Source organism: Herbaspirillum sp. SJZ099 (genome assembly GCF_007828355.1).
GTDB lineage: Bacteria > Pseudomonadota > Gammaproteobacteria > Burkholderiales > Burkholderiaceae_D > Herbaspirillum.
This window is the reverse complement of the sequence record NZ_VIUO01000001.1, coordinates 860,638-1,088,276: the sequence shown is the minus strand read 5'-3', so window position 1 is coordinate 1,088,276 and position 227,639 is coordinate 860,638. Positions and strand designations below refer to the sequence as shown.

The window sequence follows — 227,639 nt, the reverse complement described above, 5'->3', positions numbered from 1 at the left end:
CTCGCGCTCGCTTTACCAGGCCCTGCTGGCCGGCGAGATCGACGCCGCCATCCTGGTGGCGCCGCCGTTCGAATTGCCCAAGACCCTGCGCGCGTGCACGCTGCGCCGCGAGGAATTGATCCTGCTGGCGCGGCGCAAGCTGCGCGGCGACGCCGCCACGCTGCTGCGCACCCAGCCCTATATCCGATACGACCCGTCGGCCTGGGGCGGCCGCCCCGCCCAGCGCTACCTCGATGACCAAGGCCTGCAACCGGCGCTGCTATGCGACCTCGATGCCCTGGAAACCATCGCCATGCTGGTGGCCGATGGCGTCGGCATAAGCCTGGTGCCGCGCTGGAGCGGCCTGGAAAAACTCGCCGCCGGCTGCCGCATGGCAGCGGTCGAAGGCGAAGGCCATGCGCGCTACTCGCGCGACATCGTGCTGCTCATGCCCGCCCAGGGCGAACGTCCCAATATGCTGAAAATGTTGTCGCAGGCCATTCCGTCGGCCGAACCGGCCTGAAATTCAATAGCAATTCAATAGCAATTCGATAGCAAGAGGCGGAGTGCGCCGGCCCGGCAACCGGCCCACACTGGGCATTAATGCCGTTCAGTTAAGCCGAAATTTCCCTGTCGCCCTGACGAAGGTCAGGGTCCAGCGTCGCGTCATTCGTCATTCAACGGCCAATTCAACGGCCATTGAGGCGCAACGAAAGACACTGGATCCCGGCCTTCGCCGGGATGACGATTCACTGATGGAAGGCTTAACTGAACAGCATGACACACTGAGCATATTCATCGACCAGGATTTGCCATGCCCACCAACCCTACTCCCCTGTTTCCTCCCTTACCGCTGGAAGCCCCCGATGCCGGCGCGAACCTGCAGCAGCGCATCGCCGCACAAGCATGGAACGACATCGTCGCCGCGCTGCATGCCGATGGCTGCGCCTTGATTCCCGCCCTGCTGGATGCGCAGGAAGCGCTGCGGCTGGCGGCCCTCTACGACGACGACAGCCTGTTCCGCTCGCGCATCGCAATGGCGCGCCACAACTTCGGGCGGGGCGAATACAAATACTTCCGCTACCCGCTGCCGGCGCCGGTACAGGCGCTGCGCAGCGCCTTCTATCCGCACCTGGCGCCGCTGGCCAACCACTGGAACGCCCTGATGGATATCGGCGTGCGCTATCCCGCCACGCACGCCGAATTCGTGCGCCGCTGCAACGAAGCCGGGCAGGTACGCCCGACGCCATTGCTGCTGCGCTACGAGGCCGGCGACTATAACTGCCTGCATCAGGATTTGTATGGAGAACACATGTTTCCGCTGCAGGTGGCGATCCTGCTGTCGGAACCGGGGCGCGATTTCAGCGGCGGCGAATTCGTGCTGACCGAACAGCGCCCGCGCATGCAGTCGCGCCCGCAAGTCGTGCCGCTGCGCCAGGGCGACGCGGTGGTGTTCGCGGTCAGCCAGCGTCCGGTGCCAGGCGCGCGCGGGCCAGGGCATGTCTACCGGGTCAACTTGCGCCATGGCGTGTCGCGCCTGCGCAGCGGGCGGCGGCATACGCTGGGCATCATCTTCCACGACGCCGCATAGCGCTTCAATCCGGCGGGATATTCAGCGCGGCTTGGCCATCGCCTGGACGGCCGGCTCCAGGCGGGCGCGCTGCTGGATGCGCGCCTTGCGCTTGCGCACCCAGATCACCACGCCGGTCACCGACAGCATCGCCACCAGCGCGCCCATGAAGGAAATCAGGATGCGCCCCGGCAGGCCGAGAATGCGGCCGGAATGCAAGGGGAATTGCGCCTGCAGGAAGATGTCGCCGGCGCTGCCGTTGCCCGGCACGCGGCCGCCGGCGTAAGCGCCGGTATTGGAATCGAAATACAGCCAGGCATTGCCCAGGCCGCCGTCGCCATGATCGTTGCCGGCCTGGAAAAAGCCCACGCCATACACGCCGAACATCGAGGAATAGAACACGCCGCCGACCGGCTCGGCCAGGCCCTGCTTGCTTCCTTCCTGCCGGCCCAGCGCGACCGCCTGTTCACGCGAGATGCGGGGTTCGACCGCCTTTTCCGGCGCCACCGGGGTACGCGTATCGAAGGGGCCGGGCGTCAGGGTCGAGACGGTTTGCAGGATGGGACGCATGACCTGGCGCTCCAGGTTCATCGACACCGACGTCACCGCCAGCACCAGCAGCAATGCCCATACCCACACGCCGCCGGAGCGGTGCAGGTCGAAATTGAGCTTGTGGCCGCCGTCGCGCCAACGGAAGGCGAACGATTTGCGCCAGCTGCGCCAATTGGGAAAGGACAGGTAGAGCGCGATGAAGCAATCCAGCGTCCATACGATGCCGATGATCCCCATGAGCCAGACGCCGGTTTCGATGCCGCCCATGTCGGGCAGGTGCATCGTGTAGTGCAGCTTGTACAGGAACGGCAGCAGGTTCTCGCGCGACAGCGACACCGCTCCCCACATGCGGCGGCCCTGGATCTCGGCGGTAACGGGATCGACCGCGATCTGGTTATAGTCCAGCGCATAAGGCTTCCCGCTAGCGGGATCGATGCGCGGCTCGACCATCATGCCGATGGTGTGTCCGGGCTCGCCTTGGGTCAGCACATAGGTCACCCGCAGCCTGGGCTCGGCCTGCTCCACCAGGTTGGCCAGTTCCAGCCCGCCTTTGGGAGCGCCGGCGCCGGGCTGGCCGGCGCTGTTGGCCTGGAACAGGCCGGGATTGAGCCAGGCATCGAGCTCATGATCCCAGGAGATAACCGCGCCGGTGGCGCCGGAAATGAAAAGAAAGACCGCGGCGGCAAGGCCGAACCAGCGGTGGATGATGACGAACAGTGCGCGCATTGCTGTTTTACCTGGCTACTTTGGGTTTTGTCGGCTGGCTTGAATGATCTTCGGCGCTACGCCGATATCGCTTTGGAACGGCAACCTCTACAAGCACAAGCGACAGCCTTCCGGAGAGAACGGGAAGGCTGTCGATAATTGAGAACGAGAATTGCTTCTTTTTCGATATTTTACTACCTACGCACCTGCGATCAGAAAATCAGAAGATCAGAAAATCAGAAGATCAGAAGATCAGAAGTCCACCTTGGCGCTCACGCTGAAGGTGCGCGGATCGCCTGGCTTGATGTAGTTCTCCCACTGGTATTGCCAGTAGCGCTTGTCCAGCAGGTTGTTGACCGCGGCCCGGAACGTGGTGTCGTACTTGCCGATGCGGGTGGTGTAGCTGGCGCCAAGGTTGAACAACGCATAGCCGGGCGCCTTGAGGTCGTTGGCCGCGCGCAGCATGGTATTGCCGGTGTACTTGGCGTCGGCCATCAGTTTCAGGCCGGCCAGTTGCGGCACCAGGTAGGACAGCTGCGCGGTCGCCACCATGTCCGGCGCGCCGGCCACGCGGTTGCCGGTGTAGGCCGAGCCCTTGCTGTACTTGGAATCGAGGAACATCAGGCTGCTGCCCAGTTGCCACTGCGAACCCAGCTTCAGTGCGCCGCCCAGCTCCAGGCCCTGGTAGTCGGATTGGCCATCCTGCACCAGCGCGCCGCCGGAATCGGTGTATTCCGCCGCCCGCTCGATACGGAACAGCGCCGCCGTGGCGCTCCAGAGGCGCTGGTCGGTCTTCACGCCCACTTCATATTGCTTGCTCATGAGCGGCTTGAGTTGCTGGCCGTAGTTGGTGTTGGTCGTGGCGGGCGTGCCGCCCTGCTCCAGCGACTCCACATAGCTGCCATAGACCGTGGTGTTCGGTTCAGGCTTGAACATCAGGGCCACCGTCGGGGTCAGCGCCGACTTGTCGTAACGGGCGGTCCGGGCGCCGGTGGCGTCGAAGCTGTCCTGCTGGAACTCGTTATAGCGGGCGCCCGCCAGCAGCGACCAGCGGTCGGAGAACTTCAGGGTATCGCTGGCGAACACCGCCTGCTGGGTAATGATGCCGGCGTGGTAGGTCTGCAGGTCGGTAGAACTGTCATGCGCATTGGTGTTTTGCGTGTACAGGTTGCCGCTGCCGATCTGCTGGTAGTACTGCGCGACCGAATAATTGTTGACCTGCTTTTGCCAGGATGCGCCGAGCACCAGCTGGTGCTCCAGGAAACCGGTTTTCACATTGCCTTCCAGCATGGCCTGCCATTGGTCGAAGACGTGGCCTTCGCGCGAATCGGAGCGCCAGTCGGCGTAATTGCCGGCGGCATCGGTCAGGCTTGCGATGCCTTCGTTGCGGAAGCGCTTGGAGGTGCTGTGGCTATAGCTGAGGTTGGCTTTCCAGTCCGGCGTGATGCGATAAGTCAGGCCGGTCTGGTACAACTGGAAATTGGTGTCGATATGCTGGCCGGGGCCTACCAGGTTGCGGTTGCCGCCGCTGATGACGGCCGGCAAACCGCCGCCGGCCAGGCCGGTTGTGACGATCGACGGCGTCTGGTCTTTCCCGTTGCTGTTCTGCCAGATCGCCTGGAAATCCCAGGTCAGGTCGCGCGTAAGCCGCGCATCCAGTGCCAGCGATACCGAATCGCGCTTGAGATGCCCCTCGTTGAAGGTCTCGCCCTGGTCATGCGTGGCATTGAGGCGATAACCGAACATCTGGTCATTGCCGAAGCGCCCGCCCAGGTCGACGTGCTCGCTCCAGAGGTTGTTGCTGGTATAGCCCACGCTGACGCTGCGTACCGGCGTGTCGGTCGGCTTCTTGCTGATGTAGTTGATCAGGCCGCCCGGCGAACCGAAGCCATACATGAAGCCGGACGAACCCTTGAGCAGGTCGATGCGCTCGAAATGGTCGTAAGGCAGCGTGATGGCGTAGCTGAGGAAAGGCTTGCCGTCGATGCGGAAGGAATTCTGCCAGTCGGCCGGCAAGCCGCGGATGGAGATGTAGGACGCCCAGGAGCTATAGCCGCCGCTGCTGTCGCTGACCGATGCATCGTTGAAAAACACGTCGCCCAGCTTGAGGATCTGCCGGTCGGCCAGTTCGTCGGCAGTGATGCTGGTGAGGGAGAACGGCGTATCCAAGATGGAACGCGAGCCCAGCGCGCCGCTGCTCGACTGGATCTGCAAGTGCTGCGTACCTTGGCCTTCGCCGCTGCCGGTGACGGTCACCGTGGGCAGGTTGGCGCCCTGGGCGTCTACGGCCTGGGAATCTGCGGCTGGCGCCTGCTGCTCAGCCGAGGCCGGTGCGGCCTGGGCCGCAGCCGGCATGCTTGCCAATGCCGGCGCCCCGGCCAGGGTCATATAAACAAGCGCCTTGCGCAGCGCGCGGATCATGACGCGCGGCCGCGTCGGAATCGGATGATGGCGGTTCAAGTTTTACCTTTTCAACAATTTAATATAAATACAAATGGTAATTGTTCGTATTTATATTAAATAAAACTAGTAAAAAAGGGAACAAGACTTACAAAGTTTGATCGTTGCCGGCGCGCTTCGATAGCGCCTTGGCAAGCTGCCGACGCCCAGGAGAGAGGCCAGTAAAGAGCCCAGGAAGGAAGAAAAAACGGCGGAACCGCCAGTGCACAGCCAGAGAAAACGCGACTGCCGCCGATCCCGCATGTGGCTCCGCTTGCGCCGGAACCACCGGAACCACCGGAATCAGCGTGACCTCAGGCGGCGGCCGCGATTTTCCTGAGGATGTCCCGTAGTTGGGCGATGTCGTAAGGCTTGGGCAGGGAGTGGGAGGCGAAGCCGACATTGCGCGCCACCGCCGCGCCGTAACCGGAGGCAAAGATGATGGACATGCCGGGAAAACGCGATAGCGCGTCCCGGGCCAGGTCGACGCCGGAGATGCCGGGCAGGTTGACGTCGGTAAACAGCACATCGAACGCCTGCTCCTCCAGCGCCTGTTGCGCTTCTTCCCCGGTGGCCACGCCGTGCGCCGCATGGCCAAGCGTTTCGAGCAATTCGCAGATCAGTTCCTGCGAATCGATGTTGTCCTCCACCACCAGCAAGCGCAGGCGCGGCGGCTGGCCGCCGTCATTCCCGGCCGGCCCATGCTGCGGCGACGCGCCGGCGGCATCCGCGGCTTTCCTGCGCTGGCGTTCGGCCACCGGCAAGACATGGATCGTGGCCGAGCCCGGCGCCTCATCCGCAATGTCGCCGCCCCGATCGCCGCGCATCGCCTGCATGCGATGCGCCCGCCTGGACAGCATGTGACGGATGCGCTGCGCCAGCTGGTTGAGGCGGTAAGGCTTGGAAAGCAGCTCGACCCCGGCATCCAGCCGCCCTTCATGCACGATGGCGTCGCGCGGATAGCCGGAAGTAAACAGGATCTCTATGCCCGGCAACAACTGGCGGGCCTGGCGCGCCAGCTCGGTGGCCGGGACGCTGCCCGGCATCACCACATCGGTAAACAGCATGTCGATCGGGACGCCGCTCCGGACGATGGCCAGCGCGCGCTCGCCATTGTCGGCCTTGAGCACGCGATACCCCAGCGAGGACAGCGTATCGGTCACGGTCAATTGCAGGCTGGGGTCGTCTTCCACCACCAGGATGGTTTCGTCGCCGCCATGCACCTCCATTTCGCGGATGTCGTCGACGGCGGCCTCCGCCTCCCGCGAACGCGGGAAACAGATGCGGATCGTGGTGCCCCGGCCCGCTTCGCTCTGGATACTGATATGGCCCTTGCTCTGCTTGACGAAACCGTAGGCCATGGACAAGCCGAGCCCGGTCCCCTCGCCTTCCTTCTTGGTGGTGAAGAACGGTTCGAAGGCGCGCTCGCGCACTTCCGGCGACATGCCGCAACCGTTGTCGGAAATCGACAGCTCCACGTAGTCGCCCGGCTCCAGATCGGCTTGCGCCAGGAAATGCGGATCGGACAAGCGCACGTTGCCCATCTGCAGCGTCAGGCGCCCGCCGTCAGGCATGGCGTCGCGCGCGTTGATGGCGGTGTTGATGATCAGATTCTCGACCTGATTGGGGTCGAGCATGGCGTTCCACAGGTCGCTTGCGACAATCGTGGAGATCTCGATGGTTTCGCCTACCGCGCGGTGCAGCAGGTCATCCATGTCATGCAGCACGCGCTTCAAGTTGATGCTGCGCGGCTGCAGCGGCTGCCGGCGCGCGAACGCCAGCAACTGCGACGACAGCTTGGCGCCGCGGTCGACCGCATCGATGGCGATCTTCACGCGTTGGCGACTCTTCTCTTCCAGCGCCGCAGCGGACTGCAGCAATTGCAGGTTGCCGCCGATGATCTGCAGCACGTTGTTGAAGTCGTGCGCCACGCCGCCGGTCAATTGGCCTACCGCTTCCATTTTCTGCATCTGGCTCAATGCGGCCTCGGCCCGGCTGCGCTCCAGGATTTCCTCGACCACGCGCTGCTCCAGCGTATCGTTGAGTTCGCGCAACGCTTCTTCTGCGCGGCGGCGCTCGGTGATGTCGGTGGATACCGCGATCATGGCCTGCGGCCGGCCTTTCGCATCGACGATGCGACTGATGTTGCTCGACACCCAGAAAGACGAACCGTCCGGGCGCACATAGCGCTTTTCCAGCGTGAAGGATTTGCCGTCCCCGATGCAGCGGTTGAACATCGACATGTTGACCGGCACATCGTCCGGATGCGTCACGTCGGCCAGCGTCATGCGCAGCAATTCCTCCTCGCTGCGGCACAACATGCGGCACAGGGCATCGTTGACCCGCAGGTAGCGTCCCTGCAGGTCGAGTTCGGAAAAGCATACCGACGCCTGGTTGAAAATCGCGGTCAGGCGGTTCTCGCTCGACAGCAGCGCCTGTATCCCGCGGCGGCGTTCGGTGAGGTCGACCAGGGTGCACAACACGCCTTCGACAGCGGCGCCGTCTGCCGCAAAAATCGGCACATAGGAAAAATCGAACCAGGCATCGACCGCGTCTTCCGGCCGCACCACGTGCTGCTCTTCCAGTGTTTGCGTGCGGCCGGCGAAGCATGCCTCGATCGCGGCCAGATGCGCTGCGCGGAGTTGCGGCCAAAACGGCGCCTCATCCAGGCGCGCGCCGAACACGCCGGGATGCTGGCTGCCGATACAGGCCGCGAAAGAATCGTTGTAGAGGATATTGCGCGCGTCGCCCCAGATCAGCAGGGCCGGCGATGGAGAATGCAGGGCGATGTTCAGGGATGCCCGCAGCGCCACCGGCCAATGCGCCGGATCGCCCAACGCATTGTCCGTCCAGTCGGACGCGGAAACGATCTTGCCGGCCTGACCGCCACCGCGCAACCAAGAAATTTCTGCCATGTCGTGAAAACGTATAAGGCCCACTATGTCGTCCGGGTATGGCGGCATCTGCGCCATGCACGGAGGCAAGGCACTTAACGGTTATATGATGACGCCAAGCGCGCAACGCATTACTGCGCCTGGCAAAGAACCTGCATGGGATCCGCCGGTCCGTTGCGGCCGGGATCGGCAATGTCCCCTTTTGCTGCCAAGAGTCCTGAGGGCATCCGCCATCAGGACATGCGCCCTCGTCAGCGTCCCTTCTTTTTTTGCGCGCGCTCTTCCCGCAAGATGCGATTGAGTTCGGCCAGTTCGTTGACCGTTTCGGGAGTCAGGATCACCGGTTCATTGGCATGGTAGGCGCGCCCGCCCAGGCGTCCGTTCATGCCGATATAGGCGCGCGCGCATTGGCGACGGTAAGCCAGGATGTCTTCTTCGCCGTGCAATGGCTGCCCGGATGAATCGCCCGGGGCGCCGGCCGGTGCGCTGCGGATCTCTTCCTCGCATTCGTCCGGCGTTTTTTGCGGATCGGCCGCGTGGCTTCCGATATGGTTCCGGTATGCATCCCAATCGCCTTGCTGGATGGAGATATTCTTGTCGGTCGGATGAGCGGAATCGGACTTGTCCATGACATTTCCCCTGTCAAATTTCCAAAGCTAGCAATCCTTGTTCCTCGCGCTTCCTAAGGCGCGTTCCGGCTTCGCATCGGCGCGCTGCAACTTGCGCCTCCTGTGGCGGGAAAAATGTGCCGGACGTTGGAAACTGCAATCGATTTTTCTTTATATTTCATCGACAACATGGTTTTCACTCCCTGATGTCCAGGTGCAAATACATGCGATGTTTCGCAAATGCCAGCCAGTTCATTTTAGCCAAACCACATGGATCCGGCAGATTTTGTTTGTGAAAAACGAGAGCTTGTATTGCCCATGAACATCATCGCCGCCATTGCCAGCACGCCATGGAAACGCCGTGCCCGGCGCGGCCCTCCTGGGCCCGGACTCCTCCTAAAAAAACAGCGGCAAAGACGCGCCGCGCAACCCTTACCGGACATGCAACACGCCTGGCGCAACCTGTTTTCATGTGCGCTTCCAGACGGGTTTGACGATCATAGGCGGTCGCCATGATGAGCCGTATCGGACGCCATCGTATTTATTTGTAGGACAAAGCGAAAGCCGCCGTATAACGGCGATACTGTCCGGATCGGCAACGTCGTCGGCGAACCTGCGCGGCTTGCTGGCACTGCCGCCTGCGCCTCGGCCGGAAGGCTCAGGCCGCCCTGGCCTGTTGCAGGTTGTCGTCGCGGCTGCAATTGCGGAAGCGGCGGATCAACGCATTGGTCGAACTGTCATGATGCAGCGGCTGGCGATGGTCCAGCAACTGGGATGCCGTACGCTTGGCCAGCGCCTTGCCCAGTTCGACACCCCACTGGTCGAAGGAGTCGATGTTCCAGATCACGCCTTGGGTAAACACGCTGTGTTCATACAACGCCACCAGCGTACCCAGGCTGTACGGCGTGAGCTGCTCGACCAGCATGCTGTTGCTGGGCCGGTTGCCGTCGAATACCCGATGCGGCACCAGTTCTTCCGGCGTGCCCTCCCCGCGCACCTGGGCAGCGCTCTTGCCGAAGGCCAGGGCCTCGGCCTGCGCAAACATGTTCGCCATCAGCAGTTCATGCCGCTCGCCGCCCTGTTCCAGCGGCTTCCAAAAGCCGATGAAGTCGCATGGCACCAGCTGTGTGCCCTGGTGCAGCATCTGGTAGAACGAGTGCTGGCCGTTGATGCCGTTGTCGCCCCAATAGATCGGCGAGGTCGGGTAATCGACAGTCTCGCCGTTGACGGTGACGTGCTTGCCGTTGCTCTCCATGGTCAGTTGCTGCAGATAGGCCGGCAGGCGCTTGAGGTATTGGCTGTATGGCAGCACCGCCTGGCTGGCGGCGTGGAAAAAGTTGGTGTACCAGACCGTGAGCATGCCCAGGATCACCGGCAGGTTCCTCTCCGGCGGCGCGCTGCGGAAATGCTCGTCCATGGCATGGAAACCGCGCAGCATCTGGCGGAAATTTTCCGGGCCGATGGCGATCATGGTCGACAGGCCGATGGCACTGGCCATCGAATAACGTCCGCCCACCCAATCCCAGAAACCGAACATGTTTTCAGGATCGATGCCGAACTGCGCGGCTTGCCCGGTGTTGGTGGTCACGCCGACGAAATGGCGCGACACGGCCCTTTCGTCGCCCAACTGGGCAACCAGCCAATCGCGCGCGGCGCGGGCGTTGGCGATGGTTTCGAGCGTGGTGAAGGTTTTCGAACAGACGATGAACAGCGTTTGCTCGGCCGGCAACGCACGCACGGTTTCCAGCAACGCGGCGCCATCCACGTCCGACAGGAAATGCATGCCGATATCGCGCTTGCCATAATAGCGCAACGCTTCATGCGCCATCATCGGGCCGAGGTCGGAACCGCCGATGCCGATGTTGACCACATGGCGGATCGGGCGGCCGGTATGCCCCAGCCATTGGCCCGAACGCACCCGGCCCGCGAAATCCTCCATGCGGCCCAGCACCTCTTGCACCTGCGCCACCACATCCTCGCCATCGACGATCAGCCGCGATCCCGGCGGCTTGCGCAAGGCCGTATGCAATGCCGGCCGTCCTTCGGTGCTGTTGATCCTCTCGCCACGGAACATGGCATCGATGCGATCTTGCAGGCCGCACTGGCGGGCCAATTGCATCAGCAGCGCCATGGTTTCGGCGGTGACCAGGTTCTTCGAGTAATCGAGGTAGATGCCGACGTCTTCGACCACCATGCTCTCGCCGCGTTTTGCATCGGCGGCGAACAGGCGTTCAAGCTGGAAGTGGCGTGCGCGGTCGCGGTAATGCTCGTCGAGCGCGGCCCAGGCGCTTTTTTCGGTCAACGGTTCACGCTGGGCATAGAGAAAGAGAGGCAACTGGATGTCGCTGGCGGGCAAAGTCGTCATGAGTCCTGCTCCTTGTTCCTGGTGTGCTGGGCGGGGGCGGGCATGGCATCGCTGCACGCCTGATAGTGCAACGCACCAACGATGGCCCAGGCAAGGCTCTTGTCTATCCGAGCCGCTTGCCCGTACATCGCCCCGATCTGGCCAAATGCTTGCTGGATAAGGATTCCAGCATGTTGGCATGGCATGCGAGACAGAGCCACAGGGTAACGGCGCAACTTATGCGCTGCGATAGGACTGCTCCGCTTTTCCCTGTAGGAAAAATGGAAATTGCCGCAATGCAGCTACGCATTGCGGCAATTCGATTGGCGCCTGATTACGGGATGAGTACGGGAATGACGAAAGGAAGGAATGAAGGAAAGGAAGGCTATGCCGCCATGCGGGCGGACTTCAGTCGACTTCTCGCTGCCGGGGACGGCGATGGTCGCCCTTGATCTTGAAGAATTCTTCCCGCCACCACAGCCGGTAGGCCAAATAGGCGCCGAACGCGCAACCGGCCACCAGGACATAGAGCGCATACCAGCTCAGTATGAGCACCCCGTACGACAAGATTTGATCCATGATCCCCATTGCGCTTCTCCCCGCTCGCTTCAGCTTGCGCCGCGCGCGCCAACCTGCCGTCAACCCGTCCTAGCAAATGCCTGCGCGCAGCCCGGGAGCAACGCATCCGGGGGCAGGTCCATCAGAAAATACCGACGACGGTCAATGACCCAATCCGCTGCGCCGCCAGACATACGCGCCGAATGCGCAACTCGCGATAAGCACATACACGGCATACCACAGCAAGGCTTGCGCACCGTAGCTCATCAAAAGGTCGATGATTTTCATATTGTCTCCACCGGATATTCTTTGCCGACGCGCCCAGCTCGCGCAGCTTATTGTTCAGTCTTATGCAGGCCCGCCTATGCCGCAGCCTTCAGAAATGCACCGGATTGTTGCACTTGGCCTGCTGCCATCCGCACCCGTTATCCACGGGCAATCCCGCGCAGTGACTGAACTTAAGTTCATCTTGCTCTTGCCATTTTACGAAGTAAAGCGGCACTTATTTCGCGCAGCAGCAATTTCCGCCTGTCATCAATAAAAAGCCATCCGGCAACGCTTGCCGGTTTGACTTTTCTCTTTCGGAAGATGGGGAGCCGACGGATTCGGCGCATGCCGATGCGTCGGCCAAATGGCATTTTGCAATGCAATACGAAAACCCCGGTGGCCGTCGCCATTTGGCGACGGCCATTCTAAAAAGCATCGCAAAAAATATAAACAATTATCGATAAAAGATGATTATCGGGAGATACGGCCGCAGAGCTTCTCCGCACCGGGACGCCGCTTCCCCCTTGAGGCCTCAGCGCGGCGAAGTCTTCCGCCACAACACCAGCGTCCCCAGCAAACCTGCCAGGATCGAACCGCCAAGCACCCCAAGCTTGAGCTTCGCTTCAAAATCAGCGCTCAACCCCTGGAAGGCCAGGCCGCCGATGAACAGGCTCATGGTGAAACCGATTCCGCACAGCATGCAAACGCCCACGAATTGGCGCGTGCTGGCGCCGGCCGGCGCGCTGGCCAGGCCGCTGCGTATCATCAGCCAGCTGGCACCGAAGACGCCGATGGTCTTGCCCAGCACCAGCCCGGCGGCAATGCCTAGCGGGACCGGATCGAGCAGGCTGTCCACGGACATCCCCCGCAGCGACACGCCGGCATTGGCGAAGGCGAACATCGGCAACACCAGGAAAGCCACCCATGGATGCAGGCCGTGCTCCAGCGCGCCGGCCAGCGGTTGCTCCTTCTTGTCCCGCATCGGGATGGCCAGCGCCGTCAATACCCCGGCCAGCGTGGCGTGAATGCCCGACTTCAGCACGCACACCCAGATCGCCAGGCCGACCACGATATAAACGTCGGCCCGCCGCACGCCTGCGCGGTTGAGCAGCAGCAGCACGATGCTGCCAACGCCGGCCGACACCAGCATGCTCAGCGACAGGCTTTCGGTATAGAACAGCGCGATGACGACGATGGCGCCGAGGTCGTCGATAATCGCCACGGCGGTCAGGAATACCTTGAGCGAGGTCGGCACGCGCGAGCCCAGCAGCATCACGATGCCGATGGCGAAAGCGATGTCGGTCGCCGCAGGAATCGCCCAGCCGCGCAATGCCGCCGCATCGCCCCAGTTGATCGCGGCATAGATCGCCGCCGGCACCGCCATGCCGCCCAGGGCCGCCACCGCAGGCAGGATGGCCTGGCGACGCGAAGCCAGCTCCCCTTCCAAGAACTCCCGCTTGATCTCAAGCCCGACCAGGAAAAAGAACACGGCCATCCACAGGTCGTTGACCCACAACAGCAGCGGCTTGGACAGTACGATCAGCCCGCCGATATCGACCGTGCCCTGGATGCGCGTGAAATTGCCATAGAGGTCGCGCCATGGCGAATTGCTGATGACCAGCGCCAGCACGGCGGCGATAGCCAGCACGATGCCGCCGGCCGCCTCATTCTCGAAAAACTTCATGAAGGCCTTGCCGCCGCTGCGGCTGTGGTGTGCATTGCTCAAATCGATACTCCTTGCCAGCTCATCATTAACCAAGGGCAGACTGTACCAACTGTGGCGCGATTTTCCAAATCGGCCGTCTTGCGCAACGGCATGGCGCTGCTTGAGCATATTAACGCCTATGTCATGCTCGAATTCATTGGGATATCGTCGCCAATCGCGGCAAGCGCTGATCGCACGCCCTCCGTTCATGCAAAAAAGGCCAGCATCGCTGCCGGCCTTTTTTGCATTGGCGCCGCCGTCAGGACGGCTTGAACGCCAGGTAACTCGTGATGAATTCCCGCAGCACCGGCTTGAGCTTGCCGGACAGCACCGCATCCAGCGCATAGGGCGCCTGCTCTTCCATGTAGCTGCGCTGCGCCAGTTCCAGCTGCACCGCGTGCACCTTGTCGGCAGGCCGGCCATAGTTGCGGGTGATGTAGCCGCCCTTGAAACGGCCGTTGAGCACCGCCGGATAATGCGGCGCCAATGCCTGCGCCTGCTTGAGCAAGGCTTCGGCCACGCCGGGAGCGCAGGACTGGCCGCTGGCCGAACCGAAGTTGAACACCGGCAGTTCGCCCTCGAACAGGTGCGGGATCACCGAGCGGATCGAATGCGCATCCCACAGCAAGGCGTAGCCGTGGATGGACTTAAGACGTTCCAGCTCGGCCTGCAGCGCATCGTGGTAAGGCTGCCAGTACAGCGGCAGGCGGCGCGCGACTTCGTCATCGTCCGGCGCCATGCCCGGCTTGTACAGCGGCACGTTGTCGAAGGTGGTCAGCGGGCACAGGCCGGTGGTGTTCTGCCCCGGATACAGGCTCTTGCCGTCGGCCGGGCGGTTCAGGTCGATGACATAGCGCGAATACAACGGACGGATTACGGATACGCCCAGTTCGCCCGCGAAGTCGTACAGGTCTTCGATATGCCAGTCGGTGTCGTCCACCTGCAGACCGACGTCGCTGAAGGCGGGCTGCAACTCCTCCGGCAGCAGCGTGCCGACGTGGGGCATGGAGATCAGCAAGGGCGATGTGCCCTGCCGCAGCTTGAATACTTCCTGGGTCATTGTTGCATCCTCAATCTTTCTCAATCGTTGAGCAAGTGCGACACGGTCGCACGGTAATCGGCGCGCGCCTGTTCTTCCAGCGCATGGCGTCCCCCGGCTACCACCTGGCGGCCGCCGACGAAGACGTCGCGCACCGGATTGCCCTGGTGTTCGCAAAACACCAGGGCCGACAGCAACTGCTCCGGGCCGCGGCCGGCCAGGTTGACGTCCTCGCCATCGAGCACCGCGAAGTCGGCGCGCTGCCCTGCGGCCAGTCCGGCCACAGCCCGCCCGGCAGCGAGCGCGCCGCCGGATACCGCCTGCGCGAACAGGCGGTCGGCCACGGCCGGCTGCGCTTGGGAGGCGAGCATGTTGCGGCGGCGATGGTGCAGGCGCTGCCCATATTCGAGCAGGCGCAGCTCCGAACGCAGGTCGATGGCGATGTTGCTGTCCGAGCCGATGCCCCAGTTGGCGCCGTCGGCCAGCAGGCGCGGCGCATCGATAATGCCGTCGCCGAGATTGGCTTCGGTGGTGGGGCACAGGCCCGCCACGGCGCCGCTCTGGGCCACGGCGCGGTACTCGTCGTCCGCCATGTGGGTGGCGTGCACCAGGCACCAGCGGGCATCGAGCTCCTGCAATGAAAGCAACAACTGTACCGGACGCTTGCCGCACCAGGCCAGGCAGTCGTCGACTTCCTTGGTCTGCTCGGCGATGTGGATGTGGATCGGCGCATCGGCCCCATGCGCCGATGCGCGCACGCCGCCGACCAGTTCGGCCAGGCCGTCGGCGGCGACCGCGCGCAGCGAATGCGGCGCCACGCCGTAGCGGCGCATGCCGTTCTCCGGCAATACGCGCTGCAGGCGTTCGCGCAGTTCCAGCATCCATTGCGGCGACGAGATGAAACGCGCCTGGTGCGGCATCGGGGCGATGCCGCCGAAGCCGCCATGCTGGTACAGCACCGGCAGTAGCGTCATGCCGATGCCGGCGTCCTGCGCCGCCTGCATCACGCGCAGCGACAGCTCGGCCGGGTCGGCATAGGCGGCGCCGCCTTCGGCGTGGTGCAGGTAATGGAATTCGCACACCGAGGTGTAGCCGGCCTTGAGCATCTCGATGTAGAGATGGCGCGCGATCGCTTCCATGTGTTGCGGCTGCAGCCGCTGGGCGAAGCGGTACATCAGCGTGCGCCAGCTCCAGAAGGAATCGGTCGGGCTGCCCATGGTCTCGGTCAGGCCGGCCATGGCGCGCTGGAAGGCATGCGAATGCAGGTTGGGCATGCCGGGAATCACCGGGCCGGCGGCCTGCGCCGCGCCGCCGCACACGCTGCCGGGCGTGGCCTGGATCAGGTTGCCGACGGCGTCCCAGCGCAGCAGCACGTCGCTGCGCCATCCCTCGGGCAGCAATGCGCGCGGGCAGAACAGCGCGCCATCGGCGGAATTGTTGTCTTGCTCGGTGTGAGTGTGCATGGACTCACCTTTCCCGTTCTTTGCATGGTTGAATGACACCGCGCGCCGGCTGGCGGCCACGGGCAGCGGATCAGGTCTTGCGGCGGATACGGATGGCCAGCGCCAGCGCGCCGGCCGCGCACAGCAAGTCGGGCAGGAGCGCGCCTTCACGCAGCCTGACGAATTCGCCCGCGCGCAGTTGCAGCAGCATCCCGGAGGCGTCGGAAAGACAGGCCGCGCCTTGCGCGACATACAGCAATACCGTATCGGCCGGAAGCCGGCGGGAATTCTGCTCGCTCAGCGCCACCACTTCGCCGCTGGCCAGATCGCGCCGCACCATCAGGTTGAAATCCAGGGTGGGCGCGCCGTGCAGGCTGACCGACACCTCCGCCTCGCCGGCAAAGGAAAACGGCGCGAAGCATTGGCGCAGGTCGTGTATTTGCGCGCCGTCGGCATGCATGGTGAAACCGCCGCCCTCCAGCAATACGATGGTGCGGTCGATGCCGGCAAAAGTCGAAAAGACGCCATCGCGCCCGACATCGGCCACGCTGGCGCGCCAGGCGAAGGAGGAGAAATCCGCCTCGGGCGGCTCCACGCACAGCTCGCGCGTCTGCCCGCCTTCGTTTTTCCAGGGCACCGCGGCAATCCGCGCGAGACTGCCGCTGGCGATGATGGCGTCGCCGGCTTGCGCCTTCGGGAAAGCCTCAGCCGCCATGGGCCGCCTCGCGCGCGAGCATGGTCTGCAGGAAGCTGCGGGTGCGCGCTTCCCTGGGCGCGGTAAAGATATCGGCCGGCGCGCCGGCCTCGACGATGCTGCCATGGTCCATCACCACCACCACATCGGCCACCTCGCGGGCGAAGCCCATCTCATGGGTGACGATCAGCATGGTCATGCCTTCGGCGGCCAGGTCCTTCATCACCTGCAGCACTTCGCCCACCAGTTCGGGGTCGAGCGCGGAGGTCGGCTCGTCGAACAGCATCACCTTGGGTTCCATCGCCAGCGCGCGGGCGATCGCCACGCGCTGCTTCTGGCCGCCGGAGAGCGTGCCGGGGTAGACCTTGGCCTTGTGCGCCAGGCCCACCTTCTCCAGCAGGCGCATGCCCTGCTCTTCGGCCTGCTTGCGCGGCGCTCCGCGCAGGCAGGTCGGCGCCAGCGTGATGTTGTCCAGCACGGTGAGATGCGGGAACAGGTTGAACGACTGGAACACCATGCCGACCTCGGCGCGCAGCTCGTCCAGCCGGGCTTCAGGCATCATGCGCCCGGCTTGCACCACCGGGTGTCCGCACACCGTGACGGTGCCGCCTTCGGCGGTTTCCAGGCCGTTCAGGCAGCGCAGGAAGGTGCTTTTTCCCGAGCCGCTGGGGCCGATCACCACCACCACCTGGCTGGGCTGCACGGCGAAGTCGATGTCCTTGAGCACCACATGGTCGCCGAAGGATTTCTTCAGGCCCTTGATGTCGACGATGGCTTGCGTCATCACACTCTCCCTTCCGAACGCAGTACTTTCTCGATCCGGCGCAGGATCAGGGTGGTCACGCTGGTGAGGATCAGGTAGATCGCGGCGATGACCAGGTAAACCTCCAGCGAGCGGTAGCTCACGCTGATGATCTTTTCGCCCTCGTGCATCAGGTCGGCGATGGTCAAGAGCGACACCAGCGCCGAGTTCTTGATCAGCGCGATGAATTCATTGCCCAGCGGCGGGATCATGCGCACGAAAGCCTGCGGCAGGATCACGCGGCGCATCGCCATCTTGTACGGCAAGCCGAGCGAGCGGGCTGCCTCCATCTGGCCGCGCTCGATGGACTGGATCGAACCTCGCACGATCTCGGAAACATAGGCGCCGCTGTAGATGCCCAGGCCGAGGATGCCGCATACATAGGCCGGCAGCAGGATGCCGAAATGCGGCAGGCCGAAGAACCAGATGAACAATTGCACCAGCAGCGGCGTGCCGCGCACCAGGGTCAGGTAGACGGTGCAGATGCCATAGATGATGCGGCGCTGCGGCGACAGGCGCCCCAGCCCGACCAGCAGGCCCAGCAGGCAGCCCAGCACCAAGGCGGCGGCAGTGATTTCCACCGTGACCGCGGTGCCGGTGGCAAGCGAATGCCAGCTTTCCCATACCGGCGAAAAGTCGAAATCCATGTGGGCTCCGGAAAATTGAAATGCGAATTGAAATGCAGAATGCACAACCGCGCCGGCTTGCCGCCGTGCAGGTCGATTGAAAAAGAAGAAAGCCGCCGCGGCCGCGCTCGCCGTCACGATGGCAATGGCGGCGCGGCGCTCAGGCCGGCATTACTCGCTCTTGCCGAACCACTTGTCGGTCAACGCGGTATAGGTGCCGTTCACGCGCAGGGTCTGCAGGGCGCGGTTCAACTGCTGCGCCAGTTCGGTATCGCTCTTGCGCATGGCGAAACCGTACAGCTCGGTGGTCAGGCCCTTGTCCAGCACGCGCACCAGCGGCTGGGTGCGGGCGTATTCCACCGCGGCCGGGCGGCCGGTGACGGCGGCATTGACGCGGCCGGTGGCCAGCAGGTCGAACATGGCCTGGTTCTTCTCGACCTCGACGCGCTCCACGCCGGGGAAGTTGTCCTTGAGGTAGGCCACCGACTTGGTGCCGACCTGCACCGATACCTTCTTGCCGCGGTTCAGGTCGTCCGGCACCTTGATGCTCTGGTCGTCGCGGCGCACCAGCACAGCCAGGCCGCCGCGATAGTACGGGTCGCTGAAGTTGACCACCTTGCGGCGCTCATCGGTCATGTAGATGGCCGATGCGGCGATGTCGAAGCGGTTGGAAATCAGGCCGGGGATCAGGCCCTTGAAGTCGATGTCCACCCATTGGATCTTCTTGCCCATGTTTTTGGCCAGCGCCTCCATCAGTTCGATGTCGAAGCCGGTGCGTTTGCCGTCCTTGACGAACTCCATCGGCGGGAAGGTCGCATCGGTGCCGACGCGGATCACGTTGTCGGCGGCCTGGGCCGCAGGGACGGCGGCGGACAAGGCGAAGACGGCCATACAGGCGCAGAGCAGCTTGGAAAATTTCATCATGTGTTCCTCAGTAAAAACGACGGATCGGACTGGTGCAGGATGATTTCCTGGCGGGATGACAACAACAAAACGCTCGGGCCGCTTCCCATGCCGTTTCAGCATGACTCCCTGTCGGCCTAGGCCCCAGGGCCTTTAACGAACAGGCCCTAACTTAAAAACGATTGCAAATGCGCTGCGCCGCTTCCACGGTCATGCGGATCAGCTCCTGCTCACGCGCCCCGACGCGCAATGCCGGCGCCATCAGCGTGATCGTGCCTTCCAGGCGGCCGTTGGACGTCATGATCGGCACCGAAACGCCCCAAACGCCGAGGTCGACCTCGCTCTCGCTGGTGGAATAGCCGCGGCGGCGAATCTCTTCAAGTTTCGCTTCCAGTGCGGCCGCTTCTTCCGGCTTGTCGCCCAACTGGTCGGCCAGCAGCTTTTGCTGCAGCTTGCGCGGCATGAACGCCAGCAGGCTTCTGGCCGATGCGCCTTTGTGCAGCTTATGCGCGCGGCCCTTGGTGAAGGAGCAGCGCAACGGCTGGGTGCTTTCTTCCATGGCGATGCAAACCATCTCGCCATTGGTATAGACCAGCAGGCCCACGCTCTCGCCGCTGCGCGCGACCAGCGCGCTGATCTCGTCCCGGCTTTGGCTGATCAGGTTGGAGTTCTGGTCGAAGCCCCAGGCCAGTTGCACGCCGGTCGGACCGGGTTCGAAGGTGCCGGAGTTCATGTGTTCCTGCAGCAGGCCCCACTTCTTGAGCGACGCCAGGTGGCGATAAACGGTGCTGACCGGCTGCTGCACCATGGCGGCAATCTGCTTGGCGCTCACAGGCTTGCCGGCGCGCGCCACGCCAGCCAGAACATGAAGTACGCGATCGACGGTGGTCGAGGTTTGAGGAGAGTCCATGGACGCAATATAAGTTTAAATTCTCAGTTTTGGATTTAATTTCCCGTGGGTAGAGAAATTTTCTTTAAAAATTTAAGAAGCTATTTCAGCTTTCTCAAATGGCGGCAAATTTTCTCACCTGCGATCCGAATTGACTCATGCTATTTTTTAACCGAATCAAGATAGAAATATTTAATTGTCGACACTTGCAAAACATTTCATGCAAAGTGCTATGATTAAATCAATAAAACAGCCAACATTGTCGACACTATGAGCGAGTTGATCACTTTGCCGGGTTCGGAACGAGATGGGGAGACACTTTCGGAACATGTCTTCCGGAAAATCCAGACCGCCATCGTCCAGGGCGCCATCGCCCCCGGCAGCAAGATTTCCGAGCCGGAACTGGCGCGCACCTACGGCATCAGCCGCGGCCCTCTGCGCGAGGCGATCCATCGCCTGGAAGGCCAGAACCTGCTGGTGCGCGTGCCGCACGTCGGCGCGCGCGTGGTGTCGCTGACCCTGGAAGGCCTGGTCGAACTGTTCCAGATCCGCGAATCGCTGGAAGGCATGGCCTGCCGGCTGGCGGCCGAACGCATGAGCCGCGCCGAACTCGACGAACTGCGCCGCGTGCTGGACATGCACGAGAAGGATGAAGCCTTCCAGGCCGGGCGCGGCTACTACCAGCAGGAAGGCGACTACGACTTCCATTACAAGATCATCCAGGCCAGCGGCAACGCAATCCTCACGCGCATCCTGTGCGGCGAGCTGTACCAGCTGGCGCGCATGTACCGCATCCAGTATTCCGCCACCCCCAACCGTCCGCGCCACGCCTTCGCCGAACACCATCGCATCCTCGACGCGCTGGCCGACGGCGACGGCGAACTGGCCGACCTGCTGATGCGCCGGCACATCGGCGCCTCGCGCCGCAATATCGAGCACCAGATCGCACAGGCCAACGCACAGCGCGATCAAGCCTGACAACGACACCCATTTACCGAGACAACCACGAGCCATCCGCCATGAACACTCAATACCGCAAGCAACTGCCCGGCACCAAGCTGGACTATTTCGACGCCCGCGCCGCCGTCAACGCCATCCAGCCGGGCGCCTGGGACGGCCTGCCCTACACTTCGCGCGTGCTGGCCGAGAACCTGGTGCGCCGCTGCGACCCGGCCACGCTGACCGACTCGCTGCGCCAACTGATCGAGCGCCGCCGCGACCTGGATTTCCCCTGGTTCCCGGCGCGCGTGGTGTGCCATGACATCCTGGGCCAGACCGCGCTGGTCGACCTGGCCGGCCTGCGCGATGCGATCGCCGACATGGGCGGCGACCCGGCCAAGGTCAACCCGGTGGTGCCGGTGCAACTGATCGTGGATCATTCGCTGGCGGTGGAATGCGGCGGCGACGACCCGCAAGCCTTCGAGAAGAACCGCGCCATCGAAGACCGCCGCAACGAAGACCGCTTCCACTTCATCGACTGGACCAAGCTGGCCTTTGAAAACGTCGACGTGATCCCGCCCGGCAACGGCATCATGCACCAGATCAACCTGGAAAAAATGTCGCCGGTGATCTACACCAAGGACGGCGTGGCCTTCCCCGACACCCTGGTCGGCACCGACAGCCACACCCCGCACGTGGATGCACTGGGCGTGATCGCCATCGGCGTGGGCGGCCTGGAAGCCGAGAACGTGATGCTGGGCCGCGCCTCGTGGATGCGCCTGCCCGACATCGTCGGCGTCGAACTGACCGGCCGCCGCCAGCCCGGCATCACCGCCACCGACATCGTGCTGTCGCTGACCGAGTTCCTGCGCAAGCAGAAGGTGGTCGGCGCCTACCTGGAGTTCTATGGCGACGGCGCTTCCAGCCTGACCCTGGGCGACCGCGCCACGATCTCCAACATGGCACCGGAATACGGCGCTACCGCCGCCATGTTCTCGATCGACCAGCAGACCATCGACTACCTGAAGCTGACCGGCCGCGAAGATGAGCAGGTCAGGCTGGTGGAAACCTATGCCAGGGAAACCGGGCTGTGGTCCGACAGCCTGAAGGATGTCGAGTACGAGCGCGTGCTGCGCTTCGACCTCTCGACCGTGGTGCGCACGCTGGCCGGGCCGAGCAATCCGCACAAGCGCCTGCCGGTATCCGAACTGGCCGCGCAAGGCATCGCCGGCAAGGTGGAAAACGAGCCGGGCAAGATGCCCGACGGCGCCGTCATCATCGCCGCCATCACCAGTTGCACCAACACCAGCAACCCGCGCAACGTGATCGCCGCCGCCCTGCTGGCGCGCAACGCCAACCGCCTGGGCCTGCAGCGCAAGCCGTGGGTGAAGAGTTCGCTGGCGCCGGGATCGAAGGCGGTCGAACTGTACCTGGACGAAGCCGGCCTGACCGGCGACCTGGAAAAACTGGGCTTCGGCATCGTCGCCTTCGCCTGCACCACCTGCAACGGCATGTCGGGCGCGCTCGATCCCAAGATCCAGCAGGAAATCATCGACCGCGACCTGTACAGCACCGCCGTGCTGTCGGGCAACCGCAACTTCGATGGCCGCATCCACCCCTACGCCAAGCAAGCCTTCCTGGCCTCGCCGCCGCTGGTGGTGGCCTATGCGATTGCCGGCACCATCCGCTTCGACATCGAGCAGGACGTGCTGGGCACCACTGCCGACGGCAAAGAAATCCGCCTCAAAGACATCTGGCCCTCCGATGAAGAAATCGACGAAGTGGTCAAGGCCGCCGTCAAGCCGCAGCAATTCCGCAACGTCTACACCCCGATGTTCGCCGCCCGCGTCGACCGCGGCGCCAAGGTCAGCCCCTTGTACGACTGGCGCCCGCAAAGCACCTACATCCGCCGCCCGCCCTACTGGGAAGGCGCGCTGGCCGGCGAGCGCACGCTGCAAGGCATGCGGCCGCTGGCGGTGCTGGGCGACAACATCACCACCGACCACCTGTCGCCGTCCAACGCCATCCTGCTCGACAGCGCGGCCGGCGAATACCTGCACAAGATGGGCTTGCCGGAGGAAGACTTCAACTCCTACGCCACCCACCGCGGCGACCACCTGACCGCGCAGCGCGCCACCTTCGCCAATCCGAAGCTGTTCAATGAAATGGTGAAGAAGGCGGACGGCAGCGTGCAGCAAGGTTCGCTGGCGCGCCTGGAGCCGGAAGGCAAGGTCATGCGCATGTGGGAAACCATCGAAGCCTACATGGAGCGCAAGCAGCCGCTGATCATCATCGCCGGCGCCGACTACGGCCAGGGCTCTTCGCGCGACTGGGCCGCCAAGGGCGTGCGCCTGGCCGGCGTGGAAGCCATCGTGGCCGAAGGTTTCGAGCGCATCCACCGCACCAACCTGATCGGCATGGGCGTGCTGCCGCTGGAGTTCAAGGCCGGCGAGAACCGTAATACCTACGCCATCGACGGCACCGAGACCTATGACGTGATCGGCCAACGCCGCCCGCGCGCCGACCTGACGCTGGTGATCCGCCGCAAGAACGGCGAACGCGTCGAAGTGCCGGTGACCTGCCGCCTGGATACCGCCGAGGAAGTATCGATTTACGAAGCCGGCGGCGTGCTGCAGCGGTTTGCGCAGGACTTTTTGGAAGCCTCGGCCAATGCCGGCAAAAACGACCACAAGTCGGTTTGATGGATCTCTGAAGCAGTGACTCCGTTCGCCCTGAGTAGCGCGCAGCGCGTATCGAAGGGCAGCTTCGGTGCGCTGGCTTCGATACGCCGCTAAAGCGGCTACTCAGCCCGAACGGGCAAAAAGAAAAGGAATGCAAGCATGAGCCAAGTCCCCCAGATCCGCATCCCCGCCACCTACCTGCGCGGCGGCACCAGCAAGGGCGTGTTCTTCAAGCTGGATGACCTGCCCGAAGCCGCGCGCGTGCCCGGCCGCGCGCGCGACAAGCTGCTGCAGCGCGTGATCGGCAGCCCCGACCCCTACGGCAAGCAGATCGACGGCATGGGCGCCGCCACTTCCAGTACCAGCAAGACGGTGATCATTTCCAAGAGCGCCCGCCCCGGCCATGACGTCGACTACCTGTTCGGCCAGGTCTCGATCGACAAGGACTTCGTCGACTGGAGCGGCAACTGCGGCAACCTGTCGGCCGCGGTCGGCCCGTTCGCCATCGCCGCCGGTCTGGTCGCGGCGGACAAGGTGCCGCAGGACGGCATCGCCGTGGTGCGCATCTGGCAGGCCAACATCGGCAAGACCATCGTCGCCCACGTCCCCATCGCCAACGGCCAGGTGCAGGAAACCGGCGACTTCGAACTGGACGGCGTGACCTTCCCGGCGGCCGAAGTACAACTGGAATTCATGGACCCGGCCGCCGACGAAGACGGCGCCGGCGGCGCCATGTTCCCGACCGGGAACGTGGTCGACACGCTGGAGGTGCCCGGCGTCGGCAGCTTCCAGGCCACCATGATCAATGCCGGCATTCCCACCATCTTCCTCAACGCCGAAGACATCGGCTACACCGGCGCCGAGCTGCAGGACGCCATCAACGGCGACCCGGCCGCGCTGGCGCGCTTCGAGACCATCCGCGCGCACGGCGCCATCCGCATGGGTCTAATTACCAGGGTGGAAGAAGCCGCCACCCGCCAGCACACGCCCAAGGTGGCATTCGTGGCCAAGCCGCGGGATTACATCTCGTCCAGCGGCAAGCCGGTGACCGTCAAGGATGCCGACGTATTGGTGCGCGCGATGTCGATGGGCAAGCTGCACCACGCGATGATGGGCACCGCCGCCGTCGCCATCGGCACCGCTGCGGCGATCCCCGGCACGCTGGTGAACCTGGCCGCCGGCGGCGGCGAGCGCAACAACGTGCGCTTCGGCCACCCCTCCGGCACGCTGCGGGTAGGCGCCGAGGCCAAGCTGGAAAACGGACAGTGGGTCGTGACCAAGGCCATCATGAGCCGCAGCGCGCGGGTGCTGATGGAAGGCTGGGTGCGGGTGCCGGGCGACGCGTTCTGACCGGAAACGGTCAGCGGGTACGCTGACCGGGATTCAGAACACCACGCCCGAAGACAGGATGATGTTGGCGTAAGGCGTGCATTCGCCGGTGCGGATGAAGGCGCGCGCCTGGCGCGTGCGCTGCTTGAATTCTTCATGCGGCACCAGCTGCGCCCCCGGCAATCCCAATGCCCCGATCTGCGCGGCCAATGCCGGGCTGCGCTGCGCCAGCTCCTGCGCCAGCACATGCTGCTCCACCTGCAGTTCGGCCAGGATGGTCTTGAGCGTGTCCATGAAACCGGGAATGCCCGGCGTCAGCGCCAGGTCGATCACCGGCACGCCTGCCGGCGCCGGCAGGCCGGCATCGCCGATGACGAGCGTGTCGCCATGCCCCATGGATGCGATCACTTGCGAGATGGCGGCGTTGAGCAGCGGTGTTTTCTTCATGCTTTTTCCTTGGCGGTACGGCAACTTACAGGCGCACTTCGTCGCGCATCGGGATCGAGGTCTGGGCGCCGGTGCGGGTGACGCTGATGGCGGCTGCGGCCTGGCCGTAGGCGATGGCGGTGAACTCGTCGCGGCCGGCATCGAGCGCGGCGATGAAGCCGCCGATGAAGGTGTCGCCGGCGGCGGTGGTATCGACCGCCTTGACCTTCTGCGCCTCCAGATGGCGCGCGCCGGCCCGCTCGAAGTGGCCGTATACGCCCTTCTCCCCCAAAGTCACCACCACGTTGCGGGCGCCGCGCGCGCGCAGCTTCGCCGCCAGCATGGGGATGTCGTCGGATTCTTCTTCGGCCAGCATCGCCGCCTCGATCTCGTTGAGGATGAGATAGTCGATCTTCTCCAGCATCCCCGCCGGCAAGGCTTGCGCCGGCGCGGGATTGAGCACCACGGTCTTGCCCAGCGCGTGCGCCATGTCGACGGCGTGCGCGACGACCGGCATCGGCACTTCCAGTTGCAGCAGCACGATGGAGGCCGAGGCGATCAGTTCGCGCGCCCGTTCCAGCTGGGCCACATCCAGCCGGCCGTTGGCGCCGGCAGCCAGGACGATGCTGTTCTGCGCCCGGTCGTCGACCAGGATGGAGGCGATGCCGGTGGCTTCGTCGGCGATGTCGGCGATGTAGCGGTCGTCGATGCCGTTGGCGACAATCGAGGCGCGCATCTGGCGGCCGAAGGCGTCGCCGCCCAGGCAGGCGACCATGGCGACCGGCGTGCCGTGCTGGCACAGGCGCGCGCAGGCCACGGCCTGGTTGGCGCCCTTGCCGCCGGGAATGGTCATGAACTTGCCGCCGGCCAGGGTTTCGCCGGGCATGGGCATGCGCGGCACGCGCAAGACCAGGTCCATATTGATGCTGCCGATGATGACGATCATGCTCTAAGCTTTCTTCAAAAACGGGGCCGTCGAGCCCCGGATCTGCAATTGCGGCGCGACCGTTTCGCGCCGGATGGGGCGTTTCGGATCGGCAATGCGCTCCAGCAGGCATTGCGCGGTCAGGTTGCCGAGCTGGCGCGTGTTCTGCGCCACCGTGGTCAGCGGCGGATGCACGAACTGGGCCAGTTCGATATCGTCGAAGCCGACCACCGACAGCGCTTCCGGCACGGCGATGCCGAGTTCCCCGGCCGCGCGCAGCACGCCGATGGCCATCAGGTCGTTGCAGCAAAAGATGGCGTCCGGCGCCGGCTGCGCCTGCAATAGCCGCATCGCCGCGCGATAGCCGCCGATGCTGGTGAAGTCGGCATGCAGCACCGCCGCCGGCGCCAGCTGGGCGCCCTGCTGCTCGATGCTGTCGCGAAAACCGCCGACGCGTTCGTCCGACAGCGCCAGCCCGCGCGGCCCGGCAATGCAGGCCAGGCGCGGGCGCCGCAGGGCCAGCAGGTGCTGCGCCGCCAAGCGGCCGCCCTGCACGTTGTCGGTGCTGACCAGGTCGATCTGCAGTTCCTTGGGCGCACGGTCCAGCAGCACGGTGGGAATCTTCAGCCGGCCCAGCAGCGCGTGATCGGTCTGTGTCAGGGTGGCGATGATCAGGCCGTCGCAGCGCTTGGTCAGCAGCACCTGCAAGTAGTCGTTCTGCTTGTCGGGGTCGTCATCGGAATTGCACAGGATGACGCTGTAGCCGGCGCCGTAGCAGAAATCCTCGATGCCGCGCGCCAGCTCGGAGAAATACGGATTGGTGTTGTTGGGGATGATCAGCCCGATACTGCCGGTTACCTTGCTCTTGAGCGAACGCGCCAGCGCGCTGGGCACGTAGGCCAGCTCTTCGACCGCGCTGAGCACGCGCTGGCGCGCCTCGGGGCTGACCGGCCGCGTCTCGTTGAGCACATGCGAGACCGTGGTGAAGGAAACCCCGGCCAGCCGTGCGACGTCCTTGATGGTTGCCATAAAAAGTTCAGATGCCCGGCGCTTAGCGGCCGTTGCGCTCGCCGCGGCGGCGATAGGTGTCGAGGATCACCGCTGCGACGATGACTGCGCCCGTGATGATACGCTTCATCGGCTCGGAAACGCCGATCTGCGCCAACCCCGCCTCCAGCACCGAGATGATCAGCACGCCGATGAAAGTGCTGATGATGGAACCGCGCCCCCCCATCAGGCTGGTGCCGCCGATCACCACCGCCGCGATGACCTGCAGCTCCATGCCGACGCCGCCATTGGGGTCGGCCGCTTCCAGGCGCGAGACCTGGAACAGCGCGGCGATGCCGGCGAACGCGCCCATCAGGGCGAAGGCCAGCACCTTGCTGGGATTGGGATTCACGCCCGACAGCCGCACCGCCTCCTGGTTGGTGCCGATGCCGATCCAGTAACGGCCCAGCACGGTGCGGGTCAGCACCAGGTGCGCCGCTACCACGATGGCGATGGCCGACAGGAAGGCCGGCGACATGCCCAGCAGGATCGGCGAGCTGACCACGTCGACCGCGCTGCCGATGTATTCGGTGCGCGAATTGGTGACCTGGTAGGCCAGTCCGCGGGCGATTTCCAGCACGCCCAGCGAGACGATGAAGGATGGGATACGCCAGTGCACCGAGATCATCCCGGTCACCGTGCCGCAGGCCGCGGCCACCACCACGCCCAGGGACGCGGCGGCGTACAGCGGCCAACCCCAGCGCACCATGGCCATGGACAGCATCGAGGCCGCCAGCGCCATCACCGAGCCGACCGACAGGTCGATGCCGCCGATGATCAGGATGAAGGTCATGCCCACCGCCATCACCACCAGCGGCGGGATATCGTTGGACAGCGTGATGAAGGTGGCGGCGGACAGGAAGTTCTCGCTCTGGAAGGCGAACATCGCGCACATCGCCAGCAGCGCGATGACCAGCCCGGTGTAGTTCTTGAAGCCGGCCAGGGCAGTCTGGCGGCGCTTGGACGAAGTCGACATGTTTCGGTTCTCTGTGTGTTCTTTGCTGGATAAAAGCTGGCTTGCAGCCTCAGACAATGTTGTCGGCCGGCTCGGCGGCGCCGGCTTCCTGCCGGCCCACGTAGCCGCTGAAGGCCGCAGCCAGGATGCGCTCCTGCGACCAGTCGGCGCGGGCGAAGGTCTCGACGATGCGCCCGGCGCTCATGACGGCGATGCGGTCGCAAATCTGCATCAGTTCGCGCAGGTCGCTGGATACCACCAGCAAGCCCTTGCCCTGCCCTGACAGTTCCGCGAACAGCTTGTAGATATCGGCCTTGGCGCCGATGTCGATGCCGCGCGTGGGCTCGTCGAACAGCATCACCGGGCAATCGCGGTACAGCCAGCGTGCAATCACGACTTTCTGCTGGTTGCCGCCGGACAGCTCGCCGGCCGCCTGGCCGACATGGCTGGAGCGGATGCGCAGCTTGCCCACGAAATCGCGCGCGGCGCTGTCTTCGGCGTCATGGTCGAGCACGCCGGCGCGGCTGACGCGCCCCAGGTCGGCCAGCGAAGTATTGACGCTGATCGATTGCGGCAGCAGCAGGCCCTGGCCCTTGCGGTCTTCCGTGACCATGGCGATGCCGGCCCTGACCGCATGCCTGGGACTGCGCAGGTCGGCTGCGCGAGCGGCGTCGCCGATGAAGACTTCGCCGCTGTCGGCGCGGTCGGCGCCGAAGATCAGCCGCAGCAATTCGGTGCGGCCGGAGCCGATCAGGCCGGCCACGCCGAGAATTTCGCCGCTATGCAGGTCGAAGCTGGCCGGCTGCACGGCGCCGCTGCGGCCCAGCCCGCGCACCTTGAGCAGCGGCGCGCCGATGCGGCGATGTTCGGCATCGAGGTCGACCTTGGTCAATTCGCCGGCCATCATCTGCACCAGTTGTTCGGTGCTGTGGCGGGTGATGTCCTCGTCGCATACCAGGCGGCCGTCGCGCAGCACCACGATGCGGTCGGCGATGCGCTTGAGTTCTTCCAGCCGGTGCGAAATATAGATGATGGCCACGCCTTCGGCGCGCAGCTTTTCGATGCGCGAGAACAGCAGCGCCACCTCGCGGCTGGTCAGCATGGCGGTAGGTTCGTCCAGCACCAGGCAGCGGCAGCTGCCGATCAGGTTGCGCGCGATCTCCACCATCTGCTGGTGGCCCAGGCCCAGTTCGCCCACCGGCGTCCACGGGTCGAGCTCGCCCAGGCCGACCACTGCCATCTGCACTTGCGCGGCGGCGGCCAGCTTCTTGCGGTCGATCCAGCCGAAACGCTGCGGCAGCTTTTCCAGGAACAGGTTTTCGGCGATGCTGAGCGTGGGGATGAGGTTGAGCTCCTGCATCACCATGCGGATGCCCAGCGCCTCGGCCTCGGTGCGCGAGCCTGGCGCGTAGGGCTGGCCGTCCAGCGACATCCGGCCGGCGCTGGCCTCGACCAGGCCGCACACGATCTTGGACAAGGTGCTCTTGCCGGCGCCGTTTTCGCCGGTCAGCGCCAACACCTGGCCGGCGCGCAGTTGCAGCTCGATGCCTTCCAGCACCGGCGCGGCGTAGCTCTTGCCGATACCCGACAGGGTCAGCAAGGGAGAAGATTGGGATGGAGAATCGGTTGGCGACATGGGCGGCGACACTGGTTGGAACATGGCTAAGAGCCGGCGCCACAGCCCTGGGCTTGGGCGCCGGCTCTTCGCAGGTCAAGTCAAGGCAAGCTTGCTTACTTGGTGATCAGCGCAACCTTGGTCTCGACGATGCCGCCCAGGCTGCTTTGCGACTTTTTCTCGGTCACGGCCTTCAGGGCGATTTCGATGCCGTTCACAGCCTGCTGCGAGGCGAACTGGTCGACGGTCGCCAGCACGCGGCCGTCCTTGAGCATTGGCTTGATGGCGTTGATATTGTCGTAGCCCACCAGCAGCACTTTGCCGGCCTTGCCGGAAGCGCGGATCGCGGCTACCGCGCCCAGCGCCATGTTGTCGTTGCCGGCCAGGATTGCCTTGATGTCAGGATGGGCGTTGAGGATGGAAGCGGCCACCTTGTTGCCCTGGTCGATTTCCCACTGGCCCGATTGCACGGTCACGACGTTGGCGCCGGCTTCCTTCATCGCATCCTGGAAGCCCAGCGTGCGCTGCTGCGCGTTGACGGTGGTCGAGACGCCCTCGATGATGGCGACCTTGTCGCCCTTCTTCAGTTGCTTGCCGAGGTAGTCGCCGGCCAGCTTGGCGCCCTTGCGGTTGTCCGGCCCGACGAAGGGCACGCTGATGCCCTTCTCCTTGAGCGCCGCGTCATCGAGCTTGTTGTCGATGTTGACCACGATGATGCCGGCGTCGATCGCCTTCTTCACCACCGGCACCAGGGCCTTGGAGTCGGCCGGCGCAATCACCAGCGCGTTGACCTTGGAGACGATCATCTGTTCGACGATCTTGATCTGGTTGGCGGTGTCCTGCTCGTCCTTGATGCCGTTGGCGATCAGGTCGTACTGGCTGGCGTGCGCCTTCTGGTGTTCGCGCGCGCCGTTTTCCATGTTCAGGAAGAATTCATTGGCCAGCGATTTCATCACCAGCGCAACCTTGGGCTTGGCCGGCGTCTGCGCCATGACGGAGGCGGGCAGCACCGAGCAGGCGAGCAATGCGGCGAGCGCGAATTGGCGGCGGGTCAGGTTTTTCATGTATGTCTCCATATTCTGGTGTTATCGGCTTTTCAACGAAGTTGAGTACCGTTAATGGTTGCGCAAACGTTTGCGCGCAACAGAGGATAGCACCGAAAAATATCGTCGGACAAGCTGCACCTGCACATTTCCTGCCTGCCACATCCCGGGGGTATAGCCGTTCCTGCGGTTTCTCCGCATCGCCCGGCACGAATCGCCCACAAAAAAAGGCTTCCCTCAGGAAGCCTTTTGGTTGATGCGCCCGCGGGCAGATCGCTCACGCAATCAACTGCCCTTGCGATCCTTGAATGCCGGCACGAACATCTCGTTCCATACCGCCGGCTTGGTCTTGATGGTGCCGGCTTTGCTCATGAACAGCACGTATTGCATGATGTCCACCGGCGTGGTCAAGAACTCGGTGCCGGGGTCGGCCAGCATCTGTTCCACTTCCTCCTGCGGCAGCTTCATCTTGGATACGCGCAGGAAGGTCTCGGCGGCGCCCTTGCGGTTCTTGGCGATATAGGCGTTGGCTTCTTCCTGCGCGGCCATGAAGGCTTGCGTCAGCTTGGGGTTCTTCTCGGTGAAAGACTTCAGCGCAAACACCACGTCCATGGTGATGTGGCCCAGCACGTCGGAGGTGTTGAGCACGCGGCTGATGCGCGGGTCCTTGGCTTCCTGGTAGGAGAATGGCGGCGAGGTGAAGTGCGCGGTGATCTCGGTCTTGCCCGACAGCAGCGAACCCATCGCCTCCGGGTGCGACAGGCCGACCGTCAGCGGGTCGAGCTTGGCGTAGTTCTCGCTGCCAAAGGTCTTGGCCACGGCCATCTGCAGCAGCACTGCCGACAGCGAGGTCTTGATGCCGGGGATGGCGATCTTGTCCTTGGGCGTGAAATCCTTCAGCGACTTGACGTTGGGGTTATTGGTGTTGAGCCACAGCGGCGAAGTCGACAACGCGCCCAGGCCCACCACTTCCGAACGCGGGATGCCGCGCGCCTTGGACCACAGCGTCACGAAACCGGGCGCGCCGGTGCCGGCGATGTCGAGATTGCCGGCCAGCATGGCGTCGTTGATCACGTTGCCGCCGTCAAGCAGCACCCACTTGGTCTTGACGTCGCCCAGGCCGAGCGCCTTGGCGTGCTTCTCGACCAGGCCCTGGTCGCGGATCACCATCAGCGGCAGGTACAGCAGGCCGTAGCCGTGGGAAATGCGCACCTCGGGCGCTTCGGCGCGGGCGGTGCCGGTCACGGCGGCGGCCGACAGCGCCAGCGTGGCGGCGATCATCATGCTTGAAAAAGTGCGACGTTTCATTCTTGTCTCCTTGGGTCGTCAGTTTATCGGTATTGCGGCTGCCTGCGCCGGCCGCTTAGTGGGCCATGCCCCAGCGGCGGATGGTGCGTTTTTCGATCTGGGCGAAGATCAGGTTCTCCACCACCAGGCCGATGATGATCACGAAGAACAGGCCCGAGAACACGTTGGCGGTTTCCAGCTGGTTACGGTTTTCAAAAATGTACCAGCCCAGGCCGCCGGTTCCGGAAGACACGCCAAATACCAGTTCGGCGGCGATCAGCGTGCGCCAGGCGAAGGCCCAGCCGACCTTCAAGCCGGTCAGGATGCTCGGGAAGGCGGCCGGGATCAGGATCGACTTCACCAGCGAGAAACGGCGCAGGCCATAGTTCTGCCCCACCATGCGCAGGGTGTTGGACACCGCGCGGAAACCGCCGTGGGTATTCAGCGCCACGGCCCACAGCACAGAATGCACCAGCACGAAGATGATGCTGCCGGTGCCCAGGCCGAACCAGATCAGCGCCAGCGGCAGCAAGGCGATCGCCGGCAGCGGATTGAACATGGAGGTCAGCGTTTCCAGCAAGTCGTTGCCGATGCGGGAGCTGATGGCCAGCGTGGTCAGCAAGCCCGCCAGCAGGATGCCCAGGCCGTATCCGACCAGCAGCGTCTGCAGCGACACCGCGGCGCGCTCCAGCAGCACGCCGCTGGCGATGCCGTGCAGGAAAGCCTCCAGCGTCTGGCTAAAGCTGGGAAACAGCAATGCGTTGTCCAGCCAGCGGCCGTAGATTTCCCAGATCGCCGCCAGCACCAGCAGGATCGCCGTCTTGCGCAGCCAGCCCAGGCGATAGAGCGATTCAAAGGCCGATAATGGGCGCTGCACTTCAGCGCTGGCGTTGCGGTTGGGTTCCACCACGATTTCCGGGCGGACGAAGGGCAAGGTATTGTTGTTCATGCGTGTCTCCTGGTTGTCGCCTGTTGATTGACCGCTGGTCAGTGATGGGCGAACAACATGTCGTTGATGCGGGTTTCGAGCTCGGCCTGGGCCGCGGTGCCCATCTGTTGCGGATCGATGCTGTTCAATTCGGCGCGCACCTGGCCGGGATGCGGCGTGAGCAGCAGGATGCGGGTGCCGATGCGGATCGCCTCTTCGATCGAGTGCGTCACGAACAGCACGGTGAAGCGGGTGTCGTCCCACAGGCGCAACAGCTCGTCCTGCATCTTGCGGCGGGTGAGCGCGTCCAGCGCGGCGAACGGTTCGTCCATTAGCAGCACGTCCGGCTCCATGGCCATGCCGCGCGCGATCGAGACGCGCTGCTTCATGCCGCCCGAGAGCATGTGCGGGTAACTGTCGATGAACTTGGCCAGGCCGACCTTCCCGATGTAGTACGCCGCGCGCTCGGCGGCTTCCTTGCCGTGCAGGCGACCGCTGGCGTTGAGTGCGAATTCGACGTTCTGGCGCACGGTCTTCCAGGGCAGCAACTGGTCGAACTCCTGGAATACCATCATGCGGTCCGGGCCGGGTTCGTGCACCTCGCGCCCTTTCAGGCGGATCGCGCCCGAGGTCGGCTGCAGGTAGCCGCCGATGGCCTTCAACAACGTCGACTTGCCGCAGCCCGAGGGGCCGAGCAGGATGTAGCGGTCGGATGGATGGACGTTGAAGCTGACCTGCTGGGTCGCGGTCACCAGCGAATCGCTGGTCTTGTATTGCAGGGTGACGTTGTCGATTTCCAGCAGCGGACGGGACGGATCGATAGCCGGCGCGCCATGGGCAGGATTGCTCATGCAGGTCTCCAGTTTGTTTTAATGATTGGGACGGATGCTAGGGCGCGAAGCTGTAACGAATCTGACTAAATCCTGACGCCCGGATTTTTTTGCGCTGACGAGCATACAATTCAGCCTGCCCAAGCCGCGCCCACGAATGCGGCATCGCAACAAGACCGGAGATCCCATGCGCATCCTGCTAGTTGAAGACACCTCCGACGTGGCCGAAGCCATCGTCTCCCACCTCGCGCGCATCGGCCATACCGTGGAGTGGGAAAGCAACGGCGCCGCCGCCGGCCGCCGCATGGCCGACTCCTACGACCTGGTGATCCTGGATGTGATGCTGCCGCAGCAGGACGGCTTCTCCCTGCTGGAGCAATTGCGCGGGCGCGGCCAGAAAACGCCGGTGCTGATGCTGACCGCCTGCGCCGAAATCGAGGAGCGCGTGCGCGCGCTCGACCTGGGCGCCGACGACTACCTGATCAAGCCCTTCGACTTCCGCGAACTGGACGCGCGCATCCGCGTGCTGCTGCGCCGCAGCGGCGGCGAATCGACCAATCTGATCCATTGCGCCAACGTCAGCATCGACCGCAAGAGCCGCAGCGCCACGCTGGACGGCGCACCGATCGAGCTGACCCGGCGCGAGGTGACGCTGCTGGAGATCATCGCCGCCCGCCCGGGACGCATCTTCAACAAGGACGAACTGATGGACCGCCTGTTCACGCTGGACGATACCCCCAACGCCAATACCGTCGAACAATACGTCGCCCGCCTGCGCAAGAAGCTGGCCGGCGCCGCCTTCGAGATCCGCACCCTGCGCGGCCTGGGCTACCAGTTGGTGCTGCATGCGCCGCAGGCCCCGGCCGACGACGGCGCGCTCCACTGATGCTGCCGCGCACCCAGCACGTCGTCGCCGGACGCTCGCTCTATACCCGGCTGGTCACCCGCATGGGCGCGGTGCTCACCGTCAGCGCCGCCGCCCTGCTGATCGCCATCTGGATCTCCACCCAACTGGCCGCCAACCAGGCCTACGACCGCATCCTTACCGGCAGCGCGCTGCAGATCGCGGAAAATACCTGGTACGAGAACGGCGCCGTCAACATCGACGTGCCGCTGGCCGCGCTGTCGATGCTGGGCACCGGCGATCATGCGATCTACGTCGTGCTCGATCCGCAAGGCCGGGTGATCGCCGGCGACGGCGAATTCCGCCCCGATATCCCGTGGGACAAACTGGAGCAAGGCCCGCTGCTGCGCGACGGCGAATACCTCGGCACGCCGGTGCGCATGGCCATCATCGGCCGTCGCATGCCGGTCGACGGCCCGCATCCGTGGGCGGTGATCGTGCTGGCGCAGACCAACAATGCCCGCATGTCGTTCGCGCACAGCCTGGGCAGCAAGGCGCTGATGGTGATCATCGCCATGAGCGTGCTGACGCTGGTGGCGGCCATGTTCACCCTGTACCAGGCGCTGGCGCCCTTGAAACGCATCGAGGCCGCCATCCGCGAACGCGACCTCAACGACCTCTCGCCGCTGAACCTGACCGTGCCGGCCGAGACCCACGCGCTGGTTTCGGCCATCAACGCCTTCATGCAGCGCCTGGCGATACACCGCGCCACCATGCGGCGCGTGATCGGCGACGCCGCCCACCAGCTGCGCACGCCGGTCACGGCCCTGGTCTCGCAAATGGAATTGCTGGACACCGAGGCCAGCGAGGAAAAGCGCCAGCGCCATCTGGACCAGTTGCGCGAGCGCACCCGCAACCTGGGTGCGCTGGTGAACCAGCTGATCAACCACGCGATGGTGCAGCACCGCAGCGACATCAGCCTGCAGCAGCGCATCGACCTCGGCGAGCTGGTGCGCTCGCAGATGACCGATGTGCTGTCCAACCGCGAACGCACGCCCGACCTGGCGCTGGACATGCCGGAGGCGCCCTGCTTCATCCGCGGCGACGCCATCAGCCTGGGCGAGGCCATCAAGAACATCCTCAACAATGCGCTGCAATACGGCTCCCCCGGCCTGCTGCATGTGCGGCTCGATACGGAGGAGGTGCGCAATGAAGCGCGTTATGTACTGCGTTTCATCGATGACGGCCCCGGCATCCCCGCCGCCGACTGGGAGCGGCTGCGCAAGCCCTTTTCGCCGCGCGGCGAAGGCCGCATGGGCGCCAGCCTGGGCTTGTCGATCGTGGAAGAAGTGATGCGCGCGCATGCCGGCGGCATGCGTTTCGAACATACGGCGCAAGGCCATTTTTCGGTGGCGCTGGACTTTCCGGCATGGCAGGCACCGGCCGAAGAGCCGGCCTGAACAGACTCTTTACTTGCCGCCCAGCTCGCGCCGCATCGCCGTATAGTCGAACTCGCGCTCCCATGCCGCGATTACCACGCAGGCCAGGCAATTGCCGACCACATTGGTCAGCGAACGGCACTTCATGAGCCGCTCCACGCCCAGCAACAGCACAATCCCGCCCACCGGCACCATCTGCAGCGCGGCCAGCGTCGCCGCCAGCGCAATGAAGCCGGAACCGGCCACGCTGGTGGCGCCCTTGGAGGTCAGCATGGCGATCGCCAGCAGCGTCAGCAACTGCCATGCGCCCAGGTGCACGCCCGAGGCCTGCGCCAGGAACAGGGTCGCCATCGCCAGGTAGAGATTGGTGCCGGAAAGGTTGAAGCTGTAGCCGGCCGGCAGCACCAGGCGCACCACATTGCGCGAGCAGCCGATCTTTTCCATCTTCTCGATCAGCCCCGGCAACGCCGCCACCGAGGAAGCGGTGAAGATCACCAGCAGCAGCTCGTCGCGCACATAGGCGATCACCCGGAACAGGTTCACGCCGACCGCGCGCGCCACCAGCGCCATCACCGCCGCGACGAAGACAATGCTGGCCAGGTAGATGGCGCCGACGAAGCGCAGCAACGGCAGCATCGAGCCCAGGCCATAACGGCCGATGGTAAAGGCCATGGCGCCGAAAGCCGCCAGCGGCGCCAGCCTCAGGATCAGGCTGACCATCCCGAACAGCACCCCGAGGATGGCGTCGATGAAGTCGCGCAGTTGCGCCATGCGGGGATTGGCCGCCGACAGGCGCCCCAGCGCGACGCCGAAGAACACCGCCAGCTGCAGGATCTGCAGGCTGTTGTTGTGCACGAAGGCGCCGGCGAAACTATCGGGAATCAGCCCCAGGGCGAACCGGTCGAAGCGGAAGTCTTCGGCCCGGCGTATGTAGCCCGACACCATCTGGGCGCCGCCGCCCGCCGCCTCCGCCGCCGTGGCCGACAAATCGAGGTGAAAGCCGCTGCCCGGCTGCAGCAGCACCGCGGCGGCAATGCCGAGCGCAAGCGAAAGCAAGGTCATTGCCTCGAAATACAGCACCGCCTTGCCGCCGACCCTGGCGGTCCGGGCCTGCCCCTGCATGCCGGCAATGCCCGACACTACCAGCGCGAACATGATCACGCCGATCAGCATGCCGATCAGCTTGACGAACCCATCGCTCAACGGCTTCATCTGCACCGCCAGGTCGGGCTGCCATTGGCCCAGGGCGATGCCGGCGACAATCGCCGCCGCCATCTGGACCAAGCCGTTCCTCAATATCTTCCCCGCCATCGATGCTGGACGCCGTCGAAACGGCGCTGTCTCCCTCTTGTTGTGTTGCGTGGGTGTTGCGTGTTGTGTGTCTTGTGTCTTGTTTTTTCCGGCCATCCTGGCGATGGCCCGCAGCACGGAGTTTACCGGCCAAGCTTGCCGCGCACGCTAAGGGATATCCGTCATTGCCGGCGGCGCACAGTGCGGATGGGATCTGTAAAATATATCGAAAATAATATTTTCAGATAAACAAAATATGGAGACAGAATGGAATTGCGCCATCTCCGCTATTTCCTCGTGGTCGCCGAAGAACAGCACTTTACCCGCGCCGCCGAACGGCTGGGCATGCAACAGCCGCCGCTGAGCCACCAGATCCGCCTGCTGGAACAGGAGCTGGGCTTCGAGCTGTTGCGCCGCCATCCCAAGGGCGCCGACCTGACCGCCGGCGGGCGGGTCTTCCTGGAAGAAGCCAAGGCCATCCTGCATAGCGTGGAATTGGCCTCGCAAAAGGCCGCGCGCGCCGCGCAAGGCTTTGCCGGCACCCTCGCCATCGGCTTCACCAGCTCGGCGGCGGCGCATCCCCTGATCCCCGGCATCATCCGCGCCTACCGCGAAGCCTATCCCGGCGTGCATATGGCGCTGACCGAAGCCAATGCAGCGGAACTGACCGAAGACATCATGCACGGCAAGGTCGATATCGGCTTCCTGCGCCAGCCCGTGGCCCGGCCGCAAGGCATCGCCTTCCACGAATTGCTGGAAGAGGAAATGCTGCTGATCCTGCCCGCCGGCCACCCGCTGCTGGCGGGCCGGCGCGACGCGCCGGCGGCCGATGACAACCTGCCCTCGATCCCGTTGAACGCGCTGGCTGCGGAGGAATTCATCCTGGTGCGCCGCCACGGTGCGCCGGGCATGTATTCCAATCTGATCGCAGCCTGCGAAAACGCCGGCTTCACCCCGAAGATCGCGCTGGAAATCGATCGCATGCTGACCAACATCAGCCTGGTGGCCGCGGGCGTGGGCGTGTCGGTGGTGCCTGCATCGATGAAGAGCTTTCACCGCGAGAGCGTGGTGTATTGCCGGGTAAAAGACGCCAGGCCGGCGCTGCTGGCGCCGATCAACCTTGTGTGCCGCGGCGAGGCGGGCGAGCCGACGCAGCAGAACTTCCTCAAACTGGCGCGGGAATTCGCCGGACGTTGAAGGCGGCGTGCTTGGCCTCCCTCCCGCGTCGCCGACAACTTACTTCCACTCCAGGATCGCATTGCCGCGATCGAGCCAATGCACCTTGATGCCGCCCGGCGCCACCTTGCGCCCGGCGCAGGCGCTGGCCGCAAGGCTGAACGGCGCATCGTAGAAACGGCCGCCGGCCGATGAGCGCATGGCGGTCTGCGGCGCGTTCCTGGCGATCCAGTCCGCCGCATTGGTGCGCAGGAAAATCATGCAGGCGCTGCCGCTGGCCTGTGCCACCTGGCACGCGCAGCTGTTGCCGGAAGTGGTGATCGGCTCGCTCGGCTGCTGGCTGCGGTTCAGCGGATCGGGCACCGGGATCGGTACCGGGACAGGAACGGCCTGATGATGCGTGCCATAGCTGCCGCCCAGGTCGCGGGTGGTCACCTGGGCCGATGCCGGTCCCGCGCAAGCCAGCGCCAGCGCAATGGCAGCACCGCGCAGGAATACGGCATGGATGGCATTGGCGTTCATCGTGGTCCCCCTCGGTTTGACAAGATAATCAGGCGCGCGCCTTCAAGCGCCACAAGGTAGTGGTTTCCTTGCTGCGCGCCGCGTACAGCGGATCGTCGCGGTCGGCGGCCTTGCCGTGGCGCGGCTTGGTGTCGATGCGGCCGGCCACTTCCAGGCCGGCGGCGGCGATCGCTTCGGCCAGCATGCCGGGGGCGCGCAAGCCCAGGTGTTCGGCAAAATCGGACATGATCAGCCAGCCTTCGCCGCCCGGCTCCAGGTGCCGGGCCAGGCCGTTGAGGAAGCCCAGCAGCATGCTGCTGTCCGGATCGTAGACGGCGTGCTCGATGGGCGAACTGGGGCGCGCCGGCAGCCAGGGCGGATTGCAGACGATCAGCGGCGCGCGGCCTTCCGGAAACAGGTCGGCCTTGTGCAATTGCACCTGCGCCAGCAAACCCAGGCGGTTCAGGTTTTCGCGCGCGCATGCCAAGGCGCGCTCATCCATGTCGGTCGCTACCACCTTGCGCACGCCGCGCCGGGCCAGCACTGCCGACAAGACCCCGCTGCCCACGCCGACATCGAACGCCAGCGCGGTCGATGGCAGCGGCGCCTGCGCCACCAGGTCGACGTATTCCCCGCGCACCGGCGAGAACACGCCGTAGTAAGGATGGATGCGGGCGCCCAATGACGCGATCTCAACCCCCTTCTTGCGCCACTCATGGGCGCCGATCAGGCCCTGCAGTTCGCGCAGCGAGGCGGCGAACGGCTGCGCGCCCAATTGCGGCCCATAGGCTTCTGCGCAGGCATCGCGCACATCTGGCGCGCGCCGCAGCGGGATGCTGAAACCGGGATCGAAGGGAATCAGCAGCATGCCCAGGATGCGCGCGCGCTGCGCCTGCATCTGCCGCTGGTGGTGGAATGCCTGTGCCGGCTGCGCTGCGGTGGCCTTGTCGGCTGCCTTGGCATCGGCCCGCTCGCGTGCGCGGTCGACGCGGCGGCCCAGGGCTTGCAGCAACAGGCGCGCGTTCTGGAAGTCGCCGCGCCACAACAGGCCGGTGCCTTCGCAAGCCAACTTGTAGGCGGTGTCGGCCGGGATCTGGTCATCCGCCTCCACCACGCGTTTGGGCGGGCCGTTGCCGGCTTCCGAGTGCCAGGGCAGCGTGTGCTGCGCGCCGTCGGCCTGCCATGCGATGTGGGGAGCTAAATTTTGGGATAAGGTCATTAATTGGCAATAAGAATGGCGGCGCCATGGGGGCTCCGCCGGAAACAGCCGCCAGTGTAGCAAGCGTACTGCCGCAGCGCTTGGGGAACTTGCCTTTTCAGGCGGCAACCAACCAATCGACGGCATTTGATGCCGGGCAAACTCCCGACAGCTTTTTTCGCCGGCACTGCCACATTCTGGCTATGATGGGGAACGGCCAACAACCGAAGGAGAAAAGATGAGCGACACGCAAACGGATACGCCGGACTTCGATCACCAGCGCTTGCTGCAGATGGTGAACGAATTTGAACTGGAATTGCAGAAACAGCCCCCCGGCAGCCTTGACGCGCAACAACTGAGCGCAGACATCGCCCGCCTGAAGGAGCACTTGTCGGCGCCGCAACCGCACACCGGCTCGGTGCGCGACTCCTGGCAGTCGCTGCGCCGGGCCGCCGACAGCGTGGAAAACGCGGTATTGAAAGACAGCCCCTACATTGCCGAGATGGGCCGCATCATCGGTTTGATGTAGCGCCTCCTTCCAATGAAAAACCGCCTGCCGCATCGACTGCGGCAGGCGGTTTTCTTTTTCATGCAGCCGATCTGCTCAATGCGCCGGCAGCGGAATCCATTCGGTCTCGCCGGGGATGTCCGGGAACACGCTCTTGTCGCGCGCATTCCAGGCGGTTTTGGCGGCTTCGATCTTGTCTTTCGACGTGGAAACGAAATTCCACCACACGAAACGCGGGCCATCCAGCGGCTCGCCGCCCAGCAGCATGAAGACGGCATCACCGCCGGCCTTGAGCGCGACCGCGGCGCCCGGCTCCAGGATGGCCAGCGTGCCGGCCTCCAGGGACTCGCCATCCAGCGACACATCGCCCTTGACGACATAGACGGCGCGCTCGGCAACCTCGGCCGCAATCTCCAACTGCGCGCCCTTCTCCACGCTGCCGGCCACGTACAGCGTCGGGCTGGCGGTCGCCACCGGCGAAGTAACGCCGAAGGCCGAGCCGGCCAGCACATGCAGCCTGGCGCCGCCGACTTCGGCCACCGGCATATCTTCGGAAGCATAGTGGCGGAACAACGGCGCGCTGTCTTCCTGGTCGGCCGGCAGGGCCACCCACATCTGCAAGCCATGCACCGGCACCTTCTGCTCGCGGATATCGTCGGGCACACGCTCGGAATGGACGATGCCGCGCCCGGAAGCCATCCAGTTCACCGCGCCCGGCGTGATGCGCTGGACCACGCCCAGGCTGTCGCGGTGCATCATGGCGCCGGAGAACAGGTAGGTCACGGTGGCCAGGCCGATGTGCGGGTGCGGGCGGACATCGCCTTCGGTGGTGCCGGCGTCGAATTCGACCGGCCCCATGTGATCGAAGAACACGAATGGGCCGACGGTACGGGCGGCGGCCGACGGCAGCAGGCGGCGTACAGGAAAGCCGATGTCGCGGGTCAGGCCGTGGATCTTGTGGCGGATGTTGCTCATGCAGTACTCCCTGATGGCAGATGACGGATGGCGGACGCCCACTCGGGCGCCCGCGGATATTGTCGGAGGCGGAATGTCCGTTCGGAAATCCGCTTAAAAACGGCCGGCGCGGAAATCCTCGATGGCTTGCTCGACCTGCTCGCGGGTATTCATCACGAACGGCCCCCATTGCGCAATCGGCTCATTCAGGGGCTTGCCTGCGATCAGCAGGAAACGGCTGCCCTGCTCTGCCTGCACCGACACCCCGGCCGCGCCGGCGGCATTGTTGAGCACCGCCATGCGGCCGGCATCGGCCATCCGGCGCTCACCGCGCTCTCCGCCTTCGGCGCCGACGGCCAGCTTGCCTTCATACACATACAGGAAGGCATTGTGCGTGGCCGGGATCGGCAGGTCGATGGCCACGCCCGCCTCCAGCGCGATGTCCAGGTACAGCGGCTCGGTGGTGTCGCGGTGGATCGCGCCGGCCGTGCCGAAAGCGTCGCCCGCCAGCACGCGCACCTTCGCGCCGGGCTGCGGCGATACCTCGGGGATGCCGGCCGACGGGATGTCGCTGTAGCCGGGATCGATCATCTTGTCGCGGCCGGCCAGGTTGACCCACAGCTGGAAACCGCTCATCAGGCCGTTTTCCTGCTCCGGCAACTCGGAGTGCACCAGGCCGCGGCCGGCGGTCATCCACTGCATGCCGCCCGGTTCCAGCAAACCTTCATTGCCGGCGTTGTCGCGATGGCGCATGCGGCCGGCCAGCATGTAGGTCACGGTCTCGAAGCCGCGGTGCGGATGGTCGGGGAAACCGGCCAGGTAGTCGCCAGGCTCGTCCGAGTGGAAAGCGTCCAGCATCAGGAACGGATCCAGGCGACGTTGCAGGTCATGGGTCAGCACGCGGGTGAGGCTGACGCCGGCGCCATCCTGGGTCGGGATGCCGTTGACGAGTCGTTCGATCTGGCGGGTATAGGGGGTGCTCATGGTGCTTTCTCCTTGGGTGCCTCCGCTTCATGCGCCAATGTCATGCGCATGGAGGGCTGCCTGGGTCATTCAATTTCATGCAATGCTGTTTGCTGCGCCCGGCCGGCGATGCGCCAGGCGCAGACAACGATTTAGTGAGGCCGCTCGGGCTGGGCTTCCGGATCGATCGACGACACCAGCAGCAAGGCGCCGATCAGCGACAGGTTCTTCAGGAACTGGGTCAGTTGCGCCTGTGCGGCAGCGCCTTCCATCGTCCAGAAATGGTGGGCCGACAAGGTCGCGCCGACCGTGAACAGCGCGATCACCAGCGACACCGGCTTGACGCCGCGGCCGAACATCAGCAACAGGCCGCCGCCGACTTCGACCAGGATGGTCACGATTACCGCCAGCGTAGGCACCGGCAGGCCCAGGCTGGTGAAATAGCCGACCGTGCCGGAAAAACCGAGGATCTTGAAGATGCCGGAAATGACGAACAGCGATGCCAGCAGGATGCGGCCGATGCGATAGGTGTTGATATTGGTGATCATGATGTTCCTCTCCGTATTGGATTTGGTTTGCAATGCTTCGGGGCGTTGCTCCGCCGGTTGTCGTTTTTCCCGGTGGCCTGTCTTGCTGCAACCGGTAGCGACAGAATAAGCAAAATTCCCGACAAACAAAACAGATTATCTTTATATAATCAATATCTGATTATTAGATATAGTTGGGAGCCGCTACCATGAACATCGAACGCCTCTCCCTGGACCAGTTGCGGGTCTTCGCCCAGGTCGCCGACAGCGGCAGCTTCCTGGCGGCGGCCCGCAAGCTGGCGCGGGCGCAGTCGGCGGTCAGCTATGCCATCGCCACGCTGGAAGAACAACTGGGCGTCGCCTTGTTCGACCGCAGCGGCTACCGGCCGCAACTGACCGGCCCCGGCATAGCGCTGCTGGCTGACGCGCGCCAGGTACTGGACCATGTGGATTCGCTGCAGGTGCGCGCCAGTTCGTATGCCAAGGGACAAGAGCTGGAAGTGGCGCTGGCGGTCGACGTGTTCTTTCCCACGGCTTGCCTGGTGGATTTGCTCCAGCGTTTCCGCGATGCCTTTCCGGCGGTCACGGTGCGGCTGGATATCGAAGCGCTGGGCGCGGTGGCCGAACGCGTGCTGGACGGGCGCGCCATGCTGGGCATCCTCGGCACCTTGCCGACCACCCCGCCCAACCTGCTGCGCATCACCCTGCCCAGCGTGAAGCTGGTGGCGGTCGTGGCGCCGCACCACCCGCTGGCGCAGGTCAAGGGGCGGATATCCGAAAAGCTGCTGTTGCAGCAGACCCAACTGGTGCTGTCGGACCGCAGCGAACTGACCGCGCGCCAGGATTTCTCGGTGCATTCGCGGCTGACCTGGCGCATGAGCGACCTCGGCACCAAGCATGCGCTGCTGCGCGCCGGCATGGGCTGGGGCAACATGCCGCTGCATGTGGTGCAGGACGACATCGCTAGCGGCCGGCTGGTGAGCATCGCCACCATCCACCATCCGCCGCAGGGTTCCGAACTGCCGGTGCAATGCGTCTACAAGCCCGACTATCGCGCCGGACCGGCGCTGTCGTGGTGGCTCGACTCATTGGCCGCGCTCAACACGCTGGAACCGCTCAAGCCATGATCGGCCCGCTCGCGCTCAATGCGCGGCAAAGCGCTCGCGGTACTGCGCCGGGCTCACGCCCAGCTGGCGCTGGAACACGCGGCGCAGGTTCTGTTCTTCGCCATACCCGGCATCGGTGGCGATGCGCTTGAGGGGCAGCGAAGTTTCTTCCAGCGCGCGCCGGGCGGCTTCCAGCCGCATCAGTTCCACCGTGCGCGCCGGGGTGCGCCCAAGCTCGGCGACGTAGGCGCGGGCAAAGGTGCGCGGGCTCATGTTGACGTAGCGCGCCAGGTTTTCCACCCGCAGGTCATCCCCGAGATGGGCGGCAATCCAGGCATGCAGCTCGGCAAAGCGCCCCGCGCCCGCCGATTGCGAGGCCAGCGGCATGCTGAACTGGGATTGCCCGCCCGGGCGCTTGATGAACATCACCAACTGGCGCGCCGTGGCGATGGCTTGCCGGTGCCCGCCATCCTGTTCCACCAGGGCCAGCGCCAGGTCGATGCCGGCAGTCACGCCGGCCGAGGTCCAGATATGCCCTTGGCGGATGAAAATCGGTTCCGCATCCACTTCCAGGCGCGGATATTGCCGCTGCAATTGTGCGGCCCAATTCCAGTGCGTGGTCACGCGCAAACCATCCAGGATGCCCGCCTCGGCCAAATGGAAGGCGCCGGTGCAGACCGAACACACCCGCTGCGCCTGCGGCGCGCGGCGGCGTATCCATTGCACCAGCGCGGCATCGGTAGCGAAGGTTTCGCCGGTGCTGCCGCCGGGAGAAATCAACGTATGGATGCCGGGCCCGGATTCCAGCTCGGCATCCAGCGCCGCCAGCGATTGCGTGGCTACCGGCAAGCCGGCGCCGGTGACAATGCTGCCGCCGCTGGCCGACACCACATGCAGACGATACGGGCCGGCCTCGCCGGCAAGCCGGTTGGTGGTGGCGAACACCTGCAGCGGGCCGGACAGGTCGAGCAGGTTCATGCCTTCGTAGGCCAGCAGCACCACGCGCCTGGGCTGGGTGGATGCGGTTTTCTTCGGTGCGCTGGAGCTCACTATCTGCCTCGCGAAAATCTGGTCGGTATCTGCCGATGTTATCCCATGCGCCACTCAAGCCTGACGTTCAAGCCGGTCGAGGCTGGCTGGCGCGCTGCGCAAGCATCCAGTATGCGGTCGCCAGCGCACTGAGCAGCAGGATCGGCAGGATCGCCGCGTTGAGCGTCTGCCAGCCGAACCGCGCCAGCAAGGGGCCGGCGCCCAGCGTGGCCAGTGCCGTAGCGGCGTAGCGCAGCAGTTCGGAAAAGCCCTGGGTCTTGGCCTGTTCGGATGACGCATAGGAACGCGCGAGCAAGGTGGTGCCGCCGACGAACATGAAATTCCAGCCGATCCCCAGAAACAGCAGCGCCGCATAGAAGGCCGGCAGGCTGGTGGAAGCCATGGCGGTCGCGGCGCAGGCCAGGTTCAGCGCCAGCCCGGCCATCAGCACCGCCCCCAGGCCGAAGCGCTTGATCAGGCGGCCGGCGAAAAAGGATGGCGCGTACATACCCACCAGGTGCCACTGGATGATGGCCGCGCCGTCATCGATGCGATAGTGGCAGGCCACTGCCGCCAATGGGGCCGCGGTCATGATGAACATCATCACCATCGAACCGGCCACGTTGTTGGCCACCGATGCGATGAAGACCGGCGTGCGCGCTATCCGGCCCAGCGTGCGGGCCGGGGCCTGCGCCTGCGCACCGGCATCGGCCGATCCCTGTGAAGGCGCCGCATCGCGGTACAACAGCAGCAGGACCAGCACCGACAGCGCCCCCATGACAGCCACCACCAGATAGGCCCCGGCGAACAGGGCCGAGGGGAACAGGTCCTTGCTCCATGCCGCCAGCGCCGGCCCGGCGATGGCCGCGATCACGCCGCCGGCCAGCACCGTGGAGATGGCGCGGCTCTTGAATTCGTCGGAGACGGCATCGGCCGCGGCCAGCCGGTAATACTGGGCGAAGGCCTGGAATACGCCCACCAGCGCGGTGCCTGCGCAAAAGGTCCAGAAGTCGCCATGCCATACCGACCAGACCGACACCAGTCCGCCCACGCAGCAACTGGCGGCGCCCAATGCGAACGACAAGCGCCGCCCCAGGCGCTGGATCAGGAAGGCGGCGAACCAGGTCACGAGCGCGCCGGCAACGGTGATCAGGGCGAACGGCAAGGTCGCCAGCGCCTTGTCCGGCGCCAGTTGCCAGCCGGTCAGCGCGGTCAGCGTCAGGTCGATGGAAATGGCGCAGGTAAACAGGCCCTGGCATACCGCCAGCACTGCCGGGTTGTATCTTCCCGCGGCATAAGCGGGCGGTAAGGAAAGTGCCTTAACATGCTCGGATTGCTGCCCCGGATGGCTTGTCGGCGGTGTTGTCATGGTTTGTCGCTCCTGGGGCTGTTCCCATTAAATCGGTATGTTGTCGGAGGAAAAATTGTCGATTTGGCCCGGCATGGCGTCAATGACACAAACCATTCAATTCCTGCCAACCCACCCGGCGCAGCCCTTGCAACCATTTGACGAGAACCCTGCCCATGCTGATCGATGCGAGCCAATCCGTACTGCTGGTGGTCGACCTGCAGCAAAAACTGCTGCCGGCGATCCATGACAACCAGGCCATCCTGGCGCAGGCCGTGCGCATGGCCACCATTGCCGGCCTGCTCGGCGTGCCCGTGATCGGCACCGAGCAGATTCCCGACAAGCTCGGCCCCAACCATCCCGATATCCGCCCCCTGTGCGGCCGGACATTGGCCAAGAGCCACTTCGACGCCTGTGCCGAAGGCCTGCTGCCGGCCTTGCCGGCGTCCGCGCGCCAGATTGTCATCGCCGGTTGCGAGGCGCACATCTGCATGCTGCAGACAGCGCTCTCGCTGCTGGAGCACGGCTATCAGGTGCTGCCGCTGCTGGACGCCTGCGGATCGCGCAAGCCCGGCGACCGCCAAGCCGCCTTCGCGCGGCTGCAGCATGCCGGCGCGGTGCCGGTGACGGTGGAAATGGTGGCGTATGAATGGCTGCGCGACGCCCGGCATCCGCTGTTTCGGGATGTGCTCAAACTCATCAAGTAAAAACAGCCAGGTCGGCCAACGCATTCCTGCGGCAGGCAACAGATGAAAATTTCCCGACGGCTTGCCCGGCCCCGGAACTGTGGTACAAGAGCGGGGATCCCCCCGCTGTCCGTCGATTTGAATGCGCTTGCCGCATCGTATGATGGCGCAGCCGGATTGCAAAACGGCAATCCCTGCGGCGCAAACATGAAGAAGGTATCCGAAACACTTATGTCCAGCTTATCGCCCTCTGCCTTGCCCCCTCCTTCGCCCCGCCCCTCGTCCGGCGCTACCGTGCAGGCGCTGCGCGCCAGTTGCTCGGCCTGCGGCATGCACCAGCTGTGCCTGCCGATGGGGCTGGACCAGGGCGACATGCAGCGGCTGGAGCAAGTGATCAATCGCCGCCGCAAGGTCCGGCGCGACGAGACGCTGTACCGCGTCAACGACAAGTTCGACATGCTGTACGCGATCCGGCTGGGCCACTTCAAGACGTTCCAGCACAACCCCAATGGCGGCCAGCAGATCACCGGTTTCCAGATGGCCGGCGAATTGCTCGGCATGGATGCCATCGGCGCCGGCCATCACCTGTGCGAGGCGGTGGCGCTGGAAGACAGCGAAGTCTGCGAGATTCCCTTCGCCAGCCTGGAAGACCTGTTCCGCGACATGCCGGTCCTGCTGCGCCAGTTCCACCGCATGATGAGCCTGGAAATCTCGCGCGAACAACGCGTGATGCTGACCTTGGGCAGCATGAGCGCGCAGCAGAAGATGGCGGCCTTCCTGGTCAACCTGTCGTCGCGCTACGTGAGCCGCGGCTATTCCTCGACCCGCTTCCAGCTGCGCATGACGCGCGAGGAAATCGGCAACTACCTCGGGCTGGCGGTGGAAAGCGTGAGCCGCCTGCTGTCCGCGTTCAAGAAAACCGGCGTCATCGACGTCAACCACCGCGACGTGGAATTGCGCGACCTGCCATCGCTACGCGCCATCGCACTGGGCAGCGATCCCTGCGCCTGAGCGGACTGCTTCAAATGCATCGCGCGGGTTTCGCGCCGCGCTAGAATGTCCGGATGACATATCGGACACACAACCCATCCCCCTCTCCCCGCGGATTCCTCCAGGCGCGCCTCATGCGCGGCCATCACCTCGGCCTGCCGCTGACCACCGGCATACTGGCCGTGGCCGCCACCGCCCTGCTGTTCGCCCTGATCGCCTGTGAAATCACGACCCATGGCGCCTTGGCGCGGCTCGACCAGCAACTGGCCGACTGGTTCAACCGCCATGCCTTTTCGCCCCTGACGACGCTGGTGCTCGGCTATACCCACTTGCACGGCACCATCGGCGTGCTGGCCATGGGAGCGCTGCTGCTGTGGCATATGCTGCGCCGGCGGCAGTGGCATTGGGCGGCCGACCTGTTGCTGGTGCTGCCGGGCGGCATGCTGCTCAATTTCGGTTTGAAGCATGTCTTCATGCGGCTGCGCCCGCATTTCGACGATCCGATCCTGGTGCTGCACAGCTACAGCTTTCCCAGCGGCCACACGATCGGCGCCACCTTGCTGTATGCGATGCTGGCGGCTTACCTGCTCCGGCTGCCGGCGCTGGCCGGGCGCGGCGCGCAGGCCGCCATCGTCTGCACGGCCTTGCTGCTGGTGCTGCTGACGGCCTTCAGCCGGGTCTATCTCGGCGCCCATTTCCTGAGCGATGTGCTGGGCGCGATGCTGCTGGGCACGGCCTGGTTCGCCTTGTGCACCACGGCCATTTTCACGCTGCACCGGCACTATCGGGCGCGGGCGCGCTCCAACTGATTGCCGGCGCATGGCCGGCCCTTTTGCGATGCCGCCTATGACGACATATCAGCCGCCAGGAAAAACCACCCCCGCCGGATTTCCGGCAGGCAAGCAGCAACAGGATGCCAACCTGGGCCGCCCCGACGTGGTCGCCACCATCAATGCCACGGCCGGCGGCGGCCATGCGCAGGAACTGGCCGAACACATCGCCGCCGAGTTCGCCAGGCATGGCTTGCGCGCCAGCGTGTGCCTTGCGGCCAGCGGCGAAGAAATGCTGGCCGCCGCGCGCCAAGCCGTGCGCGACAGGATCGGGATCGTCGCCGTGGGCGGCGGCGACGGCAGCGTCAACGCGGTGGCCTCGGCGCTGATGGCCGATGCGGCTTGCGGCAGCGCCCTGGGCGTGCTGCCGCTGGGCACGCTCAATCATTTCGCCAAGGACCTCGGCATCCCGCTGGCGCTGGACGAGGCCATCGCCGCGATCGCCAACGGCCGGCGCATCCGCGTCGACAGCGGCGAAGTCAACGGCATTCCCTTCATCAACAATTCCAGCCTGGGCCTGTACCCCGACATCGTGCGCGAGCGGGAAAAACAGCAATCCCGCCTGGGACGCGGAAAATGGCTGGCCTTCAGCTGGGCCGCCATGGGCGCGCTGCGGCGCTACCCCTTCCTGCGGGTGCGCCTGCATATCGGCGGCCGCGACCACTGGCGGCATACGCCCCTGGTCTTCATCGGCAACAACGAATACCTGATGCGCGGGCTCGATATCGGCAAGCGCTCCTCGCTCATGGACGGCAAGCTCAGCCTCTACGTCTGTCACCGCACCGGCCGCCTCGGCCTCCTGCGCCTGGCCGTCAACGCCTTGTTCGGACGCCTGCACGAGGCGCACGACTTCGACGTCCTCACGGCCAGCGAAATCCTGATCGAAACCCACAAGAAACGCATGCTGGTGGCCACCGACGGCGAAGTCACGATCATGCAGACGCCGCTGCAATACCGCATCCGCCCGGCCTCGCTGGAAGTGATCGTGCCGGATCGCGCAACCCGCCCCATTCCCGGGCCAGCCCAGGCGGCCATCGCGCCGACATGGAGAAAGGACGACTGATGCGCACCATCATCCACCTCTCGGACCTGCATTTCGGCCGCATCGACGCCGCCATCATCGCGCCGCTGATCGCGCAGGTACATGAACTCAAGCCCGACCTGGTGGTGGTGTCCGGCGACCTGACCCAGCGTGCGCGCAGCGCCCAGTTCAAGCAGGCGCGCCGCTTCCTCGATGCCCTGCCGCAGCCGCAACTGGTGGTGCCGGGCAACCACGATGTGCCGCTGTTCAACATCGCCGCGCGCCTGCTGCAGCCGCTGCGCAAATACCGCCGCCATATCGAGGCGGATCTGCACCCGGTTTTCATGGATGAGGAGATGGTGGTGGTCGGCATCAACACCGCGCGCTCGCTGACCATCAAGGATGGCCGCGTCAACGACCGCCAGATCGAAATCACGCGCCGCCAGCTGGCCGCCGTCGGCGACCACATGGTCAAGATCATCGTCACCCACCATCCCTTCGACCTGCCGCCCGGGCCGCAACACCACAGCCTGGTCGGCAAGGCGGCGCCCGCCATGCGCGCCTTCGCGCTCTGCGGCGCCGACCTGCTGCTGGCGGGCCATGCGCATACCAGCTCGGCCGTCAGCAGCGCCGGGCGCTACAACATCCCGGGCTATTCGGCGCTGGTGGTGCAGGCCGGCACGGCCACTTCCACCCGCGGGCGCGGCGAAGCCAATTCATTCAATGTATTGCGGATTGAGGCGCACCGGATCGCGGTGCACAGGCTGGGCTGGGAGCCCGGGGAGAACAGCTTCTCGCTGGCGGCGTCGCAGTCTTTCGTGCAACGCGGCAGCGAATGGTTCGAGACGGATGACCTCAGCGACGGGCCAAGCGACGGGATAAGTGCCAGCGCAACACATCGGCCAGCAAGAACAGCAACAGGCTGAGCCCCATCAGCGGCAGGCTCCACCCCAGGGCGATGGCCAGCGCGCCCACCGCCGTGCGCTGCGCCGGCGGCAGCCGCATGAAGGCCTCGGACAGCGGCGCCAGGGCGGATCCGGCAGCCGGACGGCGGCGCCACCACATCACATAGCCCAGCACGATCATGGCCGTGAGCGCAATGCCGAAGGCGGCCATCAGGATCTGGTTCCACACGCCGAACAGGATGCCCATGTGCGCATCGACGCCCCAGCGGATCAGCTTGGCCACCAGCGGAAACGTCTCGAAATCGGCACGGCTGGTAATGGCCATGCGCTCCGGATCGACTGCCACCGTATCGACCTGGGTCGGCCAGGAGCGGTCGACTTCGCGTACCATCCACGCCTGGTTCCGCGCACGCGGAGGACGGATCTCGATCTCGCCGGCATCGATGCCGCCCTGGCGCGCGATCGACCGCACCAGGTCGAACCGCGCCGGGTCGCCACCCGCGGGCATCGGCATGGCCATGCCGGCCTGTCCATGGTGCCCCATGTGCCCGGCATGCTCGCCCATGCCGGCATCGGCATCGACGCCAGCGCCAGCGCCGGAGGACTGCAACTGCATCGAGGCCGAAGGCGTCACCCATCCCATTGCAGCGCGCAGCATGTTGACGTGTCCGCCGGCCCACTTCGACCAGGTCAACCCGGTCGCCGAGAAAAACACCAGCCCGACCACGATCCACAGCCCCAGCAACGCATGCAGGCGGCGCGCATTCATCGGCCGGCGCGCGGCAGGACGCGCCTTGCGCCGCGCACTCCACCACAGCCAGAGACCGCCCAGCGAGCCCAGCCACAGCCACGATGCCGCCAGCTCGCTGTAATTGCGGCCCAGGCTGCCCAGCATCAGGTTGCGGTGCAGGTAATCCAGCGCGGTGCGAAAAGGCAGCGTGCCGCTGGTGCCATAGACGATCAGGTCGCCCTTGACCGCCAGGCTCACGGGATCGATGAAGACCGCGCGGCTTTCAGAGTCGCCCAGTCCCTCCTGGCTGAACATCACGCGCGTATTCCAGCCCGGCTCCTTGCCCGGGCGCACCGCAAACAGGCGCGGCCCTTCGCCGATATAGCTCTGTGCCGCGGTCACCTGCGCCGCCAGCGGCTGCGCGACGCCTTGCGAGCGGTTCAACAGCTGGTCGGCATACCAGCGCGCCTCGATCTGCGGCGTCACCACGAACAGCGTGCCGGTGACGGCGGCCACCAGGATGAACGGGCCGACGAACAGGCCGATGTAGAAATGCAGGCGCAGCAGCAAGGCCGCCAGTGCCGATGCGCTCTTGCGCTGGTCGGCCACGCCGGCGACCGGCTGGTAGGTATGGGTGGTCATGGCAGGAAATCGTGTCCCCGATGAGACATCACGGGATGCATGGAAGTGGCAAGAATAAGCGACTCATTGTAGGCCGCGCGCCATGCGCTGCGAATGCGGCAATTTGTCGCACGAACCGGGCGGTACCGGGTGAAAACCGGCCCAACGGCTCACCGGATGGGATCGCAATGAAAAAGAGCCGCAATATGCGCAATGCCGTTCAGTGAAGGCTGATTCTGAAGCACTCATCCCCCCTATCCCGTTCGGGCTGAGTAGGCCCGCCAGGGCCGTATCGAAGCCAGCGCGCCAGCGTGCCAGCATTCCCGGTCTTGCCTGCCCTTCGATACGCTGCTGCGCAGCTACTCAGGGCGAACGGAGTCTGGACTTCGCAATCACAAACAAAAATGCCGTTCAGCGCTTAACTGAACGGCATTACCGCAATATGCGGCTCTTCCGTATGGCCCGTTGCCTGGCGCGTTGCCGACGGCATTGGCTTAGAGGGGGTTCTGGTCGATCCAGTCGCCCGAGAAATCCAGGATGTAGGCAATGGCCTCATCTTCGGAATCGAACTCGTTGGTCGGCGACTTGCGTTGGTAGCGCAGCTTGCCGCTGCTGTCCTTGCCTTCGTGGATCACGAAGCAGGCCATGAATTTTCCATTGTCCATTTTTTGGACCTGTGGAATGACGGAATTTCCCTTGTAAGGAAAGAGATTGGACATCAAAAAGCCTCCTGATTGCGAGGCGCAATGCTAGCACGAAGCGGCTTTTTTCTCAGGGGAGCCCATCGCAGGCGAAATTTGCAACTTTGTTGCATTTATGGGATATTACGCAACTCAGTTGCATTTAACCCAGTCGATTCCCATCGTTCCCTTTTGACCGTTCCCTTTTGACGCCCACACCCCTATTCCCATGCCAACCACCACCTTGCGACCTGCCGACGGCAGGCTTCCCGTGACCGTGCTCTCGGGCTTTCTCGGCGCCGGCAAAACCACCCTGCTCAACCACATCCTCAATAACCGCGAAGGCCGTCGCGTGGCCGTCATCGTCAACGACATGTCGGAAATCAATATCGATGCCGCCCTAGTCAGGAACGGCGGCGCCGAGTTGTCGCGCACCGATGAAAAGCTGGTGGAAATGAGCAATGGCTGCATCTGCTGCACGCTGCGCGAGGATTTGCTGCTGGAAGTGCGCAAGCTGGCGCGCGAACGGCGTTTCGACCAGCTGGTGATCGAATCCACCGGCATTTCCGAACCGCTGCCGGTGGCCGAGACGTTCGCCTTCACCGGCGAGGATGGCGCCAGCCTGTCCGATGTGGCGCGGCTGGACACCATGGTCACCGTCGTCGATGCCTACAATTTCCTCAAGGACTACAGTTCGCAAGACAGCCTGGAAGAACGCGGCCAATCGCTGGGAGAGGAAGACACCCGCACCGTGGTCGACCTGCTCATCGAACAGATCGAGTTCTGCGACGTGCTGGTGCTCAACAAGCTGGACCTGGTGTCGCCGCAGGAGCGGGAACGGCTCACCGCCATCCTGCGCGGCCTCAATCCGCGCGCCCGCATCGAGACCGCGATCTTCGGCAGCGTGGCGCTAGAGCAGGTCCTGGATACCGGCCTGTTCGACTTCGAACAGGCACAGCAGGCGCCGGGCTGGCTGCAGGAGCTGCGCGGCGAACATGTTCCCGAATCCGAACAGTACGGCATCTCCAGCTTCGCCTACCGCGCGCGTCGCCCCTTCCACCCGCAGCGCTTCTTCGACCTGATCAATACCGAATGGCCGGGCGTGGTGCGTTCCAAGGGCTTCTTCTGGCTGGCCAGCCGGCCGGCGCAGGCCGGTTCCTGGTCGCAGGCGGGCGGCGTATGCCGGCACGGGCTGGCGGGCAAATGGTGGGCCGCCGTGGCGCGCGAGCAATGGCCGCAAGACCAGGAGTCGGTCGACTTCATCATGGCGCAATGGGACGAAAACGTCGGCGATGCGCGCCAGGAACTGGTGCTCATCGGCATGGCGCTGGACCAGGCCATGCTGCGCGCCAGGCTCGATGCCTGCCTGCTGGACGATGCCGAAATGGCGCAAGGCCCGCTGGGCTGGGCGCGCATGGCCGATCCGTTCCCGCTATGGGGTTGAGCGTGGCCTCCGCGCTGCCCGATGTGGCCCGCCACGAAAGTTCAGCCATCGCTCTGGCGCTGGATTGGGTCGGCATGCGCGGCATCGCCATCCCGTTGCCGCCGGGCGGCCGGGAAAGCGGATCAGGCGCACCGCTGGCGGCCACGGCCGAGCTTGCCGTGGACTTGCCCGATCCGCTCGCCAAAGGCATCCACATGTCGCGCCTGTACCGTTTATTGGGCGAGTTCGCCCGGCATGGGGAATTGTCGCCGCGCGCGCTGCGGCGGCTGCTGCTCGGCATGATCGAAAGCCACGCCGACTGCGGATCGCGCGCGGCCCGCCTCGGGCTGGCGTTCGACTTGCTGCAACAACGGCCGGCGCTGCGCACGCCCGAGCTGGCAGGCTGGCAAAGTTATCCGGCCAGCGTGCAGGCGGTGCAGCGCGGCCACGCCACGCAGGTGGAACTTGCGGTGCGCATCCAGTATTCCTCCACCTGCCCCTGTTCGGCCGCCCTGTCGCGCCAGGCGGTGCGCGATGCCTTTGCGGCAGACTTCGACGATACCGCACTGGTCGCGCGCGGCGACGCGCTCGACTGGATTTCCGCCAGGGCCAGCCTGGCCACGCCGCACAGCCAGCGCAGCGAAGCCGAGGTGCGCATCCGGCTTTCCCCCGATGCCGCAGCCCTGCCGGTCTCGGCACTGATCGACTGCGCCGAAACGGCCTTGGCCACGCCGGTGCAGACCGCCGTCAAGCGCGCCGACGAGCAGGCGTTCGCCCTGCTCAACGGCGCCAACCTGATGTACGTGGAAGATGCCGCGCGTCGCCTGCGGCGGGCATTGGAGCAAAATTTCGGCGCCTGCTCGGTCACCGTCAGCCATCACGAAAGCCTGCATCCGCATGATGCGGTTGCCTCTTGTGCGACGCCCGGCTGGGAGCGCATCGATTAAAGCAGGCCGATGGATGAAAGATGCGCGCCGGCGCGAACCGGAGTATCTTTCATCTATTACCAGAACGACAGATTCCCTCATGATTTCCAGCAGCATCCCCAGCACCTTGCAACGCCACCAATTCGCCGCGCTTGAACCCGGCCCGCACCTGCTGGTGCTGGGCGCGGTACACGGCAATGAAACTTGCGGCACGCGCGCCATCGAACGGCTGCTGCGAGAACTGGACAGCGGCGACCTCGCCATCGCGCGCGGCCTGCTGACCTTGGTGCCGGTCACCAATCCCCTCGCCTACCGCAACCAGCAGCGCCAGGGCGAACGCAATCTCAACCGCAACATGCGGATCAATCCCGCTCCCGCCAATTTCGAAGACCGGATATCCAACCTGCTGTGCCCGTGGATCGCCGAACATGATGTGCTGCTCGACCTGCACTCGTTCCATACCGCCGGCGTGCCTTTCGCCATGCTGGGGCCGGAAGACAACGATGGCGACATCGAGCCCTTCGCCCATGCCCAGGCGGAACAGCGCATGGCCGCCCACCTGGGAACGACACGCATCGTGGAAGGATGGATGGCTACCTATGCGCGCGGCGTGGAACGCCGCCGCCAGGAAGGCAAAGTGAGCGCGCCGGACCTGCTGGACCGCAACTATGGCGTAGGCACCACCGAATTCGCCCGCACCCAGGGCGCCTATGGCATCACGCTGGAATGCGGGCAGCATGACGATCCGCGCGCACCGGAAGTGGCCTACCAGGCGATCCGGCAAACGCTGGCGCTGTTGGATATGATCGATGTGCCGCTGGAGCCGCCTCGGGAAAACATCGAGATCATCCGCCTGGTCGACGTGATCGACATGGAGCATCCGGACGATGCCTTCACCCGCGAATGGGCCAGCTTCGACCGCGTGACCAAGGGACAGACCATCGGCCATCGCCACGGCGGCGCGGCAGTGACGGCGCCGGATGACGGCTACATCGTCTTCCCCAACCCCAAGGCGCTGTCCGGCAATGAATGGTTCTATTTCGGCGTGAAAAGCGGGCGCCAGCTGTAAGCCTCTCGGTCAGCCGCAATCCAGCACATAGAAGCGCGTGTCCACCGCCATCACCGGAAACGCGGGCGGCAGCGCGGTTTTCTCGACCAGCGCGAAACCGTTCTTCTCATAGAAACGGTGCGCCGCCAGGAACTTGGCGGTGGTGCCCAGGTAGATCTGTGTCACCCCCTTCTCCCTGGCCCAGCCGATCGCGCCGTCCAGCAAGCGCTTGGCGGCGCCATGCTCCTTGCCGCGATGGCTGGCGGCGACGAACATCTTGCGCAGCGCTACCTGGCCGTTGCCGATATCCAGCAGCGAGACCGTGCCCACGACTTTTTCGCCATCCAGCGCCACCCAGAAATTGCCGTTGCCCTTCTGGTAGAAACCGGAGATGTCGTTCAGGTCGGGCTGGCCTTCCAGCGTGATGGGAATGCCGAACTCCTGTTGCTGGATCGGCAGGATGACGTCGACGACGCCGGCGGAATGTTCGGAAGAAAACGGCTGGATTTCAATCATGGTCTTGTCGGTGTCCAAAAATTCACTTGAGTTCATTGCCCGGCGTCAGCTCCCAGCAGCGCGGACTGTGGGCGAAGCCGATATGCCCGTAGTAGTCGGCCGCATCGGGCGCGGCCAGCAAGCGCAGGCGGCAGCGCGGGCCGAGCCGGCTGCGGGCATGGCGGATCAGTTCCTTGCCGATGCCGCGGCGCTGGTAGTTTTCATCGACCGCCAGTTCCGACATGTAGCAGGCATAGGTGAAATCGGTCACGCAGCGCGCCACGCCGACCAGCAGTTCGCCGTCCCAGGCGGTGGCGAGCAGGTTGGCGTTCTCGACCATGCCCTGCATGCATGCGAGGTCGTCCAGCGGACGGCGCGGGCCCAGCGAGGTGCGCGAAAGAACGTCGATGAACTGCTCGACGGTGAGGGCGACGTCGGTCTTGTAGGCGATGGTCATGGCAGCAGGCGAGCGAAGGCTAAAGCTAAAGCCAGCATGATACCGAAACAGAGGGCGACTGGGAGAGCGGCTGTCAGGACGTGCCGCCCTAAAGAAAATCGCCGGCGCAAGGCCGGCGATGGATGACTCGCGACATCGGAATCAAATCGGCATCGTCAGCCGTTCTTCCACACCGGGCTGCGTTTTTCCAGGAAGGCATTGACGCCCTCCTTCTGGTCCTGCGTATCGAACAGGTCGATGAACAGTTCGCGCTCGGTCTGCAAGATGGTGCCCAGCGGATTGTGGCGCGCGCCCTGGATCAGCTTCTTGCTGGCCGCCACCGATGACGGGCTTTGCTTCTCGGCCTGCAGCGCCAGTTCCAGCGCCCGCGCACGGGCCTGGCCCCTGGCCACCACCTCCTCCACCAGGCCGATGCGCAAGGCGGTCTCGGCATTGACGCGCTCGCCGCACAGGATCATGCGCTTGGCCCAGCCCTCGCCCACCAGCCACGGCAAATTCTGCGTGCCGCCGGCGCAGGGCAACAGGCCCACGGCCGCCTCCGGCAAGGCCATCTGCGCCTGTTCCTCGGCGATGCGGATGTCGCAGGCCAGGGCGCACTCCAGCCCGCCGCCCATGGCGTAGCCGTTGATGGCAGCGATCGAGACGCCGCGGAAATTGGACAGCGTCTCAAACGCCTCGCCGAAACGGCGCGCCATCTCGCGCGCCATGGCGCGGTCGCCGTCGGCGAACAGCTTCAGGTCGGCGCCGGCGGAAAAGAACTTCTCGCCCTCGCCGGTCACCACCAGCGTGTAGATGTTGCGGTCGGCGTTGAGGTCGTTGACCAGTTGCGTCAGGCTGGCCAGCGCATCGCGGGTCCAGGTGTTGGCCGGCGGGTTGGACAATGTCAGGACCGCGGTGTGGCCGGTCTTTTCCAGCTTGAGATTGGTATAGGTACGCATGAATGCCTTTCGGGGAATCGCTTATCGGATGTCGTCCAGGTTGTCGCTATTGAGCAGATGGCGCGAGACGATCACGCGCATGATCTCGTTGGTGCCTTCCAGGATCTGGTGCACGCGCACGTCGCGGAAATAGCGTTCCAGCGGGTATTCGCGGATGTAGCCGTAGCCGCCGTGGATTTGCAGCGCCTCGTTGCAGATGCGAAAGCCCAGGTCGGTGGCCAGGCGCTTGGCCATCGCGCAATAAGTGGTGGCGCCGGGCGCCTTGTTGTCCAGCTTGACCGCCGCCAGACGCACCATCTGGCGCGCCGCGACCAGTTCGGTCTGCATGTCGGCCAGCTTGAACTGCAGCGCCTGGAAGTCGGCGATGGGGCGGCCGAATTGCTTGCGCTCCTTCATGTAGGCGTGCGCGGCATCAAGCGCGGCCTGCGCCGCGCCGACCGAACAGGTGGCGATATTGATGCGCCCGCCGTCCAGGCCCTTCATGGCGAACACGAAACCCTCGCCCTCGTTGCCCAGCAGGTGGTCGGCCGGCACCTTGACGTTGTCGAAGCTGATGGTGCGGGTCGGCTGGCTGTTCCAGCCCATCTTGGTTTCCTTCTTGCCGTAGCCGATGCCGGGAGCATTGCCCGGCACCACGATGGCTGAAACACCCTTGGCGCCCTCGCCGCCGGTACGCGCCATCACCACCAGCACGTCGGTCGAGCCGGCGCCGGAGATGAAGGCCTTGGAACCGTTGAGCACATAGTGGCCGTCCACCAGCCTGGCGGTGGTCTTGAGCGAGGCCGCGTCGGAACCCGAACCGGGTTCGGTCAGGCAGTAGGAGCCGATCTTGCGGCCGGCCGCCAGCTTTTCGCACCATTCAGCCTTGATGGCGGCGGTGCCCCAGGAGGCGATCATCCAGCTCACCATGTTGTGGATGGTCAGATAAGCGGCGGTGGACGGACAGGCGCGCGCCAGTTCCTCGAACACCACGGTGGCATCCAGCCGCGTCAGGCCCAGGCCGCCGACCTCTTCCGGCGTGTACAGGCCGCAGAAACCCAGCTCGCCGGCCTTGGCGATCACGTCCAGCGGGAAATGCGCTTCCTCGTCCCACTTGGCGGCAAACGGCGCCATCTCGCCGGCGGCGAAGTCACGCGCGCTTTGCTGGAAAGCCAGTTGATCCTCGTTGAGTTCGAAGTCCATGCTTGTCTCCTGTTTTGGTCTTGATATCGGTCTAGATTAATGGAATTTGGGAAATGGGGTTGTCGCTGGCGCGACATTGAGGGCATTGTCTTACCGGAAACGGCAACGCCACCGGATCCCGGCCTGGCCGGGATGACGGCGTACAAACTACGCTCCGTCATCCTGACGAATGTCAGGATCCAGCGGCTTTATCCAGTTGCTTCAAGCGGCCGCATCCAATGCAGGACTGCCGGTGCCAACCTTGCCGAACGCGGCAAGCAAACTCGCCCGACGCTCCCGCATCGCCGCTACCGCCTTGTCCTTGACATGTCCATAGCCGCGCACCTGGTCCGGCAACTGCGCCAGTTCGATGGCAAGGGCATGGTTGGAGGCGTCCAGCCGCGACAGCAGGCCCAGCACCATCTCGCGGTAATCGACGATCAGTTGCCGCTCCATGCGCCGCTCTTCGGTGCGGCCGAAGATGTCCAGCGCCGTGCCGCGCAGCCCCTTCATCCTGGCCAGCAGCTTGAAGGCCTTGAACATCCAGCTGCCGTAGCTGGCCTTGAGCAGGCGGCCCTGCGCATCCTTCTTCGCGAAGATCGGCGGCGCCAGATTGAAGCTCAAGGCAAAGTCGCCCTCGAACTGTTGCTCCAGTTGCTGCATGAACTTGCCGTCGGTGTACAGGCGCGCCACTTCGTACTCGTCCTTGTAGGCCATCAGCCTGGACAGGTTGCGCGCCACCGCCAGCGCCAGCTTGTCGCCGCCCAGCGGCGCTTCGGCGGCGCGCACCGCTTCCACCACTTCGGCGAACTGCGCGGCATAGGCGGCGTTCTGGTAATCGGTCAGGAAAGCGATGCGGCGCTTGACCAGCTTGTCCAGCGTCTCGGGCATGCGCAGCACCACCGGCTGGGCCGGCACGGCGATCTTTTCCACCTTGGCCAGATCCACCGCGGCGCGGCGGCCCCACAGGAAGGCGGTCTTGTTGGCGTCCACCGCCACGCCGTTCATCTCGATGGCGCGCAGCAGCGATGCCTCGGTCAGCGGCAATTCGCCGCGCTGCCAGGCGTAGCCCAGCATGAACAGGTTGGTGGCGATCGAATCGCCCATCAGCGCGGTGGCCAGGCGGGTGGCGTCGATGAAGTCGGCCTGGCCGTCCACCGATTCCACGATCAGCGCCTTGACTTCCTCGAACGGGAATTGCCAGTCCGGATTCTTGGCGAACTGCCCCGGCGGCTGCTGGTGCACGTTGACCACGGCGCGCGTGCGGCCCGGGCGCATCTTGGAGATGGCGTCGAAGGAGCCGGCGGTCAGCATGTCGCAGCCGAGGATCAGGTCGGCCTCGCCGGTGGCGATGCGTTGGGCGCGGATGGCCTCGCGCGTGGCGGCGATGCGCACGTGCGACGTTACCGAACCGTTCTTCTGCGACATGCCGGTCATGTCCAGCACTGAAGCGCCACGGCCTTCCAGGTGCGCGGCCATGCCCATCAAGGCGCCGATGGTGATCACGCCGGTGCCGCCGATGCCGTTGATGAGGATATTGAACGGCGTGTCGCAGGACGGCAGCGCCGGCTGCGGCAGCGCGCCGAAATCGTCGGCCTCGCCCTTCCTGATGATGCCCGCCTTCGACTTCTTCAGCTTGCCGCCGGTGACGGTGACGAAGCTGGGGCAGAAACCCTTCACGCACGAGTAATCCTTGTTGCAGGACGACTGGTCGATGGCGCGCTTGCGGCCGAATTCGGTTTCCAGCGGCAGGATCGAGGTGCAGTTGGACTGCACGCCGCAATCGCCGCAGCCTTCGCACACCGCCTCGTTGATGAACAGGCGCTGGTTGGGGTCGGGGAATTCGCCCTTCTTGCGGCGGCGACGCTTCTCGGCGGCGCAGGTCTGGTCGTAGATGATCACCGTCACGCCCGGCAGCTCGCGCAGTTCGCGCTGCACGGCATCCATGTCCTTGCGGTCGTGCACGGTGACCGCCGGCGGCAGGTTGGAGCGGTCGGTGTAGCGCGCGATGTCTTCCGACACCAGCGCAATGCGCTGCACGCCTTCGGCCGCCATCTGCTGCGCGATCATCGGCACCGACACCGTGCCGTCCACCGGCTGGCCGCCGGTCATCGCCACGGCGTCGTTGTAGAGGATCTTGTAGGTCATGTTGACCTTGGCCGCCACGGCGGCGCGGATGGCCAGGTAGCCGGAGTGGAAATAGGTGCCGTCGCCCAGGTTGGCGAACACGTGCGGCACCTGCGAGAACGGCGCCTGGCCGATCCAGGGCGCGCCCTCGCCGCCCATGTGGGTGGTCAGCTTGTTGAATTCAGGATAGATGGCGGTGGCCATCACGTGGCAGCCGATGCCGGCCAGCGCGAAGCTGCCTTCCGGCACCTTGGTCGAGGTGTTATGCGGGCACCCCGAGCAGTAATAAGCCGGGCGCGGCGGCGTGTTGACCGCCTTGGACAGCACCGCGTCCTTGGCGTCGAGGAACGCCAGGCGCGCCTTGATGAGGTCACTGGTGTGGAAACGCGCGATGCGCGCGGCGATCACGCGGGCGATCTGCGCCACCGAGAAGTCGGCCTTGGAAGTCAGCAGCCACTCGCCGCGCGGCGCCACCCATTCGCCCTTCTCGTCGAACTTGCCGATCACGCGCGGGCGCACGTCGTCGCGCCAGTTGTAGAGCTGCTCCTTCAACTGGTATTCGACCATCTGGCGCTTTTCTTCTACCACCAGGATCTCGTCCAGGCCCTGCGCGAATTCGCGCACGCCTTCCGGCTCCAGCGGCCAGGGCATGGAAACCTTGAACAGGCGCAGGCCGATCTCGGCCGCGAAGGCTTCGTCGATGCCCAGTTCGGACAACGCCTCCAGCACATCGAGGTAGGACTTGCCGGAGGCGATGATGCCCAGCCGCGCCCTGGGACTGTCGATCATCACGCGGTTGAGCTTGTTGGCGCGGGCGTAGGCCAGCGCCGCGTAGATCTTGTAGTCCTGCATCAGCGCTTCCTGCTTGCGCGCCTGCACGCCCAGCGTGTCGGTCGACAGGCGAGCGTTCAAGCCGCCTTCGGGCATGACGAAGTCGGCCGGATATTGGATATCGATGCGGAACGGATTGGCGTCCACCGAAGCGCTCGACTCGACCGTGTCGGCCAGCGCCTTGAAGCCCACCACGCAGCCGGAATAGCGCGACATGGCCCAGCCGTGCAGGCCGAGGTCGAGGTATTCCTGCACGTTGCAGGGATAGAGCATCGGGATCATCGATGCCGAGAAGATGTGGTCGGACTGGTGCGGCAATGTCGAGGAATAGGCGCCGTGGTCGTCGCCGGCCACCAGCAGCACGCCGCCGTGGGCGGAGGTGCCGGCATGGTTCATGTGCTTGAGCACATCGCCGCAGCGGTCCACGCCGGGGCCCTTGCCGTACCACATGGCGAACACGCCGTCGTATTCGGACGGGCCGATCAGCTTGACCTGCTGGGTGCCCCAGACGGCGGTGGCGGCCATGTCTTCGTTGACGCCGGGCTGGAACTTGACGCGGTGCGCCGCCAGATAAGGCTGCGCCTTCCACAGCGCCTCGTCCAGGCCGCCCAGCGGCGAGCCGCGGTAGCCCGAGATGAAGCCGGCCGTATGCAGGCCGAGCTGTTGGTCGCGGATTTGCTGCAGCATCGGCAGGCGCACCAGGGCCTGGATGCCAGACAGGTAAATCGAGCCTGCGGTGGCGGTGTATTTGTCGTCCAGGCTGACGGGCGCCAGCGGGACAATGTCGGGAGAACCGCCCATGCGGTTTGCAGATGCATGTGCAACGGCGGTATGCAAGCCGCCTGTCGCGGGGTTGCCGGCGGTTTCCTCGGTATTACCGGGGACCGGCGAGTGAGCGCTCACTTGGGTCGCAGCCAGATCGGAATCGCGAACGCCTTCTACGGTTGGCGCCGTCGTTCCGACAGGCTCAGCTGCCGAACGGATTTCCATTGCTTGTCTCCAAAATTTTGATTCAGATAGCGCCTGTCATTACCGCGCCGGGTACGGCGCATCACTGCCAGACACTTCGACCGTGGTAGCGGTCATCACAACAATCCCCGTCTCGAAAACTGCTGTGACTGAAGTCTATCCCCGTGTTGCCCGGACATGGAAATACCGATTGGGGATAGGGCCATAAGGAAAAATGATACCCCACCGTTTCCGCCGGATCATTGGGCGCGGCGGCTTGCCTCCCCTGGATTTCATCCGATGCTCATCCATACGCGGTATGCTTGTGCATGCTTGTCCGCCGCCAATGCGCGCATGCGGCTTCACATGGAATGGTTGATGCATGCTGATACTGCTCCATGCAGCAAGCAATACGCGTGAATTTCCATGTGCCAACAATTCTTGAGCCACTTACCTCACATAACAACATGAGCGAACGGACCGAAGACCAGATGGAACCCGACAGCACCGTCTACAAGACGCTGCTCGAATCGACCAAGGCGATTCCGTGGAAAATCGACTGGAGCACGATGAAATTCGCCTACATCGGCCCGCAGATCGAGGAACTGCTGGGCTGGACGCCGGAGAGCTGGGTCAGCGCCGAGGACTGGGCCATGCGCATCCATGCGGAAGACCGCGAAGCGGTAGTCAATTTCTGCATCTCGCAATCGAAGTCCGGCATCGACCACGAGGCCGACTACCGCGCCCTCACGCGCGACGGCGAGCACATCTGGATCCGCGACGTGGTGCATGTGGTGCGCAACCCGGACGGCAGCCCGAATTCCCTGATCGGCTTCATGTTCGACATCACCGAACGCAAGAAGACCGAGGCCCATCTGGTCGAGCTGCAAAAGGAACTGGAGGCGCTGTCTTATCGCGATGGCCTCACCAACGTGGCCAACCGCCGCATGTTCGACTCGGCGCTGGAAGTGGAATGGACCAATGCGCTCAACAATCGCTCGCCGCTGTCGCTGATCATGCTCGACATCGACTACTTCAAGCAGTACAACGACCATTACGGCCACATCCGCGGTGACGAATGCCTGAAGAAAGTGGCCGCTGTACTGTCCAAGGCAGCCACCCGGGCACGCGACTTCTTCGCCCGATATGGCGGCGAGGAGTTCGTGCTGATCCTGCCGGAGGCCGATGCCAAGGCGGCGCTGCAGGTGGCGCAACGCTGCCGCAAACTGGTGCTGGACGAGGCGATCCCGCATGAGACTTCGCAAGTGGCGGAAGTGGTCACGATCAGCCTTGGCGTATCCACCATCATCCCTTCCGGCCAGGACCAGCGCATCGAGTTCATGGAAACCGTCGACCAGCGCCTGTACAAAGCCAAGCAGCTCGGCCGCAACTGTATCGCCGTGGATGAGTGAACTGTATCTGTCACGCGACATGGGCGGCCGATAGAATCGGCCGCTCCTCCATCACTGCGAGAGCACCATGCCTGCCACCTACGCCTACCGCCTGCTCAACGTGTTCGCCGAATCCACCTTCGGCGGCAATCCCCTGTGCGTGTTCGAAGACGCGCGCGGCATCGACGACGCCACCATGCAGGCGCTGGCCTTGCAGTTCAACCTGTCGGAAACCACCTTCATCCTGCCCTCGGCGGTAGCCGATGCGCGCGTGCGCATCTTCACCACCGGCTACGAGATGCCGTTCGCCGGCCATCCCACGCTGGGAACGGCGCATGTGGTGCGCGAACTGTTCAAGACCGGCGATCAGCTGACCCTGGAATTCAAGGCCGGCGTGGTGCCGGTGAACGCCGCGGGCGATGTCTGGACCTTCACCGCGCCCAGCGCCGGCGCCCCCAAGACCGCGCCCTCGCAGTTGCCGCCGGCCGAAGTCGCGGCCCTGGTCGGCTTGTCGGCCGAAGACCTCGCGGGCGACCCCATCTGGGTCGATACCGGCGCCGACCAGTTCCTGATCCCGCTCAAGTCCCCGGCGGCCGTGCGCCGCGCCCAGCCCGACAGCGGCGCGCTGGAACGCTGGCCGCAAAGCAGCCTGGGCCGCAAGACGGCGTATGTCTTCGCCTTCGATGACAAGGAACCGGGCAATGTGCTGGCGCGCTATTTCTTCACCAAGCAAGGCGGCGGCGTGGCCGAAGACCCCGGCACCGGCTCGGCCTGCGCCAACCTCGGCGGCTGGCTGCTGGCGACCGGCCATGCGCTGCCGGCGCGCTACGCGATCGACCAGGGCGTGGCGGTCGATCGCCCTTCTCGCCTGCATCTTTCCGTATCGGAAAACGGCACGATCCAGGTTGGCGGCCGCGTGATCGAAATCGGGCGCGGCACCGTCACCATCGATCCGATCGGGCGCACCGCGCAGGCCTGAACCCGGGGACTATGCCCGCCCTTCTTGCGTCAGCGGCAGGATCAAGGCGTGCAACCAGTCCATGAAGCCGGCCACGCGCGCCGGCACATGGCGGCGGCTGGCGTAGAGCAGCGATACCGGCATCGGCGCCGGGCGATACTGCGGCAGCACTTCCACCAACGCGCCCTGCGCCAGCAAACGGCGCTTGGTCGGCCCCACGAGCGGCAGCTGGATCATGCCCAGGCCTGCCTGGCAGGCGGCGTCATAAGTTTCGGTGCTGTTGACGGTGAGGCTGCCGGCCATCGGCACATAGTGGGTCTGGCGGCCATCGAACCACTCCCAGCCTGGGGAGCGGCCGCCCAGCACCTGGCGGTAATGCACCAGCTTATGGTGCGCCAGATCCTCCAGTGTGCGCGGCACGCCATACCGTTCCAGATACGCCGGACTGGCGCAGTTGATCTGCACCAGATGCCCGATGGGGCGCGCCACCAGCGACGAGTCGTCCAGCGTCCCGGTGCGCAGCACGCAATCGAATCCCTCGCCGACCAGGTCGACGCGGCGGTCGCTGGCGGAAAGCTCGATCTCCAGCTGCGGATGTTGCTCCAGAAAGGCCGGCAGTTCCGGCAACACCACTTCGCGCGCCATGGCGCTGGACATGTCCACCCGCAGCTTGCCGGTCAGCGACTTGCCGCCGCCCCGGAACATCGCCCGCAGCGACTCGAAATCGTCCAGCAATTCCTTGCTGCGCCGGTAAAAGGCTTCGCCGTCGCCGGTCATCTGTACGCGCCGGGTGGTGCGCTGAAGCAATCGCGTGCCCAGCATCTGCTCCAGCTGCTGCACCGCCAGCGAAACCGTGGCATTGGGCAGGCCAAGCTGGCGCGCAGCGCCGCTGAAGCTGGCCAGTTCGGCCACGCGCTGGAAGATCTGGAGGGTGTCGAGCTGGTTCAAGGAGCGCTCCGATTATTATTCAATATTGAAAAGTCTAATATTAAATAAGAAATTTATTAACAAAAATCTTCTCAATATACTGAGCTCCGTAGTCAGACCCATCCCTATCCCATCTCATCGACAGGAGCCCAGCATGACCCAAGCAGACAACACATCCCCCCGCATCGCCCTGGTCACCGGCGGCAGCCGCGGCCTGGGCAAGAATACCGCCCTGCACCTGGCGCGCGACGGCGTCGGCGTGATCATCACCTATGTCGGCAACCGCGCCGCCGCCGAACAGACCGTGGAAGACATCCAGGCCGCCGGCGCCAAGGCCGTGGCCCTGCAACTGGATCTGGCCGACAGCCGCAGCTTCCCCGGCTTCGCCGATGCCGTGCGCGCCGCGCTCAAGCAGACCTGGAACGCCGAACGCCTCACCTACCTGGTCAACAACGGCGGCATGGGCATGCACGCCAGCATCGCCGAGACCAGCGAAACGGTCTTCGACGATCTGTACAACGTGCACCTGAAGGGAACCTTCTTCCTGACCCAGGCACTGCTGCCGCTGATTGCCGATGGCGGCCGCATCATCAACACCTCCAGCGGCCTGGCGCGCTTCTCCCTGCCCGGCTATGCGGCCTATGCCGCGATGAAGGGCGGCGTGGAAGTGATGACGCGCTACATGGCCAAGGAGTTCGGCGCGCGCGGCATTGTGGTCAACACGGTGGCGCCGGGCGCCGTCGAAACCGATTTCGGCGGCGGCCGCGTGCGCGACAATGCCGAGCTCAACGCCTTCGTCGCCAGCCAGACCGCGCTGGGCCGCGCCGGCCGGCCGGATGACATCGGCGCCGCCGTGGTCTCGCTGCTGCGCCCGGAAAACGGCTGGATCAACGCCCAGCGCATCGAAGTATCGGGCGGCATGTTCATCTGATCGTGCCATCGGCGGCCGGCCGTCGGCCGCCGCCGCGCCCTGCCGTTGGCGCCGCGGAGCAGCGCTCCCTGCGGCGCTACTCCCATCACTCCCATCACTCGCATTTTTCGCAGCCCGCTTCGGGCCCCGCCATTTTCCCTCCGCTTGCCTGCACACGCAGGCTCTCCGCACTTGCCGCACTTGCCGCACATGCCCTGTGCAAGCTCATCCATGACGATTGCAAAGGTCGATGCATTGTGTTGCGGATTGCATTGTGCTCGGGTAACATCGCTCGGCGTCGAGCTAGAATTTTTTCAATAAATCGACTCACTTTACAGGGCCTGTTTGTGCACGCACAAACAGGTTCTTGCACCTGGGTCGGAGTCGGCGCATCAGCATACGGTTGCGCCTGCGCGGCCGATCGGGAGAGGCACTGGCGAATGGACGAAGGCAGGCGGCACATGCCGCCCCTTCGCTCCGGCATCCGGATGCCCAATGGCGGAGTACAAATAGGGGGCGGGTATTTTCAGTCATATCTTTCGCAATCGCGCGGTACGTTCTTCCGGCTGCGCAGCCGCCCTGCTGATTGCCCTGCTCCCGTTCGCCAGACCCGCTTCTGCCGCCCCTGCCGGCCCCGATTGCGCCCGCCCGTTGACGCTGGCGCTGCACGACCACGGCTTGCTGTACTCGTCGGCTACCGATACCGGCATCGACAAGGATTTCGCCGATGAACTGATCCGCCGCAGCGGCTGCCAGATCAACGTCAGCCTGATGTCGCGCGCGCGCATCTGGCAATTGATCGAGTCGGGCGCGCTGGACTTCAGCCTGTCGGGCATCGCCAGCCGCGAGCGCGAGCAGTTCGCCGCCTTCGCCTGGTACTTCAGCAACAAGTATTACCTGCTGGTGCGCAAGGATTCCGGCATCGCGCGGCTGGAAGACTTCGCGCGCAACGAGCGTTTCCAGCTCGGCGTCATCCGCAGCTTCCGCTACAGCGACAATGCCAACCGCCTGGTCGACAAGCTTGCCGCCGCCAACCGCGTGAGCCAGGCCGGCGGCCTCGAACCCTTATATGAAGCCCTGCTGCTCGACCGCATCCAGGGCATGATCATGGAGCCCTTCGACTATCCGGCGGTGCAGGAAAAACGCATCCGCGATGTCACCTCCATCATCGGCTTGAGCGACCCGTCGGTACCGCATGGGCTGATCATGTCCAGGAAGGCGCTGCCGCCGGCCGAGCAGGAAAAGTGGCGCGCCCTGGTCAACGGCATGCTGGCCGACGGCACCGTGCTGCGCATCTTCGAAAAATATTTCAACCCGGAACTGGCTGCTTCGATGGTCGGCCAGGCCAAGCCGTGAACTGGCTCCGCAAGACCGCGCTCCCGCTGCTGATCCTGCTCACCGGGCTGGCCGTGACCTGGGTCGCCTGGGACCATGAGCGCCAGGCGTCCAACAAGGAGCTCCATACGCAGTTTGCTTCGGCGCTGCGCGAGACGGTCAGCCGCATCGAACAGCGCATGGCGTCCTACGAGCAGATGCTGCATGGTGTGCAAGGGCTGATCTCCGCCACCGGCGCCATCGACCGCAACAGCTTGCGCGATTACGTCAGCTCGCTGAACCTGGACGCCAATTTCTCCGGCATCCAGGCCATCTCGATCGAGGAATGGATACCTGCCGGGCGCCTGGAAGCCCACCTGGAACGCATGCGCAAGCAAGGCTTGGACGGCTACGCGATCCGCCCGTCCGGCGACCGCGACGCTTACGCGCCCCTGACCCTGCGCGAACCTTACATCGGCCGCAACCGCATTCCCTTCGGCTTCGACCACTGGTCGGATCCGATCCGTCGCGCGGCCATGGAAAAAGCGCGCGACTCCGGCATGGCGGCCATCTCCGGCAAGATCGAGCTGGACCTGGAAAACGGCAACAAGACCGAACCCTCCTTCCTGATGTATTTGCCGCTGTACGAACGCGGCAAGCCGCAAGGCACCATCGCCGAGCGCCGCGCCAACCTGCTGGGCTGGGTGCATGCGGTATTTCGCATGAACGACGTGATCGCCAGCCTGTATGGCGAAAGCTCCCGCGGCATCGCCTTTTCGCTGTACGACGGGGTCGAGGCCGAGCCGCAGGCCTTGCTTTACCGTTCGCGCAATGAGGATCCGCAGCAGCAGGCGCGGCCGCCGCGCATCACCGCCACCGAATATCTGGTGGTGGCGAACCACAACTGGACGCTGAGCATGAGCGCGCTCGACAGCTTCACCGTCCAGTTCGGCCGCAACGCCGAACACCTGATCGCCGCCACCGGCATCGGCATGAGCATCACGCTGTCGCTGCTGGCCTGGCTGATGATGTCTTCCCGCGTGCGCGCGGTGCGCCTGGCGCAGCAGATGACCGCCGAGCTGCGCGCCAGCGAGGAGCAGTTCCGCGCCATCGCCGACTGCACCGTCAACTGGGAGGTCTGGTGGGGCCTGGACGGCCGCCCGCGCTGGGTCAACCATGCGGTGCGCGACTATACCGGCTACACGGTCGAGGAGTGCCTGGCGATGCGGGACTTCGTCGGCACCATCGTGCATCCGGAAGACGAACAGCGCATCCGCGCCGAGTTGTCCAGGTGCATGGACGGCCAAAAGCGCGAAGACGTCGAATTTCGCTGCGTGCGCAAGGATGGCTCGGTATTCTGGCTGTCGCTGTCGTCGGCGCCGATTACCGACCCGCACGGCACTTTCACCGGTTTTCGCACCAGCAGCCGCGACATCACCGACCGCAAGCAGATCGAGGCCGAGCTGCGCATCTCGGCGGTGGCCTTCGATTCGCGCGAAGGCATGCTGATCACCGACGCCAACAGCAAGATCCTGCGCGTGAACAAGGCCTTCACCGAGATCACCGGCTACAGCGCCGAAGAGATCGTCGGCAAGCACCCCAACCTGCTGCGCTCGGACCGCCACGGCCCCGCCTTCTTCCAGGAGATGCGCGAAAGCATCCGCCGTTTCGGCAAATGGCAGGGCGAGATCTGGGACCGCCGCAAGAATGGCGAGGTTTATCCCGAATGGCTGACCATCTCCGCCGTCAAGAACAAGGACGGCCACGTCACCCATTACGTCAGCACCCACCACGACATCAGCGACCGCAAGCTGGCCGAGGAACGCATCCGCGAACTGGCCTCCTTCGATGCCCTGACGCGCCTGCCCAACCGCGCCTTGCTGCTGGAACGCCTGAAACAGGCCATCGCGCTGTCCGCGCGCGGCAAGACCTGCTCGGCGTTGCTATTCATCGACCTCGATCATTTCAAGACGCTCAATGACACCATCGGCCATGAGAAAGGCGACCTGCTGCTCAAGCAGGTATCGCAACGCCTGCTGGCCAGCGTGCGTGAAAACGATACCGTGGCGCGCGTGGGCGGCGACGAATTCGTGGTGGTGCTGGAAGGCCTGAACGAACACCCGCAGGAAGCGGCCAACCAGACCAAGGCGATCGGCGAGAAGATCCTGGCCACCCTGGGCAACACCTACCAGCTCGACGAAGTCGAATACCGGACCACCGCCAGCGTCGGCGCCACCATCTTCCGCGGCCGCCAGGCCTCGGTGGACGAGCTGATGAAGCAGGCCGACCTGGCCATGTACAAAGCCAAGGGAACCGGGCGCAATGCCCTGCGCTTCTTCGACCCGGCGATGCAGACCGTGGTGCTGGAGCGCGCCGCCCTGGAGACCGGCCTGCGCAAGGCCATCGAAGGCGACCAGTTGCTGCTGCACTACCAGGCGCAGGTGGTCGCAGGCGGCGGCGTGACAGGCGCCGAAGTGCTGGTGCGCTGGCAGCATCCGCAGCGCGGCATGGTGTCGCCGGGCGACTTCATCCCCCTGGCCGAGGAAACCGGCCTGATCCTGTCGCTGGGCAACTGGGTGCTGGAAACCGCCTGCAAGCAGTTGTCCGCCTGGGCGCGGAACCGGCATACCGAACACCTGACCATTGCCGTCAACGTCAGCGCGCAGCAATTCCGCGAACCGGATTTCGTGCAGGCGGTGCTCGATGCGATCGAGCGCACCGGCGCCAACCCGCGGCGCCTGAAGCTGGAGCTGACCGAAAGCCTGCTGGTGGACAACGTCGAAGACATCATCCAGAAGATGTTCGCGTTGAAAGCCTACGGCGTGGAATTCTCGCTGGACGATTTCGGCATCGGCTACTCCTCGTTGTCCTACCTCAAGCGGCTGCCGCTGAATCAGCTTAAAATCGACCAGTCTTTCGTGCGCGACGTCTTGATCGACCCCAACGATGCATCGATCGCCAAGACCATCGTCAACCTGGCACAGAGCCTGGGCCTGGGGGTCATCGCCGAAGGGGTGGAAACCGATGCCCAGCGCAGCTTCCTGGCCGCTGCCGGATGCCATGCCTACCAAGGGTATTTCTTCTGCCGCCCGGTTGCGGTCGACGCTTTCGAGAAGTTCGCGCAGGAATTCGATCCCCGATTCACTGCCGCATAGGACGCATACATGAACGCATTGTCGAACTTCGCCATCAACGACAAATGGCCGGCCCGGCACCCCGACCGTATCCAGCTGTATTCGCTGCCCACGCCCAACGGCGTGAAGGTATCGATCATGCTGGAAGAAACCGGCCTGCCCTACGAGCCGCACCTGGTCAGCTTCGACACCAACGACCAGATGTCGCCGGAATTCCTGTCGCTGAACCCGAACAACAAGATCCCCGCCATCATCGACCCCAACGGCCCCGGCGGCCAGCCGCTGCCGCTGTTCGAGTCGGGCGCCATCCTGCTGTACCTGGCCGAGAAGACCGGCAAGTTCATCCCGGTCGATCCGGCCGCGCGCTACCAGGTGATCCAGTGGGTGATGTTCCAGATGGGCGGCGTCGGCCCGATGTTCGGCCAGCTCGGCTTCTTCCACCGTTTCGCCGGCAAGGAATACGAAGACAAGCGCCCGCGCGAGCGCTACGTCAACGAATCCAAACGCCTGCTGGGCGTGATGGACAAGCGCCTGGCCGAGAACAAGTGGCTGGCCGGCGACGAATACAGCATCGCCGATATCGCCACCTTCCCGTGGATTCGCAACCTGGTCGGCTTCTATGAAGCGGGCGAACTGGTCGGTTTCAAGGACTTCCCCCATGTGGCGCGCGCGCTGGAAGCCTTCGTGGCGCGTCCGGCCGTGGCCAGGGGCCTGAACATCCCAGCCCGCGGCTGACGGCCTCCGCGCCAGCGCCGTTTCCTCTATAGCATGCGCCGCTGCCCGTCTGCGGCAGCAGCGGCAGCTGTGGCAGGGAACGGCGGCGGCGCCCCCCATTCAACGCGGGTGTAAATCCCCTTTGTGCATTCGGATCGACGGATTAACATAGCGTCAACGCCTTGTGATAGCCATGCCCTGAACGCTTGCCCATGACGATCCGAATCCCCCTTCTCGCCTTCTGCCGGGCGTTGCTACTGTCCGGACTGTGCCTTTTCCTCATCAGCCCGGCGGCGCAAGCGGTCGACCTGTCGCTCAAGTCGATGCGCGTGGGCAACCTGGCGCGCGCCTATTTTTCCGAACGCGGCGGCCGGGGCATGCCGCAACCGCTGATCATCGCCCTGCACGGCAGCGGCTCCAGCGGCTCCCTGCTGGCGCGCAACACCGGCCTGACCGAAATCGCCGAAGCGGCCGGCTACATGGTGGCCTATCCCAACGGCACCGGCCTGACCATCGATGCGCGCACCTGGAATTCCGGCGGTTGCTGCGGCTACGCGCAAATGCACAAGGTCGATGACGTCGCGTTCATCCGCGCACTGATCGACAAGCTGGTGTCCGAAGGCCTGGCCGACCGCAGCCGGGTGTATGTCGCGGGCCTGTCCAACGGCGGCATGCTGGCCTACCGCCTGGCGGCCGAAGCGCCGGAGCTGTTCAAGGGCGTGGCGGTGGTCAGCGCGGTCCTGGATGTGCCGCCCGAGACGGTCAAAGCCGGCGTGCCGGTGCTGCACATCCATGGCAGCGACGATCCCTTCATCCCGTTCCTGGGCGGGGTCGGCCCCAAGGAAGCGACCCAGGTGCCGCGCCTGTCGGTCGCCAAGACCATCGACGCCTGGGTCAAGGCCAACGGCGCCGATCCCAGGCCTGACATAAACGACATCCCCGACACCGCCGGCGACGGCACCTCGGTACGCCAATACACCTACCACAGCAAGAGCGATCCGCAGGCGGTGGTGCTCTATGAGATCAAGGGCGGCGGCCACAACTGGCCGGGCGGCACCGCGCCCATGTCCAATGGCGGCAAGGCGTCGCAGAACCTGGATGCGTCGCGCGTGATTGTCGAGTTCTTCAATCGCCACGGCGGCCAACGCCCGGCCGACGACGCGGCCGACCGCAACCTGCCGCCAGGGACGGCAACGCCCATGGCGCCGGCCGCGCCCACACAGCCAACCCGCTAGGCGCGGCAAGGCCGACCGACGTACACCAGCGCCACCGACGGGCGAAATCGCACTATCATAGCGGCCAGCGTCCAACCAACATCGCCATGCCAATGAAAAGACTCATCACCAGCATCCTGATTGCCGTCGCGTTGTATTTCCTGCTGCCCTTCGTGACCAAATTCATTCCCCAATACCGCCTCGCGGTATGGTGCATCACCGCCGGCGTCGTCTCGTTTGCGGTATCGGCGCTGATGGACAGGGTCTGAGCCGGCTGCGCCCGGAAACCGCAGGACAATGAAAAACGGCCGCGACGTACTGCACGTCGCGGCCGTTCTTTCTGGCTACCGGCCTACTCGACCGGAGCGTAATCAGCACTCTCCCTTTTTGGCATGTCCCGGCGGGCAATGGTCGCGGTCATTGCCGCGCCCGGGCCGGCGCTCGCCATCGTCGTGGCGATGCGGGTTGCCGCGCCAGCCGCCCCGATCCAGCACCCACCCGTTCGGGCCCTGGCGCCAGACCGGCTGGGCGTAGGAATAACCGGAGCGCTCGCGCATCCAGCGGCCTTCGCGCCAGACGTGGTCATGACCGTTCCAGTCCCAATAGCCGGGCGCCCAGATGTAGCCGTGGCGCGGCGGCGGCAATGGTTCGACCCGCAGCGGCGGCGGGCCGATATTGATGCTGACGGAAACCTGGGCCTGCGCAACGGCGGGCAAGACGGACGCCGCGCTTGCGATGGCGATCAGAGAGGCGAAGATTATTTTTCTCATGATGAGCGATGTTGTGATGACGACAAGTAAAAACGATACATAGGCAATGCGCCGCATGCCCTGCGCATTATGGCCAGACAATAGCATCGATCACCGGGAACTGCAGCCTGGATTACAATCCGTATCTCTTTTTACAACGTGCCCAACGATGAGCGCCATCCGCCACGCTCCCCGCGATTGGGTGCTGCGCGCACCGCAATCGGTGCGCATGGAACGGCCTGGATCTGACCGGAAAATGAAAACGGCGCGCAAATTGCATTGCGCGCCGTTCCAGGCCATAAAGACCGGCGTCAATTGCCCTTGGCTGCCTTGAACATGGCCTTGATCCCGCGCACCGCCTGGCGGATGCGCGACTCGTTCTCGATCAGGGCGAAGCGCACATACTCGTCGCCGTATTCGCCGAAACCGATGCCCGGCGACACGCAGACCTTGGCCTGTTCCAGCAATATCTTGGCAAATTCGAGCGAACCCAAAGCGCGGTAAGGCTCGGGAATGCGTGCCCAGATGTACATCGAGGCCTTGGGCACGTCGACCATCCAGCCGGCTTCGTGCAGGCCCTTGACCAGCACGTTGCGGCGCTTTTCGTAATTGGCGCGGATCTCCTCCACGCAGGACTGGTCGCCTTCCAGCGCGGCGATCGCCGCCACCTGCACCGGCGTGAAGCTGCCGTAGTCGTGATAGCTCTTGATGCGCGCCAGCGCCGCCACCAGTTTCTGGTTGCCGACCATGAAGCCGATCCGCCAGCCGGCCATGTTGTAGCTCTTGGACAGCGTGAAGAATTCCACCGCGACGTCGCGCGCGCCGGGAACCTGCATGATGGACGGCGCCTGCCAGCCGTCGAAGGTGATGTCGGCGTAGGCCAGGTCATGCACCACCAGGATGTTGTGCTCGCGCGCCAGCTTTACCACGCGCTCGAAGAATTCCAGCTCGACGCATTGCGCGGTCGGGTTCGAAGGGAAACCCAAGATCATCATCTTGGGCTTGGGATAGCTTTCGCGCACCGCGCGTTCCAGCTCGTCGAAGAAATCCACGCCCGGGCTCATGCGCACCGAGCGAATGCTGGCGCCGGCGATGACCGCGCCGTAGATGTGGATCGGGTAACTGGGGTTGGGCACCAGCACGGTATCGCCCTTGTCCAGCGTGGCCAGCATCAGGTGCGCCAGGCCTTCCTTGGAACCGATGGTGACGATGGCCTCGCTGTCCGGATCGAAGTCCACCGCATAGCGCGATTTGTACCAGTGCGCGATCGCGCGGCGCAGCCGCGGAATGCCCTTGGACGAGGAATAGCCGTGCGTATCGGGCCGCTGCGCCACCTCCACCAGCTTTTGCACGATATGCGGCGGCGTGGGGCCGTCCGGATTGCCCATCGACATGTCGATGATGTCCTCGCCGCGGCGGCGCGCGGCCATTTTCAGTTCGGCGGTGATGTTGAAGACGTAGGGCGGCAGGCGGTCGATGCGCGGGAAGCTGACCGGGATGGCGTTGGCGTCGGGAACAGGTGAAGAAAGAGAAGCGGAAGAAGAAACGTCAGGCGTGCGCGAAGGCTCGCGCGAATCTGCGGATTGCGTCATGTTGGACTTTCACGTTAGCGCCCGGAACCGTCCGAGCGACGTTGGGGTGAATACCCCGAGAAAGATTCTATGCGGGAACCGGCCGCCGCACAAGACATAACGGCGGCCGATCTCGTTGCGCTTCGCTCATTCGTATTTGCGCGCGTCCTCGATCACCTTGCCATCGTTAGGCAGGCTACCCGGCGCCACGAACATCACCTCGCCGCGCAGCTTGGTCAGCTCGCGCAGGCTGCCGGCCACGGCCGCCGCGTCGACGGCGGGGTCTTGCGGATCGCCGACTTCGCAATGCAGGGTCATGATGTCGTTGGCCATCTCGCCGCTCACTACCAGCCGCGCCTTGAGCACATCGCCATGGCGGCGCAGCACGTCGGCCACCTGGGAAGGATGCACGAACATACCGCGCACCTTGGTGGTCTGGTCGGCGCGTCCCATCCAGCCCTTGATGCGGGTATTGGTGCGCCCGCAGGGCGATGCGCCGGCGACCACCGCCGACAAGTCGCCGGTGCCGAAACGCAGCAGCGGGTAATCCGGGTTGAACGAGGTCACCACCACCTCGCCCACCTCGCCGGCGGCGACCGGGTCGCCGGTGCCGGGGCGCACGATCTCCAGGATCAGTTCCTCATCGAGCACCATGCCGGGGTTGACCGCGCCGTCGCTCATGGTTTCGTAGGCGATGTTGCCGATATCGGCCGAGGCGTACAGTTGCAGCACATGCGGCACGCCATGTTCATGGAACCAGCTCCGCAGCGACGGCGGCAAGGCCTCGGCGCTGACCAGCGCGCGTTGCACGCTGCTGATGTCGGCCTGCATCTCGCGCGCCTTCTCGATGATGATCTTGAGGAACGACGGCGTGCCGACATAGGCATCCGGTTTCAGGGCCGCCATCGCGTTGACCTGCAGCTCGGTCTGGCCGATGCCCGCCGGGATCACCGCGCAGCCCAGCTTGGCGGCGGCGCCTTCGACCATGAAGGCGGCCGGCGTGAAATGGTAGGCAAAGCAGTTCTGCACGATATGGCCGGCTTCCAGCCCCAGCGCCTTCATCGGGCTGGAAAAACGCCACCAGTCAGCGCAATGCCCTTCCGGATCGTAGATCGGCCCGGGCGAGACGAACAGCCGCCGCAATTGCCGCACCGGGGTGCTGTTGAGGCCGCCGAACGGCGCCTCGCGCGCCTGCAGCTCCTTCAGGTCGGACTTGCGCGTGACCGGCAATTGCGCCAGGTCGGCCCGCGTGCGCACCGCCTGCGCGTCGATATCGTGCAGGATGCGCGCCCAACCCGGCGCCGCCTGCGCGCGCGCCAGCAACTGCGGCAGGCGCCGCAGCAATTGTTCTTCACGCTGCTGCGGATCGCGCCGTTCCAGCGCATCCAGTTCCGCGAGGACTTGCCTGCTGTCTGCCATGTCGCCTCCCGATCTCAAGCGAGCCAGCGCTTGCGGCGGCGATAGAACTTCATGTCGCGGAAATTCTTGCGCCCGCCCGAGGACACGCCGAGATAGAACTCCTTGACGTCTTCGTTATCCGACAGCTCCCCGGCCGCGCCTTCCATCACCACCCGGCCGTTTTCCAGGATGTAGCCGAAATCGGCGTAGCGCAGCGCCACCATGGTGTTCTGCTCGGCCAGCAGGAACGAGACTTTCTCCCGGGTGTTGAGGTCCTTGACGATCTCGAAGATCTCTTCGACGATCTGCGGCGCCAGGCCCATCGACGGTTCGTCCAGCAGGATCATCGACGGCTTGGCCATCATGGCGCGGCCGATCGCCGTCATCTGCTGCTCGCCGCCCGAGGTGTAGCCCGACTGCGACTTGCGCCTGACCTTCAGGCGCGGGAAATAGTCGTAGATCTTTTCCAGCTCCTGCTTCACTTCGCCGTTGCTGATGCCGCGCGTGTAGGCGCCGGTCAGCAGGTTCTCTTCCACCGTCAGGTGGCCGAAGCAGTGCCGCCCTTCCATCACCTGGATCACGCCGCGCTTGACCAGGTCGTTGGGCGTCATGCGGTCGACCCGCTCGCCTCGGAATTCGATGCTGCCCTTGGTGACGTCGCCGCGCTCGGCGCGCAGCAGGTTGGAGATGGCCTTGAGCGTGGTGCTCTTGCCGGCGCCGTTGGCGCCCAAGAGCGCCACGATCTTGCCGTCCGGGACGTCCAGCGAGACGCCTTTCAAGACCAGGATCACGTGGTCGTAGATGACTTCAATATTGTTGATCGAGAGCGCAGTACTCATATGTTCGTCCGCAATTCAAAAAAGCGCCGGCGACGGATGGGAGACGTGCAAGGCCGCCGGCGCAAGCACCTACTTCATGCAGGCAGGAGTAATGCCTTTTTCTTTTGCGTATTTGGCGGCGGAAGCCTTGAACAGCGGGTGGATCAGGTTCTTGTTGCCTTCGATCCAGTCCGACACCAGCACCCACTTGCTGCCGTCCCACTGCTGGATCTTGACCTTGCCGGAACCTTCATGGTTGTCGCACGAGGTCTTGATCTCCGGCAGCAGGCCGGTGGCGCCCAGTTGCTGCAGGCGGGCATTGGTGATGTTCATGTTTTCCAGGCCCCAGCGCACCTGCTCGCCGCTCATGACCTTGCCTTTGCCAAACTTCTCCTGCGCGGTGCGCACCGCCTCCACCGTGGCGATGGCGGCAGAGACGCCGCGGTTGTAGAGGATCGAGCCGACCTTGTTCTTGTCCTGCATGTTGCCGCGGCCGGCGCCGTAGAGCACCTTGTCGATGTCGGCGATCACCGGCACGTTCTTGCCGGCCACGTTCCAGGTCGCGCTCATGTAGCCCTTGGCGGCATCACCCGCGGGGATCGTGTCTTCCTCGGAACCGGCCCACCATGAACCGATGATCTTGTCGCGCGCGTAGCCGACCTTCTGCGCCGCCTTCAGCGCGGTCTGGTTCATCACGCCCCAGCCCCAGAAGATCACGTAGTCCGGATTCTCCTGGCGGATGCGCAGCCATTGCGCGCCCTGCTCGTTGCCGGGATGCGCCACCGGAATCTCGATCAGCTTGAACTTGCCGATGCTGGACTCGGCCTGCAGCGCCACGATCGGCTCCTTGCCGTAGGCCGAGTCGTGGTACAGGAACACGATCTTCTTGCCGGCCAGCGAACCGCCGTTCTTGCCGGCCAGGAACTTGACGATGGCCGAGACCTGCATCTGGTAAGTAGTCACCAGCGGGAAGGCATACGGGAACACCGAACCGTCCACCGCATCGGTGCGGCCGTAGCCGATCATCAAGAGCGGCACCTTGTCTTCGGCGGTCTTGTCGATCAAGGCATAGGAAATGCCGGTAGCCATCGGATTGATCGCGGTGCCCTTGGTCACCGGGTTCTTGTTCTTCATGCGCTCGTAGCACTCCACGCCCTTGGCGTTGTTGTACTCGGTCTCGCATTCTTCCCAGGACAGCTTGACGCCGTTGATGCCGCCGTCCTTCATGTTCACGTAATTGAGGTAATCGACATAGCCGCCGTAGTAGGACTGGCCGTTGGTGCCGTAGGGCCCCACGCGGTAGCTGGGAATGGCGATGAACTGCTCGCCTGTCTGCGCCGCGGCCGGCAGCGCCGTCGACAGCAGGCTGGCGGCAGTTGCCGCGGCCAACATCAGGTGTTTCACGCTCTTCATGGTCTCGTCTCCTCTTGTATTGTCGTTTCCGACTTATGCGTTGCCGGTGAGCCGGCCCTTCCAACTCATGAACCTGTTGCGCCGCCCGTCAATGCGGGAACGGCCACAGTCGCAATTTCTCCTTGGCGATCTGCCACAACCGCGCCAGCCCGTGCGGCTCGACAATCAGGAAGAAGATGATCAGCGCGCCGAACACCATCAGCTGGATATGCGACACGGTGGCGTTGGTGAACGGCAGGTGCAGCAAGGCGGCCAGCGGCGGCAAGGCGTTGTCGAGGAAGATCGGCAGCAGCAGGATGAAGGCCGACCCCAGGAAAGAACCGAGAATGCTGCCGACACCGCCGATGATGATCATGAACAGGATGCGGAACGACAGGTCCAGCGAAAAGCCGTCCGGCTCCACCGAGCCCAGGTAGCAGAACGCATAAAGCGCGCCGGCCACGCCGCAGTAAAAGGAACTGACGGCGAAGGCGGTCAGCTTGGTGCGCATGAGCGGGATGCCGATCACCTCGGCCGCCACGTCCATGTCGCGCACCGCCATCCAGGCGCGGCCGGTGGAAGAGCGCACCAGGTTCTTGGCCACCAGCGCCATGACGCACACGATGGCCAGCACGAACAGGTATTTCTTGACCGGCGTATTGATGTCGATGCCGAACAGGTCGATCTTGGGCGCGCTGATCACGCCCGAGGAGCTGTTGTTGGAGAACCAGGCGAACTTGGTCAGCGCCCACACCACGAAGAACTGCGCCGCCAGCGTCGCCACCGCCAGGTAAAAGCCTTTGATGCGCAGCGAAGGCAGGCCGAACAGCACGCCCACCAAGGCCGCGCAGCCGCCGGCCAGGATGAAGGTCAGCAGGATGGGAATGCCTTCCACCCGCAACTGGAAGTTGTAGGCGGCATAGGCGCCCACCGCCATGAAGGCGGCCGAGCCGAGCGACAACTGGCCGGCATAGCCGGTCAGGACGTTCAACCCGAGCGCGGCCAGCGCGAACACCAGGAACGGGATCAGGATCGCCGAAAACCAGTACTCGCTGCCCAGAAAAGGCACGGCGACGAAGGCCACCGCCATGAACAGCGCAAATACGATCCGATCCTGCCGGATCGGGAAGATCTGGCTGTCGGCGATGTAGCTTGTCTTGAATTGTCCTGCTTCACGGTACAGCATGTTTTTCTCCTATGCCTTGCCCACTGTGCTTCATCTCTTCCCGTTCGGGCTGAGTAGCCGCCATCGGCGGCGTATCGAAGCCAGCGCACATGTGTTTCCGTCCCGCTCCGAAACTGCCCTTCGATACGGCCTGCGGCCTGCTCAGGGCGAACGGCGCCGTATCGTATCCATCCTTTTTCTCACACCCGGTCGATATGCCGTTCGCCGAACAATCCCTCCGGCCGCACCAGCAGGAACAGCAGCGCGAACACGTAGGGAAACCAGCCTTCGATGCCGCCGAAATTGCCGCCGAAGGCGTCCTGCATGACCGGCGGGATATAGATCTCGGCCAGCTTCTCGGAGGCGCCGATGATCAGGCCGCCGACGATGGCGCCGGGGATCGAGGTGAATCCGCCCAGGATCAGCACCGGCAGCGCCTTCAACGCCGTCATGGTGAGCGCGAACTGCACGCCGTTGCGCGAGCCCCAGAGCAGTCCGGCCACCAGCGCGACGAAACCGGCCACGCCCCAGACCACCGCCCAGATGTGCTGCAGCGGGATGCCCAGCGACAATGCCGCCTGGTGGTCGTCGGCCACCGCGCGCAGCGCGCGGCCGACCTTGGTCTTCTGGAAAAACAGCGCCAGCGCGGCCACCAGCACCACCACCATGCCGGAGGCGAACAGGTCGAACTTGGAAATGCCGATGCCGATGCTGTCCATTACCGACATGATGGGCTCGTCGACGATGCCCAGGTCGATCGGGCGCACTTCGTTGCCGAACAACAAGGGTCCCAGCCCCTCAAGGAAGAAGGTCAGGCCGATGGTGGCCATGAACAGCGTGATCGGCGGCTGGTTGACCAGCTTGCGCAGCACGAAGCGTTCGGTCGCCAGGCCCACCAGGATCATCACCAGGAAGGCGCCGATCACCGCCGCCCACATCGGCATGCCCTTGTCCATCAGCCCCACCACCGCCAGCGCCGCGAAATACACCATCGCGCCCTGGGCGAAATTGAACACGCCGGAGGCCTTGTAGATCAGCACGAAGCCCAGCGCCACCAGCGAATACATGAGGCCGGAGAGCAGGCCGCTCAGCGCCACTTCGAAAAAGAATTGCATGTCGTCTCCCGATCGCCTTGCGTTTTTATTTCCGGCCCGCTCAGTGCGAGGTGCCGAGATAGGCCTTGATCACTTCCGGATTGTTCATCACCTCGTCGGGCGTGCCGTCGCCGATCTTCTTGCCGTAGTCCAGCACCACAACGCGGTCGGAGATGTCCATCACCACGCCCATGTCGTGCTCGATCAGCACGATGGTGGTGCCGAACTGGTCGTTGACGTCGAGGATGAAGCGGCACATGTCCTGCTTTTCTTCCACGTTCATGCCGGCCATCGGTTCGTCCAGCAGCAGCATGCCGGGCTCGGCCGCCAGCGCGCGCGCCAGCTCCACGCGCTTTTGCAGGCCGTAGGGCAAGCGCCCCACCGGAGTCTTGCGGATATGCTGGATTTCGAGAAAATCGATCACCTCCTCCACCTTGCGCCGGTGTTCGATTTCCTCGTTGCGGGCGGCGCCCCACCACAGCGCGTTCGACAGCAGGCCGGAACGCATCTTGGTATTGCGCCCGGTCATGATGTTGTCGAGCACGGTCATGCCCTTGAACAGCGCGATGTTCTGGAAGGTGCGCGCGATGCCCTGGCGCGCGATCGCGCTCGGGCGCATGCCGCGCCGCTGCTGGCCGCGGTAGACGATGTTGCCCTTTTGCGGATGGTAGACGCCGTTGATGACGTTGATCATCGAGCTCTTGCCGGCGCCGTTGGGGCCGATGATGGCGCGGATCTCATGCTCGCGCACATTGAAGGAGATATCGGTCAGCGCCTTGACGCCGCCGAAGGACAGCGAAATGTTCTGCAAGTCGAGGATCACGCCGCCGATCCGACGGCCGCTGGCGGCCGTGCCCGCGTCTTGCGCATCCGGGCTCGATACCGGCGGTTGCCCGGAGGGGATAATTTCTGCAGTCATGTGTCGTTTCATGATCGTATTCATCGATAGGTCAGGATACGCTTGGGTTCGGCCGGACCGACAGGCCCGGTTCGTGTGGCTGCATGCATGCGTCGGCGCGCCGTTCAGGCCGCGCGCCCCAGCGCCGCGAAGGTCTTGGCCTCGGCGATCTTCAGGTCGGCCGCAATCATGCCCTGCCGGCCGTCCTCGAACTTCACCTGCGTCTCGATGTATTGCGACGCACGGCCGTCATACAACGCCTCGATCAGCACCGCGTACTTGTCGGCGATGAAGCCGCGCCGCACCTTGCGGGTGCGGGTCAGTTCCTCGTCGTCGGGGTCGAGCTCCTTGTGCAGGATCAGGAAGCGGTGCACCTGCGAGTCGGCCAGCAACGGATCGGCGGCGAGGTCGGCATTGACCTTTTCCACGCATTCGCGCACCAGCTCGTAGACGGCGGGATTGGCGGCCAGGTCGGTATAGCCGCTGTACGGCAGGTTGCGCCGCTCGGCCCAGTTGCCCACCGCGTCCATGTCGATGTTGATGAAGGCCATGCACTTGTCGCGTCCGTTGCCGAAGGTGACGGCCTCCTTGACGAAGGGGAAGAACTTGAGCTTGTTCTCGATGTACTTGGGCGCGAACATGCTGCCGCTTGCCATCTTGCCGACATCCTTGGCGCGGTCGATGATCTTGAGGTGGCCGTCGCTGTCGAAGAAACCGGCGTCGCCGGTATGGAAATAACCTTCGGCGTCGATGGCTTCGGCGGTAGCGTCGGGGCGCTTGAAGTATTCCTTCATCAGGCCGGGCGAGCGCACCAGCACTTCGCCGTTGTCATCGATGCGCACCTCCACGCCCTTCATCGGCCGGCCCACGCTGTCGAGCTTGACGTCGCCCGAAGGCTGCATGCAGATGGTGACGCAAGTCTCGGTCATGCCGTAGAGCTGCTTCAGGTTGATGCCCAGCGAACGGTAGAAGTCGAACAGGTCGGGGCCGATGGCTTCGCCGCCGGTATAGGCCACGCGCAAGCGCGACATGCCCAGCACATTCTTCAGCGGGCCATACACCAGCAGGTCGCCCAGCGCATACTGCAGGCGGTCGACCAGCGATACGCCGGGCTTCCTGTCGAGGATGCGCATGCCGACGCGGCGCGCCACGCGCATGAAACCGTGGAACATCGTGCGCTTGATCCAGCCGGCGTCCTCGATGCGGATCATTACCTGGGTCAGGATGTTTTCATAGATGCGCGGCGGCGCGAAGTAATAGGTCGGGCCGATCTCGCGCAGGTCGCTCATGACGGTATTGGGCGACTCCGGGCAATTCAGGCAGAAGCCCGCCACATGCTGCTGGGCGAACGAGTACAGGAAGTCGCCGATCCAGGCCAGCGGCAGGTAGCAGAGGATGTCATCGTCTTCGTCGAGGCGGTCGAACTCCACCAGCGTGCGCGCGGTGGCGATCATCGCGCGGTGCGAATGGCAAACGCCCTTGGGCTTGCCGGTGGTGCCGGAGGTATAGAGGATGATGGCGACGTCGTCGGGGTTGCCGGCCTTGACCTGGTCCATGAAGAAATCGGGATGCGCGCGCTCGTAGGCGCGGCCCAGTTCCTGGACGCGGGCAAACGACAGCAGTTCCGGCTGATGGTAGTTGCGCATGCCGCGCTCATCGTCGTAGATGATATGCGCGATGCGCGGCAGGTTTTCCTTGATCTCGAAGACCTTGTCGACCTGCTCCTGGTCTTCGGCCATGACGAAGTCGACATTGGCGTCGGCCAGCACATAGGCCATGTCGGCGGCCGGCGCATCCTGGTACAGCGGCACCGGCATGCCGCCCAGCACCTGCGCGGCGGACATCGCCCAATACAGGCGCGGGCAATTGTTGCCGATGATCGCCAGGCTCATGCCGCGCCTGAAACCCAGCGCGGCCAGCCCGCAAGCGAAGGCGCGCACTTCGTCGGCCACCTGCTGCCAGCTCGTGGCTTGCCAGATGCCCAGGTCCTTCTCGCGGAAGGCCGGGCGCTGCGGCCGTGCCTGCGCGTGCGCAAGCAGCAGCTGCGGAAACGTTGGCGTTTCCGTCTCTTGTCTCGTCTCCACCATCTTCCCACCTTCTTTTTGTAGGTTCGGAGGATATTGCCAGGATGCTGGAAATATCCGGTGTCGGATCAGTCTGTGCCGCCTTGCTTACGTCGGTCTTACTACGTCCGTCGTGAAGTCTTGCGTGCCAGCCGTCCTGTATTTACATACTCTTTTTTTGGATGATAGTAGAGTCAGTTGTTGCCAGCGGATGTCATCTCACCGACAATTGTCAAACTTTCGATATTGCGACGCATCATGATGGAGACACCGATCAGAACCATGCTGGCAAAAAGCATCTGGGCGCAAGCACTGACAGAAGCTCAGTTGGCCCGGGTGGAGGCCGAGGTATCGAGCCGCAAGATTGCCGCCGGCGGCTACGTATGCCGCAAGGGCGATCCGGTGACGCATTGGATCGGCGTGCATGAGGGCTTGCTGAAAATGAGCAGCGTCTCGCCGGAAGGCAAGACGGTCTCGTTCGCCGGCATGGCCAACGGCGGCTGGCTGGGCGAAGGTTCCCTGCTCAAGGATGAACCGCGCAAGTATGACGTGGTGGCGCTGCGCGAGAGCGAGTTGCTCTACATGCCCAAAGCCACCTACATCTGGCTGCTGGACAACAGCATTCCCTTCAACCGCTTCCTGGTCACGCAATTGAATGAGCGCCTGGCGCTGTTCATCTCGCTGGTGGAATACGACCGCATGCTGGAACCGGATGCGCGCGTGGCGCGTTGCCTGGCGGCGCTGTTCAATCCTTACCTCAATCCCGGCATCGGCCTGAACCTGCAGATTTCCCAGGAGGAAGTCGGCAATCTCTCCGGCACCTCGCGCCAGCGCGCCAACCAGGCGTTGCAGGTGCTGGAAAAGGCCGGTTTGCTGAAAGTGGATTACGGCAGCATCACCATCAACGACCTGGATGGGTTGCGCCAGTTCCCCGGATGAACTCCGCTTGGTCGCCCGGCATTTCTTCGCCCAAAGCCGGCAGGCCAGCCTGCGTTAATGCACAGCAACACCAAAGGACGACAAGCGCCGGAACCTGATTCCGGCTAAATCCCACGCTGGCTTTCGCCAAACAAGCGCACCTGCTCCCTCACCTCTTCGAACAAGGCCTTGCCCCAGTTGCTGCGCATCTTCGAGAATCGCACACACGATGCCTTCGGTCATTTCCTTCTTGATTCGGCCTACAAACTTCATCGTCCTCCCTGCTTTGATGTCATCGTCCCTGCGTGGCGGCCTGCGGTCTTTCAAAATTCATTGCCGCGGCGGCCTGGCCAGTTTTCGATATTGTTCTACAGCTGCCTCCAAGGCGCCATCTCCTGCGTCTTCCTCCGCCTTGGAAAAACCTTCGTCCCGGTTGCTGTTTTGGCCATTTACGGCATTCAGGGTGGTGACTACCTCATTGATTGCCACTTGTGCCGGCCGGGCCAGCTCTGCGACCGTCGGCAACGAGAGTGCCCCGCATAGCGGCGAATTCGGCGCGGCGGCGCAGGCCTCAGATGGGGTTTCCGGCGTGGGCTTCGGTATCAGCGTCGCCGTGACCGGGCCATTCCTGTCCGTGACAGTACCGCCGTTTTGCACGTACGCCGTTGCCGTCATGGCCACCGTGCCGTTAGTCGATTTGACTACCGCCGCATTGCCGATAGTCAGCGTATTGTCCGGGTTATAGCCGGGGCCGGAGATCAGCGCAATCGAGCCGCTGTCCGACAACACCTGGCCATTCACCGCCAACGGGCCATTGGCTTGCAGCGTGATCGCTCCGGCGCCGGTCGAGACAGTGCCGGCAGTCGTCATGCCGCCTGTGTTGGCGATCTTGATGGCGCCGCCATTGCCGCCTCCGGCATCGACCTGCTGCACGTCATGCACGATCAACACGTTCGTATTATTGCCGGTGTTGGCGATATTGATCGGCGCGACCGAATTCGCGCCGGCGGTATTGGTAGCAGTCAGTTCAGCCACCCTGGTCAGCAGCGCACTGGCGGCGCTGCCAACGCCGCCGGTGGTATTCAGGGTCAAGGCCTGCCCCGCCAGGGTGCCGGCGCCGCTGATATTGTTGGCTGACAGGCTGATGTTTTGCGTCTTGGCGTCTACCACGCCATCCACCGCGATATTGCCAGGCGTAGTCACGTTGATGGCGCCGCCGCTGCCAATGCCGGTCAGCGTGATGGCCTTCAATGCAATGCTGTCGGCATTGTTCACCGTCAGCGAGCCGATGCCGGGCGCCGTCAGTGCGCCAATGCGATTGGCGGTGCCGCTCAGGTTGGCCGAGCCAGGCGCTGCCACACTCAATAAAGGCGTTGTCAGCGTCGTGTTGTTATTCTGGTTGATGTTGCCGCCCGCCGTCAGCGAGATGCCGGTTGCGCCGCTGATATTGCCATTGATCGTCAAGTCGTTGGCAGCCGTGAAGCCGAAGTTGCCGGTGGTGGCGCTGCCGCTGATGCCGCCCGCCATATTGCTGCCGGTCAGCGCGACCGAACCGGCGTTGACGACCAAACTATTGGCGGTAACCGGCCCGGGGCCACTGACCGAGCCGCTCATGCCGTCCAATGTCAATTGGCCCCGGGTTTTGAGAGCATCGGATACCGTGATCAGATTGCCGCGCAGGTTGAGCTGTTGGTATCCGGCCGCGCTATTGGTCAAGTCGATCGCACTGGCTACTGTCAGTGCGGCGCTGTGGCTCGTGTTCTGGCCGATGTTCAGTATCGGTGCATCCAGTCGATTCAATTCGGCGTTGGTCAGGCTCAGCTGGCCGGCAACTTTGGCGCCGAGGTTGATACCTGTGTTTGTGCTGTAGGTATCGATATTGATGATGCTGCCTGTGACGCTACCATTCAGATTGATGTTGTCGGCAGTGAAGGACAGCGATGAGTTGTTGCCGGCGCTACTGCTGATATTGCCGTTGGCGCCAAGCGTAATGACACCTCCCGCCACGGTGGCATGCGCATCGAAATTGCCGCCGGACATTGATACAGCACCATTAATGGTGACATAACTGCCTTTCAAGGTCGCATTACTGCCGTAAGTGCTCAATGCATCAATACCGCCCAAGTTCGCCACGGTCACCCCTCCTGTGCCGGAGGCGCTGCCGCTGGCAGCATCGTTGGCACTGAGCGTGATGCCTCCATACATGTCAATCGGTGCATTGACTTGAATGTCGTTGCCGGCCTGCGCAGTCAGCGAAACGTTGGCGCTGTTAAATATCGCGCTGTTGAAGGTGATGTCGTGCTTGGCTTGCAGCACGACATTGCTCATCGATTCCGAGATCAGGTCGGCCCCGATCGAAGTCACGCCGCTTGCGGGGCCTGTATCGAAGGTCGCCACATCGGTCAGGGCGCCGCCGCGGCCGGATACCACGGCAATATCATACGGATCCAGCAACCAGTTGCCGATCTTGCCTGCGGCCGCGCTGGTGTTGACGCGCGCGCCGGCAACATCGAGATAGCCTCCCGACGTTTCCACCAGCCCGCCATTGCCGCCGGCCGCGCCGCCGCGCGCCGTCAATGTGCCGTACATGCGCGTCGCATCCCGCCCCCACACCACCACGGTGCCGCCATTGCCGTTCTGCGTAGCGTCGGCGCGGATCGTCGCGTCCTGGCCGACGTAGACGGCGTCGGCATTCATCACCGTCGCATTCTTGCCCTGGTAGTCGCCGCCCACCAGCACCTTGCCGCCGCCGCTTTCGCCGCTGGCGTCCACCACGGCATTGCCGGTCACGCCTACCTTGGTGCCCAGCAGCATGATCTCGCCGCCGCTATTGAGATTGCTGCCGGTGGCGCTGGTCACGCTGCCGGCTTCCACCATCGTGGTGTCGCTGGCTTTGAGTACGATCTTGCCATTTTCGCCGCGCACCGCGCTGTTGGCGTTGATGATGCCGCGCTGATTGATCAGCGCGCCGTATACGCCCACGCGGCCGCCCTGCGCCACAATGCTTCCCAGGTTCAACGCCTGGTCCGACGGCGCCGACACCACGACCTGCACATTCGGATCGGCCGAATCGAATAGCTGCACGCTCTTGCCGGCCGCCAGCACCACATCGCCATTGGGTGAGGAAATGATGCCGCTGTTTTCCACCGATGGCCCGATCAGGAAAATCTGTCCGCCGGACGGCGTGGTAATCGTGCCCTGGTTGCTGACCTTACCGGCACTGTCGCTGCCGCTGAAAATATTTTTCCCGGCAAGAAAATCGGCATTGGAAATATTGAGGCTGGAAGCCACCAGGCCGTTGACATCCACGCGCGAACCGACGCCGAAGATCACGCCGTTCGGGTTGATCAGGAACACCTTGCCGTTCGATTGCAGGGAACCGAGGATCTGGCTCGGATCCTGGCCGGTAATCCGGTTCAGTACCCGGCTGTCGCCGCCTTGCTGGATGAAACGGGTGATTTCCCCGGCCGCAATCGAGAAACTGTTCCAGTTGATGATGGTGTTGGGGGTGTTGGTGATGGTGTACTGATTGCCCTGCTGGCTGAACGTCGCGGCGCCATTGACCACCGTCGGAGCCACCGGATTGGCTTGCGCGGCACCGAAGGCGGCTGCCATCGTAACGGCCAGTGCATTGCGTCGCAAGTGGAATGGGGTGTGCTGTTTCATTTCGGATTTTCCTCGATTAGTAGGCCAGGGCCAGGCGCGCATGCAGGCGATTGGAATCGGCGCGAGGAGTGATGCCGGCGTTGATCACATGGCCGTAATCCAGTTGCAGGTTGGCATAGCCCGACAGCACGAAGCGCACCCCAACGCCGACGCTGGCGATGGTGATGCTGTCCAGCTCGCCCGGCAGCGCCTTGTTGCGGCTGAGATGAGCGGTATCGTAGAAACCCAGCAGACGGCAATTCCAGCCGACCTGTGGACACAGATTCGGCGTGTATGCCTCCAGGTTGACGGCCAGGCCGGAATCGTTGGCGAATTCGCGTTCGAGGAAACCGCGCACCGACGCCGCCCCGCCGGCGCCGAATTGCTCGCCGGGGACCAGCGCATCGCGGGTGTACTGGCCGTTGGCGATGGCGCGCAGTTGCCAATCGTTTGCCAGCGCACGGGTAATACTGCCGCTCATGCGCAGGATCGAATAGTCGGCTTTGGCATTCATGCGCGCCTGCATGAAGGCATGCCGGTCGCCGTTCGGACCACCGGGGATGTTATGCAGCAGCGTGACCAGTCCCGCCACCTCGCCCATCCTGATCGGCGCATTGGCCTGATAACCGATGCTCACCGGATGCACCGTCACGTCGTTGCCCAGTTCTACCCCGGCAAACTGCACGCTGTTCTTGAAAGCCTTGACGTCGATGCCGTACGACAAGGTAGAGCTGAAATCGCTGCGCCGAACCAGGGCCTGGTTGTAGCGTGCGCCATACGCCGAGCCCTTGCCGCTGACTGCCAGGTTGAACAGGCCGGCATTGATGGTGCCGGAATCGATGTTGGAATAGCTGGCATACAGGTCCAGCGAGTCGCCCAACGCATAGAACGGAATATGATAGCTGGCGCCATAGACCTTGACGCGCCCCGGTTCCTCGGCCGAGGTGATGTACTGCAACGTGGCGAGATGGTCGCGGCCGAACAAGTTGGCGTTTTGCAGGGCCACGGCAAGCTGGGTCCTGCCGGTGGAGGCATTGCCGGTATTGGCGGCGCTGCCCATGATTTTCCAGGGCGACTCGTCTTTCACGTCCAACACCACGTCGACGCGATCCTTGTCCTCGCCGCCTTGCAGGCGCATCGTTACCTTCCTGGCCTGGCTTTCGTTGCTCTGCTTCAGGTTGGCAGAGACCGCGTCCAGGTCGGGCGGCTGTCCTTCCTTCAGCGCAGGCAGGCTGCGGCGGATATTGGCTTCATCAACATACCGGTTGTCCCTGACCGTCACGCGGCCGACCTTGGTTTCCTCGACCCGCAACGTCACCACGCCACCGTTGAGCTCCTGCTCCGGCAGTTCGATGACGACCAGCTTGTAACCTTTGTCGCGATAGGCTTTTTCCAGCGCTTCCTGCGCCTCCTTGATATCGCCGAAACCACGTTCCTTGCCGGCGTACCGGCTCACTGCGGCATCCACCTCGGCTTGCGGCAACAAAGTGTTGCCCTCGACCTCGAAGCGCGAGATTTCAAAACGAACGGCGCTGTCATCCGCGCCCCGGGCCGACGCCATGGCAACGGCCAGAAGGGTGCCGGCAAGCAGACGCTTTAAACCAGGCTTCATTTGCGAATTCATGGTGCTTCTTTCTGATTCTTGTTGTCATGCGCGAGATGGGCGCAGTCACTGCTTGCCATTCTGCAAAACCGCAAGCCGTTTGTCTCTACTGCATATGTAGTATTGACACCTGCTTCGGATACCCGGAAATAGCGCACGGGAGCGCACGGGAGAACGCTCCGATGCCAAAGCAGCCGGGGGATGGACGGAAAAACGGCGAAAAAAAACCGCTCATTACCTGAGCGGTTTTTCATCTCCATCGATATCAGGCAAGAATACCCAACCGACCGGAAATAAGAATCGGAAGATTTGCTGCGCGAATCAAGGCGTAAACTCGAGGCATAAACGTAAAAACGCCCGCTTACACGGTAATGCCGTTCAGTTAAGGCCAATTCTGAAGCACTCATCACAGCCCCGTTCGGGCCGTATCGAAGCCAGCGTGTCGGCCCTACCTACCAGTCTTGCCTGCCCTTCGATACGCTGCTGCGCAGCTACTCAGGGCGAACGGAGTCTGGACTGCACAAACCTCCACAAACAAAAATGCCGTTCAGCGCTTAACTGAACGGCATTACCGCTTACGCGGGCGTTTTTATCTGGCGGAGCGGACGGGGCTCTCCTACACTTGCGCAGGCCGCGGAATCGCTTGCAAGCGATTCCCTTCTCGCCCCGCCGCAAGCCGCGCAGGCGGCTTGCTCCGCACCGCCACTTTTTGCTGCGCAAAAAGAAAAAGGGCCTGCTCAATGAGCAGACCCTTTTTAACTGGCGGAGCGGACGGGGCTCGAACCCGCGACCCCCGGCGTGACAGGCCGGTATTCTAACCAACTGAACTACCGCTCCTAAACTTGTTCAACTGCTCGATGCCGATGGTGGGTGCTGAGAGGCTCGAACTCCCGACCTAAGCCTTGTAAGGGCTCCGCTCTACCAACTGAGCTAAGCACCCCGATACCTTAACAGTTTTCCGCTTTGTCACCAGCGGCGAAGTCCGTTATTTTATAGCATCTTTCAGCGCCTTGCCAGCTTTAAATTTGGGCACTTTCGCTGCCTTGATCTTGATCGCTGCGCCGGTCTGCGGGTTGCGGCCGGTACGCGCTGCGCGCTTGCCGACTGCGAAGGTGCCGAAGCCAACCAGGGTCACGCTGCCGTTCTTCTTCAGCGTGGTCTTCACCGCGCCGATGAAGGCATCGACTGCGCGGCCGGCGGCGGCCTTGGAGATGTCTGCGGCACCGGCAATATGTTCAATCAGTTCGCCTTTATTCACTTACGCCCCTTGTACAAATAAGTTTGATTATTAGTGACAGCGCTTGCGACTCAACGACAGAGCCCTTTCACCGTCGCTTGCCTTGCGGAAAAATTCCGCAGCGGCTATTAAACAAGTCGCAAATCCTTGTGTCAAGCGGGTTTCCGTCTTTTGCGGCAATTTTCAGGCTGGCAGGCCTTTTTCCGGAAAGAAGCCAGGCCGGTAGCGGCTTCAGAAAGAAAAAACGCCTCCGAAGAGGCGTTTCCAACTTGTCGCGTTACCTGTTCCGAGGCAGCGCTTTTCAGTGCTTGACCACCGGATCAACAACGCCGTCCTTGGGGGCGACGGCCGATTCGACGATCGCCTCGTCTTCCGGCAGTGCAACCGGCTGGCGCTCCAGCGCGATTTCCAGGACTTTGTCGATCCAGCGCACCGGGACGATCTCGAGCTTGTTCTTGACGTTGTCCGGGATCTCGGCGAGATCCTTCACGTTCTGCTCGGGGATCAGTACGGTCTTGATCCCGCCGCGATGCGCCGCCAGCAGCTTTTCCTTCAGGCCGCCGATCGGCAGCACTTCGCCGCGCAAGGTGATTTCGCCCGTCATCGCCACATCGGCGCGCACCGGGATGCCGCTGAAAATCGATACCAGCGCGGTCGTCATGGCGATACCCGCGGACGGGCCGTCCTTCGGCGTCGCGCCTTCGGGCACGTGGATGTGGATATCGCTCTTCTCGAACACTTCGTTCTTGATGCCCAGCTTGCGGGCGCGGCTGCGCACCACGGTGCGGGCCGCTTCGATCGATTCCTTCATCACGTCGCCCAGCGTACCGGTGCGGATGATCTGTCCCTTGCCGGGCATGTTGACCGCCTCGATCGTCAGCAGGTCGCCGCCCACTTCGGTCCATGCCAGCCCGACCACCTGGCCGATCTGGTTTTCCTTTTCGGCGATGCCGAAATCGAAACGGCGCACGCCCAGGAACTTGTCCAGGTTGCGCGAAGTCACGGTGACCTTCTTCTCCTGCTTTTTCAGCAGCAGCATCTTCACCACCTTGCGGCAGATCTTGGACACTTCGCGTTCCAGCGAACGCACGCCGGCTTCGCGGGTGTAGTAGCGAATGATGTCGCGGATCGCCGATTCGGCGACGCTGATTTCACCTTCCTTCAAGCCGTTGTTCTTGATCTGCTTGGGCAGCAGGTAACGCTGCGCGATGCTGGTCTTCTCGTCCTCGGTGTAGCCCGACAGGCGGATGACTTCCATCCGGTCCAGCAGCGCCGGCGGGATGTTGAAGGAGTTCGAGGTGGCCACGAACATCACGTCCGACAGGTCGAAGTCCACTTCGATGTAGTGGTCCGAGAAGGTGTGGTTCTGTTCCGGATCCAGCACTTCGAGCAGGGCCGACGACGGGTCGCCGCGGAAATCCATGCCCAGCTTGTCGATTTCGTCGAGCAGGAACAGCGGGTTGCGCACGCCGACCTTGGACAGGCTTTGCAGGATCTTGCCCGGCATGGAGCCGATATAGGTACGGCGGTGGCCGCGGATCTCGGCCTCGTCGCGCACGCCGCCCAGCGCCATGCGCACGAACTTGCGGTTGGTGGCGCGGGCGATCGACTGGCCCAGCGAGGTCTTGCCGACGCCCGGAGGACCGACGAAGCACAGGATCGGCGCCTTCAGCTTGTCGACGCGCTGCTGCACGGCGAGATATTCGAGGATGCGTTCCTTGACCTTGTCCAGGCCGTAGTGGTCGCCTTCCAGCACCTTCTCGGCGTTGGTGAGGTCGTTGTTGACCTTGGACTTCTTCTTCCAGGGCAAGCCCACCAGCGTATCGATATAGTTGCGCACCACGGTCGCCTCGGCCGACATCGGCGACATCAGCTTGAGCTTCTTGAGTTCGCCCTGGGCCTTTTCCAGCGCTTCCTTGGGCATCTTGGCCGCGAGGATCTTCTTTTCCAGCTCTTCCAGATCCGCGCCGTCTTCGCCTTCGCCCAGTTCCTTCTGGATGGCCTTGACCTGTTCGTTCAGGTAGTACTCGCGCTGCGACTTTTCCATCTGGCGCTTGACGCGGCCGCGGATGCGCTTTTCCACCTGCAGGATGTCAAGCTCGCCTTCCAGCTGGCCGAGCAGGTGCTCGTAGCGCTTGGCGACGTTGAAGATCTCCAGGATCACCTGCTTCTGCTCCAGCTTCAACGGCAGATGCGCGGCAATGGTGTCGGCCAGGCGGCCGGCATCGTCGATGCCGGCCAGCGAGGTCAGGATCTCGGGCGGGATCTTCTTGTTCAGTTTCACGTACTGGTCGAACTGCTGCACGATGGTGCGGCGCATGGCCTCGACCTCGGCTTCGTCGCCCTGCTCGGACTCGACCGGGGTCAGGTCGGCCACGAAATGCGTTTCCAGTTCGCTGATGTGGTGGATGCGCGCGCGCTGGGCGCCTTCGACCAGCACCTTGACCGTGCCATCCGGCAACTTCAGCATCTGCAGGATATTGGCCACGCAACCGATTTCATAAATGTCATCGGCGGAAGGCTCGTCCTTGGCGGCGGCCTTCTGGGCCGCGAGCATGATGCTCTTGCCTTGCTCCATGGCCGCTTCCAGCGCTTTGATCGACTTGGGGCGACCAACGAAGAGCGGAATCACCATGTGCGGGAACACAACCACATCCCGTAACGGCAACAGCGGCAATTGCGATTGTTCTGTAAGTATTGGAGTCGTCATGGCGGGCCTTATCAATGAATACTGTGAATGATGTTGGCACGAGTGACCAAAACACAAGTCCGGCTGAGTTAAAAAATCAGTGCAGAAAGACCGATGTCATGATCGCAACAAAATAAAAAAAGCCACACACGAAGTCGCCCTCGGGTGGCTTTGCGATGGAAGCCAGAGTGAATTGCGCCGGTTTATTTTACCGCGTTTGGCGAATACCGGACTTGATGCGGCCTGTTACTGCGTGGAGCGCCGCACTATGCCGCGGCGCTCCCTTGCTGCTGAAACTGTTTCCGGGAATCCCGCGCCCCCTCAGGCGCCGGAAACCTTCGGTTGGTCATGGTAGATCATCAACGGCTTGGCGCCGTTGGTGATGGTGTTTTCATCGACCACGACCTTGGCCACATTCTGCTGGCTGGGCAACTCATACATCACGTCCAGCAAGGCATGCTCAAGGATGGAGCGCAAACCGCGCGCGCCGGTCTTGCGGGCCAACGCTTTCTTGGCGATCGCATTCATGGCGGCGGGACGGATTTCCAGTTCGGCGCCTTCCATCTGCAGCAGCTTGGCATATTGCTTGACCAGGGCGTTCTTCGGTTCGATCAGGATCTCGATCAGCGCGGCCTCATCCAGCTCGTTCAGGGTCGCAATCACAGGCAGGCGGCCGACCAGTTCCGGAATCAGGCCGAACTTCACCAGGTCTTCCGGTTCGGCGTTGAGCAGCACTTCGGAGGCGGTCTTCTCGGACTGGCTCTTGACGCTGGCCGAGAAGCCGATGCCGCTCTTTTCCGAACGGTCGGAGATGATCTTGGCCAGGCCATCGAAGGCGCCGCCGCAGATGAACATGATGTTGGTCGTGTCGATCTGGACGAAATCCTGGTTCGGATGCTTGCGGCCGCCCTGCGGCGGCACCGATGCCATGGTGCCTTCGATCAGCTTCAACAGCGCCTGCTGCACGCCCTCGCCCGAGACGTCGCGGGTAATCGACGGGTTGTCCGATTTGCGCGAGATCTTGTCGATTTCATCGATGTAGACGATGCCCCGCTGCGCCTTCTCGACTTCGTAATTGCAGTTCTGGAGCAGCTTCTGGATGATGTTCTCGACATCCTCGCCGACATAGCCGGCTTCGGTCAGCGTGGTGGCGTCGGCGATCACGAAAGGCACGTTGAGCATGCGCGCCAGCGTCTGCGCCAGCAGCGTCTTGCCGGAGCCGGTGGGGCCGACCAGCAGGATGTTGCTCTTGGCCAGCTCGATATCGTCCTTCTTGCCCAGGTGCTTCAGGCGCTTGTAGTGGTTGTACACCGCCACCGACAGGATGCGCTTGGCGGTCGACTGGCCGATCACATATTGATCCAGCAGGTCGCAGATTTCCTGCGGGGTAGGCAAATCCGACTTGGCGCCTGGAACAGACTCCACGCTGGCGGCTTCATCCCGGATGATGTCGTTGCACAAATCGATGCATTCGTCACAGATGAATACCGAAGGGCCGGCGATCAGCTTTTTGACTTCGTGCTGGCTTTTGCCGCAGAAAGAGCAATAAAGCAATTTTTCGCCGCTGGAAGATTTTTTCTCGGACATAGAGCTAAAGGAGATAAGTTACGGCCTGATCATACCTGCGAAATGCGGATTCGTCACGGCTTGGTCATTTTCGACCATTCGGCCCAATCCCCAATCCATCACATGGCATTTATATGTCATCTCCGGCCCGATTTATCAAGGAAACAGAGCCAAAAAAGCCGTTCTTTGCGACATTCATAAGAAAAATGCCCGGACGGCAATTCGTCCGGGCATTTTTACGCAGCCTGCTGCAGCGCAAACTCAGGCGCGCTCGTGCAGCACCTTGTCGATCAGGCCATATTCCACGGCGGCATCGGCCGACATGAAGTTGTCGCGATCGGTATCCTTGCTGATCTGATCGACCGTGCGGCCGGTCTTTTCAGCCAGGATATTGTTCAGGCGCTCGCGCAGGTACAGGATCTCGCGCGCCTGGATCTCGATATCCGACGCCTGCCCCTGGGCGCCGCCCAGGGGTTGGTGGATCATGATGCGGGAGTTCGGCAACGAGAAACGCTTGCCCTTGGCGCCGGCGGCCAGCAGGAACGCGCCCATGGATGCGGCCAGGCCGGTGCACAGCGTCGACACTTGCGGCTTGATGAACTGCATGGTGTCGAAGATCGCCATGCCGGCCGAAACCGAACCGCCCGGCGAGTTGATGTACAGCGAAATGTCCTTGTCCGGATTTTCGCTTTCCAGGAACAGCAACTGGGCGACGATCAGGTTGGCCGAAGCGTCATTGACCGGTCCGACCAGGAAAATGATGCGTTCCTTCAACAGGCGCGAGTAAATGTCGTACGCGCGCTCGCCGCGGCCGCTCTGTTCAATCACCATCGGCACCATGCCGAGCATTTGCGTGTCCAGTGCAGACTCCTTGATCAGACCTGTCATGTGTGCATCCTTAGCGTAAAAGTTTTCCGATACTACGCGAGAAAACCGGATTACGCTTGCGCCTGATTGCCCATCAGTTCGTCGAACGAAACCGGCTTTTCCGAAACCTTGGCCTTGCCGAGAACGTAGTTGACGACGTTTTCTTCCAAAACAAGAGCTTCGACTTCGGCCAGGCGGCGGCGGTCGGAGAAGTAGTACTTCAGCACTTGCTGCGGATCTTCGTAGCTTTGCGCGAAGTCTTCGATCTGCGCCTTGACCTGCTCTTCGGTGGCTTCCAGCTTGTTCTGCTTAACCACTTCAGCCAGGATCAGGCCCAGGCGCACGCGACGCTCGGCCTGGGCGGTGAACAGTTCCTTGGGCAGTTGCATGACCTTCGGGTCCATGCCGCGCTGGGCCATGTCCTGCTTGGCCATTTCCGACAGGCGCTCGACGTCCTGTTCGACCAGCGCCTTGGGCACTTCCAGGTCGCTCGCCTTGATCAGCGCGTCCATCACGCTGTCCTTGGTCTTGGCCTTGGTGCGCGCGGTCACTTCGCGTTCCAGGTTCTTCTTGATGTCTTCGCGCATCTTGGCCAGGTCGCCGTCTTCGATGCCCAGCGACTGTGCGAAGTCGGCGTCGACTTCAGGCATGTGCGCCCATTCGACCTTCTTCAGGGTGATGGTGAATTCGGCGGTCTTGCCGGCTACGTCCTTGCCGTGGTAATCCTCGGGGAACGGCAGCGGGAAGGTCTTGGACTCGCCGACCTTCAGGCCGAGGGTGGCGGCTTCGAATTCCGGCAGCATGCGGCCTTCGCCCAGCACGAACGGGAAATCGTCAGCCTTGCCGCCCTGGAATTCGACGCCGTCGATCTTGCCGACGAAGTCGACCGTCACGCGGTCGCCATTCTGTGCCGACTGGTCGGCGCCGCCGTCGCCGTGCGCGCCTTGCTCGCCCTTGACGTGGTAGTGCACGCGCTGCTTGCGCAGGATGTCGATGGTCTTGTCGATTTCAGCGTCGGACACCGATGCGGTGGTCTTCTCGACTTCGGCGCCGGACAGGTCGCCGATGGCCACTTCCGGATACACTTCGAAGGTGGCGTTGAAAGCCAGTTGGCCTTCGCCGGCTTCTTCGCTGGTCTTGGGTTCGATCGACGGGAAACCGGCCACGCGCAGGTTGTTCTCGACCGCGGCGTCGTTGAATGCGCGGCCGACCTTGTCGTTGAGGACTTCGGTCTCGACCTGGTAGCCGAACTGTGCGGCAACCATCTTCATCGGCACTTTACCTGGACGGAAGCCTGGCGCCTTGGCAGTGCGGGCACGCACCTTCAGGCGCTTTTCCACTTCAGCCTGAACATCGGCCAGCGGGAAAGTCAGGGTCATACGACGTTCGAGTTTGCTCAGGGTTTCGACTGCAGTTGCCATTTAAATCGTCCAAATAATTAAGAATTCCGTAAGCCGGAGCATTCGCTTTCCCATCCGCATCGATGTGCCCGGACGAAAAGCGGCCTGCCCGACCGCGCTAAAGCTCTCTATTTTATACGCAAAAACCGCGCGGAGTCCAAAATTGGACGCACGGCCGCGCAAAGCCCATCCCAAATGCCGGCGCTGCCCTGAAACGCAGGCCAAGGCTGGCAGTTGCAAGAATTTCATCGCGCCTGGCAGCGGCCGCCTGCAACGCTGATTTCCGCCGGGCAAGCAGCACCGGCGAGCAGAGCCGGACCACCGCAACGCTTATGTTACTTGACCGGAATCGGCGTCGACGCCGCCACCGGCACGGCCGTGACCGCATTCATCGGGCTGCCGTCGATCAGCTTGTCCGAATAGGTCAGGTAGACCAGGGTATTGCGCTTGACGTCCACCACCCGCACCACATGCAGGCGCTTGAACAGGATCGACATGCGTTCGGTAAACACGTCTTCCTGCAGCGGCAGCTTGCCGTTGAATTGCACCGCGGGCGCAACCTGGCGGCAGGCGATCGACGCTTCCGCCTTGTCTTCGGCAAAGCCGACCGTCCCCTTGACGCCGCCGGTACGCGCGCGGGAGACGTAACAGGTCACGCCGGTCACCTTGGGATCGTCATAGGCTTCGATCACCACGCGGTCGTTCCTGCCCAACCAGCGGAAGGCCGTGCTCACGTCCGCCAGCTCATCTGCCGCCGCGCTGCCTGCCACGACGGCGCCGACACAGAACAAAAGACCCGCCAGGGAATGTACGTTGAGTTTCATGATCATGGATCTCTATATCTGCCAGCTGTGAATGGATGAAAGAAAAAGGCTGCGGCAACAATGTGCCAATGTATCGTCGGCGCCGGCCGCAACCGGCTGTCAGCGAATCAGTCGGCCAGCCGCTCGAAGCGCGGCACTTGCTTGCCGTCGACATCGACCGTCTCATGGAAGACCTCGCGCGGCCGTATCCACAAGCTGCCGTTGGCGGCGCGATAGACCACCATGGGCGTCAGGTCCGACTCCAGCGTGGCTTCGCCGACGAATTCATAGATGCCGCCTTTGTAATGGCGATAGCGTGTCATGGCAATGTCCGAAAAGTGAGATAAACACTGGCGCAACGCCAGGCCCGGCATGGTACTCCCGCACCGGCAAAACGCAACTCCCGGCAGCAGCGCGCAAGCGCGTGCGGCCCCTTGCCCGCGGCGCGCACCGGGTGTTTCCGAAAAACACAGACATGCGCAACGGCTTGCAGTACAATAGCGCGCTTTACGAAAATGCTACCCGCATCGGTAGCGGCAGGCCTGCCGCAACACGGCTTCCAGACTGCTATCGCGCCGATGTCCGACACCTTCAGCGAGGATGGCGAAATTGGTAGACGCACCAGGTTTAGGTCCTGACGCCAGCAATGGTGTGGGGGTTCGAGTCCCCCTCCTCGCACCAGACGATCCCTTGATATTGCATGCCTCCCGGCCCTGAACGATCCAGGCACCCGGAGGCCGTTCAGGCCAGCGCCCAGGAACCACCATGCCGACCCAGGAAGAATTCGACGCCTTGAAGCAAAGCCACAACGCCTTGCTCAACAAATTCATCGAAAACAATACCGCCGACCAGATCCTGTTCTCGACGTTGTTTACCGCCGCCGCGGTGCTGTCCAAGGATGGCCGCCAGTTCACCCAGGGCGCCATGGGCATCGCGCGTTCGCTGGCATCGCAATTGGCGGCCGGTGGCACCATGCCCAAGTCGCTGCTCGACACCGTCGAGACCCGCATCGCCACCATCGAAGCGCTGCTCCAGGACAAGTTCTGAGGTCTCTCCGCCCGCTGCATGCCATGGCGTATAGTCGACCCCACATTTTGCAACGCGAATAGAAAAGCGGCTTCATGGCTGTCGACCACTACGAAAACTTCCCTGTCGCCTCCCTGCTGTTGCCGGCCCGCCTGCGGCCTGCGGTGAGCGCCATCTATGGCTTCGCACGCAGCGCCGACGATATCGCCGACGAGGGCGATGCCCAGCCCGCGCAGCGCCTGGCCGCGCTGCAAGCCTACGAAGAACAGCTCGACCTGATCGCCGGCGCCGGGCATTGCGAGGCCCCCATCTTCCAGCGCCTGCAGCAGGCCATCGGTCAACACCAGTTGCCGCTGCAGCCCATGCGCGACCTGCTCTCGGCCTTCAAGCAAGATGTCGTGACCACCCGCTATGCGCGCTATGAGGATCTACTGGACTATTGCCGCCGCTCGGCCAATCCGGTCGGCGCCCTGATGCTGCACCTGTACGGCGCCCCGACCGAACAGAACCTGCGCGATTCCGATGCCATCTGCACCGCCCTGCAACTGATCAATTTCTGGCAAGACGTCGCCATCGACTGGCAAAAATCGCGCATCTACCTGCCGCTGGAAGACCTGGCGCGCTTCGGCGTGAGCGAGCAAGACATCGCCGATGCCCGGGCAGATGCGCGCTGGCAGGCGCTGATGCAGTTCGAGGTGGAACGCGCGCGCGCGCTGATGCTCTCGGGCGCGCCCTTGACAAAACGCCTGCCGGGACGGATCGGCTGGGAGCTGCGGCTGGTGGTCCAGGGCGGGTTGCGCATCCTGGAGCGCATCGGGCAAGTCAACGGCGATGTATTTCGCCACCGGCCCAAGCTGGGCCGGGCCGATTGGCTGGCAATAGGCTGGCGCGCCCTCACCATGTGACAACGCCCGCCGGGCCATTCCGGCCGGGCGGGCGCAGCAGCGTCGGCAGCTTGTTGATCAGACCAGCAAGGCCGTAGTCAGCGAGCGGATCTGCTCTTCCGAATCGTCCAGCAAACCGCGTAACGACTGGTCGCCGATGTAGTCGTCGACAAGGCTCTCGCCGCCGATGCCGGCTTCTGCCACCGTACGCTGGAACGGCGAAGGCACCGGCGACAACTCCTTGGCCAGCAGCAAGACATCGCCGATGGTGACCGGCGGCAGCACGCGCACGCCATGCCACAAGGATTCGATCGCCTCCGTCACCGGCTGCGGCACCCCCAGCTTCTTGAGCACGGCGCGGCCGATCATCTTCTCGCCATACTCCGCCCAATCCTCGGCCCCGCCCGCCAGCAAATCGGGGAATTCATCGGTGCGCGAGAGCAGGTAAAAACCGCCGACCTCATGGACGATGCCGGCAAACATCGCCGTTTCCGGGTCGCCGTTGGTCAGCTTGGCGGTCAGCACGTGGGCCGTGGCCGCCACGTGGGCGCAGTGTTCCCACAGCTGCGCGGCCTTGATGCGCATGGCCGGGTTGCCGATAGTGCGGCCCAGCTGGCGCACGATGACCGAGGTGGTGATGGTATTGAGGGTGCGAAAGCCCAGCCGCATGACGGCGACGCGCACATTGTTGATCTCGCCGCCGGAGCGGTTGTAGGCGGCCGAATTGGCGATGGCAACGGTGCGCGCCGACACCAGCGGCTCGGCCATCACCAGCTTGGCGGCCTGTTCCAGGTGGCAGTCGGGGTCCGACAATGCCTGCTGCAGCTTGATCGACGCGCTGACGTTGGCCGGGAACACCAGCTCCCCGCGTCCGGCCTGCGATGCGATGTTGCGAAAGATTTCCAGTCTGTCCATGACGTCTCCAGCCTCCCAGGTTATCCGGCGGCATGCTGCAAGGCAGCATGCCGTCCGCGTGCGTTCTTTCTTGTCCGTGCGACCGTCCAGTTGCTTCCATATCGGCAGGAGCCGTCCTGTTTTGACAGGCTTCGCGCATTTTTTACAGCGGCGATTCGATGCATTCGATGCCTTGAGCTTAATGGACATCGATGACCGCCGCAATACGATGGGCCGCGCCGCATTTGCCCTCCTGTGCGCACTCGGCTAGCATAGCGCCTTTGCCGGATTTTGCCCGTCCCGGCGCCAAACGGCCCTCAAAGGCATTTGTACGCCACGCCACCCACCGCCGCCATCCATGTCTCCAGACGAATACTGCCAGCAGAAGGCCGCCGCCAGCGGCTCCAGCTTTTACTACAGCTTCCTGTTCCTGCCGCCGGAACGCCGGCGCGCGATCACGGCGCTGTACGCTTTCTGCCGCGAAGTCGATGACACCGTCGATGAAATCGAAGATGCGATGGTGGCCCGCACCAAGCTGATGTGGTGGCGCAAGGAAATCGCCGCCATGCTGGAGGGCGCCCCGACCCACCCGGTGACCAAGGCCCTGCATCCGCACGTGGCCGTCTACCAGCTCAAGGGCGAGCACCTGCAGGCCATCATCGACGGCATGGAAATGGACCTCGACCAAAGCCGCTATCTCGACTACCCCGGCCTGCAGCGCTATTGCTGGCACGTGGCCGGCGTGGTGGGCATCCTCTCGGCCAGCATCTTCGGCCATACCCAGGGCGGCACCCTACTCTACGCGGAAAAGCTGGGCCTGGCCTTCCAGCTCACCAACATCATCCGCGATGTCGGCGAAGACGGCCGCCGCGGCCGCATCTACCTGCCCGTCAACGAACTGCAGCAATTCAACGTCACCGCCGCCGACATCCTCCACGGCCGCCATAGCGACCGCTTCGAGGCACTGATGAAATTCCAGGTGCAGCGCGCCCAGGCCATCTACGACGAAGCCTTCGCCCTGCTGCCCAAGGAAGACCGCCGCGCGCAGCGCCCCGGCCTGATGATGGCGGCGATCTACCGCACCCTGCTCGACGAAATCGAGCGCGACGGCTACCAGGTGCTGAGCCAGCGCATCTCCCTCACGCCCATCCGCAAGCTGTGGCTGGCGTGGAAAACCTACGTATTCGGCTGATGCCCAACCACTCCGCGCGCCACTATGCGCGCCACTACGCCGTCATCGGCGGCGGCTGGGCCGGCTGCGCGGCGGCCGTCACGCTGGCGGCGGCCGGCCGCCGGGTCAGCCTGTTCGAGGCCGGCAAGATCCTCGGCGGACGCGCGCGCCGCGTGGAGATCGACGGCCGCACGCTGGACAACGGCCAGCACATCCTGCTGGGCGCCTATGGCACCTCGCTCAAGCTGATGAAGCAGGTCGGCATCAAGCCGGCCGCGGCCTTGCTGCGCCTGCCGCTGCAGATGCGCTATCCGCTGCAAGCCGGCGGCGAAGGCATGGACTTCGTCGCGCCGCGCCTGCCGGCGCCGCTGCATATGGCCATCGCGTTGCTGCGCGCCAAGGGATTGGGCAAGGCAGACAAGATGGCGCTGGCACGCTTTTCCACCAGCGCGCGCTGGATGGGCTGGCAGTTGCACCAGGACTGCAGCGTGGCCGAACTGCTGGAACGCTTCGAACAAACGCCGCGCCTGATCCGGCTGATGTGGAACCCGCTCTGCATCGCGGCCCTGAACACGCCCCCGGAACGGGCCTCGGCCCAGGTATTCCTGAACGTTCTGCGCGACAGCCTGGGCGCGCGCCGCGCGGCATCCGACATGCTGATCCCGCGCATCGACCTGAGCGCCCTGCTGCCGCAGGCTGCCGCCGCCTACATCGAACGACGCGGCGGGCAAGCCATCGCCGGCGCCGCGGTCGCCGGCCTGCACGCCAGCGGCGCGGCCGGCGCCTGGCGCCTGGAAGACCGCCAGGGCGGCAACCTTGGCGAATTCGCCGGAGTCATCGTCGCCACCGGCCCCGATGCCGCCGCGCAATTGCTGGACGGCGCCCAGGGGCTGGATGGCGCTTGCGACACCGGCGCCTTGCATGCGCTGGCGTACGAACCGATCACCACCTGCTACCTGCAATACGCGCCGGCACTGCGCCTGCCGCTGCCGTTCTGCGCGCTGGCCGACGACGGGCAGCGCCGCGCCTGGGGGCAATTCGTCTTCGACCGCGGGCAACTGAGCGCCGATGCGGCCGATGCCGGACTGCTGGCGGTCGTCGTCAGCGCCGCCGGCCAGGCCATCGCCGACGGCCACGCAGCGCTGCTGGACGGCATCGCCCGGCAATTGGCGGCCGACTTCGGACGTCCCGAGTTGTCCGTTCCGCAATGGGGCAAGGTCATCACCGAAAAGCGCGCGACATTTTCCTGCACGCCGGGGCTGCAACGGCCGACCAATGCCGGCCTGCCGCCCGGGCTCGCGCTGGCCGGCGACTATGTGGCGGGCGACTACCCGGCCACGCTCGAAGGCGCGGTGCGCAGCGGCATCGCGGCCGCCCGGGCCATGCTGGCCTGAGGCGGATGCCAAAGCAGATGCCAACGCGGATGCCAACGCGAATGCCGCACCGGGAAAATCCGCATCCACATCATCCAAAACCCATAGCGCAGCGCAGGTTGGGCCACTATCCCGGCAACCCGGGGCCATATAAAATTTTCATGGATCGGCGGAAAGGGATTCACCCCACGCATCGCCGCTTTGATCTAGCATACGGACAAGCTCGGAGCAGCCCCGATTCCGGTTCGTGCCGGCGCTCCAACCCGCCCCGCGGCCATGTGCCGCGTTTCATTTTTACGGAGAAAACAATATGCCGGTCATGACCTGTGTCGAAGACTTTCGCCTGCTTGCGAAAAAACGGGTTCCCAAGGCCTTCTACGACTACGCCGACAGCGGCTCCTATACCGAGAGCACCTACCGTGCCAACAACGACGACCTGGCTGCGCTGAAGCTGCGCCAGCGCGTGGCGATCAATGTCGACGAACGCAGCACCCGCAGCACCATGATCGGCCACGATGTCACCATGCCGGTGGCCATCGCCCCAACCGGCCTGACCGGCATGCAATGGGCCAACGGCGAAATGCTGGGCGCCATCGCCGCCGAGAAGTTCGGCATTCCCTTCACCCTGTCGACCATGAGCATCTGCTCCATCGAGGATGTCGCCAGCGTGACCACCAAACCGTTCTGGTTCCAGCTTTACGTGATGCGCGACCGCGGCTTCGTCAAGTCGATGATCGACCGCGCCAAGGCCGCCAAGTGCTCGGCCCTGGTGCTGACGCTGGACCTGCAGATCCTCGGCCAGCGCCACAAGGACCTCAAGAACGGCATGTCGGTGCCGCCCAAGCTGACCCTGGATACCCTGCTGGACCTGGCCAGCAAGCCCGGCTGGGCGCTGCGCGCGCTGGGCGGCCGCAAGACCTTCGGCAACCTGGCCGGCCACATCAACGGCGGCAACAGCGGCAGCGGCGTGCAAACCCTGTCCAAGTGGACCGCCAGCCAGTTCGACCCGACCCTGAACTGGGACGACGTCGCCTGGATCAAGGAACAATGGGGCGGCAAGCTGATCCTCAAGGGCATCCTCGACGTCGAAGATGCCAGGATCGCGGCCCAGACCGGCGCCGACGCGCTGGTGGTCTCCAACCACGGCGGCCGCCAGCTGGACGGCGCGATGTCGTCGATCCAGGCGCTGCCGGCGATTGCCGAAGCGGTCGGCGACCAGATCGAAGTCTGGTTCGACGGCGGCATCCGCTCCGGCCAGGACATCCTCAAGGCCGTGGCGCTGGGCGCCAAGGGCACCATGATCGGGCGCGCCTTCCTCTACAGCCTGGGCGCCATGGGCGGCGAAGGCGTCTCGCAGATGCTGGAAATCCTGCGCAAGGAACTGGACGTGAGCATGGCGCTGACCGGCACCAAGGACATCAAGGACGTCGGCCGCCAGATCCTCGTGCCCTGATTCCTCACAAGAAGCTGCAGCCAATAAAAATCCCGGGCGCCGCAAGGGGGCCCGGGATTTTTTGTATCAGGAAAAACTGTCCAGAAATAGTACCGCCGTCGCCCTGACGAAGGTCAAGGCCCAGCGTCGTTCAGCGGCCATCGGGATACAACGAAAGACACTGGATTCCGGCTTTCGCCGGGACGACGATTTGCAGAGTACCAGGGCTTAACTGAACGGCGGCTCAGGAACGCGGCTTTTCCTGCAATACCCCGATTACTTCGGTCTGCCCGTAGCGCCGCGCCAGGTCCAGCGCGGTCAGGCCATCCTTGTTCTTCAGCGTGAGGTCGGCGCCGCCGTCGCGCAATGCCGCGACCGCCGCCACCCGGCCGCGCATGGCGGCCAGCATGACCGGGGTCATCTGCTCGTCCGGCGACTCGGCATCGATGTAGGCCGACGCTTCCAGCAGCAGGCCGACGATTTCGGCATTGCCGTTGATGGCGGCGTAATGCAAGGGCGCCCAGCCCGGCCGGTTGACCTCGACCTCGCGCGACAGCAGCAGCCTCACCACCGGCACGTTGCCGTAGAAGGCCGCCAGCATCAGCGGCGTATCGCCGTTGGTGGCTTGCGCCTCCAGGTTGACGTCAGGCGCGTTGACCAGCAGGTCGAAGGCCTGCATGGAATCCTCGCGGATGGCCAGCATCAGGCCGGTATAGCCGCGCTTGGGTTCGATCAGGTTGGGTCCCATTCCCCGCTGCATCAACTGCTTGAGGAAATAGACATTGTCCATGCGGATCGCCTGGAAATAGTCTTCATAGGCGCCGGCCCGGGCCGCGCCCGGCAGCAGCATGGAGGTGTACAGCAATACCCGGCCGAAACGGCCGAAGCGGGAACGGATCTTTTCCAGCAAAGACGTCATGGCGCGATTCCAAACAGCTTGAAGAAATTGTCGCTGGTCTGGCGTGCGACTTCGGCGGCGGAAATGCCGCGCAGGTCGGCGATGAATTCGCCGACGTGGCGCACATAGCCGGGTTCGTTGGTCTTGCCGCGGAACGGCACCGGCGCCAGGTAGGGCGAATCGGTCTCGATCAGCATGCGCTCCAGCGGAATGGTGCGCGCCACCTGCTGCAGCTCCTTGGCCGACTTGAAGGTGACGATGCCGGAAAACGAGATGTAAAAACCCAGTTCGATGGCGGCATCGGCCACTTCCTGCGACTCGGTAAAGCAGTGCATCACGCCCGCCGCGCCGCCGGCCGCCGGGCTGGCGCCTTCTTCGCGCAGGATGCGGATGGTGTCTTCCGAGGCCGAGCGGGTATGGATGATCAGCGGCTTGGCCGTGGCGCGCGAGGCGCGGATATGCGTGCGGAAACGCTCGCGCTGCCATTCCAGGTCGCCTTGCAGGCGGTAGTAGTCCAGCCCGGTCTCGCCTATGGCGACGATGCGCGGATGGTCGGCCAGCCTGACCAGTTGCTCGACGTCCGGCTCGGGCGTGTCTTCATAGTCGGGATGCACGCCGACCGATGCGTAGATATTGGGATATTGCTCGGCCAACGCCAGCACTTGCGGAAAGTCAGGCAGGTCGACCGATACGCACAAGGCATGGCTGACCTGGTTTTCGGCCATCTTGCCGAAAATCTCGGGCAAGCGCGCGGCGAGATCGGGAAAATTGATGTGGCAATGGGAATCGATGTACATGGGCACTATTGTAAAGCGATGCGTCCCCGCCTGGGGCTTTGACGGAATGCTACTTCGCCACCGGCCGCTTGGCGAGCTTGCGCTGCAAGGTGCGGCGATGCATGTTCAGCGCGCGGGCGGTGGAAGAGATATTGCCCTCGTGCTCGGCCAACACCCGCTGGATATGCTCCCACTCCAGGCGCTCCAGCGACAGCGGAGCCGCCTCGTCGGCCGGCGGGGCGATGCCGGGCGCCGCCTCCCGCGCATCCCCGTGGGCCAGCGCCGACAGGATGGAGTCGACATTGGCCGGCTTGGACAGGTAATTGTCGGCGCCCGCCTTGATCGCCTGCACCGTGGTGGCAATGCTGGCATAACCGGTCAGCACCAGCAGGCGCGCATCCGGCAATGCCTGGCGCAACGGCGACACCCATTGCAGGCCGGAATCCTTTTCCAGCTGCAGGTCGATGGTGGCGTAGTCGAAGCTTTCCCTGCGCGCCGCCGCCAGCGCCTCCTCGCCGCTGTGAGCCACAGTGGCGCGAAAACCCCGGCGCGTGAGCGAACGCGCCAGGGTACCGGCAAAAACGTCGTTGTCGTCGAGGATCAGGAAAGCGGCGCTCATCAAAAAATCGGGAACCTGTCGTTATCGATACGTAAAACCAAACCGCGTCAGGATACAGGAAACTGCAATTCAGCCACCGTGCCCGCCCCCGGCGCCGAACGCAATTGCAAGCGGCCGCCCATGTGCGCCGCCGCGGCGAAGGCCAGCATCAGGCCGATGCCTTGCCCGCCGGAACGGCTGTCCACCGGCATGCGGCCCAGACGCGCCAGCAATTCGGGAGCGATGCCGCAACCGTTGTCGGCAACCCGGATGATAGCCGTCTTTCGCCCCGCCTTGGCCGCGGCGCTGTCGTCGGCGGCCAGCGACAGGCGCACTTCGCCATCGGCGTTGCGCGCCTTGATCGCATGCGCTGCATTGTCGAGCAAGGTCAGCAGGATCTGCGACAAGTCCTGCAACTGGCCCGCAGCCGCGCCTTCCCAGCGCAGGTCGGCGGCCAGCGGCACGGCCGGATGGCGCAGGCGCCAGCCGTCGATCAGCGTTGCCAGCCACGGCCCCAGCGCGGCAGTCCGGTCGGCCTGGGCATCCGCATCCAGGCGCATGCTTTCCAGCGCGGCCTTGCAGACGGCAATCTGTTCCTCGATCACGCGCAAGTCTTCCTGGTACGGCGCCAGCGCGGCGTTGCCGGCCATGTCGCGCCGTATTTCACCGACGATCACGGCCACGGTGGACAGCGGCGTATTGAGCGCATGCGCCGCGCCGGCGGCCTGCGTGCCCAGCGCCAGGATGCGCTGGCTCTGCAACTGGCGTTCGCGCGCCAGCGCCAATTCGCCGTCGCGCGACCTGACGGCTGCGGCAATGCGGGTGACGAACCAGGTGATCAGCAGCGCCGAGATCGAGAAGTTGATCCACATCCCGGCCAGGTGGTAGGCCATCGCCTGCCCCTGGTCGTGGATGTGCAAGGGCTGGTAGAAGTAGACCAGCCCGGAATAGGCGGCCAGCGCGCACAGCGCCAACGCCAGGGCATACGGCCAGGCCAGCGTCGCCGCCCCGGCCGCCAGCGCCGGCAGGTAGAACGAAACAAACGGATTGGTCGCTCCCCCCGAGAAAAACAGCAGGGCCGAGAGCACGGCGATATCCAGCAGCAGTTGCAGGAACAGCTCGCCCTGCCCGGCCGGCGACACCCAGCGCATGCGTCCCCAGGTGGCGGCGTTGATCAGCACCTGCAGGCCGATCAGCGCCAGCAAGGCCGGCAGCGGCAAGGCGATCTGCAACCAGAAATGCGCGCCGGCCAGTACGAGCAGTTCGCCGGCGATGGTGGCCCAGCGCATCCAGAACAGGCGCGCCAGGATCTGGTGCTGCGGCAAGACAGGCACGCCGCCGGAGAAGAGAAAGGGAAAGGAAGGCTGCATGGCCCGATTATAAATGTCCGCCAGCGCAGCGCCCTGGGTGCCGGGCATGTCCGCAACGGCGCATGCCCGGCAGCGATCAGGCCACTCGCTTGCCCAAGATCACCAGGTCGCGCTCCACGCCATCCAGCGTCGCCACGCGCGGCATATGGGCCCAGCGTTCGAAAGCGAAGGCTTCGAACAGCTTCAGGCTGGGCGCGTTATGGCCGAAGACGAAGCCCAGCAAGGTATGCACCTTGATCTGCGGCGCATGGGCGATGGCCTGCTCCAGGAAATAACGCCCCAGGCCCTGGCCGCGCGCCTTTTCATGGATGTAGACCGACAACTCGGCGGTGCCGGCATACGCCGGGCGGCCATAGAAATTGGAATAGGACAGCCAGCCGAGGATGTCGCCATCGCGCTCGGCCACCCATAGCGGGCGCTTGCCCGGTTCGTGGTCGTCGAACCAGGCCTGGCGCGACTGGACTTCGACCGGTTCGGTATCGGCCGTGACCTGGCGCGAGGCGATGGTGCTGTTGTAGATGGCGACGATGGCCGGCAGGTCGCCCTGGACGGCGAGGCGATGGGTGTAGTGGGAAGCGCTCATGATAAAAACAAGGGAAACAAAACAGGAATGCCGGCCGGCACGGCCATTAATCAATCAATGAGCGATGACCGATGACCGCTGATCGGTCATCAATCATCGGTCAGTCGAACAGGCCGGCGTAATCGATCAGCATCTCCTCGATGAACAGCTTGGCCGACAACGGATGGTCGGCGATAGCGCGGCGCTCGCCCATGCCTTTGATCGCGCGGGAGATGGCAATGGCGTCGGCGCGTTCGGCCAGCCGGCCCAGCTCTTTCGCATAACGCGGGTAATAACGGATGTGGCCGGCGGACTTCAATGAGAACAGGTCGTACAGCCAGCGCTGCACCCAGCCGACCAGCTCGGACACCGGCGCCTTCTGCAGCTTGTCGGCCGTGCGCAATGCGCCATCCACGCCGGGCTGGGCCAGATGGCGCAACAGTTCGTCGAGCGCCTCGCGGCTGTCGCCCTGGGCCGCTTCCAGCGCCGCCAGCGGTGCGCCGCCCTGTTCGGCCAGCCAGGCATCGGCGTCCTTGACGCCCTGCTCCTTGAGCCAGGCCAGCGCGGCCTCTCGCGGCGGCGCCGGCAGGGCGAACTTGCGGCAGCGCGAGAGGATGGTCGGCAACAGCCGATCCAGGCGGTTCGACAGCAGCAGGAACATGGTGCCCGGCGGCGGTTCTTCCAGCGTCTTGAGCAAGGCGTTGGCGGCGGCGGTATTGAGCGCTTCGGCCGGGTACAGCATCACCACGCGCAAGCCGGAGCGGTGGGTAGAGACGTTCATGAAGTCGGCCAGCGCGCGGATCTGGTCGATCTTGATTTCCTTGGAGGGCGTCTTGCTGGCCTTGGCGCTTTTCTTTTCCTCGCCGCCCTCGTCGTCGGCGATTTCGTCTTCCAGCGCCTCGGGCCGCACGCGGCGGTAGTCGGGATGGTTGTATTGCGCGAACCAGTTGCACGAAGCGCAGGCGCCGCAGGCATGCGCCTCGGGTGTCGGGGTCTCGCACAGCAGCGACTTGGCGAAGGCTTCGACGAAGACGGTCTTGCCGGTGCCTTGCGCGCCATAGAACAGCAAGGCGTGCGGCAGGCGTTCGCGCAACTGCTGCAGTTGCGTCCAGCTCTCGTGCTGCCAGGGCAGCAGCGTTGAATCAGTGGGTGTGCTCATGGAATGGCGATCTCAATCTCAGCCTCAGAGGGCCGCGACGATGCCGCGCAGCTCTTCCCGGATCTCGGGGATGGGCCGGGTGGAATCGATGATGCGAAAGCGCGCCGGAAATTCGGCGGCGCGGCGCAGGTATTCGGCGCGGGTGGCGGCGAAGAAGTTGCTTTTCTCCTGCTCGAACTTGTCCGGCGTGCGCTCGGCATCCAGGCGCGCGCGCGCCACGTCGAGCGGCACGTCGAACAATAGCGTCAGGTCCGGTTGCAGATGCGGATGGACCCAGCGCTCCAGCGCGTCCAGCTTGTCCAGCGGCAGTGCGCGGCCGCCGCCCTGGTAGGCGAAGCTGGCATCGGTGAAACGGTCGGAGATCACCCAGTCGCCGCGCGCCAGCGCCGGCTCGATCACCTGCGCCAGGTGTTCGCGGCGCGAGGCGAACATCAGCAAGGCTTCGGTTTCCAGGTGCATTTTCTGGTGCAGCAGCAGTTCGCGCAGCTGTTCGCCCAGATCGGTGCCGCCCGGCTCGCGCGTGGCGACCACGGTCAGGCCGCGCGCGCGCAGCTGCTCGGCGACGAATGCGATATGCGTCGACTTGCCGGCGCCGTCGATGCCTTCGAAGGTAATGAATTTGCCTGATGCCATGAAGGGATCGCTGAATGGATAAGTGAAGGAATCAACGCTGGTAGCGGTTGACGGCCTGGTTGTGTTCGTTGAGGTTGCTCGAAAAATGGCTGGTGCCGTCGCCGCGCGCGACGAAGTACAGGGCCTCGGTCTTGTCCGGGTTCATCGCCGCCGCCAGCGAGGCGGCGCCGGGCAAGGCGATCGGCGTGGGCGGCAGGCCCGAACGGGTATAGGTGTTGTAGGGCGTATCGGCCAGCAGATCGGCCTTGCGGATCTTGCCCTGGTAGCGCTCGCCCATGCCGTAGATCACGGTGGGATCGGTCTGCAGCAGCATGCCTACCCGCAGGCGGTTGACGAACACCCCGGCCACCATGCCGCGTTCGGATTTCTGGCCGGTTTCCTTTTCCACGATCGAGGCCATGGTCAGGGCTTCGTAGGGCGTGCGGTACGGCAGCGACAGGTCGCGCTTGCTCCAGGCTTCGTTCAGTTTCTTGTTCATCAGGGCGAACGCCTGCCTGTAGACCTGCAGGTCGCTCGCGCCCTTGGCGAAAAGATAGGTATCCGGGAAGAACAGGCCTTCCGGGTGGGTATATTCGGTCGTCAGCTTGGCCAGTACCTGCTGGTCGGTCCAGGTGATGGTGTCGTGCTTGAGGGCCGGCTGTTCGGCGATGGCGCGGCGCATCTGCTTGAAAGTCCAGCCTTCGATCACGGTCAGCGCCTCCTGCGCGAACTCGCCGCGCACCAGTTGCTGCAGCAGGCGGGCCGGCGTGTAGCCGGGCTTGAGCTCATAGCTGCCGGCCTTGATGCGGCTGCCCTCGCCGCTCAGGCGCGCATACATGGTGAACAGGTCGGGGTTGATCGGCACGCCCGCCGCCGCAATCTGCTGCGAAGCGCCCGACACGCCGCTGCCCGGCGTGATGGTAAAAGCGATGGCCTGCCCGGTCGCATCGACGATGGGCTGCTTGGACCAATAGAGGCCGGCTGCCGCCACCAGGGCCGCCAGCAAGAGCAATGTCACAAATAACTTCTTCATACCAAATCGAAAATCCCTGTTTCCTGACGCGTTTTTTCGGACATCACTATAATCGAGGCATCAATGATAATCGCTGGCACGGCAGTTGCCTAATTTGCCTGCCGCGCCGGCATCTTTCGGCTGCGATTCGAAGAATTTGCGACAATTTATGACAATTGCAGCGGCAACCGGCAAGCAACACTTCTATCGCACGTTTAAACCGTGCGTAAATTATTTATGACTGAACTGACCGCCTCGACCTCCGTCTGGCTCGACTTCCTCAAACAGCAAGGCGCCCGCTTCGACGCCGACGGCGCCGAACTGCTCGGTTTCGGCGCCGCGGCGCCCGCGCCTGAGAGCCTGGAAAGCTTCATGGCGCCGCTGACCGGCCTGGGCATCATCGGCGTGGCCGGCGACGATGCCGCCAGCTTCCTGCACAACCAGCTCACCAACGACGTGGAGCACCTGGACACCTCGGCCGCCCGCCTGGCCGGATATTGCTCGCCCAAGGGCCGGCTGCTGGCCAGCTTCCTGATGTGGCGCAATCCCGAGTTCATCTTCCTGCAACTGCCGCGCCCGCTGCAGGCCGCCATCCAGAAGCGCCTGCAGATGTTCGTGCTGCGCGCCAAGGCCAAGCTGTCCGACCAGGGCGCCAACACCGCCATCATCGGCCTGGCCGGCCCGGCGGCGAACAATGCGCTGGCCGAGTGGTATCCGGTGCTGCCGGCCGCGCCGTACGCCAAGATCGACAACGCCAACGGCACCCTGATCCGCCTGGCCGATTCCGCCGGCAGCGCGCGCTACCAATGGATCACCACGCCGGAGATCGCCATCGCCGCCTGGCCCAGGCTGTGCCAGCACCTGACGCCGACCGGCCCGCAAGCCTGGCGCCTGTCCGACATCCGTGCCGGCGTGCCGCAGATCACCGCGCCGACGCAGGAGCAATTCGTGCCGCAGATGGTCAACTTCGAGCTGATCGGCGGCGTCAATTTCAAGAAAGGCTGCTACCCCGGCCAGGAAATCGTGGCGCGCAGCCAGTACCTCGGCAAACTCAAGCGCCGCACCATGCTGGCGACCGTGGACAGCGATGCCGCGGCGGCCGGCAACGAGGTGTTTGCCAGCGCCGATCCGGCACAACCCTGCGGCATGGTGGTCAATGCCGAGGCGGCCGGCCCAGGACGCTCGCTGGCACTGGTGGAAATCAAGCTGGCGGCAGCCGACGGCCCGGTCCGCCTGGGTTCGGCCGATGGCCCCACCCTGCACTTCCACGACCTGCCCTACGAACTGGCCGATCCGCAATAAGCGGACCACGCCCCCAGGCCATGGATCTCTACATTTACTACCGCGTCCCGTCCGCGCAAACGCAGGCGCTGCAAGCCAGGCTCAAGGACGTGCAGGCGGCGCTGCTGGAGCGCTTCGGCGTGGCCGGCGGCATCAAGCGCCGCCCGGGCGAGCAAGACGGCCGGCAGACCTGGATGGAGGTCTATGAACATATCCCATCCGGCCAGGAAGACGGTTTCAGCCGCGCGCTGGAACAGGCCCTGGCCGATGCCGGCATCCCGGCCCTGATCGACGGGCCGCGCCATGTGGAACATTTCGAGGATGTCGCCCTATGTGCCTGATCATCTTCGCCTGGAAAGTCATCCCCGGCATGCCGCTGATCCTGGCGGCCAACCGCGACGAATTCTATGCCCGCCCGACGGCCGATGCCGGCTGGTGGAGCGATTATCCCAAGGTGTTCGCCGGCCGCGACCTGCAAGGCGGCGGCACCTGGCTGGGCACCACCCGCGACGGCCGTTTTGCCGCCTTGACCAATGTGCGCTCGCCGTCGGAACGCCGCGCCGATGCGCCGACCCGCGGCCTGCTGGTGTCCGACTACCTGGCCGGCGACATGGCGCCGGACGAATACCTCAGGCACATCGAGCCCACCGCCCAGCGCTACAACGGCTTCAACCTGCTGGTGGGCGACCGCAACACCATGCTGTGGTATTCGAACCGCGGCCAGGACGACGCCCGCAACGGCAAGCCGCTGGATTACGGCGTCTACGGCCTGTCCAACGCCCTGCTCGACTCGCCCTGGCCCAAGGTCACGCGGGCCAAGGCGCAGTTCGCCAGCCTGCTGTGCCAGGGCGCGCCGGAAGAGACCTTCTTCGAGATGCTGACCGATGCCACCCGCGCCAACGACTGCCGCCTGCCCGATACCGGCGTCGGCCTGGAAAAGGAGCGCATGCTCTCGCCGATCTTCATCCGTTCGCCGGACTACGGCACCCGCTGCTCGACCGTGTTGCGCGTGCCCATCGTGGGCGAGCCGCTGCTGACCGAACATGTCGTCGACCCGATGGCCGTGCAATATGCGGCCGAGCCCCGCACCGACGCCAAATGCAAGATCCCCTGCAAACCCGGCGTGCAGCCCGCCGCCGAAGAAACCACGACCGCCGGCAAGACCATCGACGGCATCTGAAGGCATGATCTGAAGGCATGGCCGGGCTGCACAGGGAAGATTCCCACAAGAAATAAGCAAATCGAATATCTGATATTTGAAAGATAAATTGGCCTGATTTGATGCGCAGCAGTAAAGTTGCACCTGTCTCCTCCAATTTCCTCCTTAAAGAATTGGATTCAAGCCCACACCGCAAGGTCGTGGGCTTTTTTTTCGCCTGCACGCGGCCTGTTGGCGCCGCACCAAAAAGAAAAGCGGACCGAAGTCCGCTTTTCCGCTTGCCGGCCATCCCGGCGGCGCCGTTTCCGGCCCATCCGGGGATCAGTTGTGCATCTTGGATTGCGTGCGATCCAGCACGGCTTCCGGTGCACTTGCCTCCTCGTTGGTCTCATTGTTCAGCGCCGCCTGCAGGCGCTTCTCATCCAGCTCTCCACTCCATTTCGCCACGACCAGGGTCGCCACGCCGTTGCCGATGGTGTTGGTCAGCGCGCGCGCTTCGGACATGAAGCGGTCGATACCCAGGATCAGCGCCAGGCCCGCCACCGGCAAGTGGCCTACCGCCGACAGCGAGGCCGCCAGCACGATGAAGCCGGAGCCGGTGATGCCGGCCGCGCCCTTGGAGGTCAGCATCAGCACCGCCAGCAGGGTCAGCTCCTGGACGAAGGTCATCGGCGTATTGGTCGCCTGGGCGATGAAGACCGCCGCCATGGTCAGGTAGATCGCGGTGCCGTCCAGGTTGAACGAGTAGCCGGTGGGGATCACCAGGCCGACCACGGTCTTCTTGGCGCCGGCGTTTTCCATCTTGGCCAGCATGCGCGGCAGCACCGATTCCGACGACGAGGTGCCCAGCACGATCAGCAGTTCTTCCTTGATGTACTTGACGAACTTCCAGATCGAGAAGCCGTGCAGGCGGGTGATGATGCCCAGCACCACGAAGATGAACAGCAGGCAGGTCAGGTAGAAGGTGCCCATCAGCTTGCCCAGCGACAACAGCGAACCGACGCCGTACTTGCCGATGGTAAAGGCCATCGCGCCGAAGGCGCCGACCGGGGCCACCTTCATGATGGTGCCCACCACCGAGAACAGCACGTGCGAGATCTTTTCGATGAAGTCGAACACCAGGGTGCCGCGGCCGCCGAACTTATGCAGCGCGAAACCGAACAGCACGGCCACCAGCAGCACCTGCAACACATCGCCCTTGGCAAAGGCATCGAACATGCTGCTGGGAATGACGTTCATGATGAAGTCGGTGGTGCTGCCCAGCTTGCCCGGCGCGGTGTAGGCGGCAATGCTCTTGGTGTCCAGCGAGGCCGGGTCGATGTTCATGCCGGCGCCCGGCTTGAGCACATTGACCAGCACCAGGCCGATGATCAATGCCACGGTACTGACGATTTCAAAGTACAGCAGGGCCAGGCCGCCGGTCTTGCCGACCTTCTTCATGTCTTCCATGCCGGCGATGCCGATCACGACCGTGCAAAAGATCACCGGCGCGATGATCATCTTGATCAGCTTGACGAAACCGTCGCCGAGCGGCTTCATGGCTTCGCCGGTGGATGGGTAGAAATGGCCCAGCAGAACGCCGATCGCGATGGCGACCAGGACCTGAAAGTAAAGCGACTTATACAAAGGCTGTTTCGCCGTCATTTGTCATTCTCCAAAAAACATCAATTTCCGGCCTGCCCCGGGTAGGTATGGCGTCAGGCGCCGGGCAAACCGCCGGCCCGTCGCGGTTCGTCGCCCGCGCAGGCCATTTCGCGTCCGGGAGGCTCCTCCTCCCCGGTTCGGGCGCAAGTATGTATCAGAGCGGGCCCTGGCCGGTATTGTGGGAAACCACATCGGCGGACAAAGACGGCTCATCCCGGGCTATTGCACCGGGGGAAACGCACCGGAATGGGAACGGGAAGGCGATTCGCCGGCCGCCATCGGGCGATGGCGCCGGCAACGAGGCATGCTTACCGGGGCTGCTTACCGAGGCATGCTTACGCCAGGCTGGCGCGCATGGTGATGTGGGGAATGCCCGCCTCCATGAACTCTTCCCCTTCGCGGGCAAAGCCATGGGCGACGTAGAACTGCTCGGCGTGGGTCTGGGCGTTGAGGATGACCTCCTTGTCGCCGCGCGCGCGGGCCGCCCCGATCAGGGCCTGCAATACCGCCCCGCCGACGCCCTGGCCGCGCCCGGCCTTCAATACCGCCATGCGGCCCACATGGCCGTCCGGCAGCAGGCGGCCGGTGGCCAGCGGCGAACCGTCCTCGGCATAGGCCACGGCATGCACGCACACCGCATCCATCTCGTCGAGCTCGATCTCGGCCGGCACTTTCTGTTCGTCGACGAAGACCTCGAAACGGATCGGCTGCGCGTGGGCGCGTAGTTGCTCCCAATTGCCGACGATGATTTTCATTGGCGTCTCCCTGCGCTTGGCTGTTGCATTACTCATGGTCGAGCTTCCTGCCGATGTCGAGCCGGTGGATCAGCTTGAAGGTGCCCATGGCCTTGGCCACCAGCTTGTCGCCGTTCCACAGCTCGGCCTGGCAGAAGCACATGGTGGTCGAGCGATGATAGGTATGCCCGCGCGCGACGATGGTCTCGCCCGCGTGGCCGGCCGGCTGCAGGAAGCTGCTGCTCATCTCCACCGTGGCCGACGACTTGGCATCCGGCACGCCGGCGCGCGCCGACAGGCCCATCGCCACATCCATCAGCGTCATCGAGATGCCGCCCTGGGCCACCTGCCAGCTGTTCATGAATTCCGGCTTCAGGCGCAGCGCCATCACGGCGCGGTCGTCGCCGTATTCCAGCACCTCCACGCCGAGTTCGTGCAGATAAGGATTCCCCTGCGGGAACACATCGGTCAAGGCAAGGCTCATCGTCTGGCCGCTCAGATTTCGTAATCCATGCACTGGCGCGCTTCGCGCACCGCGCCGATGAAGGGCTTGATGGCCACATGGTCGGGGTGCTCCTGGTAGGCATCCAGCGCCGCGCGCGACTCGAACTCGGAGTACAGCACCACGTCGTAGGTCGCTTCCAGGCCGGGTTGGGCCACCATCGCCTCGAACTTCAGGATGCCGGGCACCACGTTGGCGCAACTATCGAGCAGCGCTTTCATCTTGACGATGTTGGTGGCGCGGTCGGCGCCTTCGGCTTGCTCTTTCAACTTCCACATCACGATATGCTTGATCACGTCCGGTCTCCGATGACTTTCTTGGGCAAACCGTAATGATAAGCGAAAGGCCTCTTTCCGGCAGGGAACTGCGCCTCAGCCGCGCGCCGCGATCTTCATGAAGGAACCGACCAGCCGCCCCTCGCGCCGCTCGGCCAGGCAGTACACATAGGTATGCGTGCTGACCGGGTCGCCCTCGATGCGCACCATGCGAAAACGCGGGTCCGGCACGAACTCCGCCTCCGACACCGTACCCAGCCCCAGCCCGCGCGCCACCGCCTCGCGCAGCGCTTCGCGGCTGCCGATCTCCATCACCACCCGCGGCGCCACGCCGGCATCCTGCATGGCCTTCTCCAGCGCCAGGCGCGTGGTCGAGCCCTTCTCCCGCATCAGCATCGGCTGCCCGGCCAGCTCGGCAAGCGCCACCGATTCGCGCTTGTAAAAGGGATGGCTGCGGTGCGCGAACAGCACCACCGCGTGGTCGGCATAAGGCACCGCGAAAAAACGCGCATCGTCGGTGAAGCTGGCCAGCACCGCCACATCGGTGACGTAGTTCTCCAGGTCGGCCAGCGACTGCGCCGAATTGCCCAGCTTGATCGACAGCTCGACCTTGGGAAAACGCGCCCGGTAGGCATCTACCATCTCAATCACATGGAACGGCCCGACCGCGCCGATGCGCAAGTGACCCACATGCAGCGCGCCGGAATTGACCAGCAGGTTCAGCGCATCCAGCTCCAGCTCGGCGATGTTCTGCGCGATCGGCAGCAGGCGCTGCGCGGTCTCGGAAAGGTCCAGCCGGCGCCCGCGGCGGAAGAACAGCTCGACATTGTGCTCGCGCTCCAGCAATTGCACCTGGGTGGTCAAGGTCGGCTGGCTCACGCCCAGGGCGCGCGCCGCGGCGGAAAAACCGCGGTGGCGGGCCACCGCCAGGAAAGCGCGCAGTTGCGAAGGAGTCATCTATAGCTCCAATCAATAGTTGACGGTATTTTTTCGGATTATATCGATAATACAGCCGTCACAAAGCCTCTTTAATCTTTGCCCTGTTCGGACCGAATCCCTCTGTCATCCCCGCATGCCTGCCGCCGCCCGGGCAGCGCCTGCCGACCGCGCCACAAGATTAAGGATAGAACATGAAACGACGCTCCCTCTTCGCCCTCTGCCTGTGCGCCCTGACCGCATCGCTGCTGAGCCAGCCGGTACTGGCGGTACAGCCGCTGACCGTGGGCCTGATCCCGGCCGAAGACTCGCAAGCCATGCTGGAAAACAGCAAGGCCGTCATCGACAGCCTGCAAAAGCAGCTCGGCATGCCGGTCAAGCCCTTCATTGCCACCGACTACAACGGCATCATCGAAGCGCTGCGCGCCAGGAAGCTCGACGTCGCCTACCTCGGCCCGTTCTCCTACGTGCTGGCCAGTTCGGTCGCCAATGTCGAGGCCTTCGCCGTGGCCGAAACCAAGAAGAGCGGCAAGAGCGCCTACAAGAGCCTGATCATCAGCCGCAGGGACAGCGGCATCCAGAACCTGGAGCAACTCAAAGGCCGCACCATGGCCTTCGTCGATCCGTCGTCCGCCTCCGGCCACCTGTTCCCCAGCGCCGGCCTGCAAAAGCTCAACATCGATCCCAACAAGTACTTCTCGCGGGTGATCTTCTCCGGCTCGCATGACGCCAGCATCCTGGCGGTAGCCAACAGGAAGGTCGACGCCGCCGCGGTGGCCGACCGCATCCTGGCCTCCGCCGTTGCCAAGGGCGTGGTGCAGCAGTCCGACCTGAACGTGGTGTGGACCTCGCCCGACATTCCCGAGTCGCCGATGGTCTGGCGACGCGACCTCGACCCGGCGCTCAAGCAAAAGATCGCCGCCGCCTTCGCCAACATCAAGGATGTGCAATGGGGCGACCAGGGCATGCTCAACGGCTTCGTGCCCACCAGCGACGCCGCCTACAACGTCGTGCGCGACACCGCCAAGATCCTCAATCTCGACCTCAAGGCAATGAAATGATCAGGATCCGTTCGCTCACCAAGCAATACGGCAGCAATGCCGTACTGCGCGGCATCGACCTCGATGTCGCCGCCGGCGAGTTCCTGGTGGTGCTGGGCCCTTCGGGCGCCGGCAAGTCGACCCTGCTGCGCTGTATCAACGGCCTGGTCGCACCGACTTCCGGCGAACTGGTGGCGGCCGGATACGACGCCACCGAAGCGCGCAACGTACGCCGCCTGCGCCGCAACGTGGCCATGATCTTCCAGCACCACAACGTGGTGCCGCGCCTGTCGGTGCTCAAAAACGTGCTGACCGGCCGCCTCGGCCAGGTGTCCTCGCTGGCCTCCATCCTGCAGCTGTTCTCGCGGCAGGATGTGGCGCTGGCGATGGATTGCCTGCGCCGGGTCGAACTCGACCACAAGGCGCATGAGCGCACCGACGCCCTCTCCGGCGGCCAGCGCCAGCGGGTGGGCATCGCGCGCGCCCTGGCGCAGCGGCCGCAGGTGATCCTGGCCGACGAGCCGGTCGCCAGCCTCGACCCCAAGACCTCGCGCCTGGTGCTGCAATACCTGCGCGCGGCCTGCCGCGAACTGGGCATCACCGTGGTGTGCAACCTGCACCAGGTCGACTACGCCCGCGAATTCGGCGACCGCATCGTCGGCCTGGCCGGCGGCAAGCTGGTGTTCGACGGCCGCGGCGACGAGCTGCGCGAGTCGCACCTCAACCTGATCTACGCCGGCCTGGAGCAGTTGCAGGGCACGGAACCCGGCGCCGCCCACCCGCCGGCGCCGGAACTGGCCTTGCAAGGAGCCCTGTGATGAATACGCCCATGCAATCCGCCCAGGCGCGCGGCAGCTACCACGACTACATCTGGACCGGCCCGCGCCCGCTGAACCTGCGTTCCTGGCTGCTGTGCGTAGCGGCTGTCGCGCTGGCCGCCCTGGTGCTGGCCTGGAGCGCGCAAGGCACGCAACTCTCCTGGGGCGAACTGGCCAGCGGCCTGCCGCAGATCGGAGACTTCCTCAGCCGCTCCTTCCCGCCCAACTGGAGCATCCTCGGCAACCTGCTCAACCCGGCCATCGAAACCGTGCAGATCGCGCTGTGGGGCACGCTGCTGGGCGTGCTGGGCGCCATCCCGGTGTCCTTCCTCGCCGCCCGCAACCTGAACCGCAACCGTGTCGTGTACCAGGGCGTGCGCCAGCTGCTCAACGTCACGCGCAGCATCAACGAACTGATCCTGGCGCTGGTGTTCGTCTCGGCGGTGGGCCTGGGGCCCTTCCCCGGCGTGCTGGCATTGGCGCTGCATGGCGTGGGCATGGTCGGCAAGTTCTTCGCCGAAAGCATCGAGGAGATCGACGACGGCCCGCTGGAAGCGCTGCGCGCCACCGGCGCCCGCCCGCTGCAGGTGATCGCATTCGGCGTGCTGCCGCAGGTCATCACGGCCTGGATCGCCACCGTGCTGTACCGCTTCGAGGTCAACCTGCGCCAGGCCACCGTACTGGGCATGGTCGGCGCCGGCGGCCTGGGCTTCGAACTGGTCAACAGCCTGAAACTGTTCAAGTACCAGGACACCGCCACCTGCATCGTCGTGGTGACGCTGATGGTGGTGGCCGCCGACACGATCTCCAGCCGCCTGCGCCAACTGATCCAGGACGGCCGCGTCCACTGATCCCTCCCATCCGAGAACCCGAACGACAAGCCCCCGAACGACAATCTTATGTGGACCTATCACAACCCGGTATCCATCCACGCCGGCAGCGGCAGCCTGGCGCAATTGCCGGCGCTGCTGGCCGGCCGCCGCGCCCTGCTGGTGACCTTCCCGGAGGCCGCCGCGCTGGGCCTGGAGCAATCCATCGCCAATCTGCTCGGCGCGCAACTGGCCGGCACCGAAAATGCCGTGCGACCCAACCCCGACGTCAGCTGGCTGTCGGCCATGCATGAGCGCGTCTGGTCGGAACATGCCGAGGCCCAGTGCGTGGTCGCCTTCGGCGGCGGCAGCGTCATCGACTGCGCCAAGGCCATGCTGGCGTCCACCCCGTCGGGCCGCTTCGACGAATTGCTGGCGCACCTGCGCGACGGCACGCCGCTGGCCGCGGGCCGCGCCAAGGCGCTGATCGCCATCCCCACCACCGCCGGCACCGGCAGCGAGGTCACGCCCTGGGCCACCCTCTGGGATGCCGCCGCCGGCAGCAAATATTCGCTGCACCGCGACTGGACCTGGCCCGAAGCCGCCATCATCGATCCCAAGCTGATGCTGAGCCTGCCGCCCGGCGCCACCCTGGCCAGCGGCCTGGATGCGCTATCGCACGCGCTGGAGGCGATCTGGAACGTCAACCGCAATCCGGTCTCCTCCAGCCTGGCCGCGGCCGCCGCGCGCGCCATCGTCGCCACGCTGCCGCTGCTCATGCGCAAGCCCGCCGACCTGGCCCTGCGCGAACGCATGGCCATCGCCGCGCTGCAGGCCGGGCTGGCCTTCTCCAATACCAAGACCGCGCTGGCGCACTCGCTGTCCTACGACATCACGCTGCACCACGGCATCGCGCACGGCATCGCCTGTTCGTTTTCGCTGCCGCACGTGATGCGCCTGGCCTTCGGCCGCGACGCCCAGGTCGATACCCTGCTGCTGCAGATCTTCGGCGCCGCCGACCGCGACGGCGCCGTGGCCCGCCTGTCAGGCTTGCTGGAAAACCTGGGCGTGTCGACCGACCCCGCCCACTACGGCATCGCCGATGCCTGGGACACGCTGGTGCAGCGTGCCCTGCAAGGCCCGCGCGGACGCAACTTCATCGCCGCCGTCCACTGAAACATACACATACAGATTCATCAATAAAGGAGTCCCCATGCCCACCGCAAACAAAGCCGCCATCGCCCTCGAAGCCGTCATCTTCGACTGGGCCGGCACCCTGGTCGACTTCGGCTCGCTGGCGCCGACCCAGATCTTCGTCGACGCCTTCAAGAGCTTCGACATCGACATCACGCTGCAACAGGCGCGCGGCCCGATGGGCCTGTCCAAGTGGCAGCACATCCGCACGCTATTGGACGACGCCGATATCGCCGGCCAATGGCAGCGCTACACCGGCCATGCTCCAAGCGACAAGGATGTCGACGCCATCTACGCGCGCTTCATGCCGATGCAGATCGCCAAGGTTGGGGAATATTCGCAGCCCATCAACGGCGCCGCGCAGATGCTGGCCTGGCTGCGCGGACGCGGCCTGAAGGTCGGCTCCTGCTCGGGCTATCCGCGCGAAGTGCTCAATGTGCTGCTGCCGCTGGCCGCCAGGGAAGGCATTGCGCCCGACCACGTGGTCGCCGGCGACGAACTGCCAGCCGGCGGCCGCCCCGGCCCCTACATGGCGCTAGCCAATGTGCTGGCGCTGAAGATCGGCGACGTGGCCGGCTGCATCAAGGTCGACGACACCGTGCCCGGCATCGAGGAAGGCATCCGCGCCGGCATGTGGAGCGTGGGGGTGTCGCTGTCGGGCAATGAGGTCGGCTATACCCAACGGCAACTGGCCGGGCTTGAACCTGCCGAGGTGATGGCGCTCAAGGCGCAGGCAGAACAAAAGCTGCGCGCGGCCGGCGCCCATTACGTGATCGATTCGGTGGCGGATTTGCCGGAAGTCGTCGCGCAAATCGAGGCCCGCCTGAAAACGGGCGAGCGCCCTTGACGCAAGCCGGGGCCCGACGCCGCTCCCGCCGCCTTCAGGTCGCGCAGATGCTGCAGCTATGCCCCTTGCAGTTATGCAGCACGCTGCTGCGCGCCGCTCCCGCATGCGCGCCCGGGCCGGCGGCGCCCTGTCCGGCCAGTTGCTCGGCCCCGTTGCGCGGGCGCCAGCGCTCCTTCACCTGCAAGCCGACCCGCCCGCCCGTGAGCATGGGCGCGGCAGCGGTCTCCTGCTGGCAATAAGGGCAAGCCACCTCGCCATGCAGCGCCTGCATACTGAGGAATTTCTCGAAAATGCCCGCGCAGTGGCGGCAACGGATGTCGTATAAGGGCATATCTGACTCCCCCACAAAATGAAGTTCGGATTCGATTCCGCGCGGCTGCGATGGGATCGCGGCCGCGCGGCCACTCTTTTTTGAACTAGCGCGTTCGTCCCCAGTACGACTTGTCGTTGAGCATGCCCTTGGGCGTGATGTCCTGGTCGAAGATGGACGTCGGCAAGGCCACCGTGCAGGCGCAGTTCGGGATATCGACGATGCCGCCGATGCGCCCTTCCACCGGCGCCGCCGTCAGCAACATGTAGGCCTGGCTGCCGCTGTAGCCGAAGTGGGTCAGGTAGTCGATCGCCTTCAGGCAAGCCTGGCGATAGGCCACCGTGGCGTCCAGGTAGTAGTTGACGCCGTTCTCGACGCTGATGCCCTCGAAGGTCAGCCATTGCTCGTAGTGCGGCTTGACGATGCTGGGCATGAAGATCGGCGAGGTGATGTTGTACTTGGCCATGCCGCCCTTGATCAGGTCGAAGCCGACGTGGCTCACGCCATCCATTTCGATGGCGCCGCAAAAGCCGATCTCGCCGTCGCCCTGCGAAAAGTGCAGGTCGCCCATCGAGAAGCCGGCGCCCTTCACGTACACCGGGAAGAAGATGCGCGTGCCGGCCGACAGGTCCTTGATGTCGGTATTGCCGCCATGCTCGCGCGGCGGCACGGTGCGCGCCGCGACCTTGGCCATCTCGTCGAACTTGGCGCCGGAGAGGCCGCGCAGCACCGCGGTGCTCGGATCAGGCGGCTTGGCCAGGCCCTTGGCCGCCAGCGGCGCCTCGCGGCGGTTCCATTCGGCCAGCAAGTCATGCGACGGCAGGCAGCCCATCAGGCCCGGATGGGTCAGGCCGGCGATGCGCACGCCGGGAATGTGGCGCGAGGTGGCGTACAGACCTTTCAGGTCCCAGATCGCCTTGTCGGCCTCGGGAAAGTAGTCGGCCAGGAAGCCGCCGCCGTTTTCCTTGGCGAACACGCCGGAAAACCCGACCGGCGTCACCGGCTTGATGTCCAGCAGGTCGATCACCAGCAGGTCGCCCGGCTCGGCGCCTTCGACGTGGAACGGGCCGGTCAGCGGGTGCGCGCGCGTGAGGTCGACATTCTTGACGTCGGAGACATCGTCGGTGTCCTTGATCTGGGCGTCGAGGAAGTCCAGCGACTCGATCAGTATCGACTCGCCCGGCTTGACCGACGCCAGGAACGGCAGGTCGGGATGCCAGCGGTTGTGGCCCAGTTCCGGCTGCTCTGCCAGCGGCACGCCGGGCTTGATCTTGAAGTGTTGCATGCGATCTCCTTGGTGGTAAGTAGGTTCGTGGGTTGCTGTGCGCAGAAAAGCACCTGGGCCGGCACCGTCCCTTCGCCGTGGTTCTCCCTGCTTTTTCTCCTCCCGTTCGGGCTGAGTAGCCGCAACGCGGCGTATCGAAGACGCTCCGGATATTGGCGGACGGTATGTGCGCCTTCGATACGCCCCTTCAGGTCTACCCAGTCCGAACGGAATTCCGGATTCCGGCAATGGAATGCTGTTGCGCGCTCATCCCGCCGGCTCGGCCGGGATTCCCGGCACCGGGCATTCCGGCGTGCCGGCGGTCGTGCGCGTGATGGCCTCGACCTGGTTGCGCGCGCCTTGCGGGTCGGTGACCCAGGTCTTGTAGAAATCGAAGGGGCAATCGGCCACGCCGGCCGGCGATTCGCCGGAGTTGATCTTGCCGGTGTAGCCGCGGTGCAGCAGCTTGAACAGGTGGTTCTGCGACTGCCAGTTGCGGCGCGCGTCGCGGATCGCGCCCACCGACAGCTCGGCATACTGGATGCCCATCTCCTCGGTGCCGCATTCGCCCAGCGTGCGGCCGTCGAAGCCGACGATGGCCGAGTGGCCGAAGTAGGAATACACGCCGTCGAAGCCGGCCGCGTTGGCCACGGCGACATAGACGTTATTCATCCACGCCATGGCCTTGGCCACCAGCACCTGCTGCTCCTTGGCCGGGTACATATAGCCCTGGCAGCGCACGATCAGTTCGGCCCCCTTCATGGCGCAGTCGCGCCAGATCTCCGGGTAGTTGCCGTCGTCGCAGATGATCAGGCTGATCTTCAGGCCCTTAGGCCCCTCGCACACATAGGTCGTGTCGCCCGGATACCAGCCCTCGATCGGCGTCCACGGCATGATCTTGCGGTACTTCTGCACGATCTCGCCCTGGTCGTTGATCAGCACCAGCGTGTTGTACGGCGCCTTGCGCGGATGCTCCTCGTGGCGCTCGCCGGTCAGCGAGAACACGCCCCACACGCCGGCGATGCGGCAAGCCTCGGAAAAGATGCGGGTCTCGTCGCCCGGCACGGTGGCGGCGGTCTCGTACATCTCCGCCTCGTCGTACATGATCCCGTGGGTCGAGTATTCGGGAAACACCACCAGGTCCAGCCCCGGCAGGCCCTGCTTCATGCCGACCAGCATGGCGGCGATCTTGCGGGCGTTGTCCAGCACTTCGCTGCGGTTGTGCAGGCGCGGCATCTTGTAATTGACCACTGCCACGCCGACGGCATCCTTGCTGCTCGATATGTCTCCATGCCTCATGGCTTCACTCCTTTGCGAAAACTGCGGTGAAAAATCGGCTTAAAAAATCAGTTCAAGAATCGGCTTAAAGAACCGGCTTACACCGACAGGTACTTGCTGATGGTCGGCGCATCGACGTGGTCGCGCGCATCCTCGTAGACGAAGCGCCCCTTGTCGATCACCAGGAAACGGTCGGCGATCTCCAGCGTGAAGCTGAGCACCTGCTCCGACACGATGATGGTCAGCGCGCGGATCTTGCGGATCTCCTTGAGGCTGCGCGCGATGTCCTTGATGATGGACGGCTGGATGCCCTCGGTCGGCTCGTCCAGCAGCAGCACGCGCGGATTGGTCGCCAGCGCGCGAGCGATCGCCAGCTGCTGCTGTTGCCCGCCCGAGAGGTTGCCGCCCTTGCGGCCGCGCATGTCGTAGAGCACCGGGAACAGCGCGTACAGCTCGTCGGGCACCTTGCCGCGCGCGGCCGGGCCGAGGCCGGTCTGGATGTTTTCCAGCACCGTCATGCCGGGGAAGATCATGCGCCCCTGCGGCACGTAGGCCACGCCGCGCGCCACGCGCTGGTGGCTTTCCATGCCGCCCAGCTCGACGCCGTCGATGCTGATGCTGCCGCCGCGCAGCGGCAAGATGCCCATCAGGGTCTTGAACAGCGTGGTCTTGCCCATGCCGTTGCGGCCCATGATGGCGATGATTTCTTCCTTGGCCACCGACAGGTTGATGTCGTGGATGACCGCGCTCTGGCCATAGCCGGAGGCGAGTTGCGAGACGTTGAACATGGCTGGCTCCGGATGGTTTAGTGGCCGAGATAGACGTCGATCACCCTGGGGTCGGACTGCACCTTGTCCATGCTACCCTCGGCCAGGATCTTCCCCTGGTGCAGCACGGTGACCTTGTGCGCGATGCTCTTGACGAAGTCCATGTCGTGTTCGATCACCACCACCGAGCGCCCCTGGCTGATGCGCCCCAGCAGCTGCGCGGTCTGCTCGCGCTCGGAAACGCTCATGCCGGCCACCGGCTCGTCCAGCATCAGCAGTTCCGGTTCCTGCATCAGCAGCATGCCGATCTCCAGCCACTGCTTCTGCCCGTGCGAGAGCAGGTCGGCCTGGGTATGCAGTTGCCGCTCCAGGAAGATCTCGGCGGCCACCGCCTCCACCCGCGCCACCACATCCGGCGAACGCTTGAAGGTCAGCGCGCCCAACACCTTGCGGCCGCGCGGGAAGGACATCTCCAGGTTCTCGAACACGGAAAGGTTCTCGTAGATCGACGGCGTCTGGAACTTGCGCCCGACGCCGGCGCGCACGATGGCGTGCTCGCTCATCTTGGTAAGTTCGTGGTTGTTGAAGCGGATGCTGCCCGAGGTGGCGCGCGTCTTGCCGCAGATCAGGTCCAGCACGGTAGTCTTGCCGGCGCCGTTGGGGCCAATCACCACCCGCACCTCGTTGCGCTGCACGTACAGGTTCAGCTTGTCGACCGCCTTGAAGCCGTCGAAGGAAACGGTGAGGTCTTCGATCGCCAATACCGGGTGGGCATCCGATTCGAATCCGATGGGTGCATCGCTCATTTGCTGGCCTCCAGGGTGGCGACGGGCTCGATGCCGTCGCGGGTAGTCTCGGCCACGGCGGCCCTGGGCTTGGCCGGTTCCGGCGCGGCCGCCGGCTTGCCGCGCAGGCGCGCCAGCAGCCGCTTGCCCTGGGTCTGGTACAGGCCGGCCAGGCCGTTAGGAAAGTACATGACCACCGCGATGAACAGGCCGCCCATCAGGAACAGCCAGAGCTCGGGGAAGGTCTCGGAGAAATAGGTCTTGCCGAAATTCACCAGCAGCGTGCCGTACACCGCACCCAGCAATGACATGCGCCCGCCCACCGCGGCGTAGATCACCATCTCGATCGAGGGCACGATGCCCACGAACGAAGGCGACATGAAGCCCACCTGCAGCGTGAACATGGCGCCGCCGATGGCCGAGAACATGGCCGCGGCGCAAAACACGAAGATCTTGAAGCTGGCCACGTCGTAGCCGGAGAAGCGCACCCGTTCTTCCTTGTCGCGCATCGCCACCAGCAGGCGGCCGAGCTTGGAAGACAGGATGTAACGGCCGGCCAGGATGCAGGCGAACAGCAGCCCGGCATTGACGAAGTACAGGATCAGCCTGGCGCTGTCGGTACGGATGTCCCAGCCCATGAGCGTCTTCAGGTCGGTGATGCCGTTGACACCGCCGGTCAGGCCCTGCTGGCCGATGATCAGGATCGACAGGATGGCGGCGATGGCCTGCGTGACGATGGAGAAATACACGTCGCCCACGCGCCGCTTGAACATCGCCAGGCCGATCAGGAAGGCCAGCAGCGTCGGCGCCGCCAGCACCGCCAGCACGGTGAAGCCGAAGCTGTGGAAGGGTTGCCACATGGCCGGCAGTTCGGTCAGCTGGTTCCAGTCCATGAAGTCGGGAATGCCCGGGGTCGACTGGATCTTGGTGCTGATGGGGTCGGATGCTTCCAGCTTCAGGAACATCGCCATGCAATAGCCGCCGACGCCGAAGAACACGCCCTGCCCCAGGCTCAGGATGCCGCCGTAACCCCAGCACAGCACCAGCCCCACCGCCACGAAGGCGTAGGACAGGTACTTGCCGACCAGGTTGAGGCGGAACATGTCCAGCGCCAGCGGGAACACCGCCAGCAGCAAGACCGCCATCGCCAGGAGCCCGATCAGGCCTGACTTGCCGCCCAATAATTTTTCATACGCTGCATTCATGGTCGAACCTCGCGGTGGATAAGTCGGGAAAAGGCCGCCGGCATCATTTGCGCACCTTGGACGAGAACAGGCCCTGCGGACGCAGCATCAGGATCAGGATCACCGCCGACAGCGTCAGCACCTTGGCCATCGAACCGGTCAGGAAGAACTCGGCGGTGGACTGGGTCTGGGCAATCGAGAACGCCGACGCGATGGTGCCGACCAAACTCTGCGCGCCGCCGAACACCACCACCAGGAAGGTGTCGACGATGTACAGCGAGCCGCTGGTGGGGCCGGTCGAACCGATCGTGGTGAACGCCGCCCCGGCCACCCCGGCCACGCCGCAGCCGAGCGCGAAGGTGGTGCGGTCGACCTTGCGGGTATTGATGCCCACCGCGCCGCTCATGACCCGGTTCTGCATCGTGGCGCGCACCTGCAAGCCCCAGCGCGAACGGAACAGCAGCACGAAGATGGCGCCGGTGAGCAGCACCGTCAGCCCCATCATGAACAGGCCGTTGATCGGGATGTCGATCGAGTCGGTCGGCTTGAACGAACCCAGCAGCCAGTCCGGCAAGGTGGCGCTGACTTCCTTGGCGCCGAAGATGGAGCGGAAGGTCTGCTGCATCGCCAGCGACAGGCCCCAGGTCGCCAGCAACGTGTCCAGCGGGCGCTTGTAGAGGCGGCTGATCAGCAACAGTTCGGTGAGATAGCCCACGCCGTAGGCCACCGCGAAGGACAGCGCCACCGCGCCAAAAAAGTAGAACGGCTGCAGGCTGGGCGCGTAGGTGGTGGTCAGGTGCGACAGCAGGTAGGTGATGTAGGCGCCGATGGTCAGGAACTCGCCATGCGCCATGTTGATCACGCCCATCTGCCCGAAGATGATGGCCAGGCCCAGCGCCATCAGCAGCAGGACGCAAAATACCGAGAGGCCATTGAAGCCCTGCATGGCGAGGATGGCGCCGAATTCGGATAGAGAAACCATGATTGACTCCCGCCTTGGGAAACGATTTACAGGGGCGGCAGCGCCCGCATGTCACAACAGGCGCCGCCGCTTTGCTGCTCGGAGGCCGGATCAGCTCCGGCCGTGAAGCCTGATAGCCGGTCACGCAATCGACTGATCGCCGTTCGGACTGGGCAGGCCCGCAGGGCCGTATCGAAGGCGCGCCGTTCATCGCCTTCGATACGCGGCTGCGCCGCTACTCAGTCCGAACGGGGAAAGCCCGATCGCGGGACCATGCACGACCAGCGCTTACTGGTAACCCTTGGGGAAAGGATTGGGCTCGATCAGATCGGACTCGTAGACGACCTTGAACTGGCCATCCTTCTGCGCCTGGCCGATGCGGGTCTTGCTCCACAGGTGATGGTTCTCGTGGACCTTGACGTAGCCTTCCGGCGCGGTCTTGAGTTCGATGCCGGGCGAAGCCGCGACCACCTTGTCGACATCGAAGCTGCCGGCCTTCTCGACCGCCGCCTTCCACAGCCAGGGGCCGAGGTAGGCGGCCTGGGTGACGTCGCCGATCACCGAGTTGGCGCCGAACTTGGCCTTGAACTCGGCCACGAATTTCTTGTTGTTGGCGTTGTCCAGGCTCTGGAAATACTTCATCGAGGCGAAGAAGCCTTCGACGTTCTCGCCGCCGATGCCCAGCATTTCATCCTCGGTCACCGAGATGGTCAGCAGGTTCTGGGTCTTGGCGGTGACGCCGGCCGCCTTGAGCTGCTTGTAGAAGGCCACGTTGCTGCCGCCGACCACGTCGGCGAAGATGACGTCGGGCTTTTTCAGCTTGATCTTGTTGATCAGCGAACCGAACTGGGTATTGCCCAGCGGGTAGTACTCCTCGCCCACCACCGAGCCCTTGAGCACGTTTTCGATGTGCTTGCGCGCGATCTTGTTGGAGGTGCGCGGCCAGATGTAGTCCGAGCCGACCAGGAAGAAGGTCTTGGCCTTCTTTTCCTTGGCCACCCAGTTCAGCCCGGCCAGCACCTGCTGCGTCGCCTCCTGCCCGGTATAGAACACGTTCTTGGACTGTTCCAGGCCTTCATAGAAGGTCGGGTAGTACAGCAGGCCGTTGTCCTTCTCGAACACCGGCAGCACGGCCTTGCGCGAGGCCGAGGTCCAGCAGCCGAACACGGCCGCGACGCGGTCGTTCTCCAGCAGCTTCTTGGCTTTCTCGGCGAAGGTCGGCCAGTCGCTGGCGCCGTCTTCCTGGATGATCTTGATCTTGCGGCCGAGGATGCCGCCCATGGCGTTAATCTGGTCGATCGCCAGGCGCTCGGCCTGGATCGAACCGGTTTCGCTGATGGCCATGGTGCCGGTGGCCGAGTGCAGCTGGCCGACGGTGACTTCGGTGTCGGTGATGGCCAATTTGGTGGTGTTGACCTTGGCGGTCGGGAACTGCTGCGCCGAAGCCAGGCCCGGCAGCGCGGCGGCAGCCGCACCGGCGGCCAGTCCCGCCAGGATCTTGCGGCGTTGGGGCGAAGGCGGTCTGGAAGAGGAACGGTGCGACATGCGGTACTCCTTTCGAGGCTTTGTTGGATGTTGTAGAAGCGATCGTGGCCTTGCCAGGCCGGCGCCGGAACGGGCCGGTCGAAACGAATGCGGACGGCGCCGCGGCCTGGATGCGGGCATGCGAGCTGTTCCCCCGCTGCGCCCGCCGGCACTGCGCTGTCCGTCGTTCTGGGACGAAGAATAGGGTTGGCGATGCAGCGCAACAATACGTTGTTCGACGTAACGGCCGGACGCATCCGGCCAGGCCCGCGCGCACATGTTTGAACACGCGCGGCATGTTATTGGTGCATCGGGCATCCATTGCCGTGCCGCGCAAGCCTGCGCAAAACCCCTGGCCTGCGATGTTTTGGTGAAACCGGCGAGAAATGGCCCGGCGGCATACGTCATTTGACGTATGCCCTCGCCGGCCGATTGGTTTGAAAATTGCTAGCAAGAAGCGCAGGAAGCAGCGCCGTCGAAAGATGCTGTCCCGCAGGATGGGACAGGCTCCGCCACCATGGCCGGGGCTCGCGCGCACGGCCGCCGGCCCCCAGATAACAACGCGAGCAATATGTGACCAATCCCGCCACGCAACGCATCGTCAAAGTCCGGCGCGACTACAACACCTGGGTCGCCAACGAGATGCTGGAAGACTACGCGCTGCGCTATACGCCGCGCTCGTTCCGGCGCTGGTCGGAGTTCCGCCTGGCCAACACGGCGCTGGGCGCGACCTCGTTCCTGGCGCTGGAGGCCATCAGCGGCGCCATCACCCTGAGCTACGGCTTTACCAACACCTTCTGGGCCATCGCCTGCGTGGTGCTGCTGTTCTTCCTGACCGGGCTGCCGATCAGCTACTACGCCGCCCGCTACGGCGTCGACATGGACCTGCTCACGCGCGGCGCCGGCTTCGGCTACATCGGCTCCACCGTCACTTCGCTGATCTACGCCAGCTTCACCTTCATCTTCTTCGCGCTGGAGGCGGCCATCATGGCCCAGGCCATCGAGATCTATTTCGGCCTGCCGCTGGTCTACGGCTATGTGCTGTGCTCGCTGATCATCATCCCCATGGTGGCCTACGGCATCACCCTGATCAACCGCCTGCAGATGTGGACGCAGCCGCTGTGGATCGTGCTGCTGGCCCTGCCCTACATCTGCGTGCTGTACAAGGAACCGGAGGCGCTGGCCAACCTGCTCACCTTCGCCGGGCGCGCCGAGGACGGCAGCTCGTTCAACATCCTGCTCTTCGGCGCCGCCGCCACGGTGGCCTTCTCGCTGATCGCGCAGATCGGCGAGCAGGTCGACTTCCTGCGCTTCCTGCCGGAAAAGACCGCGGCCAACCGCGGCCGCTGGTGGACCGCCCTGCTGCTGGCCGGGCCCGGCTGGATATTGCTGGGCGGCGCCAAGATGCTGGGCGGCGCGCTGCTGGCCTTCCTCGCCATCCAGCACGAGGTGCCGATGGCCAAGGCGGTGGAGCCGACCCAGATGTACCTGATCGGCTACCAGTACGTCTTTTCCAATCCGGCGCTGGCGCTGGGCGCGGTGGTGCTGTTCGTGGTGGTGTCGCAGATCAAGATCAACGTCACCAACGCCTACGCCGGTTCGCTGGCCTGGTCCAACTTCTTCGCGCGGGTGACCCACAGCCATCCCGGCCGCGTGGTGTGGCTGGTGTTCAACGTGCTGATCGCGGTGCTGCTGATGGAGCTGGGCGTGTTCAACGCGCTGGAGCATGTGCTGGCGCTGTACAGCCTGGTGGCGATTTCCTGGATCGGCGCGGTGGTCTCGGACCTGGTCATCAACAAGCCGCTCAAGCTGAGTCCGGCCCATATCGAGTTCAAGCGCGCCCACCTGTACGATGTCAATCCGGTGGGCGTGGGCGCGATGGCGATCGCTTCGCTGCTGTCGGCGATCGCCATGTCGGGCGTGCTGGGCAAGCTGGCCGCGGCGATGGCGCCCTTCATCGCGCTGGGCACGGCGCTGCTGTGCGCGCCGCTGATCGCCGTCGCCACCAGGAGCCGTTACTACATCGCCCGGCGCGACACCTTGTCCGACCACAGCCACGCCCAGGGCCAGCTCGACTGCGTGATCTGCGGCAACCGTTTCGAAACGCCCGACATGGCGTACTGCCCGGCTTACCAGGGCTCGATCTGCTCGCTGTGCTGCTCGCTCGACGCGCGCTGCAACGACCGCTGCAAGGCGCCCGCGGCGCGCCTGCCCAACCAGATCTTCCAGACCTTGCGCAGCCTGGTGCCGGCGCGCTTCACGCTCAAGCTCAATACCCGCATCAGCCACTACCTGATCGTGTTCGGCACGCTGGCCGGCGGCCTGGCGGTCATCCTGTGGATGCTGTACTTCCAGCAGATGGCCGACAGTTCCGGCCTGGCGACGGCCGGGCCGGCCTCCATCAAAAGCATCTTCGTCAAGCTGTTCTGCATGCTGCTGGTGCTGCTCGGGGTCGGCTCATGGTGGCTGGTGCTGACCAACGAAAGCCGCGCGGTCGCGCAGGAGGAATCCGAGCGCCAGACCAACCTGCTGCTGCAGGAGATCGAAGCGCACAAGCAGACCGACGCCGAACTGCAGCGCGCCAAGGAAGCCGCCGAATCGGCCAACCTGGCCAAGAGCCGCTTTGTGGCCGGCATGAGCCACGAGCTGCGCACCCCGCTCAACAGCATCCTCGGCTATGCGCAGATCCTGCATGTCGACGCCACCATCCCGCCGGCGCGCAAGGACGCCATCGCGGTCATCCGGCGCAGCGGCGAGCACCTGCTGAGCCTGATCGATGGCCTGCTCGACATCGCCAAGATCGAGGCCGGCAAGATGCGCCTAGCCTCCGACGAAGTGGCGCTGGCCGGCCTGCTGGAACAGATCACCGGTATGTTCGCGCCCCAGGCCGAGCAAAAGGGCCTGGCCTTCAGCTTCGAGAAGATCGGCCGCATCCCGCACATCGTGCACGCCGACCAGAAGCGGCTGCGCCAGATCCTGATCAACCTGCTGGGCAACGCCGTCAAGTTCACCGACCGCGGCAGCGTGACGGTGCGGGTCCACTACATGCGCGAGATCGCCTATTTCGACATCATCGATACCGGCATCGGCATCGCCGACGACGACCTGGAACGCATCTTCCTGCCCTTCGAGCGCAGCAATGCCGCCAACCTGCGCGAAGACATCGGCACCGGCCTGGGCCTGGCGATCAGCCGCATGCTCACGCACATCATGGGCGGCGAACTGTCGGTCAAGAGCGAGGTCGGCCGTGGCAGTAGCTTCCACCTGAAGATCTACCTGCCGGAAGTGCACATGCCGCGCCCGCGCCTGCAGCTGGAAGACCAGATGACCGGCTATGCCGGCCCCGCGCGGCGGGTGCTGGTGGTGGACGACCAGGCCTCGCAGCGGCGCCTGCTCAAGGAGATGCTGCTGCCGCTGGGCTTCGAGGTGGCCGAAGCCGACAGCGGCATCGCCTGCATGGAAGCGCTGGCGCGGCGCGTGCCGGATCTGGTGCTGCTGGATATCGCCATGCCGCTGATGGACGGCTGGTCGGTCGCGCGCGCCATCCGCGCCCGCGGCCTGGCACAGCTGCCGGTGATCCTGGTCTCGGCCGATGCCTTCGAGAACCTGCACGAACGCAGCGACCCGCCGCTATACGACGACTTCGTCGTCAAGCCGGTGTCGTACAACGAACTGCTGGCCAAGATCCGGCAGCATCTGCACCTGGAGTGGGTGGCGCCCCCGCCCGCTGCTGCAGCAGCGACGGCAGCGACGACGGCGCCCGCGCAGCCGGTGATGCTGGTGCCGCCCCGCCATAAACTGCAGGCGCTACTGGAGCTGGGCGCGATCGGCTATGCCAAGGGCATCCTGCACCAGCTCGACGAACTGGAACGGCACACTCCCGCCTACCTGCCCTTTACCACCGACCTGCGCCAACTGGTCAGGCAATTCCGCCTGAACGAATATGTCACCCGCATCGAGGAGCTGATCCGCCATGATCTCAACGACGTTCGATAGGCACGTGGTCCTGATCGTCGACGACATGCCCGACAACCTGGCCATGCTGTCCGACGCACTCGACGAGAGCGGTCATATCGTGCTGGTCGCCACCGATGGCCTGTCCGCGCTGGAGCGCCTGGACCGCATCACGCCCGACCTGATCCTGCTCGACGCCATGATGCCCGGCATCGACGGCTTCGAGACTTGCCGCCGCATCAAGCTGATCAGGAGCATCAACCATGTGCCGGTGGTGTTCATGACCGGCCTGTCGGAAACCGAGCATGTGGTGCGCGGCTTCGAGGTCGGCGGCATCGACTACGTCACCAAGCCGATCCGGCCGCAGGAAGTCGTCGCGCGTATCGGCGCCCACATCCGCACCGCGCGCATGATGTCGCAAACGCGCGGCGTGCTGGAGCATGCCGCGCACGCGGTGATCGTGCTCGGCCACAACGGCCTGCCCTTGTGGCAGACCAGCAAGGCGTCGCTGTGGCTGGAGAAGTATTTCGCCGGCGCCGGCCACAAGCTGCCGGCGGCGCTGCAGTCCTGGCTCAACGAAAGCCTGGTGCGCCACCGCCAGGACGGCGGCAAGATCGAAGACATCCCGCCGCTGGCGCTGCGGCAAGGCGACTGCGAGCTGCGCATCGCCGTCTCGGGCGCCGGCGCCGGCCACGGCCTCACCCTGCTACTGGAAGAAAAGCGCCTTGCCGCGGCAGCGCCGGCCGGCGGCGAAGCTGCCCCCTGCTTCGAAGGCTTTCGCCTCACCCCGCGCGAGAACGACGTGCTGATGTGGCTGGGCAAGGGCAAGACCAACCGCGACATCGCCGACATCCTGGGCATGAGCCCGCGCACGGTGAACAAGCACCTGGAGCACATCTTCGTGAAACTCGGCGTTGAAACGCGTTCGGCGGCGGCGGTGCTGGCCAGCAACGGCCTGCTGCAATAAATAGCCGGCAATAACTGGCGCGCAAAGACGGCCGGGAAGATATTCCGGCGCGATCGCGGGCTTTGGCATATCCTTGCAGCTGCAGTGCCCGAACCTGAACGAAGCAAGGAAATATCATGCCCAAAAAAGAGAAACTGGATCCGGAAACCGAAGCCCTGATCCAATGGTGCACCGAAGTCGAGCAGTTCCTGGTCAAGGGCGGCGCCACGCTCGACCAGGCCCAGGAACATATCGAAGAACAGGTCGAGTGGTTCACCGACCTCTTCTACGATGGCCTGACGCCGGAAGAAGCCGCCAAGGAAGCGCTGGCCTGAGCCTGCATCGCCCTCCCCAACCCGTCCCGGCCTTGCGCCGGGACTTTGCTTTTCTCACCGCCCGAAGCGGGACTCCAGTTTCTTCAAGGCCTCATACAGAGGCAGCGCTGCATCGGCCAGCCGCTCCAGGCTGGCCTCGCGCAGCGCGTCCAGGTCAACCGGGGCGGCGCCGTCCAGTCCGGCCCATGCCAGCAGCGCCGAAAACGCCTGCGGCGTGTCGAACATGCCGTGCAGGTAGCTGCCGAGGATCTGGCCATCTTCCGACACCGCCCCTTCGCCGCGGCCATCGATGACGAAGGCCGGGCGCTGCAAGGCCGCGCCTTGCGATACGCCCATATGGATTTCGTAGCCGCGCACGCCGGCTTCCTCTGCGCCGAAAGCACAGCGGCCGCTGACCTGCAGCAGGCGCTTGTCGCGCGTGAGCTCGGTGCGCATGGCCAGCAGGCCCAGGCCGGGCGTGCTGCCCGGCGCGCCTTCCACGCCGTGCGGGTCGTCCACGCTCTGGCCCAGCATCTGGAAGCCGCCGCAGATGCCGATCAGCTTGCCGCCGTAGCGCAGGTGCCTGCCGATCGCCTCCGGCCAGCCTTGCTGCCGCAGCCAGGCCAGGTCGTCGCGGGTGTTCTTGCTGCCCGGCAGGATGATCAGGTCGGCCGGCGGAATCGGCCGGCCCGGGCCGATGAATTGGAGGTCCACCTCGGGATGCGCGCGCAGCGCATCGAAGTCGGTGTGGTTGCTGATGCGCGGCAGCACCGGCACCGCCACGCGGAATTGCCCGCGCGCGTTCTGCGATGAGGCGATTGCATCCTCCGCATCGAGCTGCAAGCCGTGCAGGTAAGGCAGTACCGCCAGCACCGGCTTGCCGGTACGCTGCTCCAGCCAGTCCAGCCCCGCTTGCAGCAGGCCGGGGTCGCCGCGGAAACGATTGATGACGAAGCCGACCACGCGCGCACGCTCGCTCTCGGAGAGGCAATCCAGCGTCCCGGTCAGGTGCGCGAACACGCCGCCGCGGTCAATGTCGGCGACGATGACCACCGGGCAATCGACCGCCTCGGCGAAGCCCATGTTGGCGATATCGCGCGCGCGCAGGTTGATCTCGGCCGGGCTGCCGGCGCCTTCGACGATGATGGCGCGATACTGCGCGCGCAGGCGATGGTAGGACGCCAGCACGGCCTGCATGGCCTCGCTCTTGTAGCGGTGGTAATCGCGCGCGTGCATATCGGCGCGCACCTTGCCATGCACGATCACTTGCGCGCCGGTGTCGCTGGAAGGTTTCAACAGCACCGGGTTCATGTCGGTATGCGGGGCGATGCCGGCGGCCTGCGCCTGCAGCGCCTGGGCCCGGCCGATCTCGCCGCCGTCGGCGGTGACTGCGCTGTTCAAGGCCATGTTCTTCGGCTTGAACGGCGCCACCGCGATGCCGTCGCGCCGGAGCAGGCGGCATAGTGCCGCGACCAGCGTGCTCTTGCCGGCATCCGACGTGGTGCCCTGGATCATCAGGGTATGGAAGGGAAATTCAGCGGCCATCGGCGCTCCATTGCAGTAGCGTTTTTTCCAACGTTTTTTCCAACGCTTGTTCCAGCGCTTGTCCCAGCGCCTGTTGCAGTCGTTGCCAGCCGGCTTCATCCGGCGGCAAGCCGATGCGAATGCCGCCGGCGCCGCCCGTAAACAGCCGCACCCAGATGCCCTGCTGCGCCATCGCCGCATGGAACTGCCGCGCCTGCGCCTGCGGCCACGGCCACCACTGGTACAGCGCGCTGCCGGATGAGGCGATGCCATGCCGCGCCAGCAAGTCACGCAAGCGCTCGCCTTCGGCCAACAAGCGCCGCAGCGTGGCGCGCTGCCAGGCAAGGTCGCGCAAGGCGGCCGTACCAATCTGCTGGGCCGGGCCGCTGACCGACCACGGCCCAAGCCAGTCGGCCAGTTCATCCAGCAAGGCGGGTTCGGCGGCGACGAAGCCCAGCCGCAGTCCGGCCAGGCCGAAGAACTTGCCGACCGAGCGCAGCACGACCAGCCCCCGTTGCCCGGCATGCGCGGCCACGCTGCGCTCGCGCATGGTATCGCCGAAGGCTTCATCCACCACCAGCCAGCCGCCGCGCGCGGCCATCGTTTCGGCCCAGCGCAGCAATTGCGCCGGCTCGACCAGCGCGCCGGTGGGGTTGTTGGGATTGCACAGCACCAGCACTTTGCAATTGCCGGCATCGACCTCGGCCGCCAGCTGCGCGTAGGGCACTTCGCGCACCGCATGCCCGGCTCGCGTCCAGCAATGCGCATGTTCGGCATAGATGGGGGCCGCCACCAGCACGCGCGCGGGCCGGCCGTCGCGCTGCAGACGCAGTTGCGGCAGCGCCTGGATCGCGGCCTGGGTGCCGGCCACCGGCAACATGTGCGGCGCGCCGTAGTAGGCGCAGGCAGCCTGCGCCAGCTCCACCGATGGTTCCGGCAGGCGGTGCCAGGCGTTGGCGGCCAATGCCGGCGCCGGGTACGGCACCGGATTGATGCCGGTCGACAGGTCCAGCCACGCGCCGGGCGCACGGCCGTAGCGCGCCATTGCCTCACTGAGGTTGCCGCCGTGTTCAAGCATGGAAGGCTCCGAAGAAAAGCAACGCCAGCGCGCCCACGATGGCCAGCCACAGCAAGACGGCCTGCGCCACCAGGCGCCAGGCGCGGACAATGTCGGCGCCCTCGGGCGGCTTACCGCAGCCCAGCGGCGGGCGCTGTTCGAGTGCGCCGTCATACACCGCGGGGCCGCCCAGCGTCACGCCCAGCGCGCCGGCGCCGGCTGCCATTACCGGCCCGGCGTTCGGGCTGCTCCAGGCGGCGGCCTGTTGCTTCCAGCAGGCCAGCGCCTGGACGCGGTTGCCGAGCCAGGCGTAAGACCATGCGGTGAGCCGGGCCGGCGCCCAGTTGAGCGCGTCGTCGAGGCGCGCCGCGGCCCAGCCGAAATGGAGGAAGCGCTCATTGCGATAGCCCCACATCGCATCCAGCGTGTTGGCCAAGCGGAACAGCAAGGCCCCCGGCCCACCCGCGACCAGGAACCAGAACAGCGTGCCGAACACGGCGTCGTTGCCGTTTTCCAGCAGCGACTCGACGCCGGCCCTGGCGAGCTCGGTTTCATTGGATTGGCGCGTATCGCGGCTGACGATGCGGGAGGCCAGTACCCGCGCCGCCGCCAGGTCGCCGCGCGCCAGCGCCAGCGCGATCGGCAGCGCGTGGTCGCGCAGGCTGCGCAGGCCGATGCAGAAATACAGCAGCGCCGCATGCAACAGGCAAGCCAGCCACCATGGCGCCAGATGGATGATCCAGGCCGCCAGCGCCACGCCCGGCAGCACCGCCAGCATCCATGCCAGGATGCCGCGCAGGCGCGATGCGGGTGCCCGGTTGAACGCGCCCTCGATACGCTGGGCCAGGCTGCCGAAACCGACCAGCGGATGCCAGCGGCGCGCCTCGCCCAGCATCAGGTCGAGCGCCAGCCCGACCGCCATCAACAAGCCCAACCAGGGCCAGGACAAGCCGCTCAGCATGAGGCGTCCTTGAAACTCAGCGGCAAGCCAGCGGCCACCCATTGCACCCGCTCGCAGATCGCCGCCACCGACTGGTTCAGGCGCCCGGCCTCATCGACGAACCAGCGCGATACCGCGCCGGTGGGCACGATGCCCATGCCCACTTCGTTGGACACCAGGATCACCGTCCCCTGCGCCTCTTGCAGCGCGCGCAGGAAGTCCTCGCGTTGCCGCGCAAAGGCGGCCGGCGCGGCGATCGGCCCCAACTCGGGAAACGCATGGCCTTCCGCGAACAGCAGGTTGGACAGCCACACCGTCAGGCAATCGACCAGCACCACCTTGCCGGGGCCGGCGTTGGCGCGCAATGCCTGGCCCAGCGCCAGCGGTTCTTCCACGGTGCGCCAGCGGCTGCCCAGCGCCTCTCGCCGTTGACGGTGGTGGGCGATGCGCGCGGCCATCTCGGCGTCGGCCGCACTGGCGTTGCAATCGGCGGTGGCGATGCAGACGATCTCGCCCGCGCCGGACCGGGCCGCCGCCAGCGCCTGTTGCTCGGCATAGGCGCTCTTGCCGGAGCGCGCTCCGCCAAACACCAGGGTGCGCCGCGATTGCGCCGCGTTCGTGGGCACATTCGGGGGCGCGTTCATGGGCGTTTTCCTTGCCGGCGGTGTTCGAACATCATTTCATCCAATCGAAACGGATAGGGGGATAAACAACCGCGCGGGGGTTCGCGCGCGGCTCATGGGAGCGGAGCGGGTATGACGTATATGGAGTGGAAATCGAAGCGGAAATGCGCGCAGCGTGCCGTTGCGGCAAAGGCACCGGACGCCGGTAACGGGCATGCGGCTGCGGCCGTCCCCTATGCCGGAAAACCGCCCGGTCCGTGAATTTGTTTCGCGCACGATATAGCGACCGGCGCATGCCGGCCTGATGGAGTTGAACAGCGATGGTGGAAGCTGCCAGTATGATCGCCCTCCGCGATACCACCCTGAATTCGCTTCGGGCCGGTTTCCGGACTGGCGAGATGAAGCCGTCGGCTTCGCGGACAGATGCCTTCCCATGCATGCGCACAGTGGCGTGGTGCGTGCCCTTCTCGCTTACCGTTGCGGGGGCAGCGCCGGCTTTGGCGCCGCCATGGCGATGGCGGGCCGCATCGGCTTCCCGTTTCAATCCCTTGCGCGGCTGCGCGCGGGATACCAGAAGCAATCTTGTGCCGCGCAGTATAAAGGCCGGCCCCGCTTAGGGCAACCGCAGCGCCGGGGTCGGGCCGCCTCCTCAGCTCCCGCTGGAGCGGTCGACGGCGTCGCTGGCCGGGAAGGTGTCGGCCAAGGCCTGGTCGATTTCGGCTTCCCGCTTGCGGTCTTGTTTGTCGTGCTCTTTATTGCGTTCGTTGTTGCGCACCGTCTTGTTTTGCTCGGCCAGCTTGCGCGCATCGTCCTCGACGATGTCGCGGCCCGGCTCATTGTCGGAGGCGGCCTGTTTCACTGCGGGTTCGTGCGCGCTGTGGCTGCGCCGGCGCTCCTGCTCGTCGGAGGCCGGCGACGCCGGCGCCACCGGCATGGCAATGAGCGAACCCATGCCCATCGCAAGCATCCTGGCGAAACGGGGAATGAGGAAATCGGGTTGGTGCATGGCAAGCTCCTCTATATGAAACCGGATGCGCTCCGGAACGCGGGGCTATCTTCCTTTTGCCGCATACGGACAGGCTTGTCCGCAGGGCGCGGATTGAGCGGCGGATCCGCGACCGGAATCGGGTCGTCGTCGGGCAATTCCGGCGGCGGCAGATGGGGATCGGGAATCGGCGGCGTTTCCTGCGGGGTATGCAAAGCGTTTTTCAAATGGCGCCTCCTGTTGCGCATCGCCCGGCGGCACGTTTCATCATTGCCGGTTGGGATGCTGGTGGGGAATCGGCTCTTGCGGCGGTGTCGGATCCAGGGGCGGAACCTCCACCGGCGGAACATCCTGGGGTTTGTGCATGATCGTCTCCGTGTGCATGGCGGCTCAGGCAGACCTCAATCCTTGCCTGGGCCGGACATCAGCGCATCGTCGGCGCTGGCGCCCGGGTCTTCGGTGCCGTCCGGTTCCGGCGCCTGGAGCGCTTCAGTCTCCGGCGCCGGCAGCTTGTGCCCGGCGGTCAGCGCGCAATTGCCGCCGAAACGCTTGCCCTTGGTGTCGCGCGCGGGGTCTTGCGCGCCCGCTGGCGCCTGCTTGTCCATATCCGGCCCTCCTGCCTGAATGTATCTGACCATCCTAGGGAGGCGGCAGCGACCGGGCAACCGGACATTGGAGAAATCGCATGTAGGAAGTCCGGAAGAAAAAACGCCGGTTGCCTTGCAGCAACCGGCGTTTGCAGGCAAGCGCGGATACTCGCTCAGCCGGCCTTCAGCGCGCGCGTCACGATCTCCTGCGCCTCGGCGAAGATCCTGTCCAGGTGCGCCTGGTCGCGGAAGCTTTCGCCGTAGATCTTGTAGATGTTCTCGGTGCCGGACGGGCGCGCGGCGAACCAGCCGTTGTCGGTGACGATCTTGAGGCCGCCGAAGGGCTTGCCGTTGGCCGGCGCGGTGGTGCGCACCTCGCGGATAGGTTCGCCGGCCAGTTCGGTGGAACTGACGTCGTCCGGCGAGAGCCTGGACAGGCGCGCCTTCTGCTGCGGCGTGGCAGCGGCTTCGATGCGGCCGTTGCGCGGCGCGCCGAGCTGCTGCGTCAGTTCCTGGTAGATGCGGCCCGGATCGTTGCCGGTGCGGGCGGTCATCTCGGCGGCGAGCAGAGCGGCGGTAATGCCGTCCTTGTCGGTGCTCCAGGGCTGGCCGTCGAAACGCACGAAGGAGGCGCCGGCGCTCTCTTCGCAGCCGAAGGCGATGCTGCCGTCATACAGGCCGTCGACGAACCACTTGAAGCCGACCGGCATTTCCAGCAGCTTGCGGCCGAGATGGCCGGCCACGCGGTTGATCATCTGGCTCGACACCAGGGTCTTGCCGACCGCCGCGTCGGCGCGCCATGCCGGGCGGTGGCTGAACAGGTAATGGACGGCGACGGCGAGGTAATCGTTGGCCGGCAGCAAGCCGGTGCTGCCGGCGATGATGCCGTGGCGGTCGTGGTCGGTATCGCATGCCAGCGCGACGTCAAAGCGTTCCTTCAACGCGATCAGCTCGCTCATCGCGTACGGCGAAGACGGGTCCATGCGGATCTGCCCGTCCCAGTCCTGCGGCACGAAGCGGAAAGTGGGGTCGACCTCGGTATTGACCACCTCCAGGTTGAGCTTGTAGCGCTCGGCGATGGCCGGCCAGTAATGCACGCCGGCGCCGCCCAGCGGATCGACCCCGATCCGGACGCCGGCGCCGGCGATCGCCGCCAGGTCGATGATGTTGGGCAAGTCGCCGACATAGTTGTCGAGATAGTCGTAGCGGCGCGTGGTGCCGGCCTTGAGCGCCTTGTCGAAGGTCATCCGCCTGACGCCGTCCAGGTGCTTTTCAAGATAGGCGTTGGCGCGCTGCTCGACCCAACCCGTGACATCGGAATCGGCCGGGCCGCCATTGGGCATGTTGTACTTGAAGCCGCCATTGTCCGGCGGGTTGTGCGACGGCGTGATGACGATGCCGTCGGCCAGCGCCGTCCGGTTGACGCGATTGTGCGCCAGGATCGCGTGCGACACCGCGGGCGTGGGCGCATAGGGGCTGCCTTCGGCCAGCATGGTCACCACTTCGTTGGCGGCCAGCACTTCCAGCGCGCTATGCCAGGCCGGTTCGGACAAGGCGTGCGTATCGATGCCCAGGAACAGCGGGCCGGTGAAGCCCTTGCCGTTGCGGTAGTCGCAGATGGCCTGGGTGATGGCCAGCACATGCCATTCATTGAAGCTGTGGGCATTGGCATTGCCGCGGTGCCCGGAGGTGCCGAAGGCGACCCGGTGGGTGGCCTCGCCCATGTCGGGGCGCAGGCTGTAGTAATTGGAGAGCAGGACTGGCAGGTTGACCAGTGCCGAGGGCGCCGCGCGTTTGCCGGCCAGTGGATTGGCGCTACTACTCATGGAATATTTTTTCTTGATGGATGAAAACAGGGTCGGGCGTATTGACAGCCACTGTTCGCGCCATGCTCATCAAGCGCGACAATGACTCTGTCAAAACGGCATTGTAGGGCAAGCTTGCCGTCTCGGACAAAGCGAAAGAAGCCCCTTCCGATGCGGCGGCATCGGGGGAGCCTCGTTTTTCCGGCTGGGCCAGGCTACGCGCGCCTGGAAAACGCCCGCACGATGACGAGCAGGACGATCGCGCCCAGCGTGGCGGTGAGAATCGACGCCAGGATGCCGCCGCCGATGGAGATGCCCAGCAGTCCGGCCAGCCAGCCGCCGATGACGGCGCCGACGATGCCGATCAGGATGTCGGCCAGCAAGCCGAAGCCGCCGCCCTTCACCAGCACGCCGGCGAGCCAGCCGGCCACGGCCCCGATGATGAGCCAGGCAATGATTCCATGATCCATGATGTTCCCTTTCGTATGATGTTGTGGAGGGGACTTCTTGCGGTTGACGCTGTGCCGATGGCAGCAACGGATGAGGCAATGGTAGGCAGCCGCGCTCCGGCCAGCTATCGGACAGCGGCCCATTTCCTTGTAGGACAAGCGCGGCGTTTTCTTGCTGTTTTCCTGCCGTTTTTCTCCTGTTTTCCTACAGCCCAAACAGCGGCTTTCCTATAGCCGGCATCCAGGTCTTTTTTTAAGCTTGCGCCAACCATGAAAAACGGAATCGGCAACCGGCAAGCAAGCCGGAACAATCGAAAAACAGGCCTCGAGCCTGCGCAGCAATGGGAGAGGGCGCCACGTTCATCAATCAACCTCTACTTGGGCCTACCATGAAAAAAATCACCAAAGCAGTCTTTCCTGTCGCCGGCCTGGGCAGCCGTTTCTTGCCCGCCACCAAGGCGCAACCCAAGGAAATGCTGCCCATCGTCGACAAGCCGCTGATCCAGTATGCGGTCGAAGAAGCCGTCGAAGCGGGTATCACCGAAATGATCTTCGTCACCGGCCGCAACAAGCGCGCCATCGAAGACCATTTCGACAAGGCCTACGAGCTGGAGAGCGAACTGGAAGCGGCCGGCAAGCAGAAGCTGCTGGAAACCATCCGCAATGTCATTCCCAAGCATATCAATTGCGTCTACGTGCGCCAGGCCGAGCCGCTGGGCCTGGGCCACGCGGTGCTGCTGGCCAAGCCGCTGGTGGGCAACGAACCCTTCGCGGTGCTGCTGGCCGACGACTTCATGGATATCGATGCCGGCCGCAAAAATGTCATGGCGCAGATGACCGAGATGTTCGAGCGCGAAGGCAAGAGCCTCCTGGCCGTGCAGGATGTGCCGCGCCAGGATACCCGCCAATACGGCATCGTCAGCGGCACCCGCTACCGCGACCGGCTGGAACAGGTCGGCGGCATCGTCGAGAAACCGACGCCTGAAACCGCGCCCTCCACCCTGGCCGTGGTCGGCCGCTATGTGCTGACGCCGGCCATCTTCACGCGCCTGGAAAACATCACCGCCGGCGCCGGCGGGGAGCTGCAGCTTACCGACGCGATCTCGGCCCTGCTGGCGGAAGAGCAGATCCTGGCATACCGCTACGAAGGCCGGCGCTTCGACTGCGGCTCCAAGCTGGGCTACCTGAAGGCCGCCGTGGCCATGGGCATCAAGCACCAGGAAATCGGCGGCGACTTCGCGCATTTCCTGCGCGACTTCAACGCCGGGCATGAGCTCCAGCCAAGCGCGCCATTGAAAGTTGCCGCCATCAAAGAATTCGAGCCCGCCGCCGCGCAGCAGCGCCGCCCGCTGCCCGCGGCTGCCGACAGCCAGCCGGCGGCGGCAACCCGGCGCTTCATGTAATCCCCGGCGGGCAACCCAGCCCATCCGGAAGCCCGGCCGTTGGCGCCGGGCTTTTTCCATTGCGCCATGGCTCCGGCATCGCCTTTCGCCGGACTACGCAACGACTCGCCGCAGCGGGCTTATCCATCGCTGCGGCGAGTTCAAGACACAGTCTGCCAACGATCGGCATTCGAGCAGAGCCGCCTGATTTCCAGCTGCGCGCCCGCGATGAAAGCCTCAACCTCAGGCGCATGTTCGGCCAGATTATCCGGCGCTTCACCAAGATAGCCGGCCCTGGCGTTGGCCAGCACCGCCCGATGCTGCGGTTCGATCCGCTCCAGCAGCCAGGTGGCCGAAAAATCCTTTGCGGCGATTTCGCCTGTGGTTGCCGTATACCAGATGCGAGCGAGCGCGAGAATGATGTTTCGCTCCTCGCCTTCCCAGTCTGCTGGCGCGTTCCATTGCGCCACAGTATCCAGGAGCGCGCGCACCAGGTCTGCGCGCGGGACTGCATTGAAGACGTCTCCCGCACTTGATCCGACGATTGCGATGCTGCTGGCCCGGGCTTTGGTAAGGAGGATAGCCAGGTCATGGTCCAACGCGGGTTCTTCGAAAACGCCTGCCAATATGTCCTCGCGCAGCCATTCGCCAAACTGGAGCTCCCGCCTTGGCGGATAACGCCAAGGCACGATCTGCCCAAGCGCCAGCACGGTGACTTCGAGCGCGCGCAGGGACGTTGATGATCCGGGAGCGGCGGATACCGTCAACAGCTCGGTCATCAACGCGCGTCGGATCTCCTCGCCGGGAGGTTCGGCCACTGTGACAAGCAGGTCGATATCGCTGTAGGGGCGAAGTCCGCCGTCTACCGCAGAACCGAACAAGTGGATGGCGACCACATGGCCGCCCAGATGCCGCTCAATGATGGCTTGGGCCTGCGCCACTTGAGGCGCGATGGAGAGTGGAATGATATCTGTCATGGGGAGCAATAATAGCCGAGAATTCCCATGCAATATCCCCATCCGGCACGAGCGGCCCACAGCCATATTCGGCGACGCTGGCCTGAGCAACCAGCGTCGATCGCAACGTTGGAGAAGCGCGAGGTTTCGCCGGCCGTCATGAGGGCGAGCGGGCCGCGCCAACCGGCCGAAGATGGCAGGCATTTTCCATTTCCCTTCGCTCCCGCCTTGCCGGCCGGCGCGACGTAAATTGTTTTCCGGCGTTGTCACAATGCTTTAACCTGGGCTTGCTAGGATCGCCGGCATGGCATTCGCGCTGCTCCATCCCCTGCTCCGCCTGCGTTCCTGGGCATTTCCCGCCCTCGGGCGGCGGCCGCTTCTTTCCATCCGGTGTGTCTTTTTCCGGCACGGAAATGGCCGATGTAAACGTTTGCAGCGCAAACAGGAACGGATGGAATCGTTCACATCCTGCCGCCACGATTGCGGCAGCGTGACAAACAATATATATTGTTTATATTAATTTTTAACAGGAGGGTTCATGGCAACCAGAGTTCAAGCCGCAACAACCGCAAGAAAAAAAACCGTGGCCAAGGCCGCGCCCGCCGCCCGGCCAACCGTGAAGAAACCCGCCGCCAAGCCGGCCGCGCGCCCTGCTGCCAAGGCATCATCCAAGGCCGTCCCCAAGGCTGCAGCGCCCGCCCCGAAGGCGCCCGCGGCTGCGCCGAAGGCAGCAGCGCCGGTGCCTAAGAAGCCTGCCGTCGCCGTGCCGGCCAAGCCGCTCCAGAAGCCGGCAGCGCTGACCAAGGCGGAGAAGAAGGCCGCCAAGCCGAAGAAGGTCAAGCAGGTGCGCGACAGCTTCACCATGCCGGAAAACGAATATGCGGTGCTGGCGCAGGTCAAGAAGTCCTGCCTCAAGGCCGGCGTCGAGATCAAGAAGAGCGACTTGCTGCGTATCGGCGTGTCGCTGATCAAGAACCTGAAGATCGCCGATCTGAAGGACATCCTCAGCAGCCTGACGCCGCTGAAGGTCGGCCGCCCCAAGAAATAAGGGAACGCTGCGCCGTGCAGCGGCCCGCCGACGGGCCGCAACACCCCAAAAAAAGCGCCGCTCCGATGATCCCGGAGCGGCGCTTTTCGCTTGGAGCCGCCAACAGGAGCCGCAACGCCGCCGCCGGCGTTTTGCCGGCGGCGCTTGGCTCAGAAATTCAATTCCCAGCCGCAGGCCTGTCCCGCGCGTATGCGGCCGCCCATGCCGCCGACGACGATGGCATTCTGACCGAAGGTCAGGCCGCCACCCACGCGCGGATTGGCGCGGTAGGCGGCCAGCGTATCGAGCGGTTCGTCCGGCCATTGCGGATCGCGCAGGCCGGTGCGCTGGTCGATTCCCGGCACCGGGCAGCGCGCGCAGGGCTTGACCAGCTTGAGCGTCACGACGCCGCCATCGCCATCGTCCAGGGTGATGGTATCGATGAAATCTTCCTCGTAGGCCTCCAGCCCCTGGATCACCAGGTTCGGGCGAAAACGCTCCATCGGCAACGCCGGCGCGCCCTTGGCGCCCAGCCGCGCATTCAGGTCGTCCAGCGATGCCTGGCCGATCACCAGCAGCGGATAACCGTCGGAAAATTGCGTCGTCGCACGGTGCTCGCCGGTCCAGCGTTGGTTGCAGGCGCGCGTTGCATTCGGATCGAAGCGCACCAGGCGGGCGTCGATGCCCAGATAGTCCGAGAACCACTGGCGGGCGCGCGCGCCCTGGTCCAGGGCGGCCACCCTATCCTTCCACACCTGCACCAGAACGCTTGCGCCATCTTCGCCGGCGGCCGCCAGCTGCAGTTCGGGCATGCCGGGGGCCGTCAGCAGCAGCGCGCCCTCCTCGAAACGCGGAACGATGCAGGCCATGCGCGCATGGCTGCGCTGCGTCAGGAACTCCCCGGCGCCGTCCACCACCATCCAGTGGCGGTCCAGCGCCAGCCCGAGCGGGCCGATCTGGGCCTGCTCCAGGGCGATGCCGCCGCACGACTTGATCGGATAGATATTGATTGCGCTGAGTATTGCCATGCCGCTCCCTGTTCTCGATGATCGCTGCCGTAGCGAACGCCGCGATACGACGTTGCCATTAAGGCATGACATTATCACAGGCAGCGCGCCGATATCCGGCGCAACGACACGGGCCGCGCCATCATGCGACAATGCGCCAATCGTTCTTCCAACTGCGCTTACCTGACGGGATTGAAATGCTGCTTGCGAAATTCTTCCATCTGCTTGGGCTGACCATCTGGGTCGGCGGCATGTTCTTCGCCCACATGGCGCTGCGTCCGGCGCTGGCGTCCTTGCAGCCGCCGCAGCGCCTGGTGCTGATGGCGGCGACGCTGGGCGCGTTCTTCATCTGGGTGTGGATTTCCATCGCGCTGGTGCTGGGCAGCGGCCTGCACATGATGCTGCTCATGGGCGGCCACGCGGCGCCCTATGTCCACGCAATGGCCGGCATCGGCATCCTGATGATGCTGGTTTTCGGCCACATCTTCTTCGCGCCGTTCCGCCGCCTGAAACTGGCCGCCGCCCGGCAAGACTGGGATCGCGCCTCGCGCGCCCTGGGCCAGATCCGCATGCTGGTGGGCATCAACCTGTGCCTTGGCCTGCTGACCATCGCCATCGGCGCGCTGGGACCGATGATGGCTTGAGAAGCTGTTCCGCGCGGCGGCACCGGCATGGCCGCGCCATCGCCGCATATCGACAATACGACAACAATAGGGGGAAATAGACGTGCTGAATGAATCGCAACGCCAGCAGGCCGCCGACTTGCTGTGGGACTGCTGGGCGCATGGACGCCGTATCGCACAGCTGCCGCCGGAGCTGTGCCCGGCCGACCGCGCGGAAGCCTATGCCGTCCAGGCGCGACTGGAAGCGCACAGCTTCGCGCCGCTGTCCGGCTGGAAGATCGGCGCCACCGGCCCCGGCGGCCAGAAGCTGCTTAACGTCGACGCGCCGCTGGCCGGCCGTCTGCTGGCCGAGCGCATCCATCGCAACGGCGCCGTCATCTCGCTGGGCAACAGCCTGATGAGCGTGGTCGAGGTGGAAGTCGCCTTCCGCATGCGCACCTCCTTGCCGCCGCGCAGCGCGCCTTATTCGCAAGAGGAAGTGCTCGATGCGGTGGGCTCGGTCTACCCCGCCATCGAACTCCCCGATACCCGTTACGACAACTTCAAACAAGTCGGCGCCGCCCAGCTGATCGCCGACAACGCCTGCGCCGACCAATTCGTGCTGGGCGCGCCGGCAGAGGTCGACTGGCGCGCGCTCGACCTGGCCGCGCTCCCGACCTTCGGCCGCATCAGCGGCGGCGAGCAACGCGACGGCAGCGGCGCCCAGGTGCTGGGCGACCCGCGCATCGCGCTGACCTGGCTGGCCAACGAACTGTCCCGGCATGGATTGACGCTGGCCGAAGGCCAGATCGTCGCCAGCGGCTCGACCATTGTGCCGTTGCCGGTGCGCGCCGGCCAAGGCGTCCTGGCCGACCTGGGGCCGCTGGGCTCGGTCGCCATCGAACTCGCCTGAAGCGAAGGCGCAGTGCAATAAAAAAAGGACAGCCAACCGGCTGTCCCTTTTTCATTGGTGCGCGACGCTGGCCAACCGATGGCCGGCCATCAGCCCGGCTTGACTTCCTCGAAACGGCGCTCCAGCTCCTTGCGCAGCGACTTGCGCAGCACCGCGGCCTCGAAACGGCGCTTCTCTTCCCGGGAGAACGGCCGCAGCGGCGGCACGGCGATCGGCTTGCGCTGGTCGTCCACCGCCACCATGGTGAAGAAGCAGCTGTTGACGTGGCGCGTTTCCTGGGTGCGGATGTTCTCGGCCACCACCTTCACGCCGATCTCCATCGACGACGTGCCAGTGTGGTTGACGCTGGCCATGAAAGTCACCAGTTCGCCCACATGGATGGGCTGGCGGAACATCACCTGGTCGACCGACAGGGTCACCACGTACTGGCCGGCGTAGCGGCTGGCGCAGGCGTAGGCGACCTGGTCCAGCAGCTTCAGGATGGTGCCCCCGTGCACATTGCCGGCGAAGTTGGCCATGTCGGGCGTCATCAGGACCGTCATGGTGAGTTGGTGAGATGGCAGATCCATGGTGCTTGGCTCTCTCTGTATTGCTGTCAGCGTTTGGAATGGATGAAAGCCGGAGCGCATCCCCGCGCAATCCGGCCGGCCGCAGATATTACCAGCCTTGGACGGGCTTGAGGCGCCTCCCGGCCCTCAAAAAACCCGCAAATCCGCCGTTCAGGCCCGTACCGCCGGCTCGGCGGCGGCGAAATGCTCTTCGCAGTTGCGCAGGAACTGTTGCACGGAAGCATCGATCGATTCCGGCGACCAGCCGGCGACGTGCGGCGTCAGCACCACATTGGACAGGCCGACCAGCTCCTGCGGCGGCTTCGGTTCGCTCTCGTAGACATCCAGCCCGGCGCCGGCCAGGCGGCCCTCGCGCAAGGCGGCCGCCAGCGCGGCGGTATCGACGATGCTGCCGCGGCCGATGTTGACCAGGTAGCCTTGCGGGCCCAGCTCATCGATCACGCGCGCCGACACCAGATGCTGGGTATCGGCCCCGCCCGGCGCGGCGACGATGATGAAATCGGCCCAGGCGGCCAGTTGCGCCACATCCGGGAAATAGTGGAAATCGACGTCGTCGCGCTTCTTGCGGTTGCAATAGCCGACTTCGATGTCGAAGCCGGCGGCGCGCCGGGCGATCTTCTTGCCGATGTTGCCCAGCCCGACGATGCCCAGGCGCTTGCCCGTCATCTGCGGCTGCAGCGGCAGGCTGTCGCGCCAGCCGCCGGCACGGGTGGCCTGGTCCAGCGCCGGGATATGGCGCACGGTGGCCAGCAGCAGGCCCATTGCATGGTCGGCCACGCAATCCTCGTTGGTGCCGGCGCCGGTGGCGATGTCGATGCCGGCCGCCTCGGCGTGGGCCACGTCGATGTTTTCATAGCCGGCGCCAAAGGCGCACACCAGTTGCAGGCGCGGCAAGGCGCGCATCTCGTCGGCGCGCAGCCCGGTGCTGCCATTGGTCAGCACCACCGCGACATGCCGGGCCGGGCCGGCGATCATGTCGGCGCGGCGCTGCTTGTCGGGAGCGTAGAGGATGTCGTAGTGTTCGCCGATGGTGGCGAGGCTGGTGTCGGAAAGGTGGATCAGGACGAGCAGTGGCGGCTTCATAGGGTCGGGACGTGAATGTGAAAAATCGCGGTGCCCGACATTCTATGGCGAAAAGCGGCCAACCGTATGCACGGCTGCCGCGTCGGGCGGGCGCATTTCCCCATGCGATTTCCATGCCACCGGAGATGCGGCCCGGCGCCGCTGGCGCAGAAACAACACCAGCGACGCCAGCAGCGCCAGCGGCATCGGCTCAGTGATGCGATCCCGGGCCTCGGCGGGACTCCAGCAGCTCATGCGCCACCTGCAAGGCCCCCTGCTCGGCCGATTTTTCATCGCCGAAAGTCTGGTCGGGCAACACCCGTTGCGACGGAAATACCGGATTGCGGTGCATGGGGTTGTGCGACGGCCCAAAGATGGCCACATTGGCCACCCACTCTTCGCCGCCGATCACGCGCACGCCCGAGTACTCGATATCGTAGTCGCCCATGTGTTCGGTTGGCATGACGGTTTCCTCCTTGGTTCATGTGGCATTGCGCACGGCATCATGAAGCGCCGTCGCCGGCGCGGTCGCCCAGGTGGGTGATGGCATAGCCCTTCTGGCTGATCTGCACGAATGCGTCATCCGGCTGCAGCGTGAAATGCCGCCGCCCGTCCTGCTCGACATCGGCGCCCCGTTCATGCATCTGCCAATCGGTATTGGTGACCTCTTGCGGCAATGGCTTCTGGTGCGGGATGAGCAAATAGGAAAACAGTCCGTCGCTGTCCGGGCGTTTGTAAACGTCGACTTTCATCGTGGGGCTCCTGGTCGGGTTGAACACGGTTTGCGCAATGCTGCAAACATCGATGCAAGTACAGCCCGCGCCGTGCCATGGCAACACGGCTTGCTGGTCCGACTTGGGCCTGTTTTATAAGTTCAGGCACGAATGTGCACAGCACCACGTCTTCAACATAGCACTTGCACAGGGGCGATGCCAGTAATCCCGATTCGGTTCCCGCTATGGATCAGCTATTGGCCGGAGATTGCAAAGGAAGAACGCGGCGGGACCGGCAAGCCGCTGGCGGCGGCCTCAATCGGCCTGGCGCCGCAGCCAGGTCAGCGCCCCGGAAAAGCTGCGGAAGTCGGACAGGGAGCGGCATTCGATCTGCGGATGGCGACCGCGCAGCATGCGCGACAGGGCCGCGCAAGAACCCAGCTCCAGCGCGACCGTGACGCCGCGTTCGGCGCAGGCGTCCATGCAGGCGGCCCACTGGATGGTCTCGGTCAGTTGCCTGGCAAGCAAGGTACGCGCTTGCGCCGCGTCGTCGACGGCCTGCCCGGTGATGCCGGCCAGCAAGGTCAGCGCCGGCGCCGCGCAGGAAGCCTGCGCCAGCACATCGGAAAACGGCGCGGCGGCCGCCTGCATCAGCGGCGTATGCGAAGCCAGTCCGACCGGCAGCTCGCCGGTGCGCGCGCCCATGGCGGCCAGCTCATCGGCGGCGGCGCGCAGATCGCGGCTGGCGCCGCCCGCAATCAGCGACTCTTCGCCGGTATCGATGGCCACATAGGCGCCGTGGCGTTGCAGCACCGCGCGCGCCGCGGCGGCGGCCATGCCGCTGACCGACATCAGGCCCTGCTCGCGCTGCATGGCCGGCGCCTGCTGCCGTGCAGCATCCATCAGGCCTGCGCGCCGGGCCGCGATGCCCACGGCCTCTTGGACCCCGAACACGCCGGCCACCGCATAGGCGGACAATTCTCCGACGCTATAGCCGGCCACTACCGCAGGCGCGCCGGCGATAGCGGCCAGCTCATCGGCAATGGCATGCCAGGCGGCAAGCTGGGCCGCGACGATCAGCGGTTGCGCATGGCGGTTGGCATAGAGCTGCTGCGGATCGGCCAGCACATCGGCCAGCGGCGCATCCAGCCACTGTTGCAGTCCGCATTGCGCCAGGAAAGCGGCGCCGTTCGCATCGGCGCGCGCCATGTCGAACATGGCGGGATGCTGGCCGCCCTGGCCGGGACAGAGGATCGCCAGCCGCATGTTCAGCCCCTCTCGCGCGACGGCAAGCCGGACGCATCGCCCAACGCGCACGCCTGATGCACCAGGCACGCCGCCGCCAGCAGGTCGGCCGCGCCGCCCGGCGACAGGCGTTGCGCCACGAAGGCGCGGTGGCAATCGAGGGCCATCGCATGCCAGCCGGGATTGGCAGTACCGCCGGCGGCCAGGAAAGCGGCGCTGCGCGCACGCACCAGCGCAGCCCCCTGCGCACCGCCACGGTGGTAGACATTGGTATCGCTGACATGCTGCATCAATGCAAACAGCGCATCGATCTTGGCCGCTTGCCAGTCGCGGCCGTGTGCCAGCGTCTGGCGCATGCGCGGCAGCGCGATCTCGAATACCGACGGAAACCCCAGCGCACCCTCTTCGCGCGCGCCGCCCACGGCATGCGCGGCGGCCACTTGCTGGCCGTGGCTGGGCTGGCCCGGCGCCTGCGCATGGGTATGGCCGGCCAGCGCATCGCCCCACTGGATCAGCAGCGTGGCGCGTATCGTGGCGTCCGACAGCGGCATCTTCTGCGCCCGGCAATATGCCATCGCCGCACATAGCATGCCCAGCGCGAAAATGGCGCCGCGATGGGTATTGATGCCGCCGGTGGCGCGCAGCATGCGCCGTTCCGCGGCAATCGCCAGGCGCTGCAATTCATTGAAGGGCGCGCCCCGCATGCCGGCTTCGGCAATCAGGAAGAAATAACGGCGCAGCGCAAACAGGCTGCACATGAAAGTGGAGGCATCCATATCGCGATGGCTGCCGTTATCCACCAGCGAGACCAGCCCCGGCTTGGGATACAGCACCAGTTCCTGATACAGGCTGCGCAACGCCAGGCGCGCCAACGTGCGGCTGAAGGCAAGGTTGTCGCGCGCATCGCGGCGCTTCTGCGTGTAGTGCGGGACCGGCGCAAGCGCGGCGCGCCAACCGTCCCCGGGAGGATTGGCGGGACGGTTCAGGCCGCGCATGGTCGGCCCTCCTGTAGTTCGCGCCCCTGTGGTTCACTGCACGATTGCGGCAGGCTTGCCGCGAGTGCGCCGACGCGTTCCAGCTTCACCGCCTCCGGCGTCTTGACCAGCACCTTGTTGTCGGGATCGCCGCCCTTGACGGCGACCTGCCGCCATTCCTTCCACGACACCGCGGCGCCGCCGGGAAAGACGATTTCGCCATCCAGCGGCAAAAACATCGCGTGGTAGGCCAGCAGGCGCACGCCCTGCGCCAGTTGCGCCTGGCTGGCCGGCTCGAACAGCAGGTCGATGTCGGAGCCGCCGCGCAGATATTGCTGTCCGGTGATGGCCTGCCAGGCCAGCGAGCCGAACACGCCCAATGCAATCTCTTCGCGCGCCATGCTTTCCTGCAATTGCGCCATCGGCTCATGCCATGCCGGCGGCAGGCCCGGCAAGCGCGCGGCGGCGATGTCGCGCAGCAGGAACGGCGCGCGGCGCGACGCCACCTCCGAAGCATGCAGGCGCAAGGCGATGCGCGGCTTGTTGCCGTGCGCATCGGGCGGCAAGGCGATGCCGGCGCAGATCTCGCCGGCATCGGCGTCGATATCGGCATCGGCGCGGCGCACCACCACCGGCCAGCGGTTGCGCTGCCAGTGCGCCATCGCCTCGCGCTGGCGGGCGTCTCCCGCGCGCTCCTGCGCGCGCTGCCAGCCCGCTTCGCTCAGCCAGACCAGGTGATGGCGTGCATCCATTGGGCAATCCCGTTCAATCGAGCGGCACATCGTCGGCCACGGCGTCGATGACGCGCTGGGCCAGCTTGCGCCCGCCGCGCTCCAGGCCGTCGATGGCGCGCCGGTCGGTCGAGCGGTCCACCGCCAGCGCCTCGCGCAGCGCCTGCGCCAGGTCGCCGTTCCAGATTCCGGCCACGCCGCCCATGCGCAGATAGTTTTCCGGGCCGGGCGCGAACACCGGGTTGCTCCGGGCCAGTTCGGTCAAGCGCTCTTGCGGCACCTTGGTAATGCGCGCCATGGCCGGCAGCCCCATGACGCGGATGGTGGCGTCCGGCAAGGCATAGCAGGCGTCGGCGATGAGTCCGCTGGTGATGAAGCCGCCCGACAGCGCCTGGTCGTAGACCAGCCCGACCACGCGGTGGCCGGAACGGCGCGCCAGTTCCACGCATTTGCCCAGGTGCGCCATGTAGCTGTTGATGCCCAGCATCTCGTCGCGGTGGCGCAGGCGCTGGCCTTGCGTATCGACCAGGATGACGATGGCGCGGCCGGGATGCTCGCGCACCGTCTTGAGTATCTCGGCGGCCTGCGCCAGCGCGATCTCGATGCCGATGGGCGTATGGCCGGTGGTGCCGACCACGGTCACGGCGGCGCCATCGACCCGGGCCGTGCCGGACAGGAAATTGTCCTGCTCGGCGATGTCATGCCCCTGCGGAAACAGCTGTTGCGCGAGCGCGCGCCAGTCAACTTGTCTGATCTCTTCGGCGGCGGTATTGGCTGCGGTTTGCATGCGTGGATTCCTTATGCTTGGGTGCGGACGCGATGGGCATCGGCCAGGGCGACGAAGGGTTCGGCTTCCAGCATCGGCACCGCCTCCGGTTGCGCTATGCCCAGCGCTTTCCAGATCTCCATCGGATCGTGGGCCTGGCCGAAACGCGCGATGCGCTGGCGCAGCGCCTCCTGCTCCGCTTCCAGCCCCTGCAGCGTCAGCGCGGTCGGGCCGGCATTTTCCAAGGCCTGCGCAGCGGCGGCGCGGAAGGCGCGGATATCGTCATTGACCAGCACCTGGCAATCGCCGGTCAGGTAGCGATGCTTGCCGCCGGTGGTGCGCCACACCAGCGCACGGTCGCGCGAGTCGAACTCTTCCACGCCGTTGGCGGTCTCGATCACCTCGGGGCCGGACATGGCCAGCCGCCCCTCTTCCGACATGATCACTGTGCTGGCGCAACGCGCCACGATGCCCATGCCGCCGAAGCAGCCGTTGGCGCCGCCCACCAGCACGATCACCGGGATACCCTCCGCGCGCGCATCGAGCACGGCGCGCATCACTTCCGATACCGCGATCAGGCCGGCGTTGGCCTCATGCAGGCGCACGCCGCCGGTTTCCAGCAGCAGCACCACGCCCGCGGCTTTCTTGCGGATGGCGCGCTTGAACAAACCGACCAGCTTGGCGCCATGCACCTCGCCCACCGCGCCGCCCATGAAGCCGCCCTCCTGCGCGGCCGCCATCACCGCGCGGCCGTCCAGCATGCCTTCACCGATCACCACGCCGTCGTCGAACGAAACCGGCGCATCCAGTTGCCCCAGGTGCGGGCTGACCACGCGCTGCGCGGGCGGCAGCAGTTCCGTGAAACTGCCGGCGTCGAGCACTTGCAGGATGCGTTCGCGGGCGCTGGCTTCCAGGTAGCTGACGCTCATTTGGCGTCCTCCACCATGGCTTCCACCGCCTGGTCCAGACGCAGGCTGACCACCGCCGGGGTGGCGCCCATGTCGTTGATGGAAATGCGCGCGTCGGCCAATTGCCAGCGCTGGAAGAAGTCGCCCATCACCGCCTCCCAGATGGCGCCGAAACCGCGCGCGGCGGTCTTGACCTCGATCGCGCAAGCGCCATTGAGCGCGGCGTTCTCGATCAGCACTTCCAAGTTGCCGGAGCTGACCACGCCGACCAGTTCGGGTGCGGCCTTGAGACGGCGCCTGCCGTTTTGAAAGCGAAAAGTTAAGGTTTCCATAGCCAATATCGTCGTTGCCTGTGCTTGCGATGCGTGTTGATGTTCATGCCTGCAGCAGCGCCGGCCGCCGCTTGCGTTCCCAATGGGTGGCCTGCTCGTAGGCATAGGCCAGCTGCAGCACTTCGTAGTCAAAGAACCGTTTGCCGATGATCTGCACGCCCATCGGCAGTCCTTGCCTGCCGAATCCGGCCGGGACGCTGATGGCGGGCGTGCCGGCCAGCGACGCCGGGATCACCGCTTCCATCCAGCGATGGTAGGTGTCCATCGGTTTGCCGGCGATACTCTTGGGCCAGTGCTCCTGCGCGCTGAACGGAAATACCTGGGCAGTCGGCATGAGCAGGTAATCGTAGCGTTCCAGCAGGCGATGGATGGCTTTGTACCACGCGCTGCGCTCCACCGATGCGCGGTAGAAATCGCGCGCGCTCCACTTCATGCCATTTTCCACTTCCCATACGAATTCCGGTTTCATCAGCGCGCGCCTGGCCGGGTCGGCGTAAGCCTCGCCCCAGGCGCCGGCCAGTAGCGACTGGCGGTGCACCAGCCACGAATGCCACAAGCGTTCCGGCGCGAAATCCAGTTCGGCCTTGCCGACTTCGGCCACGCTGCAGCCCAGGCTTTCGAACGCGCCGAAGCTACCGCGACAGACCTCCATGACGCCCTCTTCCATGGTCAGGTAGCCATGCAGGTCGCCCAGCCAGCCGATGCGCGTGCCCTTGAAGTCGCGCTGCAGCGGCTGCGCATAGCGCGCCGCATCCTGCACCGTCGACATCGGCGCGCGCTCGTCGTAGCCGACCTGGGTCGCCATCAATCTTGCCAGGTCGCTGACATTGCGGCCCATCGGGCCATTGGTCGACAGCCCGCCGAGATAAAGCTCCGGCCCCGGCCCGCTGGGGATGGCCCCGGCCGAGGGACGAAAGCCGTAGACATTGTTGAAGGCCGCCGGATTGCGCAGCGAACCCATCATGTCGCTACCGTCGGCCACCGGCACCATCTGCAAGGCCAGCGCAACCGCCGCGCCGCCGCTGCTGCCGCCGGCGATGCGGCTCTGGTCGTAAGCGTTGAGCGTGATGCCATAGACCGGGTTGTAAGAGTTGGAACCCAGCCCGAACTCCGGCGTGTTGGTCTTGCCGATCAGGATCGCGCCCTGCTTCCTGATGCGTTCGACGAAGATATCGTCGGTCTTGGGCACATTGTCCTTGAACATCGGCGAACCGAAGGTGGTGCGGATGCCGCGCGTGAGCGCCAAATCCTTCACCGCGTGCGGCATACCGTGCATCCAGCCCAGATACTGGCCGGCGGCCAGTTGGCGGTCTTTCTCATCGGCCTGCCGCAGCAAGGCATCGCCGTCCTGCAGCGCGACGATGGCGTTGACCCTGGGATTGACGCGTCCGATGTGCGACAGGTAGGCCGCCATCACTTCGCGGCAGGAAACCTGCCGGTCGCGGATGGCGGCCGACAACGACAGCGCGTCGAGCGCGACGATGTCCGGCGGCGAATAACGTTGCGATGAAGTCATGGTCTTGCCGTTGTCTGTTGAATTTGCCGTGGTTGCGCCCGCTGCCGGCCCGGATGCCGCCATGCCAAGCGCAGTCCCTCCCAATAGCAGGCCGCTGCCTGCGACGAACCGGCGCCGTTGCTGGTTCACCTCCTGGGAATCTATACCGCTGATGCCGTCACACTGCCGCATGGTGTCCTCACTATCGGATAACTGCGGTTGAGAATGCCTGCCCAACAACGTGATACGGGGATACAGGCAGGTTGCGTTTTTCGACCGCCTTACCTTCCCGCCAACCGGCTGTTTTCCATCGTTACCAGTTGCGGAACCGCTTGGGCGGGTTGTACAAGCCGCCCGATGCGCGCACCAGGTCCTTCATGTTCTTGGCCGCCAGCAGGTCGCGGGTAGCCAGGCGCTTGTCGATGCCCATGTCTTCGGCGCGGCGGATCACGCCGCGGTCGCGCAGGTTTTCCACCATGCGCTTGTCGCGCCCCAGGCCCACCGGCGTGTAGCCGGCCACGCCGCGGATGGCTTGCTCGCGCTCTTCGTCGGTGCGGCACAGCAACAGGTTGGCGATGCCTTCCTCGGTCAGGATATGGGTCACGTCGTCGCCGTAGATCATCACCGGCGGGATCGGCATCTTGGCCTGCTCGCCCAGTTGCCACGCATCCAGCCGTTCGACGAAGGCCGGCTGCATGTGTTCGCGGAAGGTCTCCACCGTCTGCACCACCAGCTTCTGGCCGCGCGGGATGGTATTCCTGCCGGCGCGCGCCTGCTGCCCGGCCTTCAACCAGGCGGGGCTGGCGTGGCGCCGGCCGCGCGCGTCGGCGCCCATGTTGGGAGCGCCGCCGAAGCCGGCGATGCGGCCCAGCGTGGCGGTGGAGGAATTGCCCTGCAAATCGATCTGCAGCGTGGAACCGATGAACATGTCGCAGCCGTAATGACCGGCCGTCTGCGAGAACGCCCGGTTGCTGCGCATGGAGCCGTCAGGGCCGACGAAGAAGATATCGGGCCGGGCGCGGATATATTCCTCCATGCCCAGCTCGGAACCGAAGGAATGGATCGATTCGACGAAGCCGGCCTCGATCGCCGGGATCAGCGCCGGGTGCGGGTTGAGCGCCCAATGCTTGCAGATCTTGCCGCGCAGGCCGAGCGACTCGGCATAGGTCGGCAGGATCAGCTCGATGGCGGCGGTGTCGAAGCCGATGCCGTGGTTCAGGCGCTGCACGCCGTATTCGGCATAGATGCCCTTGATGGCCATCATCGCCATCAGCACCTGGATCTCGGAAATCTGCGCCGGATCGCGCGTGAACAGCGGCTCGATGTAATGCGGCGTGGGCGCCTTGATGGCAAAGCTGACCCAGTCCGAGGGAATGTCCACGCGCGGCAGTTCATCGACGATCTCGTTGACCTGGGCGATCACGATGCCGCTGGAAAATGCCGTGGCCTCGGCAATCGCCGGCGTGTCTTCGGTGTTGGGGCCGGTGTACAGGTTGCCGTGGCGGTCGGCCGCCTGCGCCGCCACCAGCGCCACGCGCGGCGTCAGGTCGATGAAGTAGCGCCCGAACAGTTCCAGGTAGGTGTGGATCGCGCCGATGTTGAGCTTGCCGGCCGAGGCCAGTTTTGCCAACCGCCCGGCCTGCGGGCCGGAGAAGGAAAAGTCCAGCTTCGAGGCGATCCCCTTTTCGAACACATCCAGATGCTCCGGCAAGGCCAGCACCGAGAACAGCATGTGCAGGCCGTGCACCCGCGCCGGATCGAGCGCGGCCAGGCCCTTGGCCAAAAAGTCGGCCTGCTTCTGGTTGTTGCCCTCGACGCAGACCCGGTCGCCCGGCTCGATCACCGCATACAGCAGCTCGGCCAGTTGCGCCGCCGGCGCGATCTTGCCTTGCAGTTTTCCGCCCAGCACCGCCGCGGCGCGCGCCAGCCGGTCGTCCCGGTTCTTCTGGCGCACGTTCCAGACGCGTTCGCTACCGCTCATATTTACTTCGCTCCCATCAGTAAGTCAGGCAATACGGTCGCGATGCCGGGGAACATGCACAGCAGCACGACCGCCAGGAACATCAGCGCCAGGAAAGGAATGGTGCCCTTGATGACGTCGCCCAGGGGAATGTCCGGCGCGATGTTCTTGATCACGAACAGGTTCAGCCCCACCGGCGGGTGGATCAGCCCCATCTCCATCACCACCGTCATCACGATGCCGAACCAGATCAGGTCGAAACCGGCTGCCTTCAGCGGCGGCAGGATGATGGGCGCGGTCATCAGGATGATCGACACCGGCGGCAGGAAGAAGCCCAGCACGATCACCATCAGCAGGATCACCGCCAGCAGCAGCCATTTGGACAGGTGCAGGTCGACCACCCATTGCGCCGCCGACTGGCTGATGTGCAGGTAGCTCATCACGTAGGAATACAGCAGCGACATGCCGATGATCAGCAGCAGCATGCCCGACTCCTTGATCGTCGAGGAGAGGAACGGCGCGATCTCGCGCGGCTTGTAGATGCGGTAGACGATGGCGATCAGCACCAGCGCCAAGAGCGCGCCCAGGCCGGCGGTCTCGGAGGGCGTGGCCAGCCCGCCGTAGAGCGCCACCATCACGCCGATCAAGAGGATCAGGAACGGCAGCACGCGCGGCAGCATCTCCACCTTCTGCGCCAGCGTGAAGTGCTCGTCGTCCAGGTAGGCCGACTTGGCGCCGCCGGCGCTGTAGACCGCATGCGCCAGCTTGTATTCCTTGCGGGCGCGGTAGACGGCATAACCGGCGAACAGCAGCACCAGCAGCACGCCCGGGCCGATGCCGGCCAGGAACAGGCGGCCCAGCGACTGCTCGGCGGCCACCGCGTACAGGATCATGGTGATCGACGGCGGCAACAGGATGCCCAGCGTGCCGCCGGCGGCGATGATGCCGGCCGCGAAGCCCGGCGAATAACCGCGCCGGCGCATTTCAGGAATGCCGGCCGAACCGATCGCCGAGCAGGTCGCCGGCGAGGAACCGGCCATGGCGGCGAACAGCGCGCAAGCGAACACGTTGGCGATGCCCAGCCCGCCCGGCACCCGGTTCAACCAGGCGTGGATGGCCGAATACAGGTCCTTGCCCGCCGGCGATTTGCCGATGGCGGCCCCCTTCAGGATGAACAGCGGGATCGACAGCAGCGTGATCGAGGCGATTTCTTCGTAGACGTTTTGCGTGATGGTGTCCAGCGAAGAGGCCGGCATGAAAACGTACATGAAACCGGTGGCCACCACGCCCAGCGCGAAGGCGATGGGCATGCCAGAACACATGACGGCGATGGTGACGATCCCGTACAGGGCGCCAAGCGTGAGCGGGCTCATTGCGCGCCCCCTTTCGCTTCCACCGTGCCGGTGATGCGCACCAGCACCTGCACCAGCAGTTGCAGCGTGAGCACGGTCATGCCCAGCGCCATCATCGAATAGGGAATCCACAGCGGCGGCGCGAAGGTCGACGATGTGGTCTGGCCATCGACCCAGGCCTCATGGAACAGCGTCCACGATTTCCACGCGAAGAAGGCGCAAAAGAAAAAGGAAAACAGGTCGACGATGAACATGCGCACGCGGTTGGCGGCCGGCGACAGGAAGCCGGCCAGGGCTTCGATGCCGATATGGCCGCGCAGCGACTGCACGTAGGCCGAGCACAGGAAGATCACGCCCACCAGCATGAACACCGAGGCCTCATCCTGCCAGTCGGTGGGGTGATGGAAGAAATAGCGCACCACCACCGAATAGGTCAGGATGCACGAGGTCACCACCAGCGCGATCATGCCCAGGAACACCGCCAGCTTGTGGAACTTCTCCAGCGCCGCGGCCAGCCACGCCAGCGGCGCCCAGGCCGGCACCGCCGGACGTGCCGCAGCGGCGCCCGGCATCTCGAAACCGTGGCTCATAGGGTTTTCTCCGCCAGCTTCAGCAGGTTGGCGCAGTTGGCGTTACGCGCGGCGAAATCCTTCCAGGCGGTATTGCGGGCGATGTCCTGCCACTTCTTGACCACTTCCGCATTCAGGTCGACCACCTTGGCGCCGGCCTTCTGGTAGACCTGGGCCACGGCGATGTCGTCGGCCTGCGCCGCCTTCATGGCGAACTGCGCCATCTCGGCGCCGACCGCCATGACGACGGCCTGCTGGTCCTTGGACAGGCGCTCGAACACCGCCTTGGACATCATCAGCGGCTCGAACATGTACCAGTAAGCCTTGTCGCGGCCGGTGGTGAGCGCCTTGGCGACTTCTTCCAGGCGGAACGACATGAAGGAGGTCGACGAAGTCATCGCCGCATCCATGGCGCCGGTCTGCATGGCGGCGTAGATTTCGTTGGAAGGCAGCGTCACCACGGCCGCGCCGGCTTCCTTCAGGATCAGGTCCATCTCGCGCGAGCCGCCGCGCACCTTCATGCCCTTGGCATCGGCCGGATCGACGATCGGCTTGCCGCGCGAAGCCACCCCGCCGGCCTGCCAGATCCAGCTGACGATGACCACGCCCTTCTCGCCCAAGATGCGCGCCAGCTCCTTGCCGACTTCGGCGTTCTTCCACGATGCGCCCTGCTGGTAAGAAGTCACCAGGCCGGGCATCAGGCCGATGTTGGTTTCGGGGACTTCGCCGCCGGCGTAGTTCAGCGGCACCAGCGACATGTCCAGCGCGCCCTTGCGCATGGCGGAGAACTGCGCATTGGTCTTCATCAGCGAAGAACCGGGATAGATCTCGAACTTCAGGCTGCCCTTGGTGCGTTCGCTGACCTGCTGGGCGAACATGCGCACCAGGCGGTCGCGGAAGTCGCCTTCATTGATGGTGCCGCCGGGAAACTGGTGCGAGATCTTCAGGTTCGTCGCCTGGCCCCAGGCCAGTTGCGTCCCCGCAAAAAAGGGCGCGGCAGCGAGCGCGCCCAGCAAATGCCGACGTGTCTTGGAAGTCATTTCGTGTCTCCTCCTTAGGATTGATGGATACTGCGTGTGTTTTTATGATCTCATCGTGTATACAATTTCTTAGGAAACGAATACATTGTCAAGCATAAATTCATATAAAATAATTGTCTTGTATGCAATCCCAAAAAAGGATTCCCAAGATGGAGACCGCCAAGAAACGCTCTGAAACCCTGCGCGAATCGATCGAGGAAATGATCGCCGTCGGCAAGCTGGCGCCGGGGCAGCACCTGGACGAGACCTCGCTGGCCGAGGAATTCGGGGTTTCGCGCACGCCGATCCGGGAAGCGCTGATCCAGCTGGATTCGATGGGCATCGTCGAAATGCGCCCGCGGCGCGGCGCCATCGTGGCCGAGATCGGCCCGCAGAAACTGATTGAAATGTTCGAGGTCATGGCCGAGTTCGAAGCCATGTGCGGCCGCCTGGCCGCGCGCCGCATGACGCCGGCCGAGCACGCCGAGCTGATGGCGGCGCACCAGGCCTGCAAGGCGGCGCGCGATGCCTCCGACCCGGATGCCTATTTCTACCTCAACGAAGCCTTCCACGACCGCATCTACGCCGGCAGCCACAACAGCTTCCTGGCCGAGCAGGCGCGCGCGCTGCACCGCCGGCTGCGCCCGTACCGGCGCCTGCAGTTACGGGTGCGCGACCGCCTGAAGATGTCGTTCGACGAGCATCAGGCGGCGGTCGACGCCATCATCGCCGGCGATGCGGAAAAGACGGTGGAGGTGCTGCGCCAGCACATCATGATCCAGGGGCAACGCTTCGCCGATCTGGTGGCGTCGCTGCACCAGCTGAAATCGGCGGCCTGAGCCTGTTCGAGACCTGACCCTGCAAAAAAACGGCGGCCCGTCATCGGGGCCGCCGTCTTTCCTTCCTCTCCTGCCTTTCCTTCGTGACTTACTGCCGCTTCAACGGCGCATTCACTTCACTGCATTCACTTCACCGTATTTACTTCACCTTATCCTGCGCCACGTCCATGATCAAGCGCGTGGACAGGTACAGGCGCGGCACGATGGTATCGAGCAGCACGTATTCGGCATCGTTGGAGTGTGCGCCGAAGCCGCTCAGGCCCATGCCTTCGATCACCGCGCCGCGGCTCTTCAGGGCTGCGAAGGCCGCATCGGTGCCGCCGCCGGTGGCGACTTCGGCGACCTTCAACGGCATGCCGATTTCTTCATAGATCGCGCGCGCATGCGCCGCCACCTTGCGCGAGGCTGGCGTGGCTTCCAGCGGCGGACGACGCATCTCGAACTTGACGCTGACCTTGGCCTCGGGGATCAACTGCTGCCTGATGCCGTCGTTCAGGCGCTGCTGCAACTGATCGAAGTCGCTCACTTTCAGCGCGCGCGCATCGGCCTGCGCGCTGGCGGCAGCGGGAATGACGTTGCGGTTGGTGCCGGCCTGGGCCACGGTCCAGTTCAGCTTCAGGCCGCGCTCGGGCTGGGACAGCTTGTCCAGCTGCAGCAACTGGTGCGACAGCTCGTACAGCGCGTTGACGCCCTTCTCCGGCGCCGCGCCCGCGTGCGAGGACTTGCCGGCCACCGTCAGGTAAGCCGCGCCGATGCCGCTGGTGGCCAGGCGCAACTGGCCGTCGGCGCCGCCGCCTTCGAACGACAGCACCACGTCCTGCTCGGCGCCGTATTTCGTGTGCAGGCTGCGCCCGCCCGGCGAGCTGATTTCCTCGTCGCCGTTGATCAGCACGGTCAGCGTGTCATAGTCCTTGAAACCCGCCTTCTGCAGGATGGCGATGGTATGCAGGATGGTGGCGATGCCCTGCTTGTCGTCGGCGATGCCCAGGCCGTAGGCCTTGTTGCCGTCGACGCGGAACGGCTGGTCTTTCAACATGCCGCGCAGGTACACGGTATCCATGTGCGCGATCAGCATGATCTTGCGCCGGCCGCTGCCCTTGAATTCGGCATGCACGATCCGGCCAATCTTCTCCGGCGTGTCGCCCATGCGGTAGACCTCGGGCGCATCCAGCAGCTCGACCTTGCCGCCGAGCGCGGCCAGGCGGTCGCGGATCAGCGCGGCGATCTTCGCCAGGCCTTCCAGGTCCTTGCTGCCCGACTCGATGCCGACCAGGTCGCGCATGGTGTCGATCAGGCCGGCCTTCTCTTGTTGCGCCATGTCGTAGAACGGCGCCTGCGGCGCGGCCAGCGCGGATTGCGCGCCGAGCGCAAACAACATGGCGGCAAGGATGTTCAACGGGGTCTTCTTATGCTGTGCGAAAGCAGATGTCATCTATGTCTCTCTCTTGGATGGATTGTGATCATGCCGGTACCGATTGTAGCGGTCTTGCCGCTGAGAACCTATCGGCTTCTCAGAGGGTGCGTTCGCTGCGGAAATGGCGCTCGCTGCCATCCAGCGGATCGATGAAGAACAATGAACGCGCCAGCAGCTTCAACGGCTTGTCGAGGTCATCGGCCACGCCCACCGGCACCGCCTCCGGATAGAACAGGTCGTTGAGGATGGGAATGCCCAGCGAGGCCATGTGCACGCGCAGCTGGTGGCGCCGTCCGGTCACCGGCTCCAGGCGATACAAGCCCAGTTCCCCGCGCGGCTCGACCAGCGAGATATGGGTTTCCGAATTGGGCTCGCCCGGCGCTTCATGCATCTTGAAGAACTGCCCCGGGATCTCTTCCACGCGGCTGCGATGCACCAGCGGCAATGCCAGCTCCGCGCGCAATGGCGCGATGGCTTCGTAGACCTTGTACATGGCGCGCCGCTGGAACATGGACTGGTATTTGCCGCGGCTGTCCGGATGGTGCGAGAACACGATCACGCCGGCCGTCTCGCGGTCCAGGCGATGGATCGGCGTGAGATGTTCCAGCCCGGTTGCCTTCTTCAGGCGCACCAGCAAGGTCTCCTGCACGAAACGCCCGGTCGGGATCACCGGCAGGAAATGCGGCTTGTCGGCCACCAGCAGATGGTCGTCGATGTGAAGGATCTTTTCCTCCACCGGAATGCGCGCCTCGCCTTGCGGCAATTGGCGGTAATAAAAAATGCAGTCGCCGCTGCGGTAAGGGGTTTCCGGCCGCAGCGCTTCGCCGCGCTGGTTGCGCACTTCGCCGCGCAGCAGGCGTTCGCGCCACACGGGCGGCGGGACGGCGGTGAAGCGCTCGGCCAGGAAGGACAGCATGTCGGGCCACGGCCCCGGCTGCAGCCATAGGTAACTGGGCGCAAGGCCGTCGCGCACCGGCAAGGTCGGCGTCGGCCTCACTGCTTTTCTCCTCGCGCGGTTTGCTTGCGCGCCGCGCGCCGCCGCCATGCGGCCACGCTGGCATTGGCGTCGATATGCGCCAGCAGCTTGCCGCGCTGCGCGTCGGTAAACGGCAATTGCGCGACCAGCGCCGGCCAGTGCGTCATGGCGCGCGCCACCGTCTCCACCAATACCGCCTGCAGCTTGGGTTCCGGGATACCCCAGATATTGGCAAGCTGGCGCAGGATCGCCGGCGTGAGCAGTTGCTTGCCCTGTTGCCCCGGCACGAAATTCAAGGCATGGCCATTGCCGCCGACATACGCGGCATAGGCGACGATGTCATAGGCCGGCGACAGCGCGGCCTGCCGCGGCGTGCGGTACAGGAGGCTGAAGTTTTTCAGGTGCGCATCGAAATTGCCGAGCAGTTCATTCACCTTGATCCGCCGCAGCAGTTCGAACACATCGTCGGCGCCGCGCACGCTGCGCTCCAGCAGCACCATACCGATGGCGGCATAGGTGCCGGCGTATTTGGCGCCGGGCGCGGTGCCGGTGACCTGGGCGAAATCTTCCATGTGCAGACGGCCGGTGGGCGTAGGCGCGTCGCGGTCGAAACGATGCACCAGCAAGAAACGGCTGGCGTCGTTGCGCAGGCCGAACGGCAAGTGCTCGGCAATGGCCGACAGCGGCTCCAATGCGAACTGGCAGACCTCGACGCCGGCGGCGGCGGCCAGCGTCAGCGAAGCGAACTCCACCTGCGGCATGTTGGGATAGTCGGAGGCCGGCAGCTTGGCGATGAAATGGCTGCCCTGCCGATCCCTGGAACGCATCACATAGCGGCCGCCCTCCTGCACCAGCGCCAGTTTCGGCTGCACGCCGGACAGCGATTCGCCCTCCGGCACCGGCAATTGCCCCGAACTCATTTCGTAGCTGTCATGCCCCTGGCCGAGCAAGCGCCCCAGATGCCTGTCATCGAGCTGCTCGGCCAGGGCCGAGACATCGCCGGGCAAGTCCTTGCCGCAATAGGCCAGCAAGCCGAATTCGTCATCCGGCGACAAGCCTGCGCGCTGTATCAGGTGCTTGCGCAACTGGCCTTCCGGCAGCAGGTTCTGGAAAAACGGCGGCAAGCCGCCCTTGCCATCGCCGCGGTTGACTGCCAGGGTCGGGTTCAGGAGCTGGGCCGCGGTGCGCTCTTCGCTGGCGGCCTGGTACAGCTGCGACAGCACGGGGCGTGCGGCGTTGGCGGCATAGGCGTCGTCAAACCGGAAATAGCAGCGCCCGTCATCCAGGGCAAACAGCGATCCGACATCGTCGAGCCCCAGGCGGATGCGCAGGGAACGCAGCATGCTCATGGGCGGCTCCGCTTATGCATCAGCCCGTGCAGTTGCTCGGACAACTCGGTCATGCTGCCGGCGCCGGCAGCGTCGGCATCGGCGCGGCGCAGCCGGGCTACCGCCTGCGGCACCAGCTCCAGCTCCAGCTCCAGCTCGCTGCAGATGGCCAGCAACCTGGCCAGTTCGATATTGCCCTTGCCGGTTTCCAGCGCCAGCAGCGTATTGCGATGAATGCCGGCCTGGGCCGCGAGTTCGACCGCGCTCAGTTTGCGGGCCTTGCGGGCGCGCCGGATCTGCTCGCCGATATCCAGGATGCTGGCCATGAAATGTGCCCCAGTGTTCAGGTGAAGAATGGTTTGCCTGTATTTTCACCCAAATAACTGTTCAAAACAAGAAATGACCAATTTATTATTTATTTTAATTAATGACCAATAAAAAAGGCATATTCAATCGCGGCGCGCAAATCTGCTGCCTTGGAGCAAGAGAAAAACAACGTATCAAAACCACATCTTCTTTACAGATGCGCCGGCCCGGGCATTGATTAACATTTACCAACATTGACTGGCATTTACTTCAGCCTGGCGGGGGCCTGCCCTCCGCATCCACGCGCGGGGGCGCGTACGGCACACGAATAAATCATGACAGCGCGATTCCCAATCGGCTGATCGGCACAAAGGTTAAGTGATGGAAGCTTTGCGGTTGCCCTTTCTTCGTCCATTTTCTTCTGCGGCATCGCATCGGATAAAAAGGCCCGGCGCCCTGGCTGCGCTGGCCGCCGCCTTGGTGCTGGCAGGCTGCGGCTCCGTGGCCGTGCAACCTTACTCCGAGGCCGAACTGGCCGAACGTACCGCCGCCGACCGCGCCGCCGCGCAGCAGGATGTGCCCCCCCATCGCCGGTCCCCTGTCGCTGGATGAAGCCATCGCACGCGCGCTCAAGTACAACCTCGATCGCCGCGTCAAGATGATGGAAGAGGCGCTGGCCCTCAACCAGCTCGACACCGCCACCTGGGACATGCTCCCGCGCTTCATGGCGCAGGCCGGCTACAGCCGCCGCAACAAGGACCTCATCACCAACAGCGTCGACTCCGTCACCGGACAGCCTTCGCTGTCCCATCCCTATATTTCCAGCGACAGCGCGCATGCCACTTTCGACCTCGGCCTGACCTGGAACCTGCTCGATTTCGGCCTGAGCTACATCGCCGCCAAGCAGCAGGCCGACCGCGTGCTGATCGCGTGCTGATCGCCGCCGAACGCCGCCGCAAGGCCATGCACCTCCTGGTGCAGGACGTGGTCAGCGCCTTCTGGCGCACGGCCAGCGCCCAGAAACTCAATGAGCAGGTGACCCTGGCGATCATCAATGCCGAGAGCGCCCTGGAGGATGCGCGTCGTTCCGAGTCAGAACGCGTGCGCTCGCCGATCGATGCCTTGCGCTACCAGCGCCAGTTGCTGGAAAACCTGCGCCTGCTGGAAAACATCGACCAGGAGCTGTCCGTCGGCCGCCTGGAACTGGCGCAGTTGATGAACGCGCCGCTGGATATGCATTTCCGCGTGGTGGAACCGGACGACCGCCTTGCCACGCCGTTGCTGGGCATGCCCATGCGGCAGATGGAAGAACTGGCCATGACGCACAACGCCGACATTCGCGAGCAGCAATACAGCAGCCGCATTGCGGTCGAAGAAACCAAGCGCACGATGCTCAAGCTGTTTCCCAACCTGTCGTTCAATGCCGGCATCCGCCACGACACCGATCGCTACATGATCAACAACACCTGGAACGAGACCGGTATGCAGCTCTCGTACAACATCTTCAACCTGCTCGCCGCGCCGTCCCAGAAAAGATTCGCCGAGGCCGGCGTGAAGCTGGCCGACCAGCGCCGCATGGCCACGCAGATGACCGTGCTGGCGCAGGTCTATCTCTCGCGCCTGCAATACGAAGCCGCCTATCGCCAGTATCTGCGCTCCGATGAAATCTGGCATGCCGACGAGAAGATTGCCGAGCACAGCCGCAACCGCGAGATGATGCAAACGCAGAGCCGGCTGGAACAGGTCTCCAACAACACCGCCGCCATCGTCAGCCTGCTGCGTCGCTACCAGTCAATGGCGCAAGTGCAGAACATGCGCGGCAAGCTGCAGGCCACGCTGGGACTGGAACCCGACATCGGCAGCGTGGACGAGCTCTCGCTCGAACAGCTCACCAGGCAAGTGGGCGACGCCATGCAGCAATGGCAGGATGGCGCAGCCGTGCCGCCGGCAACGGCTGCGGCGGCTGCAGCGGCGGCCGTGGCAAAGTAACGATAAGGAATTCCATGTTTGCATCACCTGTCCGCTATCGGTTCGCCATTGCGATGAGCCTGTTGGCGCTGGCGCCTTTCACGCCGGGACTGGCGCAGCCCGCGGCCCCTGCCGCGGCGGCGCCGCGCTCGGCCATAGAGAAGCAGGATATCCGCGCCCAGCTGGCGCCGCGCCGCTACACCACGCTGGCCGCGGAAGTCGGCGCCAAGATCAACCGCATCGAGGTTGCCGAAGGCGCCCGCTTCCGCGCCGGCCAGACGCTGGTCATCTTCGACTGCTCGCTGCAGCAGGCCCAGCTGCAAAAGGTCAAGGCGGCACTGGCCGCGGCCGACCAGACCTACAGCGCCAACAAGCGGCTGGCCGAACTGAATTCGATCAGCAAGCTGGAGCTGGAAGTGTCGCAAGCCGAAGCCAACAAGGCGCGCGCCGACGTGTCGTACATGAACATCTCGCTGGACAAATGCCGCATCCCGGCGCCGTTCAACGGCCGCGTGGCCGAACAGCGCGCGCGCGAGCAACAGTTCGTGCAACCGGGCCAGGCGCTGCTCGATATACTCGACGATTCGGTGCTGGAACTGGACTTCATCGTGCCCAGCAAATGGCTGGCGTGGCTCAGGCCGAACCAGAAATTCCAGGTCGCCATCGACGAGACCGGCAAAAGCTATCCGGCCAAGGTGCTGCGCATCGGCGCGCGCGTGGATCCGATCAGCCAGTCGGTAAAACTCACCGCCACCATCGACGGCCAGTTCGATGAGCTCATGGCCGGCATGAGCGGCAAGGTGCTGATCGCACCGCCATGAGCGCGCAGCCGGCAAACTCCGCTCCCGTGCCGCAGCGCCATCCGCTGCTGGTGCTGCTGGACCTGGGCCGCCGCGCCCGGGCCGCGCGCAGCGTGGAGGAGCTGAACTTCCTGATGGTCAACGACAGCCATGCGCTGGGCGCCTATCGCCAGGCCGCCCTGTGGCTGGCCGACCGCGGGGTGGAAAGCTTGTCCGGCGTGGTCGAACCGGAAGCCAATGCGCCTTACGCGCAATGGCTGGACCTGGCCTGCCGCGCCCTGGCCGAGAGCCTGCAGGAGGCGGCCGCCGTCGGCCCGCGCCGCCTGCCGGAGGCATTGGCCGGGCAATGGTCGCAGTGGCTGCCGCCGTATGGCCTGTGGCTGCCCTTCGCCGGCGGCGGCCTGTTGTTTGCCGCCGACGCGCCATGGAACGAGGAAGCGGTCGCGCTGTTCAAGGAATGGGGCGACACCTGGCATTACGCCCGCTCGCGCCAGCAGACCACCGCCTCGGCCTGGTCGTGGCGGCGGCTGGGGCATGCGATCAAGACCGCGCTGGCCCCCGATCCGGCCAGGCCCTGGTGGCGGCAGCGACGCGCACTCATTGCCGCCCTCGTCGTCCTCGCGCTGCTGTGTCCGGTGCGGCTGTCGGTGCTGGCGCCGGGCGAATTGGTGCCGGCCAATCCGGCGTTCATCCGCGCGCCGCTGGACGGCGTCATCGCGCAATTCCAGGTACAACCCAATGAGCAGGTCAAGGCCGGCCAGGCGCTGTTCAATTTCGACGAAGCGCCGATCGCCACCCGCATGGAGATCGCCACCCAGGGGCTGGCCGCGGCGCAGGCCGAATATCGCCAGTACGTCCAGCAAGCCCTGTCCGATTCCAAATCCAAGACGCAGTTGGCCAGCCTCGGCGGCAAGATCGAGGAGAAGCAGGCCGAAGCCGATTTCGCCCGCGCCCAGTTCCAGCGCTCGCGCGTGGTCGCGCCGCAAGCCGGCATCGCGCTGTTCGACGCCCCAAGCGAATGGATCGGCAAGCCGGTGCAGACCGGCGAACGCATCATGCGCATCGCCGCCCCCGGCGATGTGGAAGTAGAGGCCTGGCTCCCGATCGGCGATGCCATTCCCCTGGCCGACGAGGCCGAGGTGAGCCTGTACCTGGCCTCCGCGCCGCTGTCGGCGGTGCAGGCGCGCTTGCGCTATGTGGCGCATGACGCCGTACCGCGTCCGGACGGCAGCTATGCCTATCGCGTGCGGGCACGGCTGGCGGCACATTCCGACCTGCGCGTCGGGCTCAAGGGCACGGCCAAGTTGTCCGGCCCGTGGGTGCCGCTGGCGTACTGGATGTTGCGCCGGCCGCTGGCCGTCATCCGCCAGCATGTCGGCCTATGAAGATAGCGCTGCCGGCCCTGCGCGAAGAACTGGCGCTGCTGCCGGGACCGGTGCTGGCCGACGGCCAGCCCAGCCACACCTTGCACGACCCGGTGCGCAACCAGTTCTTCCAGATCGACTGGCCGACCTTCGAGATGCTGCGGCGCTGGGGCCTGGGCGAAGCCGGCGCGGTGGCCGCTGCCGTCAGCCGGGAGACCGCCCTGCAACTCGGGCCGGACGATGTCGAGCAAACGCTGCTGTTCCTGCGCGAGAACCAGCTGCTGCGTCCCCAGGCCGGCGCCGCCGCCGACTATGCCGCGCGCCTGCGGCAACGGCGCGGCGGCTGGGGCCAGCGCCTGCTGCACAACTACCTGTTCTTCCGCGTGCCGCTGGTGCGGCCCGATGCCTGGCTGGCGCGCTGGGCGCCGCGCCTGTCGCTGTTCTATTCGCGGCTGTTCCTGGCCCTGACCCTGGCCGCGCTGGGCTGGGGCGCGATCGAGGTGTTCCGCCAGTGGGAGTCGTTCTCGGCCACGCTGGTGGATACCATGTCCTGGCGCGGGCTGGCCAGCTACGGCATCGCGCTCACGGCGGTCAAGGTGCTGCATGAGCTGGGGCATGCCATCACCGCCAAGCGCTTCGGCTGCCGCGTGCCGACCATGGGCGTGGCGTTCCTGGTGCTGTGGCCGGTGGCCTATACCGATACCAACGAGGTCTGGAAACTGACCGGCCGCCATCAGCGCCTGGCGGTGGTGGCAGCCGGCGTGCTGACCGAACTGGCGGTGGCGGCATGGTCCACGCTGGCCTGGGCGCTGCTGCCCGAAGGCACCTTGAAGTCGCTGGCGTTCCTGCTGGCCACGACCACCTGGATCGCCACGCTGGCCATCAACGCCAGTCCGTTCATGCGCTTTGACGGCTATTTCTTCCTTTCCGACTGGCTGCAGATGCCCAACCTGCACGCGCGCGCCTTCGCGCTGGCGCGCTGGGACCTGCGCGAGCGCCTGTTCGCGACGGGCGAGGCGCCGCCGGAATATTTCTTGCGCGCGCGCCGCATCGGCCTGGTCCTGTTCGCCTATGCCACCTGGATCTACCGGCTCACCGTGTTCCTCGGCATCGCCGCGCTGGTGTACGCCTTCTTTATCAAGGCGGTGGGCATCTTCCCGTTCATGATCGAGATCGGCTGGTTCGTGTTGCGCCCGCTGGCGCAGGAACTCAAGGCCTGGCAAACGCTGTGGCCCGCCATCCGGAGTAGCCGCCGCGCCCGCATGAGCGGCGCCGCCGCCCTGCTGTTGCTGCTGCTGTTGGCCGTCCCCTGGCCGGCCCGCATCAGCGCATCCGCCCTGCTGCGGCCGGCGGCGCAACTGGTGCTGTACGCGCCGCCGCATGCGCAGGTACGGGCCATGCCCGTGGCCGAAGGGCAACATGTCGCGGCGGGAACCACCTTGCTGGAACTGTCTTCGGACGAACTCGAAGGGCGCCTGCGCGCCGCCACCGCGCGCAAGGAACGGCTGCAATGGCAGACCACCTCCGCCCCCTTCGACCCGGAACAGCGCGCGCAATGGCTGATGGCGCAAGAACAGTTGGGCGCGGCGCAGGCCGAGATAGCCGCCATCCGGGCCGACGCGGCGCGCTATGCGCCGGTGGCGCCATTTGCCGGCGTGTTGCGCGACCTGTCGCCGGAGATGCGGCCGGGCGTATGGCTGTCGCGACAGGAACCGCTGGCGCGGCTGATATCGGACCAGGGCCTGACGGCGGTGGCCTATCTCGACGCAGAGGAAGTCAGCCTGATCAAGATCGGCGACACGGCGCGCTTTTATGCCGACGCGCCCGAAGGTCCCTCGGCCATGCTGGAAGTGACCGGCATCGACCGCGACGCCAGCCGCACCTTGCCTGAGCCGGAGCTGGCCAACCTGTTCGGCGGCGCCGTCGTCGTCCGCGAGAAGAACGGGCAGATCTATCCCGAGGGCCCGGTCTACCGCGTCACCCTCAAGGTGCGCGATGCCGGCAATACCAGCACGCAACATGCCTGGCGCGGCACGGTGGTGTTGCGCGGCCGCTGGACCGTACCGGCATGGCGCTACCTGCGCGGCGCGCTGGCGGTGGTCCGGCGCGAGGCCGGGTTCTGAGACCCCCGCCCTTCTGAGACTCCCGCCCTCAGGCAGGCAAGGTGGCCACCAGCTTGGCAAGCTGTTCGACCATCTCATTGCGATGCGGCTGCGCCGCCAACCTGATCTGCTCGGACAAGGCAATGCAACCGGCATGTTCAAGCGACATGCCCGAGGTGCTTGCGCCCGAATTCGCATTGGCGCCTTGCTCGCCGACGCGGATGTGGAATTGCGCGGCCACGGCCTTCCCGTGACTGTCGTGCGCCACTACCTTCACGCTGACATCGGCCGTCAGGCAAGCCTTGGCGTCGACGACGAACTTGCCGGTCGCGGGATTGAAGCTGACCCAATAAGGCAGGGGCTTGCCGTCGCCCTGGGTGGCCGACAGATAGACCGCGGCGCGCGGATCGGCGTGGGCAAAAGCATCCGTCGGCACGAAGAACTCGGTATAACTGGTGGCGGCCAGCACCTGGTCGCGGATGCCCTGCTTGACCACCAGCCCGTCGCCCGGCTGCCTCCCGGCAAGCACCGCCACGGCAAAACCGCCGCCTACCGTCAGCTTGCTCTGAACCGTCGGATCGGCCAGCCTGGCGTCGGCCGGCACGCCCGTCCCCTCCTGTTCAGCCGAAGAGATCTCTACGAAGTCGCGGTTCCATTCGGGCAAAGCGAATGACGACGCCACCAGCGCCGGCTCGCTGCCGCTGCCGGTATCTGTTCTCGACATGAACAACGGGAACGCCGGCGACGATAGGAATGCCAGTGCGCGACTGAAGACCGGCCTGAGCACAGACGGAGGCGTCGCGGCCGACATTTGCAGCGTGGTGCTGGCGCTGCTGCTGTTGCCGGCCAGGTCGATGGCGGTGACCGTCACGGTGTAATTGCCGCCCGAGATCAACGACAGGCTGCCGATACTGGGTGTGGCGCTGGCCAGGTCCAGGCTCCAGCTGCCATTGGCTGCCACGATCACGTTATATGTCGCGCCGCCCACCGTCACTGTCAGCCGTTCGCCACTGCCCAAGGCGGCCGATCCGCCAAACACCGGCTGCGGATCGCTGGTATCGACGCGGTCGATGACTGGCGTGGCCGGCGGGATAGTGTCGATCACGATGCCGGCGTGGCTGTTCAACGCCCCGCCCAGGTTCAGCTGGGCATTGGCCTGGAGGCCGCCGGCATCGACGATGACCCCGCCATTGAGCAACAGGGCGCCGCCGAGGTCCAGCCCGTTCGCATTTTCACCGGGAGCCACCGTATAGGTGAACACCAGCGTCGAGGTGCCGGCGCCGCTGGCATAAGTCGCCACGCCGCCGCTGTTGAGCGCGAAAGAAGGCGTGCCGTTGAAGGTATCGACCGCCACCGGACGATCGTAGGTGACCACGATGGTGATCGTGCTGCCGGCGCCATAGGCGCCGCTGCCATTGGCGACAGCGACATTCACCACGTGCGGGTCGAGGCCGTCGACATTGACGGCCGCCGTGCTGCCCAAGCCGTTGAGCGCCAGCAGCGCGTCGTTGCCGGCGATGTCCTTGACCTGGCCGCCGTTGGTCGTCAGCGCGCCCACCGTCACTCCGGTCAAGTCGCGCGCATCATTGGACACCGTGTAGCGGAACAACAGGCTGTCCGTGCCGGAGCCGGACACATAGACGGCCTGCACCGTGCCGCCGGTATCGAGCGTCAGGGCAATGGAGGGAATGCCGCCGCTGGTATTGACGACCACCGCTTCCGAGAAGCGGACGACGAAGTCCAGGTTCTGTCCCAGCAGATAGGTGCCGTCGGACGGCACAGAAACCGACGCCACGGCAGGCGGCGTGGTATCCACCGTATAGGCTTGCGACCACGTCGCGCCGCTATTGCCGGCCACGTCCGAGACCCTGATCTTGACGGTCGATCCGGCCGCATCGAGGATGCCGTCGATGCGCCATGTATTGTCGCCGATGATGGCATCGGCCCTTGACCAGGTATTGCCGTTGTCGAGCGACACCTCGACCGATTGGCCCGCGCCCAACGCCGCGCTCAATGTCCCGCTGATGGTGTGCGCCGTGCTGGAGGTGACCAGCTCTCCCGCCAGCAGGCCGGCGGGGGCCGAGAAGTTCACGTCGCCCACGGTCTGGGTCGGCGCCGTGGTGATGATCGTCACCGACAGCGCGGGGGAACTGCCGCTGACATTGCCGGCGCTGTCGATGGCCAACGCGTCGATTTCATGCGTGCCTTCGCCCAGCGCGGACGTGGTGATGGACCAGTGGCCGCTGCCGTCGGCAACACCCGAGCCCAGCACCGTGATGCCGTCGGTATCGTAAAGGATCACCGTGGCGCCGGCTTCGGCGGTGCCGGTGAAGGTCGGCGTGGTATTGCTGGTAATCCCGTCGCTGTTGGAGATGCCCGTGTCGGAGGCGCTGCTCATCGCCGGCTTCGACGGCGCGTTTGGCGCCAGCGTGTCGAACGTGAGCGTGGGCGCGGCCCCTGCCGCGCCGCCGTTGCCCGCGGCATCGGTATAGCTGCCCGCCACCACCGTGATGCTGGCCGTGCCATTGTTGACGCCTGCGGTGGGCGTGAAGGTCGCCGTGCGCGTCAGGCCGCTGCCGCTAATCGCCGACAGCGTGCCGCCCGTCACCGTCACATCCCCCAGGTCGAAGCTGCTGCCCGGATCTTCGCTGAAGGTGAAGGTGATGGTCGCCGTCTCGCCGCTCTTGAGAGTGGACACGTTGCTGCTGATGGTCACGCCCGGCGGCGTGGTATCGATGACAACGACCGCTCCTGCCGAGCGTGCGCCGATGTTGCCCGCGCTGTCGGTGGCCCGGGCCGTGATGGTGTGCGTCCCTTCGCCCAATGCCGAGACGGTAATGGACCAAGTCCCACCGGTCGCCACCGCAGTGCCCAGCACCGTGGTGCCGTCAGTATCGTAAAGCGTCACGGTCGATCCGGCTTCGGCGGTACCAGTAAAAGTCGGCGTGGTGGTGCGGGTGATGCCGTCGCTGTTGGACACGCCCGTGTCGGAGGCGCTGCTCATCACCGGCGCCGACGGCGCATTCGGCGCCAGCGTATCGAACGTGAGCGAGGGCGTGGCCCCCGCCGCGCCGCCGTTGCCCGCAGCATCGGTATAGCTGCCCGCCGCTACCGTGATGCTGGCCGTGCCGCTATTCACGCCATCGGTAGGCGTGAAAACCGCCGTACGCGTCAGGCCGCTGCCGCTAATCGCCGACAGCGTGCCGCCCGTCACCGTCACATCGCCCAGGTCGAAGCTGCTGCCAGGGTCTTCGCTGAAGGTGAAGGTGATGGTCGCCGTCTCCCCGCTCTTGAGGTTGGAGGCGCTGCTGCTGATGACCACGCTCGGCGGCGTGGTGTCGATCGTGATGGTCAGCCCGGCAGATACGCTGCTGGTATTGCCTGCAGCGTCCGTACTCAGGGCATGGATGGTATGGACGCCCTCGCTCAGGGCCGATGTCGTGATCGACCAGGTGCCGCTGGCGGTGGCAGTGGTGCCCAGCACGGTGATCCCGTTGCTGTCGTAAAGCGTCACCTCCACCCAGGTGCCCGGCGTGGCCGATCCCATGATGGTGGGCGTGGCGCTGTTGATGATGTTATCGGTGCCCCCGACCAGCGTAAGCCCCGAAGGAGCATCCGGCGGCAGCGTATGTACGCTCAACAGCGGCGAAGTGGCGCCGCTGCCGCTATTGCCGGCGGCATCGGTATAACTGCCGGCGGTGACGGCCACGCTGGCGGTGCCGTTGCTGACGCCGGCCGTGGGCGTGAAGATCGCCGTGCGCGTCAACCCGGAACCGGTAATGGCCGACAGCGTGCCGCCGCTGACCGCGATATCGCCCGCGGTAAACATGCTGCCAGGATCTTCGCTGAAGGTAAAGGTGATGGTCGCCGTAGTGCCGACCGCCAGAGTGGCAATATTGCTGCTGATGGAAACGGTTGGCGGCGTGGTGTCGATCGTCACGCCCAGCCCTGCGGAGCGGGCGCCGATGTTGCCGGCGGCATCGGTGGCCCGGGCCGTGATGGTGTGCGCCCCCTCGCTCAACGTCGAGACGGTAATGGACCAAGTCCCGCCGGTCGCCACCGCAGTGCCCAGTACCGTGGTGCCGTCAGTATCGTAAAGCGTCACGGTCGATCCGGCTTCGGCGGTACCAGTAAAGGTCGGCGTGGTGGTGCGGGTGATGCCGTCGCTGTTGGACACGCCCGTGTCGGAGGCGCTGCTCATCACCGGCGCCGACGGCGCGTTCGGCGCCAGTGTGTCGAAGCTCAGCACAGGTGTGGCGCCCGCGCCGCCGCTATTGCCTGCCATATCGGTATAGCGGCCGACCGGCACCCTGATGTCGGCCGTGCCGCCATTGGTATTGGCCGTCGGTGTGAAGATTGCCGTACGGATCAGGCCTGTGCCGGAAAAGGAGGACAGTGTGCCGCCGCTGGTAATGATATCTCCCAGGGCGAAGGTGCCGCCGGGATCCTCGCTGAAGGTGAAGGTGATGGTCGCCGTCTCGCCGATCTTGAGGCTGGACACGTTGCTGGTGATGACCAGCGTCGGCGGCGTGGTGTCGATGGTGATGGCTGCCGCTGCCGACAAGCCGCTCACATTGCCGGAGCCGTCGGTCGCCGTCGCATGCAGGGTATGGCTGCCTTCGGCAAGCGGGGTGCTGGTAATGGACCAGTTGCCGCTGCCGTCGGCAATACCCACACCCAACACCGTGGTTCCATCTGTGTCATACAGGGTCACCGTGGTACCGGCCGCGGCCGTGCCGGTGAAAGTCGGCGTGGTGTTGCTGGTGATGCCGTCGCTGCTGGAGATGCCCGTATCGGAGGCGCTGTCCATCACCGGCGCCGACGGCGCTGCCGGCACCAAGGTGTTGAACGTCAATGTCGGCGTGGCGCCGGCGCCGCCGCCGTTGCCCGCCACGTCGGTATAGCTGCCCGCCGTCACGGTGATGCTGGCCGTGCCGTTGTTCACGCCTGCGGTGGGCGTGAAGGTCGCCGTGCGCATCAGGCCGCTGCCACTGATGGCCGACAGGGTACCGCCGCTGACTGCGATATCGCCCGCGGTAAACGTGCTGCCCGGATCTTCGCTGAAGGTAAAGGTGATGGTCGCCGTCTCGCCGCTCTTGAGGCTGGACACGTTGCTGCTGATGGAAACGGTTGGCGGCGTGGTGTCGATCGTGATGGCTGCTGCCGCCGACAAGCCGCTCACATTGCCGGAGCCGTCGGTCGCCGTCGCATGCAGGGTATGGCTGCCGTCAGCAAGCGGGGTGCTGGTAATGGACCAGTTGCCGCTGCCGTCGGCAACACCCACGCCCAACACCGTGGTTCCGTCTGTGTCATACAGGGTCACCGTGGCGCCGGCCGCCGCCGTGCCGGTGAAAGTCGGCGTGGTGTTGCGGGTAATGCCGTCGCTGCTGGAGATGCCCGTGTCGGAGGCGCTGTCCATCACCGGCGCCGACTGCGCTGCCGGCACCAAGGTGTTGAACGTCAATGTTGGCGTGGCGCCGGCGCCGCCGCCGTTGCCCGCCACGTCGGTATAACTGCCCGCCGTCACGGTGATGCTGGCCGTGCCGTTGTTCACGCCTGCGGTGGGCGTGAAGGTCGCCGTGCGCGTCAGGCCGCTGCCACTGATGGCCGACAGGGTACCGCCGCTGACTGCGATATCGCCCACGGTAAACGTGCTGCCCGGATCTTCGCTGAAGGTAAAGGTGATGGTCGCCGTCTCCCCGCTCTTGAGGCTGGACACGTTGCTGCTGATGACTACGCCCGGCGGCGTGATATCGATGACGACGACCGCTCCTGCCGAGCGTGCGCCGATGTTGCCCGCGCTGTCGGTGGCGCGCGCTGTGATGGTATGCGCCCCCTCGCTCAACGTCGAGACGGTAATGGACCAAGTCCCGCCGGTCGCCACCGCAGTGCCCAATACCGTGGTGCCGTCGGTATCGTAAAGCGTCACGGTCGATCCGGCTTCGGCGGTACCGGTGAAGGTCGGCGTGGTGTTGCGGGTGATGCCGTCGCTGTTGGACACGCCCGTGTCGGAAGCGCTGTTCATCACCGGCGCCGACGGCGCGTTTGGCGCCAGCGTATCGAACGTCAGCGAGGGCGCGGCCCCTGCCGCGCCACCGTTGCCCGCGGCATCGGTATAGCTGCCCGCCGCCACCGTGATGCTGGCCGTGCCGTTGTTCACGCCTGCCGTGGGCGTGAAGACCGCCGTGCGCGTCAGCCCGGTGCCTGAAATGGCCGACAGCGTGCCGCCCGTTACCGTCACATCCCCCAGGTCGAAGCTGCTGCCAGGGTCTTCGCTGAAGGTGAAGGTGATGGTCGCCGTCTCGCCCGCCTTGAGGCTGGATACATTGCTGCTGATGGTCACGCCCGGCGGCATGGTGTCGATGACGACGACCAATCCTGCCGAACGCGGGCTGATGTTGCCTGCGGCATCGACGGCCGAGGCGCGGAGAATGTGCGTGCCTTCGCCCAGCACTGACGTGGTAATCGTCCAGGTGCCTCCAACTGCCACCGTCGAGCCCAGCACGGTCACGCCGTCGCTGTCGTACAGCGTCACGGTCGATCCGGCTTCGGCGGTGCCGGTAAAGGTCGGCGTGGTGTTGCTGGTAATGCCGTCGCTGTTGGACACGCCCGTGTCGGAGGCACTGCTCATCACCGGCGCCGACGGCGCGTTCGGCGCCAGCGTATCGAACGTGAGCGTGGGCGAACCACCCGCCGCGCCGCCGTTGCCCGCAGCATCGGTATAGCTGCCCGCCGCTACCGTGATGCTGGCCGTGCCGTTGTTCACGCCGGCGGTGGGGGTGAAGACCGCCGTGCGCGTCAACCCGGAACCGGAAATGGCCGACAGCGTGCCGCCGCTGACCGCGATATCGCCCGCGGTAAACGTGCTGCCTGGGTCTTCGCTGAAGGTGAAGGTGATGGTCGCCGTCTCGCCCGCCTTGAGGCTGGATACATTGCTGCTAATGACCACGCCCGGCGGCGTGATATCGATGACGACGACCGCTCCTGCCGAGCGCGCACCGATGTTGCCCGCGCTGTCGGTGGCCCGGGCCGTGATGGTGTGCGTCCCTTCGCTCAACGCCGAGACGGTAATGGACCAAGTCCCGCCGGTCGCCACCGCAGTGCCCAGCACCGTGGTGCCGTCAGTATCGTAAAGCGTCACGGTCGATCCGGCTTCGGCGGTACCAGTAAAAGTCGGCGTGGTGGTGCGGGTGATGCCGTCGCTGTTGGACACGCCCGTGTCGGAGGCGCTGCTCATCACCGGCGCCGACGGCGCATTCGGCGCCAGCGTATCGAACGTGAGCGTGGGCGAACCACCCGCCGCGCCGCCGTTGCCCGCAGCATCGGTATAGCTGCCCGCCGCTACCGTGATGCTGGCCGTGCCGTTGTTCACGCCGGCGGTGGGGGTAAAGACCGCCGTGCGCGTCAACCCGGAACCGGTAATGGCCGACAGCGTGCCGCCGCTGACCACGATATCGCCCGCGGTAAACGTGCTGCCCGGGTCTTCGCTGAAGGTGAAGGTGATGGTCGCCGTCTCGCCCGCCTTGAGGCTGGACACGTTGCTGCTGATGACCACGCCCGGCGGCGTGGTGTCGATGACGACGACCGATCCTGCCGAACACGGGCTGATGTTGCCTGCGGCATCGACGGCCATCGCCTGGAGGACATGGGTTCCCTCGCCCAGCGCCGACGTCGTGATAGACCAATTCCCGCTGCCGTCAGCAACGCCCGATCCCAGCACCGTGACGCCGTCGGTGTCGTAAAGGGTCACCCGGGCGCCGGCTTCGGCGGTGCCGGTGAAGGTTGGCGTGGTGTTGCGGGTAATGCCGTCGCTGCTGGAGACGCCCGTGTCCGAGGCGCCGCTCATGACCGGCGCCGACGGCGCGCCCGGCGCCAGCGTGTCATAGGTCAAGGAAATGGAAGCGCCCGGACCGCTGATGTTGCCGACGACATCGGCATAGCTGCCGGCCGCGACGGTGATGGTGGCCGTGCCGCTGTTCACGCCGGCGGTGGGCGTGAAGACTGCCGTGCGCGTCAGGCCGCTGCCCATGATGGCCGAGAGCGTGCCGCCGACCACGATCAGGTCGCCGCTGCTGCCGTTCCAGGTAAAGGATGCGCCCGGATCTTCGCTGAAGTTGAACGTGATGATGGCGGTTTCGCCGGCGGCGAGGTTGCCGGCGCTGCTGGTGATGACGACCGTCGGCACGATGTTGTCCAGCTGGACCGCGCCCGATGCCCTGGTCGTGGTGTTGCCGGCGTCGTCCATGACCGTGACCGATGCGGTGCGGTTGAGCGCGTCGATCGATCCGGCGGCGATGGTGTAGCTGGCGCTCCAGACGCCGCCGGCATTGGTGGCCGAGACGGTGGAGCCGCCAAACTGGCTGAAGTCCACCGTGACGCCGGAGATCACATCGCTGTTGTTGTCGCCTGAGGCGGTGTCGTTCCACGTCACGGTGACCGTGTCGCCGATCTTGTAGGCGCCGCCGGCGCCGGTCGCGCCGGAGATTGAAATCTGGCCGGCGGTGACGGTGGGGGCGATGTTGTCGACGGTCAGGTTGGTGCTGTCGGTGGCCGACGCGGAAACGCCAACGTTACTGGTCACCTGCACCGAGACATTCCGATTGACCATGTCGATATTGCCGGCCGTTATCGTATAGCTGGCGGTCCAGATGCCATTGACGTTGGTGCCGGCGACCGTGGCGCTACCGCCGAACTGGCTGAAATCGAAGGTTGCGGCTGCAATGCCGCTGTTATTGTCGCCACTGCTGGTGCTGTTCCATTGGGCGGTGATTGTGTCGCCGATTTTGTAGGCGCCGTTGAGGCCTGTGCCGGTAGACGTAATGGAGATATTGTTATCCGTGACCTTGACGAAACTCCTGATGTCGGAAATGGAGATGCTTTGATATACGAGGCTGCTCCCAGGAAAACTGTCGCCGGCAAATCTCACCCGAATGACGTCATTGGCAATCGTTGAAAGGCTCGGGTTGCTGCCATCCAGACGGGAGAGGGTCGTGTAGGTGGCGTATCCGCTGTCGCTCGTGATGAAAGTGATAGCGCGTTCCACCCCGGAGGTGTCGGTTACAAAAATGGCCATCCTGCCGCCTGCCGGCGCCGCGATCATGATTGAAGTCAGGTCGAAGGAATAACCTGCCTGTGCGACGATTTCAAACGTCGAGGCGTTCGTAACATACAGCCCGCCGATAGGCGTGCCATCCGAAGTGAATGCAAGCTTGTTGCTAGGATTGCCTGCATACCCCCGAAAAGTAATCGATACGCCATCGATCACCTTCGTGACGCTGGACTGGGGAGCTCCGGGCACGTCGCTGGGAACGAAAGTAGCTCCCCCCATCACGCCGTCATAACTATCGATGCCGAGCGCCCGCGCATCGATCTCCCCCACGTGCGACTCCAGCGTCCAGTTGCCGCCCATGCCGGCCGCGCCGGTGATGTCGGTGGAGGCCGCCACGTCGGCTCCGGTCAGCCGCGCGATGTCGTTGATGAGCAATTGCCCGTCGTCCCCGGCGGCGACGTCGCAGCCATACAGCAGGAGGTCGCCGCCATCGTTCAAGGCGCGGCCGATGTCGGCCAGCCCGGCCTTGACGCTATCGGATGCCAGCGCCGCCTCATTGAGCACCGTGGCGCCGAGATTGAGGATGCCTTCGGAGCCGTGCGAGAAGATGTGGATGGCGTCGTAGCCGGTATTGCCGCGCGCCCATTGCGCGATCTGCGCCAGGCCATCGGCGCTGCCGTCGAATTCGACGATCGCCACGCCGGCCCGCACCCCGGCTTCCAGCGCCTGGTAATTGGCCAGCGATGTATCGACGAACACCACCTCCTTCTTGCCTTCATTGGCGCCGGGATCGGCTGCGCGCACCAGGTGGGCTGCCGCGGTGTCGGCCGCATGGGCGGCATCGTGCGTATCGTTGTTGTGCGCCGCATCGGCGGCAGTGGCCACTGCCGCGGCGTCGAACATGAAGCGCTGCTCCAGCGACAGCAGGCGCGAAGCGCGCCGCAGCAATGGACGCGGCGATGCGGTGGACGATGGTGTGGATTGCGCGTGCAACACGCGAAAAGGAACGCGAATGTCGTTCATGACGAATCCCCTCAAAAACGTCAATGAAATGCAGCCTTCAGGCTTCGGAAGCGCCGTGCATCGAACCCTGGCCCGACCTCGTCCTTTCGCGCCCGCCATCCGATGCTTCCCGGGCATCTGCGCGCGGCCCCATCCGGATTCTCAAGCGTGCCGCCATGGAGGCGGCTGCCGTCGGCCCTGGATGTCGCATCGCAGGCGGACGAAAGACCGATGGAATGCCGGATGTGGGTAAAACGAGGAAGGTAATCTTTTTCTAATGGCCTTCTGGTTTCAGTTCATTACACTTGCCGACAATCATCTTTCCCTAGATTTACATGATCGGCAAGAAAAAAATTGAGATAAAAACAAAAAAATTCGACAAAGGTTTACCCGACTATCGAGACGCTGCGTTCCGCACCTGAACGCAAGTTAAGGCTAATTCTGAAGCACACATCACAAACCCGTTCGGGCTGAGTAGGCCCGCCAAGGCCGTTCGAAGCCAGCGTGCTGGCATCAGCGGCCTTGCCTGCCCTTCGATACGCTGCTGCGCAGCTACTCAGGGCGAACGGAGTCTGGACTCCACAAACCTCCACAAACAAAAATGCCGTTCAGCGCTTAACTGAACGGCATTACAGCCCGAAGGCTGCGATTTCCCAAACCCGACGACAACTGCTCAGGCGGTCGTATTCACGTTCCGCCCGATATTCGGATTGGCCGACAACTGCGGCAGTGCCTGCAGCAGCCCGATTGCGGCTGCAGCCTGTGTATTCAAGGCTTTCTTGAGCACCAGCATGTTGACCGCATCGGAGGTTTGCGCCGAGGCCAGGTTGGTTGCCACCGAAGCAATTTGAGTAACATCCATGAACCACTCCTTTTGAGGACAAGATCACTGCCGGCCGGCTTCAGGCAGGCAGTCATCCATATAACGGCATTCAAACCCGTTTCTTTACATCAATCAATCATTTTAAAGAAATAAAGGGAATTCTTTTCATGGCGCCCCAAGTATTTCAATTAGGAAATATTGAAAAATAATCAAGCACAGCAAAAAAAATCGCATCCCGGAGGATGCGATCCAAGCGCATGCGCCCGACTGCTGCGCATAGCATGCCCAGGCGACTAGGCGATGGTGTTGATGATGCGGCCTATATTGATATTGGCTGGCAGGCGGAGAACCGCCCCCACGGTATCGACCACGTCGTTCGCCACATTCTTGGCGACCTTGGTCAAATCCACGCCGACGGACTGCGCCGCCTTGTCGGCCAGCCAGGCGGTTGCCGCCCCGCTGGCAATCGTTGCCATCTCCATGAGAACTCCTTGATTGATATGCAACAGGGTGCCATCGCGCAAAGCTTGCCCGCCGCATGTATGCCTCCTCCCCGATCTGGCAAGCATGCAAGCGTGTTCTTTACCCAATGACCACATGTGTTAGCGGCAAGCGCCATCGAAGTCTTAACCGCGATTGCATCGTCCTTACCTTAATTTTCAGATGTTAATTTTCCGGGAGGTTGGGCGCGGTAAACTTCGCCGCTAGACTTGCCCTTTTCCCCGACGAAGACTTCATGCTGCCTGCCCTCGAAAAAATTGCCTCCGCCCCGCTGTCCACCGATCTCTCCGGCATCGCCGAACTGGTCGCCTGCCTGCGCCCGGGGCGCAACGGCGATCCGGCTTCGGCGCTGGGCCGGGTGCAGACGCTCACGCTGCTGCTGCATGACAACGCGCACTACGCGGCGGCGTTGCGCACCCACCTCCTGCATCTGCTGTCGGTACGGCGCCAGGCCAGCCTCTACACGGACACCGGCATCCTCTCCAACGATGGCTTCTTCCATGAGCTGCGTCGGCGCTTCGCCTATCGCGTGCTGCCGCCGGCGCTGGATGAGCGCAACCTGCAGGATTGCCTGGATATCGTTTTCCCCGATGCACGCGATCACCTGTGGTTGCAGGCCATCCCATTCGAAACGTGGGATGCGCTGTGGCAAACCATCGCCGCGGCGGAGCCAACGCCGGCCTTGCCGCCCGGCGCCGGCCAGCCGGACCGGGGCAAGACGCTGACTGAATTGCTGCAGGCAATCCAGGTGCTGTCCTACCGCATCAGCGCCATCGGCACGGAACCGGAGCTGATCCGCATCTACAGCGACGTCAAGGCTTTCGAATCGCCGTTCCTGATGCAAAACGTGGAGCTGCATGCCTGGATGGAAAGCTACCGCCGCCGCCTGCAGGACGAGACCGCGCCGATGGAGGATGCGCGGCATGTGCTGGTGCTGCTGGACCAGTGCCAGGAGGTGGTCGACAAGATCCGCAAGCATGCGCTGCGCCTCGGCACCAGCGTCTCGCTCACCTACCGCCTGCTGCGCCTGGAACAGAACCTGTTGCGCCTGCGCCAGTTGCTGGCCTTGGCCGAGCCCGACGCCGGCGGGGATGCGCAGGAAAAACGCCGCACCGGCTTCGCGCTGGCGATGGAGCTGGTGGAGGCGCACAACCGCAAGTACACCATCCGCGGACTGCTGGCCGGCAACATCAACCTGCTGGCGCGCAATATCACCGAAAACGCCAGCCGCACCGGCGAGCACTACATCGCCGAGAACCGCCGCGAATTCGGCGCCATGTACCGCTCGGCCGCTGGCGCCGGCTTCATCATCGGCTTCATGGCGCTGATCAAGATCCTGTTTTCCGAACTGCATGCGGCGCCGCTGGTGGAGGCTTTCCTGTTCAGCTTGAATTATTCGCTGGGTTTCATGCTGATCCACGTGCTGCATTTCACCGTGGCCACCAAGCAGCCGGCCATGACCGCCTCGCGCATCGCCGCTGCCCTGCACCGCAGCGGCGACAGCCGCAACATCGACATCCAAAGCCTGGTCGACATCATCGTGCAGGTGTTCCGCACCCAGTTCATCGCGGTGCTGGGCAACCTGACGCTGGCCTTCCCGATGGCTTACCTGCTGGTGACCGGGTATTTCCGCCTGACCGGCTCGCACTTCGTCGACGCCGACAAGGCCGCCCACCTGCTGCACGACCTCAACCCGATCGGCAGCCTGGCGCTGTTCCACGCCGCCATCGCCGGCGTCTGCCTGTTCCTGGCCGGTCTGATCTCGGGCTACTACGACAACAAGGCGCTCTATACCCGCATGTCGCAGCGCGTGGTGCGGGCGCGCTGGCTGACCGCCATCATCGGCCAGCGTCGCGCGCGGCGGCTGGGGGATTATCTGGAAACCGGCCTGGGCGGCCTGATGGGGAATTTCTACTTCGGCATCATGCTGGGCACGATCGGCACCATCGGCTTCCTGCTCGGCCTGCCGATCGACATCCGCCACATCACCTTTTCCGCCGCCAACCTGGCCATCGCCATGGAGGCGCTGCAATGGGGCGTCGGGGTCAAGGTGTTCGTGCTGTCGGCGGCAGGCGTGCTGGCGGTGGGCGCGGTCAACCTGTGGGTGAGTTTCGGGCTGGCGCTGTTCGTGGCGCTGCGCTCAAGGCAGGTGCGTTTCCGCCAGGGCGGCAAGCTGCTCAAGGCCTTGTCGCAGCGTTTCCTGAAAAAGCCGGGGGAATTCTTCTGGCCGCCCAAGGATGCGCCGCAAGCGGCGAACGGCGCCGCCGACGAGGCGCGCCAGCCGTAAGGACGGCGCATCGCTCAATCGGCCGCAGGCGGCGCCGTTTCCAATTGCGCGTAGACCGAGCTGGCGATGCGCGAGAGTTCATTGCGCGCAATGCCGCCCGAAAGCGCATAGCCGAACTGGCCGTCGATCCAGTAAAACACGTTGACCTTGCCTTCCTGGGCGAAACGGAAACCCGTTCCCCGGCTTTGCACCTGGTCGCGCGAAACATACAAGGTCAAGCGCTGGCCGCCGGCATCCTGGTACATGAACTGCGCCACCGGCCCGCTCTGCCCCGGCAGCAAGCGGCCGCCGATCAGGTCGTAGCCCAGCGGCGCCAGCTTGGGCGCACGCACATTGGCGCCGATGCGGCGCGACAGCCAGGTGACCAGCGCCTGCTCCTGGTCGGCGCCGACTTCGACCGGACGCCGCAGGTCGGGGCTGTAGACGCTATGCGCCACCGCCGCCTGGCGCGCCAGGGTGATCGGCGCCACCGCCGCCAGCCGGGCGTGCATACCGGGCAGCCATTGCATCGCCCCATCCTGGGCGGCATCGCGCAGCAGCCAGCCGCCGGCGCCGCCGGCCAGCACCAATGCCAGCATCGCGGCATAACGCAGCCAGGAGGCGTAGTTCGCCGCGCCGGCGGGATTGGCGCGTGCCGCCCCGGTTAAGCGCGCAGGGATGGCTTCGTCCAGCACCTCGTCATACAAGGCATGCAGCGCGGCGTTTTGCCGCCGGTAGGCGTGCACGCGCTCCAGCGTTTCCTGATGCGCGGGGTCGCGCTCCAGCCAGTCGGCAACCTCGCGCTGGCGCGCAGCCGGCAACTGGCCGTCGATATAGGCCTGCAGGTCGTTTTCGCTGATTGCCGAGGATTTCATTTCACCACCTTCAACGACGCCGGCCCGGCCCCGTGCGCACCGCCATCCATCAGCAGGCGCAAACGCTCGCGGCCGCGCGACAGGCGCGACATCACCGTCCCCACCGGGACGCCGAGCGCCGTCGCCGCCTGTTCGTAGGACATATCTTCCAGCACCACCAGCAGCAGGGTTTCGCGCTGCCCTGCGGGCAACAGGCGCAACGCCGCCTCCAGGTCCAATGCCAGGCCGTGGTCGGCCGGCATCGCGCCGGATTCAGGCAGCTCCATCTCGTCCAGCCCGACCATGGCCAGCGCGGGCCGGCGGCGCTGGTCCACATACAGGTTGTGCATGATGGCAAACAGCCAGGGACGCATGTCATCGCTGCGCTGCCATGAGGCCAGCTTTTCCCAACCGCGCTCCAGGGTGTCCTGCACCAGGTCGTCGGCGGCGCTGCGCTCGCCCAGCAACGCGCGGGCGTAGCGGCGCAAACGCGGCAGGCAGGCGAGCATCAGTTGCTCGTCGGCCTGCCGCGCCGGTTCCTGCCGGGCTTTGCGTCCGAACATATGAGGTGGAAGGGAACGGCCCGGGTCGGGCTTATTGCTTGACCACGTGCCAGATGTCCTTGAAGTTGTCGCCGGCGCGCTCGCCCGGTTTCTGGTCTTTTTCGTACAGGTACAGCGGCTTGCCGTCATAGGCCAGCTGGGCGCTGCCGTCGTCGCGGGTGATGCTGGAATACGGCGCGGCCGGCGTGCCCATCGGCGCCACCGGCGGCCATGCCTTGGCGCAAGGGCCGTTGCAGACGCTCTTGCCGCTGTTGGCGGTGTCCTTGTCGAAGGTGTAGACGGTCATCCCCTTGCTGTCTACCAATATGCCGCCCATGGCTTTCACGCCGGCGCCCTGCGCCGATGCGCCCAATGAAACGGTGGCGCAAGCCAGCGCTACCAGGGAAGTTGCAAGCAGTCTCATGTCATTTTCCTTTCAAAGAACCTGCCCAACTCCCGCCGAGGCGTTGAACAGGTTCTTAACTGGGTTACGCGATGTGCCATACCCTGACTCGGTATACGCCAACCATCCCCGATTATTCCAGTCCGGGAAAAATATTTTTCCTGACAACAGGCTCTAACAACTGGCCCTAACAACAGGTGCTAACTGCGCGACGCGGTCAGGTAGCCGATCACGGCCGGCAGGATTTCCGGGCGCACGCTGCCGGCGGACAGGCCGCCGGGGCCGGTCAGCACGACGGCGTTGATCAGCGCCTTGAGCATGCGCTGCAAGACGAAGGTCGCCACGTCCAGGTCGGGCGTGGTGATGCTGCCGCGATGCTTCTCCAGCACGCCGCGGATGGCGTCGAAGAAGCGCTGGCGGATTTCGGTGGAGACCGGCAGGTTGTAGGCGGGAAACTCTTCTTCCAGGATGCGGTTGAGTTCGGGCTCGACCAGGTGGGCGGCGACCAGCGCGTCGATCAGCGCCTCGAAGTCGCTCTGCAGCGAACCGGCGCCGTCGATGTGCGCGGCCACGTCTTCGAACAGCGCCAGCATGCGCGTGACATGGCGTTCGCGCAGCGCGAAGATCAGGGCGTCCTTGTTGGGGAAGTACTGGTACAGCGAGCCGACGCTGATGCCGGCCGACTCGGCCACGAGATTGGTATTGGTCTTGGCGTAGCCGCGCTCGACCAGCACGCGCGACATGGCATCAAGGATAGTGTCGACCATCGCACGGGAGCGTGCCTGGCGAGGTTCTTTGCGAGGTTGCAGTTTCATTTTCCGCTTCAGTGAGGAATCCGCCGTCTCCGACGCGGATTCGCAACATGAGTTATTGTTCGTATCTCAGAGTATAATACAAAAATGAGTTTTTACTCGCCAGCATGCGCGGCGGGCTCGCGTCGATCGGCGCGGGCAGCAGGACTTCCCCGCCGCGCCTGCTCCAGCGCCCGATGCGGCAACGCCGGGCCAGGCGGGGCAAAACCGTTATACGAGATCCCCAAGAAACTCGCATCGCCAAAAATTTTCAACGTGGAGAATTCTATGAAACGCACCATGTCGCCCGCCCTCCGGCCGCGGGCGATCGCCGCTTGCGCCGCCATGATCGGCCTGCTGGGCCTGTCCGGTTGCGCCAGTTTCAGCGGCATCGGCAGCGACCGGCACATCGCCCAGGCAAGCGATTTTGCCACGCAGCGCAGCTTGTCCGATCCGCAGCAGCAAAACACCGGCCAATGGCCCGGCAGCGACTGGGTCAGGCAATTCGGCGATCCGCAACTCAATGCCCTGATCGAAGAAGCGCTGGCCTCCAGCCCCAACCTGCAACAGGCGCAGGCGCGCATCGCCGCCGCCGGCGCCCTGGCCGAGACCCGCGGCGCGCCGTTGCTGCCCACGGTCACGGCCGACGCCTCGGTGATCCGCAACCAGTTCTCCAGCACCACGATCTATCCCGAGCCGTATGGCGGCAACTGGTACAACGAGAAGAAGGCGATGCTCAACATCGGCTACGAACTCGACCTGTGGAACAAGAACCATGCCGCGCTGGCGCAAGCCATCTCCAGCGAAAAGGCGGCCGAAGCCAGCGGGCAGGAAGCGCGCCTGGCGCTGACCGCCTCGATCGTCTCGGCCTACAGCCAGCTGGCGGCGCAATATGCGCTGCACGATATCCTGCAGCGCACCGTCGACCAGCGCGAAGCGCTGCAAAAGATCACCATCGAGCGCGTGCGCACCGGCCTGGATACCCAGATCGAACGCAACCAGTCGCGCAGCAGCAGCGCCGACGCCCGCGCCCAGCTTGAGCAAAGCGAAGGCCAGATAACGCTGATCCGGCAGCAGCTGGGCGCCCTCACCGGCCGCGGCCCCGACCGCGGCCTGCAACTGGCCGCGCCGCAGATGACCCGGCTCGCCACGCCCGGCCTGCCGGCCGACCTGCCCCTGAACCTGCTGGGCCGCCGCCCCGACATCGTGGCCGCGCGCTGGCAGGTGGAGGCTGCGTCCCAGGGCATCGACGTGGCCAAGTCGCGCTTTTATCCCGACATCAACCTGAGCGCGGCCATCGGCTTCGACACCCTGCTCAATACCAATCCGTTCACCGCGGCCAGCAAGTCGATCGCCTTCGGACCGGCCATCAGCCTGCCGATCTTCGAAGGCGGCGCCCTGCGCGCCGGCCTCAAGGGCGAGTACGCCAATTACGACCTGGCCGTGGCGACCTATAACAAGGCCGTCAACGACGCCTATGCCGACGTGGCGCGCCAGATCGCCTCGATCCACTCCACCGAGCGCCAGTTGCCGATCCGCCGCGAAGCGCTGGAAGCGGCCGAGCGCGCCTACGACCTGGCCAGGGAACGCTATCGCATCGGCCTGGCGTCGCAACTCACGCTGCTATCCGCCGAAACCGGGGTACTGGCGCAGCGCCAGGCCATGGTCAGCCTGGAAGCGGCGCGCCGCGACCAGCAGGTGGCGCTGTACAAGGCGCTGGGCGGCGGCTTCGAGGCCCAGCAGGCCGGCCTGGCGCTGGCCGGCAAGCCCGGATCGGGACAGCCGCAACAACCCTGAATGCAAACCTGACATGGCCTGCCGCCGGACTCTCATCCATCCGGCCGGCGGCAGGCCCGCTGTGCCGGCCAGGACGGCGCAGCCAGACAACCGCTACGAAGAAAATCAAACGGAGTAATCCATGAGTGAAAGCACCACCCAAAACGCCAACGGCAACGGTAATGGCAAGGCCAACGGAAATGGCAACGGCAAGCGCAAGCGCCAGTTGTTCCTGCTGACGCTGGCCCTGCTCATCGTCGCCGCCATCTGCTTCCTGTACTGGTTCCTGCACGGCCGCTTCTTCGAAGAGACCGACGATGCCTACGTCGGCGGCAACATCGTGCAGATTTCCGCCCAGGTCGGCGGCACCGTCACTGCCATCAAGGCCGACGATACCCAACTGGTCAGCGCCGGCCAGCAGCTCGTGACGCTGGATGCGGCCGACACCAGGCTGGCGCTGTCGCAGGCCGAAGCCGCGCTGGCCCAGGCCGTGCGCCAGACCCGCCAGCTGTTCCTCAACAACGACACGCTGGCCGCCAATGTGGCTGCCGCCGAATCGAACCTGGCGCGCGCCAAGGACGACCTGCAGCGCCGCCAGGCCGGCCTGGCCTCGGGCGCGGTATCGACCGAAGACGTCTCGCACGCCCGCGACGCCTTCAAGAGCGCCACCGCCGCCCTCGACCAGGCGCGCGCCGCCGCCGCCGCCAACCGCGCGCTGACCGACCACACCAGCGTGACCGAGCACCCCAACGTGCAGCAAGCCGCCAGCGCCGTGCGCAACGCCTACCTGAACTACGCCCGCGTCAATATCGTGGCGCCGGTGTCGGGCTTCGTCTCCAAGCGCTCGGTGCAAGTCGGCCAGCGCATCGCCGCCGGCAACCCGCTGATGGCCATCGTGCCGCTGGAACAGATCTGGATCGACGCCAACTTCAAGGAAGGCCAGATCAAACACATCCGCATCGGCCAGCCGGTTGAAGTGGTGGCCGACGTCTACGGCTCCGACGTGAAGTACAAGGGTACCGTGGTCGGCTTCTCGGCCGGCACCGGCGGCGCGTTCTCGCTGCTGCCGGCGCAGAACGCCACCGGCAACTGGATCAAGGTGGTGCAGCGGGTGCCGGTGCGCATCGCGCTCGACCCCGAGCAGGTGCGCGCGCATCCGCTGCGCATCGGCCTGTCCACCACCGCCACGGTTGATATCCACGGCGACGGCAAGCAGCTGGAAAACGCCCCGGCCAACTACCAGACCAGCGTCTACGACGACCTGGGCAAGCAGGCCGACGCCATCGTCGAGCGCATCATCGGCGACAACGCCGGCGGGCTGTCGATGCAGAAAAAGGGCAAGGCATCCGTGGCCGTGCCGCATACCTGATTTGCAAGACCTGACCTGAACCGTACCCGAATCATTTATGGCGAACAGCCCTACTCCCTATACACCGCCACCACCGCTGACCGGCGCCAACCTGGTGCTGGGCACGCTGTCGGTATCGCTGGCGGTGTTCATGAACGTGCTCGATTCGTCGATCGCGAACGTGGCGATCCCCACCATTTCGGGCAACCTCGGCGTTTCCGTCGACGAGGGCACCTGGGTGATCACTTCGTTCGCGGCGGCCAATGCGATCTCCATTCCCCTGACCGGCTGGCTGACCCAGCGCGTGGGCGCGGTGCGCCTGTTCGTCACCTCGGTGCTGCTGTTCGTGCTGGCGTCGTGGCTGTGCGGGCTGGCGCCGACCCTGCCCATCCTGCTGGCCGCGCGCGTGCTGCAAGGCCTGGTGGCGGGGCCGATGGTGCCGCTGTCGCAGTCGCTGCTGCTGGGGGCCTACCCCAAATCCAAGTCTTCGTTCGCGCTGGCGCTATGGGGCATGACGGCGGTGGTGGCGCCGGTGGCAGGACCCGCCCTGGGCGGCTGGATCACCGACAGCTATACCTGGCCGTGGATCTTCTACATCAACGTGCCGGTGGGCCTGGTCGCGGCCGGGGTCACGCTGGCCATCTACCGCTCGCGCGAAACCCCGACCCACAAGCTGCCGATCGACAAGATCGGGCTGGCGCTGCTGGTGACCTGGGTAGCGGCCTTCCAGATCATGCTCGACAAGGGCAAGGACCTGGACTGGTTCTCCTCGTCCACCATCGTCACCCTGGCCATCATCGCGGCCGTGGCCTTCGCCTACTTCATCGTGTGGGAGCTCAACAACGACCACCCGGTGGTGGACCTGCGGCTGTTCGGCCGGCGCAATTTCGCCGGCGGCACCATCGCCATCTCGATCGGCTACGGCGTGTTCTTCGGCAACCTGGTGATCCTGCCGCAATGGCTGCAGCAATACCTGGGCTACCGTTCGATCGACTCCGGCCTGTCGACCGCGCCGATCGGCATCTTCGCGGTGATCCTGATGCCGTTGATCGGGCGCTTCCTGCCGCTGGTGGATGCGCGCAAGGTGGCGACCGCTTCCTTCATCGGCTTCGCCCTGGTGTTCTGGCTGCGCTCGCGCTACAACCTCGATGTCGACCAGTGGACGGTGATCATGCCGACCCTGCTGCAGGGCATCCCGACGGCGATGTTCTTCGTGCCGCTGACGGTGCTGCTGCTGTCGGGCCTGCCGCCGGAACGGATTCCGGCCGCGGCCGGCCTGTCGTCCTTCGTGCGCGTGTTCTGCGGCGCGGTCGGCACCTCGATCTCGACCACCGCCTGGAACAACCGCTCCATCATGCATCACGCGCAGTTGACCGAGCATGCCACGCCGTACAGCCCCTGGCTGCAGCAATCGGTGGGCAACATCAGCAGCCTCTTGGGCCTGGACCAGCAGCAGACGGCCGGCATGATCGAGCGCACCATCACGTTCCAGGCGGCGATGCTGGGGATCAACGACATCTTCTATGTGTCGGCGCTGATCTTCCTGGCGATCATCCCGCTGATCTGGATCATCAAGCCGTCCAAGGGCGGCGCCGGCGCCGCCGAAGCCTCGGCGGCGCACTGATGGCCGCACGGACCGGCCAGGCGCTCAACGCAGCCTGGCCAGTCCGTTCTGCAGCCGGACGATGTCGATCAGCTTGCGCAAGGCCGGATGCGCATGGCGCCGGCTGCTGTAGTACATATGGAAAGGCTCGCTGGGCGCGGCCCACTCGGGCAGCACCACCTCCAGCGCGCCCTCTTCCAGTTCCTTCCTGATTCTTCCCTCCAGCAGGTAGGCAATGCCTACTCCCGCCCTGGCGGCCGCAATCGTGGCGGCCGTATTGTTGATCGTCACCAGCCCCGGCACACGCAGGCGCCGGCTGTTTTTCCCCTTGCCGAATTCCCACTTGTAGCTGGAGTTGTCGCCCAGCAGCAGCTGGATGCAGTTGTGGCCGGCCAGCTCTTCCAGCGCCTGCGGACGCCCATGCCGCTCCAGATAAGCCGGCGAGGCCGCCGCCACCCAGCGCTGCGCGCGCGTGAGCGGCGCCGTCGCCATGCCCTCGGGCACGTAATGCCCATAGCGGATTCCCGCGTCATAGCCTTCGCCGATGATATCGATGGGCTTGTCATCGACCACCACCGTCAGCTTGACCTGCGGGCATTGCCGGACGAATTCGGGAATGGCCGGCTCGATCAGCAGATGCGCCGCATCGGCGAAGACATTGATGCGCAACTGGCCCAGGCTGCCGAGCACGGCGCTGTCCAGGCTGCCCAGTGCGGCGCCGATCTTCTCGAAGCCCTCCTCCAGGCGCTGCGCCAGCTCCGCCCCGGCAGCCGTGGGCGCCACCGCCCGGCTGGAGCGGTACAGCAGCTGCGTCGAGAGCCTTTCTTCCAGCCGTTTCATCGCATGGCTGGCGGCCGATGGCGTCAGGCCCAGCTGGATCGCCGCGGCCTTGAAACTGCCGGTGCGCAGGATGGTGACGAAGATGCGCAGGTCCGAAAAGTCGATGTGATCGAGGAGGGACATGGATGAATTACGTTCACTATAAAAATTAATGTGAATCATCTTAAACCATCCTCGCGCGCGCGTATGAAGCGGTATAAATGACGGTCTGCCATGGATCGGCCTCGGCATGCCGTGCAAGGCGATCCATGCAATGCCAACGCAAAGGAGCAAGCAACATGAAATCAAGACAGTTCGGCCGCACCGGCGCGGCGGTATCGGAAATCGGCTTCGGCGCCTGGGCCATCGGCGGCTCCTGGGGCGACGTCTCCAGCCAGGATGCCAAGGCCGCCCTGCACGCGGCGCTCGATAGCGGCGTGAGCTTCATCGATACCGCCGATGTCTATGGCGACGGCCGCTCGGAACAGCTCATCGCCCAGGTGCTCAAGGAGCGCGGCGGCGCGCGCCCCTTCGTCGCCACCAAGGCCGGCCGCCGGCTCTCGCCCCATGTCGCCGACGGCTACACGAAAGAGAACCTGCAAGCCTTCGTCGAACGCTCGCTGGCCAACCTGGAGGTGGATTGCCTGGACCTGGTCCAGCTGCATTGCCCGCCCACCGAAGTCTATTACCGGCAGGAAGTCTTCGGCGCCATGGATGAGCTGGTCGCCGCCGGCAAGATCCGCCACTACGGCGTCTCGGTCGAGAAAGTGGAAGAAGCCCTCAAGGCGCTGGAGTATCCCAACGTCGCCTCGATCCAGATCATCTTCAACATCTTCCGCCAGCGTCCCAGCGCCCTGCTGATGCGCGAAGCGCAGCGCCGCAACGTCGCCATCATCGCGCGCGTGCCGCTGGCCTCGGGCCTGCTGAGCGGCAAGATGTCGGCGCACACCACCTTTGCCGCCGATGACCATCGCCACTTCAACCGCAATGGCGAAGCCTTCGATGTCGGCGAGACCTTCTCCGGTGTACCCTATGAGGTGGCGCTGGCGGCGGTGGAAAAGATCCGCCGGCTGGCGCCGCAGGATGTACCGATGGCGCAGTTCGCGCTGCGCTGGATCCTCATGGAAAGCGGCGTGAGCACTGTCATCCCCGGCGCGCGCAACGTGCAGCAGGCGCAATCCAACAGCGCCGCCAGCGCGCTGCCGGAGATCCCGGCGCCGCTCATGCAGGCCCTGCGGCAGCTGTACCTGGACGACATCGCGCCCTACGTGCATCAACGCTGGTAATCCCTCGCGACTGACTCAACAACAAGGACAATATGGATCCCATTCAACTTGCCATCGCTGGCGTCGGAAAGATCGTCCACGACCAGCACGTTCCGGCCATTCGCGGCAATGCCGACTATGCGCTGGCGGCCACGGCCAGCCGCAACCACAGCATCGAGGGCGTGCGCGCCTACAAGACCATGGCCGAGATGCTGGCCGCGGATATCCGCATCGACGCCATCTCCCTGTGCATGCCGCCGCAATACCGCTACGAAGCGGCGCGCCAGGCGATCTGCGCCGGCAAGCATGTATTCCTGGAAAAGCCGCCCGGCGCCACCCTGTCCGAAGTCGAGTCGCTCAAGGCGCTGGCAGCGGAACACGGCGTGACCATGCTGGCCAGCTGGCACTCGCGCCATGCGCCGGCCGTGCAGGCGGTCAAACGCCACCTGCAAGAACATCGCCCGCGCCGGGTCCAGGTGATCTGGCGCGAAGACGTGCGCCACTGGCATCCCGACCAGGAATGGATCTGGCAACCGGGCGGGCTGGGCGTGTTCGATCCGGGCATCAATGCCCTGTCGATCGTGACGGAAATCCTGCCGGAAATGGTCTTCCTGACCAAGGCGGCCCTGGAAGTGCCGGCCAACAGGCAAACGCCGATCGCGGCGCGGCTGGCCTTCACCGATGCGGCGGGCACGGAGGTGCAGGCCGATTTCGACTGGCGCCAGACCGGTGAGCAGACCTGGGACATCGTCATCGATACCGACAGCAGCCACCTGCACCTGAAGAAGGGAGGCCACGAGCTGTGGATCGACGGCGCCCAGTGCGCGCTGGCGGCCGAGGGCGAGTATCCCTCGCTCTACCGGTACTTCAGCCAGCTGATCCGCGGCAAAGCGTCGGATGTGGATGTGGCGCCGCTGCGGCATGTCGCCGATGCCTTCATGCTGGGGCAGCACATTGTCACGGACGCGTTTATCTGAGGAAGGTGCTGGCAGAAAAGACCCAGGCCAGCCAGTAATGCCGTTCAGTTAATTCGAAATCTTTCTCCGTCGCCCTGACGAAAGTCAGGGTCCAGTGTCGTCCAACGGCCATTGAGGCACAACGAAAGACACTGGATCCCGGCCTTCGCCGGGACGACGAGTTGCAGAGGGAAGGATTAACTGAACGGCATGGCAGGCCAGCCAGGGATTTAGCGGGTCAGGATGCCATGATGGAAGCGCAGATGGTCTTCCATGAAGCTCTGGATGAAGTAATACCCGTGGTCATAGCCCTCATGGCGGCGTAGCGTCAGCGGCTGCCGCGCCGCCTGGCAAGCCGCCTCGAACTGCTCGGGCAGCAATTGCCCGGCCAGGAATTGGTCGGCCAGCCCCTGGTCGACCAGGATGCCTTGCGGGAATGGCGAACGCAGTCCGCGCATCAGTTCGCTGGCGTCGTAGGCCTTCCACGCCTGGCGATCGGCGCCCAGGTAATTGCCGAACGCCTTATGGCCCCACGGGCATTGGCTGGGCGCGGCAATCGGCGCGAACGCCGACACCGAGCGATAGATGTCGCGGTTGCGCAGCGCCAGCACCAGCGCCCCGTGGCCGCCCATCGAATGGCCGAAGATGCCGATGCGTTGCGGGTCGGCCGGGAATTCGCGCAGGATGGCCTGGCGCAGGCCATGCACCACGTACGAATACATGCGGTAGTTCTTCTCCCACGGCGCCTGGGTGGCATCGACGTAAAAACCCGCGCCTGCGCCGAAGTCCCAGCTATCGCTCTCGCCTTCGATGCCGGCGCCGCGCGGACTGGTGTCCGGCGTCACCAGGATGATCCCCAACTCGGCCGCCACGCGCTGCGCGCCGGCCTTGATCATGAAGGTTTCCTCGGTGCAGGTCAGGCCGGCCAGGTAGAACAGCACCGGCAGCTTGCCGCCGGCCCCGGCCTGCGGCGGGACGAACACCGAGAAGCGCATCGGCAGGCCGATCTCCGCCGATTCGTGGCGATAGTAGCCCTGGACGCCGCCGAAGCAGCCGTGCTCGCTGATGGTCTCCAGCATGCCCGTTCCTTTCATCAGAACTCGACCACCGAGCGGATCGACTCGCCGCTCTTCATCAGGTCGAAGCCTTCATTGATGCGCTCCAGCGGCAGCTTGTGGGTGATCAGGTCGTCGATGTTGAGCTTGCCTTCCATGTACCAGTCGACGATCTTGGGCACGTCGGTGCGGCCGCGCGCGCCGCCGAAGGCCGAACCCTTCCAGACGCGGCCGGTCACCAGCTGGAACGGACGGGTGGAAATCTCCTGGCCGGCCGCCGCCACGCCGATGATGATGGACTGGCCCCAGCCCTTGTGGCAGCACTCCAGCGACTGGCGCATGGTGGTGGTGTTGCCGATGCATTCGAAGCTGTAGTCGGCGCCGCCGTCGGTCAGGCCGATGATGGCGTCGACCACGTTGGGCACGTCCTTGGGATTGATGAAGTCGGTCATGCCGAACTTGCGCGCCATGGCTTCGCGCGCCGGGTTCAGGTCGACGCCGATGATCTTGTTGGCGCCCACCATCCTGGCCGCCTGGATCACGTTCAGGCCGATGCCGCCCAGGCCGAACACCACCACATTGGCGCCCGCCTCCACCTTGGCGGTGAACAGCACCGCGCCCACGCCGGTGGTGACGCCGCAGCCGATGTAGCAGACCTTGTCGAAGGGGGCATCGGAACGGATCTTGGCCAGGGCGATCTCGGGCACCACGATGTAGTTGGAGAAGGTGGAGGTGCCCATGTAATGGAACAGCGGCTTGCCGTCCAGCGAGAAGCGGCTGGTGGCGTCCGGCATCAGGCCGCGGCCCTGGGTGGCGCGGATGGCCTGGCACAGGTTGGTCTTTTGCGAGAGGCAGAACTTGCATTCGCGGCATTCCGGGGTGTACAGCGGGATGACGTGGTCATCCTTTTTCAGCGACTTCACGCCGGGGCCGACATCGACCACCACGCCGGCGCCTTCATGGCCCAGGATGGCGGGGAAGATCCCTTCCGGGTCGGCGCCCGACAGCGTGTAGTAATCGGTGTGGCAAATGCCGGTGGCCTTGATCTCAACCAGCACTTCGCCGGCCTTGGGGCCGCCCAGCTCGACTTCCTCGATGGTCAAGGGCTTGCCTGCCTGCCACGCTACCGCTGCTCTTGTTTTCATGGGGATGTTGTCCTTTGTCAATGATGGTGAAATAACTCCGCGCCTGGTCCGCCCGCGGCCGGACACACAAGGCTGCATCGCCTGGATATGCCCGGAAACGACGGAAAATTCCTGATGTTCGCGCGAAACCAAGGCGGTATTATCGCATCGCAAACAGAAATGGGGCAGCGGCGCCTCCTTGCCGAAAACTTTCCCCCCGCCTGCGCAATCCCTCCGGGGATCCATTCCCGGTAGCGATAATGACAAAGGCCGCCGCATGCGGTAAGGTTCGGACAAATAAAAGCACCGAGACGCCCGCAAAAAAAGCAGGCGCGAGTGCAAACGGGAAGACGCACTGGCCTGCCGAACGAACAGCAACAAAACATCCGGCGGGCAAAACAGGGAGTGGCACACTGCCTGGCTGGTTAAGCCAACTTGATGGTATCTGCACGCAACGCATGCGCGCCCTGGTCGCGCGGGATGCGTTGCGGCGGATGCGCGCCTGCAACGCGCCGCATACCGGGCGCGCTGGCGCATTCCCGGCAATGGCCGGCGCCGCCTGTTGCCGCAGGCGGCCGCTGCAAGCTGGCGGCAAGTTGGCAATGGACGGCCGGCAGTGCTAAGCCGCATGGCCGCGGGTGTTATCGATATTCGTCTACATGGGAAAACAGAAAAAGACCGCCGGACGGGCCGGCAGCACCCTCCGGACCCTGTTGATCTTCGTCGCCTTCGTCGGCTCGTTCATCGTCATCCAGACATGGTGGGAAATCCGCCAGGATCGCCTTTTGACCATCGAAGCGGAAAAGAGCAGCTCGATGGTCGCCGTGCGCAGCGTGCAGGAACACGCCGAGCGCGCCTTCCGCGACATCGATGCCATGCTGTGGGCGACTTCCGAGGCCATCCGGCACGCCGGAGCCGGCCTGCCGGACGACGGCCCCGGCCTGCACCGCCTGCTCGCCGGGCAAAAGCAGCCGCTGCCATCGGTGCTGGCGCTGCGCTATGTCGACCCGGCCGGGATCAACCGCGCCAGCTCCTGGTTGCCCCACGAGCAGGACAACTTCGCCGACGACCTCAAGCTGAAGTATGCGGACCGCGATCCGGCGCGCCCGCGCCTGTTCGTCGGCCAGCTCATGCGCAGCCATTACAACCGGGAACTGGTGCTGCCGGTGGCGATGAACCTGTACGACAGCGCCGCCCGCCCGGCCGGCATGCTGGTGGCCGAACTGCGCGCGGCCTATTTCTTCGACTTCTACAAGCACATCACCAACTACCAGGCGATCGTCTCGTTGCGCAGCGACGACGGCGCCATGATGATCCGCTCCCCCTTCGAAGAGCGCTGGCTCAATGCCAGCATGCGGGATGCCAGGAGCATGGCCAGGATCAGCAGCGGCCCGGAGGAAGGCGGCTTCGAGGAAGTCTCCTACCTGACCGGCGAGCAGTTGCTGTTCACCTACAAGCGCCTGCGGGACTGGCCGATGCTGGTGGTGTATGCGCGCCGCATGGACGATGTGCTGGCCCCGTGGCGCAGCCGGACCGCAAACCGCATCCTGCTGGCCGCCGGCATCCTCGGCTTCATCCTGATCGCGCTGGTGTCCTTCCTGCTTTACTATCGCTACCAGCGCCACATCGACAATGCGCTCTCGGTCAGCGAATACCGCTACCGCAAGCTGTACGAAGACGGCAACGACCCTATCGTGCTGATCTCGGCCGACCTGCGCTATCTCGACTGCAACGCGGCCGCGGTGCGTTTCTTCGGCGTGCTGGACAAGCAACGCATCATCGGCCGCAAGGTCGGCCTGTTTTCGCGCCACAAGTCGCTGCACATCGCGCAGCCGGACATCGACGACCTGGTCGCCAAGACCCTGTCCGGCCAGCCCCAGCAATTCGAATGGGTGACGATACGCCGCAACAAGATCGTCTATACCGACGTCACCCTGCACCGCGCCGAACTCGACCGCGGCTACGCCATCTTCACCATCCTGCGCGACATCACCGCCCGCAAGCGCGCCGAGTTGCTGCAAAACGAGCAAAACCGCGTGCTGCATATGGTGATGGCCGACGAGGAGCTGGACGCCATCCTCTCCGCCATCGTCAGCTTCGCCGATGCCCAGATTCCCTACAGCGCATGCTGCATCCTGCTGGCCAACGAACATGCCACGCATTTCACCTCGATGCTGAGCCACCGCCATCCGCAGCGCATCGCGCGCATGCTGCAGGGCATGGCCATCCGCCACGGCAACGGCGTGGCGGCCGAAGCGGTGCTGCGGCGCGCGCCTTGCATCGTCACCGACATCGCGCGCGACCCGATGATGGAGCATCTGCGCCCGCTGATCGACACCGAGGCCTATCCCTCCTGCGGCGCCTGGCCCATCATCGGCAAGGAGGGCCAGCTGCTCGGCGTATTTTCCGCCCTGCTCAAGGAAAACCAGGCGCCCAGCAGCGAGTACCTGCAATTGGCCAACATCGCCGCCGACCTGGCCAGCGTGGCCATCGAGAGCCGCCGCGCCGACGAGCGCATCCGCCACCTGGCGCACTATGACGAACTGACCGGGCTGCCCAACCGCTTCCTGTGCACCCAGCACGTGAGCAATGCGATCACCCACGCCGAACATCGCGAGGGCATGGTGGCGGTGCTGCTGCTCGACCTGGACCGCTTCAAGAACATCAACGACACCTTCGGCCATGAAACCGGCGAGGCCGTGCTGCAGGAAATCGCCCTGCGCTTTCGCGGCAGCCTGCGCGAGCTGGATATCCTGGCGCGCGTGGGCGGCGACGAATTCATCGTGCTGGTGGACGATTTCGACGATCCGCTGCAACTGGGCGAAATCGCGCAAAAACTGCTGGCCGAGGCGCGCAAGCCCTTCGTCATCGCCGGCCAGGAGGCGACGCTCTCGGCCAGCATCGGCATCGCCACCTATCCCGGCGACGGCAACAATGCGCAAGCGCTGATCAAGAACGCCGACATCGCCATGTACCGCGCCAAGCACCACGGCAAGGACGACTACCGCTTCTTCTCCGACGAGGTCAATACCAACACGGTCGAGCGCATCGCCTTGGAGTCCGAGCTGCGGCGCGCCATCGAACGTGGCGAGTTCGTGGTCCATTACCAGCCCAAGGTCAACCTGGCGGGCGCGCGCATCGTCGGCGCCGAAGCGCTGGTGCGCTGGCAACATCCGGTGCGCGGCCTGCTGCCGCCGGCCGAATTCATCATGCTGGCCGAAGAAACCCGCCTGATCGACCAGATCGGCCTGGCAGTGCTGGAGGCCGCCTGCCGCGATGTCGGCCAGTTGCTGGCGCGCAGCCTGGAATTCGGGCGCATCTCGATCAACCTGGCCGGCAGCCAGTTCGGCGACGCCAACCTGCTAGAAGACATCAAGCGGGTGGTCGAACGCCACGGCACGCCGCCCTCCTGCCTGGAGTTCGAAATCACCGAAAGTATGGTCATGCACAACCGCGACCAGGCCATTGCGATCATGGACGGCATCCGCGCCGAAGGCTTCACGATCTCCATCGACGATTTCGGCACCGGCTATTCCTCGCTGGCCTACCTGAAGCGCTTCCCGGTCAATACGCTGAAAATCGACAAGTCATTCATCAGCGACATCCCGGACGATCCCAACGACAGCGCCATCGTGCAGGCCATCATCGCGATGGGCCATGCATTGAACCTGAAGGTGGTGACCGAAGGCGTGGAAACCGAGAAGCAATTGAATGCGCTGCGCGAGTTCGGCTCGGACGATTACCAGGGCTACTACTTCAGCAGGCCGGTACCCTACGCGCAATTCCTGCAGTTGCTGCAAGCCCAGCAACCGGCGTGAGCCGCCGGAGGGATGCCGCCTGCAATGAAAAAGCAGCGCGGCTATACTCCTTTGCTACGCCCACAACGACAAGGAGAAATGCATGCAGTATCGCCAACTTGGCCGCACCGATGCCAAGGTCAGCCTGATCACCCTGGGCACCATGACCTGGGGCCAGCAGAACACCGAAGCCGAAGCCCACTCCCAGCTCGACCTGGCGGTGGAGCGCGGCGTCAACCTGATCGACGTGGCGGAAATGTATCCGGTGCCGCCCAAGGCGGAAACCCAGGGCCTGTCCGAACGCTACCTGGGCACCTGGCTGAAGAAGTCCGGCCTGCGCGACAAGCTGCTTATCGCCACCAAATGCACCGGCCCCGCGCGCAAGCCGCACAACCCGCGCCACATCCGCGGCGGCGTCAACGACCTCGACCGCAAGGGCCTGACCGATGCGCTGCACGGCAGCCTGGAGCGGCTGCAGCTGGATCACGTCGACCTTTACCAGTTGCACTGGCCCGACCGCAGCGTCAACAGCTTCGGCCAGCTCGACTACCAGCACGTGGCCGATGAAAAGACGGTGCCGATCGAAGAGACGCTGAAGGTGCTCTCCGAATTCGTGCAGGCCGGCAAGATCCGCCATATCGGCCTGTCCAACGAAACCTCATGGGGCGTGGCGCAATTCCTGCGCGCGGCCGAGCAGCACGGCCTGGAACGCGTGGTCACCATCCAGAACCCGTACAACCTGCTCAACCGCACGTTCGAGATCAACCTGGCCGAGTTCACCCACCGCGAACAGGTCGGCCTGCTGGCCTATTCGCCGCTGGCCTTCGGCATGTTGAGCGGCAAATACCTGGATGGCGCGCGCCCCGCTGCCGGCCGCCTGACGCTGTTCGAACGTTTCGTACGCTATACCAACCCGCAAGCCGAACGCGCCACCGCCCAATACGTGACGCTGGCCAGGCAGCATGGGCTGGATCCGGCGCAGATGGCGCTGGCCTACGTCAACAGCCGTCCGTTCCTGAGCTCCAACATCATCGGTGCCACTACCCTGGAACAGTTGCGCAGCAACCTGGACAGCGTAGAGGTGAAACTGAACGATGAAGTGATCGCCGGCATCGAAGCCATCCATAAGGGCCAGCCGAACCCGGCGCCCTGATGCGGATGCCTTGATACACACTCCCGTACCAACAACAAAACCGGCCTGATGGCTGGTTTTGTTTTCATGGCATTGGCATTGCATCCATTTCAATCGCCGCCGCTTTCCGTGGCGACGGCAGCCTGCACCTCTTCCTCGCGCGCCCCGTAGCGTTGCGCCAGCACCGCGCACACCATCAGCTGCAATTGGTGGAACAGCATCAGCGGCAGCAGCACCATGCCGATGGCGCCGCTGGAAAACAGCACCTTGGCCATCGGCACGCCGCTGGCCAGGCTCTTCTTGGAGCCGCAGAAGACGATGGTGATTTCATCTTCCTTGTTGAAGCCGAGGCGGCGGCTGCCGTAGGTGGTGATCAGCATGATGGCGGCCAGCAGCAGCACATTGATCACCAGCACCGACACCAGCATGGTGGGCGGCACCTGGCGCCACAAGCCCTGCACGACCGCCTCGCTGAAGGCGACGTAGACCACCAGCAGGATGGAGCTCTGGTCGACGAACTTGAGCCAGGATTTGTTGCGCTCGATCCAGCCGCCGATCCAGGGACGTAGCGCCTGGCCGGCGACGAAAGGCAGCAACAGCTGGTAGACGATCTTGAGGATCGAGCCCAGCGAAGCATGGCCGTCGCCGTTGTGCGCCACCACCAGTATGCCCACCAGCAGCGGCGTGAGGAAAATGCCCAGCAGGTTGGAGGCGGAAGCCGCGCAGATCGCCGCCGGCACATTGCCGCGCGCCACCGCGGTAAACGCGATGGACGACTGCACGGTGGATGGCAGCACGCACAGGAACAGCAGTCCGAGATAAAGCTCAGGCGTGATGAAATAAGTGAGCAGCGGCTTGGCGGCCAGGCCGATCAGCGGGAAGATGGCGAAGGTGCACAGCAGCACCGTGACATGCAAGCGCCAGTGCGTCATGCCGGCCACTACCGCCTGGCGCGAGAGCTTGGCGCCGTGCATGAAAAACAGCAGCCCGATCATGAACGTGGTCAGCCAGTCGAAACCGATGGCGACGTCGCCGGTACAGGGAAAAATGGACGCCGTCGCCACTACGGCGATCAGCAGCAAGGTCATGTTGTCGGGAATAAAGCGTGGGCGGGCCATGGCGTTGTCGTTGATTGTTTCCGGATGCGTGGTACTTCTTCTGGATGCGGGAAGGCGGCCGCAGGAGGCCGCCCGGGAATCGTTCAGACTTTCTTGACGAACTCGGTCTTGAGTCCCATCGAGCCGAAACCATCGATCTTGCAATCGATGTCATGGTCGCCGTCGACCAGGCGGATGTTCTTGACCTTGGTGCCCATCTTGACCACGCCGCCTCCGCCCTTGAGCTTCAAGTCCTTGATCACGGTCACCGTGTCGCCATCCTGCAGGACGTTGCCGGCGGCATCGCGCCAGACCTTGGCTTGTTCGACGGCAGGCGCGGCCTGCTGCGCCGACCATTCATGCGCACATTCCGGGCAGACCAGCATGCCGCCATCCTCATACGTGAATTCGGATTGGCATTGGGGGCAGGCGGGCAAGGTACTCATGGCGGATTCCTGTACGAAAAATGGAAAGGCGGGATTGTACCGCGCCGTGCCCGGGCCGGCCTTGCGCCAACCCGGGCCGGCAACAAAAAACGGCAAATTCCTTGATCAGAATTTGCCGTTTTGCCAAACCGTTCAGTGCCGCCATCTCACCAAAGCCAGAACATCAGCAGCCAGGCATAGTTGACCAGGGCCAGGCCGCCCACCAGCGGCGCCATGGCGACCAGGCGCTGCGGCCAGGATGTGGCGTAGCGCGCCACCACCTTCCAGGCCAGCACCAGGCTCCACAGCGTCATCGCCGACAACAGTGCGGCGCGCACGTCGTTGGCCCAGTACACCGGCCAGTGCTCGGCGCGCAGCAGGCTGATGGTGGTGGCCGACAGGCCGACAAACACGCCGCAGCCTGCCAGCGGGATCAGCGACTGCACCAGGTGGTTGAAGCGGCTCCATTCCCACTTGCCCAGGAGACGCGTGCCAAGGGCGAACAGCAGCGACACCCCGGTGCCCAGCACCAGCGCGGTCGCCATGATGTAACCCACCACCATGGCGCCGTCCAGCCAGGTGAAGACGTCGCTTTGCTGCGGGTAATTGGTCAGCAGCCACCAGGGCGCCTGGGTGCCGAAGGGCCACATGATGTCGCGCTCGATCAGCCAGGTGGCGATGTCCTGCTTGATGGCGATGAACCAGGGGCTGGCGGTCCAGTGAAAGGCGCCAATGGCGATGCCCAGCAGGCCGTAGAGCACCAGGGCGCTTTCCCACAGGTTGTTCTGGGTCTTGCCGAACTTGACCACTTCGACCGTGGGCGCCCGGAAGCTCAGTTCGATGGCATCGCGATGGCCGCTGCAGCGTCCGCACATATGGCAGTCCGAGGCGCCCTTCATGTTGCGCAACGGCACCAGCGGCGCGCAGTTGATCGGGATGATCTTGTGCTGGGGATGGTAGGAGGCGCGCCAGGCATCCTCGTTGACCTTGTAGTGCAGCGGCGCCAGCTTGGCCAGCAGGCCGAACACGCCATTGACCGGGCACAGGTACTTGCACCAGACGCGCTTGTCGCGGCCATACAGGTAGCCGACGATCATGGCGCCGACGGTGGAGCCGCCCAGCACCAGCAGCACGGCCTTGGGATATTGGTAGACGCTGACCATCTGGCCGTAGACCGTGGTCAGCGCGAACGCGACGAAAGGCCAGCCGCCCCAGCGCATCCATTTGGGAATGGCGCGGCCGCGGCCGTACTTGCTGGCGAATTCGGTGAGCGCGCCTTCCGGACACAGCACGCCGCACCATACGCGTCCCATCAGCACCATGCTCACCAGCACGAACGGCCACCAGATGCCCCAGAAGGCGAACTGGGCGATGAGCGTCATGTTGGACCAGAGGTGGGCGGTTTCGTCAGGCAGCGGCATGAACACCGGCACCAGAATCAGGATGGCGTACACCGCCACCACGATCCACTGCAAGCCGCGGATGAATGCGCCGTTGCGGCGCATCCAATCGCCCGTACGCGAGAGCAGGGTCGGCGATTGCGCACAGGTATTCATAGCGGGCTCAGACGGCTTCTTGCCTCTTGGGCTGAAGCTTGGGTTTTCGGTAAAGGGCCGAGCATATCACAAGCCAATAACCCGCATAGACGATCACCGAGAGCAGCGCCGGGCGCGCGCGGTAGCCGGTCAGCGTCGACAGCAGGCTGCCGATGGTGGAAGAGTCGTCCAGCAGCCAGGAAGTGTCCCACACCGGCGCCGTCAACGTCATGGTCCAGTCGGCCGAGGCCAGCGCATCGGAGCTTTCCAGCAGCACGTCGAACAGCTTTTCCACGCCGGTGACCAACAGGCCGGCCGCCAGCAGCAGCAGGATCACTTCGGTGACCTGGAAGAAACGGCGCCAGGAAAAGACCTTGCCGCCCAGTTGCAGGATATAGAAGGTCAGGAACGCCAGGCCGAAACCGATGATGCCGGCCAGCACCAGCGAAGCCGTGCTGGCCTCCTGCTGGCCCAGGCCGATACCGTACAGGAACACGGCGGTTTCGCTGCCCTCGCGCGCGATGGCCAGCGCCACCAGCACGAACACGCCCCACCAGTTGCCGCTCTCGACGCTGGACTGCACGGAGCTTTCCATGTCCTTCTTGAGCGTGCGGCCGTGCTTGCGCATCCAGAACACCATCTGCACGATCAGCACCGAGGCGACCAGCACGATGGCGATCTGGAAATACGTCTGGGCGTCGCCCGACAGCAATTCGGAAAAGCCCAGCAGCGCCGCGCCCAGCGCCAGCGCCAGCAGCACGCCGGCCACCACGCCGCTCCACAGGTACGGCAAGCCGCGGCGCGCGGAGATATCGCCGTTCGTCAGCCAGGCATACAGGATGCCGACCACCAGAAGCGCCTCGACGCTTTCGCGCCAGACGATGAACATGACCTGTCCCATTGAAACCCATCCCTTGCAAAACTTGCTGCGTTCAATTCATTGCGCCCGGCCGCATGGCAGCCGGGACGACGCCGTTGCTCCCCGCGTCTCGCGCTTGGGCGGAATACCGCCCTTTGTTTTTACCCCGCCCCCGGGCGCGCTCCGGTGGGGGTTCCAGGTTGCCCGGGTTATTTCGCGACGATCACGCCTTGCGGCATGTTCAGGTGAAAGTCGTCGAAGAACTTGTACTCGCCGGGACGCAACGGGGCGATCACCACGAAGGACTGGGCGCCGGGCGCCAATACCTTTTCCTTGCGCAGTTCGATGCTTTCAAATTCGGCGGCGGATTTGCCGATGTTGTGGATCTCGATCTTGATGCGCTGGCCGGCCGGCACTTCGATGCGCGGCGGGATCAGCTTGCCGTCCTGCATTTCCAGCTTGAAGGTCGGCAAGTCGGAGGCCGACGCCAGCGACGCGCCGGCCATCAGCAGCGCTGCGCCGAGCATCAGTCGGGCTTTACGTAAAAACATGGGCGCTCCAAAACTCTGGGAACCGGTTCACCCCTGGCCGGGATCTTGAACAGGTTCACAATGGAAGCCGGCTGCTCTGGCGATCAGGCAGCCGGTATTCAACACTGCACATTGGCGGCACCGTGCGGTTCTGCCGCAGGAAGCATCCTTCCTGTCGCAGAACCGGCGCGGATCAGTAACCGCCCTTCTTGCCGATGCCGGCGAAGGTGAAGTCGTAGTTCAGTTCAAACGTCTTGAACCATGGGCCCACACCGGTTTCCTTGTCGACGTGGCGGCCGAAGTGGGCGTGCTCGTTGGCAGTCGGGGGGGAGATGATCAGCTTGAGCTTGTACTTGCCCGGGCCTTCCAGCTTGACGTTGTCGCCATAGTGCGGGCCGTCGTTGGCCACCATCGGCATCATGTCGCCCTTGATGGTCTTGGCGGAGCCGGCCTTGGTCAGTTCGTACTTGATCGCCAGGTAAGGCATCCAGTCGCCCTCGGCGAAGCCGTTGGGGTTCTTGGCCACGGCGCGGATGTCGGCCTCGAGGTGGATATCGGACTCTTCTGCCTTGCGCATCATGCCGTCCGGTTCCATCTTGACCGGCTGCAGGTAGACGGCATTGACTTCGAAACCGTTCTGGATCTGCGGCTTGCCGATCGGGTATTCGGCGGCCATGGCCACGCCTGCGGTACATGCCATCAGGGCGGCGGCAACAGCGAGTTTCTTGATACCAATCATCGTAGTGTTCTCCTGGTCGATCAAATGATAATGATTAGCATTAATTGTATCATTTCTAAATAGCGGTTGCATGTCCGGATGGAAACCAGGCGGCGCGATTGCCCCATGCCCTTCCGGGCATAAAAAAAGCCCTTCGTCGAGGTAGTGCCATTCAGTGAAGACTCATTCTGGGGCGCCCATCACAGAAGCCGTTCGTGACGAGCAGGCCCGCCAGGGCCGTATCGAAGCCAGCGTATCAGCGTGCCAACCTTACCGATCTTGCCTGCCCTTCGATACGCTGCTGCGCAGCTACTCAGGGCGAACGGAGTCTGGGCTGCACAAACAAAAATGCCGTTCAGCGCTTAACTGAACGGCATTATCCTCATCGAGGAGCTTTCTCTTGCAGCAGGAACACCGGGTTATTTCAATCCCCGCCCTGCCCAACTGGCGGGATCAGAATTCCATCAGAACTCCTCCAACTCCATTTCCAGCTTCTTCACCGTTGACGCATCGCTCCTGAGGCGCGCGCTTTGCGGAGTGATGTCGATGGAACTGCGCGCCATGGCCGGCGCCGCGGCGGTCGGATTGGCCAAGCGGTTGGCATCCAGCTTGAAGACGCTGACCACCCGCTCCAGCGTCTCGGCCTGCTGCTGCAAGGCCTGCGCCGCAGCGGCCGCTTCTTCCACCAGCGCGGCATTTTGCTGCGTGGTCTGGTCCATCTGCGAAACGGCCTGGTTGACTTGCGCAATGCCTGAACTCTGCTCTTCGCTGGCTGACGAGATGTCGCCCACGATCTGGGTGACGCGTCCGACGCTGTCGACGATCTCGCTCATGGTGACGCCGGCCTGTTCGACCAGCTTGCTGCCGGCGCCGACCTTCTCCACCGAATCGTCGATCAGCGCCTTGATCTCCTTGGCCGCCGCCGCCGAACGCTGCGCCAGCGAACGTACCTCCGACGCCACCACCGCGAAGCCGCGGCCCTGCTCGCCCGCGCGCGCCGCTTCCACCGCCGCATTCAATGCCAGGATGTTGGTCTGGAAAGCGATGCCGTCGATCACGGCAATGATGTCGACGATCTTGCGCGAGGAGTCGTTGATCGAGTTCATCGTTTCCACCACCTGGCGCACCACGTCGCCGCCTTGCGAGGCGATATGCGATGCCGACAGCGCCAGCTTGTTGGCTTCGCGCGCGTTTTCGGTGTTTTGCTGCACCACCGAGGTCAATTGCTCCAGGCTCGACGCGCTTTCTTCCAGCGCCGCCGCCTGTTGCTCGGTACGGGAAGAGAGGTCGGCATTGCCGGCGGCGATCTGGCGGGCGGCCACGGTCACCGAATCGGTCGAGCTGCGGGTGGTGGTCACCACCTCCACGATGCGCGCCAGCAGCTTGTTGAAGGCGGTGGCGGTACGGCCAATTTCATCCATGCGATCGACCGGCACCGGGCGCGACAAGTCCAGCGTCTGGCTGACATGCTCGAAGGTGTGCTGGATCTTGGACAGGCTGCCGCTTACATTGCGCAACGTCTGGAAACCCAGCAAGGCGGTCAGCAGCACCGCAACGACGATCACCGCCACCATGGTGCGGAAGGCGAAGGCGTAGGCCTCGTCGCTCTCGGCGCGTATGGCCGCAATCAGCTTGCCGCTGGCGACGATATGGTCATCGAAGCCCTTCTTGGCCGCAGCGGCAGTGAGGGCCAGCGGCGTGCCGGCTTCCAGCGTGGCGCGCACGCCATCCATGTCGTTGGCATAGGCGGCTGCGAAGAACGGCACCAGCGCCTTGCGATAGGCCTCGACGTTGGCCTTGTCGACCTCCAGCAGCTTGCGGTCGTCGTCGTTGAACACGCGTTCGCGGTCATAGCGCGCGAACTCGTCATCCAGGGATTTATTGGCCGCGTCGATCGCCTTTTGCAGACCGGTCTTGTCGGACAGGTTGGCGAACACCGACAGACGATAGCCGGCCAGGCGCGAATCGGCAAGGAAACCCTTGAGGGCGTTGAGGCTTTCGATGCCTGGAATGATGCGGTTCTGGATCGTATCCAGGCGTTGCTGGGCACGCTGCAATTGCCACAGGCCGTCGATACCGACGAACAGCAGCGCCAGCAAGGCGGTCGATAAGGTAATGATCAGGCGCTTGGTGATCGTCATGATGAAAAGTCCATGAAATGAGTGAACAAAACCGGAAGCATGTCCCGGCGCCGTGGTTGTCTCCGCCTCCGCGATGCCTGGGGCGCCGGCAGGTTCTTATGCCGCCAGCGGCGCCGTCCGTTCCGGCACGCCCAGCGCATCGCCATGCGTACGGCAGAATTCGAGGCCGGCGCGGTAGCCGACATCGAACAGCAATTGCATGTTGGAAGATGACCAGTCCAATATTTCCGGCCAATGCTGCTGCGGCACGTCCCTCATCAGGTCGACCTTGAGCATCTTGCGGCGCGGCTTGCCGGTGGCCGGATCGGTGTTGTGCTCGAGTTCGAACAGGCGTTGCTCGGCCTTGGAAATCTTGACCAGCGGCGTGATGATGGAACGCACCCAGGCATCGTAGAGATTGCGCGGCTTGCGGATCAGGCGGTCCTCGCCCAGGATGTCCAGCACCACCAGCGTGTCGACATCGTCGTGCAGCGGCGGCTCGCCGTTGGCGCCCGGGATGAACGGATCGAAATTGAGGGTATCCAGCGCCGCGCCTTCGATGTAGTTCTCGCCATCGATCTCGGTCGGCGCATAAAGGAAGGGAAACGACAGCGAGGCCCGCACATGGGCCGCGGTGATGTCGCGCTTGCCCCAGATCTGCATGCGGTGGCGGTCGATGTTGTAGGCGTTGATGTAGAACTCCGGCCCCATCCTGGCGACGGCGTCGAAGTCGATGGATTGCTCCAGGAACGGCAGGTGCGCGCACAGGCCAAGGCTGCCGGAATGCAGATCGGACGGCGACAGGGCCGACATCAGCAGATGCATCCAGTCGTTCCATTTGGCCGAGGCTTCGGCGAAATGGTGGGTAAACATCTCGGCGAACGGGTTCACCCCCATGCTGGGCAGGCTCTTGAGCTGCGCCATCATCGAATCGCGGTAGCTTTCGGCTTGCGATCCGGGTTTCTTGAACACCTTGTAGTTGACCGGGAACAGCTTGTAGATGCTGTCGGCCACGCCGACCTCGGCCCAGCGCATGAGCGCCTCGCGCGGCGATGCGTCGCGCGGCGCGGTGTACAGCAAGCCCATCAGGACGCCGGCACCGGACGCCGAAATGACGTCGAACTCGACTCCCTCCGAGAGAAATGCCGCCAATGCCCCCGCGATCAGCGTCGAATTCGGCGCGCCGCCCCCGATCACCAGAGCCTTTTTCCCCTGCCCTTGCGAATTGCCCATGAAATTCCCCCGTATGCGCGTTTGCCCGCCGGGTTTCCCCCACCAGCGCGCTGCATGAAGTTGCTCAGGGAGGCGCGGCCTCCCAACGTAACTATCGCGTACGTCGAGAATATATCCGCAAAGCAACTAGCGATTCCCGGGACGCGCGATTTTATTCCCGCATATCAGGCATTCAGAAATTTAATAAGCTTGGCCTGGCATAGCCAACAAGGAAAAGTGAACGGTCGTTCAGCGGCAAGCCCGGCAGTTTGTAATCGTGCCGTAAGGAAATTCGGATACGCCGGGCGATGGCACAATATCCCGGATCTGGAATTTCAATAAGCCGCAGGCACTTTTCTCCCGCACACCGGGAAAATCAAGATGTCCTCCTACCCTCTTCGTCTTACAATTTCAACAACAATAAAAATCGAAAAACGAATTGGCCTGTCCCGTCGATATGCCTGCTGGCGCGCCCTCGCCCATGTCGCCAGGCCCTTTCATTTTATTGATTTATTTACAATATTTATCGTAGTGACGGTGCATTGCCGGCCTCAGGCAATCCCCAAAGGAGAATAAAAATGAAATGGTTCTATGATCTGAAAATTTCCAAAAAGCTGATCACTACTTTCCTCGTCATCGTGGCCATGGTGGCCGCCCTCGGCGCCTTCTCGGTACGCGAGCTGGACAAGGTCAACGGCGCCTCCACCGAAATCGCCGTCAACTGGCTGCCCAGCATCCGTTCCTTGTCCACCATCCAATTGACCCTCTCGCGCATCCGCAGCTTCGAGATGCAGCACCTGCTCGCCAAGGATGCCAAGGAATATGAGGAAATCGAGCGCAGCACCAATACGCAGATCGCCGCCCTGAAAAAAGAACAGGCGGCGTACCTCACGCAGATTTCCGAGCCGGAAGAGAAGGCGATCTATCCTGAGATCGACAAGCAGATCGCCGCCCTCCTGTCCGAGCATGACAAAATCCTCGCCATTTCAAGACAAGGCAATAGCGAAGAGGCGCGCAACCTGCAGCGCGGCGAAGCCACGCTCGCCTATCGCAACGTGCTGCAAGGCCTGGACAAGCTGATCGCCATCAACAACAAGGGGGCCGACGCTTCCAATGCGCAGGCAGATGTCCTCTATGACCAGGCGCGCCTGATGATCATGGGCACCGTCGTCATCTGTATCGCGCTGGCCATGCTGCTGGCGGTCTGGGTTTCGCGCCTGATCGCCCGGCCGCTGGAGCAGGCCGTTTCGGTGGCCCAGCGCGTGGCCGGCGGCGACCTGACCGCAGATATCCGCTCTTCCAGCAAGGACGAAGCCGGCCAGTTGCTGGATGCATTGAGGAGCATGAACGACAGCCTGCTGGGCATCGTCACCGAAGTGCGCCAGGGCACCTCCACCATCACCGTCGCATCGACTGAAATCGCCAGCGGCAACCTCGACCTTTCCTCCCGCACCGAACAGCAGGCCAGCTCGCTGGAAGAAACCGCCTCGGCCATGGAAGAACTGACCTCCACCGTCAAACAGAACGCCGACAATGCGCGCCAGGCCAACCAGTTGGCGACGTCCGCCTCGGAAGTGGCGGTTGCCGGCGGCAACGTGGTCGGCAAGGTGGTCGACACCATGGGAGCGATCAACCAATCCTCGCGCAAGATTTCGGACATCATCGGCGTCATTGACGGCATCGCTTTCCAGACCAACATCCTGGCGTTGAACGCGGCGGTGGAAGCGGCGCGTGCCGGCGAACAGGGCCGCGGCTTCGCGGTGGTGGCCTCCGAAGTGCGCAGCCTGGCACAGCGCTCGGCTGCAGCCGCCAAGGAAATCAAGGGACTCATCGAAGGCTCGGTGGCGCAGGTCGACCTGGGCAGCAAGCTGGTTGAGGAAGCCGGCAATACCATGAGCGAAGTGGTCAACAGCGTGCGCCGCGTGACCGACATCGTGGCCGAGATCAGCTCGGCCAGCCAGGAACAGAGCGACGGCATCGAACAGGTCAATATCGCCATTTCGCAAATGGATGAAGTTACGCAGCAAAACGCTGCGCTGGTGGAACAGGCCGCCGCCGCTGCCCAGTCATTGCAGGAGCAGGCCGAGAAGCTGACCGATACCGTGAGCATCTTCAAGCTCAACCAGCATGCCGTGTCATCGCCTGCCAGGACGGCCAAGACGGCGCCGCCGAAAAGCGCCGCCGCCCGGCCGGCCGCAGCCGCGCGCAAGCACACTGCAGACGTGACGCCGAAGAAAGCGGTATTGCCCGCAAAACCAGTCGCCGCCGCCAGCGCCAAATTGACGGCCGGCAGCGATGGCGACTCATGGGAACAGTTTTGATCAGGACCTGACTTGATTCCGGCGTGCCCGGGATCAACGCATGAACGCATGCGCAGAAGAAGGCGGGCCGTTTCATACGGCCAGCTTTGTTTTCCGGCAACAAGGAAGGCGAGAAAGAAAAAAGGGCCCATCTTGCGATGGACCCTTTATATCTGGTGCGGCTGGCAGGAATCGAACCCACGACCCCTTGGTTCGTAGCCAAGTACTCTATCCAGCTGAGCTACAGCCGCGAAAAACAAAATTATAGCACCGGCCTTGCATTAATGGGAAGCCCCTCTCCTGAAATTTCTCGTTTGCCGGCCTCAATGGCATAGCGACAAGATTTTCCGGCGCGGCGCGCCCGCTTTGCCCTGCATCAACCTTCTGCGCAGCGACCTGGTGACCGCGCTGCGCATGCCGGATATGATTGGCGTTTTCAATTCCGACCGCGCCCGACATGCCCCAGGAAATCATTTCCGGCGACCCATCCGGGGAAGCCCTGTCTCTTACCGAAAAAATCCGCGAACAAGAGCGCGCGCGCATCGCCCGCGACCTGCACGATGAGCTCGGCGCCCACCTGACCGGCATCAAGATGGCCCTGGGGCAATTGCGCGAATCGCTGGCCCAGGCGGCAGGAATGGAAAAACAGCATGACCAGGCGCATTACGCCGAGGAACTGGTTGACGAGGCGGGCGACGCCATGCACGGCATCATCGATGACCTGTGCCCGCCCATCGTCGAGTTCGGCCTGGCCGAGGCGCTCGAGTGGCAAAGCCGCATGTTCACCCGCCAGACCGGCATCGTCTGCCGCCAGCGCTGCGGCGACGGCCTGGAAGGACTGGAGGAATTCGAGGTGATCACGCTGTTTCGCATCGTGCGGGAAGCCCTCAATAATGTCGCCAAGTATGCGCAGGCCGACAACGCCTTGATCACGGCCGGGCGCGAAGGCGATGTGCTGTCGCTGCGCATCGAGGACGACGGATGCGGTTTCGATCCCTCCGCCGCCCTGCGCAGCGGCCACGGCCTGGGCAACATGCGGCGCCGCGCGCAGGCGCTGGGCGCAACGCTGCAGCTCGATAGCGCGCCAGGCAAAGGCACTGTGATCCGGGTGGAGATTCCTGTCGCGCGCTGAGCGAACGCTATAGAATACCGGCTCGCCATATACAGAGGGTCGACGCATCCCGCCCATGAGCAAAAAAAACACCGCTTCCATCAAAGTCCTCATCGCCGACGACCATGCCATCGTGCGCGAAGGCTTGCGCCAGATCTGCGCCGGCACCAAGGATATCGTCGTGGCCGGCAATGCCGCCAACGGACTGGAAGCGATCAAGCTGGCGCGCGTGGGCAACGGCGACGTGATGCTGCTCGACATCGTCATGCCCGACCGCAATGGCATCGACATCCTCAAGCAGATCCGCAAGGAGCATCCCCAGTTGCCTGTATTGATGCTGTCCATCCATCGCGAAGACCAGTATGCGATCCGTGCGCTGCGCGCCGGCGCGGCCGGCTTCCTCAACAAGCAGGTGGCGCCGTCCGAACTGCTGGCTGCGATCCGCCAGGCCGCCACCGGGCGCAAATACATCAGCCCGTCGCTGGCGCAGGAGCTGGCCAACCAGATCGGCTTCGACCATGAGACGCCGCTGCACGAGACGCTGTCGGACCGCGAATACCAGACCATGGTCATGATCGCCTCCGGCAAGACGGTCGGCGATATCGCCGCCGAGCTCTCGCTCTCGGTAAAAACCATCAGCATGTACCGCTCCCGGGTGCTGGCCAAGATGAAGATGCGCCATAACGCCGAACTCACCCACTACGCCCTGAAAAACGACCTGGTGGAATAAAAAGGCATTCCCGCCGGTCGCCCGCCGGCCTTGACAAAAAACCTTCAACGCCAAAACGCTTGACGTAAAATGGCCCGAGATTTTTCGAACCGATCGCAAGCCTTGCGACTGTCGCGCGCATGCAATGCGCGATTGCCAACGGGCCCTAAAGGAAAAGGCCGGATGAGCCGTTACCAGCGCACAATACTCCTTGTCGCAGTGATATAAAGCGGCCAACAACATTGTCTGCCGACATGTCCAAGAAAACGCCCACCTTAAGCCCCGTCGAAATCGCCCGCGAGGCTTTCCAGCGCCTCGGCACCCGCCGCATCGCCCCCACCCCGGAAGCCTATCGCGTCGCCTATGAGGAAATCCTGGGCGGCCCGCCCGAAATCCGCGCAGAAACGGTACTGGCCGACCTGGCCGCCAGCTTGGCCAGGCAGCCGGGCGAGAACGGCCTCCTGGGGATGCGCCTGGTGCGCGCCCAGGAAAACAGCGACTGGGGAGAATATGCACGGCAACTAGGCGAATTCGCGCAAGAGAACTGGAGCACACGCCCGCTCGTCCCGCACGGCGAACTGATGCCGGTGGATCTGGAACGGCAGTTCATCCGCGACAGCAAGAAGGAAAAGATGCTGCGCGAAGTGCTGGCGCGGGTACTGGTGTTCAACCTGTCCTCGCTGCTGGAAAGCGCGCCGGAACTGGCCAACGAGTCGAAATCCAGCGGCCAGGACCTGAAGACGGCGTTCTCCGAACAGGCGATGACCGAGATCATCGGGCGCATCAAGCAACTGAGTTTCCAGATCGAGCTCAAGGCCGACGACATGGCGCAGCAGCAGGAATTGCTGATGCGCCTGTTCCAGCTGCTGCTGGAAAACATAAACGGGTTGCTGGAACAGGGCTCCTGGCTCTCCACCCAGATCGAAACCGTGCAAGCCCTGATCGCCGGCCCGATCAGCAAGACCTCGCTGGCCGACGCGACCAAGAACCTCAAGGAAGTGATCTACAAGCAAGGTTTGCTGAAGAACACGCTGGCCGAGGAAAAGGTGGTGGTCAAGAACATGATGCTGACCTTCGTCGACCGGCTCTCGGCGATGCTCTCGACCACCAGCAACTACCAGAAGACCATCAGCGGCTTCTCGCAGCAGATCAGCCAGGCCGGCAACATCAGCGACCTCAACTCGGTACTGAGCGACATCATGCGCGAAACCCAGAACGCGCAGGAAGAAACCAGCCGTTCGCGCGACGCCATGGAAGATGCGCGGCAGGAAGTGGAAAAAGCCGAAGCCCGCATCCATGCGCTGGAAAGCCAACTGGTGCAGATGGGCGAACTGGTGCGCGAAGACCAGCTGACCGGCAGCCTGAACCGGCGCGGCATGGACGAGTCGCTGGAGCGTGAAATCGCCAACGCCGAACGGCGCGACACGCCGCTGTGCATCGCCTTGCTGGACCTGGACGACTTCAAGCGCATCAACGACACCCACGGCCACGACACCGGCGACGAAGTGCTGGTCCACATGGTCAAGGTGATCAAGGAAACCTTGCGCAAGCTGGACGTGATCGCGCGCTTCGGCGGCGAGGAATTCATCGTGCTGATGCCGGAAACCGAACCGCAGGATGCCGTCCAGATCATCACCCGGGTCCAGCGCGAACTGACCAAGCGCCTCTTCATGCATGAAAGCCAGCGCCTGCTGATCACATTCAGCGCCGGCGTCGCCGAACACCACAAAGGCGAAAGCCAGGCGCAACTGATCAAGCGCGCCGACGTGGCCCTCTATAAAGCCAAGAATGCGGGCAAGAACCGCATCGTCTTCGCCGATCCGCCGGCGCCCGACGCCTTGCCGGCGGCATAGGACGCCGCATCCGGCCTTGTTATTCCGAATGCCGCCAGCTGCGCCAGCCGGCCATCGCCATGATGACGAACAGGCCGTACAGTATCGCCGTCAGCGTCAGGTGCTTGTAGAGGTAGAGGCCGACATACAGCACGTCCACCAGGATCCACACCAGCCAGTTTTCGATTTTCTTGCGCGACAGCAAGAGTTGCCCCACCAGGCTGCCGGCGGTAAGGAAGGCATCCATGTGCGGCACGTCGGTATCCGTATAGCGGCGCAGGAACCAGGACAGGAGCGCAAAGCCGGCGCCCCATGCCGCCAGCGTCAACGCCCAGCCGGCGCGGTCCAGGCGCGACACCGGCAACGGCCTGTGCTGCTGGCCGCCGCGCAGCCATTGGTACCAGCCCCAGATGGACACCGCGACGAAGACGAACTGCAAGCCGGAGTCGCCGTACAGGCGGGCATCGACGAACACTGCCGCATACAGCAACGAAGACAGGATGGAAAACAGCCAGGCCCAATGGTTCTGGCGGATGTTGAGCCAGACGGTGAGCACCGCCAGCAGGAAGGACAGCAGCTCCAGCGGCGTGGTGGACAGGCCGGACAACGACAGCGGCGTATCGATCGACATTCGTGCAGGTCCGGGACGGTAGGAAAATGGTCGGGAGATCGGGGGCCGGGCAGGCCTGCATTCGGCTTATCCCGCCGCAGCCTGCGCAACGTGCGCACAACGTGCGGCTAGCGCGCGGCTCTGGGCGCTTCGGCGCTCCCGCCCGACGACGGCGCCGCGGCAGGCACGGAAACGCTGTTGGGCTGGCCGGAGCCTGGCATGTAGGGATTGGGATTGGCCGACGCGAATGGCTTGCCCGATGCGCCATCGATCACCTGGATGAAGACCTCGTTCTGCTTGATCATCCCCAGTTCGAAACGCGCGCGCTCTTCGACCGCGCCCTTGCTCTGCTTCAGGTCGTCGACTTCGGAAGCCAGCTTGGCATTGCGTTCCTTGAGCTCATCGTTCTTCTTGCGCGCCTGCTGGACCTGGCGGTCGAGTTCCCAGACCTTGAACCAGCCGCCCTTGCCCAGCCAGAGCGGATACTGGATCAGCACCAGCAAGAGTGACAGGCAAAGGATGATCAGGCGCATGGCCGGGAGCTCTCAGCGCGGCGCGTGCATCGGGTTGCGAGGCACGCGCCGCTACGCTTTACTTCAGGTTGTAGAACGCAGCGCGGCCCGGATAGGTGGCGATATCGCCCAGATCCTCTTCGATGCGCAGCAGCTGGTTGTACTTGGCCATGCGGTCCGAACGCGACATCGAGCCGGTCTTGATCTGCAGCGCGTTCATGCCCACGGCGATGTCGGCGATGGTCGAGTCTTCGGTTTCGCCCGAACGGTGCGAGATCACGGCGGTGTAGCCGGCGCGCTTGGCCATTTCGATGGCGGCGAAGGTTTCGGTCAGGGTGCCGATCTGGTTGATCTTGATCAGGATCGAGTTGGCGATGCCCTTGTCGATGCCTTCCTTCAGGATCTTGGTGTTGGTGACGAACAGGTCGTCGCCCACCAGCTGCACCTTCTTGCCCAGGGTTTCGGTCAGCAGCTTCCAGCCGGCCCAGTCGTTCTCGGCCATGCCGTCTTCGATGCTGATGATCGGGTACTTGTCGCACCACGACGCCAGCAGGCCGACCTTCTGCGCCGGGGTCAGCACCATGTTTTCGCCGGCCAGGTGGTAGTTGCCGTCCTTGTAGTACTCGGAAGCGGCGCAGTCCAGGCCCAGGGCGATCTGGGTGCCCGGCTCGTAGCCGGCCTTTTCGATGGCTTCGATGATCAGCTTGATGGCTTCTTCATGGCTGGAGACGTTCGGTGCGAAACCGCCTTCGTCGCCCACCGAGGTAGCCAGGCCGCGGTCGTGCAGGATCTTCTTCAGGGTGTGGAACACTTCGGCGCCGTAGCGCAGCGCTTCACGGAAGCTCGGTGCGCCCACCGGGATGATCATGAACTCCTGCAGGTCCAGGTTGTTGTCGGCGTGCGCGCCGCCGTTGATGACGTTCATCATCGGCACCGGCATCTGCATCGAACCGCTGCCGCCGAAATAGCGGTACAACGGCAGGCCCGACTCTTCAGCGGCGGCCTTGGCCACTGCCATCGAGACCGCCAGCATGGCGTTGGCGCCCAGACGGCTCTTGTTCTCGGTGCCGTCCAGGTCGATCAGGGTGCGGTCCAGGAAAGCCTGTTCATTGGCGTCCAGGCCCATGATGGCTTCGGAGATTTCGGTGTTGATGTTTTCGCAGGCTTGCAGCACGCCCTTGCCGAAATAGCGGCTCTTGTCGCCGTCGCGCAGCTCGATCGCCTCGCGCGAACCGGTGGACGCGCCCGAAGGGACAGCGGCGCGGCCCAGCACGCCGGACTCCAGCAGCACGTCGCATTCAACGGTGGGATTACCGCGGGAGTCGATCACTTCACGGCCGATGATATCAACGATTGCACTCATTCCAAATCTCCATCAAGGTTTTAAAAATTGTAGGCGGTGGCGCGGGCCTGCCGGGGAGGCTGCTGCAACCCGGCGTGCGCACACAACGAAGCGGCCGCCGGACGGCGGCCGCTTGACGCGCGATCAGGAAAAGTTGTTTTCCAAAAAGCCCGCTTTCTTCACGATGCGGTCCAGCTCGATCATCGTGCCCAGCAAATCCTTCATGCGCGCCAGCGGCACGGCATTGGGGCCGTCCGACTTGGCTTCGGCCGGGTTCGGGTGGGTTTCCATGAACACGCCCGACACGCCCGTAGCGATCGCCGCGCGCGCCAGCACCGGCACGAACTCGCGCTGGCCGCCCGAAGACGTGCCCTGCCCGCCCGGCAGCTGCACCGAGTGGGTGGCGTCGAACACCACCGGGGCGCCGGTCTCGCGCATGATCGCCAGGCTGCGCATGTCCGAGACCAGGTTGTTGTAGCCGAAGGACACGCCGCGCTCGCAGGCCATGAAATTGTCGGTCGGCAGGCCGGCTTCCTTGGCCGCGGCGCGCGCCTTGTCGATCACGTTGACCATGTCGTGCGGCGCCAGGAACTGGCCCTTCTTGATATTGACCGGCTTGCCCGACTGCGCGCAGGCGCGGATGAAATCGGTCTGGCGGCACAGGAAGGCCGGCGTCTGCAGCACGTCGACCACGGCGGCGACAGGCTTGATCTCGTCGATCTCGTGGATGTCGGTCAACACCGGCACGCCGATCTGTTTCCTGACCTTGGCCAGTATCTCCAGCCCCTTCTCCATGCCCAGCCCGCGGAAAGACGAACCGGACGAGCGGTTGGCCTTGTCGAAGGACGACTTGTAGATGAACGGGATGCCCAGTTCGCCGGTGATTTGCTTCAAGGTGCCGGCCGTATCGAGCGCCATCTGTTCGGACTCGATGACACAGGTGCCGGCAATCAGGAAGAACGGCTGGTCGAGGCCGACCTCAAAACCGCAGAGTTTCATGCTTTTCCTTTTGCGGCCGCATCGTGGTGAACCAGCGCATGATGGGCCAATGCTGCGCGGATGTACGAAATGAACAGCGGGTGGCCGTCACGCGGGGTCGACTTGAACTCCGGGTGGTATTGCACGCCGATGTAGAACGGGTGGGCGTTCTCGCCGGTACGCGGCAACTCCATGATTTCGCACAGGTCTTCGGTCGGCGTACGCGCCGACACGACCATGCCGGCCTCTTCCACGCGGCCGAGATAAAAATTGTTTGCTTCGTAGCGGTGGCGGTGACGCTCGGTCACCGTTTCCCCATAAATTTCAGCCGCCAGCGTGCCCGGCTTGATGCTGCAAGTCTGCGCGCCCAGGCGCATGGTGCCGCCCAGGTCGGAATTCTCGTCGCGGCGCTCGACGCGGCCGTCGTGGTTTTGCCACTCGTCGATCAGCGCCACCACCGGCTGCTCGGTATCCGGATCGAACTCGGTCGAGTTGGCCTTGGCCAGGCCGGCCTTGTTGCGCGCGTATTCCAGCAGCGCCACCTGCATGCCCAGGCAGATGCCCAGGTACGGCACCTTGTTCTCGCGGGCATAACGGGCCGCGGCGATCTTGCCTTCCACGCCGCGCTTGCCGAAACCGCCCGGCACCAGGATCGCATCGTACTTGGCGAGGCTGCCGGTGCCGTTGGCTTCGATTTCTTCCGAATCCAGGTATTCGATGTTCACGCGGCTGCCGGTATGGATGCCGGCATGGCGCAGCGCTTCGGTCAGCGACTTGTACGACTCGGTGAGGTCGACATACTTGCCGACCATGCCGATGGTCACTTCGTGCGAAGGATTGTTCTGCGCGTCGATCAGCTTGTCCCACATCGACAGGTCGGCCGGCTTGGGCGACAGGCCCAGCTTTTCGCAGATGATGGTATCCAAACCCTGGTCGTGCAGCATCTGCGGAATCTTATAGATGCTATCGGCATCCCACACCGAAATGACGGCGTCGACGGCAACGTTGGAGAACAGCGAGATCTTGTCGCGCTCGTCGTCCGGGATGCGGCGGTCGGCGCGGCACAGCAGGGCGTCCGGCGAAATGCCGATTTCGCGCAGCTTTTGCACGCTGTGCTGGGTCGGCTTGGTCTTGAGTTCGCCGGCCGATGCCAGGAACGGCACCAGCGTCAGGTGGACGAAGGCGGTGGCGTTGCGGCCCGAGCGCAGACTCAATTGGCGCGCGGCTTCGAGGAAAGGCAGCGACTCGATGTCGCCGACGGTGCCGCCGATTTCCACCAGCGCAACTTCATAGCCTTCGGCGCCGCGATGGATGAATTCCTGGATCTCGTTGGTGATGTGCGGGATCACCTGCACGGTCTTGCCCAGGTACTCGCCGCGGCGCTCCTTGCGGATCACCGACTCATATACCTGCCCGGTAGTGAAGTTGTTGACCTTCTTCATCTTGGCCGAGATGAAGCGCTCGTAGTGGCCGAGGTCGAGGTCGGTCTCTGCGCCGTCGTCGGTGACGAACACTTCGCCGTGCTGCAGCGGGCTCATCGTG

The 227,639-nt window shown here is 64.5% G+C and carries 198 protein-coding genes, 4 tRNA genes and 1 riboswitch (2 of these 203 only partly in view); of the genes, 66 read left to right on the top strand and 136 right to left on the bottom strand.

Features of this window, described 5'->3' with window-relative positions:
- Together FB597_RS04665 and FB597_RS04660 are read left to right on the top strand one after the other, a co-directional pair.
- Positions 1–502 carry the 3' portion of a LysR substrate-binding domain-containing protein gene (locus tag FB597_RS04665; protein WP_141916898.1) on the top strand. 377 nt of this gene lie to the left of the window's left edge, so only the last 502 of its 879 coding nucleotides appear in the window; the start codon falls outside the window, past its left edge; the stop codon is at positions 500–502.
- A gap of 291 nt (positions 503–793) precedes the next feature.
- Positions 794–1,570, top strand: coding sequence for a 2OG-Fe(II) oxygenase (locus tag FB597_RS04660; RefSeq protein ID WP_141916896.1), 777 nt, complete (start codon positions 794–796; stop codon positions 1,568–1,570).
- Between the two features lie 21 nt (positions 1,571–1,591).
- Here the strand turns inward: FB597_RS04660 and FB597_RS04655 are convergent, their stop codons facing one another.
- From FB597_RS04655 to FB597_RS04590, 15 genes are all read right to left on the bottom strand, one after another.
- Positions 1,592–2,827: a PepSY domain-containing protein gene (locus FB597_RS04655; protein ID WP_141916895.1), complete on the bottom strand. Its 1,236-nt coding sequence runs from the start codon at positions 2,825–2,827 to the stop codon at positions 1,592–1,594.
- Positions 2,828–3,058: 231 nt separating this feature from the next.
- The gene (locus FB597_RS04650; RefSeq protein WP_255517070.1) at positions 3,059–5,194 is read right to left on the bottom strand and encodes a TonB-dependent siderophore receptor; all 2,136 of its coding nucleotides are present in this window, start codon (positions 5,192–5,194) and stop codon (positions 3,059–3,061) included.
- A 365-nt stretch (positions 5,195–5,559) separates the two neighbouring features.
- A complete protein-coding gene (locus FB597_RS04645; protein ID WP_141916893.1) occupies positions 5,560–8,160 on the bottom strand; it encodes a response regulator in 2,601 nt (866 codons plus the stop codon).
- Between the two features lie 230 nt (positions 8,161–8,390).
- Complete coding sequence (locus FB597_RS04640) at positions 8,391–8,768, bottom strand: hypothetical protein (RefSeq protein WP_141916891.1); 378 nt, start codon at positions 8,766–8,768, stop codon at positions 8,391–8,393.
- Positions 8,769–9,405: 637 nt separating this feature from the next.
- On the bottom strand, positions 9,406–11,112 hold the full coding sequence (gene pgi / locus FB597_RS04635) for a glucose-6-phosphate isomerase (protein WP_141916890.1): 1,707 nt from the start codon (positions 11,110–11,112) through the stop codon (positions 9,406–9,408).
- Positions 11,113–11,499: 387 nt separating this feature from the next.
- Positions 11,500–11,670: a hypothetical protein gene (locus FB597_RS04630; protein ID WP_183405875.1), complete on the bottom strand. Its 171-nt coding sequence runs from the start codon at positions 11,668–11,670 to the stop codon at positions 11,500–11,502.
- Positions 11,671–11,811: 141 nt separating this feature from the next.
- Positions 11,812–11,937: a hypothetical protein gene (locus tag FB597_RS20435; protein WP_255464056.1), complete on the bottom strand. Its 126-nt coding sequence runs from the start codon at positions 11,935–11,937 to the stop codon at positions 11,812–11,814.
- 511 nt (positions 11,938–12,448) lie between these two features.
- On the bottom strand, positions 12,449–13,600 hold the full coding sequence (gene nhaA / locus FB597_RS04625; RefSeq protein WP_141917082.1) for a Na+/H+ antiporter NhaA: 1,152 nt from the start codon (positions 13,598–13,600) through the stop codon (positions 12,449–12,451).
- A gap of 280 nt (positions 13,601–13,880) precedes the next feature.
- Positions 13,881–14,681, bottom strand: a complete 801-nt coding sequence (hutG, locus tag FB597_RS04620) for an N-formylglutamate deformylase (protein WP_141916888.1) — start codon at positions 14,679–14,681, stop codon at positions 13,881–13,883.
- 20 nt (positions 14,682–14,701) lie between these two features.
- The gene (locus FB597_RS04615) at positions 14,702–16,123 is read right to left on the bottom strand and encodes a formimidoylglutamate deiminase (protein ID WP_141916887.1); all 1,422 of its coding nucleotides are present in this window, start codon (positions 16,121–16,123) and stop codon (positions 14,702–14,704) included.
- Positions 16,124–16,193: 70 nt separating this feature from the next.
- Entirely contained in the window at positions 16,194–16,817 is a 624-nt protein-coding gene (locus tag FB597_RS04610) for a HutD family protein (RefSeq protein ID WP_141916885.1), read from the bottom strand.
- A complete protein-coding gene (locus FB597_RS04605) occupies positions 16,807–17,580 on the bottom strand; it encodes an amino acid ABC transporter ATP-binding protein (RefSeq protein ID WP_141916882.1) in 774 nt (257 codons plus the stop codon). The genes FB597_RS04610 and FB597_RS04605 overlap by 11 nt, the downstream gene beginning before the upstream one ends.
- Complete coding sequence (locus FB597_RS04600; RefSeq protein WP_050468880.1) at positions 17,580–18,245, bottom strand: amino acid ABC transporter permease; 666 nt, start codon at positions 18,243–18,245, stop codon at positions 17,580–17,582. The genes FB597_RS04605 and FB597_RS04600 overlap by 1 nt, the downstream gene beginning before the upstream one ends.
- Before the next feature lie 150 nt (positions 18,246–18,395).
- On the bottom strand, positions 18,396–19,145 hold the full coding sequence (locus tag FB597_RS04595; protein ID WP_141917079.1) for a glutamine ABC transporter substrate-binding protein: 750 nt from the start codon (positions 19,143–19,145) through the stop codon (positions 18,396–18,398).
- Between the two features lie 154 nt (positions 19,146–19,299).
- Positions 19,300–20,037, bottom strand: coding sequence for an IclR family transcriptional regulator (locus FB597_RS04590; RefSeq protein WP_141916880.1), 738 nt, complete (start codon positions 20,035–20,037; stop codon positions 19,300–19,302).
- 249 nt (positions 20,038–20,286) lie between these two features.
- Here FB597_RS04590 and FB597_RS04585 point away from each other — a divergent pair, with 249 nt between their 5' ends.
- The 3 genes from FB597_RS04585 (at position 20,287) to prpF (ending at position 24,986) form a co-directional block, all read left to right on the top strand.
- A complete protein-coding gene (locus FB597_RS04585) occupies positions 20,287–20,994 on the top strand; it encodes a GntR family transcriptional regulator (RefSeq protein WP_141916877.1) in 708 nt (235 codons plus the stop codon).
- Between the two features lie 41 nt (positions 20,995–21,035).
- A complete protein-coding gene (gene acnD, locus FB597_RS04580; protein ID WP_141916873.1) occupies positions 21,036–23,657 on the top strand; it encodes a Fe/S-dependent 2-methylisocitrate dehydratase AcnD in 2,622 nt (873 codons plus the stop codon).
- 138 nt (positions 23,658–23,795) lie between these two features.
- Positions 23,796–24,986, top strand: coding sequence for a 2-methylaconitate cis-trans isomerase PrpF (prpF, locus tag FB597_RS04575; protein ID WP_141916870.1), 1,191 nt, complete (start codon positions 23,796–23,798; stop codon positions 24,984–24,986).
- A gap of 33 nt (positions 24,987–25,019) precedes the next feature.
- Here the strand turns inward: prpF and rbsD are convergent, their stop codons facing one another.
- From rbsD to FB597_RS04530, 9 genes are all read right to left on the bottom strand, one after another.
- On the bottom strand, positions 25,020–25,412 hold the full coding sequence (rbsD, locus tag FB597_RS04570; protein ID WP_141916867.1) for a D-ribose pyranase: 393 nt from the start codon (positions 25,410–25,412) through the stop codon (positions 25,020–25,022).
- Positions 25,413–25,437: 25 nt separating this feature from the next.
- Entirely contained in the window at positions 25,438–26,337 is a 900-nt protein-coding gene (gene rbsK / locus FB597_RS04565) for a ribokinase (RefSeq protein ID WP_141916863.1), read from the bottom strand.
- A 3-nt stretch (positions 26,338–26,340) separates the two neighbouring features.
- Positions 26,341–27,345 (bottom strand): LacI family DNA-binding transcriptional regulator, encoded by a 1,005-nt coding sequence (locus FB597_RS04560; protein WP_141916859.1) that lies wholly within the window; start codon positions 27,343–27,345, stop codon positions 26,341–26,343.
- A 22-nt stretch (positions 27,346–27,367) separates the two neighbouring features.
- The gene (locus FB597_RS04555; RefSeq protein ID WP_141916857.1) at positions 27,368–28,339 is read right to left on the bottom strand and encodes an ABC transporter permease; all 972 of its coding nucleotides are present in this window, start codon (positions 28,337–28,339) and stop codon (positions 27,368–27,370) included.
- Positions 28,340–28,388: 49 nt separating this feature from the next.
- Positions 28,389–29,954, bottom strand: a complete 1,566-nt coding sequence (locus FB597_RS04550; RefSeq protein ID WP_141916854.1) for a sugar ABC transporter ATP-binding protein — start codon at positions 29,952–29,954, stop codon at positions 28,389–28,391.
- A gap of 95 nt (positions 29,955–30,049) precedes the next feature.
- The gene (locus tag FB597_RS04545; protein WP_141916851.1) at positions 30,050–30,997 is read right to left on the bottom strand and encodes a sugar ABC transporter substrate-binding protein; all 948 of its coding nucleotides are present in this window, start codon (positions 30,995–30,997) and stop codon (positions 30,050–30,052) included.
- A gap of 264 nt (positions 30,998–31,261) precedes the next feature.
- The gene (locus tag FB597_RS04540) at positions 31,262–32,284 is read right to left on the bottom strand and encodes an ABC transporter substrate-binding protein (RefSeq protein WP_141916848.1); all 1,023 of its coding nucleotides are present in this window, start codon (positions 32,282–32,284) and stop codon (positions 31,262–31,264) included.
- A gap of 55 nt (positions 32,285–32,339) precedes the next feature.
- Positions 32,340–33,212, bottom strand: coding sequence for an ABC transporter permease (locus FB597_RS04535; RefSeq protein ID WP_141916844.1), 873 nt, complete (start codon positions 33,210–33,212; stop codon positions 32,340–32,342).
- Between the two features lie 38 nt (positions 33,213–33,250).
- Positions 33,251–34,042, bottom strand: coding sequence for an ABC transporter ATP-binding protein (locus FB597_RS04530; protein WP_141916841.1), 792 nt, complete (start codon positions 34,040–34,042; stop codon positions 33,251–33,253).
- A 166-nt stretch (positions 34,043–34,208) separates the two neighbouring features.
- Here FB597_RS04530 and FB597_RS04525 point away from each other — a divergent pair, with 166 nt between their 5' ends.
- Together FB597_RS04525 and FB597_RS04520 are read left to right on the top strand one after the other, a co-directional pair.
- Entirely contained in the window at positions 34,209–34,907 is a 699-nt protein-coding gene (locus tag FB597_RS04525; protein ID WP_141916838.1) for a response regulator transcription factor, read from the top strand.
- Positions 34,907–36,325 carry a sensor histidine kinase gene (locus FB597_RS04520; protein WP_141916836.1) on the top strand — a complete coding sequence of 473 codons (1,419 nt, stop codon included), beginning with the start codon at positions 34,907–34,909 and terminating at the stop codon, positions 36,323–36,325. The genes FB597_RS04525 and FB597_RS04520 overlap by 1 nt, the downstream gene beginning before the upstream one ends.
- A gap of 9 nt (positions 36,326–36,334) precedes the next feature.
- Here the strand turns inward: FB597_RS04520 and FB597_RS04515 are convergent, their stop codons facing one another.
- Positions 36,335–37,579: a cation:dicarboxylate symporter family transporter gene (locus FB597_RS04515; protein WP_144768402.1), complete on the bottom strand. Its 1,245-nt coding sequence runs from the start codon at positions 37,577–37,579 to the stop codon at positions 36,335–36,337.
- Positions 37,580–37,861: 282 nt separating this feature from the next.
- Here FB597_RS04515 and FB597_RS04510 point away from each other — a divergent pair, with 282 nt between their 5' ends.
- Entirely contained in the window at positions 37,862–38,791 is a 930-nt protein-coding gene (locus FB597_RS04510; RefSeq protein WP_141916831.1) for a LysR substrate-binding domain-containing protein, read from the top strand.
- A 39-nt stretch (positions 38,792–38,830) separates the two neighbouring features.
- Here the strand turns inward: FB597_RS04510 and FB597_RS04505 are convergent, their stop codons facing one another.
- Together FB597_RS04505 and FB597_RS04500 are read right to left on the bottom strand one after the other, a co-directional pair.
- Entirely contained in the window at positions 38,831–39,292 is a 462-nt protein-coding gene (locus FB597_RS04505) for a hypothetical protein (protein ID WP_255464057.1), read from the bottom strand.
- 28 nt (positions 39,293–39,320) lie between these two features.
- The gene (locus FB597_RS04500; RefSeq protein WP_141916827.1) at positions 39,321–40,490 is read right to left on the bottom strand and encodes a class I SAM-dependent methyltransferase; all 1,170 of its coding nucleotides are present in this window, start codon (positions 40,488–40,490) and stop codon (positions 39,321–39,323) included.
- Positions 40,491–40,707: 217 nt separating this feature from the next.
- On the opposite strand from FB597_RS04500, the gene FB597_RS04495 reads away from it, so the two are divergent.
- Complete coding sequence (locus FB597_RS04495) at positions 40,708–40,998, top strand: hypothetical protein (protein ID WP_141916824.1); 291 nt, start codon at positions 40,708–40,710, stop codon at positions 40,996–40,998.
- Positions 40,999–41,073: 75 nt separating this feature from the next.
- On the opposite strand, the gene FB597_RS04490 is transcribed toward FB597_RS04495, so the two are convergent.
- The 3 genes from FB597_RS04490 to FB597_RS04480 all read right to left on the bottom strand — a co-directional run bounded on the left by FB597_RS04490 (position 41,074) and on the right by FB597_RS04480 (position 43,442).
- Positions 41,074–41,952, bottom strand: coding sequence for a pirin family protein (locus FB597_RS04490; protein ID WP_141916821.1), 879 nt, complete (start codon positions 41,950–41,952; stop codon positions 41,074–41,076).
- A 93-nt stretch (positions 41,953–42,045) separates the two neighbouring features.
- The gene (locus FB597_RS04485; RefSeq protein WP_141916818.1) at positions 42,046–42,915 is read right to left on the bottom strand and encodes a pirin family protein; all 870 of its coding nucleotides are present in this window, start codon (positions 42,913–42,915) and stop codon (positions 42,046–42,048) included.
- 131 nt (positions 42,916–43,046) lie between these two features.
- Positions 43,047–43,442, bottom strand: a complete 396-nt coding sequence (locus tag FB597_RS04480; protein WP_141916813.1) for a DoxX family protein — start codon at positions 43,440–43,442, stop codon at positions 43,047–43,049.
- A 188-nt stretch (positions 43,443–43,630) separates the two neighbouring features.
- Between FB597_RS04480 and FB597_RS04475 the strand changes: the two genes are divergently transcribed.
- Positions 43,631–44,548 carry a LysR family transcriptional regulator gene (locus tag FB597_RS04475; RefSeq protein ID WP_141916809.1) on the top strand — a complete coding sequence of 306 codons (918 nt, stop codon included), beginning with the start codon at positions 43,631–43,633 and terminating at the stop codon, positions 44,546–44,548.
- Between the two features lie 15 nt (positions 44,549–44,563).
- Here FB597_RS04475 and FB597_RS04470 read toward each other — a convergent pair whose 3' ends face one another.
- Together FB597_RS04470 and FB597_RS04465 are read right to left on the bottom strand one after the other, a co-directional pair.
- On the bottom strand, positions 44,564–45,505 hold the full coding sequence (locus FB597_RS04470; protein WP_141917072.1) for a helix-turn-helix domain-containing protein: 942 nt from the start codon (positions 45,503–45,505) through the stop codon (positions 44,564–44,566).
- Between the two features lie 139 nt (positions 45,506–45,644).
- Complete coding sequence (locus tag FB597_RS04465; RefSeq protein ID WP_141916806.1) at positions 45,645–46,925, bottom strand: MFS transporter; 1,281 nt, start codon at positions 46,923–46,925, stop codon at positions 45,645–45,647.
- Between the two features lie 155 nt (positions 46,926–47,080).
- Between FB597_RS04465 and FB597_RS04460 the strand changes: the two genes are divergently transcribed.
- The 5 genes from FB597_RS04460 (at position 47,081) to FB597_RS04440 (ending at position 51,357) form a co-directional block, all read left to right on the top strand.
- Positions 47,081–47,611 carry an isochorismatase family protein gene (locus tag FB597_RS04460; protein ID WP_141916802.1) on the top strand — a complete coding sequence of 177 codons (531 nt, stop codon included), beginning with the start codon at positions 47,081–47,083 and terminating at the stop codon, positions 47,609–47,611.
- 210 nt (positions 47,612–47,821) lie between these two features.
- Entirely contained in the window at positions 47,822–48,601 is a 780-nt protein-coding gene (gene fnr, locus FB597_RS04455) for a fumarate/nitrate reduction transcriptional regulator Fnr (protein WP_183405876.1), read from the top strand.
- A gap of 113 nt (positions 48,602–48,714) precedes the next feature.
- Positions 48,715–49,389, top strand: coding sequence for a phosphatase PAP2 family protein (locus FB597_RS04450; RefSeq protein ID WP_255517069.1), 675 nt, complete (start codon positions 48,715–48,717; stop codon positions 49,387–49,389).
- Positions 49,390–49,426: 37 nt separating this feature from the next.
- A complete protein-coding gene (locus FB597_RS04445) occupies positions 49,427–50,473 on the top strand; it encodes a diacylglycerol kinase family protein (protein WP_141916796.1) in 1,047 nt (348 codons plus the stop codon).
- Complete coding sequence (locus FB597_RS04440; protein ID WP_141916792.1) at positions 50,473–51,357, top strand: metallophosphoesterase; 885 nt, start codon at positions 50,473–50,475, stop codon at positions 51,355–51,357. The genes FB597_RS04445 and FB597_RS04440 overlap by 1 nt, the downstream gene beginning before the upstream one ends.
- On the opposite strand, the gene FB597_RS04435 is transcribed toward FB597_RS04440, so the two are convergent.
- Positions 51,287–52,708, bottom strand: coding sequence for a PepSY domain-containing protein (locus FB597_RS04435; protein ID WP_141916789.1), 1,422 nt, complete (start codon positions 52,706–52,708; stop codon positions 51,287–51,289). The two genes, FB597_RS04440 and FB597_RS04435, sit on opposite strands and share 71 nt — an antisense overlap.
- A 473-nt stretch (positions 52,709–53,181) precedes the next feature.
- Entirely contained in the window at positions 53,182–53,352 is a 171-nt protein-coding gene (locus FB597_RS04430) for a hypothetical protein (RefSeq protein WP_255464059.1), read from the bottom strand.
- 244 nt (positions 53,353–53,596) lie between these two features.
- Here FB597_RS04430 and zigA point away from each other — a divergent pair, with 244 nt between their 5' ends.
- The 3 genes from zigA (at position 53,597) to FB597_RS04415 (ending at position 56,785) form a co-directional block, all read left to right on the top strand.
- Positions 53,597–54,811 (top strand): zinc metallochaperone GTPase ZigA, encoded by a 1,215-nt coding sequence (zigA, locus tag FB597_RS04425; protein ID WP_141916783.1) that lies wholly within the window; start codon positions 53,597–53,599, stop codon positions 54,809–54,811.
- A 2-nt stretch (positions 54,812–54,813) separates the two neighbouring features.
- Positions 54,814–55,737 carry a GTP cyclohydrolase FolE2 gene (folE2, locus tag FB597_RS04420; RefSeq protein ID WP_183405887.1) on the top strand — a complete coding sequence of 308 codons (924 nt, stop codon included), beginning with the start codon at positions 54,814–54,816 and terminating at the stop codon, positions 55,735–55,737.
- A gap of 79 nt (positions 55,738–55,816) precedes the next feature.
- Positions 55,817–56,785, top strand: coding sequence for a succinylglutamate desuccinylase/aspartoacylase family protein (locus FB597_RS04415; protein WP_141916778.1), 969 nt, complete (start codon positions 55,817–55,819; stop codon positions 56,783–56,785).
- Between the two features lie 9 nt (positions 56,786–56,794).
- Here FB597_RS04415 and FB597_RS04410 read toward each other — a convergent pair whose 3' ends face one another.
- The 5 genes from FB597_RS04410 to FB597_RS04390 form a co-directional block, all read right to left on the bottom strand.
- Complete coding sequence (locus tag FB597_RS04410; RefSeq protein ID WP_141917068.1) at positions 56,795–57,280, bottom strand: GNAT family N-acetyltransferase; 486 nt, start codon at positions 57,278–57,280, stop codon at positions 56,795–56,797.
- A gap of 22 nt (positions 57,281–57,302) precedes the next feature.
- Positions 57,303–57,716, bottom strand: coding sequence for a GNAT family N-acetyltransferase (locus FB597_RS04405; RefSeq protein ID WP_141916776.1), 414 nt, complete (start codon positions 57,714–57,716; stop codon positions 57,303–57,305).
- Positions 57,717–57,871: 155 nt separating this feature from the next.
- The gene (locus FB597_RS04400; RefSeq protein WP_144768274.1) at positions 57,872–58,654 is read right to left on the bottom strand and encodes an enoyl-CoA hydratase; all 783 of its coding nucleotides are present in this window, start codon (positions 58,652–58,654) and stop codon (positions 57,872–57,874) included.
- 21 nt (positions 58,655–58,675) lie between these two features.
- Positions 58,676–59,836, bottom strand: coding sequence for an acyl-CoA dehydrogenase family protein (locus FB597_RS04395; protein ID WP_141916771.1), 1,161 nt, complete (start codon positions 59,834–59,836; stop codon positions 58,676–58,678).
- 201 nt (positions 59,837–60,037) lie between these two features.
- A complete protein-coding gene (locus tag FB597_RS04390; protein WP_141916768.1) occupies positions 60,038–63,574 on the bottom strand; it encodes an indolepyruvate ferredoxin oxidoreductase family protein in 3,537 nt (1,178 codons plus the stop codon).
- A gap of 614 nt (positions 63,575–64,188) precedes the next feature.
- Here FB597_RS04390 and FB597_RS04385 point away from each other — a divergent pair.
- Positions 64,189–65,133: a sensor domain-containing diguanylate cyclase gene (locus tag FB597_RS04385; protein WP_183405877.1), complete on the top strand. Its 945-nt coding sequence runs from the start codon at positions 64,189–64,191 to the stop codon at positions 65,131–65,133.
- Between the two features lie 67 nt (positions 65,134–65,200).
- Positions 65,201–66,091, top strand: a complete 891-nt coding sequence (locus FB597_RS04380; RefSeq protein ID WP_141916766.1) for a PhzF family phenazine biosynthesis protein — start codon at positions 65,201–65,203, stop codon at positions 66,089–66,091.
- 9 nt (positions 66,092–66,100) lie between these two features.
- On the opposite strand, the gene FB597_RS04375 is transcribed toward FB597_RS04380, so the two are convergent.
- Complete coding sequence (locus tag FB597_RS04375; protein ID WP_144768272.1) at positions 66,101–67,018, bottom strand: LysR family transcriptional regulator; 918 nt, start codon at positions 67,016–67,018, stop codon at positions 66,101–66,103.
- 133 nt (positions 67,019–67,151) lie between these two features.
- Here FB597_RS04375 and FB597_RS04370 point away from each other — a divergent pair, with 133 nt between their 5' ends.
- The 6 genes from FB597_RS04370 (at position 67,152) to FB597_RS20175 (ending at position 74,552) form a co-directional block, all read left to right on the top strand.
- Entirely contained in the window at positions 67,152–67,928 is a 777-nt protein-coding gene (locus FB597_RS04370; RefSeq protein WP_141916760.1) for an SDR family NAD(P)-dependent oxidoreductase, read from the top strand.
- Between the two features lie 558 nt (positions 67,929–68,486).
- Positions 68,487–69,263 carry an ABC transporter substrate-binding protein gene (locus FB597_RS04365; protein WP_221292507.1) on the top strand — a complete coding sequence of 259 codons (777 nt, stop codon included), beginning with the start codon at positions 68,487–68,489 and terminating at the stop codon, positions 69,261–69,263.
- On the top strand, positions 69,260–72,376 hold the full coding sequence (locus tag FB597_RS04360) for an EAL domain-containing protein (protein ID WP_141916756.1): 3,117 nt from the start codon (positions 69,260–69,262) through the stop codon (positions 72,374–72,376). The genes FB597_RS04365 and FB597_RS04360 overlap by 4 nt, the downstream gene beginning before the upstream one ends.
- A 9-nt stretch (positions 72,377–72,385) precedes the next feature.
- A complete protein-coding gene (locus FB597_RS04355; RefSeq protein ID WP_141916753.1) occupies positions 72,386–73,090 on the top strand; it encodes a glutathione binding-like protein in 705 nt (234 codons plus the stop codon).
- A gap of 191 nt (positions 73,091–73,281) precedes the next feature.
- On the top strand, positions 73,282–74,304 hold the full coding sequence (locus FB597_RS04350) for a PHB depolymerase family esterase (protein ID WP_141916750.1): 1,023 nt from the start codon (positions 73,282–73,284) through the stop codon (positions 74,302–74,304).
- A gap of 92 nt (positions 74,305–74,396) precedes the next feature.
- The gene (locus FB597_RS20175; protein WP_183405878.1) at positions 74,397–74,552 is read left to right on the top strand and encodes a hypothetical protein; all 156 of its coding nucleotides are present in this window, start codon (positions 74,397–74,399) and stop codon (positions 74,550–74,552) included.
- Positions 74,553–74,654: 102 nt separating this feature from the next.
- Here FB597_RS20175 and FB597_RS04345 read toward each other — a convergent pair whose 3' ends face one another.
- From FB597_RS04345 to FB597_RS04305, 9 genes are all read right to left on the bottom strand, one after another.
- Positions 74,655–75,110, bottom strand: a complete 456-nt coding sequence (locus tag FB597_RS04345; RefSeq protein WP_255464061.1) for a YXWGXW repeat-containing protein — start codon at positions 75,108–75,110, stop codon at positions 74,655–74,657.
- Positions 75,111–75,343: 233 nt separating this feature from the next.
- A complete protein-coding gene (gene alaC, locus FB597_RS04340) occupies positions 75,344–76,624 on the bottom strand; it encodes an alanine transaminase (RefSeq protein ID WP_141916747.1) in 1,281 nt (426 codons plus the stop codon).
- 126 nt (positions 76,625–76,750) lie between these two features.
- On the bottom strand, positions 76,751–78,022 hold the full coding sequence (locus FB597_RS04335) for a phenylacetate--CoA ligase family protein (protein ID WP_144768270.1): 1,272 nt from the start codon (positions 78,020–78,022) through the stop codon (positions 76,751–76,753).
- Positions 78,023–78,036: 14 nt separating this feature from the next.
- Positions 78,037–78,840, bottom strand: a complete 804-nt coding sequence (locus tag FB597_RS04330) for an ABC transporter ATP-binding protein (protein WP_141916742.1) — start codon at positions 78,838–78,840, stop codon at positions 78,037–78,039.
- 69 nt (positions 78,841–78,909) lie between these two features.
- The gene (locus FB597_RS04325) at positions 78,910–80,232 is read right to left on the bottom strand and encodes an ABC transporter substrate-binding protein (protein WP_144768268.1); all 1,323 of its coding nucleotides are present in this window, start codon (positions 80,230–80,232) and stop codon (positions 78,910–78,912) included.
- An 88-nt stretch (positions 80,233–80,320) separates the two neighbouring features.
- The gene (locus tag FB597_RS04320) at positions 80,321–81,397 is read right to left on the bottom strand and encodes a branched-chain amino acid ABC transporter permease (protein WP_141916737.1); all 1,077 of its coding nucleotides are present in this window, start codon (positions 81,395–81,397) and stop codon (positions 80,321–80,323) included.
- A 179-nt stretch (positions 81,398–81,576) separates the two neighbouring features.
- Positions 81,577–82,491 carry a branched-chain amino acid ABC transporter permease gene (locus FB597_RS04315; RefSeq protein WP_141916734.1) on the bottom strand — a complete coding sequence of 305 codons (915 nt, stop codon included), beginning with the start codon at positions 82,489–82,491 and terminating at the stop codon, positions 81,577–81,579.
- A gap of 40 nt (positions 82,492–82,531) precedes the next feature.
- Entirely contained in the window at positions 82,532–83,413 is an 882-nt protein-coding gene (locus tag FB597_RS04310; RefSeq protein WP_141916732.1) for an ABC transporter ATP-binding protein, read from the bottom strand.
- Positions 83,414–83,493: 80 nt separating this feature from the next.
- Positions 83,494–85,455: a long-chain fatty acid--CoA ligase gene (locus FB597_RS04305; RefSeq protein WP_144768266.1), complete on the bottom strand. Its 1,962-nt coding sequence runs from the start codon at positions 85,453–85,455 to the stop codon at positions 83,494–83,496.
- A 258-nt stretch (positions 85,456–85,713) separates the two neighbouring features.
- Between FB597_RS04305 and FB597_RS04300 the strand changes: the two genes are divergently transcribed.
- Positions 85,714–86,370, top strand: a complete 657-nt coding sequence (locus FB597_RS04300) for a Crp/Fnr family transcriptional regulator (protein ID WP_255464063.1) — start codon at positions 85,714–85,716, stop codon at positions 86,368–86,370.
- A gap of 309 nt (positions 86,371–86,679) precedes the next feature.
- Here FB597_RS04300 and FB597_RS04295 read toward each other — a convergent pair whose 3' ends face one another.
- The 11 genes from FB597_RS04295 to FB597_RS04245 form a co-directional block, all read right to left on the bottom strand.
- On the bottom strand, positions 86,680–89,964 hold the full coding sequence (locus FB597_RS04295; protein ID WP_370454641.1) for a filamentous hemagglutinin N-terminal domain-containing protein: 3,285 nt from the start codon (positions 89,962–89,964) through the stop codon (positions 86,680–86,682).
- A 67-nt stretch (positions 89,965–90,031) separates the two neighbouring features.
- Positions 90,032–91,606, bottom strand: coding sequence for a ShlB/FhaC/HecB family hemolysin secretion/activation protein (locus FB597_RS04290; protein ID WP_144768262.1), 1,575 nt, complete (start codon positions 91,604–91,606; stop codon positions 90,032–90,034).
- A gap of 751 nt (positions 91,607–92,357) precedes the next feature.
- Positions 92,358–92,434 (bottom strand) — tRNA-Asp (locus FB597_RS04285).
- Positions 92,435–92,461: 27 nt separating this feature from the next.
- Positions 92,462–92,537 (bottom strand) — tRNA-Val (locus FB597_RS04280).
- A gap of 45 nt (positions 92,538–92,582) precedes the next feature.
- Positions 92,583–92,855: an HU family DNA-binding protein gene (locus FB597_RS04275; protein ID WP_141916721.1), complete on the bottom strand. Its 273-nt coding sequence runs from the start codon at positions 92,853–92,855 to the stop codon at positions 92,583–92,585.
- Between the two features lie 280 nt (positions 92,856–93,135).
- Complete coding sequence (gene lon / locus FB597_RS04270; protein WP_141916718.1) at positions 93,136–95,544, bottom strand: endopeptidase La; 2,409 nt, start codon at positions 95,542–95,544, stop codon at positions 93,136–93,138.
- 300 nt (positions 95,545–95,844) lie between these two features.
- Entirely contained in the window at positions 95,845–97,110 is a 1,266-nt protein-coding gene (clpX, locus tag FB597_RS04265; protein WP_141916717.1) for an ATP-dependent Clp protease ATP-binding subunit ClpX, read from the bottom strand.
- A 240-nt stretch (positions 97,111–97,350) separates the two neighbouring features.
- Positions 97,351–97,977, bottom strand: coding sequence for an ATP-dependent Clp endopeptidase proteolytic subunit ClpP (clpP, locus tag FB597_RS04260; protein WP_141916714.1), 627 nt, complete (start codon positions 97,975–97,977; stop codon positions 97,351–97,353).
- 50 nt (positions 97,978–98,027) lie between these two features.
- Positions 98,028–99,377 carry a trigger factor gene (tig, locus tag FB597_RS04255; RefSeq protein ID WP_141916711.1) on the bottom strand — a complete coding sequence of 450 codons (1,350 nt, stop codon included), beginning with the start codon at positions 99,375–99,377 and terminating at the stop codon, positions 98,028–98,030.
- A gap of 314 nt (positions 99,378–99,691) precedes the next feature.
- Positions 99,692–100,180, bottom strand: a complete 489-nt coding sequence (locus FB597_RS04250; protein WP_144768261.1) for a CreA family protein — start codon at positions 100,178–100,180, stop codon at positions 99,692–99,694.
- A gap of 107 nt (positions 100,181–100,287) precedes the next feature.
- The gene (locus tag FB597_RS04245) at positions 100,288–100,482 is read right to left on the bottom strand and encodes a DUF1653 domain-containing protein (protein ID WP_141916706.1); all 195 of its coding nucleotides are present in this window, start codon (positions 100,480–100,482) and stop codon (positions 100,288–100,290) included.
- A gap of 271 nt (positions 100,483–100,753) precedes the next feature.
- Between FB597_RS04245 and FB597_RS04240 the strand changes: the two genes are divergently transcribed.
- From FB597_RS04240 to hpnC, 3 genes are all read left to right on the top strand, one after another.
- A tRNA-Leu gene (locus FB597_RS04240) sits at positions 100,754–100,840 on the top strand.
- 84 nt (positions 100,841–100,924) lie between these two features.
- The gene (locus FB597_RS04235; RefSeq protein ID WP_141916704.1) at positions 100,925–101,206 is read left to right on the top strand and encodes a hypothetical protein; all 282 of its coding nucleotides are present in this window, start codon (positions 100,925–100,927) and stop codon (positions 101,204–101,206) included.
- Positions 101,207–101,280: 74 nt separating this feature from the next.
- Complete coding sequence (gene hpnC, locus FB597_RS04230) at positions 101,281–102,090, top strand: squalene synthase HpnC (RefSeq protein WP_144768259.1); 810 nt, start codon at positions 101,281–101,283, stop codon at positions 102,088–102,090.
- Between the two features lie 57 nt (positions 102,091–102,147).
- On the opposite strand, the gene FB597_RS04225 is transcribed toward hpnC, so the two are convergent.
- Positions 102,148–102,984 carry an HDOD domain-containing protein gene (locus FB597_RS04225; protein ID WP_141916699.1) on the bottom strand — a complete coding sequence of 279 codons (837 nt, stop codon included), beginning with the start codon at positions 102,982–102,984 and terminating at the stop codon, positions 102,148–102,150.
- Between the two features lie 337 nt (positions 102,985–103,321).
- Between FB597_RS04225 and hpnD the strand changes: the two genes are divergently transcribed.
- From hpnD to FB597_RS04210, 3 genes are all read left to right on the top strand, one after another.
- Positions 103,322–104,155, top strand: a complete 834-nt coding sequence (gene hpnD, locus FB597_RS04220) for a presqualene diphosphate synthase HpnD (RefSeq protein ID WP_141916696.1) — start codon at positions 103,322–103,324, stop codon at positions 104,153–104,155.
- Positions 104,155–105,528, top strand: coding sequence for a hydroxysqualene dehydroxylase HpnE (hpnE, locus tag FB597_RS04215; protein ID WP_144768257.1), 1,374 nt, complete (start codon positions 104,155–104,157; stop codon positions 105,526–105,528). The genes hpnD and hpnE overlap by 1 nt, the downstream gene beginning before the upstream one ends.
- A gap of 289 nt (positions 105,529–105,817) precedes the next feature.
- On the top strand, positions 105,818–106,960 hold the full coding sequence (locus FB597_RS04210; protein WP_141916691.1) for an alpha-hydroxy acid oxidase: 1,143 nt from the start codon (positions 105,818–105,820) through the stop codon (positions 106,958–106,960).
- Positions 106,961–107,183: 223 nt separating this feature from the next.
- Here the strand turns inward: FB597_RS04210 and FB597_RS04205 are convergent, their stop codons facing one another.
- From FB597_RS04205 to mltG, 8 genes are all read right to left on the bottom strand, one after another.
- A complete protein-coding gene (locus tag FB597_RS04205; protein WP_144768255.1) occupies positions 107,184–107,858 on the bottom strand; it encodes an ankyrin repeat domain-containing protein in 675 nt (224 codons plus the stop codon).
- Positions 107,855–108,634, bottom strand: coding sequence for a TatD family hydrolase (locus FB597_RS04200; RefSeq protein WP_141916686.1), 780 nt, complete (start codon positions 108,632–108,634; stop codon positions 107,855–107,857). Before FB597_RS04200 ends, FB597_RS04205 begins: the two co-directional genes overlap by 4 nt.
- Positions 108,635–108,683: 49 nt before the next feature.
- The gene (locus FB597_RS04195; RefSeq protein ID WP_141916684.1) at positions 108,684–109,232 is read right to left on the bottom strand and encodes a response regulator transcription factor; all 549 of its coding nucleotides are present in this window, start codon (positions 109,230–109,232) and stop codon (positions 108,684–108,686) included.
- A 47-nt stretch (positions 109,233–109,279) separates the two neighbouring features.
- Positions 109,280–110,581: an ATP-binding protein gene (locus tag FB597_RS04190; protein ID WP_144768253.1), complete on the bottom strand. Its 1,302-nt coding sequence runs from the start codon at positions 110,579–110,581 to the stop codon at positions 109,280–109,282.
- Positions 110,582–110,657: 76 nt separating this feature from the next.
- On the bottom strand, positions 110,658–111,164 hold the full coding sequence (locus FB597_RS04185; RefSeq protein ID WP_144768251.1) for a GNAT family N-acetyltransferase: 507 nt from the start codon (positions 111,162–111,164) through the stop codon (positions 110,658–110,660).
- Positions 111,165–111,264: 100 nt separating this feature from the next.
- Complete coding sequence (locus FB597_RS04180) at positions 111,265–112,302, bottom strand: DNA polymerase III subunit delta' (RefSeq protein ID WP_141916677.1); 1,038 nt, start codon at positions 112,300–112,302, stop codon at positions 111,265–111,267.
- A gap of 24 nt (positions 112,303–112,326) precedes the next feature.
- Positions 112,327–112,935: a dTMP kinase gene (tmk, locus tag FB597_RS04175; protein WP_144768249.1), complete on the bottom strand. Its 609-nt coding sequence runs from the start codon at positions 112,933–112,935 to the stop codon at positions 112,327–112,329.
- Between the two features lie 31 nt (positions 112,936–112,966).
- On the bottom strand, positions 112,967–113,947 hold the full coding sequence (mltG, locus tag FB597_RS04170) for an endolytic transglycosylase MltG (RefSeq protein ID WP_141916672.1): 981 nt from the start codon (positions 113,945–113,947) through the stop codon (positions 112,967–112,969).
- Positions 113,948–114,163: 216 nt separating this feature from the next.
- Between mltG and FB597_RS04165 the strand changes: the two genes are divergently transcribed.
- Genes FB597_RS04165 through FB597_RS04155 form a run of 3 tightly spaced genes read left to right on the top strand, consistent with a single transcriptional unit; the run spans position 114,164 to position 116,387 of the window.
- Positions 114,164–115,228 carry a folate-binding protein YgfZ gene (locus FB597_RS04165; protein ID WP_144768247.1) on the top strand — a complete coding sequence of 355 codons (1,065 nt, stop codon included), beginning with the start codon at positions 114,164–114,166 and terminating at the stop codon, positions 115,226–115,228.
- Between the two features lie 20 nt (positions 115,229–115,248).
- The gene (locus FB597_RS04160) at positions 115,249–115,548 is read left to right on the top strand and encodes a DUF4936 family protein (protein ID WP_144768245.1); all 300 of its coding nucleotides are present in this window, start codon (positions 115,249–115,251) and stop codon (positions 115,546–115,548) included.
- On the top strand, positions 115,539–116,387 hold the full coding sequence (locus FB597_RS04155) for an NRDE family protein (protein ID WP_144768243.1): 849 nt from the start codon (positions 115,539–115,541) through the stop codon (positions 116,385–116,387). Before FB597_RS04160 ends, FB597_RS04155 begins: the two co-directional genes overlap by 10 nt.
- Positions 116,388–116,687: 300 nt before the next feature.
- Here the strand turns inward: FB597_RS04155 and FB597_RS04150 are convergent, their stop codons facing one another.
- The 5 genes from FB597_RS04150 to FB597_RS04130 form a co-directional block, all read right to left on the bottom strand.
- Positions 116,688–118,010: a dicarboxylate/amino acid:cation symporter gene (locus tag FB597_RS04150; protein WP_141916663.1), complete on the bottom strand. Its 1,323-nt coding sequence runs from the start codon at positions 118,008–118,010 to the stop codon at positions 116,688–116,690.
- A gap of 335 nt (positions 118,011–118,345) precedes the next feature.
- Positions 118,346–118,765: a GNAT family N-acetyltransferase gene (locus FB597_RS04145; protein WP_144768241.1), complete on the bottom strand. Its 420-nt coding sequence runs from the start codon at positions 118,763–118,765 to the stop codon at positions 118,346–118,348.
- A gap of 28 nt (positions 118,766–118,793) precedes the next feature.
- Positions 118,794–119,228: a PaaI family thioesterase gene (locus FB597_RS04140; RefSeq protein WP_144768238.1), complete on the bottom strand. Its 435-nt coding sequence runs from the start codon at positions 119,226–119,228 to the stop codon at positions 118,794–118,796.
- An 11-nt stretch (positions 119,229–119,239) separates the two neighbouring features.
- Complete coding sequence (locus FB597_RS04135; protein WP_144768236.1) at positions 119,240–119,542, bottom strand: Dabb family protein; 303 nt, start codon at positions 119,540–119,542, stop codon at positions 119,240–119,242.
- A gap of 75 nt (positions 119,543–119,617) precedes the next feature.
- The gene (locus tag FB597_RS04130) at positions 119,618–120,478 is read right to left on the bottom strand and encodes a LysR substrate-binding domain-containing protein (protein ID WP_144768234.1); all 861 of its coding nucleotides are present in this window, start codon (positions 120,476–120,478) and stop codon (positions 119,618–119,620) included.
- A gap of 173 nt (positions 120,479–120,651) precedes the next feature.
- Here FB597_RS04130 and phnD point away from each other — a divergent pair, with 173 nt between their 5' ends.
- From phnD to phnX, 5 genes are read left to right on the top strand one after another with little or no spacing between them, the layout of a single operon-like run.
- On the top strand, positions 120,652–121,518 hold the full coding sequence (phnD, locus tag FB597_RS04125; RefSeq protein ID WP_144768232.1) for a phosphonate ABC transporter substrate-binding protein: 867 nt from the start codon (positions 120,652–120,654) through the stop codon (positions 121,516–121,518).
- Entirely contained in the window at positions 121,515–122,315 is an 801-nt protein-coding gene (gene phnC / locus FB597_RS04120) for a phosphonate ABC transporter ATP-binding protein (protein WP_144768230.1), read from the top strand. The genes phnD and phnC overlap by 4 nt, the downstream gene beginning before the upstream one ends.
- Entirely contained in the window at positions 122,315–123,166 is an 852-nt protein-coding gene (phnE, locus tag FB597_RS04115) for a phosphonate ABC transporter, permease protein PhnE (RefSeq protein ID WP_144768228.1), read from the top strand. Before phnC ends, phnE begins: the two co-directional genes overlap by 1 nt.
- Before the next feature lie 48 nt (positions 123,167–123,214).
- On the top strand, positions 123,215–124,300 hold the full coding sequence (gene psrA, locus FB597_RS04110; protein ID WP_144768226.1) for an iron-containing alcohol dehydrogenase PsrA: 1,086 nt from the start codon (positions 123,215–123,217) through the stop codon (positions 124,298–124,300).
- A gap of 37 nt (positions 124,301–124,337) precedes the next feature.
- Positions 124,338–125,165 carry a phosphonoacetaldehyde hydrolase gene (phnX, locus tag FB597_RS04105; RefSeq protein ID WP_144768224.1) on the top strand — a complete coding sequence of 276 codons (828 nt, stop codon included), beginning with the start codon at positions 124,338–124,340 and terminating at the stop codon, positions 125,163–125,165.
- 34 nt (positions 125,166–125,199) lie between these two features.
- On the opposite strand, the gene FB597_RS04100 is transcribed toward phnX, so the two are convergent.
- The 8 genes from FB597_RS04100 to urtA form a co-directional block, all read right to left on the bottom strand.
- A complete protein-coding gene (locus tag FB597_RS04100) occupies positions 125,200–125,496 on the bottom strand; it encodes an FmdB family zinc ribbon protein (RefSeq protein ID WP_141916639.1) in 297 nt (98 codons plus the stop codon).
- 85 nt (positions 125,497–125,581) lie between these two features.
- Positions 125,582–126,760, bottom strand: coding sequence for a formamidase (gene fmdA, locus FB597_RS04095; RefSeq protein ID WP_141916636.1), 1,179 nt, complete (start codon positions 126,758–126,760; stop codon positions 125,582–125,584).
- A 246-nt stretch (positions 126,761–127,006) separates the two neighbouring features.
- On the bottom strand, positions 127,007–128,038 hold the full coding sequence (locus tag FB597_RS04090) for an aliphatic amidase (RefSeq protein ID WP_144768223.1): 1,032 nt from the start codon (positions 128,036–128,038) through the stop codon (positions 127,007–127,009).
- A 77-nt stretch (positions 128,039–128,115) separates the two neighbouring features.
- Positions 128,116–128,805, bottom strand: coding sequence for an urea ABC transporter ATP-binding subunit UrtE (urtE, locus tag FB597_RS04085; RefSeq protein WP_144768221.1), 690 nt, complete (start codon positions 128,803–128,805; stop codon positions 128,116–128,118).
- 17 nt (positions 128,806–128,822) lie between these two features.
- On the bottom strand, positions 128,823–129,590 hold the full coding sequence (gene urtD, locus FB597_RS04080) for an urea ABC transporter ATP-binding protein UrtD (protein ID WP_144768219.1): 768 nt from the start codon (positions 129,588–129,590) through the stop codon (positions 128,823–128,825).
- Positions 129,587–130,774, bottom strand: a complete 1,188-nt coding sequence (gene urtC, locus FB597_RS04075) for an urea ABC transporter permease subunit UrtC (RefSeq protein WP_144768217.1) — start codon at positions 130,772–130,774, stop codon at positions 129,587–129,589. The genes urtD and urtC overlap by 4 nt, the downstream gene beginning before the upstream one ends.
- A gap of 43 nt (positions 130,775–130,817) precedes the next feature.
- Complete coding sequence (gene urtB, locus FB597_RS04070) at positions 130,818–131,735, bottom strand: urea ABC transporter permease subunit UrtB (protein ID WP_141916624.1); 918 nt, start codon at positions 131,733–131,735, stop codon at positions 130,818–130,820.
- Positions 131,736–132,002: 267 nt separating this feature from the next.
- Positions 132,003–133,259 (bottom strand): urea ABC transporter substrate-binding protein, encoded by a 1,257-nt coding sequence (gene urtA / locus FB597_RS04065; RefSeq protein ID WP_141916621.1) that lies wholly within the window; start codon positions 133,257–133,259, stop codon positions 132,003–132,005.
- Between the two features lie 552 nt (positions 133,260–133,811).
- Here urtA and FB597_RS04060 point away from each other — a divergent pair.
- From FB597_RS04060 to FB597_RS04050, 3 genes are all read left to right on the top strand, one after another.
- Positions 133,812–137,234 carry an ATP-binding protein gene (locus FB597_RS04060; protein ID WP_144768215.1) on the top strand — a complete coding sequence of 1,141 codons (3,423 nt, stop codon included), beginning with the start codon at positions 133,812–133,814 and terminating at the stop codon, positions 137,232–137,234.
- Positions 137,212–138,159 carry a response regulator transcription factor gene (locus tag FB597_RS04055; RefSeq protein WP_144768214.1) on the top strand — a complete coding sequence of 316 codons (948 nt, stop codon included), beginning with the start codon at positions 137,212–137,214 and terminating at the stop codon, positions 138,157–138,159. Before FB597_RS04060 ends, FB597_RS04055 begins: the two co-directional genes overlap by 23 nt.
- 116 nt (positions 138,160–138,275) lie before the next feature.
- Positions 138,276–138,473, top strand: coding sequence for a hypothetical protein (locus FB597_RS04050; protein ID WP_006713029.1), 198 nt, complete (start codon positions 138,276–138,278; stop codon positions 138,471–138,473).
- A gap of 54 nt (positions 138,474–138,527) precedes the next feature.
- On the opposite strand, the gene FB597_RS04045 is transcribed toward FB597_RS04050, so the two are convergent.
- The 9 genes from FB597_RS04045 to FB597_RS04005 all read right to left on the bottom strand — a co-directional run bounded on the left by FB597_RS04045 (position 138,528) and on the right by FB597_RS04005 (position 146,443).
- The gene (locus tag FB597_RS04045; RefSeq protein WP_144768212.1) at positions 138,528–139,997 is read right to left on the bottom strand and encodes a cobyric acid synthase; all 1,470 of its coding nucleotides are present in this window, start codon (positions 139,995–139,997) and stop codon (positions 138,528–138,530) included.
- The gene (gene cobD, locus FB597_RS04040; RefSeq protein WP_144768210.1) at positions 139,987–141,054 is read right to left on the bottom strand and encodes a threonine-phosphate decarboxylase CobD; all 1,068 of its coding nucleotides are present in this window, start codon (positions 141,052–141,054) and stop codon (positions 139,987–139,989) included. The genes FB597_RS04045 and cobD overlap by 11 nt, the downstream gene beginning before the upstream one ends.
- Positions 141,047–141,994, bottom strand: coding sequence for an adenosylcobinamide-phosphate synthase CbiB (gene cbiB, locus FB597_RS04035; protein WP_144768208.1), 948 nt, complete (start codon positions 141,992–141,994; stop codon positions 141,047–141,049). The genes cobD and cbiB overlap by 8 nt, the downstream gene beginning before the upstream one ends.
- On the bottom strand, positions 141,988–142,617 hold the full coding sequence (gene cobU, locus FB597_RS04030; RefSeq protein WP_144768206.1) for a bifunctional adenosylcobinamide kinase/adenosylcobinamide-phosphate guanylyltransferase: 630 nt from the start codon (positions 142,615–142,617) through the stop codon (positions 141,988–141,990). The genes cbiB and cobU overlap by 7 nt, the downstream gene beginning before the upstream one ends.
- Before the next feature lie 337 nt (positions 142,618–142,954).
- Positions 142,955–143,186, bottom strand: a riboswitch (cobalamin riboswitch).
- Between the two features lie 59 nt (positions 143,187–143,245).
- Positions 143,246–143,602, bottom strand: coding sequence for a hypothetical protein (locus tag FB597_RS04025; RefSeq protein ID WP_141916606.1), 357 nt, complete (start codon positions 143,600–143,602; stop codon positions 143,246–143,248).
- Positions 143,603–143,613: 11 nt separating this feature from the next.
- Positions 143,614–143,808 (bottom strand): hypothetical protein, encoded by a 195-nt coding sequence (locus FB597_RS04020; RefSeq protein WP_255517067.1) that lies wholly within the window; start codon positions 143,806–143,808, stop codon positions 143,614–143,616.
- 174 nt (positions 143,809–143,982) lie between these two features.
- Complete coding sequence (locus FB597_RS20170; RefSeq protein ID WP_183405879.1) at positions 143,983–144,186, bottom strand: hypothetical protein; 204 nt, start codon at positions 144,184–144,186, stop codon at positions 143,983–143,985.
- Positions 144,187–144,341: 155 nt separating this feature from the next.
- Positions 144,342–145,994, bottom strand: a complete 1,653-nt coding sequence (pgm, locus tag FB597_RS04010) for a phosphoglucomutase (alpha-D-glucose-1,6-bisphosphate-dependent) (protein WP_144768202.1) — start codon at positions 145,992–145,994, stop codon at positions 144,342–144,344.
- Positions 145,995–146,188: 194 nt separating this feature from the next.
- Positions 146,189–146,443: a GlsB/YeaQ/YmgE family stress response membrane protein gene (locus FB597_RS04005; RefSeq protein ID WP_141916598.1), complete on the bottom strand. Its 255-nt coding sequence runs from the start codon at positions 146,441–146,443 to the stop codon at positions 146,189–146,191.
- Between the two features lie 368 nt (positions 146,444–146,811).
- Between FB597_RS04005 and galU the strand changes: the two genes are divergently transcribed.
- Positions 146,812–147,825 (top strand): UTP--glucose-1-phosphate uridylyltransferase GalU, encoded by a 1,014-nt coding sequence (gene galU, locus FB597_RS04000; RefSeq protein WP_144768200.1) that lies wholly within the window; start codon positions 146,812–146,814, stop codon positions 147,823–147,825.
- A 140-nt stretch (positions 147,826–147,965) separates the two neighbouring features.
- Here the strand turns inward: galU and FB597_RS03995 are convergent, their stop codons facing one another.
- Positions 147,966–148,781 carry an aminoglycoside adenylyltransferase family protein gene (locus FB597_RS03995; RefSeq protein WP_144768198.1) on the bottom strand — a complete coding sequence of 272 codons (816 nt, stop codon included), beginning with the start codon at positions 148,779–148,781 and terminating at the stop codon, positions 147,966–147,968.
- 517 nt (positions 148,782–149,298) lie between these two features.
- Here FB597_RS03995 and FB597_RS03990 point away from each other — a divergent pair.
- A complete protein-coding gene (locus FB597_RS03990; RefSeq protein ID WP_144768196.1) occupies positions 149,299–149,808 on the top strand; it encodes a hypothetical protein in 510 nt (169 codons plus the stop codon).
- Positions 149,809–149,957: 149 nt separating this feature from the next.
- Here FB597_RS03990 and FB597_RS03985 read toward each other — a convergent pair whose 3' ends face one another.
- Complete coding sequence (locus FB597_RS03985; protein WP_141916583.1) at positions 149,958–150,815, bottom strand: MOSC domain-containing protein; 858 nt, start codon at positions 150,813–150,815, stop codon at positions 149,958–149,960.
- A 176-nt stretch (positions 150,816–150,991) separates the two neighbouring features.
- Between FB597_RS03985 and FB597_RS03980 the strand changes: the two genes are divergently transcribed.
- Positions 150,992–151,438: a CopD family protein gene (locus FB597_RS03980; protein WP_141916581.1), complete on the top strand. Its 447-nt coding sequence runs from the start codon at positions 150,992–150,994 to the stop codon at positions 151,436–151,438.
- Positions 151,439–151,520: 82 nt separating this feature from the next.
- Positions 151,521–152,309, top strand: coding sequence for a 2-keto-4-pentenoate hydratase (locus tag FB597_RS03975; protein WP_144768194.1), 789 nt, complete (start codon positions 151,521–151,523; stop codon positions 152,307–152,309).
- Positions 152,310–152,398: 89 nt separating this feature from the next.
- Here FB597_RS03975 and FB597_RS03970 read toward each other — a convergent pair whose 3' ends face one another.
- The 15 genes from FB597_RS03970 to dctP all read right to left on the bottom strand — a co-directional run bounded on the left by FB597_RS03970 (position 152,399) and on the right by dctP (position 166,025).
- Positions 152,399–152,878 carry an acyl-CoA thioesterase gene (locus FB597_RS03970; protein WP_141916577.1) on the bottom strand — a complete coding sequence of 160 codons (480 nt, stop codon included), beginning with the start codon at positions 152,876–152,878 and terminating at the stop codon, positions 152,399–152,401.
- A 150-nt stretch (positions 152,879–153,028) separates the two neighbouring features.
- Positions 153,029–153,961 (bottom strand): 2-hydroxyacid dehydrogenase, encoded by a 933-nt coding sequence (locus tag FB597_RS03965; protein ID WP_141916575.1) that lies wholly within the window; start codon positions 153,959–153,961, stop codon positions 153,029–153,031.
- Between the two features lie 190 nt (positions 153,962–154,151).
- On the bottom strand, positions 154,152–154,403 hold the full coding sequence (locus FB597_RS03960) for a hypothetical protein (protein WP_141916573.1): 252 nt from the start codon (positions 154,401–154,403) through the stop codon (positions 154,152–154,154).
- A gap of 40 nt (positions 154,404–154,443) precedes the next feature.
- Positions 154,444–154,692, bottom strand: coding sequence for a DUF6139 family protein (locus FB597_RS03955; RefSeq protein ID WP_144768192.1), 249 nt, complete (start codon positions 154,690–154,692; stop codon positions 154,444–154,446).
- A gap of 276 nt (positions 154,693–154,968) precedes the next feature.
- Positions 154,969–155,925: an ACP S-malonyltransferase gene (locus FB597_RS03950; RefSeq protein ID WP_144768399.1), complete on the bottom strand. Its 957-nt coding sequence runs from the start codon at positions 155,923–155,925 to the stop codon at positions 154,969–154,971.
- Positions 155,922–156,893 carry a triphosphoribosyl-dephospho-CoA synthase MdcB gene (gene mdcB, locus FB597_RS03945; protein WP_144768191.1) on the bottom strand — a complete coding sequence of 324 codons (972 nt, stop codon included), beginning with the start codon at positions 156,891–156,893 and terminating at the stop codon, positions 155,922–155,924. The genes FB597_RS03950 and mdcB overlap by 4 nt, the downstream gene beginning before the upstream one ends.
- Complete coding sequence (gene mdcG / locus FB597_RS03940; protein ID WP_144768188.1) at positions 156,881–157,624, bottom strand: malonate decarboxylase holo-[acyl-carrier-protein] synthase; 744 nt, start codon at positions 157,622–157,624, stop codon at positions 156,881–156,883. Before mdcG ends, mdcB begins: the two co-directional genes overlap by 13 nt.
- A gap of 13 nt (positions 157,625–157,637) precedes the next feature.
- Positions 157,638–158,390, bottom strand: coding sequence for a biotin-independent malonate decarboxylase subunit gamma (mdcE, locus tag FB597_RS03935; protein ID WP_144768186.1), 753 nt, complete (start codon positions 158,388–158,390; stop codon positions 157,638–157,640).
- Positions 158,391–158,401: 11 nt separating this feature from the next.
- Positions 158,402–159,298, bottom strand: coding sequence for a biotin-independent malonate decarboxylase subunit beta (locus tag FB597_RS03930; protein WP_144768184.1), 897 nt, complete (start codon positions 159,296–159,298; stop codon positions 158,402–158,404).
- Positions 159,295–159,609 (bottom strand): malonate decarboxylase acyl carrier protein, encoded by a 315-nt coding sequence (mdcC, locus tag FB597_RS03925; RefSeq protein ID WP_144768182.1) that lies wholly within the window; start codon positions 159,607–159,609, stop codon positions 159,295–159,297. Before mdcC ends, FB597_RS03930 begins: the two co-directional genes overlap by 4 nt.
- Before the next feature lie 43 nt (positions 159,610–159,652).
- On the bottom strand, positions 159,653–161,125 hold the full coding sequence (locus FB597_RS03920) for an amidase (RefSeq protein WP_144768180.1): 1,473 nt from the start codon (positions 161,123–161,125) through the stop codon (positions 159,653–159,655).
- 292 nt (positions 161,126–161,417) lie between these two features.
- Positions 161,418–163,085, bottom strand: coding sequence for a malonate decarboxylase subunit alpha (gene mdcA, locus FB597_RS03915; RefSeq protein ID WP_141916554.1), 1,668 nt, complete (start codon positions 163,083–163,085; stop codon positions 161,418–161,420).
- 2 nt (positions 163,086–163,087) lie between these two features.
- Complete coding sequence (locus FB597_RS03910) at positions 163,088–164,437, bottom strand: TRAP transporter large permease (RefSeq protein ID WP_141916552.1); 1,350 nt, start codon at positions 164,435–164,437, stop codon at positions 163,088–163,090.
- Positions 164,434–165,006, bottom strand: a complete 573-nt coding sequence (locus tag FB597_RS03905; protein WP_144768178.1) for a TRAP transporter small permease — start codon at positions 165,004–165,006, stop codon at positions 164,434–164,436. The genes FB597_RS03910 and FB597_RS03905 overlap by 4 nt, the downstream gene beginning before the upstream one ends.
- Entirely contained in the window at positions 165,003–166,025 is a 1,023-nt protein-coding gene (gene dctP / locus FB597_RS03900; RefSeq protein WP_144768176.1) for a TRAP transporter substrate-binding protein DctP, read from the bottom strand. Before dctP ends, FB597_RS03905 begins: the two co-directional genes overlap by 4 nt.
- A gap of 149 nt (positions 166,026–166,174) precedes the next feature.
- Here dctP and FB597_RS03895 point away from each other — a divergent pair, with 149 nt between their 5' ends.
- Positions 166,175–166,843 (top strand): GntR family transcriptional regulator, encoded by a 669-nt coding sequence (locus tag FB597_RS03895; RefSeq protein ID WP_141916545.1) that lies wholly within the window; start codon positions 166,175–166,177, stop codon positions 166,841–166,843.
- Positions 166,844–166,982: 139 nt separating this feature from the next.
- Here FB597_RS03895 and FB597_RS03890 read toward each other — a convergent pair whose 3' ends face one another.
- From FB597_RS03890 to FB597_RS03875, 4 genes are all read right to left on the bottom strand, one after another.
- On the bottom strand, positions 166,983–168,275 hold the full coding sequence (locus FB597_RS03890; protein ID WP_144768174.1) for a M20/M25/M40 family metallo-hydrolase: 1,293 nt from the start codon (positions 168,273–168,275) through the stop codon (positions 166,983–166,985).
- A 79-nt stretch (positions 168,276–168,354) separates the two neighbouring features.
- Complete coding sequence (locus tag FB597_RS03885; RefSeq protein ID WP_144768172.1) at positions 168,355–169,254, bottom strand: pseudouridine synthase; 900 nt, start codon at positions 169,252–169,254, stop codon at positions 168,355–168,357.
- On the bottom strand, positions 169,251–170,582 hold the full coding sequence (locus FB597_RS03880) for a type II toxin-antitoxin system HipA family toxin (RefSeq protein ID WP_144768170.1): 1,332 nt from the start codon (positions 170,580–170,582) through the stop codon (positions 169,251–169,253). The genes FB597_RS03885 and FB597_RS03880 overlap by 4 nt, the downstream gene beginning before the upstream one ends.
- Complete coding sequence (locus FB597_RS03875; protein WP_141916537.1) at positions 170,579–170,887, bottom strand: helix-turn-helix transcriptional regulator; 309 nt, start codon at positions 170,885–170,887, stop codon at positions 170,579–170,581. The genes FB597_RS03880 and FB597_RS03875 overlap by 4 nt, the downstream gene beginning before the upstream one ends.
- A 554-nt stretch (positions 170,888–171,441) precedes the next feature.
- Here FB597_RS03875 and FB597_RS20425 point away from each other — a divergent pair.
- From FB597_RS20425 to FB597_RS03855, 5 genes are read left to right on the top strand one after another with little or no spacing between them, the layout of a single operon-like run.
- Positions 171,442–171,804 carry a TolC family protein gene (locus tag FB597_RS20425; protein WP_255517066.1) on the top strand — a complete coding sequence of 121 codons (363 nt, stop codon included), beginning with the start codon at positions 171,442–171,444 and terminating at the stop codon, positions 171,802–171,804.
- Positions 171,798–172,856, top strand: a complete 1,059-nt coding sequence (locus FB597_RS03870; RefSeq protein WP_255517065.1) for a TolC family protein — start codon at positions 171,798–171,800, stop codon at positions 172,854–172,856. Before FB597_RS20425 ends, FB597_RS03870 begins: the two co-directional genes overlap by 7 nt.
- A 14-nt stretch (positions 172,857–172,870) precedes the next feature.
- Positions 172,871–173,656, top strand: coding sequence for an efflux RND transporter periplasmic adaptor subunit (locus FB597_RS03865; protein WP_255517064.1), 786 nt, complete (start codon positions 172,871–172,873; stop codon positions 173,654–173,656).
- Positions 173,653–175,020: an efflux RND transporter periplasmic adaptor subunit gene (locus FB597_RS03860; RefSeq protein ID WP_144768168.1), complete on the top strand. Its 1,368-nt coding sequence runs from the start codon at positions 173,653–173,655 to the stop codon at positions 175,018–175,020. The genes FB597_RS03865 and FB597_RS03860 overlap by 4 nt, the downstream gene beginning before the upstream one ends.
- Positions 175,017–177,122 (top strand): HlyD family efflux transporter periplasmic adaptor subunit, encoded by a 2,106-nt coding sequence (locus FB597_RS03855; RefSeq protein WP_144768167.1) that lies wholly within the window; start codon positions 175,017–175,019, stop codon positions 177,120–177,122. The genes FB597_RS03860 and FB597_RS03855 overlap by 4 nt, the downstream gene beginning before the upstream one ends.
- 28 nt (positions 177,123–177,150) lie before the next feature.
- Here FB597_RS03855 and FB597_RS03850 read toward each other — a convergent pair whose 3' ends face one another.
- The 3 genes from FB597_RS03850 to FB597_RS03840 all read right to left on the bottom strand — a co-directional run bounded on the left by FB597_RS03850 (position 177,151) and on the right by FB597_RS03840 (position 188,457).
- Complete coding sequence (locus FB597_RS03850) at positions 177,151–187,173, bottom strand: Ig-like domain-containing protein (RefSeq protein WP_186442731.1); 10,023 nt, start codon at positions 187,171–187,173, stop codon at positions 177,151–177,153.
- A 652-nt stretch (positions 187,174–187,825) separates the two neighbouring features.
- A complete protein-coding gene (locus FB597_RS03845) occupies positions 187,826–188,014 on the bottom strand; it encodes a YjfB family protein (RefSeq protein WP_144768163.1) in 189 nt (62 codons plus the stop codon).
- Positions 188,015–188,268: 254 nt separating this feature from the next.
- On the bottom strand, positions 188,269–188,457 hold the full coding sequence (locus tag FB597_RS03840; protein ID WP_141916532.1) for a hypothetical protein: 189 nt from the start codon (positions 188,455–188,457) through the stop codon (positions 188,269–188,271).
- A gap of 254 nt (positions 188,458–188,711) precedes the next feature.
- On the opposite strand from FB597_RS03840, the gene FB597_RS03835 reads away from it, so the two are divergent.
- The gene (locus tag FB597_RS03835) at positions 188,712–190,763 is read left to right on the top strand and encodes a site-specific recombinase (protein WP_144768161.1); all 2,052 of its coding nucleotides are present in this window, start codon (positions 188,712–188,714) and stop codon (positions 190,761–190,763) included.
- Between the two features lie 14 nt (positions 190,764–190,777).
- Here the strand turns inward: FB597_RS03835 and FB597_RS03830 are convergent, their stop codons facing one another.
- The 4 genes from FB597_RS03830 to FB597_RS03815 all read right to left on the bottom strand — a co-directional run bounded on the left by FB597_RS03830 (position 190,778) and on the right by FB597_RS03815 (position 193,356).
- The gene (locus tag FB597_RS03830) at positions 190,778–191,617 is read right to left on the bottom strand and encodes an anti-sigma factor (protein WP_144768159.1); all 840 of its coding nucleotides are present in this window, start codon (positions 191,615–191,617) and stop codon (positions 190,778–190,780) included.
- On the bottom strand, positions 191,614–192,159 hold the full coding sequence (locus FB597_RS03825) for an RNA polymerase sigma factor (RefSeq protein ID WP_144768157.1): 546 nt from the start codon (positions 192,157–192,159) through the stop codon (positions 191,614–191,616). Before FB597_RS03825 ends, FB597_RS03830 begins: the two co-directional genes overlap by 4 nt.
- Before the next feature lie 31 nt (positions 192,160–192,190).
- Entirely contained in the window at positions 192,191–192,562 is a 372-nt protein-coding gene (locus FB597_RS03820; protein ID WP_141916521.1) for a hypothetical protein, read from the bottom strand.
- A 179-nt stretch (positions 192,563–192,741) separates the two neighbouring features.
- A complete protein-coding gene (locus FB597_RS03815) occupies positions 192,742–193,356 on the bottom strand; it encodes a TetR/AcrR family transcriptional regulator (RefSeq protein ID WP_144768155.1) in 615 nt (204 codons plus the stop codon).
- A 264-nt stretch (positions 193,357–193,620) separates the two neighbouring features.
- Between FB597_RS03815 and FB597_RS03810 the strand changes: the two genes are divergently transcribed.
- The 3 genes from FB597_RS03810 to FB597_RS03800 all read left to right on the top strand — a co-directional run bounded on the left by FB597_RS03810 (position 193,621) and on the right by FB597_RS03800 (position 198,080).
- Positions 193,621–195,129 carry an efflux transporter outer membrane subunit gene (locus tag FB597_RS03810; protein WP_144768153.1) on the top strand — a complete coding sequence of 503 codons (1,509 nt, stop codon included), beginning with the start codon at positions 193,621–193,623 and terminating at the stop codon, positions 195,127–195,129.
- 121 nt (positions 195,130–195,250) lie between these two features.
- Positions 195,251–196,477, top strand: coding sequence for an HlyD family efflux transporter periplasmic adaptor subunit (locus FB597_RS03805; protein WP_144768151.1), 1,227 nt, complete (start codon positions 195,251–195,253; stop codon positions 196,475–196,477).
- A gap of 37 nt (positions 196,478–196,514) precedes the next feature.
- Positions 196,515–198,080 (top strand): DHA2 family efflux MFS transporter permease subunit, encoded by a 1,566-nt coding sequence (locus FB597_RS03800; protein ID WP_141916512.1) that lies wholly within the window; start codon positions 196,515–196,517, stop codon positions 198,078–198,080.
- 24 nt (positions 198,081–198,104) lie between these two features.
- On the opposite strand, the gene FB597_RS03795 is transcribed toward FB597_RS03800, so the two are convergent.
- The gene (locus FB597_RS03795) at positions 198,105–199,022 is read right to left on the bottom strand and encodes a LysR family transcriptional regulator (protein WP_144768149.1); all 918 of its coding nucleotides are present in this window, start codon (positions 199,020–199,022) and stop codon (positions 198,105–198,107) included.
- A 155-nt stretch (positions 199,023–199,177) separates the two neighbouring features.
- Between FB597_RS03795 and FB597_RS03790 the strand changes: the two genes are divergently transcribed.
- Positions 199,178–200,164: an aldo/keto reductase gene (locus FB597_RS03790; RefSeq protein ID WP_144768147.1), complete on the top strand. Its 987-nt coding sequence runs from the start codon at positions 199,178–199,180 to the stop codon at positions 200,162–200,164.
- A gap of 32 nt (positions 200,165–200,196) precedes the next feature.
- A complete protein-coding gene (locus FB597_RS03785) occupies positions 200,197–201,120 on the top strand; it encodes a Gfo/Idh/MocA family protein (RefSeq protein ID WP_144768145.1) in 924 nt (307 codons plus the stop codon).
- A 209-nt stretch (positions 201,121–201,329) separates the two neighbouring features.
- Here FB597_RS03785 and fghA read toward each other — a convergent pair whose 3' ends face one another.
- Together fghA and FB597_RS03775 are read right to left on the bottom strand one after the other, a co-directional pair.
- The gene (gene fghA, locus FB597_RS03780) at positions 201,330–202,178 is read right to left on the bottom strand and encodes an S-formylglutathione hydrolase (protein WP_144768142.1); all 849 of its coding nucleotides are present in this window, start codon (positions 202,176–202,178) and stop codon (positions 201,330–201,332) included.
- A gap of 14 nt (positions 202,179–202,192) precedes the next feature.
- Positions 202,193–203,299, bottom strand: coding sequence for an S-(hydroxymethyl)glutathione dehydrogenase/class III alcohol dehydrogenase (locus FB597_RS03775; RefSeq protein ID WP_144768140.1), 1,107 nt, complete (start codon positions 203,297–203,299; stop codon positions 202,193–202,195).
- A gap of 638 nt (positions 203,300–203,937) precedes the next feature.
- Between FB597_RS03775 and FB597_RS03770 the strand changes: the two genes are divergently transcribed.
- Positions 203,938–207,096, top strand: coding sequence for an EAL domain-containing protein (locus tag FB597_RS03770; protein WP_144768138.1), 3,159 nt, complete (start codon positions 203,938–203,940; stop codon positions 207,094–207,096).
- An 82-nt stretch (positions 207,097–207,178) separates the two neighbouring features.
- Positions 207,179–208,228, top strand: coding sequence for an NADP(H)-dependent aldo-keto reductase (locus tag FB597_RS03765; RefSeq protein WP_144768136.1), 1,050 nt, complete (start codon positions 207,179–207,181; stop codon positions 208,226–208,228).
- A gap of 89 nt (positions 208,229–208,317) precedes the next feature.
- Here the strand turns inward: FB597_RS03765 and FB597_RS03760 are convergent, their stop codons facing one another.
- The 8 genes from FB597_RS03760 to FB597_RS03725 all read right to left on the bottom strand — a co-directional run bounded on the left by FB597_RS03760 (position 208,318) and on the right by FB597_RS03725 (position 216,724).
- Complete coding sequence (locus FB597_RS03760; RefSeq protein WP_144768134.1) at positions 208,318–209,325, bottom strand: bile acid:sodium symporter family protein; 1,008 nt, start codon at positions 209,323–209,325, stop codon at positions 208,318–208,320.
- A gap of 83 nt (positions 209,326–209,408) precedes the next feature.
- Positions 209,409–209,750, bottom strand: coding sequence for a zinc ribbon domain-containing protein YjdM (locus FB597_RS03755; protein ID WP_144768132.1), 342 nt, complete (start codon positions 209,748–209,750; stop codon positions 209,409–209,411).
- A gap of 146 nt (positions 209,751–209,896) precedes the next feature.
- A complete protein-coding gene (locus tag FB597_RS03750) occupies positions 209,897–211,234 on the bottom strand; it encodes a 4Fe-4S binding protein (RefSeq protein WP_144768395.1) in 1,338 nt (445 codons plus the stop codon).
- A 58-nt stretch (positions 211,235–211,292) separates the two neighbouring features.
- Positions 211,293–212,165: an FTR1 family protein gene (locus FB597_RS03745; protein ID WP_144768130.1), complete on the bottom strand. Its 873-nt coding sequence runs from the start codon at positions 212,163–212,165 to the stop codon at positions 211,293–211,295.
- Between the two features lie 167 nt (positions 212,166–212,332).
- Positions 212,333–212,674 (bottom strand): cupredoxin domain-containing protein, encoded by a 342-nt coding sequence (locus FB597_RS03740; protein ID WP_141916485.1) that lies wholly within the window; start codon positions 212,672–212,674, stop codon positions 212,333–212,335.
- A 172-nt stretch (positions 212,675–212,846) separates the two neighbouring features.
- Positions 212,847–213,392, bottom strand: coding sequence for an iron transporter (locus tag FB597_RS03735; protein ID WP_144768128.1), 546 nt, complete (start codon positions 213,390–213,392; stop codon positions 212,847–212,849).
- Between the two features lie 443 nt (positions 213,393–213,835).
- A complete protein-coding gene (locus tag FB597_RS03730; RefSeq protein WP_144768126.1) occupies positions 213,836–215,512 on the bottom strand; it encodes a methyl-accepting chemotaxis protein in 1,677 nt (558 codons plus the stop codon).
- A 96-nt stretch (positions 215,513–215,608) separates the two neighbouring features.
- Positions 215,609–216,724, bottom strand: a complete 1,116-nt coding sequence (locus FB597_RS03725) for a patatin-like phospholipase family protein (protein ID WP_144768124.1) — start codon at positions 216,722–216,724, stop codon at positions 215,609–215,611.
- 557 nt (positions 216,725–217,281) lie between these two features.
- Between FB597_RS03725 and FB597_RS03720 the strand changes: the two genes are divergently transcribed.
- Entirely contained in the window at positions 217,282–219,024 is a 1,743-nt protein-coding gene (locus FB597_RS03720; RefSeq protein WP_144768122.1) for a methyl-accepting chemotaxis protein, read from the top strand.
- A gap of 153 nt (positions 219,025–219,177) precedes the next feature.
- Here the strand turns inward: FB597_RS03720 and FB597_RS03715 are convergent.
- Positions 219,178–219,254, bottom strand: a tRNA-Arg gene (locus FB597_RS03715).
- 206 nt (positions 219,255–219,460) lie between these two features.
- Here FB597_RS03715 and FB597_RS03710 point away from each other — a divergent pair.
- From FB597_RS03710 to FB597_RS03700, 3 genes are all read left to right on the top strand, one after another.
- A complete protein-coding gene (locus tag FB597_RS03710) occupies positions 219,461–220,135 on the top strand; it encodes a sensor histidine kinase (protein ID WP_144768120.1) in 675 nt (224 codons plus the stop codon).
- A 55-nt stretch (positions 220,136–220,190) separates the two neighbouring features.
- Complete coding sequence (locus FB597_RS03705) at positions 220,191–220,844, top strand: response regulator transcription factor (protein ID WP_141916471.1); 654 nt, start codon at positions 220,191–220,193, stop codon at positions 220,842–220,844.
- A gap of 233 nt (positions 220,845–221,077) precedes the next feature.
- A complete protein-coding gene (locus tag FB597_RS03700) occupies positions 221,078–222,676 on the top strand; it encodes a GGDEF domain-containing protein (RefSeq protein ID WP_144768118.1) in 1,599 nt (532 codons plus the stop codon).
- Positions 222,677–222,695: 19 nt separating this feature from the next.
- Here the strand turns inward: FB597_RS03700 and pnuC are convergent, their stop codons facing one another.
- From pnuC to FB597_RS03675, 5 genes are all read right to left on the bottom strand, one after another.
- Positions 222,696–223,286, bottom strand: a complete 591-nt coding sequence (pnuC, locus tag FB597_RS03695) for a nicotinamide riboside transporter PnuC (RefSeq protein WP_144768116.1) — start codon at positions 223,284–223,286, stop codon at positions 222,696–222,698.
- A gap of 107 nt (positions 223,287–223,393) precedes the next feature.
- Entirely contained in the window at positions 223,394–223,798 is a 405-nt protein-coding gene (gene ftsB / locus FB597_RS03690; protein ID WP_144768114.1) for a cell division protein FtsB, read from the bottom strand.
- A 58-nt stretch (positions 223,799–223,856) separates the two neighbouring features.
- Positions 223,857–225,140 carry a phosphopyruvate hydratase gene (eno, locus tag FB597_RS03685; protein ID WP_141916461.1) on the bottom strand — a complete coding sequence of 428 codons (1,284 nt, stop codon included), beginning with the start codon at positions 225,138–225,140 and terminating at the stop codon, positions 223,857–223,859.
- A gap of 123 nt (positions 225,141–225,263) precedes the next feature.
- The gene (gene kdsA, locus FB597_RS03680; protein WP_144768111.1) at positions 225,264–226,118 is read right to left on the bottom strand and encodes a 3-deoxy-8-phosphooctulonate synthase; all 855 of its coding nucleotides are present in this window, start codon (positions 226,116–226,118) and stop codon (positions 225,264–225,266) included.
- Positions 226,115–227,639 carry the 3' portion of a CTP synthase gene (locus FB597_RS03675; protein ID WP_141916456.1) on the bottom strand. 146 nt of this gene lie beyond the right edge of the window, so the window shows 1,525 of its 1,671 coding nt (coding positions 147–1,671); its start codon lies off the right edge, out of view; the stop codon is at positions 226,115–226,117. The genes kdsA and FB597_RS03675 overlap by 4 nt, the downstream gene beginning before the upstream one ends.

What these genes read in the sequence shown, in the direction of transcription:
- FB597_RS04660 (WP_141916896.1), top strand. Translation starts at nt 794, where the DNA reads ATGCCCACCAACCCTACTCCCCTGTTTCCTCCCTTACCGCTGGAAGCC.
- FB597_RS04655 (WP_141916895.1), bottom strand. Translation starts at nt 2,827, where the DNA reads ATGCGCGCACTGTTCGTCATCATCCACCGCTGGTTCGGCCTTGCCGCC.
- FB597_RS04650 (WP_255517070.1), bottom strand. Translation starts at nt 5,194, where the DNA reads ATGACCCTGGCCGGGGCGCCGGCATTGGCAAGCATGCCGGCTGCGGCC.
- FB597_RS04645 (WP_141916893.1), bottom strand. Translation starts at nt 8,160, where the DNA reads ATGGCAGAAATTTCTTGGTTGCGCGGTGGCGGTCAGGCCGGCAAGATC.
- FB597_RS04640 (WP_141916891.1), bottom strand. Translation starts at nt 8,768, where the DNA reads ATGGACAAGTCCGATTCCGCTCATCCGACCGACAAGAATATCTCCATC.
- pgi (WP_141916890.1), bottom strand. Translation starts at nt 11,112, where the DNA reads ATGACGACTTTGCCCGCCAGCGACATCCAGTTGCCTCTCTTTCTCTAT.
- FB597_RS04630 (WP_183405875.1), bottom strand. Translation starts at nt 11,670, where the DNA reads ATGGATCAAATCTTGTCGTACGGGGTGCTCATACTGAGCTGGTATGCG.
- FB597_RS20435 (WP_255464056.1), bottom strand. Translation starts at nt 11,937, where the DNA reads ATGAAAATCATCGACCTTTTGATGAGCTACGGTGCGCAAGCCTTGCTG.
- nhaA (WP_141917082.1), bottom strand. Translation starts at nt 13,600, where the DNA reads ATGAAGTTTTTCGAGAATGAGGCGGCCGGCGGCATCGTGCTGGCTATC.
- hutG (WP_141916888.1), bottom strand. Translation starts at nt 14,681, where the DNA reads ATGACCCAGGAAGTATTCAAGCTGCGGCAGGGCACATCGCCCTTGCTG.
- FB597_RS04615 (WP_141916887.1), bottom strand. Translation starts at nt 16,123, where the DNA reads ATGCACACTCACACCGAGCAAGACAACAATTCCGCCGATGGCGCGCTG.
- FB597_RS04610 (WP_141916885.1), bottom strand. Translation starts at nt 16,817, where the DNA reads ATGGCGGCTGAGGCTTTCCCGAAGGCGCAAGCCGGCGACGCCATCATC.
- FB597_RS04605 (WP_141916882.1), bottom strand. Translation starts at nt 17,580, where the DNA reads ATGACGCAAGCCATCGTCGACATCAAGGGCCTGAAGAAATCCTTCGGC.
- FB597_RS04600 (WP_050468880.1), bottom strand. Translation starts at nt 18,245, where the DNA reads ATGGATTTCGACTTTTCGCCGGTATGGGAAAGCTGGCATTCGCTTGCC.
- FB597_RS04595 (WP_141917079.1), bottom strand. Translation starts at nt 19,145, where the DNA reads ATGAAATTTTCCAAGCTGCTCTGCGCCTGTATGGCCGTCTTCGCCTTG.
- FB597_RS04590 (WP_141916880.1), bottom strand. Translation starts at nt 20,037, where the DNA reads ATGGACTCTCCTCAAACCTCGACCACCGTCGATCGCGTACTTCATGTT.
- FB597_RS04585 (WP_141916877.1), top strand. Translation starts at nt 20,287, where the DNA reads ATGAGCGAGTTGATCACTTTGCCGGGTTCGGAACGAGATGGGGAGACA.
- acnD (WP_141916873.1), top strand. Translation starts at nt 21,036, where the DNA reads ATGAACACTCAATACCGCAAGCAACTGCCCGGCACCAAGCTGGACTAT.
- prpF (WP_141916870.1), top strand. Translation starts at nt 23,796, where the DNA reads ATGAGCCAAGTCCCCCAGATCCGCATCCCCGCCACCTACCTGCGCGGC.
- rbsD (WP_141916867.1), bottom strand. Translation starts at nt 25,412, where the DNA reads ATGAAGAAAACACCGCTGCTCAACGCCGCCATCTCGCAAGTGATCGCA.
- rbsK (WP_141916863.1), bottom strand. Translation starts at nt 26,337, where the DNA reads ATGATCGTCATCATCGGCAGCATCAATATGGACCTGGTCTTGCGCGTG.
- FB597_RS04560 (WP_141916859.1), bottom strand. Translation starts at nt 27,345, where the DNA reads ATGGCAACCATCAAGGACGTCGCACGGCTGGCCGGGGTTTCCTTCACC.
- FB597_RS04555 (WP_141916857.1), bottom strand. Translation starts at nt 28,339, where the DNA reads ATGTCGACTTCGTCCAAGCGCCGCCAGACTGCCCTGGCCGGCTTCAAG.
- FB597_RS04550 (WP_141916854.1), bottom strand. Translation starts at nt 29,954, where the DNA reads ATGTCGCCAACCGATTCTCCATCCCAATCTTCTCCCTTGCTGACCCTG.
- FB597_RS04545 (WP_141916851.1), bottom strand. Translation starts at nt 30,997, where the DNA reads ATGAAAAACCTGACCCGCCGCCAATTCGCGCTCGCCGCATTGCTCGCC.
- FB597_RS04540 (WP_141916848.1), bottom strand. Translation starts at nt 32,284, where the DNA reads ATGAAACGTCGCACTTTTTCAAGCATGATGATCGCCGCCACGCTGGCG.
- FB597_RS04535 (WP_141916844.1), bottom strand. Translation starts at nt 33,212, where the DNA reads ATGAACAACAATACCTTGCCCTTCGTCCGCCCGGAAATCGTGGTGGAA.
- FB597_RS04530 (WP_141916841.1), bottom strand. Translation starts at nt 34,042, where the DNA reads ATGAGCAATCCTGCCCATGGCGCGCCGGCTATCGATCCGTCCCGTCCG.
- FB597_RS04525 (WP_141916838.1), top strand. Translation starts at nt 34,209, where the DNA reads ATGCGCATCCTGCTAGTTGAAGACACCTCCGACGTGGCCGAAGCCATC.
- FB597_RS04520 (WP_141916836.1), top strand. Translation starts at nt 34,907, where the DNA reads ATGCTGCCGCGCACCCAGCACGTCGTCGCCGGACGCTCGCTCTATACC.
- FB597_RS04515 (WP_144768402.1), bottom strand. Translation starts at nt 37,579, where the DNA reads ATGGCGGCGGCGATTGTCGCCGGCATCGCCCTGGGCCAATGGCAGCCC.
- FB597_RS04510 (WP_141916831.1), top strand. Translation starts at nt 37,862, where the DNA reads ATGGAATTGCGCCATCTCCGCTATTTCCTCGTGGTCGCCGAAGAACAG.
- FB597_RS04505 (WP_255464057.1), bottom strand. Translation starts at nt 39,292, where the DNA reads ATGAACGCCAATGCCATCCATGCCGTATTCCTGCGCGGTGCTGCCATT.
- FB597_RS04500 (WP_141916827.1), bottom strand. Translation starts at nt 40,490, where the DNA reads ATGACCTTATCCCAAAATTTAGCTCCCCACATCGCATGGCAGGCCGAC.
- FB597_RS04495 (WP_141916824.1), top strand. Translation starts at nt 40,708, where the DNA reads ATGAGCGACACGCAAACGGATACGCCGGACTTCGATCACCAGCGCTTG.
- FB597_RS04490 (WP_141916821.1), bottom strand. Translation starts at nt 41,952, where the DNA reads ATGAGCAACATCCGCCACAAGATCCACGGCCTGACCCGCGACATCGGC.
- FB597_RS04485 (WP_141916818.1), bottom strand. Translation starts at nt 42,915, where the DNA reads ATGAGCACCCCCTATACCCGCCAGATCGAACGACTCGTCAACGGCATC.
- FB597_RS04480 (WP_141916813.1), bottom strand. Translation starts at nt 43,442, where the DNA reads ATGATCACCAATATCAACACCTATCGCATCGGCCGCATCCTGCTGGCA.
- FB597_RS04475 (WP_141916809.1), top strand. Translation starts at nt 43,631, where the DNA reads ATGAACATCGAACGCCTCTCCCTGGACCAGTTGCGGGTCTTCGCCCAG.
- FB597_RS04470 (WP_141917072.1), bottom strand. Translation starts at nt 45,505, where the DNA reads ATGAACCTGCTCGACCTGTCCGGCCCGCTGCAGGTGTTCGCCACCACC.
- FB597_RS04465 (WP_141916806.1), bottom strand. Translation starts at nt 46,925, where the DNA reads ATGACAACACCGCCGACAAGCCATCCGGGGCAGCAATCCGAGCATGTT.
- FB597_RS04460 (WP_141916802.1), top strand. Translation starts at nt 47,081, where the DNA reads ATGCTGATCGATGCGAGCCAATCCGTACTGCTGGTGGTCGACCTGCAG.
- fnr (WP_183405876.1), top strand. Translation starts at nt 47,822, where the DNA reads ATGTCCAGCTTATCGCCCTCTGCCTTGCCCCCTCCTTCGCCCCGCCCC.
- FB597_RS04450 (WP_255517069.1), top strand. Translation starts at nt 48,715, where the DNA reads ATGCGCGGCCATCACCTCGGCCTGCCGCTGACCACCGGCATACTGGCC.
- FB597_RS04445 (WP_141916796.1), top strand. Translation starts at nt 49,427, where the DNA reads ATGACGACATATCAGCCGCCAGGAAAAACCACCCCCGCCGGATTTCCG.
- FB597_RS04440 (WP_141916792.1), top strand. Translation starts at nt 50,473, where the DNA reads ATGCGCACCATCATCCACCTCTCGGACCTGCATTTCGGCCGCATCGAC.
- FB597_RS04435 (WP_141916789.1), bottom strand. Translation starts at nt 52,708, where the DNA reads ATGACCACCCATACCTACCAGCCGGTCGCCGGCGTGGCCGACCAGCGC.
- FB597_RS04430 (WP_255464059.1), bottom strand. Translation starts at nt 53,352, where the DNA reads ATGGACAATGGAAAATTCATGGCCTGCTTCGTGATCCACGAAGGCAAG.
- zigA (WP_141916783.1), top strand. Translation starts at nt 53,597, where the DNA reads ATGCCAACCACCACCTTGCGACCTGCCGACGGCAGGCTTCCCGTGACC.
- FB597_RS04415 (WP_141916778.1), top strand. Translation starts at nt 55,817, where the DNA reads ATGATTTCCAGCAGCATCCCCAGCACCTTGCAACGCCACCAATTCGCC.
- FB597_RS04410 (WP_141917068.1), bottom strand. Translation starts at nt 57,280, where the DNA reads ATGATTGAAATCCAGCCGTTTTCTTCCGAACATTCCGCCGGCGTCGTC.
- FB597_RS04405 (WP_141916776.1), bottom strand. Translation starts at nt 57,716, where the DNA reads ATGACCATCGCCTACAAGACCGACGTCGCCCTCACCGTCGAGCAGTTC.
- FB597_RS04400 (WP_144768274.1), bottom strand. Translation starts at nt 58,654, where the DNA reads ATGCGTACCTATACCAATCTCAAGCTGGAAAAGACCGGCCACACCGCG.
- FB597_RS04395 (WP_141916771.1), bottom strand. Translation starts at nt 59,836, where the DNA reads ATGGACTTCGAACTCAACGAGGATCAACTGGCTTTCCAGCAAAGCGCG.
- FB597_RS04390 (WP_141916768.1), bottom strand. Translation starts at nt 63,574, where the DNA reads ATGGGCGGTTCTCCCGACATTGTCCCGCTGGCGCCCGTCAGCCTGGAC.
- FB597_RS04385 (WP_183405877.1), top strand. Translation starts at nt 64,189, where the DNA reads ATGAGCGAACGGACCGAAGACCAGATGGAACCCGACAGCACCGTCTAC.
- FB597_RS04380 (WP_141916766.1), top strand. Translation starts at nt 65,201, where the DNA reads ATGCCTGCCACCTACGCCTACCGCCTGCTCAACGTGTTCGCCGAATCC.
- FB597_RS04370 (WP_141916760.1), top strand. Translation starts at nt 67,152, where the DNA reads ATGACCCAAGCAGACAACACATCCCCCCGCATCGCCCTGGTCACCGGC.
- FB597_RS04355 (WP_141916753.1), top strand. Translation starts at nt 72,386, where the DNA reads ATGAACGCATTGTCGAACTTCGCCATCAACGACAAATGGCCGGCCCGG.
- FB597_RS04350 (WP_141916750.1), top strand. Translation starts at nt 73,282, where the DNA reads ATGACGATCCGAATCCCCCTTCTCGCCTTCTGCCGGGCGTTGCTACTG.
- FB597_RS20175 (WP_183405878.1), top strand. Translation starts at nt 74,397, where the DNA reads ATGAAAAGACTCATCACCAGCATCCTGATTGCCGTCGCGTTGTATTTC.
- FB597_RS04345 (WP_255464061.1), bottom strand. Translation starts at nt 75,110, where the DNA reads ATGCGGCGCATTGCCTATGTATCGTTTTTACTTGTCGTCATCACAACA.
- alaC (WP_141916747.1), bottom strand. Translation starts at nt 76,624, where the DNA reads ATGACGCAATCCGCAGATTCGCGCGAGCCTTCGCGCACGCCTGACGTT.
- FB597_RS04335 (WP_144768270.1), bottom strand. Translation starts at nt 78,022, where the DNA reads ATGGCAGACAGCAGGCAAGTCCTCGCGGAACTGGATGCGCTGGAACGG.
- FB597_RS04330 (WP_141916742.1), bottom strand. Translation starts at nt 78,840, where the DNA reads ATGAGTACTGCGCTCTCGATCAACAATATTGAAGTCATCTACGACCAC.
- FB597_RS04325 (WP_144768268.1), bottom strand. Translation starts at nt 80,232, where the DNA reads ATGAAGAGCGTGAAACACCTGATGTTGGCCGCGGCAACTGCCGCCAGC.
- FB597_RS04320 (WP_141916737.1), bottom strand. Translation starts at nt 81,397, where the DNA reads ATGCTGTACCGTGAAGCAGGACAATTCAAGACAAGCTACATCGCCGAC.
- FB597_RS04315 (WP_141916734.1), bottom strand. Translation starts at nt 82,491, where the DNA reads ATGCAATTCTTTTTCGAAGTGGCGCTGAGCGGCCTGCTCTCCGGCCTC.
- FB597_RS04310 (WP_141916732.1), bottom strand. Translation starts at nt 83,413, where the DNA reads ATGAATACGATCATGAAACGACACATGACTGCAGAAATTATCCCCTCC.
- FB597_RS04305 (WP_144768266.1), bottom strand. Translation starts at nt 85,455, where the DNA reads ATGGTGGAGACGAGACAAGAGACGGAAACGCCAACGTTTCCGCAGCTG.
- FB597_RS04300 (WP_255464063.1), top strand. Translation starts at nt 85,714, where the DNA reads ATGCTGGCAAAAAGCATCTGGGCGCAAGCACTGACAGAAGCTCAGTTG.
- FB597_RS04295 (WP_370454641.1), bottom strand. Translation starts at nt 89,964, where the DNA reads ATGGCAGCCGCCTTCGGTGCCGCGCAAGCCAATCCGGTGGCTCCGACG.
- FB597_RS04290 (WP_144768262.1), bottom strand. Translation starts at nt 91,606, where the DNA reads ATGAAGCCTGGTTTAAAGCGTCTGCTTGCCGGCACCCTTCTGGCCGTT.
- lon (WP_141916718.1), bottom strand. Translation starts at nt 95,544, where the DNA reads ATGACGACTCCAATACTTACAGAACAATCGCAATTGCCGCTGTTGCCG.
- clpX (WP_141916717.1), bottom strand. Translation starts at nt 97,110, where the DNA reads ATGTCCGAGAAAAAATCTTCCAGCGGCGAAAAATTGCTTTATTGCTCT.
- clpP (WP_141916714.1), bottom strand. Translation starts at nt 97,977, where the DNA reads ATGACAGGTCTGATCAAGGAGTCTGCACTGGACACGCAAATGCTCGGC.
- tig (WP_141916711.1), bottom strand. Translation starts at nt 99,377, where the DNA reads ATGGCAACTGCAGTCGAAACCCTGAGCAAACTCGAACGTCGTATGACC.
- FB597_RS04250 (WP_144768261.1), bottom strand. Translation starts at nt 100,180, where the DNA reads ATGAAACTCAACGTACATTCCCTGGCGGGTCTTTTGTTCTGTGTCGGC.
- FB597_RS04245 (WP_141916706.1), bottom strand. Translation starts at nt 100,482, where the DNA reads ATGACACGCTATCGCCATTACAAAGGCGGCATCTATGAATTCGTCGGC.
- FB597_RS04235 (WP_141916704.1), top strand. Translation starts at nt 100,925, where the DNA reads ATGCCGACCCAGGAAGAATTCGACGCCTTGAAGCAAAGCCACAACGCC.
- hpnC (WP_144768259.1), top strand. Translation starts at nt 101,281, where the DNA reads ATGGCTGTCGACCACTACGAAAACTTCCCTGTCGCCTCCCTGCTGTTG.
- FB597_RS04225 (WP_141916699.1), bottom strand. Translation starts at nt 102,984, where the DNA reads ATGGACAGACTGGAAATCTTTCGCAACATCGCATCGCAGGCCGGACGC.
- hpnD (WP_141916696.1), top strand. Translation starts at nt 103,322, where the DNA reads ATGTCTCCAGACGAATACTGCCAGCAGAAGGCCGCCGCCAGCGGCTCC.
- hpnE (WP_144768257.1), top strand. Translation starts at nt 104,155, where the DNA reads ATGCCCAACCACTCCGCGCGCCACTATGCGCGCCACTACGCCGTCATC.
- FB597_RS04210 (WP_141916691.1), top strand. Translation starts at nt 105,818, where the DNA reads ATGCCGGTCATGACCTGTGTCGAAGACTTTCGCCTGCTTGCGAAAAAA.
- FB597_RS04205 (WP_144768255.1), bottom strand. Translation starts at nt 107,858, where the DNA reads ATGACGTCTTTGCTGGAAAAGATCCGTTCCCGCTTCGGCCGTTTCGGC.
- FB597_RS04200 (WP_141916686.1), bottom strand. Translation starts at nt 108,634, where the DNA reads ATGTACATCGATTCCCATTGCCACATCAATTTTCCCGATCTCGCCGCG.
- FB597_RS04195 (WP_141916684.1), bottom strand. Translation starts at nt 109,232, where the DNA reads ATGAGCGCCGCTTTCCTGATCCTCGACGACAACGACGTTTTTGCCGGT.
- FB597_RS04190 (WP_144768253.1), bottom strand. Translation starts at nt 110,581, where the DNA reads ATGCAGCCTTCCTTTCCCTTTCTCTTCTCCGGCGGCGTGCCTGTCTTG.
- FB597_RS04185 (WP_144768251.1), bottom strand. Translation starts at nt 111,164, where the DNA reads ATGAGCGCTTCCCACTACACCCATCGCCTCGCCGTCCAGGGCGACCTG.
- FB597_RS04180 (WP_141916677.1), bottom strand. Translation starts at nt 112,302, where the DNA reads ATGAGCACACCCACTGATTCAACGCTGCTGCCCTGGCAGCACGAGAGC.
- tmk (WP_144768249.1), bottom strand. Translation starts at nt 112,935, where the DNA reads ATGGCATCAGGCAAATTCATTACCTTCGAAGGCATCGACGGCGCCGGC.
- mltG (WP_141916672.1), bottom strand. Translation starts at nt 113,947, where the DNA reads ATGAAGAAGTTATTTGTGACATTGCTCTTGCTGGCGGCCCTGGTGGCG.
- FB597_RS04165 (WP_144768247.1), top strand. Translation starts at nt 114,164, where the DNA reads ATGACTGAACTGACCGCCTCGACCTCCGTCTGGCTCGACTTCCTCAAA.
- FB597_RS04160 (WP_144768245.1), top strand. Translation starts at nt 115,249, where the DNA reads ATGGATCTCTACATTTACTACCGCGTCCCGTCCGCGCAAACGCAGGCG.
- FB597_RS04155 (WP_144768243.1), top strand. Translation starts at nt 115,539, where the DNA reads ATGTGCCTGATCATCTTCGCCTGGAAAGTCATCCCCGGCATGCCGCTG.
- FB597_RS04150 (WP_141916663.1), bottom strand. Translation starts at nt 118,010, where the DNA reads ATGACGGCGAAACAGCCTTTGTATAAGTCGCTTTACTTTCAGGTCCTG.
- FB597_RS04145 (WP_144768241.1), bottom strand. Translation starts at nt 118,765, where the DNA reads ATGAAAATCATCGTCGGCAATTGGGAGCAACTACGCGCCCACGCGCAG.
- FB597_RS04140 (WP_144768238.1), bottom strand. Translation starts at nt 119,228, where the DNA reads ATGAGCCTTGCCTTGACCGATGTGTTCCCGCAGGGGAATCCTTATCTG.
- FB597_RS04130 (WP_144768234.1), bottom strand. Translation starts at nt 120,478, where the DNA reads ATGACTCCTTCGCAACTGCGCGCTTTCCTGGCGGTGGCCCGCCACCGC.
- phnD (WP_144768232.1), top strand. Translation starts at nt 120,652, where the DNA reads ATGAAACGACGCTCCCTCTTCGCCCTCTGCCTGTGCGCCCTGACCGCA.
- phnC (WP_144768230.1), top strand. Translation starts at nt 121,515, where the DNA reads ATGATCAGGATCCGTTCGCTCACCAAGCAATACGGCAGCAATGCCGTA.
- phnE (WP_144768228.1), top strand. Translation starts at nt 122,315, where the DNA reads ATGAATACGCCCATGCAATCCGCCCAGGCGCGCGGCAGCTACCACGAC.
- psrA (WP_144768226.1), top strand. Translation starts at nt 123,215, where the DNA reads ATGTGGACCTATCACAACCCGGTATCCATCCACGCCGGCAGCGGCAGC.
- phnX (WP_144768224.1), top strand. Translation starts at nt 124,338, where the DNA reads ATGCCCACCGCAAACAAAGCCGCCATCGCCCTCGAAGCCGTCATCTTC.
- FB597_RS04100 (WP_141916639.1), bottom strand. Translation starts at nt 125,496, where the DNA reads ATGCCCTTATACGACATCCGTTGCCGCCACTGCGCGGGCATTTTCGAG.
- fmdA (WP_141916636.1), bottom strand. Translation starts at nt 126,760, where the DNA reads ATGCAACACTTCAAGATCAAGCCCGGCGTGCCGCTGGCAGAGCAGCCG.
- FB597_RS04090 (WP_144768223.1), bottom strand. Translation starts at nt 128,038, where the DNA reads ATGAGGCATGGAGACATATCGAGCAGCAAGGATGCCGTCGGCGTGGCA.
- urtE (WP_144768221.1), bottom strand. Translation starts at nt 128,805, where the DNA reads ATGTTCAACGTCTCGCAACTCGCCTCCGGCTATGGCCAGAGCGCGGTC.
- urtD (WP_144768219.1), bottom strand. Translation starts at nt 129,590, where the DNA reads ATGAGCGATGCACCCATCGGATTCGAATCGGATGCCCACCCGGTATTG.
- urtC (WP_144768217.1), bottom strand. Translation starts at nt 130,774, where the DNA reads ATGAATGCAGCGTATGAAAAATTATTGGGCGGCAAGTCAGGCCTGATC.
- urtB (WP_141916624.1), bottom strand. Translation starts at nt 131,735, where the DNA reads ATGGTTTCTCTATCCGAATTCGGCGCCATCCTCGCCATGCAGGGCTTC.
- urtA (WP_141916621.1), bottom strand. Translation starts at nt 133,259, where the DNA reads ATGTCGCACCGTTCCTCTTCCAGACCGCCTTCGCCCCAACGCCGCAAG.
- FB597_RS04055 (WP_144768214.1), top strand. Translation starts at nt 137,212, where the DNA reads ATGATCTCAACGACGTTCGATAGGCACGTGGTCCTGATCGTCGACGAC.
- FB597_RS04050 (WP_006713029.1), top strand. Translation starts at nt 138,276, where the DNA reads ATGCCCAAAAAAGAGAAACTGGATCCGGAAACCGAAGCCCTGATCCAA.
- FB597_RS04045 (WP_144768212.1), bottom strand. Translation starts at nt 139,997, where the DNA reads ATGGCCGCTGAATTTCCCTTCCATACCCTGATGATCCAGGGCACCACG.
- cobD (WP_144768210.1), bottom strand. Translation starts at nt 141,054, where the DNA reads ATGCTTGAACACGGCGGCAACCTCAGTGAGGCAATGGCGCGCTACGGC.
- cbiB (WP_144768208.1), bottom strand. Translation starts at nt 141,994, where the DNA reads ATGCTGAGCGGCTTGTCCTGGCCCTGGTTGGGCTTGTTGATGGCGGTC.
- cobU (WP_144768206.1), bottom strand. Translation starts at nt 142,617, where the DNA reads ATGAACGCGCCCCCGAATGTGCCCACGAACGCGGCGCAATCGCGGCGC.
- FB597_RS04025 (WP_141916606.1), bottom strand. Translation starts at nt 143,602, where the DNA reads ATGCACCAACCCGATTTCCTCATTCCCCGTTTCGCCAGGATGCTTGCG.
- FB597_RS20170 (WP_183405879.1), bottom strand. Translation starts at nt 144,186, where the DNA reads ATGGACAAGCAGGCGCCAGCGGGCGCGCAAGACCCCGCGCGCGACACC.
- pgm (WP_144768202.1), bottom strand. Translation starts at nt 145,994, where the DNA reads ATGAGTAGTAGCGCCAATCCACTGGCCGGCAAACGCGCGGCGCCCTCG.
- FB597_RS04005 (WP_141916598.1), bottom strand. Translation starts at nt 146,443, where the DNA reads ATGGATCATGGAATCATTGCCTGGCTCATCATCGGGGCCGTGGCCGGC.
- galU (WP_144768200.1), top strand. Translation starts at nt 146,812, where the DNA reads ATGAAAAAAATCACCAAAGCAGTCTTTCCTGTCGCCGGCCTGGGCAGC.
- FB597_RS03995 (WP_144768198.1), bottom strand. Translation starts at nt 148,781, where the DNA reads ATGACAGATATCATTCCACTCTCCATCGCGCCTCAAGTGGCGCAGGCC.
- FB597_RS03990 (WP_144768196.1), top strand. Translation starts at nt 149,299, where the DNA reads ATGGCAACCAGAGTTCAAGCCGCAACAACCGCAAGAAAAAAAACCGTG.
- FB597_RS03985 (WP_141916583.1), bottom strand. Translation starts at nt 150,815, where the DNA reads ATGGCAATACTCAGCGCAATCAATATCTATCCGATCAAGTCGTGCGGC.
- FB597_RS03980 (WP_141916581.1), top strand. Translation starts at nt 150,992, where the DNA reads ATGCTGCTTGCGAAATTCTTCCATCTGCTTGGGCTGACCATCTGGGTC.
- FB597_RS03970 (WP_141916577.1), bottom strand. Translation starts at nt 152,878, where the DNA reads ATGGATCTGCCATCTCACCAACTCACCATGACGGTCCTGATGACGCCC.
- FB597_RS03965 (WP_141916575.1), bottom strand. Translation starts at nt 153,961, where the DNA reads ATGAAGCCGCCACTGCTCGTCCTGATCCACCTTTCCGACACCAGCCTC.
- FB597_RS03960 (WP_141916573.1), bottom strand. Translation starts at nt 154,403, where the DNA reads ATGCCAACCGAACACATGGGCGACTACGATATCGAGTACTCGGGCGTG.
- FB597_RS03955 (WP_144768192.1), bottom strand. Translation starts at nt 154,692, where the DNA reads ATGAAAGTCGACGTTTACAAACGCCCGGACAGCGACGGACTGTTTTCC.
- mdcB (WP_144768191.1), bottom strand. Translation starts at nt 156,893, where the DNA reads ATGCGCGGCCTGAACCGTCCCGCCAATCCTCCCGGGGACGGTTGGCGC.
- mdcG (WP_144768188.1), bottom strand. Translation starts at nt 157,624, where the DNA reads ATGGATGCACGCCATCACCTGGTCTGGCTGAGCGAAGCGGGCTGGCAG.
- mdcE (WP_144768186.1), bottom strand. Translation starts at nt 158,390, where the DNA reads ATGCAAACCGCAGCCAATACCGCCGCCGAAGAGATCAGACAAGTTGAC.
- FB597_RS03930 (WP_144768184.1), bottom strand. Translation starts at nt 159,298, where the DNA reads ATGAGCGTCAGCTACCTGGAAGCCAGCGCCCGCGAACGCATCCTGCAA.
- mdcC (WP_144768182.1), bottom strand. Translation starts at nt 159,609, where the DNA reads ATGGAAACCTTAACTTTTCGCTTTCAAAACGGCAGGCGCCGTCTCAAG.
- FB597_RS03920 (WP_144768180.1), bottom strand. Translation starts at nt 161,125, where the DNA reads ATGACTTCATCGCAACGTTATTCGCCGCCGGACATCGTCGCGCTCGAC.
- mdcA (WP_141916554.1), bottom strand. Translation starts at nt 163,085, where the DNA reads ATGAGCGGTAGCGAACGCGTCTGGAACGTGCGCCAGAAGAACCGGGAC.
- FB597_RS03910 (WP_141916552.1), bottom strand. Translation starts at nt 164,437, where the DNA reads ATGAGCCCGCTCACGCTTGGCGCCCTGTACGGGATCGTCACCATCGCC.
- FB597_RS03905 (WP_144768178.1), bottom strand. Translation starts at nt 165,006, where the DNA reads ATGAGCCACGGTTTCGAGATGCCGGGCGCCGCTGCGGCACGTCCGGCG.
- dctP (WP_144768176.1), bottom strand. Translation starts at nt 166,025, where the DNA reads ATGACTTCCAAGACACGTCGGCATTTGCTGGGCGCGCTCGCTGCCGCG.
- FB597_RS03895 (WP_141916545.1), top strand. Translation starts at nt 166,175, where the DNA reads ATGGAGACCGCCAAGAAACGCTCTGAAACCCTGCGCGAATCGATCGAG.
- FB597_RS03890 (WP_144768174.1), bottom strand. Translation starts at nt 168,275, where the DNA reads ATGACATCTGCTTTCGCACAGCATAAGAAGACCCCGTTGAACATCCTT.
- FB597_RS03880 (WP_144768170.1), bottom strand. Translation starts at nt 170,582, where the DNA reads ATGAGCATGCTGCGTTCCCTGCGCATCCGCCTGGGGCTCGACGATGTC.
- FB597_RS03875 (WP_141916537.1), bottom strand. Translation starts at nt 170,887, where the DNA reads ATGGCCAGCATCCTGGATATCGGCGAGCAGATCCGGCGCGCCCGCAAG.
- FB597_RS20425 (WP_255517066.1), top strand. Translation starts at nt 171,442, where the DNA reads ATGTGCCCCCCCATCGCCGGTCCCCTGTCGCTGGATGAAGCCATCGCA.
- FB597_RS03865 (WP_255517064.1), top strand. Translation starts at nt 172,871, where the DNA reads ATGTTTGCATCACCTGTCCGCTATCGGTTCGCCATTGCGATGAGCCTG.
- FB597_RS03860 (WP_144768168.1), top strand. Translation starts at nt 173,653, where the DNA reads ATGAGCGCGCAGCCGGCAAACTCCGCTCCCGTGCCGCAGCGCCATCCG.
- FB597_RS03855 (WP_144768167.1), top strand. Translation starts at nt 175,017, where the DNA reads ATGAAGATAGCGCTGCCGGCCCTGCGCGAAGAACTGGCGCTGCTGCCG.
- FB597_RS03850 (WP_186442731.1), bottom strand. Translation starts at nt 187,173, where the DNA reads ATGAACGACATTCGCGTTCCTTTTCGCGTGTTGCACGCGCAATCCACA.
- FB597_RS03845 (WP_144768163.1), bottom strand. Translation starts at nt 188,014, where the DNA reads ATGGATGTTACTCAAATTGCTTCGGTGGCAACCAACCTGGCCTCGGCG.
- FB597_RS03840 (WP_141916532.1), bottom strand. Translation starts at nt 188,457, where the DNA reads ATGGAGATGGCAACGATTGCCAGCGGGGCGGCAACCGCCTGGCTGGCC.
- FB597_RS03835 (WP_144768161.1), top strand. Translation starts at nt 188,712, where the DNA reads ATGCTGCCTGCCCTCGAAAAAATTGCCTCCGCCCCGCTGTCCACCGAT.
- FB597_RS03830 (WP_144768159.1), bottom strand. Translation starts at nt 191,617, where the DNA reads ATGAAATCCTCGGCAATCAGCGAAAACGACCTGCAGGCCTATATCGAC.
- FB597_RS03825 (WP_144768157.1), bottom strand. Translation starts at nt 192,159, where the DNA reads ATGTTCGGACGCAAAGCCCGGCAGGAACCGGCGCGGCAGGCCGACGAG.
- FB597_RS03820 (WP_141916521.1), bottom strand. Translation starts at nt 192,562, where the DNA reads ATGAGACTGCTTGCAACTTCCCTGGTAGCGCTGGCTTGCGCCACCGTT.
- FB597_RS03815 (WP_144768155.1), bottom strand. Translation starts at nt 193,356, where the DNA reads ATGAAACTGCAACCTCGCAAAGAACCTCGCCAGGCACGCTCCCGTGCG.
- FB597_RS03810 (WP_144768153.1), top strand. Translation starts at nt 193,621, where the DNA reads ATGAAACGCACCATGTCGCCCGCCCTCCGGCCGCGGGCGATCGCCGCT.
- FB597_RS03805 (WP_144768151.1), top strand. Translation starts at nt 195,251, where the DNA reads ATGAGTGAAAGCACCACCCAAAACGCCAACGGCAACGGTAATGGCAAG.
- FB597_RS03800 (WP_141916512.1), top strand. Translation starts at nt 196,515, where the DNA reads ATGGCGAACAGCCCTACTCCCTATACACCGCCACCACCGCTGACCGGC.
- FB597_RS03795 (WP_144768149.1), bottom strand. Translation starts at nt 199,022, where the DNA reads ATGTCCCTCCTCGATCACATCGACTTTTCGGACCTGCGCATCTTCGTC.
- FB597_RS03790 (WP_144768147.1), top strand. Translation starts at nt 199,178, where the DNA reads ATGAAATCAAGACAGTTCGGCCGCACCGGCGCGGCGGTATCGGAAATC.
- FB597_RS03785 (WP_144768145.1), top strand. Translation starts at nt 200,197, where the DNA reads ATGGATCCCATTCAACTTGCCATCGCTGGCGTCGGAAAGATCGTCCAC.
- fghA (WP_144768142.1), bottom strand. Translation starts at nt 202,178, where the DNA reads ATGCTGGAGACCATCAGCGAGCACGGCTGCTTCGGCGGCGTCCAGGGC.
- FB597_RS03775 (WP_144768140.1), bottom strand. Translation starts at nt 203,299, where the DNA reads ATGAAAACAAGAGCAGCGGTAGCGTGGCAGGCAGGCAAGCCCTTGACC.
- FB597_RS03770 (WP_144768138.1), top strand. Translation starts at nt 203,938, where the DNA reads ATGGGAAAACAGAAAAAGACCGCCGGACGGGCCGGCAGCACCCTCCGG.
- FB597_RS03765 (WP_144768136.1), top strand. Translation starts at nt 207,179, where the DNA reads ATGCAGTATCGCCAACTTGGCCGCACCGATGCCAAGGTCAGCCTGATC.
- FB597_RS03760 (WP_144768134.1), bottom strand. Translation starts at nt 209,325, where the DNA reads ATGGCCCGCCCACGCTTTATTCCCGACAACATGACCTTGCTGCTGATC.
- FB597_RS03755 (WP_144768132.1), bottom strand. Translation starts at nt 209,750, where the DNA reads ATGAGTACCTTGCCCGCCTGCCCCCAATGCCAATCCGAATTCACGTAT.
- FB597_RS03750 (WP_144768395.1), bottom strand. Translation starts at nt 211,234, where the DNA reads ATGCGCCGCAACGGCGCATTCATCCGCGGCTTGCAGTGGATCGTGGTG.
- FB597_RS03745 (WP_144768130.1), bottom strand. Translation starts at nt 212,165, where the DNA reads ATGGGACAGGTCATGTTCATCGTCTGGCGCGAAAGCGTCGAGGCGCTT.
- FB597_RS03740 (WP_141916485.1), bottom strand. Translation starts at nt 212,674, where the DNA reads ATGTTTTTACGTAAAGCCCGACTGATGCTCGGCGCAGCGCTGCTGATG.
- FB597_RS03735 (WP_144768128.1), bottom strand. Translation starts at nt 213,392, where the DNA reads ATGATTGGTATCAAGAAACTCGCTGTTGCCGCCGCCCTGATGGCATGT.
- FB597_RS03730 (WP_144768126.1), bottom strand. Translation starts at nt 215,512, where the DNA reads ATGACGATCACCAAGCGCCTGATCATTACCTTATCGACCGCCTTGCTG.
- FB597_RS03725 (WP_144768124.1), bottom strand. Translation starts at nt 216,724, where the DNA reads ATGGGCAATTCGCAAGGGCAGGGGAAAAAGGCTCTGGTGATCGGGGGC.
- FB597_RS03720 (WP_144768122.1), top strand. Translation starts at nt 217,282, where the DNA reads ATGAAATGGTTCTATGATCTGAAAATTTCCAAAAAGCTGATCACTACT.
- FB597_RS03710 (WP_144768120.1), top strand. Translation starts at nt 219,461, where the DNA reads ATGCCCCAGGAAATCATTTCCGGCGACCCATCCGGGGAAGCCCTGTCT.
- FB597_RS03705 (WP_141916471.1), top strand. Translation starts at nt 220,191, where the DNA reads ATGAGCAAAAAAAACACCGCTTCCATCAAAGTCCTCATCGCCGACGAC.
- FB597_RS03700 (WP_144768118.1), top strand. Translation starts at nt 221,078, where the DNA reads ATGTCCAAGAAAACGCCCACCTTAAGCCCCGTCGAAATCGCCCGCGAG.
- pnuC (WP_144768116.1), bottom strand. Translation starts at nt 223,286, where the DNA reads ATGTCGATCGATACGCCGCTGTCGTTGTCCGGCCTGTCCACCACGCCG.
- ftsB (WP_144768114.1), bottom strand. Translation starts at nt 223,798, where the DNA reads ATGCGCCTGATCATCCTTTGCCTGTCACTCTTGCTGGTGCTGATCCAG.
- eno (WP_141916461.1), bottom strand. Translation starts at nt 225,140, where the DNA reads ATGAGTGCAATCGTTGATATCATCGGCCGTGAAGTGATCGACTCCCGC.
- kdsA (WP_144768111.1), bottom strand. Translation starts at nt 226,118, where the DNA reads ATGAAACTCTGCGGTTTTGAGGTCGGCCTCGACCAGCCGTTCTTCCTG.